At 41.3% G+C, this 230,686-nt stretch carries 212 protein-coding genes, 1 tRNA gene and 2 pseudogenes (2 of these 215 only partly in view); 92 read left to right on the forward strand and 123 right to left on the reverse strand.

Annotated features, from left to right (window positions below; genetic code table 11):
* Positions 1-1,218, forward strand: partial view of an alpha-ketoacid dehydrogenase subunit alpha/beta gene (locus ACYVJ6_RS00255; RefSeq protein WP_460692039.1) — the 3' portion only. Its footprint begins 750 nt before the window's first position; 1,218 of the gene's 1,968 nt are visible here — the last part of the coding sequence; its start codon lies off the left edge, out of view; the stop codon is at positions 1,216-1,218.
* 132 nt (positions 1,219-1,350) lie between these two features.
* On the opposite strand, the gene ACYVJ6_RS00260 is transcribed toward ACYVJ6_RS00255, so the two are convergent.
* The 3 genes from ACYVJ6_RS00260 to ACYVJ6_RS00270 all read right to left on the reverse strand — a co-directional run bounded on the left by ACYVJ6_RS00260 (position 1,351) and on the right by ACYVJ6_RS00270 (position 4,492).
* Positions 1,351-1,962: a SprT-like domain-containing protein gene (locus ACYVJ6_RS00260; RefSeq protein ID WP_460692040.1), complete on the reverse strand. Its 612-nt coding sequence runs from the start codon at positions 1,960-1,962 to the stop codon at positions 1,351-1,353.
* Positions 1,963-2,149: 187 nt separating this feature from the next.
* The gene (gene feoB / locus ACYVJ6_RS00265) at positions 2,150-4,264 is read right to left on the reverse strand and encodes a ferrous iron transport protein B (protein ID WP_460692041.1); all 2,115 of its coding nucleotides are present in this window, start codon (positions 4,262-4,264) and stop codon (positions 2,150-2,152) included.
* Positions 4,265-4,276: 12 nt separating this feature from the next.
* Positions 4,277-4,492 (reverse strand): FeoA family protein, encoded by a 216-nt coding sequence (locus ACYVJ6_RS00270; protein ID WP_460692042.1) that lies wholly within the window; start codon positions 4,490-4,492, stop codon positions 4,277-4,279.
* A gap of 295 nt (positions 4,493-4,787) precedes the next feature.
* Between ACYVJ6_RS00270 and ACYVJ6_RS00275 the strand changes: the two genes are divergently transcribed.
* The gene (locus ACYVJ6_RS00275; protein WP_460692043.1) at positions 4,788-5,237 is read left to right on the forward strand and encodes a 3-oxoacyl-ACP synthase; all 450 of its coding nucleotides are present in this window, start codon (positions 4,788-4,790) and stop codon (positions 5,235-5,237) included.
* Between the two features lie 86 nt (positions 5,238-5,323).
* Here ACYVJ6_RS00275 and ACYVJ6_RS00280 read toward each other — a convergent pair whose 3' ends face one another.
* Complete coding sequence (locus ACYVJ6_RS00280; protein WP_460692044.1) at positions 5,324-6,337, reverse strand: dipeptide epimerase; 1,014 nt, start codon at positions 6,335-6,337, stop codon at positions 5,324-5,326.
* Positions 6,338-6,507: 170 nt separating this feature from the next.
* Between ACYVJ6_RS00280 and ACYVJ6_RS00285 the strand changes: the two genes are divergently transcribed.
* Positions 6,508-7,497 (forward strand): hypothetical protein, encoded by a 990-nt coding sequence (locus ACYVJ6_RS00285; RefSeq protein WP_460692045.1) that lies wholly within the window; start codon positions 6,508-6,510, stop codon positions 7,495-7,497.
* On the opposite strand, the gene ACYVJ6_RS00290 is transcribed toward ACYVJ6_RS00285, so the two are convergent.
* Both ACYVJ6_RS00290 and ACYVJ6_RS00295 read right to left on the reverse strand, forming a co-directional pair.
* Entirely contained in the window at positions 7,478-8,098 is a 621-nt protein-coding gene (locus tag ACYVJ6_RS00290) for a rhomboid family intramembrane serine protease (RefSeq protein WP_460692046.1), read from the reverse strand. The two genes, ACYVJ6_RS00285 and ACYVJ6_RS00290, sit on opposite strands and share 20 nt — an antisense overlap.
* A gap of 4 nt (positions 8,099-8,102) precedes the next feature.
* Entirely contained in the window at positions 8,103-8,456 is a 354-nt protein-coding gene (locus tag ACYVJ6_RS00295) for an MmcQ/YjbR family DNA-binding protein (protein ID WP_460692047.1), read from the reverse strand.
* A gap of 65 nt (positions 8,457-8,521) precedes the next feature.
* Here ACYVJ6_RS00295 and pepT point away from each other — a divergent pair, with 65 nt between their 5' ends.
* Entirely contained in the window at positions 8,522-9,772 is a 1,251-nt protein-coding gene (pepT, locus tag ACYVJ6_RS00300) for a peptidase T (protein ID WP_460692048.1), read from the forward strand.
* A gap of 156 nt (positions 9,773-9,928) precedes the next feature.
* On the opposite strand, the gene ACYVJ6_RS00305 is transcribed toward pepT, so the two are convergent.
* The gene (locus tag ACYVJ6_RS00305; protein WP_460692049.1) at positions 9,929-11,146 is read right to left on the reverse strand and encodes a peroxiredoxin family protein; all 1,218 of its coding nucleotides are present in this window, start codon (positions 11,144-11,146) and stop codon (positions 9,929-9,931) included.
* A 531-nt stretch (positions 11,147-11,677) separates the two neighbouring features.
* Between ACYVJ6_RS00305 and ACYVJ6_RS00310 the strand changes: the two genes are divergently transcribed.
* On the forward strand, positions 11,678-11,920 hold the full coding sequence (locus ACYVJ6_RS00310) for a helix-turn-helix domain-containing protein (protein ID WP_460692050.1): 243 nt from the start codon (positions 11,678-11,680) through the stop codon (positions 11,918-11,920).
* 2 nt (positions 11,921-11,922) lie between these two features.
* Here the strand turns inward: ACYVJ6_RS00310 and ACYVJ6_RS00315 are convergent, their stop codons facing one another.
* Entirely contained in the window at positions 11,923-12,738 is an 816-nt protein-coding gene (locus tag ACYVJ6_RS00315; RefSeq protein ID WP_460692051.1) for an N-acetylmuramoyl-L-alanine amidase family protein, read from the reverse strand.
* Between ACYVJ6_RS00315 and ACYVJ6_RS00320 the strand changes: the two genes are divergently transcribed.
* Genes ACYVJ6_RS00320 through ACYVJ6_RS00335 form a run of 4 tightly spaced genes read left to right on the forward strand, consistent with a single transcriptional unit; the run spans position 12,737 to position 15,780 of the window.
* Positions 12,737-12,994, forward strand: a complete 258-nt coding sequence (locus ACYVJ6_RS00320; protein ID WP_460692052.1) for a hypothetical protein — start codon at positions 12,737-12,739, stop codon at positions 12,992-12,994. The two genes, ACYVJ6_RS00315 and ACYVJ6_RS00320, sit on opposite strands and share 2 nt — an antisense overlap.
* A gap of 17 nt (positions 12,995-13,011) precedes the next feature.
* Complete coding sequence (locus ACYVJ6_RS00325; protein ID WP_460692053.1) at positions 13,012-13,464, forward strand: very short patch repair endonuclease; 453 nt, start codon at positions 13,012-13,014, stop codon at positions 13,462-13,464.
* Entirely contained in the window at positions 13,415-14,686 is a 1,272-nt protein-coding gene (locus ACYVJ6_RS00330; protein ID WP_460692054.1) for a DNA cytosine methyltransferase, read from the forward strand. Before ACYVJ6_RS00325 ends, ACYVJ6_RS00330 begins: the two co-directional genes overlap by 50 nt.
* A gap of 2 nt (positions 14,687-14,688) precedes the next feature.
* Positions 14,689-15,780 carry an HpaII family restriction endonuclease gene (locus ACYVJ6_RS00335; protein ID WP_460692055.1) on the forward strand — a complete coding sequence of 364 codons (1,092 nt, stop codon included), beginning with the start codon at positions 14,689-14,691 and terminating at the stop codon, positions 15,778-15,780.
* Positions 15,781-15,795: 15 nt separating this feature from the next.
* Here the strand turns inward: ACYVJ6_RS00335 and ACYVJ6_RS00340 are convergent, their stop codons facing one another.
* The 9 genes from ACYVJ6_RS00340 to ACYVJ6_RS00380 all read right to left on the reverse strand — a co-directional run bounded on the left by ACYVJ6_RS00340 (position 15,796) and on the right by ACYVJ6_RS00380 (position 23,240).
* Positions 15,796-16,032, reverse strand: a complete 237-nt coding sequence (locus ACYVJ6_RS00340) for a helix-turn-helix domain-containing protein (protein ID WP_460692056.1) — start codon at positions 16,030-16,032, stop codon at positions 15,796-15,798.
* A 379-nt stretch (positions 16,033-16,411) separates the two neighbouring features.
* On the reverse strand, positions 16,412-16,615 hold the full coding sequence (locus ACYVJ6_RS00345; RefSeq protein ID WP_460692057.1) for a hypothetical protein: 204 nt from the start codon (positions 16,613-16,615) through the stop codon (positions 16,412-16,414).
* On the reverse strand, positions 16,612-16,911 hold the full coding sequence (locus ACYVJ6_RS00350) for a hypothetical protein (protein ID WP_460692058.1): 300 nt from the start codon (positions 16,909-16,911) through the stop codon (positions 16,612-16,614). The genes ACYVJ6_RS00345 and ACYVJ6_RS00350 overlap by 4 nt, the downstream gene beginning before the upstream one ends.
* Before the next feature lie 70 nt (positions 16,912-16,981).
* Entirely contained in the window at positions 16,982-17,416 is a 435-nt protein-coding gene (locus ACYVJ6_RS00355; RefSeq protein ID WP_460692059.1) for an Hsp20/alpha crystallin family protein, read from the reverse strand.
* Positions 17,417-18,370: 954 nt separating this feature from the next.
* Positions 18,371-19,393, reverse strand: coding sequence for an asparaginase (locus ACYVJ6_RS00360; RefSeq protein ID WP_460692060.1), 1,023 nt, complete (start codon positions 19,391-19,393; stop codon positions 18,371-18,373).
* 44 nt (positions 19,394-19,437) lie between these two features.
* A complete protein-coding gene (locus tag ACYVJ6_RS00365) occupies positions 19,438-20,205 on the reverse strand; it encodes a TatD family hydrolase (protein ID WP_460692061.1) in 768 nt (255 codons plus the stop codon).
* 45 nt (positions 20,206-20,250) lie between these two features.
* Complete coding sequence (locus ACYVJ6_RS00370; protein ID WP_460692062.1) at positions 20,251-21,249, reverse strand: FKBP-type peptidyl-prolyl cis-trans isomerase; 999 nt, start codon at positions 21,247-21,249, stop codon at positions 20,251-20,253.
* Positions 21,250-21,300: 51 nt separating this feature from the next.
* A complete protein-coding gene (locus tag ACYVJ6_RS00375; RefSeq protein ID WP_460692063.1) occupies positions 21,301-22,227 on the reverse strand; it encodes an FKBP-type peptidyl-prolyl cis-trans isomerase in 927 nt (308 codons plus the stop codon).
* Between the two features lie 2 nt (positions 22,228-22,229).
* Positions 22,230-23,240, reverse strand: a complete 1,011-nt coding sequence (locus tag ACYVJ6_RS00380) for a DHH family phosphoesterase (RefSeq protein ID WP_460692064.1) — start codon at positions 23,238-23,240, stop codon at positions 22,230-22,232.
* Positions 23,241-23,357: 117 nt separating this feature from the next.
* Between ACYVJ6_RS00380 and ACYVJ6_RS00385 the strand changes: the two genes are divergently transcribed.
* On the forward strand, positions 23,358-23,777 hold the full coding sequence (locus tag ACYVJ6_RS00385; protein ID WP_460692065.1) for a nucleoside-diphosphate kinase: 420 nt from the start codon (positions 23,358-23,360) through the stop codon (positions 23,775-23,777).
* A 68-nt stretch (positions 23,778-23,845) separates the two neighbouring features.
* Here the strand turns inward: ACYVJ6_RS00385 and ACYVJ6_RS00390 are convergent, their stop codons facing one another.
* Both ACYVJ6_RS00390 and recF read right to left on the reverse strand, forming a co-directional pair.
* The gene (locus tag ACYVJ6_RS00390) at positions 23,846-24,136 is read right to left on the reverse strand and encodes a DciA family protein (RefSeq protein ID WP_460692066.1); all 291 of its coding nucleotides are present in this window, start codon (positions 24,134-24,136) and stop codon (positions 23,846-23,848) included.
* Positions 24,129-25,229, reverse strand: coding sequence for a DNA replication/repair protein RecF (recF, locus tag ACYVJ6_RS00395; RefSeq protein ID WP_460692067.1), 1,101 nt, complete (start codon positions 25,227-25,229; stop codon positions 24,129-24,131). The genes ACYVJ6_RS00390 and recF overlap by 8 nt, the downstream gene beginning before the upstream one ends.
* Positions 25,230-25,374: 145 nt before the next feature.
* On the opposite strand from recF, the gene ACYVJ6_RS00400 reads away from it, so the two are divergent.
* From ACYVJ6_RS00400 to ytxJ, 3 genes are all read left to right on the forward strand, one after another.
* On the forward strand, positions 25,375-26,052 hold the full coding sequence (locus ACYVJ6_RS00400; protein WP_460692068.1) for a tetratricopeptide repeat protein: 678 nt from the start codon (positions 25,375-25,377) through the stop codon (positions 26,050-26,052).
* Between the two features lie 80 nt (positions 26,053-26,132).
* Positions 26,133-26,630 (forward strand): 6,7-dimethyl-8-ribityllumazine synthase, encoded by a 498-nt coding sequence (gene ribH, locus ACYVJ6_RS00405; RefSeq protein ID WP_460692069.1) that lies wholly within the window; start codon positions 26,133-26,135, stop codon positions 26,628-26,630.
* A 210-nt stretch (positions 26,631-26,840) separates the two neighbouring features.
* Positions 26,841-27,170, forward strand: a complete 330-nt coding sequence (gene ytxJ / locus ACYVJ6_RS00410; RefSeq protein ID WP_460692070.1) for a bacillithiol system redox-active protein YtxJ — start codon at positions 26,841-26,843, stop codon at positions 27,168-27,170.
* A 73-nt stretch (positions 27,171-27,243) separates the two neighbouring features.
* Here the strand turns inward: ytxJ and ACYVJ6_RS00415 are convergent, their stop codons facing one another.
* Positions 27,244-27,645 carry an OsmC family protein gene (locus tag ACYVJ6_RS00415; RefSeq protein ID WP_460692071.1) on the reverse strand — a complete coding sequence of 134 codons (402 nt, stop codon included), beginning with the start codon at positions 27,643-27,645 and terminating at the stop codon, positions 27,244-27,246.
* A 128-nt stretch (positions 27,646-27,773) separates the two neighbouring features.
* Here ACYVJ6_RS00415 and lipA point away from each other — a divergent pair, with 128 nt between their 5' ends.
* From lipA to ACYVJ6_RS00430, 3 genes are read left to right on the forward strand one after another with little or no spacing between them, the layout of a single operon-like run.
* Positions 27,774-28,652, forward strand: coding sequence for a lipoyl synthase (gene lipA, locus ACYVJ6_RS00420; RefSeq protein ID WP_460692072.1), 879 nt, complete (start codon positions 27,774-27,776; stop codon positions 28,650-28,652).
* Positions 28,653-28,663: 11 nt separating this feature from the next.
* Positions 28,664-29,212: an RNA polymerase sigma factor gene (locus tag ACYVJ6_RS00425; RefSeq protein ID WP_460692073.1), complete on the forward strand. Its 549-nt coding sequence runs from the start codon at positions 28,664-28,666 to the stop codon at positions 29,210-29,212.
* Between the two features lie 11 nt (positions 29,213-29,223).
* Positions 29,224-30,042, forward strand: coding sequence for an anti-sigma factor (locus ACYVJ6_RS00430; protein ID WP_460692074.1), 819 nt, complete (start codon positions 29,224-29,226; stop codon positions 30,040-30,042).
* Between the two features lie 150 nt (positions 30,043-30,192).
* Here ACYVJ6_RS00430 and ACYVJ6_RS00435 read toward each other — a convergent pair whose 3' ends face one another.
* Complete coding sequence (locus ACYVJ6_RS00435) at positions 30,193-31,698, reverse strand: NAD(P)H-hydrate dehydratase (protein ID WP_460692075.1); 1,506 nt, start codon at positions 31,696-31,698, stop codon at positions 30,193-30,195.
* A gap of 69 nt (positions 31,699-31,767) precedes the next feature.
* On the opposite strand from ACYVJ6_RS00435, the gene ACYVJ6_RS00440 reads away from it, so the two are divergent.
* The 4 genes from ACYVJ6_RS00440 to infB all read left to right on the forward strand — a co-directional run bounded on the left by ACYVJ6_RS00440 (position 31,768) and on the right by infB (position 37,011).
* Positions 31,768-32,190, forward strand: a complete 423-nt coding sequence (locus tag ACYVJ6_RS00440) for a hypothetical protein (protein WP_460692076.1) — start codon at positions 31,768-31,770, stop codon at positions 32,188-32,190.
* Between the two features lie 111 nt (positions 32,191-32,301).
* Positions 32,302-32,772, forward strand: coding sequence for a ribosome assembly cofactor RimP (gene rimP / locus ACYVJ6_RS00445; protein WP_460692077.1), 471 nt, complete (start codon positions 32,302-32,304; stop codon positions 32,770-32,772).
* Positions 32,773-32,776: 4 nt separating this feature from the next.
* Entirely contained in the window at positions 32,777-34,012 is a 1,236-nt protein-coding gene (gene nusA, locus ACYVJ6_RS00450; RefSeq protein ID WP_460692078.1) for a transcription termination factor NusA, read from the forward strand.
* Positions 34,013-34,074: 62 nt separating this feature from the next.
* Positions 34,075-37,011, forward strand: a complete 2,937-nt coding sequence (gene infB, locus ACYVJ6_RS00455; protein WP_460692079.1) for a translation initiation factor IF-2 — start codon at positions 34,075-34,077, stop codon at positions 37,009-37,011.
* Between the two features lie 133 nt (positions 37,012-37,144).
* Here the strand turns inward: infB and pgl are convergent, their stop codons facing one another.
* From pgl to ACYVJ6_RS00495, 8 genes are all read right to left on the reverse strand, one after another.
* The gene (gene pgl, locus ACYVJ6_RS00460) at positions 37,145-37,873 is read right to left on the reverse strand and encodes a 6-phosphogluconolactonase (RefSeq protein ID WP_460692080.1); all 729 of its coding nucleotides are present in this window, start codon (positions 37,871-37,873) and stop codon (positions 37,145-37,147) included.
* A gap of 4 nt (positions 37,874-37,877) precedes the next feature.
* Positions 37,878-39,401, reverse strand: a complete 1,524-nt coding sequence (zwf, locus tag ACYVJ6_RS00465; protein WP_460692081.1) for a glucose-6-phosphate dehydrogenase — start codon at positions 39,399-39,401, stop codon at positions 37,878-37,880.
* Positions 39,402-39,422: 21 nt separating this feature from the next.
* Complete coding sequence (gndA, locus tag ACYVJ6_RS00470) at positions 39,423-40,844, reverse strand: NADP-dependent phosphogluconate dehydrogenase (protein ID WP_460692082.1); 1,422 nt, start codon at positions 40,842-40,844, stop codon at positions 39,423-39,425.
* Between the two features lies 1 nt (position 40,845).
* Complete coding sequence (locus ACYVJ6_RS00475; protein WP_460692083.1) at positions 40,846-41,472, reverse strand: HAD family hydrolase; 627 nt, start codon at positions 41,470-41,472, stop codon at positions 40,846-40,848.
* Between the two features lie 7 nt (positions 41,473-41,479).
* Positions 41,480-42,568: a transaldolase gene (gene tal / locus ACYVJ6_RS00480; protein WP_460692084.1), complete on the reverse strand. Its 1,089-nt coding sequence runs from the start codon at positions 42,566-42,568 to the stop codon at positions 41,480-41,482.
* A gap of 138 nt (positions 42,569-42,706) precedes the next feature.
* Positions 42,707-43,405, reverse strand: a complete 699-nt coding sequence (rpiA, locus tag ACYVJ6_RS00485; RefSeq protein ID WP_460692085.1) for a ribose 5-phosphate isomerase A — start codon at positions 43,403-43,405, stop codon at positions 42,707-42,709.
* Positions 43,406-43,484: 79 nt separating this feature from the next.
* Positions 43,485-45,488: a transketolase gene (gene tkt, locus ACYVJ6_RS00490; protein WP_460692086.1), complete on the reverse strand. Its 2,004-nt coding sequence runs from the start codon at positions 45,486-45,488 to the stop codon at positions 43,485-43,487.
* Between the two features lie 9 nt (positions 45,489-45,497).
* Positions 45,498-46,271, reverse strand: a complete 774-nt coding sequence (locus ACYVJ6_RS00495) for an ROK family protein (RefSeq protein ID WP_460692087.1) — start codon at positions 46,269-46,271, stop codon at positions 45,498-45,500.
* A gap of 487 nt (positions 46,272-46,758) precedes the next feature.
* On the opposite strand from ACYVJ6_RS00495, the gene ACYVJ6_RS00500 reads away from it, so the two are divergent.
* The 9 genes from ACYVJ6_RS00500 to ACYVJ6_RS00540 all read left to right on the forward strand — a co-directional run bounded on the left by ACYVJ6_RS00500 (position 46,759) and on the right by ACYVJ6_RS00540 (position 61,035).
* On the forward strand, positions 46,759-47,598 hold the full coding sequence (locus tag ACYVJ6_RS00500) for a fumarylacetoacetate hydrolase family protein (protein WP_460692088.1): 840 nt from the start codon (positions 46,759-46,761) through the stop codon (positions 47,596-47,598).
* A complete protein-coding gene (locus tag ACYVJ6_RS00505; protein ID WP_460692089.1) occupies positions 47,595-49,175 on the forward strand; it encodes an aldehyde dehydrogenase (NADP(+)) in 1,581 nt (526 codons plus the stop codon). The genes ACYVJ6_RS00500 and ACYVJ6_RS00505 overlap by 4 nt, the downstream gene beginning before the upstream one ends.
* A 67-nt stretch (positions 49,176-49,242) precedes the next feature.
* Complete coding sequence (locus ACYVJ6_RS00510) at positions 49,243-50,958, forward strand: IlvD/Edd family dehydratase (protein ID WP_460692090.1); 1,716 nt, start codon at positions 49,243-49,245, stop codon at positions 50,956-50,958.
* Between the two features lie 111 nt (positions 50,959-51,069).
* On the forward strand, positions 51,070-52,383 hold the full coding sequence (locus ACYVJ6_RS00515) for a gluconate:H+ symporter (protein ID WP_460692091.1): 1,314 nt from the start codon (positions 51,070-51,072) through the stop codon (positions 52,381-52,383).
* A gap of 172 nt (positions 52,384-52,555) precedes the next feature.
* Positions 52,556-53,191 carry an RNA polymerase sigma factor gene (locus tag ACYVJ6_RS00520; RefSeq protein ID WP_460692092.1) on the forward strand — a complete coding sequence of 212 codons (636 nt, stop codon included), beginning with the start codon at positions 52,556-52,558 and terminating at the stop codon, positions 53,189-53,191.
* 130 nt (positions 53,192-53,321) lie between these two features.
* Positions 53,322-54,434, forward strand: a complete 1,113-nt coding sequence (locus ACYVJ6_RS00525) for a FecR family protein (RefSeq protein WP_460692093.1) — start codon at positions 53,322-53,324, stop codon at positions 54,432-54,434.
* A 195-nt stretch (positions 54,435-54,629) separates the two neighbouring features.
* A complete protein-coding gene (locus ACYVJ6_RS00530; RefSeq protein ID WP_460692094.1) occupies positions 54,630-58,151 on the forward strand; it encodes a SusC/RagA family TonB-linked outer membrane protein in 3,522 nt (1,173 codons plus the stop codon).
* A gap of 11 nt (positions 58,152-58,162) precedes the next feature.
* Positions 58,163-59,794, forward strand: a complete 1,632-nt coding sequence (locus tag ACYVJ6_RS00535) for a SusD/RagB family nutrient-binding outer membrane lipoprotein (RefSeq protein WP_460692095.1) — start codon at positions 58,163-58,165, stop codon at positions 59,792-59,794.
* A 209-nt stretch (positions 59,795-60,003) separates the two neighbouring features.
* Positions 60,004-61,035 (forward strand): LacI family DNA-binding transcriptional regulator, encoded by a 1,032-nt coding sequence (locus ACYVJ6_RS00540; RefSeq protein ID WP_460692096.1) that lies wholly within the window; start codon positions 60,004-60,006, stop codon positions 61,033-61,035.
* Between the two features lie 68 nt (positions 61,036-61,103).
* Here ACYVJ6_RS00540 and ACYVJ6_RS00545 read toward each other — a convergent pair whose 3' ends face one another.
* Genes ACYVJ6_RS00545 through ACYVJ6_RS00555 form a run of 3 tightly spaced genes read right to left on the reverse strand, consistent with a single transcriptional unit; the run spans position 61,104 to position 65,086 of the window.
* The gene (locus tag ACYVJ6_RS00545) at positions 61,104-63,320 is read right to left on the reverse strand and encodes an outer membrane protein assembly factor BamB family protein (protein WP_460692097.1); all 2,217 of its coding nucleotides are present in this window, start codon (positions 63,318-63,320) and stop codon (positions 61,104-61,106) included.
* 29 nt (positions 63,321-63,349) lie between these two features.
* Positions 63,350-63,781: a nuclear transport factor 2 family protein gene (locus ACYVJ6_RS00550; RefSeq protein WP_460692098.1), complete on the reverse strand. Its 432-nt coding sequence runs from the start codon at positions 63,779-63,781 to the stop codon at positions 63,350-63,352.
* Positions 63,782-63,817: 36 nt separating this feature from the next.
* Positions 63,818-65,086, reverse strand: coding sequence for a mandelate racemase/muconate lactonizing enzyme family protein (locus ACYVJ6_RS00555; RefSeq protein WP_460692099.1), 1,269 nt, complete (start codon positions 65,084-65,086; stop codon positions 63,818-63,820).
* 419 nt (positions 65,087-65,505) lie between these two features.
* Between ACYVJ6_RS00555 and ACYVJ6_RS00560 the strand changes: the two genes are divergently transcribed.
* From ACYVJ6_RS00560 to ACYVJ6_RS00580, 5 genes are all read left to right on the forward strand, one after another.
* Positions 65,506-66,315, forward strand: a complete 810-nt coding sequence (locus ACYVJ6_RS00560) for a hypothetical protein (protein WP_460692100.1) — start codon at positions 65,506-65,508, stop codon at positions 66,313-66,315.
* Between the two features lie 61 nt (positions 66,316-66,376).
* Entirely contained in the window at positions 66,377-68,683 is a 2,307-nt protein-coding gene (locus ACYVJ6_RS00565) for an Rv1355c family protein (RefSeq protein WP_460692101.1), read from the forward strand.
* A 41-nt stretch (positions 68,684-68,724) separates the two neighbouring features.
* Positions 68,725-70,884, forward strand: coding sequence for a sensor histidine kinase (locus ACYVJ6_RS00570; RefSeq protein WP_460692102.1), 2,160 nt, complete (start codon positions 68,725-68,727; stop codon positions 70,882-70,884).
* A gap of 104 nt (positions 70,885-70,988) precedes the next feature.
* Entirely contained in the window at positions 70,989-72,074 is a 1,086-nt protein-coding gene (locus ACYVJ6_RS00575) for a hybrid sensor histidine kinase/response regulator (RefSeq protein WP_460692103.1), read from the forward strand.
* A gap of 7 nt (positions 72,075-72,081) precedes the next feature.
* Complete coding sequence (locus ACYVJ6_RS00580) at positions 72,082-72,483, forward strand: response regulator (protein ID WP_460692104.1); 402 nt, start codon at positions 72,082-72,084, stop codon at positions 72,481-72,483.
* 1 nt (position 72,484) lies between these two features.
* Here the strand turns inward: ACYVJ6_RS00580 and ACYVJ6_RS00585 are convergent, their stop codons facing one another.
* On the reverse strand, positions 72,485-72,949 hold the full coding sequence (locus ACYVJ6_RS00585) for a response regulator (protein ID WP_460692105.1): 465 nt from the start codon (positions 72,947-72,949) through the stop codon (positions 72,485-72,487).
* A gap of 201 nt (positions 72,950-73,150) precedes the next feature.
* Between ACYVJ6_RS00585 and mnmL the strand changes: the two genes are divergently transcribed.
* Entirely contained in the window at positions 73,151-74,110 is a 960-nt protein-coding gene (gene mnmL, locus ACYVJ6_RS00590; RefSeq protein ID WP_460692106.1) for a tRNA modification radical SAM protein MnmL/YtqA, read from the forward strand.
* Here mnmL and ACYVJ6_RS00595 read toward each other — a convergent pair.
* From ACYVJ6_RS00595 to ACYVJ6_RS00620, 6 genes are all read right to left on the reverse strand, one after another.
* On the reverse strand, positions 74,095-74,571 hold the full coding sequence (locus tag ACYVJ6_RS00595) for an SRPBCC family protein (protein ID WP_460692107.1): 477 nt from the start codon (positions 74,569-74,571) through the stop codon (positions 74,095-74,097). The genes mnmL and ACYVJ6_RS00595 overlap by 16 nt on opposite strands.
* 64 nt (positions 74,572-74,635) lie before the next feature.
* Positions 74,636-75,109 (reverse strand): ribonuclease H-like YkuK family protein, encoded by a 474-nt coding sequence (locus ACYVJ6_RS00600; RefSeq protein ID WP_460692108.1) that lies wholly within the window; start codon positions 75,107-75,109, stop codon positions 74,636-74,638.
* A 198-nt stretch (positions 75,110-75,307) separates the two neighbouring features.
* The gene (locus ACYVJ6_RS00605) at positions 75,308-75,808 is read right to left on the reverse strand and encodes a shikimate kinase (RefSeq protein WP_460692109.1); all 501 of its coding nucleotides are present in this window, start codon (positions 75,806-75,808) and stop codon (positions 75,308-75,310) included.
* Positions 75,809-75,814: 6 nt separating this feature from the next.
* Positions 75,815-76,873, reverse strand: a complete 1,059-nt coding sequence (locus ACYVJ6_RS00610) for an ABC transporter permease (protein WP_460692110.1) — start codon at positions 76,871-76,873, stop codon at positions 75,815-75,817.
* Between the two features lies 1 nt (position 76,874).
* Positions 76,875-78,023, reverse strand: coding sequence for a BT_3928 family protein (locus tag ACYVJ6_RS00615; RefSeq protein ID WP_460692111.1), 1,149 nt, complete (start codon positions 78,021-78,023; stop codon positions 76,875-76,877).
* The gene (locus ACYVJ6_RS00620; protein ID WP_460693288.1) at positions 78,020-78,502 is read right to left on the reverse strand and encodes a DUF1599 domain-containing protein; all 483 of its coding nucleotides are present in this window, start codon (positions 78,500-78,502) and stop codon (positions 78,020-78,022) included. The genes ACYVJ6_RS00615 and ACYVJ6_RS00620 overlap by 4 nt, the downstream gene beginning before the upstream one ends.
* Before the next feature lie 119 nt (positions 78,503-78,621).
* Between ACYVJ6_RS00620 and folP the strand changes: the two genes are divergently transcribed.
* The gene (gene folP / locus ACYVJ6_RS00625; protein WP_460692112.1) at positions 78,622-79,476 is read left to right on the forward strand and encodes a dihydropteroate synthase; all 855 of its coding nucleotides are present in this window, start codon (positions 78,622-78,624) and stop codon (positions 79,474-79,476) included.
* Between the two features lie 89 nt (positions 79,477-79,565).
* Positions 79,566-80,225 (forward strand): hypothetical protein, encoded by a 660-nt coding sequence (locus ACYVJ6_RS00630; RefSeq protein ID WP_460692113.1) that lies wholly within the window; start codon positions 79,566-79,568, stop codon positions 80,223-80,225.
* Position 80,226: 1 nt separating this feature from the next.
* On the opposite strand, the gene ACYVJ6_RS00635 is transcribed toward ACYVJ6_RS00630, so the two are convergent.
* The 4 genes from ACYVJ6_RS00635 to recJ all read right to left on the reverse strand — a co-directional run bounded on the left by ACYVJ6_RS00635 (position 80,227) and on the right by recJ (position 84,728).
* Positions 80,227-80,619 carry a hypothetical protein gene (locus ACYVJ6_RS00635; protein ID WP_460692114.1) on the reverse strand — a complete coding sequence of 131 codons (393 nt, stop codon included), beginning with the start codon at positions 80,617-80,619 and terminating at the stop codon, positions 80,227-80,229.
* A 64-nt stretch (positions 80,620-80,683) separates the two neighbouring features.
* Positions 80,684-82,204 (reverse strand): GH3 auxin-responsive promoter family protein, encoded by a 1,521-nt coding sequence (locus ACYVJ6_RS00640; RefSeq protein ID WP_460692115.1) that lies wholly within the window; start codon positions 82,202-82,204, stop codon positions 80,684-80,686.
* Positions 82,205-82,215: 11 nt separating this feature from the next.
* Positions 82,216-82,956, reverse strand: a complete 741-nt coding sequence (gene lptB / locus ACYVJ6_RS00645) for an LPS export ABC transporter ATP-binding protein (protein WP_460692116.1) — start codon at positions 82,954-82,956, stop codon at positions 82,216-82,218.
* Between the two features lie 62 nt (positions 82,957-83,018).
* Positions 83,019-84,728, reverse strand: a complete 1,710-nt coding sequence (gene recJ, locus ACYVJ6_RS00650) for a single-stranded-DNA-specific exonuclease RecJ (protein ID WP_460692117.1) — start codon at positions 84,726-84,728, stop codon at positions 83,019-83,021.
* A gap of 82 nt (positions 84,729-84,810) precedes the next feature.
* Between recJ and ACYVJ6_RS00655 the strand changes: the two genes are divergently transcribed.
* Positions 84,811-85,581 carry an MBL fold metallo-hydrolase gene (locus tag ACYVJ6_RS00655; protein WP_460692118.1) on the forward strand — a complete coding sequence of 257 codons (771 nt, stop codon included), beginning with the start codon at positions 84,811-84,813 and terminating at the stop codon, positions 85,579-85,581.
* Here ACYVJ6_RS00655 and ACYVJ6_RS00660 read toward each other — a convergent pair.
* Together ACYVJ6_RS00660 and ACYVJ6_RS00665 are read right to left on the reverse strand one after the other, a co-directional pair.
* Positions 85,578-86,000: a response regulator gene (locus tag ACYVJ6_RS00660; protein WP_460692119.1), complete on the reverse strand. Its 423-nt coding sequence runs from the start codon at positions 85,998-86,000 to the stop codon at positions 85,578-85,580. The genes ACYVJ6_RS00655 and ACYVJ6_RS00660 overlap by 4 nt on opposite strands.
* Positions 86,001-86,174: 174 nt before the next feature.
* Entirely contained in the window at positions 86,175-86,894 is a 720-nt protein-coding gene (locus ACYVJ6_RS00665) for a pyridoxine 5'-phosphate synthase (RefSeq protein WP_460692120.1), read from the reverse strand.
* An 80-nt stretch (positions 86,895-86,974) separates the two neighbouring features.
* Between ACYVJ6_RS00665 and ACYVJ6_RS00670 the strand changes: the two genes are divergently transcribed.
* Entirely contained in the window at positions 86,975-87,706 is a 732-nt protein-coding gene (locus tag ACYVJ6_RS00670) for an SIMPL domain-containing protein (protein ID WP_460692121.1), read from the forward strand.
* Between the two features lie 63 nt (positions 87,707-87,769).
* Here ACYVJ6_RS00670 and ahcY read toward each other — a convergent pair whose 3' ends face one another.
* From ahcY to ACYVJ6_RS00685, 3 genes are all read right to left on the reverse strand, one after another.
* Positions 87,770-89,089, reverse strand: a complete 1,320-nt coding sequence (gene ahcY, locus ACYVJ6_RS00675) for an adenosylhomocysteinase (RefSeq protein WP_460692122.1) — start codon at positions 89,087-89,089, stop codon at positions 87,770-87,772.
* A gap of 82 nt (positions 89,090-89,171) precedes the next feature.
* Positions 89,172-89,537: a bactofilin family protein gene (locus ACYVJ6_RS00680; RefSeq protein WP_460692123.1), complete on the reverse strand. Its 366-nt coding sequence runs from the start codon at positions 89,535-89,537 to the stop codon at positions 89,172-89,174.
* A gap of 12 nt (positions 89,538-89,549) precedes the next feature.
* The gene (locus ACYVJ6_RS00685) at positions 89,550-90,416 is read right to left on the reverse strand and encodes a M23 family metallopeptidase (RefSeq protein ID WP_460692124.1); all 867 of its coding nucleotides are present in this window, start codon (positions 90,414-90,416) and stop codon (positions 89,550-89,552) included.
* A gap of 190 nt (positions 90,417-90,606) precedes the next feature.
* Between ACYVJ6_RS00685 and ACYVJ6_RS00690 the strand changes: the two genes are divergently transcribed.
* Positions 90,607-91,017, forward strand: coding sequence for a BrxA/BrxB family bacilliredoxin (locus tag ACYVJ6_RS00690; RefSeq protein ID WP_460692125.1), 411 nt, complete (start codon positions 90,607-90,609; stop codon positions 91,015-91,017).
* 67 nt (positions 91,018-91,084) lie between these two features.
* On the opposite strand, the gene ACYVJ6_RS00695 is transcribed toward ACYVJ6_RS00690, so the two are convergent.
* Positions 91,085-92,464, reverse strand: coding sequence for a 3-keto-disaccharide hydrolase (locus ACYVJ6_RS00695; RefSeq protein WP_460692126.1), 1,380 nt, complete (start codon positions 92,462-92,464; stop codon positions 91,085-91,087).
* Between the two features lie 156 nt (positions 92,465-92,620).
* Here ACYVJ6_RS00695 and ACYVJ6_RS00700 point away from each other — a divergent pair, with 156 nt between their 5' ends.
* The 3 genes from ACYVJ6_RS00700 to ACYVJ6_RS00710 all read left to right on the forward strand — a co-directional run bounded on the left by ACYVJ6_RS00700 (position 92,621) and on the right by ACYVJ6_RS00710 (position 95,857).
* Positions 92,621-95,101, forward strand: coding sequence for a M1 family aminopeptidase (locus ACYVJ6_RS00700; protein ID WP_460692127.1), 2,481 nt, complete (start codon positions 92,621-92,623; stop codon positions 95,099-95,101).
* Positions 95,102-95,163: 62 nt separating this feature from the next.
* Positions 95,164-95,523 carry a hypothetical protein gene (locus tag ACYVJ6_RS00705; RefSeq protein ID WP_460692128.1) on the forward strand — a complete coding sequence of 120 codons (360 nt, stop codon included), beginning with the start codon at positions 95,164-95,166 and terminating at the stop codon, positions 95,521-95,523.
* Positions 95,524-95,605: 82 nt separating this feature from the next.
* Positions 95,606-95,857 (forward strand): hypothetical protein, encoded by a 252-nt coding sequence (locus ACYVJ6_RS00710; protein ID WP_460692129.1) that lies wholly within the window; start codon positions 95,606-95,608, stop codon positions 95,855-95,857.
* Between the two features lie 5 nt (positions 95,858-95,862).
* Here the strand turns inward: ACYVJ6_RS00710 and cdaA are convergent, their stop codons facing one another.
* Entirely contained in the window at positions 95,863-96,654 is a 792-nt protein-coding gene (gene cdaA / locus ACYVJ6_RS00715) for a diadenylate cyclase CdaA (RefSeq protein ID WP_460692130.1), read from the reverse strand.
* Between the two features lie 85 nt (positions 96,655-96,739).
* Entirely contained in the window at positions 96,740-98,422 is a 1,683-nt protein-coding gene (gene ettA / locus ACYVJ6_RS00720) for an energy-dependent translational throttle protein EttA (RefSeq protein WP_460692131.1), read from the reverse strand.
* Between the two features lie 369 nt (positions 98,423-98,791).
* Between ettA and ACYVJ6_RS00725 the strand changes: the two genes are divergently transcribed.
* Entirely contained in the window at positions 98,792-99,400 is a 609-nt protein-coding gene (locus ACYVJ6_RS00725; RefSeq protein WP_460692132.1) for a dihydrofolate reductase family protein, read from the forward strand.
* 50 nt (positions 99,401-99,450) lie between these two features.
* Here ACYVJ6_RS00725 and ACYVJ6_RS00730 read toward each other — a convergent pair whose 3' ends face one another.
* Positions 99,451-99,879 (reverse strand): SRPBCC family protein, encoded by a 429-nt coding sequence (locus ACYVJ6_RS00730; protein ID WP_460692133.1) that lies wholly within the window; start codon positions 99,877-99,879, stop codon positions 99,451-99,453.
* Between the two features lie 2 nt (positions 99,880-99,881).
* A complete protein-coding gene (locus tag ACYVJ6_RS00735; protein WP_460692134.1) occupies positions 99,882-100,196 on the reverse strand; it encodes an ArsR/SmtB family transcription factor in 315 nt (104 codons plus the stop codon).
* A 491-nt stretch (positions 100,197-100,687) separates the two neighbouring features.
* Between ACYVJ6_RS00735 and arr the strand changes: the two are divergent.
* Positions 100,688-101,065: pseudogene (gene arr, locus ACYVJ6_RS00740) on the forward strand (NAD(+)--rifampin ADP-ribosyltransferase); the annotation flags it as partial.
* 449 nt (positions 101,066-101,514) lie between these two features.
* Here the strand turns inward: arr and ACYVJ6_RS00745 are convergent.
* Complete coding sequence (locus tag ACYVJ6_RS00745) at positions 101,515-101,994, reverse strand: hypothetical protein (RefSeq protein ID WP_460692135.1); 480 nt, start codon at positions 101,992-101,994, stop codon at positions 101,515-101,517.
* Positions 101,995-102,335: 341 nt separating this feature from the next.
* Here ACYVJ6_RS00745 and ACYVJ6_RS00750 point away from each other — a divergent pair, with 341 nt between their 5' ends.
* From ACYVJ6_RS00750 to ACYVJ6_RS00760, 3 genes are all read left to right on the forward strand, one after another.
* Positions 102,336-104,738 carry a hypothetical protein gene (locus ACYVJ6_RS00750; protein WP_460692136.1) on the forward strand — a complete coding sequence of 801 codons (2,403 nt, stop codon included), beginning with the start codon at positions 102,336-102,338 and terminating at the stop codon, positions 104,736-104,738.
* A gap of 347 nt (positions 104,739-105,085) precedes the next feature.
* Complete coding sequence (locus tag ACYVJ6_RS00755) at positions 105,086-107,641, forward strand: ATP-dependent Clp protease ATP-binding subunit (protein ID WP_460692137.1); 2,556 nt, start codon at positions 105,086-105,088, stop codon at positions 107,639-107,641.
* Positions 107,642-107,738: 97 nt separating this feature from the next.
* The gene (locus ACYVJ6_RS00760) at positions 107,739-108,137 is read left to right on the forward strand and encodes a hypothetical protein (protein ID WP_460692138.1); all 399 of its coding nucleotides are present in this window, start codon (positions 107,739-107,741) and stop codon (positions 108,135-108,137) included.
* Positions 108,138-108,203: 66 nt separating this feature from the next.
* On the opposite strand, the gene ACYVJ6_RS00765 is transcribed toward ACYVJ6_RS00760, so the two are convergent.
* Together ACYVJ6_RS00765 and ACYVJ6_RS00770 are read right to left on the reverse strand one after the other, a co-directional pair.
* Positions 108,204-109,262, reverse strand: a complete 1,059-nt coding sequence (locus tag ACYVJ6_RS00765; protein WP_460692139.1) for a TerC/Alx family metal homeostasis membrane protein — start codon at positions 109,260-109,262, stop codon at positions 108,204-108,206.
* A 1-nt stretch (position 109,263) separates the two neighbouring features.
* Positions 109,264-110,235: a polyprenyl synthetase family protein gene (locus ACYVJ6_RS00770; RefSeq protein ID WP_460692140.1), complete on the reverse strand. Its 972-nt coding sequence runs from the start codon at positions 110,233-110,235 to the stop codon at positions 109,264-109,266.
* A 416-nt stretch (positions 110,236-110,651) separates the two neighbouring features.
* Here ACYVJ6_RS00770 and ACYVJ6_RS00775 point away from each other — a divergent pair, with 416 nt between their 5' ends.
* The 5 genes from ACYVJ6_RS00775 (at position 110,652) to ACYVJ6_RS00795 (ending at position 114,167) form a co-directional block, all read left to right on the forward strand.
* Entirely contained in the window at positions 110,652-110,894 is a 243-nt protein-coding gene (locus ACYVJ6_RS00775; protein WP_460692141.1) for a GIY-YIG nuclease family protein, read from the forward strand.
* A gap of 4 nt (positions 110,895-110,898) precedes the next feature.
* Positions 110,899-110,989: transfer RNA gene (locus ACYVJ6_RS00780), tRNA-Ser, on the forward strand.
* A gap of 335 nt (positions 110,990-111,324) precedes the next feature.
* Entirely contained in the window at positions 111,325-112,053 is a 729-nt protein-coding gene (locus ACYVJ6_RS00785) for a glycosyltransferase family 2 protein (protein ID WP_460692142.1), read from the forward strand.
* Entirely contained in the window at positions 112,019-113,329 is a 1,311-nt protein-coding gene (locus ACYVJ6_RS00790; protein WP_460692143.1) for a hypothetical protein, read from the forward strand. The genes ACYVJ6_RS00785 and ACYVJ6_RS00790 overlap by 35 nt, the downstream gene beginning before the upstream one ends.
* Before the next feature lies 1 nt (position 113,330).
* Positions 113,331-114,167, forward strand: a complete 837-nt coding sequence (locus ACYVJ6_RS00795) for a glycosyltransferase family 2 protein (RefSeq protein ID WP_460692144.1) — start codon at positions 113,331-113,333, stop codon at positions 114,165-114,167.
* On the opposite strand, the gene ACYVJ6_RS00800 is transcribed toward ACYVJ6_RS00795, so the two are convergent.
* On the reverse strand, positions 114,164-114,595 hold the full coding sequence (locus tag ACYVJ6_RS00800) for a VOC family protein (RefSeq protein WP_460692145.1): 432 nt from the start codon (positions 114,593-114,595) through the stop codon (positions 114,164-114,166). The two genes, ACYVJ6_RS00795 and ACYVJ6_RS00800, sit on opposite strands and share 4 nt — an antisense overlap.
* 30 nt (positions 114,596-114,625) lie before the next feature.
* Positions 114,626-115,066, reverse strand: a complete 441-nt coding sequence (locus tag ACYVJ6_RS00805) for an SRPBCC domain-containing protein (protein ID WP_460692146.1) — start codon at positions 115,064-115,066, stop codon at positions 114,626-114,628.
* Positions 115,067-115,265: 199 nt separating this feature from the next.
* On the opposite strand from ACYVJ6_RS00805, the gene ACYVJ6_RS00810 reads away from it, so the two are divergent.
* Positions 115,266-116,231, forward strand: coding sequence for a YncE family protein (locus ACYVJ6_RS00810; RefSeq protein WP_460692147.1), 966 nt, complete (start codon positions 115,266-115,268; stop codon positions 116,229-116,231).
* A gap of 93 nt (positions 116,232-116,324) precedes the next feature.
* Here ACYVJ6_RS00810 and ACYVJ6_RS00815 read toward each other — a convergent pair whose 3' ends face one another.
* A complete protein-coding gene (locus tag ACYVJ6_RS00815; protein WP_460692148.1) occupies positions 116,325-117,578 on the reverse strand; it encodes a sensor histidine kinase in 1,254 nt (417 codons plus the stop codon).
* Entirely contained in the window at positions 117,575-118,252 is a 678-nt protein-coding gene (locus tag ACYVJ6_RS00820) for a response regulator transcription factor (protein ID WP_460692149.1), read from the reverse strand. Before ACYVJ6_RS00820 ends, ACYVJ6_RS00815 begins: the two co-directional genes overlap by 4 nt.
* Positions 118,253-118,375: 123 nt before the next feature.
* Between ACYVJ6_RS00820 and ACYVJ6_RS00825 the strand changes: the two genes are divergently transcribed.
* Complete coding sequence (locus tag ACYVJ6_RS00825; RefSeq protein ID WP_460692150.1) at positions 118,376-118,990, forward strand: phosphatase PAP2 family protein; 615 nt, start codon at positions 118,376-118,378, stop codon at positions 118,988-118,990.
* On the opposite strand, the gene ACYVJ6_RS00830 is transcribed toward ACYVJ6_RS00825, so the two are convergent.
* Positions 118,987-119,748 (reverse strand): hypothetical protein, encoded by a 762-nt coding sequence (locus ACYVJ6_RS00830; RefSeq protein WP_460692151.1) that lies wholly within the window; start codon positions 119,746-119,748, stop codon positions 118,987-118,989. The genes ACYVJ6_RS00825 and ACYVJ6_RS00830 overlap by 4 nt on opposite strands.
* Before the next feature lie 188 nt (positions 119,749-119,936).
* Positions 119,937-122,402 carry a glycoside hydrolase family 95 protein gene (locus ACYVJ6_RS00835; RefSeq protein ID WP_460692152.1) on the reverse strand — a complete coding sequence of 822 codons (2,466 nt, stop codon included), beginning with the start codon at positions 122,400-122,402 and terminating at the stop codon, positions 119,937-119,939.
* A 244-nt stretch (positions 122,403-122,646) separates the two neighbouring features.
* Between ACYVJ6_RS00835 and ACYVJ6_RS00840 the strand changes: the two genes are divergently transcribed.
* On the forward strand, positions 122,647-123,690 hold the full coding sequence (locus ACYVJ6_RS00840) for a metallophosphoesterase (protein ID WP_460692153.1): 1,044 nt from the start codon (positions 122,647-122,649) through the stop codon (positions 123,688-123,690).
* 89 nt (positions 123,691-123,779) lie between these two features.
* Here the strand turns inward: ACYVJ6_RS00840 and ACYVJ6_RS00845 are convergent, their stop codons facing one another.
* On the reverse strand, positions 123,780-125,228 hold the full coding sequence (locus ACYVJ6_RS00845) for a family 43 glycosylhydrolase (protein ID WP_460692154.1): 1,449 nt from the start codon (positions 125,226-125,228) through the stop codon (positions 123,780-123,782).
* Between the two features lie 37 nt (positions 125,229-125,265).
* Positions 125,266-126,063 (reverse strand): hypothetical protein, encoded by a 798-nt coding sequence (locus tag ACYVJ6_RS00850; RefSeq protein WP_460692155.1) that lies wholly within the window; start codon positions 126,061-126,063, stop codon positions 125,266-125,268.
* 167 nt (positions 126,064-126,230) lie between these two features.
* Here ACYVJ6_RS00850 and ACYVJ6_RS00855 point away from each other — a divergent pair, with 167 nt between their 5' ends.
* Positions 126,231-128,108 (forward strand): acyltransferase family protein, encoded by a 1,878-nt coding sequence (locus ACYVJ6_RS00855; RefSeq protein WP_460692156.1) that lies wholly within the window; start codon positions 126,231-126,233, stop codon positions 128,106-128,108.
* A gap of 12 nt (positions 128,109-128,120) precedes the next feature.
* Here the strand turns inward: ACYVJ6_RS00855 and ACYVJ6_RS00860 are convergent, their stop codons facing one another.
* The 5 genes from ACYVJ6_RS00860 to ACYVJ6_RS00880 all read right to left on the reverse strand — a co-directional run bounded on the left by ACYVJ6_RS00860 (position 128,121) and on the right by ACYVJ6_RS00880 (position 136,854).
* Positions 128,121-129,011, reverse strand: coding sequence for a mechanosensitive ion channel family protein (locus tag ACYVJ6_RS00860; protein WP_460692157.1), 891 nt, complete (start codon positions 129,009-129,011; stop codon positions 128,121-128,123).
* Positions 129,012-129,022: 11 nt separating this feature from the next.
* Positions 129,023-130,768: an APC family permease gene (locus ACYVJ6_RS00865; RefSeq protein ID WP_460692158.1), complete on the reverse strand. Its 1,746-nt coding sequence runs from the start codon at positions 130,766-130,768 to the stop codon at positions 129,023-129,025.
* A 237-nt stretch (positions 130,769-131,005) separates the two neighbouring features.
* Entirely contained in the window at positions 131,006-132,445 is a 1,440-nt protein-coding gene (locus ACYVJ6_RS00870) for a family 43 glycosylhydrolase (RefSeq protein ID WP_460692159.1), read from the reverse strand.
* Positions 132,446-132,502: 57 nt separating this feature from the next.
* Positions 132,503-133,330 (reverse strand): hypothetical protein, encoded by an 828-nt coding sequence (locus ACYVJ6_RS00875; RefSeq protein WP_460692160.1) that lies wholly within the window; start codon positions 133,328-133,330, stop codon positions 132,503-132,505.
* Positions 133,331-133,659: 329 nt separating this feature from the next.
* Positions 133,660-136,854 (reverse strand): arabinofuranosidase catalytic domain-containing protein, encoded by a 3,195-nt coding sequence (locus tag ACYVJ6_RS00880; RefSeq protein ID WP_460692161.1) that lies wholly within the window; start codon positions 136,852-136,854, stop codon positions 133,660-133,662.
* Between the two features lie 231 nt (positions 136,855-137,085).
* Between ACYVJ6_RS00880 and ACYVJ6_RS00885 the strand changes: the two genes are divergently transcribed.
* From ACYVJ6_RS00885 to ACYVJ6_RS00905, 5 genes are all read left to right on the forward strand, one after another.
* On the forward strand, positions 137,086-137,664 hold the full coding sequence (locus tag ACYVJ6_RS00885; protein ID WP_460692162.1) for a LemA family protein: 579 nt from the start codon (positions 137,086-137,088) through the stop codon (positions 137,662-137,664).
* Between the two features lie 87 nt (positions 137,665-137,751).
* Positions 137,752-138,186 (forward strand): TPM domain-containing protein, encoded by a 435-nt coding sequence (locus tag ACYVJ6_RS00890; protein WP_460692163.1) that lies wholly within the window; start codon positions 137,752-137,754, stop codon positions 138,184-138,186.
* An 11-nt stretch (positions 138,187-138,197) separates the two neighbouring features.
* The gene (locus ACYVJ6_RS00895) at positions 138,198-138,989 is read left to right on the forward strand and encodes a TPM domain-containing protein (RefSeq protein ID WP_460692164.1); all 792 of its coding nucleotides are present in this window, start codon (positions 138,198-138,200) and stop codon (positions 138,987-138,989) included.
* Positions 138,990-139,012: 23 nt separating this feature from the next.
* Complete coding sequence (locus ACYVJ6_RS00900) at positions 139,013-139,417, forward strand: hypothetical protein (protein WP_460692165.1); 405 nt, start codon at positions 139,013-139,015, stop codon at positions 139,415-139,417.
* A complete protein-coding gene (locus ACYVJ6_RS00905; RefSeq protein ID WP_460692166.1) occupies positions 139,414-139,968 on the forward strand; it encodes an NUDIX hydrolase in 555 nt (184 codons plus the stop codon). Before ACYVJ6_RS00900 ends, ACYVJ6_RS00905 begins: the two co-directional genes overlap by 4 nt.
* Before the next feature lie 2 nt (positions 139,969-139,970).
* Here the strand turns inward: ACYVJ6_RS00905 and ACYVJ6_RS00910 are convergent, their stop codons facing one another.
* Positions 139,971-141,077 carry a glycoside hydrolase family 43 protein gene (locus ACYVJ6_RS00910; protein WP_460692167.1) on the reverse strand — a complete coding sequence of 369 codons (1,107 nt, stop codon included), beginning with the start codon at positions 141,075-141,077 and terminating at the stop codon, positions 139,971-139,973.
* A 79-nt stretch (positions 141,078-141,156) separates the two neighbouring features.
* Positions 141,157-141,786: a DNA-3-methyladenine glycosylase family protein gene (locus tag ACYVJ6_RS00915; protein WP_460692168.1), complete on the reverse strand. Its 630-nt coding sequence runs from the start codon at positions 141,784-141,786 to the stop codon at positions 141,157-141,159.
* A 66-nt stretch (positions 141,787-141,852) separates the two neighbouring features.
* On the opposite strand from ACYVJ6_RS00915, the gene ACYVJ6_RS00920 reads away from it, so the two are divergent.
* The 4 genes from ACYVJ6_RS00920 to ACYVJ6_RS00935 all read left to right on the forward strand — a co-directional run bounded on the left by ACYVJ6_RS00920 (position 141,853) and on the right by ACYVJ6_RS00935 (position 146,014).
* Positions 141,853-143,133 (forward strand): replication-associated recombination protein A, encoded by a 1,281-nt coding sequence (locus tag ACYVJ6_RS00920; RefSeq protein WP_460692169.1) that lies wholly within the window; start codon positions 141,853-141,855, stop codon positions 143,131-143,133.
* A 35-nt stretch (positions 143,134-143,168) separates the two neighbouring features.
* Positions 143,169-144,641: a DUF5687 family protein gene (locus ACYVJ6_RS00925; protein ID WP_460692170.1), complete on the forward strand. Its 1,473-nt coding sequence runs from the start codon at positions 143,169-143,171 to the stop codon at positions 144,639-144,641.
* 1 nt (position 144,642) lies between these two features.
* Positions 144,643-145,383, forward strand: coding sequence for an ABC transporter ATP-binding protein (locus ACYVJ6_RS00930; RefSeq protein WP_460692171.1), 741 nt, complete (start codon positions 144,643-144,645; stop codon positions 145,381-145,383).
* A 136-nt stretch (positions 145,384-145,519) separates the two neighbouring features.
* The gene (locus ACYVJ6_RS00935; RefSeq protein ID WP_460692172.1) at positions 145,520-146,014 is read left to right on the forward strand and encodes a GNAT family N-acetyltransferase; all 495 of its coding nucleotides are present in this window, start codon (positions 145,520-145,522) and stop codon (positions 146,012-146,014) included.
* 14 nt (positions 146,015-146,028) lie between these two features.
* Here ACYVJ6_RS00935 and ACYVJ6_RS00940 read toward each other — a convergent pair whose 3' ends face one another.
* From ACYVJ6_RS00940 to ACYVJ6_RS00970, 7 genes are all read right to left on the reverse strand, one after another.
* Entirely contained in the window at positions 146,029-146,982 is a 954-nt protein-coding gene (locus tag ACYVJ6_RS00940) for a M20/M25/M40 family metallo-hydrolase (protein ID WP_460692173.1), read from the reverse strand.
* A 20-nt stretch (positions 146,983-147,002) separates the two neighbouring features.
* Positions 147,003-147,782 carry a TerC family protein gene (locus tag ACYVJ6_RS00945; RefSeq protein ID WP_460692174.1) on the reverse strand — a complete coding sequence of 260 codons (780 nt, stop codon included), beginning with the start codon at positions 147,780-147,782 and terminating at the stop codon, positions 147,003-147,005.
* Positions 147,783-147,980: 198 nt separating this feature from the next.
* A complete protein-coding gene (locus ACYVJ6_RS00950) occupies positions 147,981-148,724 on the reverse strand; it encodes a DUF3823 domain-containing protein (RefSeq protein WP_460692175.1) in 744 nt (247 codons plus the stop codon).
* Positions 148,725-148,745: 21 nt separating this feature from the next.
* Positions 148,746-150,689 (reverse strand): RagB/SusD family nutrient uptake outer membrane protein, encoded by a 1,944-nt coding sequence (locus ACYVJ6_RS00955; protein ID WP_460692176.1) that lies wholly within the window; start codon positions 150,687-150,689, stop codon positions 148,746-148,748.
* A gap of 11 nt (positions 150,690-150,700) precedes the next feature.
* The gene (locus ACYVJ6_RS00960; protein ID WP_460692177.1) at positions 150,701-154,171 is read right to left on the reverse strand and encodes a SusC/RagA family TonB-linked outer membrane protein; all 3,471 of its coding nucleotides are present in this window, start codon (positions 154,169-154,171) and stop codon (positions 150,701-150,703) included.
* Between the two features lie 119 nt (positions 154,172-154,290).
* Entirely contained in the window at positions 154,291-155,403 is a 1,113-nt protein-coding gene (locus ACYVJ6_RS00965) for a FecR family protein (protein ID WP_460692178.1), read from the reverse strand.
* 60 nt (positions 155,404-155,463) lie between these two features.
* Positions 155,464-156,111, reverse strand: a complete 648-nt coding sequence (locus tag ACYVJ6_RS00970) for an RNA polymerase sigma-70 factor (protein WP_460692179.1) — start codon at positions 156,109-156,111, stop codon at positions 155,464-155,466.
* Positions 156,112-156,469: 358 nt separating this feature from the next.
* On the opposite strand from ACYVJ6_RS00970, the gene ACYVJ6_RS00975 reads away from it, so the two are divergent.
* Positions 156,470-156,838 (forward strand): hypothetical protein, encoded by a 369-nt coding sequence (locus ACYVJ6_RS00975; protein ID WP_460692180.1) that lies wholly within the window; start codon positions 156,470-156,472, stop codon positions 156,836-156,838.
* Positions 156,839-156,984: 146 nt separating this feature from the next.
* Here the strand turns inward: ACYVJ6_RS00975 and ACYVJ6_RS00980 are convergent, their stop codons facing one another.
* Positions 156,985-158,172: a hypothetical protein gene (locus ACYVJ6_RS00980; RefSeq protein WP_460692181.1), complete on the reverse strand. Its 1,188-nt coding sequence runs from the start codon at positions 158,170-158,172 to the stop codon at positions 156,985-156,987.
* Between the two features lie 134 nt (positions 158,173-158,306).
* On the opposite strand from ACYVJ6_RS00980, the gene ACYVJ6_RS00985 reads away from it, so the two are divergent.
* From ACYVJ6_RS00985 to ACYVJ6_RS01015, 7 genes are all read left to right on the forward strand, one after another.
* Positions 158,307-158,912 carry an AAA family ATPase gene (locus ACYVJ6_RS00985; protein ID WP_460692182.1) on the forward strand — a complete coding sequence of 202 codons (606 nt, stop codon included), beginning with the start codon at positions 158,307-158,309 and terminating at the stop codon, positions 158,910-158,912.
* A gap of 66 nt (positions 158,913-158,978) precedes the next feature.
* Positions 158,979-159,251: a hypothetical protein gene (locus tag ACYVJ6_RS00990; protein WP_460692183.1), complete on the forward strand. Its 273-nt coding sequence runs from the start codon at positions 158,979-158,981 to the stop codon at positions 159,249-159,251.
* Positions 159,252-159,434: 183 nt separating this feature from the next.
* A complete protein-coding gene (locus ACYVJ6_RS00995; RefSeq protein WP_166584602.1) occupies positions 159,435-159,845 on the forward strand; it encodes a plasmid mobilization protein in 411 nt (136 codons plus the stop codon).
* Positions 159,812-161,047, forward strand: coding sequence for a relaxase/mobilization nuclease domain-containing protein (locus ACYVJ6_RS01000; RefSeq protein WP_460692184.1), 1,236 nt, complete (start codon positions 159,812-159,814; stop codon positions 161,045-161,047). The genes ACYVJ6_RS00995 and ACYVJ6_RS01000 overlap by 34 nt, the downstream gene beginning before the upstream one ends.
* A gap of 10 nt (positions 161,048-161,057) precedes the next feature.
* Positions 161,058-163,001, forward strand: coding sequence for a conjugal transfer protein MobC (gene mobC, locus ACYVJ6_RS01005; protein WP_460692185.1), 1,944 nt, complete (start codon positions 161,058-161,060; stop codon positions 162,999-163,001).
* A 332-nt stretch (positions 163,002-163,333) separates the two neighbouring features.
* Entirely contained in the window at positions 163,334-163,807 is a 474-nt protein-coding gene (locus ACYVJ6_RS01010; protein WP_460692186.1) for a MauE/DoxX family redox-associated membrane protein, read from the forward strand.
* A complete protein-coding gene (locus ACYVJ6_RS01015) occupies positions 163,804-164,163 on the forward strand; it encodes a hypothetical protein (protein WP_460692187.1) in 360 nt (119 codons plus the stop codon). Before ACYVJ6_RS01010 ends, ACYVJ6_RS01015 begins: the two co-directional genes overlap by 4 nt.
* 59 nt (positions 164,164-164,222) lie before the next feature.
* Here ACYVJ6_RS01015 and ACYVJ6_RS01020 read toward each other — a convergent pair whose 3' ends face one another.
* From ACYVJ6_RS01020 to ACYVJ6_RS01040, 5 genes are all read right to left on the reverse strand, one after another.
* Positions 164,223-165,746 (reverse strand): TlpA family protein disulfide reductase, encoded by a 1,524-nt coding sequence (locus ACYVJ6_RS01020; protein ID WP_460692188.1) that lies wholly within the window; start codon positions 165,744-165,746, stop codon positions 164,223-164,225.
* 39 nt (positions 165,747-165,785) lie between these two features.
* Positions 165,786-167,180 carry a RagB/SusD family nutrient uptake outer membrane protein gene (locus tag ACYVJ6_RS01025; protein WP_460692189.1) on the reverse strand — a complete coding sequence of 465 codons (1,395 nt, stop codon included), beginning with the start codon at positions 167,178-167,180 and terminating at the stop codon, positions 165,786-165,788.
* Between the two features lie 44 nt (positions 167,181-167,224).
* The gene (locus ACYVJ6_RS01030) at positions 167,225-170,761 is read right to left on the reverse strand and encodes a SusC/RagA family TonB-linked outer membrane protein (RefSeq protein ID WP_460692190.1); all 3,537 of its coding nucleotides are present in this window, start codon (positions 170,759-170,761) and stop codon (positions 167,225-167,227) included.
* A 148-nt stretch (positions 170,762-170,909) separates the two neighbouring features.
* A complete protein-coding gene (locus ACYVJ6_RS01035; RefSeq protein WP_460692191.1) occupies positions 170,910-172,025 on the reverse strand; it encodes a FecR family protein in 1,116 nt (371 codons plus the stop codon).
* Between the two features lie 90 nt (positions 172,026-172,115).
* On the reverse strand, positions 172,116-172,685 hold the full coding sequence (locus ACYVJ6_RS01040) for an RNA polymerase sigma-70 factor (protein ID WP_460692192.1): 570 nt from the start codon (positions 172,683-172,685) through the stop codon (positions 172,116-172,118).
* A 336-nt stretch (positions 172,686-173,021) separates the two neighbouring features.
* Between ACYVJ6_RS01040 and ACYVJ6_RS01045 the strand changes: the two genes are divergently transcribed.
* Both ACYVJ6_RS01045 and ACYVJ6_RS01050 read left to right on the forward strand, forming a co-directional pair.
* A complete protein-coding gene (locus tag ACYVJ6_RS01045) occupies positions 173,022-173,273 on the forward strand; it encodes a helix-turn-helix domain-containing protein (RefSeq protein WP_460692193.1) in 252 nt (83 codons plus the stop codon).
* Between the two features lie 158 nt (positions 173,274-173,431).
* On the forward strand, positions 173,432-173,650 hold the full coding sequence (locus ACYVJ6_RS01050) for a helix-turn-helix domain-containing protein (RefSeq protein ID WP_460692194.1): 219 nt from the start codon (positions 173,432-173,434) through the stop codon (positions 173,648-173,650).
* A 256-nt stretch (positions 173,651-173,906) separates the two neighbouring features.
* Here the strand turns inward: ACYVJ6_RS01050 and ACYVJ6_RS01055 are convergent, their stop codons facing one another.
* Positions 173,907-175,505: a hypothetical protein gene (locus tag ACYVJ6_RS01055; RefSeq protein ID WP_460692195.1), complete on the reverse strand. Its 1,599-nt coding sequence runs from the start codon at positions 175,503-175,505 to the stop codon at positions 173,907-173,909.
* A gap of 98 nt (positions 175,506-175,603) precedes the next feature.
* Between ACYVJ6_RS01055 and ACYVJ6_RS01060 the strand changes: the two genes are divergently transcribed.
* Positions 175,604-176,659 carry a hypothetical protein gene (locus ACYVJ6_RS01060; RefSeq protein WP_460692196.1) on the forward strand — a complete coding sequence of 352 codons (1,056 nt, stop codon included), beginning with the start codon at positions 175,604-175,606 and terminating at the stop codon, positions 176,657-176,659.
* Between the two features lie 6 nt (positions 176,660-176,665).
* Here the strand turns inward: ACYVJ6_RS01060 and ACYVJ6_RS01065 are convergent, their stop codons facing one another.
* Together ACYVJ6_RS01065 and ACYVJ6_RS01070 are read right to left on the reverse strand one after the other, a co-directional pair.
* Entirely contained in the window at positions 176,666-177,469 is an 804-nt protein-coding gene (locus ACYVJ6_RS01065) for an SOS response-associated peptidase (protein ID WP_460692197.1), read from the reverse strand.
* A gap of 1 nt (position 177,470) precedes the next feature.
* Complete coding sequence (locus ACYVJ6_RS01070) at positions 177,471-177,959, reverse strand: hypothetical protein (protein WP_166584121.1); 489 nt, start codon at positions 177,957-177,959, stop codon at positions 177,471-177,473.
* A 146-nt stretch (positions 177,960-178,105) separates the two neighbouring features.
* Between ACYVJ6_RS01070 and dinB the strand changes: the two genes are divergently transcribed.
* Genes dinB through ACYVJ6_RS01105 form a run of 7 tightly spaced genes read left to right on the forward strand, consistent with a single transcriptional unit; the run spans position 178,106 to position 185,680 of the window.
* The gene (dinB, locus tag ACYVJ6_RS01075; RefSeq protein ID WP_460692198.1) at positions 178,106-179,263 is read left to right on the forward strand and encodes a DNA polymerase IV; all 1,158 of its coding nucleotides are present in this window, start codon (positions 178,106-178,108) and stop codon (positions 179,261-179,263) included.
* Positions 179,264-179,273: 10 nt separating this feature from the next.
* Positions 179,274-182,222: a DNA polymerase III subunit alpha gene (gene dnaE, locus ACYVJ6_RS01080; RefSeq protein WP_460692199.1), complete on the forward strand. Its 2,949-nt coding sequence runs from the start codon at positions 179,274-179,276 to the stop codon at positions 182,220-182,222.
* Between the two features lie 31 nt (positions 182,223-182,253).
* The gene (locus ACYVJ6_RS01085) at positions 182,254-182,487 is read left to right on the forward strand and encodes a hypothetical protein (protein WP_460692200.1); all 234 of its coding nucleotides are present in this window, start codon (positions 182,254-182,256) and stop codon (positions 182,485-182,487) included.
* Between the two features lie 18 nt (positions 182,488-182,505).
* Positions 182,506-183,018: a hypothetical protein gene (locus ACYVJ6_RS01090; protein ID WP_460692201.1), complete on the forward strand. Its 513-nt coding sequence runs from the start codon at positions 182,506-182,508 to the stop codon at positions 183,016-183,018.
* A gap of 51 nt (positions 183,019-183,069) precedes the next feature.
* Positions 183,070-183,510, forward strand: a complete 441-nt coding sequence (locus ACYVJ6_RS01095) for a hypothetical protein (RefSeq protein WP_460692202.1) — start codon at positions 183,070-183,072, stop codon at positions 183,508-183,510.
* Positions 183,511-183,514: 4 nt separating this feature from the next.
* Positions 183,515-184,381 (forward strand): AbaSI family restriction endonuclease, encoded by an 867-nt coding sequence (locus tag ACYVJ6_RS01100; protein ID WP_460692203.1) that lies wholly within the window; start codon positions 183,515-183,517, stop codon positions 184,379-184,381.
* An 18-nt stretch (positions 184,382-184,399) separates the two neighbouring features.
* Entirely contained in the window at positions 184,400-185,680 is a 1,281-nt protein-coding gene (locus ACYVJ6_RS01105) for a DUF6602 domain-containing protein (protein WP_460692204.1), read from the forward strand.
* Here the strand turns inward: ACYVJ6_RS01105 and ACYVJ6_RS01110 are convergent, their stop codons facing one another.
* Positions 185,681-186,532: a hypothetical protein gene (locus ACYVJ6_RS01110; RefSeq protein ID WP_460692205.1), complete on the reverse strand. Its 852-nt coding sequence runs from the start codon at positions 186,530-186,532 to the stop codon at positions 185,681-185,683.
* 76 nt (positions 186,533-186,608) lie between these two features.
* Here ACYVJ6_RS01110 and ACYVJ6_RS01115 point away from each other — a divergent pair, with 76 nt between their 5' ends.
* The gene (locus ACYVJ6_RS01115) at positions 186,609-188,351 is read left to right on the forward strand and encodes a hypothetical protein (RefSeq protein WP_460692206.1); all 1,743 of its coding nucleotides are present in this window, start codon (positions 186,609-186,611) and stop codon (positions 188,349-188,351) included.
* 256 nt (positions 188,352-188,607) lie between these two features.
* On the opposite strand, the gene ACYVJ6_RS01120 is transcribed toward ACYVJ6_RS01115, so the two are convergent.
* The 17 genes from ACYVJ6_RS01120 to ACYVJ6_RS01200 all read right to left on the reverse strand — a co-directional run bounded on the left by ACYVJ6_RS01120 (position 188,608) and on the right by ACYVJ6_RS01200 (position 202,759).
* Positions 188,608-189,765 (reverse strand): hypothetical protein, encoded by a 1,158-nt coding sequence (locus ACYVJ6_RS01120; RefSeq protein WP_460692207.1) that lies wholly within the window; start codon positions 189,763-189,765, stop codon positions 188,608-188,610.
* Positions 189,766-189,789: 24 nt separating this feature from the next.
* The gene (locus ACYVJ6_RS01125; protein WP_460692208.1) at positions 189,790-190,818 is read right to left on the reverse strand and encodes a hypothetical protein; all 1,029 of its coding nucleotides are present in this window, start codon (positions 190,816-190,818) and stop codon (positions 189,790-189,792) included.
* Between the two features lie 4 nt (positions 190,819-190,822).
* Positions 190,823-191,926, reverse strand: a complete 1,104-nt coding sequence (locus ACYVJ6_RS01130; protein WP_460692209.1) for a conjugative transposon protein TraM — start codon at positions 191,924-191,926, stop codon at positions 190,823-190,825.
* Between the two features lie 5 nt (positions 191,927-191,931).
* On the reverse strand, positions 191,932-192,219 hold the full coding sequence (locus ACYVJ6_RS01135) for a hypothetical protein (protein ID WP_460692210.1): 288 nt from the start codon (positions 192,217-192,219) through the stop codon (positions 191,932-191,934).
* 52 nt (positions 192,220-192,271) lie between these two features.
* Positions 192,272-192,892, reverse strand: a complete 621-nt coding sequence (gene traK, locus ACYVJ6_RS01140; protein WP_460692211.1) for a conjugative transposon protein TraK — start codon at positions 192,890-192,892, stop codon at positions 192,272-192,274.
* A 23-nt stretch (positions 192,893-192,915) separates the two neighbouring features.
* Positions 192,916-194,103 (reverse strand): conjugative transposon protein TraJ, encoded by a 1,188-nt coding sequence (traJ, locus tag ACYVJ6_RS01145; RefSeq protein WP_460692212.1) that lies wholly within the window; start codon positions 194,101-194,103, stop codon positions 192,916-192,918.
* A 10-nt stretch (positions 194,104-194,113) separates the two neighbouring features.
* Positions 194,114-194,755, reverse strand: coding sequence for a TerB family tellurite resistance protein (locus tag ACYVJ6_RS01150; RefSeq protein ID WP_166584104.1), 642 nt, complete (start codon positions 194,753-194,755; stop codon positions 194,114-194,116).
* A gap of 12 nt (positions 194,756-194,767) precedes the next feature.
* Positions 194,768-195,430 (reverse strand): hypothetical protein, encoded by a 663-nt coding sequence (locus ACYVJ6_RS01155; protein ID WP_460692213.1) that lies wholly within the window; start codon positions 195,428-195,430, stop codon positions 194,768-194,770.
* Entirely contained in the window at positions 195,417-196,100 is a 684-nt protein-coding gene (locus tag ACYVJ6_RS01160) for a conjugal transfer protein TraI (protein WP_460692214.1), read from the reverse strand. The genes ACYVJ6_RS01155 and ACYVJ6_RS01160 overlap by 14 nt, the downstream gene beginning before the upstream one ends.
* Before the next feature lie 38 nt (positions 196,101-196,138).
* Positions 196,139-196,516, reverse strand: coding sequence for a hypothetical protein (locus tag ACYVJ6_RS01165; RefSeq protein ID WP_166584101.1), 378 nt, complete (start codon positions 196,514-196,516; stop codon positions 196,139-196,141).
* Positions 196,517-196,539: 23 nt separating this feature from the next.
* On the reverse strand, positions 196,540-198,981 hold the full coding sequence (locus tag ACYVJ6_RS01170) for a TraG family conjugative transposon ATPase (protein WP_460692215.1): 2,442 nt from the start codon (positions 198,979-198,981) through the stop codon (positions 196,540-196,542).
* A gap of 2 nt (positions 198,982-198,983) precedes the next feature.
* Positions 198,984-199,298, reverse strand: a complete 315-nt coding sequence (locus ACYVJ6_RS01175; protein ID WP_166584099.1) for a DUF4133 domain-containing protein — start codon at positions 199,296-199,298, stop codon at positions 198,984-198,986.
* Positions 199,299-199,335: 37 nt separating this feature from the next.
* Positions 199,336-199,680, reverse strand: coding sequence for a DUF4134 domain-containing protein (locus ACYVJ6_RS01180; protein WP_166584098.1), 345 nt, complete (start codon positions 199,678-199,680; stop codon positions 199,336-199,338).
* Complete coding sequence (locus ACYVJ6_RS01185) at positions 199,677-200,255, reverse strand: hypothetical protein (protein ID WP_166584097.1); 579 nt, start codon at positions 200,253-200,255, stop codon at positions 199,677-199,679. The genes ACYVJ6_RS01180 and ACYVJ6_RS01185 overlap by 4 nt, the downstream gene beginning before the upstream one ends.
* Positions 200,256-200,408: 153 nt before the next feature.
* Complete coding sequence (locus ACYVJ6_RS01190) at positions 200,409-201,242, reverse strand: RteC domain-containing protein (protein WP_166584096.1); 834 nt, start codon at positions 201,240-201,242, stop codon at positions 200,409-200,411.
* A 95-nt stretch (positions 201,243-201,337) separates the two neighbouring features.
* Complete coding sequence (locus ACYVJ6_RS01195; protein WP_460692216.1) at positions 201,338-202,483, reverse strand: hypothetical protein; 1,146 nt, start codon at positions 202,481-202,483, stop codon at positions 201,338-201,340.
* 93 nt (positions 202,484-202,576) lie between these two features.
* Positions 202,577-202,759 carry a hypothetical protein gene (locus ACYVJ6_RS01200; protein WP_460692217.1) on the reverse strand — a complete coding sequence of 61 codons (183 nt, stop codon included), beginning with the start codon at positions 202,757-202,759 and terminating at the stop codon, positions 202,577-202,579.
* Between the two features lie 110 nt (positions 202,760-202,869).
* Between ACYVJ6_RS01200 and ACYVJ6_RS01205 the strand changes: the two genes are divergently transcribed.
* Positions 202,870-203,928, forward strand: a complete 1,059-nt coding sequence (locus ACYVJ6_RS01205; RefSeq protein ID WP_460692218.1) for a sensor histidine kinase — start codon at positions 202,870-202,872, stop codon at positions 203,926-203,928.
* Entirely contained in the window at positions 203,925-204,653 is a 729-nt protein-coding gene (locus ACYVJ6_RS01210; protein WP_166584092.1) for a LytR/AlgR family response regulator transcription factor, read from the forward strand. Before ACYVJ6_RS01205 ends, ACYVJ6_RS01210 begins: the two co-directional genes overlap by 4 nt.
* A 2-nt stretch (positions 204,654-204,655) precedes the next feature.
* Here the strand turns inward: ACYVJ6_RS01210 and ACYVJ6_RS01215 are convergent, their stop codons facing one another.
* From ACYVJ6_RS01215 to ACYVJ6_RS01295, 17 genes and pseudogenes are all read right to left on the reverse strand, one after another.
* Positions 204,656-207,667 (reverse strand): lantibiotic dehydratase, encoded by a 3,012-nt coding sequence (locus tag ACYVJ6_RS01215; RefSeq protein ID WP_460692219.1) that lies wholly within the window; start codon positions 207,665-207,667, stop codon positions 204,656-204,658.
* Between the two features lie 18 nt (positions 207,668-207,685).
* Positions 207,686-208,276, reverse strand: a complete 591-nt coding sequence (locus ACYVJ6_RS01220) for a D-sedoheptulose 7-phosphate isomerase (protein WP_166584090.1) — start codon at positions 208,274-208,276, stop codon at positions 207,686-207,688.
* 60 nt (positions 208,277-208,336) lie between these two features.
* Positions 208,337-208,924, reverse strand: a complete 588-nt coding sequence (locus ACYVJ6_RS01225; protein ID WP_166584089.1) for a hypothetical protein — start codon at positions 208,922-208,924, stop codon at positions 208,337-208,339.
* A gap of 3 nt (positions 208,925-208,927) precedes the next feature.
* Positions 208,928-209,521 (reverse strand): HD domain-containing protein, encoded by a 594-nt coding sequence (locus ACYVJ6_RS01230; RefSeq protein ID WP_460692220.1) that lies wholly within the window; start codon positions 209,519-209,521, stop codon positions 208,928-208,930.
* Between the two features lie 11 nt (positions 209,522-209,532).
* Positions 209,533-210,864 (reverse strand): RIP metalloprotease RseP, encoded by a 1,332-nt coding sequence (rseP, locus tag ACYVJ6_RS01235; RefSeq protein WP_460692221.1) that lies wholly within the window; start codon positions 210,862-210,864, stop codon positions 209,533-209,535.
* Positions 210,865-210,866: 2 nt separating this feature from the next.
* Positions 210,867-211,340 (reverse strand): MgtC/SapB family protein, encoded by a 474-nt coding sequence (locus ACYVJ6_RS01240; protein ID WP_166584086.1) that lies wholly within the window; start codon positions 211,338-211,340, stop codon positions 210,867-210,869.
* Positions 211,341-211,353: 13 nt separating this feature from the next.
* Positions 211,354-211,956, reverse strand: coding sequence for a hypothetical protein (locus ACYVJ6_RS01245; RefSeq protein ID WP_166584085.1), 603 nt, complete (start codon positions 211,954-211,956; stop codon positions 211,354-211,356).
* Position 211,957: 1 nt separating this feature from the next.
* Positions 211,958-212,101, reverse strand: coding sequence for a hypothetical protein (locus ACYVJ6_RS01250; protein WP_460692222.1), 144 nt, complete (start codon positions 212,099-212,101; stop codon positions 211,958-211,960).
* Between the two features lie 41 nt (positions 212,102-212,142).
* A complete protein-coding gene (locus tag ACYVJ6_RS01255) occupies positions 212,143-212,799 on the reverse strand; it encodes a DUF1345 domain-containing protein (protein WP_460692223.1) in 657 nt (218 codons plus the stop codon).
* Positions 212,800-212,839: 40 nt separating this feature from the next.
* Entirely contained in the window at positions 212,840-213,565 is a 726-nt protein-coding gene (locus tag ACYVJ6_RS01260) for a ZIP family metal transporter (RefSeq protein WP_460692224.1), read from the reverse strand.
* Positions 213,562-214,224: a hypothetical protein gene (locus tag ACYVJ6_RS01265; protein WP_460692225.1), complete on the reverse strand. Its 663-nt coding sequence runs from the start codon at positions 214,222-214,224 to the stop codon at positions 213,562-213,564. The genes ACYVJ6_RS01260 and ACYVJ6_RS01265 overlap by 4 nt, the downstream gene beginning before the upstream one ends.
* 1 nt (position 214,225) lies before the next feature.
* A pseudogene (locus tag ACYVJ6_RS01270) lies at positions 214,226-215,540 on the reverse strand (Nramp family divalent metal transporter).
* Complete coding sequence (locus ACYVJ6_RS01275; RefSeq protein ID WP_460692226.1) at positions 215,533-217,683, reverse strand: heavy metal translocating P-type ATPase; 2,151 nt, start codon at positions 217,681-217,683, stop codon at positions 215,533-215,535. Before ACYVJ6_RS01275 ends, ACYVJ6_RS01270 begins: the two are co-directional and overlap by 8 nt.
* Before the next feature lie 42 nt (positions 217,684-217,725).
* Positions 217,726-218,964, reverse strand: a complete 1,239-nt coding sequence (locus ACYVJ6_RS01280; RefSeq protein WP_460692227.1) for an efflux RND transporter periplasmic adaptor subunit — start codon at positions 218,962-218,964, stop codon at positions 217,726-217,728.
* A gap of 8 nt (positions 218,965-218,972) precedes the next feature.
* Positions 218,973-223,343, reverse strand: coding sequence for a CusA/CzcA family heavy metal efflux RND transporter (locus ACYVJ6_RS01285; RefSeq protein WP_460692228.1), 4,371 nt, complete (start codon positions 223,341-223,343; stop codon positions 218,973-218,975).
* A gap of 6 nt (positions 223,344-223,349) precedes the next feature.
* Entirely contained in the window at positions 223,350-223,535 is a 186-nt protein-coding gene (locus ACYVJ6_RS01290) for a hypothetical protein (protein ID WP_166584077.1), read from the reverse strand.
* 65 nt (positions 223,536-223,600) lie between these two features.
* Positions 223,601-223,960: a DUF6660 family protein gene (locus ACYVJ6_RS01295; RefSeq protein ID WP_460693289.1), complete on the reverse strand. Its 360-nt coding sequence runs from the start codon at positions 223,958-223,960 to the stop codon at positions 223,601-223,603.
* Between the two features lie 74 nt (positions 223,961-224,034).
* Here ACYVJ6_RS01295 and ACYVJ6_RS01300 point away from each other — a divergent pair, with 74 nt between their 5' ends.
* Positions 224,035-224,253 carry a hypothetical protein gene (locus tag ACYVJ6_RS01300; RefSeq protein ID WP_166584076.1) on the forward strand — a complete coding sequence of 73 codons (219 nt, stop codon included), beginning with the start codon at positions 224,035-224,037 and terminating at the stop codon, positions 224,251-224,253.
* A gap of 28 nt (positions 224,254-224,281) precedes the next feature.
* Here ACYVJ6_RS01300 and ACYVJ6_RS01305 read toward each other — a convergent pair whose 3' ends face one another.
* Positions 224,282-226,483 carry a helix-turn-helix domain-containing protein gene (locus ACYVJ6_RS01305; RefSeq protein ID WP_460692229.1) on the reverse strand — a complete coding sequence of 734 codons (2,202 nt, stop codon included), beginning with the start codon at positions 226,481-226,483 and terminating at the stop codon, positions 224,282-224,284.
* A 156-nt stretch (positions 226,484-226,639) separates the two neighbouring features.
* Between ACYVJ6_RS01305 and ACYVJ6_RS01310 the strand changes: the two genes are divergently transcribed.
* The 4 genes from ACYVJ6_RS01310 to ACYVJ6_RS01325 form a co-directional block, all read left to right on the forward strand.
* Entirely contained in the window at positions 226,640-227,212 is a 573-nt protein-coding gene (locus ACYVJ6_RS01310) for an RNA polymerase sigma factor (RefSeq protein WP_460692230.1), read from the forward strand.
* A 4-nt stretch (positions 227,213-227,216) separates the two neighbouring features.
* Positions 227,217-227,810 (forward strand): hypothetical protein, encoded by a 594-nt coding sequence (locus ACYVJ6_RS01315; RefSeq protein WP_166584073.1) that lies wholly within the window; start codon positions 227,217-227,219, stop codon positions 227,808-227,810.
* Between the two features lie 102 nt (positions 227,811-227,912).
* Positions 227,913-228,809 carry a hypothetical protein gene (locus ACYVJ6_RS01320; RefSeq protein ID WP_460692231.1) on the forward strand — a complete coding sequence of 299 codons (897 nt, stop codon included), beginning with the start codon at positions 227,913-227,915 and terminating at the stop codon, positions 228,807-228,809.
* Positions 228,763-230,686 carry the 5' portion of an argonaute/piwi family protein gene (locus tag ACYVJ6_RS01325; protein WP_460692232.1) on the forward strand. The gene runs 464 nt beyond the window's last position, so only the first 1,924 of its 2,388 coding nucleotides appear in the window; it begins with the start codon at positions 228,763-228,765; its stop codon lies off the right edge, out of view. Before ACYVJ6_RS01320 ends, ACYVJ6_RS01325 begins: the two co-directional genes overlap by 47 nt.

Raw genomic sequence — 230,686 nt, forward strand, 5'->3', positions numbered from 1 at the left:
ACAGAAACCATTACCCAGGAAATACTTGACCATTGGCAGGCTAAGGACCCGGTAAAAAATTACGAAAAATATTTATTCCCCGAAGTATTGAGCCTGGAGTGGCTATCCTATTTAAAAAGTGAATTTAATGCACAGGTAGATACCGAAGTGGGGAGAGTGTTAAATGAACCTGCAATACAATCAGACCCGGAAACTGAGTTGAAAGATGTTTACCGCCAACACGCCTTGCCAACTAACCTGCCCTCTAAAAATCCATTAGTGGTTAAACGATATGGTGATGCTATAACCGATGCGTTAAATCTAAGTATGGCCAAACATAACCACCTGGTAGTATTAGGGCAGGATATTGCAGGTATAAAGGGCGGGAAAATTATTGATAGCATATTAGAAAGACACGGGAAAAACCGCGTTAAAATTAAACCCGATTGCGACCCCGGCATATTAGGGACAGCTATGGGATTGGCTTTAAATGGTTATAAAGCTGTGGTTGAGATGCCAACTGCCGATTGCATGAGCAGTGGTTTTAACCATGTGGTGCATAACCTGGCAAAAACACATTACCGCTGGGGACAAAATATAGATGTGGTGGTGCGTATGCCGGTTGGATCGGGTATGGGTGCAGGTCCGTTTCACTCGCAAACTAACGAAGCCTGGTTTACTAAAACGGCGGGATTAAAAGTGGTTTATCCGGCCTTCCCGGTTGATGCCAAGGGATTGTTGATGGCCGCTATTGACGACCCTAACCCGGTGATGTTTTTTGAACATAAATACTTGTATGAAAATTTAACCGGACAGTTGCCGGAAGGCGAGAACTATATAGAGATAGGCAAAGCACGTATAGTTAAAAAAGGCGATTGGGCCACCATCATTACTTATGGCATGGGTGTGCATTGGGCCTTGGAGTATCTGGCCAATCATCCCGACTATTCCGTCGAGATCATCGACCTGCGCAGCCTGCAACCCTGGGATAAGGAAACCGTGGAACAAAGCATTAAAAAAACCAGTCGCGTATTGATATTGCACGAAGATACCCTTACCACCGGTTTTGGTGCCGAAATAGCCGCGCACATCACCCAGCACTGGTTTACGCTGTTGGATGCCCCGGTAATGCGCTGTGCCAGCCTGGATACGCCTGTGCCGGCTACCAAAGGGTTAGAAGAACAGTATATGGCAAAGGCAAGGTTGGATAAGGCGATGGATGAGTTGTTGACGTTTTAATAAGCCTACCCACCCTGTCATTTCGAGCATAGCGAGAAATCTATACACGTGCAATATGAACGGGTGTATAGATTTTTTCGCTACGCTCAAGAGATAGTTCTCCTCGTTCCTCGTTCGAAATGACAATCTCTTTTAATTATCCACCAACTCCACCTCCGCCACCGGGCTAAACAAATAAACCCGTTTGGTTGCTATCTCAATACATTTATAACGCTTACGCAGTTTTTCTTCCTTACGAAAAACGCGGCCATCCTTTAATTTGAATACGGCTTTCATCGGCAGTTTTTCTACCGTATGAATATCCTCTTTTGGCGCGTCATATTTACGTAGCGAACGATACAGAGTTAGATCAGAGCAACTGGAGGCGGCCGGGTTGTTTAAATAGCTTACTATAGCATGTTTCACATCCGCAGGGAAAATATCCTTCTCAAAAAAAGGCTGCATCATTTTTTTAAAATTGTTTTTCCACTCGGTGCCGTGTGGTTTGGCTTTTTGTTTATGCTCGTTCCAGGTATGCAGGTGGGCAAACTCATGTACGGTAGTTACCAAAAAAGCGTAGGGGTTCAAATCATAATTGACAGATATACGGTGCCCCTTGCCCGAGTGCGGGGGGCGGTAATCGCCAAACTTGCTGCCTCGGTTGCGCGATATCTTAAACTCGCAATTAAAGTAGTCTATCCAGCGGCCAATTAAGGGTGCCGCGTCAGGCGGAAGATACTTTTCTAATACTTTTACTTTGTCCAATGTTACCTCTGTTTCAAAGATACTTTATTAGGCAGAAAGGCGAAAGCAGAAAGGTAAAAGGTTTGTAATATAATTGAAGTAGGCTGGGGCTGTGCGATTCCTTCCTTGGGGAAGGAGGAGGAAGGGGTTAAATAGCCTGACAAAACCCCTCCCTGCACCCTCCCGGTGGGAGGGAATCGCACAGTCCTTACTTCAGTAACTGATAGGTTATAAAACTTGCTACATAGGCCAATACCGCCATGTAAGTGAATTGTATGGCCGGCCAGCGCCAATCCTTGGTTTCGCGGTAAACTACGGCTACGGTGCTGGCGCATTGCATGGCAAAGGCATAAAACATCATTAAGGAGAATGCGGTTGCTAATGTAAATACAGGTTCGCCGGTTTGGCTGTTTTTAGCATCGTGCATTTTTTGCTGAACTGAACGCATTTCGTCCGCATCGCTATTGGCGCTGTAAATGGTAGCCATGGTGCCTACAAAAACTTCGCGGGCAGCAAATGAGGTAATCAAAGCTATACCTATCTTCCAATCAAACCCCAGCGGACGAATAGCAGGCTCAATTACATGACCCAAAACCCCGGCGTAAGAGTTTTCCAGTTTCTCGGATGATATGGCCAGGTCCACTTCATCGGGTGTTAATGTTTTGGTGTATTGTGGTTGCTGGTACTTCTGTTCTATCCTCTCAAAACGGTCTCCGGGGCCATAAGAAGCCATTACCCATAGTATAATGGACACGGCGATGATTACCTTGCCCGCCTCTAAAACAAACGTTTTTGCGCGCTCGTACATAGAATAGATCACGTTGTTCCATCGCGGCATACGGTAAACGGGTAGTTCCATTATAAAATAACCACGTTCGCGGCTTTTTAATATCAGCTTAAATACAAACGCCACAACAATGGCCGATACTAAACTGAATATATACATGGCCGTTAAAGCCAGTCCCTGCCAGTTAAATATCCACCATACATTTTCGTTAGGTACAACTAAGGCAATTAATAAGGTATAAACCGGTAAACGTGCCGAGCAGGTTACCAATGGCGTAACCATGATAGTGATCATGCGGTCCTTCCAGCTCTCGATAGTACGGGTACTCATGATAGATGGTACCGCACAGGCAAAGCCACCAATTAAGGGCACTACCGATTTTCCGTTGAGGCCTACCTTGCGCATCAGTTTATCCATCATAAAAGTAACACGCGCCATATAGCCGGTATCTTCCAGTATGGATATAAAGGCAAACAGGATAGCTATTTGTGGGATAAATACCATCACACCGCTCAACCCGGCTACTACGCCATCAACCAATAAACTGGTAAGCGGTCCGGCAGGCAATGCGCTATTTAATGCCCCCTGCACCCATACAAACAGGTCCTCTATCAGTTCCATTGGGTAGGCCGACCATGCGAAGATGGATTGGAACATAAACAATAGTATGCCAAAGAAAATAACGAACCCAAATACCTTATGGGTAAGTATTTTGTCTATTTTATTACTGTGCGTTTCATCCTCGGCTGTAGCAGGTACCTTAACCGTATCGTATAGCAGATCATTTATAAAACTATAGCGGGCAATAGTTTCTGCACCCTGTGCCTTTTGCGAATGGAAATCATGTTCTTTCTCCAGTTCTTCAATACGGTTAGATTGCTCCGGAGTAAGAAATTTTAAATGTTCATGCTGGTGTGCCAGTTGCAGGGCAAAGTAGGGGTTATCAATTTGCAGTTCTTTACTGATGTCGGCTATCAATTGCGGTGCAATGGCTTCTACATCAATACTTGCATCCTGGAAGGCAACTTTATTGGCATAGGCTATAAACAGCTTTAATGAATCTATACCTTCACCCTTACGTGCCGAGATGGGTACAACCGGTACACTCAGCCTTTTGGCAAACAGGTCAATATCTATGTCAATACCGGCCTTGTTGGCCAGGTCTATCATATTTAAAGCGATGATGACCGGTATTTTCAGGTCGGCAACCTGGGTATATAATAGTAGGTTTCTTTTGAGGTTTGATGCATCAAGAATAACAACTACCAGGTCAGGCTTAGATGGATTTGACTCATCAGCCAAAACAGAAAACACGATAGATTCATCCTGGCTTTTGGGATAAAGGCTGTATGTGCCCGGAAGATCTATGATTTCGGCGCTGCGGCCATCAGGTAACTGGCAGTAGCCAATTTTTTTATCAACGGTAACACCCGGAAAATTTCCGATTTTTTGATTTAACCCGGTGAGTACATTAAAAAGAGTTGATTTACCGGTATTGGGGTTTCCTACAAGTGCAACTCGTATATCTGCTTTCAATTAATTAAAAAACTATTGCAATATAATGGTTGAAGCTTCCTGTTTGCGCAGGCTAAGCTGGTAGCCCGAAACCTTAATAGCAATCGGATCGCCCATGGGTGCAATGTGGTCAACTCTGATCTCTTCGCCGGGCAAACAACCCATTTCCATCAATTTAACAGACATTTCAAGGTCAGTAAACTCTTTTACGATCCCTTTTTCTCCTACTCCTAATTGTGATAGCTTCATACCTGTATTTAACTCTTCAAAGATAAACCTTATTTATATTAAATCCAAATAAGATAAAAAATGAAAATTAAGTATGATTTATAGCAGAAAATCCTCAAGTTTGTTGTGTCATTACATTATCATTATTTCCAAAAATGTGATAATGGAGCAACTCAAGACTACAAAATAACGTTAGTTATGATGTAGGCGAAAGCTTGCAATTGTGATAAGGTTTAGGTTGAAAGCCCCCAGCAGCGAGTGCAAGGGGGCTTTCTTATTTTATACCCACCCGATAATTCTATATTTGATAGATAAAATGAGTGTAAAAGAAGAGCTATATAAACAATGTTTGGCCTACGTACAAAGCCGTATGGATGCCGCGCAACAGGGCATTGATGAGGCACAACAGGCATCAAAAGACGATACCAAAAGCAGCGCGGGGGACAAATACGAGACCGGCCGCGCCATGATGCAGCAGGAAACCGACCGTAATATGGCTCAATTGAACGAGGCTAATAAATTAAAAGTGGCGCTAAACGCTATCAATCCGACTGCTGTACACACTACCATAGATACAGGCAGCGTAGTAAAAACCAATAGCGGTAAATTTTATTTGGCCATAAGTGCGGGTACGCTTACTGTTAATAACGAAAGTTATTTTGCCATATCTCCGGCATCACCAATCGGGATCAAATTAAAAGGATTGAAAATTGGTGATAAATTTGAGTTGAATGGGAAGGGGTATGTGATAGAGGGGGTCGAATAATATGAGCGCTGTCATGGTGAGCCCGTCGAACCATAAGGGGCAAAGGCCCTCACGCGCACCCTTCGATAAACTCAGGGTGACATCCGTTACTTTTGTCGTATCCCCAACCCCACATCCTCACCTAACACATACTTTCCATCCACAAACTCAGGTGTTTGGTAAGGGTTATTAGTAGTTAAAAACGGGCCATCAATGTCTGCCCAATCGCATTGCGGAGCAAGGGCTGCAGCGGCCAGCGTGGCGCAACTGGTTTCGCTCATGCAGCCTATTAATATTTTCAGGTCAAGTTCGCGGGCTTTGGCTATCATTTGCTGTGCCTCATACATGCCAGCCGATTTCATCAATTTAATATTAATACCATGATAAACACCTTCGGCTTTGGCTACATCCGGCAAACGCTGTACAGCTTCATCACCAATTAACGGGATAGGGCTGCTTTCTGTCAGCCAGGCATTACCTTCAATATCGATCTTATTCATAGGCTGCTCAATAAGTCGCACCCCCTGGCTATGCAGCCAGTAGATCAGGTCGAGGGTTTTTTCTTTATCCGTCCAACCCTGGTTGGCATCTACATACAGGGGTTTATCCGTCATTTGGCGGATGGTTTGTATCAGTTCCCTATCATTATCCCTGCCTAATTTTACCTTGATCACTTTAAAATTCTCCGCCTCTTTAACTTTTTGGCGGATAACTTCCGGCTCATCAATACCTATAGTAAAACTGGTCACCGGCATCAGCGCGGGGTTGCTGCCTAAGATTTGCCAGCAGGGTTTTTGTTTGATTTTCCCGTCCAGATCATGAAGAGCGATATCAATAGCGGCTTTAATCGCAGGATTGCCCGGTGCCACACTATCCAGGTAATTAATTATCGCCGCAAAATCAAAAGGATATGTAAACTGTTTTACATCTACCTGATGTAAAAAGTTGGCAGCACTATCATGACTCTCGCCCATATACGGTACCATTGATGCTTCGCCATGCCCCATATAGCCCTCGTATTCAATTTGTATCAACATTAGCGGCGTTGAGGTGCGCGAAAATTTAGCTATCGTAAAAGGATGCTTTAGGGTCAATTCATAGGGGAGATAGGTGAGGCGCATAGTAGAGCTAATATATCTATTTTAAAGTAACTAAATCACTTGTCATCTCGAACGTAGTGAGAGATCCATACATCGATAAGATTTGCATGTGTATGGATTTCTCCTCGTACCTCGTTCGAAATGACAGTTGGGTTAAAATACATCCCCCGCACTTTATTATCTTTGCCCCCATGCCGGCACAAATATATGCTCCGTTCGAGGTATCTAACTTTAGTAATAAAACCTGCTTTTTAACCGGGCAGCCATTAAACAGCGAGGAAGAAAAAATACAGGTTTTTCCGCAATGGTTAATGAGCCGTTATGGGTTGGAAGATAAAGCTTTTAAGCTGTTAGACGAAAGCATGGCCACCTACAAGGACCTGAAATTACCCTGCTCGGCACATATCAATGAGCAATATTTAGAGCCGTTAGAGAACGAGATAGCAGCTGCTTTTGAAATAGGTTACGACGCGGTTAAAAACCTGGACGATACCAAATTATTTCAATGGGCGGGTAAGTTATTGTACGGCATTATTTTTAACGAGATACAATCGGGCATCAGGCAGCAATATGCCAAGGGCGAGGAGTTTAATATTTCGCAATCCATCATCCATAAATTTACCCACCTGCATTTAATGCTGCAAACGCTGAATTTGCCTATTGAGTTGGATGGTTTTAAACCATTCAGCCTGTTTTTATTTAAGGTGGATAATAATGAACAGGAATTTGGCTACCGCGACGAGATCAATACGCTAACATTTGCTTTACGTATAAGGGATTTTGGTTTGGTTATTTGCCTGCAGGATAATGGCGCCAACAAACTTTACCACAAAGAGACGCTGGATAAAATACAGGATGAGGTTTTGCACCCTATACAGTTTGAAGAGTTTAGCGGGCGGGTATTTTATTCGGCCTACCTGTTTAACCGCTTGCCCGAGTATAATGTAATGCCGGTAGGTGAAGAGATCTATATTGAAGCGATGCCCTTGCGTGGCATGAGCACCAAACCTTTATTTGACGACTGGGTTAACAAAGTTTACGGACAAGTACTGGAAACCTTTTGGAAAAACTGGGGCTTTGTATTACTGGAGATCATTAAAGACCCCGAGCAGCCCATGAGCTTTTTATTTGATGAAGACGAAAAATTTGTTAACGCCGATACTATCGAATTGCCCCGATAACCTGGTCGAAAAAGTAAGGCACTACGCCCGGAAAAAGTATAATGGTAATACCCAAGCCGCTTAATGCGCCAAATAAGTGGGCATCATGGTTTATCGCATCCTGCGAATGTTTGGAAGCATAGGTACAATAAACCAGGTATAGCACACCAAATATTACAACATTTATGGGAATAGGGATGGGTATGATATATAAACTACTTGTTGGCGAAAACAGGATAAAGCTAAAAAGTACCGCGCTTATTGCCCCCGATGCGCCCAGGCTATGGTACCAAAAATCATTTTTATGTTTTACTATAGATGGTATATCACTTAATATCAAACTTAAAATGTATAACACCGCGAATTGCCAATGCCCTATCAACCCCTCTAATCTAAAGGCAAAGCTATAAAAGGTAATCATGTTAAATGCCAGGTGCATCCAGTCCTTGTGTATCAACCCGCTGGTTATTACAGTATATAAATATTTGCCTTTAGATACACTGTAGGGGTGCAGCATTAATTTACCATATAGCGTTTCGTTACTGAATGCCATGATGGTGGTAATTAGCGTTAAAACAAAAATTACTGATGCTACTGGGGCTAAGGTTAGGTATTCTTCCATTAAGTTATTGGGTATCTATCTCTGCCTGCACTTTTTTTGGCAGGCTTTTAAAAACTAAGTTGTACGAGTGGTCTATCATTTCGCAAAGCTGCTTGCGTGTTAATGAGCCATTCATGTAAACGGTGTTCCACATTTTTTTATTCATGTGGTAGCCGGGTATCACTTCCGTATATCGCTCGCGCAGTTCAACGGCCAGTTCCGGGTCGCACTTTACATTAAAGTTGTTGCCGGCTTCTAACCCGGTTAATAAGAAGAGCTTACCACCAACTTTAAACACTAAAGTATCCTCGCCAAAAGGAAACCCTTCTGTTGCTCCCGGCTTTAGCAGGCAATAATCGCGCAACTCTTCTACGTTCAAATTGTTATGAAAATGATAAAGTGTCTGAAAATTTAAGTAATTATGATGTTGCAAATATAAGGCTTATGAATTTTACATCGCCCCTCAATTTTACAGTTAAAGAACGTTTTTTGCGTTATGTTGGTATAGATACCCAGTCGGACCCTAATTCTGACACCTATCCGTCAACAGAAAAACAAAAAAATTTGGGCCGTTTATTGGTTGCCGAATTACAGCAAATAGGCATAACCGATGCGCATTTGGACGAGTATGGCTATGTGTATGCTACGGTGCCGGCTAATACAGATAAAGATGTGCCTGTAATTTGCTTTTGCTCGCACATGGATACCTCGCCCGATTGCAGTGGCGAAGGTGTAAAACCTATTGTGCATACAAATTATAAAGGCGAGGATTTGGTACTGCCGGATGATCCATCGCAAATATTAAAAATGAGTGAGCATGCCGACCTGAAAAATCAGATAGGCAACGATATCATTACCGCCAGCGGAACGACGCTGCTGGGGGCAGATAACAAAGCCGGCCTGGCTGAAATTATGGATGCCTGCTACCAGTTGATGAACCATCCCGAGATTCAACACGGCGACATCCGGATATTGTTTACGCCTGATGAAGAGATAGGAAGAGGAGTTGACAAAGTGGACATCAAAAAATTGGGGGCCTACGCAGGCTATACCATGGATGGCGAAAGCGCGGGTAATATGGAGAACGAAACTTTCTCGGCAGATGGTGCCAAACTCATCATTAACGGCGTGAGTACCCACCCTGGTTTTGCCAAAGGCAAGATGGAAAGCGCCATAAAAATTGCGGGGGCTATTGTTGCTAAACTACCGTTAGAGCTTTCGCCCGAAGGCACAGACAATATGCAGGGCTTTGTTCACCCGGTTGACATTAGCGGACATGTGGAAACCGCCACTATTGATTTTATCATCCGCGATTTTGACGAAGCCAAATTAGCCGACCATGCCAACGAGATCCGAAAAATAGCCGATGAAGTATTAAAGGATTACCCTTCATCAAGCTATGAACTGAAGGTAAAACCCCAATACCGCAATATGAAGCAAGTGCTGGACGAGCACCCACAGATTGTGGAATACGGTATGGAAGCCATCAAACGTGCCGGCCTGGAAGCCAAGCTATGCAGCATTCGCGGCGGTACAGATGGCTCGCGCTTATCCTTTATGGGATTACCCTGTCCCAATATATTTGCCGGCGAACATGCGTTTCATGGCAAGCAGGAATGGGTATCGGTGCAGGATATGCAAAAAGCGGTTGAGACCATTTTGCATTTATGTATGATTTGGGAGGAACGTTCTTAATTTCGGATTTCGAATGTTCGATTTCGGATTTATTTATTAGTCGATTATAAAAAACATTTGACCCGTAGTGTCTACCTTTTTGTAGAAATTGTATTTAGTTACATTTTGCCCCGTAGGGGTTACCCAAATTAACGAAGATGGCCCCAAGGTCATGTTTTATTTCTCTGCCAGTAAATGATCCGTTAAGGTTTCAAACTCCTCAATAAACTCAATATAGTGTTTGCCGGTACCCGGTCCGCTAAAGCCGGTGTGTATTTTACGTACATCGCCTTTTTTATCAATAATGATAGTAGTTGGGAAACCTATGATATCCTTTAGCATAGGCAGGCTTTTTTCAGGGTCGCCGCTGGATGGGGTGTAGCCGGTAATTAACAGCGGGTACGGTATATTAAACCGGCTTTTTAATTGCAGCAATGATTTTTTTGATTTAGCAAAATCCGTGGTCCGCTCATAAGCCAGGCCCACAACTTCCACACCTTTGGAATGATACTTTTTATAGTAGTTGATCATATACGCAGTCTCATCCATACAGTTAGGGCACCACGAGCCCAGTATCTGCACAATAACCACCTTGTTTTTAAACCGGCTATCGGATAGCGAAACGAGTTTGCCATTTATATCCTTAAATGAGAAAGCAATTTTTTTATACCCCGGCTTTAATGCCGTTAGCGAATAAGCGTCAGGTAGTTTGGCATTGGCATCGCGCGTGGCAGTCCAGTTGGTTTCGCTGGTGAGGCCTGCGTATAGTTTGCCGTTGGTAATTTTGTTATCCGATATGTTGGCGGTAAACAAATAATTATGGTTACCATCAAAGGCAGATAAATATAACTTATCGCCGTTTACCACGCCCTCCAAATAGCGGTAATCGCCTGTGGTGGTTAAAAAAGTTCCGGTAAGATTAACGCCGGTTTGCTTAAACTCGCCCACGGTAACCTCTTTTTTGCCCTCCTTATTTACAAACGTAGCCGACCATCTGCCCGAAATATCAGCCGTTGGCTTAGCCACCTTTTTAAAAAACCGCCAGGGATAGTTGGGGATTGCCGAAAAATTCATCGCCACATCATGATCGCCTAAATGCCTTATCCATTTGCCCTGTAAATTACCGCCGGTTTGCTTCACCCTGAACTCCGAATCAAACGGCAGCTGTATAAAAACCGAATCATTTTTATAATTAACCCCATCCACCTTTAAGCGTTCGGCGCCATTAATAATAGTTAGTTGTGTTTTGCCGGCTACGTTTTTCACCGCGAAATTGAATGGAATCTCCTTCCCCGCCCCGGTTTTTAAAACCCCGCGCCAGGTACCGGTAGAAAGGTTTTGGGTAAAGCCGGTAACAGACAAAAGTAATAGGAAGATCAGTAGCTTAATTTTCATAACAGAGAGCATTTACTCAAATATAAAGCCTGGGTGGATTTTTATTGTCATTACAGTAGCACAATTACTCACCCCGACATCGTTTCACTCGTCGACCCTCTCTTCGCCTTTGGCGTAAAGAGGGTTGTTGCATTAATTAAACCCTCTTTACCGCTTGCGGAAGAGAGGGTGGTCCAGCGAAGCGTAGACCGGGTGAGTTGACAGAGGGAGTCAAAATTGCCCACACAAAAAAAGAGAGCTCTTTTGAAGCTCTCTTTCCCCTAATTAATTTAAACTATTGATTAAACCCAAAACAAAGAACGTTAATACCTCAGCTTGGGTGCCTGAGAATTCAAATTAAATACTCGCTTTTTTTACTGTTTTATTTTTCATGGTTATTGCAGGATCGAGTAGTGTATAACAAATGTAGAGCCATATTGTATTTAATACAATGACTTATTCGTCAGTTTTTTGAAATATTTTTATACCTTTATTTAATGGAACATTCCTCTAAGTTGTACGTTTTTTGTATAAAAATTACCCTTTTTAACTATGTTACTTACTGATTTTGAGTATCTTGACAAATCTGACATCGCTTTTAAAAAGAAAGTGGCCCTGCAAATTAAGCGCCTGCGCAGGCAAAATGGCATAACCCAGGAAAAATTTTACAGCGATACCAATATTAACATTGCCAGGCTCGAATCCGGTAAAATAGACATACGTATAGACACCCTGCGCAAAGTATGCTACTACTTTGATGTATCCTTATCCGGATTTTTTAGGGGGATATTTTAAAATTAATACCCCAAAGTTTTAAGGTAGGCTTTAACCGCGCGTAAAATGCTTTGCACCACTTCATTTTGTCCGCTGGCCGAGTTAAGATACTCCTCCTCCTCGGGGTTGTTTATAAAACCTACCTCAACCAGTACACTGGGCATACCGCTGTTGGCCAGTACATGCAGGCTTTGCTCCTTTACCCCTTTACTTTTGCGGCCATCGGTCTCTGTAAACTCCTTATTTACCAAGCCGCCAAACAGGATGCTTTGCTTGCGGTATTTTTGCAGGTAAAGTTTATTGATCATAGCAACGGCAGGATCGTTTCCCTCCAGTTTTTTGTAAACAGATTTATCCGTCTCGTATTTGATAGACTCATTCTCGCGGATGGCGGCCAGTTGCTCGCCGGCGCGGCTAAATTTGTATACCAAAATCTCTACCCCGTTTTGCTTGTTTACACGTGCGGCCGTACCCTCGGGCGAGGAATTTAAATGGATAGATATAAACAAATTACCCTTGGCGCTATTGGCAATATCTGCCCGGCGGTGCAGCTCAATAAAGGTATCATCATTGCGGGTCATTACGGTTTTAACATCCGGCAACTCGTCGTTAATAGCTTTTTTTAGTTTTTTGGCCAGCACCAGCGCCACATCCTTCTCGCGGCTTACCCTGCCCCGCGCACCCGGATCTTTACCGCCATGCCCGGCATCAATAACTATGGTTTTTAATTTAAAGGTTGATTGTTTGCCCGTATCCTGCGCGATAGCATTAAAACTTAAAAAAGCCGGCAGTAGTAGGGTAACAGCAAAAAGAAGTAAACGTCCGGGGATTGTATTCATGTATGCACTTAATAAGTATTGGGTGTTTAACTCAAAAAACAGCCAATGGTTTATTTGTGGCAAAAGTAGTAAGTTTTATGGGGATAAGGGAAAGTATTTGAAAAGCAGGGTTCTGCGCGTTTGGGTTTCGGTAGCCCCGCTATGCGCTTATACGCCTGCAGGCATTACGCGCGAGGGCGGGTATACGCTGCTATCGGGTTTAGGGGGTGAGGGGCTAAACTTAGTTTTGTTTTTTGTGTTTGATTATAGACATTAGATTAACACAATTTTGTTTTGGATAGATTAACAAAAGACCAAAGACGGAAAAACATGCAAGCGGTTAAAGCCAGTGGTTCAAAAATAGAAACTGCTTTAGCAAAAATGTTGCATTCAAGAGGGTTGCGCTATAGGAAGAATGACAAAACAGTCTTTGGCAAGCCCGATTTAACATTTAAAAAGTGGAAGATCGCTGTATTTGTCGACAGTGAATTTTGGCATGGGAAAAATTGGGATGAGCGAAAAAATGACCACAAATCAAATCAAGAATTTTGGCACAAAAAGATTGAAAGGAATATAGAACGTGATAAAGAAGTAAATAAAGTTCTGGCTGAAAAAGGGTGGATAACTTTAAGGTTTTGGGGGAGTGACATTAAAAAGGATTTATTAAATTGCACCATACAAGTTGAGACTGCAATCAATGAAGCAAAAAATGGATTTGAAGGAAAAAATATCAATCGAGGATATTAATGGCAATAAATATAAGATAAGAATAATAGATCCGGATGATAATAAAGAAGCTGTATTAACACATTATTTGCATAATAGCAAAAATGGAGTATCCAAGTTTTATAAAAAGGAAGCAGTAAAGTTTGCCCAAGAAATTTTACAAAGTAAATATCCTGAAGAGAATATTACAAGCTTGTTAGCCGAGGAGGCTTTACAATATGGCGCCTTTGATACTTTTCAGGTGCCTTTTCCTCCGCTCGAAAACCCTAAGTTTAAATTCATCGACTTATTTGCAGGTATCGGCGGTTTTAGACTTGCCATGCAAAATCTTGGAGGTAAATGCGTTTTTACAAGCGAATGGGATAAGGAAGCGAAACGTACATACAGGGCAAATTTTGGGGAAAAGCCGTTCGGTGATATAACAAAGGAATCTACAAAGAAATATATTCCTGACTTTGATATATTGTGTGCGGGTTTTCCATGTCAGGCATTTTCTATTGCGGGAAAAAGAGGGGGATTTGAAGATACGCGCGGTACGTTGTTTTTTGATGTTGCAGAAATTATTAGACGAAAGCAACCCAAAGCCATTTTTTTAGAAAATGTTAAAGGCTTACGTAATCATAATGGTGGCAAAACACTCGCCACTATTTTAAATGTTTTAAGAAGCGATTTAGGATATTTTGTACCTGAACCGCAAATTATTAATGCGAAAGATTTTGGTGTGCCTCAAAATAGAGAAAGAATTTTTATAGCAGGCTTTAGAGGTGACTTAGGTATAAACAACTTTGATTATCCTAAGCCATTAGGACAGAAGAAAAAGCTTGAAGATATAAAAGAAAAAGGACCAGTTTCCGCTAAGTATTATCTATCGACACAATATTTAAAAACACTTAAGGAACACAAAGCAAGACACGCAACTAAAGGTAACGGTTTTGGGTATGAAATCATAAGTGATGATGGTATAGCGAATGCTATTGTTGTAGGAGGAATGGGTAGAGAGAGAAATTTAGTATATGATCACAGTATCGAGGATTTTACTCCGGTAACCAAAATTAAAGGGGAGGTAAATCGTGAAGGCGTAAGAAAGATGACGCCCAGGGAATGGGCTCGATTGCAAGGGTTCCCAGATAATTATCTAATACCAGTTGCGGACGCATCTGCATACAAACAGTTTGGTAATTCAGTAGCTGTGCCCGCAATTCAAGCGATGGCAAAAAATATTATAGCAAATTTACAACTTTAAAAATGGCTTTATCAGGCAATAGAGGCGAGTGGAGTGAAATATACATTTTATTGAAGCTTATCGCTGATAAAGAGGTATTCTTAGGAGATAAAGATTTAAATAAACTGTCAAACGCTTCTTACACAATTATTTCCATTATTCGAGAGGGAAATAATGATGAAACACTATATACATTAGATACGACCGTAACAGTAGAAAATAAAGGACAGGTTATTGGCCAATTTAGCCTATCAGATTTTAAAAGTTGGTCGCAAAAATTATTAATAGAATTATTGAAGCACAAAAAAGGCAAATTTACATACCAACCTATAAATGATTTTCTAAAAGATTTAAATTGTAAAAATTTAAAAGCAAATTCAAAGAAAAAGCAGGATATAATTCTAAATATTTATGATGATCGGACTCATTTAACCCCGTCTTTAGGTTTTAGCATAAAATCTCAATTAGGAAGTCCATCAACATTGGTTAATGCTAGTACTCATACTAACTTCACATATGAAATAACTGGTCATGTTTTCAATAGTTTAGAACTTGCTCACATAAATAGTATTTCACGCTATGAGGACAAATTAAATTACATACAAAAAGCTGGTGGTAATTTAATATTCAATAAAGTCGATAGTCCTATCTTTTTAAATAATTTAATTATGGTGGATAGTTATTTTCCAGCGATTGCTGCTGAAATAACTTTGTCTCATTACAAGGGTATAGCAAGAAAATTAAGTGTTATTGCAACACAATTACATAGTAGTAATCCACTAAACTATGATACATCTATGGGTCATGAGTTTTACCACAATAAGATCAAAAGATTTCTTTCTGACTATGCGTTAGGGATGGTTGCATCAAAGTTATGGAATGGATTGCATCAAGCCAATGGGGGGTACTTAATAGTAAAGAAAAATGGAGATGTCATTTGTTACCATTTTTATTACAAAAACTTATTTGAAGAATATTTATTAAATAATACTAAAACAGACACTCCAGATTTAAAGAGAATTACAGATTCTAATAAAATAACTGCTGGAATAATTTATGTAGATAATGGCCGACAATTTATAAAGCTTAATTTACAAATTAGATTCTTGGTTTAATATAGAACCTAAAGGCTAGTGTTTACTTTTAAAATCAAACAACTCTTTTATATCCACCTCCAATGCTTCTGCAAGGCGGAGCAGGGTAACTACGGTGGCGCTTCCTTCGCCGCGCTCAATACGGCCCAGTTGCCGGTACTCCATTTCGGCTTTATAGGCCAGCTGCTCCATACTCAATCCTTTTTCTTTGCGGATATGGCGCAGGTGCTTTCCTAAAGCTTTAGTAAACAGGTCGTAGTTTGGTTTATTCACACTACGAAACTGGCAGATAACTGCTATATAAAATAGGTGAAATATGACCTATTTTTGTATCTTGCATAAATAATCAGGTATAATTCATTATGGCTGCTACTTATCCGGGGTTTGAATATAATGCCAATGAGCTTTGCAAATTCTTGGCATCATCAGATTTGTTTACCATTCTGCTAAAGAACGGAGAAATTATACATTATACACCATTGGATAAAAATGCCTTTATTAAATGGTTGCAAGAGAACAAAGTAACAAATATTGGAATAGCAAGTCTGCGTTAGGGATAGTAGCGGATACCGGCCCGGCGCCTAACGCCTCGCGCCGTATGAGCGGATAGCCCGGCTCCCGATAGCTATCGGGAGAAACGCCCAAAAGATTATTACCATTGCCCGGCCCAGTCGTCGTCGCTGTTTTTGGTGAAAAACAGGGTGGCAAACCAAAGCAGGGTGCCGGTGGCCAATAACTTTTGATGGCTTTGTGGTATTACGGGTTGGTGCCCGGTAAGGTATTGCACCACATCCCAAACCAGCAGGCAAAACAGTACGGTTAACAGTAATGTTTTGGTAAGTTCCAGCTTGTTCATGGGTCCATGTCCTCCAAATTTTTCAGTTTAAAAATTTCGCGGGCAATTAGTTTGATATTATGGGCCAGTTCGTCCAACGTGCAGCCTATGGTTTTAATTTTTTGCGGCAACTCATCAACGGTTTCCATCATGTCTATATGCAGCAGGGTATGCGGGGTAATCTCGCGGCTGCCTTGTAACTGGTTAAACACGTCGTCGGCAAACTGGCGGTCGTCGCCCAAATAGTATTGCCCGTAAGTGATAAACCCGGTTGGGGTTTTAAGGCTCAGCAAAATAGCATAACGGCTCTGTTTCATAACACATCAATAATTAAAAAAAGAGCCCCTGTTAGCAAGGGCTCCATTTAATTTAACTGTTGTAAGTTGGTTATTTGATCTCAATTTGCCTGCGCACAGTTTTGGCTTCCTCGCGTTTGGCAATGTCAATTTTTAAAATACCATCGGTATAGGTAGCGTTGATGTTGCTGTCGTCGGCACTATCAGGCAGGGTAAACGAGCGCACAAACGATTGATAGCTATACTCGCGCTTACTGTAATTTTTTTGGTTGTCCTGGTGGTCGGCAGTAGTTTCAACCGATATGGTTAATACGTTGCGCTCCAGGTTAAGTTTAAAATCTTCCTTCTTTAAGCCTGGCGCGGCCAGCTCCACATGGTAATTGTTTTCAGTCTCGCTGATGTTTACCGCCGGAACGCGGGTAATCATGCGGTCGTTAAAAAAGGTATCGTTAAAAATGGAATCGAAAACGTCATTAAAGCCTGGCATTAATGCGTTGTTGGGTTGATTAAATTTAACCAATGTCATGGCCTTTTCTCCTTTAAAAAAGTTTTAAAAAATAAATGAACAATTAATCAATTAAATTGGCGGGACTATCGCGTCCCGGTATTTAACCATGTACAAGCTATGTGCCAAACCGCTAACAGGTATTTTATAGCTGAAAATATTGAAATTTTGACATTTTTAGAGTGAAAAAATTGCAGTTTAGGAGTGACAAGGATGCAGATAAGATGTACTCTAAGATACACATCGTCCCGCTCATGGCCGCGGGAGGGCCTAGTCCTTTTGTCTTGACACAAAAGGACCAAAAAGTCAAGTCAGCAGAGAGGCTTCTTTGCCGCACCGGCCTCTTGCGCTGCAAATCAGGTAAAACCTGGGGCCGCAAAAATTGCCCCAAGGCGCACATAGCCACGCTTCTGCAAATGTTGTATGCCCCTGCAGCCGCACCGCCCACCACCGTTTTACCTGATTTCGCCCGAAGCTTTTCTGCTGACGGGTGTTTACTACGATTAATAAGCACGTAATCATTAACACCGCCGAGCGTAGAAGCGGGCAAAGGCCTGCCGGAAAACGCGGGCCAGGGTGTTTTGCCTCGAGCGGAGAAGGATTTTTCCGGCTTGATCTTTTGGTTACTTTTGGATCAAGCCAAAAGTAACAGCCTTTCCCGCGGCGAATGAGCGGGGCGGATGCTTTACTCTTGGACTACCTATTTCAGGAGATTATTGATTTACCGGGTAACGCCCAAAACTTTAATATTTCAAAGAACTCCTTCGAAGTAATCATCCCGATAGCTATCGGGAGGGGCTTTAAAAAATTAAATATGCTGACAGTGGTTTGTCATTGCAAGGGAGGGCTCGTGCAAAGGTGGTAAAAATCATGGTTTACATTTTTTGAGGTGTAAATTTTATAACTATTTGAATATCAATAAAATAATTAAAAAAATTTCCAAAATGTGTTAAGTTGTGTAAACCATGTTTTAGGTTAATACACCGTTATTTCGCCACGCAGGTCGGTTTCTAACAGGCGCTTAATTTCTTTAGGGTCGTCCAACTGGCCAAGCAGGTGCATCATTTTGGTAACGGCGCTCTCGTAGGTCATATCGTACCCGTTGGCTACGCCAATATCTTTAAGCTGCTTGCTGGTTTCATAGCGGCCAAGCTCAACCGTACCTACCTTACACTGCGAGATATCCAGTATAACCTTGCCGCTTTTAATGGCAGCATCCAACAGGTCAATAAACCATTGGTCGGTAGTGGTATTGCCGGCGCCAAAGGTCTCCATTACAATGCCGCGCACCGGGCTGTTTAATATGGCTTCAACCACCTTAGGGCTTATGCCGGGGTATAGTTTAAGCACGGCTACATCGCTCACCAGGTTTTTGTTTACCACCAGTTTATCATCGGGCTTGGGTACGCGTATATCGTTCACGCTAAACCTTAAATGCACACCCGACTCGGCCAAAATTGGGTAATTAGGCGAGCGGAAAGCTTCGAACTTTGACGAGTTATATTTAAACGAGCGGTTGGCTCTGAATAGCTTATAATCAAAATAAATACATACTTCGGGCACGCGGGCCAGATCGCCTTTTTTGGCATTGGCAATTTCAATAGCCGTCATCAGGTTTTCCTTGGCATCCGTCCTGATAGCGCTTATAGGCAACTGCGACCCGGTGAAGATAATGGGCTTGGCCAAATTCTTCAACATAAAGCTCAATGCCGAAGCGGTAAATGCCATCGTATCTGATCCGTGCAGAATTACAAAACCATCCACCGAATCGTAATTTTTTTCAATCAACTCGGCCAGCTGGCTCCATATAGCCGGGTTCATGTTTGATGAGTCGATAATTTCATCAAACGAGTGTACCTTAATTTTGCAGTTTAGTTTCTCTAACTCGGGCACATTATCCATGATCTGCTCAAAGTTGATAGGTTTGAGCACCTTGGTAACCGGATCTGTCATCATACCTATGGTACCCCCGGTATAGATGATAAGTATTTGACTCATAAGGTCGGGCTTATAAAAGTAATAGCTTTAACAAATAATGTTCATTACACACCAAATATTCTTTTGGAATTTGCCGTAGTGATATCAGCCACCGTTTCAATACCGGTTTGATAAACATCGGCTACCTTTTGGGCAACATAAATCAAATATGAACTTTCATTAGGTTTACCCCTGTGCGGAACGGGTGTAAGATACGGAGAATCTGTTTCTAAAACGATATGGCTTAAATCAATTTGCGGTAAAATTTTATCCAGTCCGGCGTTTTTATAAGTTACTACACCGCCTATCCCCAAATAAAAACCCAGGCTGATAACTTTTTGAGCCTGCTCTAAATTCCCCGTAAAGCAATGGAATATGCCGCGCAGATCATCGCCCTGTTCTTGCTCCAGTACTTCAAAAACCTCGTCAAACGCATCACGGCAATGGATAACAATGGGCAGCTGCAAACTTTTGGCCCAGGCAATTTGCTGTTTAAAAGCGGCTATTTGCTGCGGCAGGGTGGTTTTGTCCCAATACAGGTCGATGCCAATCTCGCCAATGGCGTATATTTTATGGTTTTGGTGCGATGCTTTGATGGTGGCTAATACCTGCTCCCAATCATCCTTTACCGAGCAGGGGTGAAGCCCCAGCATAGGGAAGCAGTTATTAGGATAAGCATTTACCAGATCATACACCTGCGCTACTGATTCCACATCCACATTGGGCAAAAACAACCGGTTGATTTGGTTATCCAAACAGCGCTGCATCAGTTCGGCCCGTTTTTGCGGGTCGGTTTCATAATACAGGTGGGTATGGGTATCGGTTAACAGCATGTTGCAAAAGTAAAAAAGCCTTCCGGGTTACAGAAGGCTTTTTGTTTAGCTTTTTTTCTTTGGTGCGACGGTCGTTTTTTTAATCGTTGTCGACTTAGTAGTTGTAGTTTTCTTAGCCGTTGTGGTTGATTTTTTAACCGGGGCTTTAGCTACAGGCTTTTTAGCCGGTATAACTTTCATCAACTGCACATCAAATATCAAAGTGCTGAATGGCTTAATGTCTTCGCTCATGCCACGTTCGCCATAGGCCAATTTTGATGGGATAACAAAGGTTGCTTTTGCGCCTTCGCCCAGTAATAATAAACCTTCGTCCCAACCTGGTATAACCATGCCCTGGCCTACTCTGAAAGCAATAGGCTCATAGGTGCGGCCGGGTTGCACCAATCCGCCGGCTTTGGCATCTGCTTCAATGCTGGAGTCAAATACTTTGCCTTCAATTGTTCGGCCGGTATAGTTTACCTGTACGCTATCGCCGGCAACTGGCTTGCGCTTTATTGATGGCGCTGTAATTTTATATTTTAAGCCCGATGCGGTTGTGGTTAAAGCCAAACCTTTATCAGCAATATATTTGTCCATGTCGGCAGTTTCTTTTGCTGCCAGGCCATCCATCATGGCTTGTCTTTCGGCAATAGCTTCATCTAATGACTGTACTTTTTCAATTTTAAGTATGCACGATATAAAGCTGCCTTTAGGTAAAAACGGGGGCCTTTGTGCCTCATTGTTTTTAAATATCGAGTCGGTACTTACCTTAACCAACGCGCTGTCTTTTTCGGCCAACAAAGGGAATACATCCATCAGGTCACCCTCTTGTTGTACCCTAACCTGTACCGGGTTGCCCGATGTATAACTGCTATAAAGGATAGAATCCTTCGGGGTTTTTTGAATTACATGAAAGGTGATGATATCATCCAATTTTATTTTCCTGCCGTTGTTGGTAGTTAATATTTGTAATTGTGCACCGGAGGTAGTAACCTGATTAGGTGTCTGAGCGTTTACATTAATTGCTAACGCGATGGTTGCCAGAAATAAGATATATCTTTTCATAATTAAAAAGCCTTCCTGCTTTAACAGGAAGGCTATATGTTTTAATGATTTTTATTTTGCCGGAGTTGGAGGTACACCTTTAATAATATCAACTATCTCTACATCAAAAGTAAGCGGAGTAAATGGTGCTACCGGTCCATTACCTTGTTCGCCATAAGCTAAGCTTGATGGTATTACAAAACTTGCTTTTGCACCTTTATTTAATAATTGCATACCTTCATCCCAACCCTGTATTACAGCACGTTGTCCAATTACAAAGTGTATAGGCTGGTAAGGGGCGTCCGGGTTAACCATTTTAGCTTTTTCAGCTTCGGCTTTAATGTTGGTATCAAATATTTTTCCGTTAAAAAATCTGCCTACGTAACGCACAACTGCCGTGTCATTAACAGCAATGTTAGGACCAGAGCCCGGTTTGGTAATAACATAACGCAAGCCCGATGCGGTTTTATTAAAGTTTAATTTGGTACCGGCAATATAGTTTTCAATTTTTTTAGCTTCGCCCGTTTTTAAAGTCTCCTTTTGAGCATTAATATAGCTGGTAACATTATCCTGAAATATCTGGTCGGTGAGGTTGCCTTTCGGTATTACTTTCTCTACTTTAATATCATAAATAAGATATTTGCCTTTAAAATTTGGAGGTTTTGGTCCACCTTTAAATAGTGAATCGGCCGAAACTTTTACAGTAGCGCTATCGCCTTCGCTTAATAAAGCAATACCCGAAAAAACATCACCTTTAGTTTGTGGTGCCTGCAACAATAAAAATTGAGGATTACCTGTTTCATAAGTGCTAAACAGCACCGAGTCACCATCGTTTTTTGCTACAACATTCAGGCTTAAAAAATCACCTACTTGCGCTACAGGGGTACTTTTGTCGGTATGGATATTATATAATAAGCCACCTTCGCCTTTTTTAAATCCGCCATTACAACTTGCTAACGCCGTGGCTGCAAGTGCTAAAAACATTAAGTTTTTTTTCATTTTTATTGTTTTAATAGTTTTTTATACTCTGGTAAAATTAATTTAAATTGGTTAATAACTTCTTCAAGGCTGTCATTTGATTGCCCTCCTGCGGCATTCCGGTGTCCACCGCCGTTAAAATACTTTTTACAGATTTCGTTAGCCGGAAACTCACCTTTTGAACGTAAAGATAGTTTTACTTTATCATCCCGCTCAACAATAAAAGCAGCTAAGCGTACGCTGGCAATAGCCAATGCATAGTTAACAATACCTTCGGTGTCGCCGGTATTAACGTCGTATTTTTCAATATCTTGTTTGCTTACGGCAATTATAGCTGTATTATATTCAGGAAGCACCTCTAAACAATTGGTCAGGCAATGGCCCAAAAAGCGCAGGCGATTTTCGTTAGCGCTGTTATATACCAACTCATGAATGCGCCAGTTTACCGCGCCTGCATCAATCAAATCAGCTACCACACGATGTACCGCTGACGTGGTATTTGGCAGCCTGAACGAAGCAGAGTCGGTCATGATGCCTGTATATAAACAGGTAGCCACATCGGCATTGATTAATTCTTTATGGTTGAGTTGATTGGCAATAAAATCATATACCAACTGAGCTGTGGCACAAGCTTTAATGTCCCAATGACGGTAATCATCAAAATCTTCTGGCTCCAGGTGGTGGTCTATCATTACCTTTAGGGCTTTGCTGGCCCTAACCAATTCGCCCATTTCATTAATGCGGCTCAGGTTATTAAAGTCTAAACAAAATATAAGCGCCGCGTTAGCAATTAACTCTGCCGATTGCTGCGTGTTTTCAGTGTATATAATAACTTCTTCATTGCCCGGCATCCAGGTTAAAAAATCCGGATAATCTGTTGGGGCAATAACTTTGGCATGGTGGCCAAGCTGAATTAAGCAATTATATAAACCTAAAGATGAGCCCATAGCATCACCATCAGGTTTATGATGGGTAGTAATTACTATTTGCTGTGGAGTAGCTAAAAGGTCAATAAGAGAGACTAAGTCTAACATTCAAATTTTAAAAGAGTTGCAAAGCTAAAATAAATTAATATAAACCAATTACTATAATAAAAAAAGGTTTCAGCGTTCGGGCTTAAAAAGCTATTTTTGCGCAATTGAACAATATACATGGAAAATAATAAAACATTTACAATGATCAAGCCCGATGCTGTTGCCAATGGCCACATCGGTGCTATTTTAGATAAGATTACCAAAAGCGGTTTTAAAATAGTTGCTTTAAAATACACTGCATTAAGCACAGAAAAAGCCGGCGAATTTTACAGCGTACATAAAGAGCGCCCTTTTTACAATGCCTTGGTTGAGTTTATGTCGTCGGGCCCTATTGTTGCGGCTATTTTAGAGAAAGACAACGCTATTGAAGATTACCGTAAATTAATTGGTGCTACCGATCCGTCAAAAGCCGAGCCGGGTACTATACGTAACTTGTTTGCTAAATCAATTGATGCAAATGCAGTGCATGGTTCTGATTCTGATGAAAATGCTGCTATTGAAGGTAATTTCTTTTTCTCTGCCTTCGAGAGGTTTTAAGCGTATTAATATATAAGAGAAAGGTTCAAGCCCGATAAGGGTTTGGGCCTTTTTTGTTTTATCAGGGGTTATAAGAAAATAATCTCCTCTATCAATATCCCCTTAGCCTCTTCATTTATCTTTTCAATGATCTGCGCACGCATCATCATCAGCTCATTTTTTATTACGGATGATTCTATACGCAGAAAGAGTTTTTTGTCGTGGATGAAAAGCTCCTTGGTGCGGTTGGCTACGGCTTTACCAACAAACCGCGACCAGTTTGCTATGATGCCGGTTTCATCAAACTTGCGCTTGATCTTATAAACCTGCATCATTTGCTCAATAGCTTCTTTTAACGATTTATCGTTGGCCTTACGCATTTATCTCGCCCTCCTTCACCGTAAATAGTTTAACGGGTACATTAATATCTTTAAATATATTCTCCACTCTTGAAGTGCTGGTATCGGTAATAAAAACCTGCCCGAAGTTGTTGTTGGATACCATTTGCATCAGCTTGGTTACCCGCAGGTCATCCAGTTTGTCAAAAATATCATCCAACAATAACAAAGGTTTAAAACCTTTTTTTTGGGTAAGAAAGCTGTATTGTGCTAATTTTAATGCTATCAGGAAAGATTTTTGCTGCCCCTGCGAGCCAAATTTTTTCATGGGCATACCGTGTATAGAAAATTGCAGGTCATCGCGGTGAATGCCGGATGTGGTTCTTTCCAGTGCGCGGTCCTTCTCTATATTTTTCTTTAGCAGGTCAGCCAGGTCGTTTTGCAATAGTTGCGATTCGTACGTTAATGAAACCAACTCCGCATCGCCGCTTATAAATTGATAATGCTGATTAAATATGGCGGTAAATTCCTCCATAAATGTCTTGCGTTTATCAAAAATACGGGTACCTGAAGCTACCAATTGTTCGTCCATCACTTCTAATAGCCCCGGGTCATACCGCCCGGTGCCGGCAATTGTTTTCAATAAAGCATTACGGTTGATCAATACTTTATTATAAGCTATCAACTCATCCAGGTATTTGTTATCTGTTTGTGATATTACATTATCAATAAACTTGCGGCGTTCCTCGCTGCCTTCAATAATAATGCTGATATCATACGGCGATATCATTACCAGCGGCAACAAACCAATATGATCTGCCAGGCGCTGATAATCTTTTTTATTGCGCTTAAACTGCTTTTTTTGATTGCGTTTAACTGAGCAGGCAATAGCTTCCTGCTTCTCGTCGCGGTTAAATGAGCCGGTAATTATAAAAAAATCAGCCCCTTGTTTTATCTGCTGGCTATCAATAGGGTTAAAATAACTTTTACATAATGACAGGTAGTGTATAGCATCGAGCAAGTTGGTTTTGCCTGCACCATTATTGCCCATAAAGGCATTTACACCCGGGCTAAAGCTTAATTCGGCCTGGGCATAATTTTTAAAATTGATAACTGATAGTTGTTGCAGATACATATACGCGTGCTTCAAATTTAGCACTTTACAACGGGGCTTTTTACTATCGGGGTTATTAAAATTAACCTAATTAGTATTAAAATAAAAAGGTATTGCTAAAACTTTTTAAATAATGTAGTTTTGCAAACTTTAATTTACAATAGAAATGTCAAAAAACCAAGCGACTGCCAGCGCCACAACTAATAATTCCGAATTTGGACAAACCGGAAGATTTGTGCGCGATAATCAAAAAAGCTTAACATTTATAGCTGCGGCTATTGTGGCTATGATCGTTATATATATAGCCTATCAAAAATTATATCTGGCACCACGCGAAGCTGATGCAATAAATCAAATGTATGTTGCGCAAGACTTTTGGGCCAAAAAAGAGTGGGACAAAGCCATTAAAGGTGACGCCGGATACCCGGGATTTGAAAAAATTGTAAGCGATTATAGTAATACCAAAGCGGCTAACCTGGCTTACTATTACTTAGGTATTGCTTATTTAAATAAAGGCGAATTCCGCAAGGCTATTGATAATTTGACCACTTACCGGGGCGATGATACCATGATAGCTGCCCAGGCTTTAGGTAGTACAGGCGACGCGTATGTGGAGTTAAAGGATTACGATAAAGCAGAAACCTACTATAACAAAGCGATAGATAAAGCAAAAAATAAGTTTTTATCGCCTATGTATTTAAAAAAATTAGGATTGGTTTATGAAGCTACTAACGATAATAAATCGGCAAGTGAGACTTATAAAACCATTAAAACTGATTATCCGGAAAGCACCGAAGCGCAAAGCATAGAGGCTTATATTGCCCGTGCGGAAGCAAAACTTTAGTTATTAGTGGATTGGTTAATTAGTGATTAGTATGTCGCTGATTAACTAATCTCCAATCTCTAATCTCTAATCACTAAACCATGGCTTCTCATTTAAAAAATCTATCTGATTTTACCGGTACTGCAGCTATACCCTCTGCGGCAACGTATAAGTTTGGCATTTTGGTTTCAGAGTGGAACACCGAAATAACCAACGCTTTATACCAGGGTGCTTATCAAACCTTGATCGAGCATGGTGCTTTAGCTGATAATATTTATAGCCATACAGTTCCCGGTAGTTTTGAATTAACCGCCGGGGCGGATATTTTGCTAAAAAGCCGCGATGTTGATGCGGTAATATGCCTGGGCTGTGTGATACAAGGCGAAACCAAACACTTTGATTTTATTTGTAACGCGGTGGCCAATGGCTTAAGTAATGTTGCTATTAAATATTCAAAACCTGTTATTTTTGGTGTATTAACTACTGATAATCAACAACAAGCTATTGACCGCTCTGGTGGTAAGCATGGCAATAAAGGCGATGAAGCTGCTGTAACTGCTATAAAAATGATTAGTTTAGCTAACAATTTAATTGTATAATTCGTATAATTACAATATGAGAAAATTGATCTACATAGCCCTGATAGCTGCACTTGCAATAGGCACCCTTGCATCTTGCTCAAATAAACTTTGCCCGGCATACGGTTCGTACCCTCGCGGGGGCCGTTAACAGTTTAAATGTCATTTTTGTATTTTGCTTCAAACTTACCCGGCTTTGAGTTGTAATTTTGCAGGAGCATTTATAATTATATGAATTGGACACAACTGCAATCAACCGATCAGCTTAACGAAATAAAAAATTTACCGGGCTACAGCATCATATTTAAACACAGCACCCGCTGTTCCATCAGCATGATGGCAAAAAGAAGGTTTGAGCTGGATTGGGACGATCTCCCTGAAAATATACCCCTTTATTTTCTCGATCTAATTCAATACCGCGAAATATCAAACCAAATAGCGCAGCTATTTCATGTATATCACGAGTCGCCGCAATTGCTTTTAATTAAAGATGGCGAGTGCATATTGGACCAATCGCACGGCGGAATATCGGTTGATGAGGCGTTATCAGTGATCAGTTAATCGGTGATTAGAGATTAGTTTTTTTACTATTGATAGGACTAATCACTAATTAACCAATCACTAATCTCTAAACTTACCACCCAAAATTTATGGTCTGCTTCAAATCAGGATGTATGCTTACTGCTACCGGGCAGCCATGTGCAGCACTTTCTAATATTTTCTTTTCCTTATCGGTATAGCTTTTCGGGAATTTTAGGTTCACAATTACCTCGGCAACGCGGCGCGGATTAGCAGCCATCACCTTGGTTACTTCGGCTTCAGTATTATCCATTTGGATGCCATGAACATCGGCAGCTATAGCCATGGTGGTTAATATGCAGCTTGCTAATGATTCGGCTAACAAATCGGTTGGAGAAAATGCCTCACCCTTACCTTTGTTATCAGTAGGTGCATCCGTAATAATTTTTGTGCCCGATTGTAAGTGGATAGCTTCGGTGCGTAAACCGCCTAAGTATTTTGCTTGTATAGTAGCCATTTATTATTTCAGATTGATGAACAAATTTAATCTTAATTTATATCCCAAAACAAGCCCTGCATCAATTAACTGTAATATTTACGTTCCCCCTTTAGGGGGTTAGGGGGTTTTTGCATACTTTTGTTTTTATGATTGATTTGCCGGTAGTTCCTGTTAACCAACCACAACGCAAGCCCGACTGGCTGCGGGTAAAGTTACCCGTAGGTAAGGAATACGCGCATGTGCGTAGTTTGGTTGATACCCATAAACTGCATACCATTTGCGAAAGCGGTAATTGCCCTAATATGGGCGAGTGCTGGGGTGCAGGTACGGCAACGTTCATGATACTGGGTAACATCTGTACCCGGTCATGCTCATTTTGCGCGGTAGCCACCGGCAGGCCTTTGGCGGTTGATATGGACGAGCCTAACCGTGTAGCCAACTCGGTAAAATTAATGCAGGTAAAACACTGTGTAATTACTTCGGTAGATAGGGATGATATAAAAGATGGCGGTTCAATAATCTGGGCCGAAACGATAAACGCTATCCGTCGCGAAAGTCCGGAAACTACTTTAGAAACTTTATTGCCCGATTTTAGGGGCATTTGGGAAAACCTGGAACGTGTATTAGAAACCCGCCCCGAAGTAGTGTCACATAATTTAGAGACCGTAAGGCGACTAACCAAAGAGGTACGCATACAGGCTAAGTATGACCGTAGTTTGGAGGCTTTAAGCATCATATCAAAAGCGGGTTTACGTACCAAATCGGGCATTATGTTGGGTTTGGGCGAAACAGAGGTGGATGTTTTAGAGGCGATGGATGACCTGTTGCAAGCCGGCGTTCAAATACTTACCTTAGGCCAGTATTTGCAGCCAACCCGTAATCATCACCCGGTAATTGACTGGATACACCCTGATCAATTTAATTTTTACAAACAAATTGGCCTTGATAAAGGTTTTAGGTACGTTGAAAGCGGGCCACTAGTGCGCTCGTCCTACCATGCCGAGAAACATTTATTTGAAATTTAAGCCTAAACTCATTGAGTAGAAAAAAACTATCCCTTTCAGAAGAAGATCTTGTACTGGCTTTAAGTAACCAGGAAAAGATTGCTATTGAAGCGTTATACGATATGTATTCGGCTTCATTATTTGGGGTAATTTCAAGAATTGTAATTGATACGCCAACCGCTGAGGATGTTTTGCAAGAAACTTTCGTAAAAATTTGGAATTCTTTTTCAAGCTATAGTGCAGAAAAAGGGCGTTTATTTACCTGGATGGTTAATATTGCCCGCAACCTGGCAATTGATAAGATCAGATCTAAAGATTTTAAAAATCAGGCCAAAAACCATGAGCTTGAAAATAACGTAACTTTCATTGACGAACAAAGAAACACAGTTTACAAACCTGAGTTAATGGGCATAAAGGACCTAGTGTCGACATTGAAGCCCGAACAAAAGTCAATTCTTGACCTGGTTTATTTTAAAGGCTATACCCATGTGGAGGCCGCTGAAGAATTAGGGATACCGCTTGGTACCATAAAAACCCGTTTAAGGATGGCGATAATTGAACTTAGGAAAAACTTTAATTGAAAAGGTAATAAGTGGAAAACGTACAGGCATATATAGAATCGGGCATATTGGAGCTTTATGTTTTGGGGAATGTAACCCCCGAAGAAAAGCTGCAAGTGGAGGAGATGATGGCAGCGCACCAACAAGTGAGGGCCGAAGTGGATGAGATTGAGCGTGCCCTGGAAGTATACGCAGGTAAAAATGCAGTTGAACCGGCAGCAGATAAACGCACACACATTTTAAACAGCCTGGTTACTAACCTGGCTGATGATAATAACTTTTCATCTTCTAAAGAAAAGGAAGACGCTCCTATTATAACATTGCCCCGCGCCAATAATTTTTACAAATATGCTTTTGCAGCGTCAGTTATTTTATTGTTGGGTGTATCTATTACTTTATATAATGTATACAACAAGCTGGAGCAATCAAATGATCAATTGTTGGCTTTATCCCAACAGAACCAGCAATTTGCAAAAACGGTAACTTTAAAAGAACAGCAAATAAGTGTTTTCAGAGACCCAACCTTTAAATTGCTTCGTTTAAAAGGAACAGAAAAAACTCCCGATGCCGGGTTAACCATTGCCTGGAACCCTAAGAGTAAAAAGGTAATGATTGACATGGTAGATATGAAACTGCCTTCTACCGATGAAGCTCATCAATACCAGTTGTGGGCCATAGTAGATGGTAAACCGGTTGATTTAGGCGTGTTTAATAAGCCTGTTATAGATACTGCCGATATGGTAGAAATGAAGTCGGTAGCTTTGGCACAAGCATTTGCGGTAACGCGCGAGCCTAAGGGCGGCAGCATCAATCCTACCATGGATGAAATGGTGGTTATCAAGATGTTATAATACCGCTTGATAAACTATTTTTTTATTTTTTGTAACACTTTGTAAAAAGCATACGTCTTATAGATAACCTTACTTCAAGTATTTGTTCTTTATAAGATCAGTTAATAGTAATATTAGAAAAAACGGATGTGTTACTTGCATCCGTTTTTTTTATGCCATTAATTTGGCCATAGATACGGGTAAATGTTCGGCCAGCTGGCCCGGTAGTACTACGTTTAATTTGTTGGGTAACGCCAATTCATCCCCTGCTTTGCCATGAATGTAAGCGCCAATAATGCACGCCTCCTGAGGTGCATATTTTTGAGCAAGTAATGAAGTTATGATGCCCGTAAGTACATCGCCCATGCCACCAATAGCCATAGCCGGGTTACTGGTTGAGTTAAAATAAATTTTCCCCTCTGGTGTGGCGGTTATAGTATAGTCGTTTTTTAGCAGGATGTAGATGTTATACTCCTGTGCTTTTTGGGTAGCGGTTTGTATACGCTGCCACCAGCTGGTATGCTCACCAAATAAGCGGTCAAACTCTTTCATGTGCGGGGTTAAAATGCTTCCGGCGGGTAGTTTTTTTAATAGCGATTGGTTTTCGGATAATAAGTTAATTGCATCCGCATCAACAACTATAGGTTTGTTATAATTAGTTAAAGTGCTTTTTAGCAGGTGTAATGCCTCTTCGTCTTTTCCTAACCCGGGGCCTATGCCAATGGCGCTATATTGGTCCCATTTGACTTCCGGCTGCTCATTGCCTTTTCGTAAAATGGCCATCAATTCGGGCATGTAGGTATTTAAAGCCGTGAGCCCGCTTTTAGGAATACAGGCTGTGGTTAAGCCAGACCCCGCATAAGCACAGGCGGAAGAGGCAAGCAATGCTGCCCCCATAGTTTCGTTCTGCCCTGCTATGAGTAAAGCATGGCCATATGTGCCTTTATTGCTAAACCGGCGACGAGACTTTAATAGTTGCCTGATGTCACTTTCCTCAACCAACTGGTAAGGTGAATTTAGCGATTGTATAAAGGCTTCATCTAAACCAATATTCACCGCTTCCCAACATTTAATTATCGCGGCAGACTCGGGCAATAAAAAATTGATCTTGGGTTGCTGAAAGGTAATCACCAGGTTTGCCTTTATAGCAGTCGCCTCTGTATCGATTTCACCTTCGGTAAAAAAACCGGTGGGGACATCAACGGCAATAACCGTTTTTTTCAAGCTGTTTATATATTCAACCAGTTTTTTATAATTTCCGGCAAGTGGTTTATTTAAGCCACTGCCAAGCAGTGCATCTATAATAATATCGCTGTTTTCGGCTGGCAGGTCTTCTTCGGGCTTTAGTGTGGTAGTGGGTATGCCTGTATTGCCCAGCCATCTTAAATTACCGGTAAAATCTGCAGAGGTTTTATCAGTATACCTGGCAATTTTTACGTTGATGTTTTTGTATTGATGGTTTTTTAAAAGCCGCGCAATAGCTAAGCCATCGCCACCATTATTACCTGTGCCGCAATAAACACTAATGCTTTGGTTTTTATCAGGGTAGCAATTAACAAACCAGCTTACAAATGCTTTTGAAGCACGTTCCATCAAATCAATTGATGATACCCGCTGATTGGCTATGGTATAAGCATCAGCTTCGCGTATTTGTTGGGCGGTGAGTAGTGGCAGCATATTTTATAAATTTACGGTTTATGCTTTTTGTTTTGAAGGTATCATTATATAATTATTAATATTACCATTATGAAAAAAGGATTACTGCTATTATTGATGATGATAGGTTTTGGCTGCACCTCCAAGACCAATAAATCTACGCTTTATGTCAGCCCGGATAGCAGTAGGCAAAGCTTAAAAATTGCCGGACTAAATAATGCTATTGTGCAGGATATTAACCGCGATACCACCACCAATAAATGGCAGCAATTGATCCCCGTTTACCGTATGCCCGCGGATACCGACATGAAAGATTTTCAACCCATACAACCGGGTAAATATTTGGTTAAGGATAGCTTGATATTTTTTACACCTGATACTCCTTTTGTTCTGCAGCAATCCTATTTTGTACGTTATTATCATTATGATGAAGACCACAGTATATGGAGTTTTATAAAAGGCGAACGCCGTGCCGGAAAAATCAACTACACCGATTTGGTTTTTAAGCCATAGCACTTGAAAAATCAATATTTTTGCTTATATTTGCATTCAATAATACAGAGGGGGCCGTTTGCCCCCTCTTTTTATTTATCAATTAATCCCAAAGAGTTAGGGGAAACTGATATGAATATTGAAAAGAAGGTAACGCAATTAGCTGAAGAGAAGATAGCCGAACTGGCCCGGCCCGACCTGTTTTTGGTTGACGTAAAAATGCACGGCAACGGAAAACTGATGATCCTGGTAGATGGCGACAATGGCGTGGGCATTGCCGATTGTGCAGCGATAAGCCGCTATGTAGGTTTTAAGCTGGAGGAGGAAAATGTGATAGAAACCGCTTATAATTTAGAGGTTTCATCGCCGGGGGTTGATTTCCCACTTTCATCGCAAAGGCAATACAATAAAAACATTGGCCGCGAGTTAGCTATAAAAATGGCAGATGGTGCCAAGCGGGAAGGGAAATTAACCGCGGTTAACGAAGCTGCCATCACTATTGAAGAAAAAATTAAACAAAAAGGGAAAAAGGCTGAAGTTATTGAAAGCGTTATCCCTATTGAGCAAATAACAGAAACAAAGGTTTTAATATCATTTAAGTAGAAAAATGAGCAATATTAATTTAATCGACTCTTTCCAGGAGTTTAAGGACTTTAAAAACATTGATCGTCCAACGATGATGAGTGTGCTGGAAGATGTGTTTAGGAGTATGATCCGCAAAAAATTCGGCACTGACGAAAATTGTGACGTGATTGTTAACACAGATAATGGTGACTTAGAAATTTGGCGTACCCGTAAGGTGATGGAAGACGGTTTTAGCGAGGATGACGACTTAGAAATTGAGTTGGCCGAGGCTAAAACTTTAGATCCTGACTTGGAAGTGGGTGACGAGTATATTGAGCAGATCACTTTAGAGGATTTTGGCCGTCGTGCTATTTTAGCTGCCCGCCAAACGCTGGTATCTAAAATTTTAGAACTGGAGAAAGACGAGATATTTAAAAAATATAAAGACCGCGTAGGTGAGATTGTTACCGGTGAGGTTTACCAGGTTTGGAAAAAAGAAACATTGGTATTGGATGATGAAGGTAACGAATTGTTATTGCCAAAAACCGAACAAATACCTGCCGACTACTTTAAAAAAGGCGACAGCGTAAAAGCTATTGTTCATAAAGTGGATATGCTGAACAGCAATCCTAAGATCATTATATCGCGTACCGCACCTGAGTTTTTACAGCGTTTGTTTGAACTGGAAGTGCCTGAGATATTTGACGGGTTGATCACTATCAAGAAAATTGTACGCGAACCGGGCGAAAGAGCTAAGGTAGCTGTAGAATCATATGATGACCGTATTGATCCGGTTGGTGCCTGTGTAGGTATGAAGGGATCACGTATACACGGAATTGTACGCGAGTTGAAAAACGAAAATATTGATGTTATAAACTATACTAACAATATTCAGTTATATATACAACGTGCCTTATCGCCCGCCAAGATCACCTCTATTAAATTAGATGATGAGAAAAAAACTGCGGCGGTATATTTAAAACCCGACCAGGTATCATTAGCTATAGGCCGCGGTGGTCATAATATTAAACTGGCCGGTAAATTAACAGGTTATGAAATTGATGTTTACCGCGAAGCGGATGAGCATGACGAGGATGTGGATATTGAAGAGTTTTCAGATGAGATTGAAAGCTGGATAATTGATGAATTTAAACGCATTGGTTTAGATACAGCAAAATCAGTATTGGCATTAACCGTAGGCGAACTGGTTAAACGTACCGATCTGGAAGAAGAAACAATTAAAGAGGTTTTAGCTATCCTACAAGCCGAGTTTGAATAAATAACTATAACCAAAAATTAAAATCGTATTTTTGCAATAAACAAGCGGAGAAAAATTATTAAATGTCAGAAGACAAATCCATAAAATTATTTAAGGCAGCAAAAGAGCTGAATATCGGTACAGGTACTATCGTTGACTTTTTAGCATCAAAGGGTTTCAAAATTGAAAAACAACCTAATGCTAAAATTGAGGGCGAAATGTATAATGTGCTGTTGAAAGAGTTTGCTGTTGATAAAAGTATTAAGGAAGAAGCCAAGCAGATCAGTATAGGAAAGATCAGAAAAGAAGAGCAGGACCAGCTTCCGGAAAAACCGGTTGATGCACGCCGCTCAAGAGATTTTGAGAACGAGGAGATACTGATAAAAAATGCAGGACAATTTACTACACCACCCGTTGAAAAACCAAAACCCCAGCCTGAAACGCGTGAAGAACGTAATGAGGCATTACCGGGTGTAAAAGTAGTTGGCAAAATTGACCTGGATGCTAAAAAAGCAACTCCACCGCCTGTTGAAAAGAAAGTAGAAAAAGTAGCAGAACCCGTTAAGGAAGCGATTGCCCCAAAACCGGAACCTGTAATAGAACAGCCGAAACAACCGGAACCGGTTGCCGAGGTTAAAGCGGAGCCTAAACAAGAGGTAGCACCTGAAGCCCCAAAAGCTGATGCACCTGTTGTTGCAACTCCTCCTGTTGCACCTACTGTAACAAAAGATGCAAGCGAAGAAAATCAACCCGGCAAAGTTATACGCGCCAAGGCCGAAAGGTTAAGCGGCCCTAATGTTATTGGAAGAATAGAGTTGCCGGCTGATGCACCTAAGCGCAACCCGATAGCTTCATCATCCAATACCAATGCCGATCATAAGCGTAAAAGGAAGCGTAAGGAAGGTGGAGGCCATCCTAATCAGCATGGAGCTCCTGGCCAGCCGCAAGGTGGTGCAGGTCAGCCGCCGCAAGGCAATGTAAGTGCTAACCGTCCTGATTTCAGAAACCGTGCTAATAATGGCATAACTCCTCCGGGTGGTAATCGTCCGGATTTCAGAGGCAACCGCAATACCGGTGGTAATACAGGGGGCCCTAAAGAAGAGCCTTCAGAAAAAGATATACAAGATCAAATTAAGGCAACATTAGCCAGGTTAAGCGGTGCCGGTAAATCCGGTAAGTTTGCTCAGCGTGCTAAGTTCCGTCGTCAAAAACGTGATGATGTTGCTTCCAGTGCCGAAGAGTTGGCAATGGAGCAGGAATTAATGTCGAAAGTAATTAAAGTAACAGAGTTTGTTACTGCTAATGAACTGGCATTGATGATGGATGTATCTGTAACACAGATCATATCTACCTGTATGAGCCTTGGCTTGTTCGTATCCATCAACCAAAGGCTGGATGCAGAAACTTTAAGCATTGTTGCCGAAGAGTTTGGTTTCGAGGTTGAGTTTGTTAAACCACAGGATGAAGAGGCTAACTTAGATCAGCCCGATGATCCGGCTGATTTGGTTCCCCGTGCGCCGATTGTAACTATTATGGGTCACGTGGATCATGGTAAAACATCGTTACTTGACTTTATACGCAACACCAACGTAATAGGTGGAGAAGCGGGTGGTATAACCCAGCACATTGGTGCTTATGAGGTAACACTACCTGATAATAAAGGAAAAATAACATTCCTGGATACTCCGGGTCACGAGGCGTTTACCGCTATGCGTGCAAGGGGTGCACAGGTTACAGATATTGTAATTATTGTAATAGCAGCAGACGATAGCGTGATGCCGCAAACCCGCGAGGCCATAAACCACGCGCAGGCTGCAGGTGCACCTATTATATTTGCTTTCAACAAAATTGATAAGCCGGGTGCAAATGCTGATAAAGTGCGCGAGCAATTATCAACCATGAACATACTGGTAGAAGAATGGGGCGGTAAATACCAAACCCAGGAAATATCTGCCAAATCGGGCTTAAATATTGATCTGCTATTAGAGAAAATATTATTAGAAGCCGAGTTATTAGAACTTAAGGCCAACCCTAATAAACGTGCAGTGGGTACGGTGATAGAATCCATGCTGGATAAGGGACGTGGTATTGTTACTACTGTTCTTGTACAATCGGGCCAGCTAAAAGTGGGTGATCCTATACTTGCTGGTTGTTATAGCGGACGTGTAAAAGCGTTAACTAACGAGCGTGGACAAAGGGTTAATAGTGCGGGCCCTTCAACACCGGTACAAGTATTGGGTATGCAGGGCGCGCCTACAGCAGGTGATAAGTTTAATGCGTTAGAAAGCGAAGTTGAGGCACGTGATATTGCCAACAAACGTTTGCAATTACAACGCGAGCAAGGCTTACGTACGCAAAAACATATTACACTTGATGAGATTGGCCGCCGTTTGGCAGTTGGTAACTTTAAGGAATTGAATATTATTGTTAAGGGTGATGTGGATGGTTCTATTGAGGCACTATCTGATTCATTATTAAAACTATCTACAGAGCAGATACAGGTTAATATCATATCAAAAGCGGTTGGACAAATATCAGAATCTGATGTATTGTTAGCTTCTGCTTCTGACGCGATAATCATAGGTTTCCAGGTACGTCCGTCACAAAGCGCACGTAAACTGGCCGAAGCCGAACAAATTGATATTCGTTTATATTCTATTATTTACGATGCCATAAACGAGATAAAAGCGGCGATGGAAGGCATGTTGGCACCAACCTTTGAAGAGAAAATTGTGGCTAACGTAGAGATACGCGAAACCTTCAAGATCAGCAAAGTAGGTACTATTGCAGGTTGTATGGTACTGGATGGTAAAATTAACCGGAACAGTAAAATACGTGTCGTCCGTGAGGGTGTGGTAATTTACACCGGTGAACTGGCTTCATTAAAGCGTTTTAAAGACGATGTAAAAGAAGTTGGAACAAACTATGAGTGTGGTTTAAACATACTTAACTTTAACAACATTGAAGTAGGCGACATTGTAGAAGCCTACGAAAACGTAGAAGTTAAACGTAAATTGTAATTAAAATACTTACATAAGCAAAAGGTCCTGATTAATATCAGGACCTTTTTATTTTATAGTGACCGTTCCTAAATATAGTTAGGCTATTCTTGTCATCGAATTATCTGACCTTTACAGCAATGACGCTCATTTTTTATCTCTCTTCCAAATCAGCGGCAGCAGATTTATCTAAAAACCATTGCACTTCGCCGGTTATAGAATCTATCAACTGCGCAGGGTAGTTATCTATATCTTCTTCATCTTCCATGATATGGCGTACGGCTTCTGCTTTGCTTTCGCCATATACTAAAAATGCGATGTGACGGGCCTCGTTAATTAAAGGCGCGTTCATGGTGATACGGTAAACCTGTTTATCCTGTAAATAATTAGCTTTTACCGATGGGGTAGTATCGTGCAAAACAGGTGTATGCGGAAATAACGAAGCCGTATGTGCATCATCGCCCAAGCCTAACAGCACCAAATCAAAAGCCAATTCATCATCATCAAAAAACTGCTCAATTTCTTCCCAATATTTTTGAGCGGCCTCTTCCGGGCTTAATGTGGTATCAACCGGGAATATGTTTAGGCGATCAATTTCCAACGTGTCGAAAATAGATTTTTGCGCCATCAGGTAATTACTTTCCGGGTCGGTATGTGGTACATAGCGCTCATCGCCAAAAAAGAAATATACCTTTTCCCAATTAACCTGGTCCTTAAAAGCAGGCGATGCCAATAAAGCATATAATTTTTTAGGAGAACTGCCGCCGGATAGGGATACTGTAAATTTACCGCGAGCTGTAATAGCCTCGTTGGCCACTTCAACAAAATAAGCGGCTAAAGCGGTAAGGACTTCATCAGCGGTAGAGAATATATTTAATCGCATTGTATTATTTCTTTCTTTCCTTGTTATTTACCGGCAGGGTAAACCAATGATAGCCATCTCGGGCAATTAATGCCTCGGCAATTTCAGGGCCCCATGAATCTGCTGAATAATTAGGGAAATTCAGGCTCTTTTTAGCCTCCCAGGTGCTTAATATCGGCATGATCAGATCCCACGCCTCTTCTACCTGGTCGCCGCGCATAAACAGTGTTTGGTCGCCCATCATGGTATCTAATAACAAGGTTTCGTAAGCTTCAGGGGCTTCACTGGTATAGGTTCCTTGATAATCAAACACCATGTCCACCGTATTTAAAATCATATCAATACCGGGGCGTTTAGCCTGCACCTGCAAACGAATGCTCATTTCGGGCTGTATGCTAATGATCAGCCTGTTTTGCTGCCAGCTTTCGGTAGCTTCTTTAGGGAACACTAAGTGTGGCACATCTCTGAATTGAATGCTGATAGTGGATGCCGATTGGTGCATACGCTTGCCGGTACGTACATAAAAAGGTACGCCGTGCCAGCGCCAGTTATCCACAAAGAATTTTATAGCGGCAAAGGTTTCGGTGTTCGAATCAGGGTCGACATTGCTTTCCTGGCGATAGCCCGGTACTTCCTGTCCCTCGATCCATCCTGAGCCGTATTGGCCGCGAACAGCAGATGTACGTACATCATCAGGGGAGAATTTGCGCATAGCTTTTAACACATCTACTTTACGGTCGCGCACCTCGTCGGCATTAAAGCTTATAGGGGTTTCCATAGCTACAAAGCAAAGTAACTGTAACAGGTGATTCTGTATCATATCGCGCAACGCGCCCGACCCTTCGTAATAAGGGCCGCGGTCCTGTACACCTAATTGCTCGGTAACAGATATTTGTACGTGCTCAATATAGTTACGGTTCCATATGGGCTCTAAAATAGAGTTGGCAAAACGGAACGCCATTATATTTTGAACGGTCTCTTTACCTAAATAATGATCAATACGATATATCTGTTTTTCATCAAAAATACCGGCTAATAGTTTATTCAGTTCTTTGGCTGTTTCCAGGTCATGGCCAAAAGGTTTTTCAATCACTATCCTGGCTTTGTCCGGATCTTCGGCCAATTTTGCTTTTGAAATATTAGAAGCTATTATAGGGAAAAACTCAGGTGCAACTGCTAAATAGTATATAACGTTGGCTTTTGCCTTCCACTCTGTGTTATGTGCATCTATGCGTTTGCCAAACTCTTTATAGGTTTCCGCATCTTTAGCGTCTGATACCTGGTAAAATATATTTTTAGAGAAATCATCCCACTTTGCTTTAGTGGTTTTGCCGCTGCGCGAAAACTGGTTGATATCATTCAATAAGTTTGTTCTGAACTGTTCATCTGTCAATTTGGTACGCCCGGTACCGATGATGGAAAACTGTTTAGGCATCCATCCATCCAAATATAAATTATAAAGCGCGGGGGCCAGTTTGCGGGCATTCAAGTCGCCGGTACCGCCAAATATGATAAATATAGTAGGGTCTGAAGTTATTTTTGAGGGCATGATATTGTTGGTTTCTGTTTGTTAATTTTTAGGCACCCACTGGGTATGGAAGGTTCCTTCTTTCCCAATTAATTCGTAAGTATGCGCGCCAAAATAATCGCGTTGTGCTTGTATTAAGTTTGATGGCATCCTGCCACTGCGGAAAGTATCAAAATAACTTAATGCCGATGCATAGCAAGGGGCGGCTATACCGGCGGCGGTAATAGCAGATACTACGGTACGTGCACCGCCAATAGCGCCTTTAACCTCGTTAGCCACACCTTTATCTAATAAAAGATGCTCTAATTCAGCATTGGCGCTAAATGCCTCATAAATATTTTGCAGGAATAGTGAACGGATGATACAACCGCCTCGCCATATTTTGGCAATATCTGCCAAATTCAGGCCATAGTTAAACTCGGCAGATGCGCGGGTTAACATGTGGATACCCTGTGCATAGCTAATGATCATATTGAAGTAGAATGCTTCTTCTAATGATTTTATAAATGCTGCTTTATCCACATTCAGTTGCGCTTCAACGCCACCGTAAATGCCTTCCGCTTTTACACGTAAGTCTTTATATTTTGAAAGATCGCGCATGGATACGGATGAATCTACCGTAGGGATAGGGGCCTGCAGGTCCATAGCTACTTGTGATGTCCATTTACCGGTGCCTTTAGCGCGAGCCTCATCTTTAATGTCATCCAATAATAAATGATCGGCACCCGGCGCTTTGTATTGAAATATGTCGCGGGTAACTTCCATAAGGAAGGATTTTAAACGGCCGTCGTTCCACTCAGTAAATATCTTACCTATGGCATCGTTATCTAAACCCAAACCTTTTTTAAGTATCTCGTAAGTTTCGGCAATTAACTGCATTATAGCGTACTCAATACCATTGTGTACCATTTTTACAAAATTGCCGGCAGATCCGGTACCGCAATAGGTAACACATGGTTCGCCATCAACTTTGGCAGCTATGGCTTCAAAAATTGGCTTTACTACGTTGTAAGCTTCTTTATCGCCACCAGGCATCATGCTTGGGCCGCGGCGTGCACCTTCTTCGCCACCTGATACACCCATCCCAAAGAAGTGTATGCCTTTACTATTCAGGTAGTCAAAACGGCGATTGGTGTCGGTATAATAGGTGTTACCACCGTCAATGATCAAATCGCCCTTATCAATTAAGGGCAACAATTCTTCAATAACATCATCAACAATTTTACCGGCAGGTACCAACATCATAATGGCACGCGGAGTATTCAGGCTGGCTACAAATTCTTTTATATCACTAAAGCCCTTTAGATTTCCGTTGGCGCTTTCCTGCTCCAATGCCTGGCCCTTGCTGGCGTCTTTATCAAATCCGGCTCCTTTTACACCATGGTCGCCCATGTTTAGCAAAAGGCTGCGGCCCATAACACCCAGGCCTATCATGCCAAAATCGTATTTTGTTGGTGTGCTCATATTATTTGTTGTGATTTTCTTCTTTTAGTTTTTCCAAAATGGCTTTGGTTGATGCCAGGTCGGTATGTTGGAATGCCTTTATACCCAGTTTTTGGGCAGCATTTACCAACATTATCCGGTCATCAAAATAAACACATTGATGGGGGGTTACCTGTGCAATGCCCATAGCCAATTTAAATATGCCCGGATCGGGCTTGCGCATTTTTACTTCGCATGATGATACAAAGGCATCAAAAAACTCATGCAGTTTAAATTTTTTAACGCGGTAGTCGTTTAATTCCTTACCCTCGTTATTGATGGATATGATACGGAACCCGCAATCTTTTTTCCATTTTTTTAACCAGGTCAAAGTCTCGGGCAATTCAACCGAACGCGAATACATGAATTGTTTAAAATCCTCGCGAGTAAAATCGCGAGGATGGTTAAATATTACCGTATCTAAGTACTCGTCTAAAGTAATGGCACCTATTTCATACACATTAAATATAAAATTGTGTAAGGTTTCCACTTCTTCATAATCCAGCCCGAATTTTTCTGTTGCCAGCTTACGCGAAGCATACCCCCACCCATTGCTTAGCACAACGCCGCCTATATCAAAAAAAAGTATTTTAATATCGTCGGTTCTCATTTGCAGCTTATTTTACTTTAGCGGCCTGATCTTCGATAGACTTCAATAATTTCTCAAATGGCTTATTAAATTTATCAATACCCTCATCCTCTAAAGTTTGAGTGATCTCATCCATATTTATGCCGGCTGCTTTTACTTTAGCTAAAATTTCGGTAGCCTGGTCTAAGCCTTGCTCCAAAGTATTAGCTGCTATACCATGGTCGCGGAAAGCTTCGATAGTTTCTAAAGGAACGGTATCAACAGTATCCGGGCCAATTAATGCCTCAACATATTTGGTGTCTTTAAACGCAGGGTTTTTGCTGCTGGTACTTGCCCATAACAAACGTTGTGGTTGCGCGCCTTTGGCGGCTAATTTTTCCCAACGAGGTCCGCTAAATACTTCTTTATAAATTTCGTAAGCTTTTTTAGCTGACGCGATAGCAACCTCGCCTTTTAGTTCGCCTAAACCTTTTTCATCTAATAAAGGGTCAACAATAACATCAATACGGCTTAAAAAGAAGCTGGCTACTGATGATATATGGCCAATTTCGTGGCCTGCTGCTAAATGATCTTCTAAACCTGCAATGTATGCCTCGGCTACCGCACGGTAACGGTCTAAGCCGAACAATAACGTAACGTTTATATTGATACCATGAGCAATTGACTGGCGGATAGCAGATAAACCCGGTTGTGTACCAGGAATTTTGATCATCACGTTTTTACGGTCAACTTGTTTCCATAATTTTTTTGCCTGCTCAAAAGTACCTTCAGTATCTAATGCTAAAAACGGAGAAACTTCTAAACTTACATATCCGTCCATTTTATCTTCTGCATGCAGATCTTTAAAAAGATCAGCCGCTGCCTGGATATCTTTCATAGCTAAACCAAAAAATACTTCTTCGGTAGATTTACTGCCATCGCTTAAAGTGCGGATATCAGCATCATAATCAGAGCTGCTGGTAATAGCTTTTTCAAAAATTGCAGGGTTTGAAGTTACACCTCTTACACCGTCGACATCAATTAAGCTTTTTAATTTACCATTGTTCAAAATGGCACGATCAATAAAATCCAACCATATGCTTTGGCCGAAGCTGTGTATTTGTTTTACGTTGTTCATTGTATTGCGATTGTTTTTTTAACTATTTAATTTCTTATTTATTTGCGACAATAAGTGTACCACCTATGGTCATATTACTTTACTTTTTGGCGTTCCAAACTGTTCCAACTGTTCCGTTTACAAAAAATGGAACACTTATCAGGCCACCAGCACCTCTACATTATAGCCAATGAAGAGGCCGCTTTCAATAACGCCGGTAATGGCCTTTATCTTTTGCTCCGTATCGTAGTTGATCTCATCAAAACGCGCATCTAAAACTAAGTTACCATTTTCGGTAATTACCGGGCCATCCTTACCTTTTGCAGGGCGTATAATTAAGCTATTTGCTCCCAGTGATTTTAGCTGTTCTTCCACATGCAATAACGCATCAGGAAAAACTTCTATCGGTACCGGAAAATTAGTGCCTAACTTTTTGACCAGTTTGCTTTCGTCAACAATAATATAATTAACCAGGCTGCAGCTCATTAAAAGCTTTTCTTTAAACATAGCGCCGCCGCGGCCTTTTATTAAACCATTATTGGGGTCCACCTCATCCGCACCATCAAAATACCAATCGGGACGGGACTCTGTCAGATTGGTTAACGGCACACCCAATTTACTGCAAAACATACCAATTTCAATTGAAGTTGGTATGGCCTTAATGTTAAGCTTCTCCGCTTTTATTTTTTCGGCAATGGCCATCAACGCCATAAATGATGTTGACCCCGACCCTACACCTATCACATCACCATCTTTTACCTTTTCAGCAATTTGTTCGGCTACTTTTTGTTTAGCTTCCTTATTGCTGATGGTATCGCCCCATTGCAGGTTTTTGATCAGATCGCTTTGCCACATCATAGTGATTAGTTGTTTAGTGATTGGAGATTAGTTAAAATTGGAGAATAGCAACTAATCACTATTCTCCAATCTCTAATCACTATAAAAGTGCTTTCGCTTTTTTAACTACGTTATCAACCGTAAAGCCGAAGTATTTGTACAATTCTTCTGCCGGGGCCGATTCACCAAAGGTTTCCATAGCTAATATATCACCTTCATCGGTTACATATTTATGCCAGCCCAGTGGCGAAGCCATTTCAACAGCTAAGCGTTTTTTAACGGCTTTAGGGAATACAGATTCTTTGTAAGCCGCGCTTTGTTTTTCAAATAACTCCCATGACGGCATACTTACCACACGGGTTGAAACACCATCAGCTTCCAGTTTCGCTTGTGCTTCTAAAATTAAGGCAACTTCCGATCCGGTAGCCATTAATATTACCTTTGGTGTTTTTGAAGCTTCTGATAATACATAGGCACCTTTTTCCAGATTTTCTGCTTTTGCATATTTATCCTGATCAAGAATAGGTAAGCCCTGGCGGGTAAATACCAATACAGTAGGGCCATCCTTTTTCTCGATAGCTACGCGCCATGCATGGGCAGTTTCGTTAGCATCTGCAGGGCGAATTACGGTAATGTTTGGTATAGAGCGTAATGATATTAATTGCTCAATAGGCTGGTGGGTTGTACCATCCTCGCCCAAACCAATACTATCATGGGTATAAACAAATATTGGCGCAATTTTCATAATAGCCGCCAAACGGATTGGCGGGCGCATATATTCTGAGAACATCAGGAAGGTAGCACCAAAAGGAATAATACCTTTAGTTAATGCCATGCCATTTAATGCCGAACCCATAGCATGCTCGCGGATGCCAAAGTGGAAATTGCGGCCAGTACGGTCTTCAGATGTAAATGAAGTTGATTCTTTAAGTGTAGTTTCGGTAGATGGCGCTAAATCGGCCGCGCCACCAATTAAGTGTGGTAAACTGCCTGCAATAGCATTTAATACTTTACCTGATGCCTGGCGGGTTGCCATTTTAGGGTCAGAGCCTTTAAATGTGGGTAGTTTATCTGCCCAGTTTTTTGGTAATTTACCTGCAAAGGCTTCTTCGTACTCAGCTGCTAATTCAGGGAATTTAGCTTTATATTCTTTAAACAGGTCGTTCCATTTTTTCTCGGTCTCTATACCGCGTGAACCCACTTTTTTATAATATTCAGCAACCTCGGTTGGAATATTAAATGATTTTTCAGGGTCGAAACCAAAAAACTCTTTTACCAATTTAATTTCGTCAGCACCTAGTGGTGATCCGTGTGAACCTGCGGTACCTGATTTATTAGGGCTACCGTAAGCAATTAATGAACGCACACGAATTAATGACGGTTTTTGTGTTTCGGCCTTAGCATTAGTAATAGCTAATTGTAAAGCGTGTGTATCATTGGCATCATTAACAAACTGTACATGCCACCCGTACGATCTGAAACGGGCATCAACATCTTCGTTAAAAGCGATGTCTGTGCTTCCTTCAATGGAGATTTTGTTATCATCATATAAGTAAATGATGTTACCTAACTCCAGGTGGCCTGCTAATGAAGCAGCCTCAGAAGTTACACCTTCCATCATATCACCATCGCTACAGATAGCGTAAACATGATAATCAAAAAGGTTAAAACCCGGTTTGTTATAACGGGCAGCTAAGTGTTTCTGGCCAATGGCAAAACCTACACCGTTTGCAAAACCTTGTCCAAGCGGGCCGGTAGTAACGTCAACACCAGGTGCCAAACCGTACTCCGGGTGACCGGCAGTTTTGCTGTGTAATTGACGGAAATTTTTAATATCATCTAATGAAAGGTCATAACCTAAAAGATGTAAAAAGCTGTATTGTAGTATACAGGCGTGTCCGGCAGATAAGATAAATCTATCGCGGTTGGCCCAATCAGGGTTTTTAGGGTTAAAATTTATAAATTCTTTCCAAAGTACGTGACCTACTGGTGCTAATGCCATAGCTGTACCCGGGTGACCCGAATTAGCTTTTTGTACAGCGTCTGCAGATAAAATGCGTACCGTATCAATGCTTAACTCTTCGATGCTTTTTGTAGTTGCCATTTTATTGAATTATAATAGTTTTTGGTGATTACTTTTTTTAGCCGCCGGTAAAACTACAGGCTGTTGTTCTTTATCAGTTACCCATAACCTTGCACCGCCTTTTATGCCGTCCTGGTTGGTAATGATCTTTATGTTTTTATCCAGTTTGAAATTTATTTTGCGCGAATTGCCGCCTCCTATATATAAGGTATCGTAATTGAATACTGTTTTTAAAACTTTAATAATATGCTGTAAGCGTTTGTTCCATTTTTTATCACCCAGCTTGTCTAAAGCTTTGTCGCCAATATATTCGTCATATGTAGCGCTTTTTGTTAAGGGATGGTGGGCCATTTCTAAATGCGGTAATAAATTGCCGTCCAGTAATAGCGCCGAACCAAAACCTGTACCTAAAGTAAGGACCATTTCCAACCCTTTGCCGCTTACCACCCCCAGTCCTTGCATATCTGCATCATTAACTACTTTGGCGGGTTTACCTAATACTTCACTTAATTTTTTACTCAGGTCAAAATTAGCCCAGTGTTTAGTAGTTAAATTGGGCGCGGTTTTAACTACGCCATTTTTAACATATCCCGGAAAACCAACCGATATATGATCAAATTGAGGGAAGCCCTTAACCAATGTTTGTATAGCAGCAATTATGTTATCAGGTGTTGCCGGCGATGGGGTGTCAACCTTTTTATAATCCATTAGCAGTTCGCCTTTGCTATTTAAAATAGTTGCTTTTACATGCGAGCCGCCTATATCAATAGAAAGAATATGTAATGACGTGGTGGCTTTTTTCATGGTTTTTGTTACAAAGTGCAAGTTATGCTGTTTTTTTGTTTTCTGCAATCGATTTCCTATAAGTTTCTCTTATTTTAACAATGGGCCTTTAGTTTAATAATTTGCTGTGATAAAGTAGTTTTTAAATAAATTATCAAGATAGTTTTGGCATCAGGTGGAACAAATGTAACCTATATTTTAAAAATAAATAACAATATTGTGTTATTTATACACTAACCTTGGCAATAAAATTAATTAAATAGCTTAAAATCAATTAAATGTAATTTATTTTAAACCTAAATAAATAATCATATTTGTGAAATTTTTTTAACGATTATGCCTTTAAATGTTAGTTTAATATGATTTATGTCAGTTTAATTAACATTTAGCCGCAATTAAACGTTTTTAAACTCAACTGTGGTTTGTGTAACACACAATTAACAAATTAATTGCACTACTTATAGGCAATAACCAGTATATTGGCGCCAAATTTACGCCTAATAAAAAAATGAAAATTTATAACACTAAAAAGGGCATCGTAATTGATGACAACGGACAGCTATTCCTTTCAAAGCAAACTGATTGGGATGCTTTTGTGAACAGGCAAGGGCTTTATGCTGCTATTAGCCAGGAGATAAAAACTTTACAAGCTGATGCTGGTTTAGCAAGTGCTATCAGTAACGAATTGCTTAAACCTATTGCTAACCAGGAGGTGTGGGCATCGGGTGTAACTTATTTCCGTAGCCGCTCTGCGCGTATCGAAGAATCAAAAGATGCCGGAGGCGGTACTTTTTATGATAGGGTTTATAATGCTGAGCGTCCGGAGTTGTTTTTTAAAGCACCGGCTTACCGTACTGTAGGATCAGGCGCTGATGTACGTATCCGTAAAGATTCAAAATGGAATGTGCCAGAGCCCGAATTGACTTTATTTGTTTGTTCTGCAGGAACTATTGAAGGTTATACTTGTGGTAATGATATGTCATCACGTGATATTGAAGGCGAGAATCCTTTATATCTGCCGCAGGCAAAATCATATAACGGCGCTTGTGCTATTGGTCCATGTTTGTTCGTAAGCGAGTCGCCAATAAAAGCCGATTCAAAAATTGGTATCGAGATAGTAAGAAATGGCTCGGCTGTTTTTGCTGAAGAGATATCTATCGACCAAATGAAAAGAAAACATACAGAATTAGTGGGCTATTTAACAATGGAACTTGATTTTGAACACGGTGCATATTTAATGACAGGTACAGGAATTATTCCTGCTGATGAATTCACCCTAGCGATTGGTGATGTAGTTAAAATAACAATTGAAGGCATAGGTACACTTGAAAATACAGTAACGTCATGATAGAAGGAAAACAAATTATAGGATTCGAGGAGTCTGGAGAAGGTACAGATAAGGTAAAATCAATTAACCCGGCTACCGGCGAAACATTAGGTTTATTTAATAAAGCCACCACCGCCGAAGTAGATAGAGCAGTTGCTAAAGCAGCGGCAGCATTCCAGGTTTATCGTAAAAAATCAGGTAAAGAAAAAGCAGCGTTTTTAGAAGCAGCAGCTGACGAGATAGTTGCCTTAGGCGAAGAGTTGGTTAACATCTGCTGCGCAGAATCAGGCTTGCCGCAAGGCCGTATACAAGGCGAAGTTGGCCGTACAGCCGGTCAGTTACGCTTATTTGCCTCTTTACTAAAAGATGGTTCGTGGGTTGATGCACGTATTGATACTGCTATTCCAGATCGTACTCCGTTACCTAAACCTGATATCCGTTATATGCAAATGGGCTTAGGCCCGGTAGCTGTGTTTGGTGCAAGTAACTTCCCGTTGGCATTTTCTGCAGCAGGTGGCGATACCGCTTCTGCATTAGCAGCAGGTTGCCCGGTAATTGTAAAAGCACACTCGGCACATCCGGCTACAAGTAACTTAGTGGGCAAAGCCGTAATAAAAGCGGCAAAAGCAACAGGTATGCCTGATGGTGTCTACTCTGTAGTATATGGCGATGGTTCAACCGTAGGTACGCAATTAGTTAAACACCCCGAAATTAAAGCAGTAGGTTTTACAGGCTCATACACCGGTGGTAAAGCATTATTTGATGCAGCAGCAGCACGTCCTCAACCAATCCCGGTTTATGCCGAAATGGGAAGCACCAACCCGGTTTTTATTTTGCCTGAAACTGCAAAAAACCAGGCTGAAGCTTTTGCTAAAGGATTTTCAGGATCAGTTACTTTAGGTGTTGGACAGTTTTGTACCAACCCGGGTATGCTTATTTATGAAAGCGGCGAAGATGGTAAACAATTGACCAGCAAATTGGAAGAGCATTTTGCGCAAACTAATGGCGGTGTAATGTTGGCCAGCAACATTTATAAATCATACAATGATGGTGTTGCCAAGCATTTAGCTACCAGTGGTGTTGAAACTTTGGCTAAAGGCGCACAGTCTGACGCTTTAAATACAGCATCACCTATATTATTTAAAACCAACAGCCAGGTTTTGGGCGAACATCCAGATCTGTCTGAAGAAATATTTGGCCCAACAAGTTTAGTGGTTGAAGCACAATCAAAAGAAGATATCTTAAACATAGCACGTAACCTAACCGGCCACTTAACAGCTACCGTTCACGGTACTGAAAAGGACTTAACAGATTACAAAGACCTGTTAGATATTTTAGAGCAAAAAGTAGGACGCGTTATTATTAACGGTTTCCCTACAGGTGTTGAGGTTTGTAGCTCAATGGTACACGGTGGTCCGTTCCCGTCAACTTCTGATGTGCGCAGCACTTCGGTTGGTACAGCGGCAATATTCAGGTTTACACGCCCTATTTCATACCAGGGTATGCCGCAATCACTTTTACCTGATGAGTTAAAAAACTCTAACCCATTAGGCATTTGGAGATTGGTAAACAACAATTTAACAAAAGATACAATATAATACCGGGGGATGGAGGATGTTAAATTCTCCATCCCTTTTTTAATGATCATTAGAATAAAAAAATAAAATGGGAAAGTTTCGCAGTGCCGATTGGTTCGGTACAAAGGATAAAATGGGTTTCCTTTACCGCAGTTGGATGAAAAATCAGGGTATGCCTGAGGATATGTTTGATGGGCGCCCGGTAATAGGTATATGTAACACCTACTCTGAACTTACTCCTTGTAACGCCCACTTGCGCGATATTGCAGAGAGCGTACGCCGTGGTGTGTTAGAGGCTGGTGGCTTCCCGGTTGAGTTCCCGATCATGTCGTTAGGCGAAACTTTACTAAAGCCTACCGCCATGCTTTTTCGCAACCTGGCGAGCATGGATGCTGAAGAATCTATACGTGGTAATCCTATTGACGGCGTTGTGTTGTTAACCGGTTGCGATAAAACTACTCCATCAACCTTAATGGGTGCGGCCAGTGTTGATTTACCTACACTTGTTGTACAGGGCGGCCCAATGCTTAACGGCAAGTTTAAGGGCGAGGATATTGGCTCAGGCACTGCCTTATGGAAATTTAACGATAAGTTGAAAACCGGCGAAATGACCTATGACGAGTTTGCCGAGGCAGAAAGCTGCCAGTCGCGCAGCCCGGGTCATTGTATGACGATGGGTACAGCATCAACCATGGCAGTTATGGTTGAATCCTTAGGTATGTCATTAAGTGGCATGGCTGCTATCCCGGCTGTTGATGCTCGTAAGAAAAGAATAGCGCAGCTATCTGGTCGCCGTATTGTAGAGATGGTTAAAGAAGATCTTCGCATATCTAAAATATTAACCCGTGAGGCATTTGAAAATGCTATTAAGATAAATGCAGCTGTTGGTGGTTCAACCAACTTTGTTATCCACTTAACCGCAATTGCCGGTCGTATAGGTATTGATCTTAATATTGATGATTTTGATAACCTGGGCTCAAAAATGCCATTGTTGTTAAACCTGATGCCATCGGGTAAATTTTTGATGGAAGATTTTTACTATGCCGGTGGTTTACCAGCTATCATTAAGCAAATACAATCAGAGTTGCATATGGATGTGATAACCGTTACAGGTAAATCGCACGCCGAGAACATTGCCAACAGCGGCACTATATACAACAGCGATGTTATTTACACCTATGATGCACCATTGATACCTGAAGCCGGTACAACGGTACTTAAAGGTAATCTTGCGCTTAACGGTTGTGTTATAAAACCATCTGCCGCTACGCCTGCGCTTATGCAGCACACCGGTCGCGCTGTGGTGTTTGAAAATATTGAAGATTACCACGCGCGTGTTGATGATCCGGATTTGGATATTGACGAGACCTGCGTAATGGTACTTAAAACAGTTGGCCCTGTGGGTTACCCGGGTATGCCCGAAGTGGGTAATATGCCATTGCCTAAAAAGCTATTGGATAAAGGAGTTACCGATATGGTGCGGATATCAGACGGGCGTATGAGTGGAACTGCTTTCGGTACTGTTATTCTGCACGTATCACCGGAGTCGGCCATTGGCGGCAATTTAGGTTTGGTACAAAATGGCGATATGATAACACTGGATGTGCCTAAAAAGCTGATCCAACTAGAAGTATCAGACGAAGAACTGGAGGCCCGCCGCAAAGTATGGCAGGCACCACCTGCAATGGCCGAGCGTGGTTACGTTAAAATGTATATTGACACGGTACAACAGGCAGATAAAGGTGCCGATTTGGGCTTCCTTGTAGGTGGTTCAGGCTCAAAGGTGACAAGAGATTCGCACTAAAATAAACAATTTCAGGCTGTTAAAGGATGGGCTTTTAATGGCATTAATAAGCGGAGAGGGCAATAAAATATTCTCTCCGTTTTTTCATATTTATTAAACCAATTATAAATTATGTTAGTGTTTATTCTAATACTTTGTATAGGTACACTCATAGTGTTGACTACCTGGGCAAAAATGAACGTTTTCCTCACGTTCATCATCGTATCTGTTATGGCTGCATTGCTGTTGGGTATGCCGCTTGAGCAGGTGCCTAAAACAATTAACAAAGGCATAGGCGATATGCTCGGCTCGTTGGTGGTGGTTATAGTACTTGGCGGTATGCTGGGTAAACTGGTAGGCGCAAGCGGAGCCGCACAACGTATTGCCACCTCCATGCGTAAAGCTTTCGGCGAAAAGTATATCACCTGGGCCATGAGTTTAACCGGCCTTATAGTAGGTATCCCTTTGTATTATAATGTAGGCTTCTTTTTGTTAATACCTATCATATTTTCAGTAGCTGCGCGATATAAATTACCATTGGTTTATATAGGTCTTCCAATGCTTACTGCCTTGTCTGTTATGCATGGTTTTTTACCGCCGCACCCTTCGCCTATGGCATTAACGGTACAGTTTCAGGCCAATATTGCTCAGGTTTTTATGTATGGTTTTATTATAGCCATACCGGCCATAATTATTGCAGGCCCGCTTTTTGCCAAAACAATACGTGGCATTAAGTCAAACTCAACAATGACGTTGGTTACCGACGACATTCCCGATGAAAATTTACCGGGTCTTGCTAACAGTATTTTATCATCCTTATTGCCTGTTTTATTGATAGGTTTAGGTACGCTTGTGGCCAATTTTTCCGGCAATAATCCGCAGGTGCAAAATATCGCGAATTTTCTTGCAGATCCTGGTATAGCAATGGTGGGCACCATTTTGATAGCCACTTATACATTAGGTATTTCTACCGGACGTTCTTTAAAAGAGGTGATGGATGTTTACGCCGATGCAATAAAAGAGATAGCTCTTATATTGCTTATTATAGGTAGCGCGGGAATATTGAAACAGGTGTTTATGGATACCGGGGTAAGCGAGCAGATATCGGCAGGGTTACAGCAATTGAATATGCCTCCTTTGGTTTTAGGATGGGTGATAGCCGCCATACTAAGATTGTGCCTCGGATCTGCAACAGTGGCAGGCCTTGCAGCGGCGGGTATTGTTTTCCCGCTGATGCAAACCACACACGCCGATCCGAACCTGATGGTGCTAGCTGTTGGTGCCGGTAGTTTGTTCTGCTCTCATGTTAACGATACATCATTTTGGGTGTTTAAAGAATACTTTGGTTTGGATATGAAACAGACCTTTATGTCATGGTCATTAATGGAAACTATGGTTTCTGTAATAGGGCTTATAGGAGTATTATGTATTAACATGGCATTGTAATATCTGATATTAATTATACAATTGCATAAATTAAAAAGAAATATGCTTTAATTTGTACAGTTGTAAATAAGTGTTCATATATTTATATAACCAACTAAACCGATTATATTTCCAGTGCTAACTATATAATCAATATAGTTTTTGTAAAAAATTGCGCCATAATTAAATCAGTATGGAGAAATTAATTATTGCTACCGAGAGTGAACTGAGTGCTAACACTGCAGAAAAAGAGGATTTAGGTTCTTTTGCTGCGGATGCTATGCTTAGTGACGAATCTTTGTGGCTTAATTTCAGGGAGGGCGATCATAAAGCTTATACACTATTGTTACGCAAACATGCCAATGTTTTATTTAGTTACGGATGTAAGTTTTCAAAGGATGAAGACTTTGTGAAGGATTGTATACAAGACGTTTTTTTTGAATTATGGAACAGGCGTGAAAAAATAAGCCAGGCTGCGAATGTAAAGGCATATTTATTTAAATCTTTGCGTTTAAGAATATTTCGTGAGCAGTCTAAATGGAATAATTCTTCCTCATTTGAAGATAGTTTTTTATTTGAAGACGATTTTAATATCGAATCGCACCTGATACAGGAACAAACTTCTAAAGAGATCAGACAAAAACTGCAAACAATTTTAACTGGCCTCACTCAACGGCAAAAAGAAATATTATATCTCCACTTTTTTGAGGACATGGACCATGACGGCATAGGCCGTACGATGGGTCTTAATCGTCAATCTGTGTACAATCTGCTTTATCGTTCAATAACAACTCTTCGTAAAAAGGCAGAATTTATAAATTTTTTTTAATATTCATTGCGCTGACTATCAGTGATTTATATTAAATGTTTATTTTTTCCCAATAAACTTTCTGTTTAGTTGAGTAGATTTTTATGGTTTCTGCATATTATATGTAACAAAACCGATATAAACGATCTTCATGGGTAATTACAGCACCTATAAAGTAGAGGATTTTCTTTTAGATGAATCCTTTATTAATTGGGTATTAAACAATTCTGAAAAGGACGCTATCTTTTGGGAGGCATGGGTAGCTGCGCACCCCGCAAGCGCTCCAACAGTTAAGCTTGCCCAAAAAACTCTTATTGCATTATATCTAAAACCTGTTCGTACACTTTCTGATAGCGAAATTGACAGCATGGTAGGCAATTTGGAGCAGAGGGTTCAAATTAATAATTCAAGATCAAAATGGTTTGATAGCGTTACTTTTAACCAGTTTTTATCTTATCCTATTGCCGCCGTGTTAATAATGGGGTTTTTGATGATGCCTTACTTATATGATAAGTTAAGCAATTCGGGGCAAAGTAACGAACAAGCAGTAGTCTACTCAATAAAAAATACAATTAATCAAACCGGAGAAAGTGTGCTGGTTAAACTGGCCGATGGATCATCAGTGATATTAGCACCGGGCAGTAAACTAAGCTACCCTACATTTTTTAAAGGAAACACAAGGGCTGTTAGTTTAGAAGGTGAAGCTTTTTTTGAAGTTCATAAAGATGTAAAGCATCCGTTTTTTGTTACCAGTGGTAATTTACTTACCCGTGTTGTTGGTACAAGTTTTACCATAAAGGCCTATAATGGCACTAAGGAATATAGAGTAATTGTAAATACAGGTAAAGTTTTAGTTACTCAAAAAGCCAACCCTCAACAGGCTAACAATCCTACTAATGTTAAATCTATAGCGGTTATTCCTAATCAACAAATAGTGTATAATATCAGTCAAAAAAGCCTGGTTAAAGAAAACTTGGTAGAACCATTAATGCTTTCGGCCGATGTATCTAAAGATATTTTTACGTTTAATGATACTCCTCTTAATAAAGTTATATCTCGTATAGAGCAAGCATATAATGTTACTATAACATATAATGAGAAAGAAATAGGCGGCTGCCCCTTAACAGCATCCTTGGCTGATGAGCATTTGCTTGAAAAACTTGATTTAATAAGTAAGGCCCTGGATGTAAAATACTACATTAATGATGGACACATTATGCTGGCGGGTGCCGGATGTAACAAACAACTAACTAACAAAAATTAACCCTATTATGAATTAACCTTAATTGTAAAACATATATGAGATAAAAAGATACTTGAAAATCAAAAAAAAACCGACAGTGTTTCGGGACACTGCCGGCCATTAATTTCCCACATCTCTCTCAAGAAGAATGTTACAGATTAAATCTGTACCAGAGGGTTTTGTGTTAAACTTTAACCATTTAACATTAACAAAATTATGAAAAAAAAGTCATTAGCCTTAGTAATTATGCGTATTACTTTAGTTTATGCTGCGATAATTTTTTCTTTAGGTACTACACTTGCCAGCAACGTAGTTGCCCAGGTTAATCTAGATAAAGAAATTACTTTAAACGTAGCTAATAATGAGGTCAGCAAAGTTCTGGCCTCTATCACAAAACAATCAGGCGTAGAGTTTATCTATAGCTCAGTAATAATTGAGTCTAATAGAAAAATAAATGTAATAGCAAGAAATAAAACTATTGCAAATGTTCTCAACGAAATATTGCCGCAATTAAATTTATCTTATGAGGTTTCGGGCAATTCTATTATTATAACAAGGGCAAATAGTGCTGCTAAATCAGTTATAGCCCAAACCGTAACAGGTAAAGTTGTAGATGATAAAGGCGAAGCTTTGATAGGTGTAACCGTAACCGAAAAGGGTGTTACCGGTAACGCCACTGGTACAGATGTTAATGGTAATTACCGTATCACTGTTGCTAACGCAAACTCAACATTAGTATTTACTTATGTTGGTTTTGAGCCCGTTGAAGCCCTTGTAGGTACAAGAACAGTGATAAATGTTACCATGAATTCAGCAGATAACGTTTTAGGCGACGTAGTAGTTACCGCATTGGGTATCAAACGCGAGTCAAAAAAATTAGGTTACGCTGCAACAACTGCAAATGTTGACGAGCTTCAACAAAACCGTACAACTAACGTAATGGCTTCGTTAGAAGGTAAAGTAGCCGGTTTAAACATTTCTCCACCTTCTGCAGGTCCGGGTTCAAGTACCAGGATACGGTTGCGTGGCCAGGCTGCATTTTCAGGTCCCGGGGTTACCAACTCGCCGCTAATTGTTGTTAACGGTTTACCAATGGACCAAGGGGCTAGTGAAGTAACTCCACAAAATACTACTGATAGGGGTGATGCTTTACAACAAATTAACCAGGATGATATTGAGACCATGACTGTATTAAAGGGCTCTACCGCGGCAGCGTTATACGGATCAAGAGCAGCAAATGGTGCAATTTTGATAACTACAAAAAGTGGTGCTAAAAACACCAAATTTGGTGTAGAGTTTACTTCAAATTTTGGAGCTGACCAGGTATTAGATTATAACCATTATCAAATGATATATGGTGGCGGTGTTTGGGACCCTGTAACTAAAACAGGTAAAAAACCAACAACTGTAGGTGAGGCGCAACAGGCAGGTCAAAATAACTGGGGAGCTAAGTATGATAGTTCACCGGCAATGTTTTTTGATGGTATAACAAGGCCCTACGAACCTCATCCACATCGTATTACTGAGTATTATAGAACCGGAACTTCATTTACTAATACTATAGCACTTTCTGGCGGTAACGCAAGTACCAGTTTCAGGCTTTCTTTTTCTAATTCGGATGCTAATGGAATTTCTCCGGTTAACAATTATCACAAAAAAATATTCAATATCGGGTTAAACAGTAATATCACCGAAAAATTAAATGTAAGCTTTAACTTAAACTATGCAAACGAAGTAAATAATAATCCTCCGCAAGTAGGTTTTCAGGGCGCAGGTGCTCCTAACTTCCTTTATCGCATGTCACCCTATATTCCAATTGAGGTATTCAGGGATAGTGCGGTTGACCCAGTCACAGGCGGTGAACGTCAATCATCAGGCTTTCAAACTACCTTGTTAAACCCTTACTATACAAACCCGCGCCAATTTACAGTTAGAAATCAAGATCGTTTCCTATCTACCACTACAGCAAGGTACGATTTTACTAAATGGTTGTATTTACAAGGCCGTGTTGCTATGGATTACACAAACCAGCTTAATGAAGGTAATGTTCCGCACGGTGTAGGTTCATCAGGATCTTCTAGTCTTTTACAAAACGGTACAGGCCCGGCATATAACGGTAGTTACAATATTGGTATGTCAAAGCAACGTAATATGAACTATGACTTTTTGTTAGGTACAAATAATCAAAAATTTGGTGATTTTAGCGCCGAGTTAACATTAGGTGGTAATATACTTGATGAAAGAGGTAGTGGTATGAGAGCCAGCACTGCAAATGGTTTGGTTGTAAAAGATCTTTACGCAATTGAAAACGGCGTTCAAAAAAATATTAATTATGATTTTAACAGACGCCAGGTAAATTCTGTTTATGGTATTGCTGATTTTGGATATAAAAGCTTTTTATATTTAACTATCACGGACCGTGTAGACTATTTCTCTGTACTAACACCACCATCAAACATAGTAGCAGACCCTAAAAACTCATTTAATTATCCATCTGTAAGTGGTAGTTTTGTTTTCTCAGAGTTATTACCTAATGTTTCATGGTTAAATTACGGTAAAGTTAGAGCCAGTTTTGCTCAAACAGGTAGCGCAGTGGGTATAAATCCATTTGCTGGCCAACTTACTTATAACCTTGGTACTAATCCGTTTACTGCAAATGGAGTGAGTTATACTACTGGTAGTTTCAGTACAAACTTCCCTAATCCGTATTTATCATCTTTCGGTGTAACTGAAAAAGAGATCGGTATTGAGATCAGAACTTTAAATAGCCGTTTAAATTTCGATATTGCTGCATATGATAAACGTACCGACAGACAAATATTAACAGCACCGCTTTCAATCACTTCGGGTTTTGGAACAACAAATATTAATCTTGGTAAATTACAGAATAAAGGTTTGGAATTCTTAGTTGAAGGTACACCTATTAAAACCGCTAAATTTACCTGGAATTCATCATTTAACGCTGCATATAACGAAAGCAGGGTTTTGCAATTAGCAAACGGAGCAACCGACCAGTTAGTTAACGCGTTTAATCTAAATGGTAATGAGTTTTTGGGTAAATTAATATATAAAGTTGGCATGGCTATGAACCAATTGCAGTCACCAACTTACCTGCGTAATGCTAACGGCGATATAGTTGTTAATGCCGATGGTACCTTAAGAGCGTCTCCAGTTGAAAAAACTTTTGGCCAGGCTGATCCAAAATGGACAGGGGGTTGGAATAATACTTTCCGCTACAAAAAATTAGCCTTATTGGTACACATCGATTATAAATTTGGCGGCAAGTTATTCTCGTCAACCGCGCTTAACGGTGCAAGGCAAGGTTTAACCCAATTGTCATTGGTTGGCCGCGAAGGTGGTGTTAATTTCCCGGCCGTAGTTGAGGTAGCAGGTAGTCCAGGTACATATGTGCCAAATACTGCTTTTGTTAATCCGGCAACTTTCTATTCAGGTTACCGCAACACACAGATTGCTGATCCGTTTGTATATGCCAGCGACTTTATCAAACTAAGAAACATTACGTTAACATATGATTTTTCTGACATGGTAAAAAATGTTAAATATATAAAAGGACTAACCTTATCTGCATCATGTCGTAACGTTGCCATATTGCATAAAGCAATTCCGGATGTTGACCCTGAATCAATGGCTTCTACCGGTGATACCAGGTTAGGATATGAGCAAAGCGCTTTGCCAACAACCCGCACGTTCGGTCTTAATTTAAATGTTAAATTCTAAATTGAAGAATCATGAAAAAAATAAATAGCATCAAATTTTTATTTGCAATAGCGGCGGTTTTTGGCCTTGCGAGTTGTGATAAAGGTTTTGTAGAAAAAAATCAAAGTCCATATAACCAAACCAGTATTGATCCTGGTATATTGCTTAGCTCAGCACAACGCAATGTGAGCACCGGAAGCTATGAAGTTGAATCAACCATTGTACAGCAATTTGTTAACGTTATTGATCAGGGCGTTACTAATGCATTTCAATTTAATAGAATTGACGGGCTTGAAACTTACAATGTGATAAGATGGAACCAAATATATGGTAATACGCCAACTAATGGTACTGTAAGGCTTTTGGATCGTGCGCTTGACCTGGCTAAGGGGGATCCTGCAAAAGCTAATTTATTGCAAATGATAAGGATATTAAGAGCTATGAATTATATGATATTGGTAGATACCTATGGGGATGTACCTTATAGCGAAGCTAATAAAGCCTATACAGGTACTGCTGTTAGCATTACTACGCCTAAGTATGATAAAGGCGCAGATATATATACCGATTTATATAAAGAACTTAAAGAAGCAAGAGCGGCATTAAGTACAACCAATACTCCCGGTGTAAACACAGGGGCTGCTGTAAATACTGATATATTTTACGGAACCAGTGCTACGGCTACAAATGCAGCCGTACAGATACCTAAATGGCAAAGGTTTGCAGGTAGTTTAATGCTGCGTTTAGGAATGCGTTACTCTAAACTGGATGCTACCAAGGCTGCGGCTATTGTAACAGATGCTTTATCTGGTGCTGGTGTTATGCAATCAAATGCTGACAATGCATATATTCCATTTAATCCTACTGACAATAACCCATTAAACGCTGGTCCAAGGGGTACAAATCCATTCAACTATTATTTAGCTGAGCCGTTTGTTAACCAGTTAAAAGCTACAAATGACCCAAGAGGTAAATATGTAGCAGCTTATTACTCGGCTCCAAATGTAATAAGCGGAGTTCCGCAAGATACGGTATTGTCTCACCAATTTGGTTTCCCGGTAGGTTATAGTGATGCTACAGTAAAAACCAAAGCTGATTATAAAGGCCCTGCACAGGTAGGTAACGGTGTTAGGTACACCCAATTAAATTATTACAGTTTTGGTAGCAATACTGCACCAATATTTGTTTGTACTTATGCTCAAACCCAATTGTTATTAGCCGATGCTGCTGTGAGAGGTTATATACCAGGTGGAGTAGTACAAGCTACAACCTATTATAATAATGGTATAAGGGCTTCAATGGATGAGTACGTGCTTTATCCCAATACTACACCTATACCTGCACTTGACTACGATAGTTATAAAAATCAAGCTGCTGTATCTTTTGTTTTAACTCCCGCCACAGCCCTTCAAAAGATCAATACCCAATACTGGGTAGTATCATTAGGAAACCCGGGTGAGGCTTTTGCTAACTTTAGAAGAACAGGTTTCCCTGCTTTAACACCTAATCCTTTTGGTGGTACAACTTTGCCGGGTGGTGGTTTTGCACGTCGTGTGCCTTATCCAAACATTGAACGCTCAGTTAACGCTGCAAATTACAATGCAGCCGTAGCCGCGATGGGTGGTGATGATGTAACCCAACGCGTATTTTGGGATATCCCGTAATATATAATAGTAATTTAATATATTATTGAACAGGTAATGCAGCTTATTGGCTGCATTACCTGTTTTTATACGGATTATATACGTTAAAAACTGTTAAAAATCAATTTATCTGCAACCTTAAGTAGCTATTACCAAATAATATAATAAATTTACATATCCTAAACCAGGCTTTGTGAAGGCCTGATAATTATTCGTGTATTGATATAAATATGGACAAACCGGAGAAAGATATTACAATTTATGATATTGCAAAAAGACTAAACATTTCGGCGGCTACCGTAAGCAGGGGGTTAAAAGATCGTGCCGGCACCAATAAAGAAACAAAAAAGCGAATACTGGAGGCTGCAAATGAAATGGGTTATCAAACTAACTCATTTGCCAGTAATCTGCGGAATAAAAAAAGTAATATTATTGGGGTAATTGTACCTAAATTGAACAGTGTTTTCATGTCGCAGGTTATTGCCGGTATTGAGAAGGAACTTAGCGAAGCAAATTATACGCTTATTATAAGCCAGTCTTTAGAGGATACAAAGAAGGAGATTGCCGGTGCTGAAGCTATGTATAGTAACCGTATTGATGGTTTATTGGTTTCATTAGCTTGCGAAACAAAGGATATTGCACATCTGGAAAGTTTTATTAGGCGCGATACCCCAGTTATATTTTTTGACCGGATATCTGAAAATAAAAATTATCCGGGTATACATATTGATAATTTTAAGGCCGCGTATGAAGTTACTAATCACCTTATACAGCAGGGATGTAAAAGAATATTTCAATCAACCGGCAACCAATTGCAAAAAGTTTATGTTGACAGGTTTAACGGTTACAGGCAAGCATTGTTAGATAACGGCCTTGAATTTGACCCTAAAATGGTTATTGAAACAGGCTTAAGCCCCGAGGATGGTGTAGCCGTGGCCGAAGAAATATTAAAAATGAAACAAATGCCTGATGGCGTATTTGCAGCAAATGACCAATGTGCAATAGCTTGTATGCAGGTACTAAAAAGAAACGGTTTAAAAATTCCTGAAGATATTGCTTTTGCAGGATTTAATAATGACCCGTTAACTTGTATTATTGAACCCAATTTAACCACTATAAATTATAAGGGATATGAAATGGGGCAAATATCGGCAAAACTGCTTATAAAACGCTTACTATATAAGTATGATAAACTAGACTCAAACGATATATTGATGGATCATGAATTGATTATCAGAGAATCGTCTTTAAGAAAGAAATAACAATTATTATTTTAATAAAAAAAGGTGCTTCATTGAAGCACCTTTTTTATTTGGTATGTTTTACAGATCTATTTTTTAAGCCTGTAAGTTATTACAGAACCGTTAGGATGGGTTGCATCCGATCCAATAGTTATAGCAATATATTGGTTTCCATCAGCACCCATATACGTACTTGGTGTAGAATTTTGCGCACCAGGTAAGGTGGTTTCCCATAATATTTTACCTGTTTTTGCATCATAAGCTTTAAACGTACGGTCAACGTTGCCGCCGCCACCCCAAAATACTATATCGCCTGCAGTTGATATGGTGCCAGAGCTACCGATTACGCCGGTTGGAGGTCCGCCCGGTGTTTGTAAAGAAGGGTTATTGCCGGCGGTTACCCTAAATACATATTGGCCGGTGGCTAAATTAATAGCATTTAATGTACCATATGGCGGTTTTAAAAATGGTTTGCGATCCGGCTGCCTTAATTCCTGGTAAGCAACAACATTTCGATACCTTACTTTTTGAGCAGGTTGAGCAGGAGCATTACCTGATTGTGCAGTAATATAAGTTTTAGTGTCGTTTCCTAATACGTACGACAAAATTGCGGCCTCCTTACCGGCAATTGCTGCTGCAAAGCCCGGCATTTTGCCACCACCCGCTTTAATTTTGGCAATTATCTGCTCATCAGTCATCTTTTTTTGAATGTTTACCAATGATGGATAATTCTCGTCGCCGCCTTTATTAGCGCCATGGCAAGCAACACAGTTTTGGTTGTAAATGGTCCTTCCAATTTCAAAATCAGTTTGGTTGGTAATGGCCCTGTTTTCAATTTTTTGCATTCTGATGATTTCAGGCTTATCATCTGATTTAACGTAAAGAATATTAGTTCTTGGGTCAAATGAACCACCGCCCCAATCAGATCCACCGTTACTGCCCGGACTATGATAGGTGCCCTTAACAGATGGAGGAGTGTATATACCTTCGTAACGCAAATTTTTCCACATTTTAACAGCAGAATCATGAGAAGCTTGCGAGTAGTTGGCTATTTGATCTTCAGTGATTCCCTGTCGGGCAAAAGGTTTTGGTAAGGTAGGGATAGGTTGTGTTGGCCAAGCTTTTTCGCCCGGAATATCAGATCTTGGAACTTTTTTCTCAATAATAGGGAATAATGATTTACCAGTTACACGGTCAAGTACAAATACGAAACCACTTTTGGTAAGTTGTACAACCGCGTCTATCTTTTTACCATTTTTAGTAATAGTTACCAAATTTGGCGGCGATGGAAGATCCCAATCCCATAAGTCATGGTGTACGGTTTGGAAATGCCATTTACGTTTACCTGTTTTGGCATCTAAAGCTACTACGCTATTAGCAAAAAGGTTTGATCCCGGGCGATCAACTCCATAAAAATCATATGATATACCACCGGTAGCTATAAATACCATACCGCGTTTTGGGTCAACGCTTAAACCGGCCCAGTCATTAACACCGCCAAATTCTTTCCAGGCATCTTTAGGCCAGGTTTCATAACCATATTCACCAGGATGGGGGATAGTATGGAATATCCAGGCTAATTTTCCGGTAATTACGTTGTATGCCCTGATATGGCCAGGTGCAGCACCATAGTCTTCATCCACTTTTGAACCCATAATAATCAGGTCCTGATAAATAGCACCTGGAGATGACGAACTTACATTTGTGATAGTTTTATGATCAGCGCCAGGTATTAAATTTTCTCGCATATCAACCTTGCCGTCAACACCAAAAGTTTTTATTAATTCACCGGTTTTTGCATTAATAGCTATAAGGTTGGGTCCTACGCTAGTCATGATGCGCCTATCGTCTCCTTTTTCCCAGTAACTAACTCCCCTAAGAGATACTTGACCGGTAACACCGTTGGCAGATGGGTCAAATTCCCAAACTTGCTCGCCTGTTGTAGCGTTAATAGCATAAACCCTACGATTAAGAATATTGTACATTACCCCATTAATTACTATAGGGTTAGATTGGCTGCCACCACCAAAGCCACCTCTGCCACCTGCCGGGGGAGTAGTGCCTGGAGGTAGGGCGCCGGGGCCAAATTGCCAGGCTACCTCTAAGTTTTGCACATTAGTTTTGTTGATCTGTATCAACGGCGAAAAAGTGTTTGTTCCAGGGTTTCCTCTATATGAACCCCATGCACGTGGGTATTCAAATGCTTTATAAGCAGAATAAACTACTACCATACCTAGTAAAAAAATTACCGTGTAGGTTTTTTTCTGTTTTAGTTTTTTAATAATTGGGGTTAGTGAAAAATTCATTTTTGATTTATAATAATGATTAGTGTGTATTAAAGTTTAAAGCCTTGTTTGGCCAATAATTTCCATTTATTGTTTATCTTTTTCCAGATTAACATATTGCCTATTTTTAATTTGGTTGGAGTACCGTTGTTAACTAAATCTAAGTCTTGCGTATGTCTTGTTACTGCATTGTCGCCGGTAACTTGAATAGTTTGATTGGATATGTTAATAGCCAAATAGCGTACAGGCCCCTTAGCTACTGCTTCTAAAAAAGCTGCTTTGGTTTCAACGTTACCGCTTGAATGCCCATAGGATAATTCAGGCAATACCAAGTCATCTAACAATTTTATATCACGGTTTATTAAACCTTGATTGAGCTGATTACCTGCTTCAGCTACCGCTTTTTCATCGGCCGTTTGGGCTTTTGCTGTAATATTTAATATTACCAGTAAGCTAAATAAGTACAGTATTTTCTTTATCATATTGTTATAACAGTCGGCAAATATAAATATTGGGTTTTATTCCCACCATGTTTCGCCCGGCATCATGTATTTCTCTTTAATCAACTTCTCATTTAGCGTAATACCTAAACCAGGTTTGTCATTAAATTGAAGGTATCCGTCTTTTAACAGATCAACACCATAACCTAATACTTCAGGGTCGCCATTACAGCTTCTGCCGTCAGCATTAATTGGGTTATTCATAAATGCCTCGTGGCCTGCAAACTCACGTACGGTTGCTGCCCAATGTGCAGATGCCACTGTAGCAATAGGGCCCGCAACATTGTGTGTAGCCACCGGGATATAATATATTTCAGCCAGGTCAGCAATTTTTTTAGCTTCCAGCAATCCACCGGCCATTGATACATCAATTTCAATTTTATTAACTCCCTGGTTAACAATAAACGGCCTAAAATCTTCACGAGTATATAAATTCTCGCCTGTTAAAACCGGTACAGGCGATCTTTCTGTAAACTTTACCCATTGCTCATTATAAGCTATAGGCAGCGGATCTTCTAACCACCAGGGGCGGATAGGGGCCACTGCATGAGCTAAACGTAAAGCGCTATCAAAATCCAGCTCCCAATGGGTATGGACAGCTATGTCAAAATCATCGCCTACCGCATCACGCACATTTTGGAAGCCTTTTCCGTTTTTATCTATCTCTTTGTTGGACATCATCCGGTTATCTAAACGTTCCCATTGCTGGTCTCTTATAAAGTCAACCTTTGCCGCGGTAAATTTTTGCTGTTTCATTTTACCGGCAAATTCATCGCATGAGTCTTTACTTAAAAGATCGCGCGGCCTGCCTGTGCAATAAGCTCTAACTTGTTTACGATGTGCGCCACCACCTAATATTTTATATACAGGCTGATCATTTAATTTACCTATTAAATCCCATAATGCAATCTCGACGCCGGTGATAGAGTGTGTGGGTATACCATGATTGCCGCCATAATATGACGTACGCGTACTCATTTTAAAAACCAACCGCTCAAGATCATAAGGGTCCTGGCCTACTAAAATAGGTTTAAAAACACTTGTTACCATGTCCTTAGCACCAAGGCTGTTTTCGTCATGGTGGCATTCGCCTATACCAACTACACCGGCATCAGTCTCAATTTTAATGATCAAACTTGGCCTGAAACCAATTTTTACACGTACACACTTAATATTAGTTATTTTAACCTTCTTAATATTAGGTGCAGCCAGCAAATCAAAATACGACATACATGATGCTGCAGGAATAGCTATAGCCATATTCCTTAAAAAGTTACGTCTTTTCATAATGATAGGTTAGGGTTAATCATTAACATAGTATAATTGCGTTGCAATTTTTAAGCGTGTATTATAAAATTGATTATTGGCGGTTTAAAATTTATCTTTCTAAGGTATTATTTATTTGCATTATTACGTCATTTGTAATAGAAATTTTATTGACCGAATTTGCAATAGTGAAGTAAATTTTCAAAATACTACATATCCGCTACTTAACCAGTAAAAATTTATAAACTAATGTGTTATATTTAGGCTTGTTAACATAATCGATTTCCTTTTAAATTTAACTAATTGATTATTAGTGAATTGACTGGAAAGATGTTTTAAATTTCTTTTACTCATTGGGTATTATTGATTTAAAATGCAAATATTAGCAAAATGGCAGCCCACAATTATCATCATTATATGATCTGCATTAGAGTTTTTAAATGGAGGATAGTTTAAATAAAGATAAGCCCGAAGTTAGGCTTAGAGCCTTTAGAGCTATTGATGAGCCCGAAACCTGTCAGCTTTTTATTGAAGGCCATACCCATGTTTTAACTAGTATAGGGGTTACAAAAGTTACTTCCTCCAAAAATGAATGGACAAAAAACCCCGCAGCCTTTGTTATGATTGTAGAATCAATGGATGGTAAAAGGGTGTATGGTGGTGCCAGGGTACATGTTGCCGGAGGTTCTGAACCATTACCTATTGAGCAGGCTACAGGTGCAATGGATAAGGGTATATTTGAACTGGTATGGAAATTTGCCCAACATGGTACCGGCGAATTGTGTGGTTTATGGAATTCGCGCGAGATAGCAGGCTACGGTATTGGCTGTATATTTTTAATACGTACCGCAGTAGCTATTTCCTACCAAATTGGCATACAATCACTCTTTGCTTTATGTGCCCCCTATACCATTCCGCCGGGCGAGGCGGTGGGTATGGAGCTAGAATCAAGCATTGGTATTGATGGTACTTTTTATTACCCAAAACTTGATTTGGTTGCTACAACAATGGTTTTAAAGGATGTGCCTACCATGAGTAAAGCATATGAAGAGGATAAGGCCGCAATTATGAAAATTCGCGAAAACCTGAATATTACCCGTGTTGAGGTGCTTCGGAAAAAGGAAATAACTATACATTATGCCATTGAGATACCTAATTTAGATAAATGGGATTTGCAGGCCACCATACAACAAGCCAAAAAGACATTTTTGGATACTAAAATTGATGAGCGCGACCTAAATATACTTTAACTTTATCGTATAATTGCGTATAAAGAATTTTATACTATCACAATTTTTTACATCTACCGTAATGCTAAAAAATAGTTCACACTTATATAGCAGCCCTCAGGATAAACTTAGTTATGTCCCTACATTTTACAGGTTAAATACAGATACAAATAAGCAAACTTTTAATGCTTTTTTAGCCGAAGGGAAAGTAGCTGTAATTCATGATGAGATGAAGGGCCAGTTGCAGGAGCTTATAAAAAGTCAAAACCCGTCTATAAAAATAAAGGCCGATGACTATGAGGCCCGTATTGCTGCGCATTTAAACGGTGTGGATATAAATGAATATGGTGTTTGGGTTTATTACCCCTGGAGCCGTAACCTGGTGCATTTATTAGATGAGGATGAATTTGTTGAGGTGCGTACTAATCGTAACCAATATAAAATAACCCGTAAGGAGCAGGCCTTATTAAAACAAAAAAAAATTGGCATAGTGGGTTTGTCGGTAGGGCAATCAATTGCGTTAACCATTGCTATGGAACGCACCTGTGGCGAAATACGGTTGGCTGATTTTGACATTGCCGAATTAAGTAACCTAAACCGTTTACGCACAGGGCTGCATAATATGGGCATTAATAAAACCATTATTGCCGCTCGCGAGATATTGGAGATAGACCCGTATATCAAAATCAAACTGTTTCATGATGGTTTGAACCGCAATAATATGGACGAGTTTTTTACCGCAGATGGCAAGCTTGACCTGTTAATTGAGGTGTGCGATGGGTTGGATATTAAAATAGAGAGCCGCTACAAAGCACGCGAGTTGCAGATACCGGTAGTAATGGATACCAACGATAAAGGTATGCTTGATGTAGAACGTTTTGACCTGGAACCCAACCGCCCTGTTTTGCACGGATTAGCAGATGGCCTTGACCCTAACAATATTAAAAGCCTAACCAATGAAGAAAAAATACCATATATACTGAAAATGGTAGGTGCCGAAACTATCTCCACTCGGTTAAAGGCATCAATGATGGAGGTAGAACAATCTATTAATACCTGGCCGCAACTAGCTTCATCTGTAGTGCTGGGTGGCGCACTTACTACTGATGTTTGCCGTCGTATATTGCTGGATCAATATCATGAATCGGGAAGGTATTATGTTGACCTGGAAGATTTGGTAAAGGATAAACATAAGCCGGAAGCTGTCAAAACACAGTTATTAAAAAATCCTTATTCCCCTTTACAACAATCAGAAATTATCAGAATAATTAACCAATATCATAACAAGTTTAATAATAAGGTTACGCCAATAACCAATGAACAGTTAGATAAAATTATTGATGCTGTTTTGGCCGCTCCTTCTGCAGGTAATAACCAGCCATGGAAATGGGTGTATGCTAAAGGTTTGTTATTTTTATTTCATGATAAATATAAGTCATGGTCATGGGGTGATTATTATGAAATGGGTGCGCATCTTGGCTTAGGCGGCGCTTTAGAAAATCTACACTTGCAAGCGCAAGTATTAGGTTTGAAAGATAATGTACAGGTATTACCAATGCCTGATAATCGTGCATTAATTGCTGCTATACATTTTACAATTGCCGAGGATAGTAATGCTGAAAATGCTGTTTTAGCTAACTATATATTTACCCGGGCCACAAACAGAAAGCTGGGGCCACGGCAAAAAATAGATTCCAGTTTTTTTGAAGAATTCAAACAAACCATTAGTGAGTTTGGCCAGATAAAAGTTTATTATACTGATGATGATAATGATCTGGATGAACTGGGTGAAATTATAGCTGAATGTGATAAAGTGAGGTTGTTAAATGAATTGGGACACGAAGAATTTTATCACGAAATTAGATGGAACAAGGAGCAGGCCGAGCAAATGCGTGATGGGGTAGAAGTAGCAGCTGTTGATATCACCCAAAGTGATATTGCCGGATTAAATGTAGCTAAGGATTGGAAAGCAGTAGAGTTGCTGGCCAACTGGAAAAAGGGCGGAGCGTTTAAAAAAATGTCATTAAAATCAGTTAAATCCGCATCTGCTATAATTATATTTACTATTCCTGAGTTTACACACCCAATGTTAATTGAGGCAGGAAAAGCGGTTCAAAAAGCCTGGATATTTGCATGCAAGGAAAAAATATCAGTACATCCAATGTTGTCGCCCGCATTCTTTTTTAACAGGTTAAAACATGGTAAAGGTGCTGATATGTCGGTTGATGTTGTAAAAGATCTGGAAAATTTAAGAGAACGATTTTTAAAGATATTTCCTTTGGAAAATGAAAAAGAAGTGTTTGTAATGAAAGTTTCAATAGCAGATCCGATAGGCACAAAATCATTAAGAAAAAGCAAAGATGAACTGTTTATAAATATTGACGCTTAATACATACTAAAAAATAACCTAAACTGAAGCAAATCTTATTTATGAATAAAATTATACGCTTACTAATCATCGCTTTTTTATGTTGCGCGCAGCAATTTGCGCGTGCGCAGAAAGTGGTAAACTTTGATGGTTATTTCAAAGTAATAGGGGGCAGTTTGGAGATATTAACTGATACTAACTCTAATATACCTTTATCTGCAGCTATCGCATCAAAAAAATATGTTAAGACTAAAACAGATTTCCCCAACCTTTTAACCACCAACTATTCATATTGGATTAGGTTTAAACTGCAAAATAATTCAATCAATACAGCATTGGGTGTGCAAATAGCCCAGGCGATAATTGATTATGTTGATTTTTACCAGGTAACCGATGGTAAAGTAGTTCAATCAAATTCAAGCGGGCATCGCAGGCCATTTTATAACCGAATTGTAAATCATCAAAGTTTCATATATCCGGTTAATGTTGCCCCAAGACAATCAACATTAATATATCTGCATGTTAAAAGTGGTAAGCAATTAATATTGCCGATATACGCAGGCACATTTTCGCAGGTTTTTGAGCATGCTTTAAAAAAGGATATAACCTTTGGTATTTACATAGGCATTATATTGGTTATGGTATTATATAACCTGTTTGTGTATTACAGCGTACGCGACAGAAACTACTTGTACTATGTAGCATACCTGTCTGTTGTATTACTTGCCCAGTCATCAATTGAAGGGTATTTATTTAGATTTATAATACCAGAATACCCGGCCCTGGCCGATAATTTAATTTATATAACCACCGCGCTTATCGGTTTTGCGGCGATTGAGTTTTGTAAAAGCTTTTTGGATACAAAACACTATACGCCTATAATGCATAAAATTACCTATGTATTTTATATAGGTTACATTATCCAAATTGTATTTGCGCTTTGCGGAGAATACAACATCAGTTACACCATCATGGAACCAACAGCCATGTTTAGCGCGCTATTTGTGCTGGCTATGGCGATAGTTATCTTAAGAAAAGGATCGCGGTCTGCTAAGTTTTTCCTTATCGCATGGTCTTTCTTTATATTTTGTGTGGTTATATATGGTTTAAAGGACTTTAATGTACTGCCATATAATAGTCTAACAGATTCGGCGCTTTTAATTGGTTCGGCATTTGAGGCCGTAATGCTCTCATTTGCACTTGCTGACAGGATCAATGTATTTAAAGCCGAAAAAGAAAAATCGCAAGAAGAAACAGTTGCTGCTTTGCAAGAAAACGAGCGAATAATCCGTGAGCAAAACGTAGTATTGGAACAAAAAGTAGAAGAGCGCACATTAGAATTAAGCGAAACCAATCATGAGTTGAATACTACTCTTGAAGATCTGAAACAAACCCAAAGCCAGTTGGTAGAGTCAGAAAAAATGGCATCGTTGGGTCAGTTAACCGCGGGTATTGCGCATGAGATAAACAACCCAATAAACTTTGTTACCTCAAATGTTAACCCTTTAAAGCGCGATGTGGAAATGGTGCTTGACGCGCTTACCAAAATAGAGGAAATAAGCGTATCTGATATACCTGCGGCTGAAAAGCAAAAGCAAATACAGGATTATAAGGAAGAGTTGGATTTTGATTATTTAACGCTTGAAATTAAACACCTGATAAAAGGGATTAATGAGGGAGCCAACCGTACGGCCGAAATAGTTAAAGGATTAAAAATATTTTCGCGCCTGGATGAAGATGACCTGAAAAAGGCGGATATGAATGAAGGTTTGGAATCTACCATGATTATTGCTAATAACCTGCTTAATAATAAAATTCAGGTAACAACCGAGTATGACCCCGAATTGCCGCTTATTGAATGTTATGCCGGTAAATTAAACCAGGTTTTTTTAAACATTGTGTCAAATGCGGTATATGCCATACAGAAGCAATTTGGTGATAACCCGGGTGGAGAGCTATTAATAAAAACCCATCACGATGAAGATAATGTTTATGTGACAATTAAGGATAACGGGACAGGTATGGACGAGCAAACCCAGAAAAAAATATTTGAACCATTTTTTACTACTAAAGAGGTTGGCGAGGGTACAGGTTTGGGTATGTCAATAACATACAATACTATTAAAAAGCACGATGGTCAAATAATAGTTAATAGCAAGGTAGGTGAAGGAACGGAATTTATACTACAGTTACCAATTATTTTTAACTTAAAGGCAACATAAAACAACAATAGGTTGTATAAAGGATTTATACGATGTTTGTTATTGTATACAATACTTTATTTTTTATATGAAATTACCTTTTTTGATACCTTAAGCATATTGCAATGCAGGAAAAAATAAAAATATTATACATAGATGATGAGCCTGATAACCTGGTAGGTTTTAAAGCATCCTTAAGGCTGGATTATCATATTCTCACAGCAGTGAATGTACCTCAAGCGTTAAGCTGTCTGGAGAACCATCCTGATATCAGGATAATTTTTTGCGACCAACGCATGCCTGATAAAACCGGGGTAGAGTTTTTTGAGGAGATCAGGATAAGCTACCCATTGCCTGTACGTATTTTATTAACTGCTTATACTGATGTTGAATCAATAATTGATGCGATAAATAAAGGAAATATATTCAGGTATGTTAAAAAGCCCTGGGCAGAGGCAGACATCATTTCGGCTATTGATGAGGCTAATAAATTTTATAAGGCCAACTCCATGCTGGCAATTAAAAATGATGAGCTTGAAAAGGCTTATAATGAATTGAACAAGTTTGCATACAGTGTAAGCCATGATATAAGGGGTCCGTTATCGGGCATATTGGGAGCTATAAACGTAGCCCGCGAGATTGATGATATTGAGGAAATGAAAGAGATGCTTTTTTTGATGGAGAAATCATTAAAAAAGCTGGATACTTACATTTTAAGTATGCATGACTATTATAGCTTGCAGCGTGGGGAGTTAAAGGTTACTGAAATTGATTTTAAAAAGCTGATTGATGAGTTGAAGGATATTTATGTGGTGCTTTCTAAAACAAACGATGTTGAATTTAATATAGATATTAAGCAGGACGAGATATTTCGCAGCGATGTTATGCCTTTAAAATTAATATTTAATAATCTGCTGTCGAACGCGTTCAAATACCAGGATAAAACCCGCACTGATAAAAAAGTTGAGGTGATAATTGAGGTAGAAAAAACCATAGCAACCATATATATTAAAGATACAGGCATAGGCATTTTAGGAAGCCATATTGGCGAAATATTTAACTTGTTTTATAGGGCAAATTCGCAGGAGGTTGGCTCGGGTTTCGGATTGTATAATGTAAAAAGTGCTTTGTTAAAACTCAATGGTCAAATTGAGGTTAATTCAGTTATGCACCAGGGAACAACCTTTAAGGTAACAATTCCTTCTATCTGATAAAATAATGGAACTATCATTTATAGTTATTGATGACAGTGAATTAGATTGTTTTGTTGCTCGTAAAATTATTGAGCATACTGATAAAAGCTTACAGGTAAAGAGTTGTCTGAACGGACGCGACGTAATTGACCAGATACGTGCAGATTTTGATAACCGCGATATGCCATTAACCATAATTTTGCTTGATCTGCGAATGCCTATTATGAACGGCTTTCAGTTTGTTGATGAGTTTGAAAAATTTCCGTTAGATATTAAAAAGAAATATCAGATACATATTTTATCATCCAGCAAAAATGCAAACGATATCTACCGCATACTAAGCTATGATACGGTCATAAGCATGATAGAAAAGCCCTTTACCCGCGAAAAACTGCTGGCGCTTTTAATGAAAATTAAAGGTGAATAGGTTACGAAAGTAGTCTTTGACGAAGTAAAAACTCCAGCTGATCATTTGAGCCTGCCAGCTTTTCGTTCATGTCTTTCAACTCAATTTTTTCCAGGTACTTCTCGTACGCGCGGTTTATGGTTAAATCAAGTTCTTCCTCATTCCACGGTTTAGCCAGGTAATGAAAAATTTTGCCTTTATTAACCGCATCAACAACAGCGCCCATATCTGCATATCCTGTTAAAAGTATGCGCATCGGGTCGGTGTATTTTTCCAGTACTTTTTCTAAAAATTCAACGCCGGTCATTTCGGGCATGCGTTGGTCGGTAACTATAATATGAACCTTTTTGGTTTCTAATATCTTTAAAGCTTCGTCACCGCTGATTGCTGTTAATACATTATATTTTATGCGAAAAGTAGCCTTAAAGGAAAATAAGTTATTTTCCTCATCATCAACGTATAATACTGTTATCTTCTCTGCCGCCATGCTACTGTAATTTACAATACATTAATTGCATAAGTAAATATAATAAATTTAATTTACTAAATAAAAATGTGGTATTTAAGCATTTTTTTTAGTAATAGGTTTAAATAGGTGTTTTAACGCATATTGCGAAGTATTTGTTGGCTTTTTTTTGACATTAACACCACAAAATGTGCATAGCCAATAATTTGTATCTTTGCAGCAATGCAAATTACAGATACAGCGGTTAAAGAAGGGTTTAAGAATTATAATAATTACGGGGCATGGTTGCGCGAAAAGTACAATGGGCAACGTGTATTTAAAGTTATTATTGATGGAGGGTTTACCTGCCCTAACCGAGATGGTTCAAAAGGTTTTGGCGGATGCACTTACTGTAATGTAGATTCGTTTACACCGTCTGTATCCCGTAATAATCCATCCATACGTGAGCAGGTAATACAGGGAATGGAACGTGCCCGCAAAGGTAACCGTGCTGATAAATTTATTATTTACTTCCAGCCAAATACCAATACTTATGCCCCGGCACATTATTTAAAAATGATGTATGACGAGGCTTTAAGCTACGGTACTGAAGATATTGTGGGCCTATCAGTAGGCACCCGACCTGATTGTATTGATGCAGAAAAGGTGGCCCTTTTAGAGAGCTACACAGACAGGTTTGACGTGGACCTTGAAATGGGCATGGAATCTATTTATAACGATACCCTGGGCCAGATAAACCGTGGCTGTTCGCACGAGGAGTTGATATCTGCACTTGATCTGGTTAAAAATAGCAAGTTAGATGTGTGTGTACATACCATATTTGGTTTCCCATGGGAGACGCACGAAATGATGCTGCGCTATGCTGATGAAATTAACCGTTTCCCTCAAATTAAGTTTGTAAAGTTTCATCACCTGCATATTGTTGAAGGGTCAGTTATGGGTGTAAAATATAAACGCGAGCCGTTTAAAGTTTTTACGCTTGATGAGTACACTGATTTTTTATGCGAGTTTTTGCCACTGGTGCGGCCGGATATAGTGATACAACGCTTATTTGGCTTATCAGATAGGGAATTATTGATAGCCCCAAACTGGCTGCTCAAAAAATCAGAGATACAGTATTACATAGATAAGCGTATAGCCGATAGGGGCGTTGTACAAGGATCGGCCTATTTGTCTTTGTAAACGCCAAACAGGTCGTTAATAGCTTTTTCCCGATATGTAAATATTTTTTGCACCTCTTTTGCTACTAAAAGTTTGTTGGCCAATCGCCCGATTATCCCATATGGGACAGCATAGGTTAATTTATCCGTCATTTTAACACCACCTTTTATCTGCTCAAAATGATGCTCATGGTGCCATATAGCATACGGGCCAACACGTTGGTCGTCTACAAAATATTCCCGGTCCTTTACATGTGTTATTTCTGTCATCCAGTTCATTTTAATTCCTAACAAAGGCGAAACCTTATAGGTAATAACCATGCCCGGATATATTTTAGTATTGGCATCATAAGATGAAGTAACTTTAAACTTCATTTGAGGCGGTGTTATTTTAGCAAGATTAAGCGGAGAAGAAAAAAAATCCCAGGCCTCGGCAAGGGGAATAGGGAGCTTTTGCTCGAAATTTAGATGGTAAGTTTTCACTTAGTAATAATACACATAAGGCGGGATTGTTTTAAACAATCTTCACAGCGTGTTATTAATAAGGTTACTGCACTATCTTATTGGCACAATATGAACTGGCAAAAGCCTCCGGCTTAGCTTTAAAAACAAAGCCCATACTTAAAATATAACCCATTGCTTCATGCAAAGCCTGGTTTGATTTAAATTGGGGATTAGTATTAATGTCCGCGTGCACTTCCAGGTCAACATCATACAAATCCAGCAAATCGCAAAGCGTATAAGCGATCTCAATGGATTTTTGAACTTCGCTCAACATACGCTCTTTAATGCTCATTTTTTGCGATGTACGTTCCTGGTGAATGAACATAAAACCGCCACGCTGCTCGCGCAGAAAAACAATTACGGTTGCAAAATCAGTGATGTTTCCTTTTACTTGCGAGTCAGTGCCGATGCAAACTTTAAGCTTGTTGCCTAATAGGCTTTCGCGCTCAATAGCTTGCTCAACCTCTTCAATAATGGGCGATTGGATAACCTCGCCGCTAAATTTTCTCCATGTCATATAGCAGTTTTAAGTTAATCTTACACAAACCTTGAATGGGTTTACTAAAGATAAAGCATAACGCACCATATTAACATCAACTTAGTGTGATTTATTTGTTAACATTTGCCTTAATATCAACAGGTTGCGAGTTGTAGAATCAACTTGTCATTATCAAGCGAAGCAATCTCATCGCGATCATTTCTTAAATTGAGTATTTTAGTCCTTAAGCGCTTCCACCATTTTCTCAACCGATAGGTCAATGCCGCTAACACTATGAGTAGCCTGTAAATAATAACCTTCGCGCTCGGCCAGCTTCTCGGCAATAAAGGCTACCAATTCATCGCCTTTTTTGCCTTGCAGCACGGGGCGCACGGTTTTGGAATTTTCCAAACGCTCGGCCAGAGTTTTTGGGCTTAGTTTGATATATAAAGTTTTACCGTTGGCATTCATCCATTGCAGGTTGTCAAAAAAGCAAGGTAAGCCTCCACCGGTTGATACGATGGTATTTTCGGGATAGTCAGTTTCTTTTAATAATGATGATTCCAGTTGGCGGAAAGAATCTTCGCCATGGGCTGCAAAATATTCGGCAATGGTTGTGCCTACTTTATCCTGTAAAAGATGGTCAAGGTCAATAAATTCATACCCTAAATGTGCAGCCAGTTTGCGGCTCCATGTAGTTTTGCCGCAACCCATAAACCCTATCAAAAAAATCTTCATATCAAATCAGTTCAGTTTTACCCGTGGATCTGCCCAAACATAAACAACATCCGTTATAATATTGATCACCACAAAAATAAAAGCTATAAACAAAATAGAGCCCATTATTACCGGGAAGTCCGACATCTCCAACGCATTAACCGTAGCCTTACCCAAGCCATTATAGCCAAACACATACTCTACAAAAAATGATCCTGCCATTAGCGAAGCAAACCAATTGGCTACAGCAGTAATAACCGGGTTTAAGGCGTTTTTTAACGCGTGGCGATAGATGATAGCATTATGGCTTAATCCTTTGGCTTTGGCGGTGCGGATGTAGTCTTGGCCCAAAACATCCAGCATGGCATTGCGGGTAAGCTGTACAATAATTGCCAGCGGGCGTAGTCCTAACGTGATCATAGGCAGTATTAAATTTTTCCAGGTCATTACCTCGCCCTTAAAAGGGTCATAACTATACAAACTGCCCGACATGTTTAGCCCGGTAATATCGCTCCATAAAAAGCCAAAAAGCCAGGCAATAATTATCCCTGCAAAAAAAGATGGTGCCGATATCCCCAGGGTAGAAAAAGCTACTGCCAGTTTATCTATCCAGGTGTTTTGATTAACGGCGCTTACTACGCCTAAAAACACCCCAATAATAATGGCAAACAGCATGGCCGTTAAAGCCAATATCAGGGTATTGGGAACAACTTCCATCAACAAACCCATTACATCTTTACTGGTTTGGTAGGAGCGCCTTAGATAGGGCCATTTTAAAGCGATAACTTTTTGTGCTGATACCGGGAATAATTTTACGTACCCATACCGTTGCTGCTCGGTAACAGTATTTAAATGAATACCAATTGGCGACAGGTCATTCATATAATAGGCAAACTGTATGGGGATAGGTTTGTCCAGCCCAAACTCTACGCGTACCGCCTGTAATGATTGTACATCGGCACGTTGGCCCTGTGTCATGCGGGCAGGGTCAACTGGTAAAATATTGAACATGAAAAACACCACAACCACTACACCCAGCATAACTGCCAGGCCATAAAGTAATTTGCGGGTAAGGTATTTCAGCATATTATTTGGCCAGGTATTCTTTTACCAAAGTGTCATACTTGGGCATATTGTGGTAATGCCACTTATTAATAACTGTTCCGTTTTTAATAAGTAGCAGCCCCGGGTTTGCCCTTACCATGCTTTTTAACGGTACGCCATCTGCATAAAATATTTCGCTTATTAAACGATGGTCTTTAGCAAATGCCGCAGCATCAGCAGGCGAGTTTGAGGTTAAAAATATGGTACGCACATTATAATTCTGGATCAGGTTTGCTGCTAAGGCATTAATACGATTTATGGCCTGACTATTGGTTTCCTTTAAATTATATGCCACAATATATAACTGGTAATAAGGGCTTGATAAAAGTTCCTGCGTGTAGTTATTGCCTTGTGCGTCCTGTATGTTAAGGTCGGTAATTTTGGGCGTGAAACCTTTTTTGATCAGCTTACTTTCGGGGTTACCCACAATTTCCCAGTTATTATCTTTCCAGATTTCGGTTTTCAAATATTCCTTATCGGTCATGGTTTTGGTGGCCGATGTTTTTTTGTTTTGCAGGCTATAAGTCACCTCATATTCATCAGGTTTGGCACCGGGCGGGGTTTTCATTTCATCTAAAATATTATTACCTATTTTATAAGGCAGAAAGTCTATCACCGGTAAAAAATTGTAGGTGTATAGCCCAAAACCAAATGAAACTACTACTGACGCTTTTAAAAGCTGGTCGCCGGTTTTAGCATTAAACAATGGCTTGATAACGTTGCGATTAATAAACAGTATCACTATCAGCAATAGTAAAACCAGATCCTTACTAAAGGATTGCCATGGTGTTAATGGTATAGCATCGCCAAAGCATCCGCAGGTTTGCACTACTTTAAAATAGGCCGAGTAAAATGTCAGGAATGAAAAGAAGATAATTAACAGTAATAATCCCCAGGCTACCTGTTTGACGCGTACGCCTATTAATAAAGCAAAGCCTAAAATGATCTCCAATGCGCAAAGGATAATAGCTATCCACACGGCAAAACCATTTAAAAAAGTGATATGGAATACTTCAAAATATTCTTCCAGTTTATAGGAGAAGCCAAGCGGGTCATTGATTTTTATAAGGCCCGAGAATATAAATAGTAAACCTACCGCTATCCTGCAAAACCATATTAAGCCGTTCTTCATTTTACATCTAATTTAATTAGCGCAAATACCGCATAGTTTAACATGTCCTGGTAGTTGGCTTTTATGCCTTCGGATGCCAGGGTTTGGCCCTTGTTATCTTCAATTTGCTTTACTCTTAATATCTTCATCAATATCAGGTCAGTTAATGAGCTGATACGCATATCCCGCCATGCCTCGCCATAATCATGATTTTTGGCAAACATCAGGTCCTTGGTTTCAGTAACATAATCATCAAACATTTTACTTACCGCTTCGGGTTGCAACTCCACGGGGGTATCGGGCCCGCAATCCAGTTGCATCATAGCTATAACGCAATAGTTTACAATGCCAATATATTCGCCGGTGATATCCTCACCCACTTTTGATACCTTTTTTTCTTCAAGTGTACGGATGCGCTGCGCTTTAATAAAAAGTTGGTCGGTTATTGATTCGGGTCGTAAAATGCGCCATGCTGTACCATAATCATAGGTCTTTTTCATGAAAAGGCCCTTACAAACATTAATTACCGCTTCGTATTCTGCTGATGTATTGTTCAATTTATTATTGTTGAATTGTGAGATTGTAATAGGCTAAGCCGTAACTTAGCGCTATATAAACAATGGCTAAATATACAGTTTTTAATAAAAAGGTAACGCTGAACGTGGCTGGCAAATTGCTCGATCTATCCACACCAAAAGTGATGGGGGTGATCAATCTTACACCCGACTCTTTTTATGACGGAAGCCGTAAACCTTCGGTTGATGACGCGGTACAACAAGCGGGTAAAATGCTGGCAGAAGGCGCTGCGTTTTTGGATCTTGGCGCATATTCGTCCCGTCCCGGAGCTGATGATATATCTGTACAGGAAGAAACCGACAGATTATTGCCCGTTGTGGAAGCTATTGTTGCCAAATACCCGGACGCAATTTTATCCATTGATACTTTTCGTTCATCGGTTGCCGAAGTTGCCATTAAAGCAGGGGCACACATTATTAATGATATATCCGGCGGGCAATTGGATGCGGCTATGTTTGCCACGGTTGCCCGTTTGCAAGTGCCTTATATATTAATGCACATGAAAGGCAATCCTAAAAACATGCAACAGCTGGCTGATTATGAAGATGTGTTTGGTGAGGTATACGATTATTTTGTTTCGCGATACTACCAGTTAAAGCAATTGGGCGCAAAGGATGTTATTATCGACCCTGGTTTTGGTTTTGCCAAAAAGCCCGAACATGGCTACACGTTAATGAGCCGTTTGCACGAGTTTGAACCATTAGGTTTACCCATACTTGTTGGAGTATCCCGCAAAAAAATGATACAAGGTTTATTAGGCGTTACTGCTATTGGGGCCTTAAACGGAACAACCGCATTAAATACTATAGCCTTAACCAAAGGGGTTAATATATTACGGGTACATGATGTTAAAGAGGCGGTAGAAGCGGTAAAAATTTGGAAAGCCGTAAATAGTTAATTCCTCTATTAAACCTTTAATTATTATTACACTCCTAAAAATGTAGCGGCTTTAATAGGCTTGTTGCACTTGTCACAAATCTGTTTTTTATGCTTAAACGCGGTTTATTAGTTTTTTCATTTATCAGCATAGCATTATCAAGCCGGGCACAAAGCTTACCTGTTATAAACTTATTAGTTTCTAATTATAAGGCATCTATCCGCACCCTGGACCTTCCGCTTAAAAATGCCGATGTTTCTATCAATTTAAAAGGCAGACTTTTTATAAACGACGATTGGTCATATATCACCTATTATACCAAATTTGACGGTGAGGCAAAACAAGGGAAGATAAAAACCATTAATGATGTTGTGGTAAATTATTACGATAAATTTGATGGATTTGATAATATTGGGAAAGTGAAATCTGTAGGTAATATTACCATAACTTATTATGATAGGTTTGATAATAAGATACAGTTTGGCAAAGTCAAATCCATTGGTGGCACTACCATTACTTACAACGACCAGTTTGACGGGTTTGATAATACTGGCCAGATCAAATCTGTGGGTCAAATCAATATAACTTATTATGATAGGTTTAGCGGCGAATTAAATGGTAAATTAAAATCAGTAGGTGATATTAAACTAACCTATTATGATAGGTTTAGCAGCGCAGAGGAAATAGGAAAAATAAAAGAGATAACGGGCAAGGCGCCTAATGTGCACATTTATAGGATAGCATCAAACGCTTTATTTGATGAAGATTAATTTAGTTCCGCCTTTCATAAAGCGTTATCACCCCATCTGGAAAGGTATTGCCTATAGTTAGTTGGTTGCCGTCAATAAAAATAAAATCAGCATGGGTATTTTGGTCAAAATATAGGGCATCATAGGTATTGTTTGCCCAGTTAACGCCGTTTTTTACAATTTTAAAAGTGCCCTTGCTTATAAACTGGAATTTAGAGTATCGTTGATAAGTGCTATCTAAATTTAGTACCAGCAGATTGCCCTCCCCGGTAGGAAACGTGGTAGTAGCACCCGTAATAGTGCCTGATTGCTGTAGCATTTCCCAGGTGCCAACATAGCCTTTGGGTTGTACGCCATTTTTTTTGCAGCCAATAATAGTTAGCGATAGTAAGAAAATAAATAAAATGTTTTTCATTGCTTTTATGGTAATACGTAATGGCAAGTAATAGTGCTACAAGTGTCAGGGGCAATTTGTTTATTTAACTTACCAACTCCATCATCTTCAAAATGCTATCTACATATTCACGATTATTGGCCAGGCGCGGTACTTTATGCTGGCCACCTAATTTACCTTTATTCTTCATCCAGTTAAAAAAAGTGCCTTTTGGGGCTACTTGTATTTGCGGGCGGCGTAACGCCATATCTTTAAAGCGCTTGGCGTCATAATCAGAATTTACGCGTCGCAGCGTTTCATCCAATAAATCCACAAAGCGGTCAAACTCGGCGGGTTTCTTTTCAAATTCAATGATCCATTCGTGCGCACCGCATTCCTTATCGTTAAAATAAATAGGTGCTGCAGTGTAATCGCGAATAACGGCTCCGGTTTGCTGGCAAGCTTCATCTAACGCGCGCTCGGCATTATCAATAATCAATTCCTCGCCAAAGGCATTAATAAAGTGTTTTGTTCGGCCGGTTATTTGTATGCGATAGGGTGCCAATGAAGTAAACCTGATGGTATCGCCAATTAAATAGCGCCATAACCCGGCATTGGTACTTATAATTAGCGCATAATTTTTATCCAGTTCCACTTCATCTAAGTTAAGCGTAGGCGGGTTTTCTTCATGCAAATGTTCAAAGGGCAAAAATTCGTAATAAACGCCATAATCAAGCATCAATAACATATCTCCGGGTTCTTCCAGGTCCTGTATCCCAAAGAAGCCTTCGGATGCATTATAAGTTTCCAGATAGTACATCTTATCGCACGGGATCAATTTTTTAAACTGCTCGCGATAAGGGGTAAAGTTTACTGCGCCATGAAAATACAACTCTAAATTTGGCCATACCTCCAATAAGTTATTCTTCCCGGTTATTTCCAGTATACGTTTAAATAATAATAAGTTCCAGGTAGGTACCCCGCTTAGGCTGGTTACATTAACATCTTTAGTAATGTTAGCCATCTTTTCTATCTTTTCTTCGAAATTTTCAAGCAAGGCTATGTCTAAATGAGGTGTGCGGTGCAACTCGGCCCATAAGGGAAGGTTTTTCATCAACACGGCAGAAAGATCACCAAAAGAAGTATCAGGACTTAGCTGGCTTATTTGATGACTGCCGCCCAGCGTTAATATTTTACCATTAAACATGCCCGAATCAGGGCGGTTATTAAAATAAATGGTCAACAGATCTTTGCCGCCTTTAAAATGGCATTCTTCTAACGATTCCTCGCTAACGGGGATAAACTTACTGCGGTCATTTGTTGTGCCCGATGATTTGGCAAACCACCTGATCTCTGATGGCCAAAGCACATTCTGTTCGCCCTTGAGCATACGCTCAATGTATGGCCTTAGCGTATCATAAGTTTGCAGCGGTACGCGCTCTTTAAATTGTTGCGGGGTACTGATGCTTTTATAATCATACTTCCGCCCCCATTCGGTATCCTCGGCAGATGATATTAATTGCTCAAACCACTCTCGTTGTACCTCGTCCGGGTATTTCATAAAAAGCTCTATCTGGTGGATACGCTTTTTCATGAACCAGGTAAAAACAGAGTTAAATATTGTCATGTATTTACAGGTTATTGAGCAAATGTTTTTCTTTTCAGCACAAAGTTGGCACCTAAGTATACTTTACGCACCATCTCGTTCTCTGCCAATACCTCGGGTACGCCCGATTCTAATATTTTACCTTCAAAAAGCAGGTAAGCACGATCGGTAATTGATAGCGTTTCCTGCACATTATGGTCTGTTATTAATATGCCTATGTTGCGGTGTCGCAATTTGGCCACCATTGCCTGTATCTCTTCAACCGCTATGGGGTCAACCCCGGCAAATGGCTCATCCAATAAAATAAAATTAGGCTCAGCAGCCAGGGCACGGGCAATTTCGGTACGCCTGCGCTCACCACCTGATAACAGGTCGCCACGGTTGCGGCGTACTTTATGCAGGCTAAATTCATCAATTAATGATTCCAGTTTTTCTTCCTGTTGTACTTTGGTCATTTTTCCCATTTCCAACACCGCCTTAATATTATCTTCAACGGATAGTTTACGGAATACTGATGCCTCCTGCGCCAAATACCCTATACCTTTTTGCGCACGGCGGTACATTGGGTCGCTGGTTATATCTTCATCGTCTAAATAAATGGTGCCTTCGTTGGGTTTTATCAGGCCAACTATCATATAAAACGAAGTTGTTTTGCCGGCACCATTTGGCCCCAATAAACCCACAATTTCGCCTTGCGATACATTAAATGACACATCACTTACAACCGCACGCTGCTTATATTTTTTTACTAAATGCTCTGCTCTTAAAATCATATGATCAATTGTCAATGGTGAGTTGTGAGTTAAATAATCGGTATAAATTTACTGACTATTAACTACTCACCACTCCCCATTCGTATTCCTTTTATATTTAATTGGATAGATCTTCTCTCTTTCCAGATATTTTCTTCAATAGTATAACAAATATCAAAAGGTACGTCTTTTTTTATTTTATCAAGATACTCGCCATGGTTAAAGGCAATGCATTCAAAGGCTGATGAGCCCGGCTGCATTACCGCCATTTTAAGGTGTTTATTTCCAGCCAATCCTGCATTACCACTAACATACACATTTTTAGTGATGAAAACAGGCAGCATATTTTCCGGTCCAAATGGTGCAAACTGATTTAATATCCTGAAAAATTTTGGTTCTATCTGGCTTAATGTTATCTCGGCATCAATAGCTATTTGTTGTACCAGTTGCTCATCGGTAATGGTAGCACTAACCACCTCTTCAAACTTATCAATAAAAGCCGGTACATTCTCGGGGTGCATAGTTAAGCCCGCCGCGTACTTATGCCCTCCAAATTGTATCAGCAGGTCGCTGCACCCGCATAGGGCTTCGTAAAGGTCATATCCTAAAACCGAGCGCGCGCTGCCTGCTACATGCCCATTTGATTTTGTTAGCACAATGGTTGGGCGGTAATATTTCTCCGTCAATCGCGAAGCTACAATGCCAATAACCCCTTTATGCCAGCTCTCATTATATACCACGGTTGATTTGCGGCCAATTAAGATATCGTCGCTATCAATCATGCTCAGGGCCTCATCGGTTATCTGTAGGTCGTGCCCTTTGCGTTCGGTGTTTTTAATGTTGATGAGTTCGCCTTTTTCGTTGGCGGCCTCTTCGGTGCAGGCAATTAATAGTTCAACCGCGTGTTTAGCATCATCAATACGTCCGGCGGCATTAATACGTGGCCCCAATAAAAATACAATATCTGATATGGTGAAATTTCCGGTGCGCCCTGCAACCTCCATTAGTTTTTTTATGCCGATGCAAGGATCAGTATTTATTTTTTGTAGCCCATAGTAAGCCAGTATGCGGTTCTCGCCGGTAATGGGTACAATATCGCAGGCAATGCTTACCGCTGCCAGATCAAAGTAAATGCTAACTTCTTCAAACGGAATATCATTTTTTTCGGCAAAAGCCTGTGCCAGTTTAAAGCCAATGCCGCATCCGGATAGTTCTTTATAAGGATATTCGCAATCGGCTCGTTTAGGATCAAGCACAGCTACAGCTGCGGGTAGTTCATCGCCCGGGGTATGGTGATCGCAAATAATAAAATCAATATTTTTGGTATTGGCATAGTCAATTTTATCAACCGATTTGATGCCGCAATCCAAAGCTATAATTAAGTTAAAGCCATGCTTGGCCGCATAGTCAATTCCCCGGGTTGATATTCCGTAGCCTTCAGTGTATCTATCGGGTATATAATATTCAATATTGGCATGATGATTTTTAAAAAAACTGTAAACTAAAGCTACCGCGGTGGTACCGTCTACGTCATAATCGCCATATATCAAAACCCGTTCATCATTTTCTATAGCTTTTTCAATACGTAAGATGGCTTTTTCCATATCAGCCATTAAAAATGGATCATGCAGGTGTCTATGGTCGGGACGGAAGAAATACCGCGCCTCTTCATAGGTGGTAATGCCCCTGTGAACTAATAAGCTGCTTAAAACGGTATCAATATTAAGGGCATCGGCTAGGTTATTTACTGTAGTATCATCAGCCGTTTCTCGTATCGACCACCGTTTATTCATATCTTTAGCGCTTAAAACAGTAAATATACTTATTGGGTTATTATAACAGGTAATTAACTCGTAAAATACAAATTAATTATAAATGGAAATTTTCGCTTTAGGTGAAGGCTCGTACTCGGTAGATAGTTCAAAAAAATTCATCCCGTTTGATCCGCAAACAGATAATGCTAAAGACAGGCCGGGTTCGTTATTTATTCATGTAAATCCATTTTTAGTTAAAACCAATACCGACCTGATTTTATTTGATACCGGGCTTGGCTATAAAGATACCCGCGACGAATTATTACTACATCAGCATATACGCAATGCCGGGTTTGAGCCGGAAGATGTTACTTTGGTTTTAATGTCGCATCTGCATTATGATCACTCTGCGGGGTTGGTGGTAGAACGCAACGGAAAGTTGCAGCCCAGCTTTCCAAATGCTACGCATGTGGTTCAGCGCCAGGAATGGGAATTTGCTTTAACAGGCAAATCATCATCATACCATGTAGAGATATTTGAAGCGTTAAAAACTTTAAAAAGTTTGGTTTTAGTTGACGGATCGGGCGAGTTTAAACCGGGGATTAAGTACGAGCTTTCAGGCGGACATTGCCCGTTTCACCAGGTTTTTTGGCTGGAAGATGTTGGTGACAGATGTTTTTTTGGCGGGGATGAACTGCCCGAACCGGAACAGCTGATACGTAAATTTATAGCCAAATATGATTATGACGGACGCAAAGCAATGCAGTTAAGGGAAGAATATGGTAAAATAGCGGCTAATGAAAATTGGACCTGTTTGTTTTATCATGCTAAAACCACCGCTGTAGGTAAGGTGGCTTATAATGACGGAAGCTTTAGCGTTTCGCAGGCTTAAAGCGTAGCACCACCACCTTCCAGCATCTCGCGTATTTTTTCGACACTTAGTGGTTTTGAGATAAAGTTTTTTACTAGTGGGTATGAACGTGCTTTGCTTATATCATTACTAAATACAGATGACGAGATAATATAAATTTTGCTTTTGCCGGTAGCGTCAATATTTAAGCGTTTGTATTCATCCAAAAACTCCCATCCGTTCATAATAGGCATATTAATATCCAGCAAAATAAAATCAGGCAATCTGTCCGGATCGGTTTTTTGTAGCTGGCTTAACTCATCAATAGCAATTTTACCATTAAGACAAGCAGATATCTCGGCATTAGCTAATGCTTTTTTAATTAACTTGATGGAAATAAAGTTGTTTATTTCATCATCATCAACTAATAAAATGTGTACAGGGCGTGTTTCAGTAGTCATACTTTGCTTTATACGCAAATTAAAGTAAAAAAGTTATTCCTATTAGTTGTATTAATAAAATACATTAATGCTCTAAAGTAATAAGTTTTTATTACAACTCATAATAACAATGCGTAACAATTATAAAAATCGCAATTTTTATTCAACTAAGATTATAATAGTTGAATAAATGCTTTAAACTGCCAACTGTCTCAAATATAGTTGTACGGTATTTTCTAATCCATAGTACAAAGCATCACTTATTAAAGCGTGCCCTATACTTACTTCCTGCAAACCGGGTATGTTTTCGGCAAAATATTTAAGGTTATGCAAATCAAGGTCATGGCCCGCATTTATACCTAAGCCCAGGCTTTGTGCAACTTCGGCAGCTTTAATATAAGGTGCTATAGCTAATTCTTTATTTTGATGATATCGATGCGCATATGCTTCGGTATAAAGTTCGATACGATCAGTGCCGGTTGTAGCAGCAGCTTCTACCATTGTAGGGTCGGGGTCAACAAATATAGATACGCGTATCCCCGCCTCTTTAAACACGGCAATCATATCCTTTAAATAAGCCTGATTAGCAATAGTATCCCAGCCGTGGTTGGAGGTGATTTGCCCTAATACATCTGGTACCAAAGTTACCTGTGCGGGTTTGTTAGCCAGTACCAGGTCAATAAACTTTTGTTCCTGGCAATTACCTTCAATATTAAACTCGGTAGTTATTACTTTTTTTAAGTCGAAGACATCCTGATAACGGATATGCCTCTCATCCGGCCTTGGGTGCACGGTTATCCCCTCGGCACCAAAACGCTCGCAATCTAAAGCAACTTGTACCAAATTGGGGTTATTACCCCCGCGCGAGTTACGCAGTGTAGCTATTTTATTGATGTTGACGGACAGACGGGCCATAAAATGTATTTAAAGGCAAATATCATTATTACTTTAAACATTTGAGCGAATTGTATGTCATAAAGTAAAACATACTTTATATGAGACCATATATTACAGCAGCCATTATTGGTATTACCGCCATTATATCCTTCGCCATCATTGGCAACGCTTACAGATCGCGTGCCAACAATATGGAAACAATTGTAGTTACCGGTTTGGCCGAAAAGGATTTCAGCAGTAATTTAATTGTATGGCGGGGCACCTACTCGCAAAAATCAATGGACCTGAAAACCGCTTACGCTTTATTAAAGGCTGATGAAAGAACTATACGTGCTTATTTAAATAAAAAGGGTATTAATGATTCGGCAATAACTTTTTCATCAGTAAATATTAATAAAGATTTTGCTATGAGCTTTGACGAAAACGGACGCAACACCGGGCAACATTTTACAGGGTACAATTTGATGCAAACCGTGAAAATTGAATCATCAGATGTAGACAAGGTGGATAAAATATCGCGCGAAGCAACGGAGTTGATAGAGAAAGGTATTGAGTTTAATTCGTCTTCGCCATTATTTTATAATACCAAATTAACCGAAGTTAAAATGGAGCTATTGGGCAAAGCCAGTGCTGATGCCAGGGCCCGTGCAGAAGCTATTGCTAAAAATGCAGGCAGCTCTTTAGGCAGCCTTAAAAAAGCTACTATGGGCATTTTTCAAATAACTGGTAAAAACACCAATGAAGATTATAGCTATGGCGGGGCATTTAATACCTCAAACCGCGAAAAAACAGGCTCCATAACTATTAGGATGGAGTTTCATGTGGATTAAGCAATAAAAAAGGGCCTGATCTGATGATCAAGCCCTTTTAGCTTTATGCTTTAACCTTTCGGCTTAGTAACGGTAGTATTCCGGTTTAAACGGACCTTCAACAGTTACGCCAATGTATTCAGCCTGGTCCTGGTCAAGTACTTCCAGTTCAACACCAATTTTTTCTAAGTGTAAACGGGCAACTTTTTCGTCCAGGTGTTTAGGTAATGTATAAACTTTGTTTTCGTATTTATCGCTGTTTGCCCAAAGCTCTAACTGTGCTAAAGTTTGGTTGGTGAACGAGTTACTCATTACAAAACTTGGGTGGCCAGTAGCACAACCTAAGTTTACCAAACGGCCTTCGGCTAAAACAATAACATCTTTACCGTTAATGGTATATTTATCTACCTGAGGCTTAATTTCAATTTTGGTATTACCATAAGCGCCATTTAACCACGCCATGTCAATCTCGTTATCAAAGTGGCCAATGTTACAAACAATAGCTTTATCTTTCAATGCACGGAAATGCTCTTCGCGTACAATGTTTTTGTTACCGGTAGCGGTTACTACAATATCAGCCTCGGCAATTGCGGTGCTTAATTTTTTAACTTCAAAACCTTCCATTGCAGCTTGTAAAGCACAAATAGGGTCAATTTCAGTTACAATTACACGTACACCTGCGTTACGTAATGAATCTGCAGATCCTTTACCCACATCACCATAACCGCAAACAACACCAACTTTACCGGCCATCATCACATCAGTAGCACGACGGATAGCGTCAACTAATGATTCACGGCAACCGTATTTGTTGTCAAATTTTGATTTGGTAACCGAGTCATTGATATTGATAGCAGGAATTGGCAAAGTGCCATTTTTCATGCGCTCATATAAACGGTGTACACCGGTAGTAGTTTCTTCTGATAAACCTTTTATGCCGGCAACCAATTCAGGGTAGCGGTCAAAAACCATATTGGTTAAATCGCCACCATCATCCAATATCATGTTTAATGGTTTGCGGTCTTCGCCAAAAAATAAGGTTTGCTCAATACACCAGTCAAAATCAGGTTCGCTCAAACCTTTCCAGGCGTAAACAGATACACCTGCAGCGGCAACAGCAGCAGCAGCATGATCCTGGGTTGAAAATATATTACATGATGACCAGGTAACTTCGGCACCTAACTCAACTAATGTTTCAATTAAAACAGCGGTTTGGATAGTCATGTGCAGACAGCCTGCAATACGTGCGCCTTTTAACGCTTTTGATGGCCCGTACTCTTTACGAAGCGCCATTAAGCCCGGCATTTCCGCTTCGGCTAATTCAATTTCTTTACGGCCCCACTCGGCCAATGAAATATCTTTTACTTTGTACTTGGTGTAAGCAGTTTCTACTGATGACGACATATTATTTTTTTTGATTTAGCTACAAAAATAGTACAAAATAATATGAATATAAAATTTATACTACAACCAAAGATGGTATTAACTATTTATTATCCTGATACATGGATAGCGTGCCATTATATATAGCACCGGTTTCAACCAGCAGGGCGCCGGTTTTAATTTCACCGTTAATTTTACCGGTGCTTTTAATCTCCAGCGATTCAACAGTAATGTTGCCATCAATTACGCCGTATACAACCATATCTTTAGTAGTAACATTGCCTTTGATGATTCCTGTTTCGCCTAATATTAAGCCTTCAATAATATTTACATTGCCTGTAATCTGGCCGTCTAAACGGACAACCGCGGGTGCTTTCAAGTCGCCATCTATAACAGCCCCTTCAGCAATAAATGTTGATATGGCCTGCAGATCTAATGCAACTTTGTCTTTTTTTGAAAAAACACCCATAGGTAGTATCTGCTAATTGTTCAAGGTTAAAAACTTAACCGGGTTTACCGGCTTGCCGTTTTTGCGCACTTCGTAATGTAAATGGTTGCCCGTTGATCGGCCTGTTGAGCCAACTGAGCCAATATTGTCGCCAACGGATACTTTTTGCCCTACTTTTACTTTGATTTTTGATAAATGCCCGTAAAGAGTTTCAAAATCATTGCTATGTTTTATACGCACACAATTACCATATCCGCCAGACCATCCTGCAAAAACAACTTTGCCATTGGCGGTAGATTTAACCGCATCACCACGTTGGCCTTTAAAATCAATACCCGGATGAAACTCGGCATGTGCTGAAGAGAACGGATCACTCCGGTATCCAAAAAATGAAGTTAAGGATGTGGTGCGGGGATATCCCATTGGGGTAAACGCTACGGTATTTACTAAATGGGTTAAATACTCATCATAAGCCATATAAACTTCTTTGTCGGTAAGTTTAGCGTCTTCAGCGTCGTTACCACCCCCTACTGATTTGGTAGCAAAACCTTTTAAACCTCTTTTTTTAAGATAATCGTTTATTTTTTTCAGCTTAGCTTCAATGGCTTGTATATAAGTTTGGGCAGAAGGTTTACCTTTTTCATCTAAAATAGCAGGAGGGATTTGGCCTTTTAGCTTAACAATTTGAGCTACAAGCAATTGTTTCTCAATATCTTTTTGTTGATTCTTATATTGTAAAAAGGCTATAAAACCAGCTAAAGACAAAATAACCAACACTATGCTTAACATATAATGCTTCAAGTTGGTGATATGTCTGGTTTTAATTTGTAATGTTTTTACAGCTTGCTTGTTCTTACTTAAAATAACAACTGTACTAACATCTTTAACTTTTGACCTCATAAACTATGATTCGGGTTTGCAATTTATAAACTACGATCCATAAAACGGCATTAAATTGAAAAAATTTTAGCTAAAGTAAAACAATGGTATTAATAAATTGTATCGTCAGCAAAATGTTATTATTCTGATTTTAAGTGGATACCTCTAATTGATTTGCTATTTTTGTGAAAGATTTAAGTAAATAAAAAATATGTACCCAGAATATTTAGTTGCCCCAATGCGGGAAGATTTGACCAAGGTTGGTTTTACAGAATTAAAAGACGCCGATGCCGTAAAAAACGCAATCGAAAGCGAAGGAACTGTATTTGTAATGGTAAATTCAGTTTGCGGTTGTGCGGCAGCTAACGCTCGCCCTGCGGCAAAAATGGCTGCTCAAAGTGCAAAACATCCTGATAAACTGGTTACCGTTTTTGCTGGTATGGAAAAAGACGCGGTTGATACAGCACGTAACTATATGTTGCCTTACCCTCCGTCGTCACCATCAATGGCTTTATTTAAAGATGGTAAATTAGTACATATTATTGAGCGCCACCAAATTGAGGGCCGCCCGGCACAAATGATTGCCGATAACCTGATAGGTGCGTTTGAGCAGTATTGCTAGTTAGCATATAGTTAATGGATCATAGTTCATAGCAAGTAAATATCTGCCATGAACTATGATCCATAACCTATTCCAATCTCTTCAATTTTATATTGCGAAAGTTAACCCTGCAGCCATGATCCTGCAAAAGAATATAACCTTCTTTTGCTTCACCAAAGTTGGCATCGTTTTTAAATTTACTTAGGGCTACAGCCTCTTTGTATTCTTTTCCACCACGATTATACTCCAGTACCTTTACACCATTTAAGTAATGTTCTACATGGTTGTTTGGATATACCACTATACGCGCGGTGTTCCATTCGCCAATTTTTTTGGTAAAACGTGCTTGTTTTGTAGCAGGTATCAAATCATATAATGAACCCAATTTGCGGTTACCTTCTCTGCCCGCCCTGGCATCGGGGTGTTTATCATCGTCCAGCACCTGGTACTCCAACCCCAACGGTGACCCGGTTGTTCCTTGTGATAGGGTTGTAAAATATTTTACTCCGCTGTTTGCCACCTCGGTCATTTTAAATTCAAACGAAAGATCCATCGGACCATATTTTTCTTCGGTAATAATATCACCACCAACCTGGCTTGATTTATCAGGTGCACCCTGTATAGTTAGGTATCCGTTATCAGTATCCCACCCTTTCGTCGGGAAGTCCATATTGCGCACACTTCTCCAGCCTTTATTGGTTTTGCCGTCAAACAATAACTTCCATCCATCTTTTTGCTCATAAGCGCTAAGTGTATTGGGTTGTAAGTTAGTTACGTAAATGTTTTTGGCGAATGCCTGTGGGATAAGACCGGTAGTTTTAATTTGTATGTTTTTATAGTATACTTTTTCGCCTGCATCTTCTGGCTTATTAACAGAGTGTACCTGTAAGGCAATAAAGCCGGTACGGTCCAATGTATCTACAACATAAGCCGTGGCTACGCCGTTAACCCAGGTTTTTACCTCATTGCCAATACATTCCATTTTAATATGGTTGTATTGGCCAACTTTAAAGGCATCTTTTGCTTCGGCATGCAGATCTAAAGGATATAGCCATTCCCGGCGGCCCTCATCATATATTCCACCGCTCCATTTACGGTCAGATGGGTCAATTTCAAATTGCTTGCCATATACTTTACCTTTGCCGCCGTTACCTGCCGGATCGTAATGGCTATGTATTTGCACTCCGGCGTTATTGCCTATATCATCAATTTTTACATCCAGTTCTAATACATAATCGCCATATTCCTTTTCGGTCGCCAAAAAAGTATTGCCCGATCCGGCTACTGTAGTGCCTATAATAGCACCGTCCTGTACTTTATAATCGGCGGTGCCAGCCAAACGTTTCCAGCCCTTAAGGGTTTTGCCGTCAAATAAACTGGTGTAACCACTTTTATTTTGTGCCAATGATTGGGTAAACAGCGCGGTGCTTAAAACTAAAGCAACGCCCAATGTAATTTTAATATGCATAAGAGGTGAATTGGTTAAGGTAAATATACTATGGTAAATTAATTAGCGCAATCGATTTCAATAAAATTATGGTGTTTGTGTAACGCTTAGGCTGTTTTAGTGTCTTTTGTTAAGAATAAAACGCTTATTTTCGTTGATAACTGATCTTATATTAAAATGAAGAAACACTATGCTGCCGGCTTACTAACCGGTTTTATTATCACTATTGGCTTTGTTGCACCTGCTAATGCCCAGCAAACCGCAACTGACCCATCCAAAAATTACCGTGAAACACCCGCCAGGATAAATGACCTGGTACATACCAAACTGGATGTGAGGTTTGATTATGCCAAACAATACCTGTACGGTAAGGAATGGGTTACTATTAAACCGCATTTTTATCCTACTGACAGTCTTCGGTTGGATGCTAAAGGGATGGATATTAAAAATATATCTATTGTAAAAGCAGGTAAAAATGTACCCCTTAAATATACTTATGATAGTTTAACCTTAGCTATTCAATTGGATAAAACCTATCGTAACAACGAAAGCTACATTATATATATTGATTACACAGCCAAGCCAAACCAGTTAAAGGTTAAAGGCAGCGCGGCTATTAATGATGCTAAAGGGTTATATTTTATTAATCCACTGGGAGCCGAAAAAGATAAACCAACCCAAATATGGACTCAAGGCGAGACCGAAAGCTCGTCAGCATGGTTCCCTACCATTGATAAAACGGCACAAAAAACCACGCAGGAGATCAGCATGACCGTGCCTGCCAAGTATGTTACCCTATCAAACGGAAGGTTAGCGCAGCAGAAAGCGAATGCTGACGGTACCCGTACAGATACCTGGAAAATGGAGTTGCCACACTCGCCCTATTTATTTATGATGGCCGTTGGCGATTTTAAAATTTATAAAGATAAATGGCGCGATAAAGAAGTAAACTATTACCTGGAGCCAAAATATGCGCCATATGCTAAAGAGATATTCGGGCAAACACCTGAGCAGATAGAGTTTTACTCGAAAATTTTAGGAGTTGATTACCCGTGGAACAAATATGCGCAGATTGTAGTGCGCGATTATGTGAGCGGAGCAATGGAAAATACTACCGCTACTTTACATGGTGAATATGTACAGCTAACCCGCCGCGAGTTACTGGATGCCTATTATGATAGTGGACGTAGTACTATAGCACATGAGTTATTTCACCAATGGTTTGGCGATTATGTTACTGCCGAAAGCTGGAGTAATTTAACGGTTAACGAATCATTTGCTGATTTTAGCGAAATGCTTTGGGCCGAGCATAAATACGGGCAGGATGAAGCTGATGCGCATAACTATACCGCCATGTTAAGCTATTTGCGCGATCCTGAAAACAAGACCAAAGACCTTGTGCGTTTTTATTATGATGATAAGGAAGATATGTTTGATGTAGTTACTTACCAAAAAGGGGGTAACATTTTAAATATGCTGCGTAATTATTTAGGTAAGGATGCCTTTTATAAGGGATTAAACATCTACCTAAAAACTAATGCGTTTAAAGCAGGTGAGGCGCAGCAACTACGTTTAGCCCTTGAAGAAGCCAGCGGACGCGATTTGAACTGGTTTTTTAATCAATGGTATTATGGAGCAGGGCACCCTGAACTAAAAATTGGTTACAAATGGGATGATGCCACCAAAACCCAAACCGTTTACTTGCAACAAACCCAGGCCGGGCAAAAATTTATTTTGCCTATGGCGATAGACATTTATGCCGGTGGAAAAAAAGAACGCCATATGGTTTGGATGCGTAATGCAACAGATACTTTAACTTTTAAAGTAGGCACCAAACCCGACCTGGTAAATGTGGATGGCGATAAGGTATTATTAGCCGAAAAAGCGGAAAGCAAAAAATTGGCCGAGTATGTTTTTCAATACTTTAACGCGCCATTATACATGGACCGTTTTGAAGCCATTGACGCCGCCCTTGCCGTGCAAAATGATAAAAAAGCACAGCGTGTATTGGTAGCCGCTTTAAAAGATAAATATTACGGACTGCGTATTAAAGCTATAAAGGGATTGGATATGAAGAATGATGATGTGCGTAACGCGACGCAATCCATACTGGCATCATTAGCACAAACAGATGATAATAATTTGGTGCGTGCAGCCGCTTTAACTGTATTAGCTAATTTAAAAGTACCCGGCAATATGACCTTGTTTAAGCAAGCATTAGCCAGTGAGTCGTACGCTATACAAGGCGCGGCTTTAAACGGTATAGCAATACTTGACCAGGTGCAAGGATTTTCCCTGGCCAAAACATACGAAAAAGATAATCGTGGGGCATTAACAACAGCCCTAATAGGTATATATGCAGCTAACGGCAGTGCCGAGCAATGGCCATTTGTATATAATGAGTTTGATAAAGCCACTATAAACGGCAAGGTAACCATGGTACGCCAGTTTGCAACCATGATAGCGCATGTAAATAACTCGGCTTATGCACAGCAAGGTATCGCGCAAATAAAGGATATGGGCATGAAATATAAAAGTATTGCCAAACCATTGTCTGACCTGTTACAAAGTTTAAAACAACCTTTAACGCAACAAAATGACCAGGCATCAATCCAAGCTATTGATAAAGCGGTAAGTGATATTGCAGCAAATAAATAACATTATTTAACAATTACTTATAAAAGTTTTTGGTAATTTAGATTTACCAATTATACAGTATCATGAAAAAGCTATTATTTTTATTTATGCTGATGGGTGTTGCATCCTTGGTAAGGGCACAGGCCAAATTTGAGCTAAAGCCTTTTAATAAGCTGCCTGAAAGTTTTTATAAAAAATACAACTTTACCTTGCCGGACAGTTTAACACGTTTGATGCCTCAAACACCTAGTAAGGTTAACCCGCAAATGATTGATAGCACTAAGCCCAACCTAAACAGGCAATATGCATATAACCCAATGCCGGTAGTAAGGATGGAAGGCCGATCAAACATGCCTATTGTTAAAATGCAGGGAAATTCAAAAATGCCGGTTATTAACCCGGATGCCGGGGTGGCCCGAATTATAACCAGGCAATTACCATAAGCATATTTTAAAAAAACATTAAAGGCTGCCTAAACAGGCAGCCTTTTTGCTGTATTAGGTTTGGATAAATCGAAATACATCTATGAAAAAGATATTGTTCATCATTGTACTGGCAGCTATTGCAGCAAAGGTACACGCGCAAACTACGCAGCAAGCTAAACCAAATACTCCTGCAAAAGTAGATACAAGCAAACAAGACCGTATGCCGGTTATAAAGCCAAATACCAACTCGACTATGCCGGTAATGAAACCGCAAAATAATTCGCCCATGCCGATAGTAAAACCTGGTAATGATACCGTAATGACTAAAAGGAAGATAGTGCCGAAAAGGTAAAGATTCTAAAAATCCTTATTCAACATCTTTTCCAATTCCGCAAAGCTCACGTTCATTTTTACACGGCCCTGTTTGGCGTAGGATATTTCGCCGGTTTCTTCTGATATGATGATAGCTGTAGCTTCGTTAGCTTCGGTTACGCCAATACCTGCACGGTGGCGCAAACCAAATTGTGCGGGCAGGTCGTCCTTATCCGTAAGGGGTAAAATACAACTGGCAGATTTAATTTTGTTTTCGGCAATGATCACCGCGCCATCATGCAGCGGGCTTGTTTTTTGGAATATACTTTCCAGCAAGCGTTTGGATATTTTGGCATCCACTACCTCGCAGCTGTTTTGGTAAAACTGCTCATCATAATATTTAGCGAATACGATCAATGCCCCGGTGCGGGTTTGTTTTAATATTTTGCAGGCGTCAATAATGGGTTTTATGCGCAGGTAGTTATCTTTCTCCACCTCGGCTTTGCCAAAGAAATAGCGCCACCATGCTTTGTTGCGTTGCAGGGAAGCATTTTTGCCTACCAGTAATAAAAACCGCCTTATTTCCTGCTGAAAAATTACAATAACCAATATTATACCCACATTGGTAAAATAGCTCAATATGGTGCTCAGCAGCTTCATGTGCAGGGCATTCACCGCGAAATCAATGGCATACAAAATAGCAATACCAATAACAATATTAGCCGCGATGGTACCCCGCACCAGGCTATATACCTGGTAGATCAGCAGCGCTACCAGTACTATATCCAGCACATCAAAAAAGGTAAATCTCAATAAGCTAAAATCAATTCCCTGCATGGTATGCAAGATAATGGTTTTAGTTTTAAAACGCTACAACAGCAACAAAAAAGGCTAACCGTTTGGGTTAGCCAGATGTAATTTTTTAATCGGTCAGTTTTTTATACTTTATCCTTTTAGGTCCAATATCCCCTAAACGTTTTTTGCGGTTCTCTTCGTAATCAGAGTAGTTGCCCTCAAAGAAGTAAACCTGCGAGTTGCCCTCAAATGCCAGAATGTGCGTACATATCCTATCCAAAAACCATCGGTCGTGACTGATGATCACCGCGCAGCCGCCAAAGTTTTCTAAGGCTTCCTCTAACGCACGTAAAGTATTTACGTCAATATCATTGGTAGGCTCATCCAGCAGTAGTACGTTGCTGCCTTTTTTTAGGGTGATAGATAAGTGCACACGGTTACGCTCGCCACCTGATAGTATGCCTACTTTCTTTTGTTGATCGGCACCGTTAAAGTTAAAGCGCGATACATAGGCACGTGAATTTAACGGACGGTTACCTACCATAATGGTTTCTAAGCCCCCGGTAACGTTTTCCCAAACAGATTTGTTGGGGTCAAGGTCATCATGCATTTGGTCAACATAACCTAAAGCAACAGTTTCACCTACGCGGAAGGTACCTGCATCTGGCTGGTCCTGCCCGGTAATTAAACGGAACAGGGTAGTTTTACCCGCGCCGTTTGGACCTATGATACCTACAATACCCGCAGGCGGCAGGCTGAAGCTCAGGTTGTCAAATAATAATTTATCGCCATAGCTTTTGCTTACGCCGTTGGCCTCAATTACCACGTTACCTAAGCGTGGTCCCGGCGGAATAAACAGCTCCAGTTTTTCTTCGCGTTCCTTAGTTTCTTCGGAAGCCAGTTTTTCATAATTGCCTAAACGTGCTTTTGATTTGGCATGACGGCCCTTTGGCCCCATGCGTACCCACTCCAGCTCGCGCTCCAAGGTTTTTTGGCGCTTGCTTTCGGTTTTATCTTCTTGTGCTAAACGCTTGGCTTTTTGATCCAACCATGACGAGTAATTACCTTTCCAGGGAATACCTTCACCTCGGTCTAATTCCAGTATCCATCCCGCCACATTGTCAAGGAAGTACCTGTCGTGGGTTACCGCTATTACGGTGCCTTTATATTGTTTTAGGTGCTGCTCCAGCCAGTCGATTGACTCGGCATCCAGGTGGTTGGTAGGCTCATCTAATAGTAGAACATCAGGCTCCTGCAATAGCAAACGGCATAAGGCCACACGGCGGCGCTCACCTCCTGACAGTACCGAAATCTTGGTATCAGGCTCGGGGCAGCGCAGGGCATCCATGGCGCGCTCCAGTTTGGTATCCAGTTCCCAGGCACCTACCGCATCAATTTGGTCCTGCAGTTCGCCCTGGCGGTTCATCAGCTTATCCATCTTGTCCGGATCGCCGTAGTATTCTTCCAGGCCAAATTTCTCGTTGATCTCCTCGTACTCCTTCAGCAGGGCAGTAGTAGCGGCAACGCCTTCTTCAACCACTTCGCGTACAGTTTTGTTGGGGTCAAGCTCGGGCTCCTGGCTTAGGTAACCTACGGTATAACCCGGCGAAAATACCACCTCGCCAATATTGGTTTTATCTATCCCGGCAATGATCTTTAACAGGGATGATTTACCCGAACCGTTCAACCCTATAACGCCAATTTTGGCACCATAAAAAAACGACAGGTATATATTTTTTAATACTGTTTTTTGCGGCGGGTAAACCTTACTTACCCCGGCCATTGAAAATATGATCTTCTCGTCAGACATTGTAATGAGTGATTATGTAGATGAAGGGCAAATATGAGCAATAGTAAAGCTAACTGCAAGCAAAACATCAAACCTTTGCTATTGTAAAAATCATGGTTTACACAACTTAACACATTTCGGAAATTTTTTTAATTATTTCATTGATAATCAAGTATTTATAAAATTAATAGCTCAAAATGTGTAAACCATGATTTTTATGCTGTTAATAAGGTAGTCAAAGTGTTATTTACCACTTGGTGTAATAGGGGTTTAAGCTGCTACACTGTCGTAATAAGCCCGCTTTTTGCCGTATATGGCCCTTACGTTGGTTTTGTTTATTGCCGAGATTTGTATCATACAAAACCTAAAAATTATAAGGAGAACATTATTATGAGAAAGATCATTGTTTTATCATTTATTACATTGGATGGCGTGATGCAGGCACCGGGCGGGAAAGAGGAAGATACTTCAAACGGCTTTAAATATGGCGGCTGGACATCACCCTTGGGCGACGAAATTGCCGGGCAGGTTATGCAAAAGGAAATGACCCCTGCCGATTTGTTATTGGGCCGTAAAACGTTTGAGATATTTGCAGGTTACTGGCCGTACCATGCCGACCAATGGCCGGGCGTTAATGAAGTTACCAAATACTTTATCTCTAACACCGTAAAACCCACCGATGCTTTGGCTACCGGCTGGCAAAATGTAAAACTGTTAACCAATGTTGACGATATTAAAGCGCTTAAAAACACCGATGGTCCCGACCTTAAAATATGGGGCAGTAGCGAGTTGGTTAAGCTGTTGTTGAAACACGACCTGGTTGACGAATTTTGGCTGAATGTTTACCCTATAATATTGGGCAAAGGTAAAAGACTGTTTGGCGATGATGCTATACCTAAAACATTTACGTTGGTAGAAAGCACAACCACATCTACCGGGGTTATCATGACCAATTATAAAAAAGCCGGCGAGGTAAAAACAGCCGAAGTAGAAGGATAGATTGCTCTCCCTCCGCAATATGGCTGCGGAGGGGGCAAACCTGGTTTAAATTACTTTTCTACAAAGTCTTTCAGGCTGATGCCTAAAATGTGGTTCCAGCCCTGGCTGAAGCTTGAAATATCAAAATCAGGGTTGTTTTTAGGGAAGCTGTCTAAACCGGTATGGGTAATGCGTACCAGGGTTTGGTCGCCATCAGGAAAAAGTTCAAAACTTACTTCTGATGATCCTTCCAAATTTTCATACGCCCAGGTATAGCTTAACTTACGTTCGGGTTCAACAGCGGTAATGCGGCAGTTGTGTTTATATTTTTCGCCTTTGCTGCCCTGGCCGTAAAAGCTAAATTCAAAACCAACTTTGGCTTCAAAGCTATCCAGCTTAAAGTACCATTGCTGCATTTGGTCGTTATTGGTTAAGGCTTCCCATACGCGCCATGCCGGCGCATTTAATTTCTTTTCTACAATTAATGGTGATGTTGCCATAGTTATAAAGGTTTTGTTTGATTTAAAAAATTGTCCAGGTCATCCAGTTTGGCCGTCCAAAAGGCGCGGTACTGGTTGGTCCAGTCGGCTACCCGTTGCAGTTCTTTCAAATTGGCGCGGCAATAGCGTTCGCGGCCCTGTTGCGCGATGGTGATCAAACCGCATTGGGTTAAAATTTTAATATGTTTTGATACCGCCGGGCGGCTGATATTAAAATTATCGGCAATGGTGTTCAGGTTTAATTGTTTTTGCGCCAGTAAGCCTATGATCTCGCGTCGGGTTGGGTCGGCAATAGCCTGGAAAACATCTCGTCTCATATATTAGTAACCGTTTGGTTACGCAAATATATAAATGAAACCGTTTGGTTACACAAATTTTTTTATAATAATAGGTTACCAAAAAACGTATTGGGTATTAATAACTCACCAGCATAACCTCAAAAATGGAATTTAACCCACATAACCCCATTATAAAGCTTTGTATGCAGGGCATGGCAGCAGAAGAAAACGGAAACCCCAATGAAGCCGGTAAAATATTTATGCAGGCCCATAACGAAGCCACTAATGATTTTGAAAAATATCTGTCGGCCTATTACCTGGCCCGTAACCAAACTGTTGCGGCTGATAAACTCAAATGGTTTATAACCTGTTTGCAGTTTGCCTTGAAGGTAGATAGCGATTCGGTTACCAGTGCGCTACCGTCTTTGTATGCCCATATTGCCAAATGCTATGATGAACTAAACGATGCGGATAATGCTTTAAAATACGATGAACTTGCCAAAGCGCATCAATATAAGTTAACAGATAAAGGTCCGTTTTACCACGGCACCAGGGCCGACCTGCAGGTGGGGGACCTGTTAACACCGGGCGGTATCTCTAACTACAAAGAGGAATTGGTAATGAACCATATTTATTTTACCGCGCTTACCAACGGTGCCGGGTTGGCCGCGGCATTGGCTAAGGGCGACGGCAAAGAGCGGGTTTACATTATTGAACCTACCGGCAGCTTTGAAAACGACCCTAATGTTACCGACAAAAAATTCCCCGGCAACCCATCGCGATCCTATCGCAGCACATCGCCATTAAAAATTGTTGGCGAAATAACCGATTGGGTGAAAATAAGCCCCGAGGAATTACAAAAATGGCGGGAGAGATTAGCGGTTAATAAAGGGGAGATCATTAATTAGTATAACAACCATGCGTCATTGCGAGGAACGAAGCAATCTCTGCACTTGCAAATCAAAACCGAGATGTTTAGTCCAAGATTAAAACATCCGCCCGCTTCCCAACGATAGTCGGGACCGCGGGAAGGCCTGTTACTTTTGGCTTGATCCAAAAGTAACCAAAAAATCAAGTCAGCAGAGAGGCTTCTTTGCCGCACGAGGCTTTTGCGCTGCAAATCAGGCAAAACCTGGGGCCGCAAAAATTGCCCCAAGGCGCGCAGCCAGCCCTTCTGCAAATGTTGTATGCCCCTGCAGCCGCCCCGCCCCGCACCGTTTTCCCTGATTTCGCCCGAAGCTTTTCTGCTGACGGGTGATAAGCGATTTGTGCGTTGTCATGGTAAACCCGTCGAACCATAGCGGGAAGGGTTTTTGTTCCTTCAGGGTCTCTCGCAGAGGACCCTGCAGTGACGAAACTATTTTATTGTTCGGATAGTTGATATCAACAACAACAAAACATTGGGCAGTGCCTGTTTAAAATAACGGGTTTCGCTGGCTTTATAAATTTCAACACCAAAATAGTGCGCTGCAGACAACCGTATATTGGCAGTATCGGCCAGCAATTTGCCATCTAATACATAAAGTATGGGTTTGCCCTTATCAGTTGCCGATACATATTTATTCGTAATTTCTCCCAAAGATAATAGCGTGGCTTTCTTCAACTCAGGTACTATGGTGCGGTCTTTTAAGGTGATATATACTGCGCCATCAGGATATTTTTCGCTTCTGTTTATTTTTAGATCCTGAATATTCCCGGAAGTACCTAACAGGTTCATCATGTTAGCAGGAACTATAACAGAATCTGCCAGGGTGACAATATTGGGCTGCAAAACTCTTTGCCCATTACTATTCATGTAGGCCAATACAAAAAAGCAGGCTATTATAATTCTTCTCATTAAATAAAGATAGAAATTATTTTCTACCTCCTCTCCGTAGGACTCCTACGGGGAGTGGTAAAACAGGCGCACTGCCAAACCCCTGTCACCATACTTACTTGTACAAACCCCGATTCCCGATAGCGATCGGGATGATGTATTCGCAGCACGTTAGGCAATGGGTGCGATGTTGTTCTTTGAAATTTTGATTGTAACTTATACCATAAGCGGGAATGCTTGCGATAGCAGAAGAACACTTAGGATTTAAGCTGCGGAAGAGGCTCTGTTAAAATGCTTTATATTAAATTTTTGTTGTTTTATCAGATGCATTTATTACTTTTAGTTAACCTTATCCCGCTGTCATGAATAAATATATCAAAATTATGGGCTATAGATTAATTTTTATAGCTGCTTTTCTCCCCTTTATAAACTATAAAGCAAAAGCCCAAAATGCCTTTTCAGACGCTATAACCTTGTACAATTGGAAACATTCCAAGATAAATGACAGCTTGACCCTAAAAAAAGTTGAAATAATTTTAGGCAAAATTAATCTGTCGCAACAGGGCGAAACAAGCCCTGTCTTAGTAAAAATAAAAGATGATTTTGTGACTAGGTCATTCGACGCGCAAATGAAATCAGGTAATGACCTATACAAAAAAATTATACAAAGTATAAAGGAACTAAACTCTTCAAATCCTATATCGAAAGATCCAATAGTAAGTAACATCCGACGGGGGAATGATATCCTTGAAAATCTAAACAATAATAACGCAACGCTTGTTGCTTCTATTTCATTTTTAAATAATTATATATACGACCCAAAGAACAAACTCAGCGCCGAGATATACAAAGCAGCTAGCGATAGCTGTACGATTTTGGCGTCGGATACTTGCTTGAAAAATTCCCTTAAAAATATATTGAGAAGAGAAATCTCAAAATACTCAAACATGCTAGACGAAAACAAGAGCCAAATAGCCACTATTCAATCATTTTTAAGTAGTAACGTGAAATCTTTAAGAGACAATTCCGAAATATTAACCCAATTAAAAATTGTAGGATTTGAAGAACGATTGGCAAATGTAGTTAGGCTAAATAAGCCTGAATCATTAGTGCTTAATAATATAATCAAAGACGAACAACAGCAGAGTGCTATGTCAAAAAATGCGACAGGGATGGCGAGTTACAGTATTCCTTCTGAAGCGGAAATGATAGACCTTGTTGCAGTTTATTTAGCTAAACGAGTTAAGCAAGAAGCTCTTATATATTTTGTCGAAAAATGGAGGGATACAATTCTGAAGTCAGAACTGAAAAATATTTTTCCTGAATCTACACATAAATTCCAAAACTGGCAGCCATATACTGTCCCAAATTTTGACAATTCTTGGAAATACGCGTTTTCTAAGGACTTATTGGGCTTGCCAAAGCATGGTTTAGATTATCTTGATAATCACTTAGACATCGTTAATAATGACTCCAAAATATATTTGAAATATCTGCGAGATGCTTTAACAATATCAGAAAAAGTCACACAGCATTACAATTATATGGAGATAGTAGAATCTCTCGCGAATAATGAAAAAAAACTTGCGGAACTGAAGTCAAGCGGACTACAAACCTTTTTAAGATTGGCATACATAATCAATGAAGAGCTTTATCAAACAAATAGTGGTGAAAATTTTTGGATCACTTCGAATGAATTTTTTACAGTCATGCAAAATAATGATGAGCTGGCCAGAATTTTTATTAGCATAATAGCAAAAAAGTACCCAGATATAAATAATTATTTAACTGTGAATGTAAATAATTTATCTGCAAATGAGATAGGAGAAATCAGTAATTGGTTTGGCAATGTTTTAATGACTCTTAATCATTTTCAAGATAGTCAAAGGAATAAGGTTGGTGAAAAGGGCTTTGCACTTAATAGCTATTGGTCAAATTTATCACAAGTCATTAATGTTTTTCTGGAGAAAGAATCAGTCATAAAGGAATCTGCAAATTATAAAAAGGGGCTGGAAAAAGTAAATGAGCTTTTTGAAGTTTACGCGCTGATTCAAAATAAGAATTATCCCGCCGCTACAAATAAAGGCTTGAATATATTTCGAGGCTATGTTAAAGAAGACCAAGATAACGTGTTCGGGCCTGCTTTAGAAATTACATCATTTGCCTCCGACATACTTCAAGCGCAAAACGAAGAGCAACTTGCTAATGTAATTGAATCGCATGCCTTGCCCCCCGCGTCATATAGGCTAAAGCAAAATTTTTCAAGTATAATTACTGTAGGAGCATATTTCGGCCCCTATGGAGGCGTCGAATTTATTAAAGATGAAAAGAGATCGGGGATTTTGGGGTTTACGGCACCAATCAGTTTAGATTATAGTTGGAGTAATAAGCCCAAGATCGGAGGAAAGCATAAAAAAGCATATACGACATTAAGTTTGATAGTTTTTGATCTTGGCTCAGTGGTTTCATACCGACTAACCAATGAGGGCGCCGGTTTGCCTAGTAAAGCGCGATGGTCTCAATTATTCTCACCAGGGCTTAACATAAGGTTTGGACTTGGGGATGCTCCGCTTACTTTCAGTATTGGTGGACAACTGAGTCCTCAGTTACGAGACTTTAATAACGAAAGCAATAAAGATGCATTTCGGCTATCGGCAGGCTTAATGGTTGACATGCCTCTTATTTTGTTAAGAAAAGGAAGATTGCATAAATCGTCCCTTAATAGCGCGTATGACCCTTCGGCGAAAATACCCAAAACCAACTAATCACTAACCTCCAATCACTAAACCCTGCCCTTCTGTCACAAATCTGCCGTTATTGCGTAAATGCCCCATTATGGGGAAATAGCGTTATTGTTACTTAAACTTTTTGCGGTTTAAGCCATCCAATAGTTGATAATCAACGTATAACTATAAAGAAGCATCAACAAAGCATAATTTTTTACACAAAAGTTGTATTAAGTTGAACTTTCTGATAGATTGCGATATCATATTAATGTCTGTTTTTGGGCGTTAATAATTATTGGCAATAATATTGTTGATAAGTTAGAAAACAATGCGTCTTTTAAAGTACAATTTTTAATAAATTAGAGACGTTTAATCGAGGATTATATATGGAAGCTAAATTTTCGCCACGAGTTAAAGATGTAATACAATATAGCCGCGAAGAGGCTTTGCGCCTTGGGCATGATTATATAGGTACCGAGCACCTGTTGCTTGGGCTTATACGTGATGGCGATGGCGTAGCTATTAAACTGTTAAAAGAGCTGGCAGTTGATACCGCTAAATTACGCAGGGCAGTTGAAGATGCCGTTAAAGGAACTATAGGAACAAATGTACATATAGGCAGCATACCCTTAACTAAACAAGCCGAAAAGGTATTAAAGATAACATACCTTGAAGCTAAGATTTTTAAAAGTGATGTAATTGGTACCGAGCATTTGCTGCTGTCGATTTTACGTGACGAGGATAACATTGCATCGCAAATATTGATGCAGTTTAATGTTAACTACGAGATTTTTAAAGGCGAGGTAGAATCGCATAAAAATAATATTACCGACGAGATGCCGGGTTCGTCAACCGGTGGTGAGGATGATTTTAAGGATGATGAAGCTTTTAGCCAGCCTAAAAAAGTATCAGATATTAAATCAAAAACCCCGGTACTGGATAATTTTGGCCGCGATTTAACCCGCGCCGCCGAGGATGGTAAGCTTGACCCTATTGTGGGGCGCGAGAAAGAAATTGAGCGTGTATCGCAGATACTATCACGTCGTAAAAAGAACAACCCGATATTGATAGGCGAGCCGGGCGTAGGTAAAAGTGCCATTGCCGAAGGCTTGGCCCTGCGTATAGTACAACGTAAAGTAAGCCGTGTATTGTTTAACAAACGTGTGGTTACGTTAGACCTGGCCAGCTTAGTGGCAGGTACCAAATACCGTGGCCAGTTTGAGGAACGTATGAAAGCGGTAATGAACGAGCTGGAAAAATCGCCTGATGTGATCTTGTTTATTGACGAGATACATACCATTGTGGGTGCGGGCGGTGCTTCGGGATCATTAGATGCCTCAAACATGTTTAAACCGGCTTTGGCCAGGGGTGAGATACAATGCATTGGCGCGACAACTTTAGATGAGTACCGTCAGTATATTGAAAAAGATGGTGCTTTGGACCGTCGTTTCCAGAAAGTAATGGTTGAGCCTGCTACGGTTAGCGAAACCATTGAGATACTGAACCGCATTAAAGAAAAATACGAAGAGCACCACGGTGTAACTTATACCGACGAGGCTATTGAGGCCTGCGTTAACTTAACAACCCGCTATATAACCGACAGGTTTTTACCTGACAAGGCTATTGACGCGCTTGACGAGTCGGGCTCGCGTGTGCATTTGACCAATATCCATGTTCCGCAGGAGATTTTGGATATTGAGCAAAAGATAGAGCAGATAAAAGTTGAGAAAAACAAAGTAGTACGCAGCCAGAAATACGAGGAAGCGGCTAAATTGCGCGATACCGAAAAGAACTTGCTGGAAGAATTAGATAAAGCTAAAACCGTTTGGGAAGCCGAAACTAAATCAAAACGTTATACCGTAACCGAAGATAATGTTGCCGAGGTAGTATCTATGATGACCGGTATACCGGTACAAAAGGTTGGCCAGGCCGACAGCCAGAAACTACTGGCCATGGGCGAAACTATTGCCAGCAAGATCATAGGCCAGGATGACGCCATTAAGAAACTAACCCGTGCCATACAACGCACCCGTGCAGGTTTAAAGGACCCTAAAAAACCAATTGGTTCGTTTATATTCCTTGGCCCGACAGGTGTGGGTAAAACCGAGTTGGCTAAAGAGCTTGCCCGTTTTATGTTTGATACCGAAGACGCGCTGATACAAATTGATATGAGCGAGTATATGGAGAAATTCGCGGTATCACGTTTAGTGGGTGCGCCTCCGGGATATGTGGGTTATGAAGAAGGCGGACAACTTACCGAGAAAGTACGCCGTAAACCATATGCTGTTGTATTGTTAGATGAGATTGAAAAAGCTCACCCTGATGTATTCAATATTTTATTACAAGTGTTGGATGAAGGGCAGCTAACTGATTCGTTGGGCCGCAAGGTTGATTTCAGGAACGCTATCATCATCATGACATCAAACATTGGTGCGCGCCAGTTAAAAGATTTTGGACAAGGGGTAGGTTTCACCACCAACGCCAAAGCAACACAGGCTGACGCACATTCAAGAGGTGTGATTGAGAACGCTTTAAAACGTGCTTTCGCGCCTGAGTTTTTGAACCGTATTGATGATGTGATCGTGTTTAATTCGTTAAGCAAAGAGGATATCTTCAAAATTATTGATATCGAACTGGGCTTCCTATTTGGCAGGGTACAAGGTTTAGGCTTTAAAATTGAGCTGACCGAAGGCGCCAAAGAGTTTATTGCCGAGAAAGGTTACGATTCGCAGTTTGGTGCACGTCCGTTAAAACGCGCTATCCAGAAATACCTGGAGGACCCCATTGCCGAAGAAATACTTAAAGGCGAACTGACCGAAGGCGATACTATGGTGGTTGACTTTGACAAGGACCTGGGCGAGATCAAGATCATTGATAAAAAGGCTACTGCCAAAGCGGATAAACCCGATAAAAAGAAACCCAAAGAGGAAGAATCTAAATAATTAATATAAGCCCCCGAGCAATCGGGGGCATTTTTTTTGAAAAAAATTAAACCTTTTTAGCGGATATCGTCTTATATAATAATTAACACGTATCCTCATGAAAAAAATATTATCATTCCTATTCGTTGCGGTGATAGCTATAGGCTTATCATCATGCAAAAAAACTTACATTACGCCAAATCCCAATCGAACCATAATTTATGATGTACCGGTGAGCAGCTGGGTACTAAGTAATGACGGCAGATCATATTACTCGATTTTAGATGACATACCTGAAATTGACAATTATTTTAATGAAAATGGCGGCGTATTAGTTTACTTTAATTTTAACCAGGGCGTTTATGAGCAGATTCCTTACACCTATAATGGCGTAGCTTACAGCTATACCCATGAGACGGGAAATATAGTGTTATATGCGCAAACAGCTGACGGTGGTACACCCATTAAGCCTGATGCACTGAAGGTTAAAATATTGCTGATAAGTTCTGATCAATAACGTAACAGAAGTAAAAAAGATCAAAAACGCCCCGAATTTTCGGGGCCTTTTTAATTAATATCATTTTTATTTCCTGGCGTGCGTAACTTTCTTTTTAGGGAAGATGAGGGAAGCTACCACACTTATTACCAAAATGCTTAATATGATGATAAGCGAGTTTAACGTAGTTAATCCAATTTTTTCTACCCAATTGGCTAACAGCATTTTTAAGCCGATAAAAGCTAACAGAGCTGCCAGTCCTACTTTTAGGTAATGGAATTTCTCAATAATATTTACCAGTAAAAAAAACATGGAGCGTAGGCCCATAATGGCAAATATGTTAGAGAAGAATACGATATAGGGATCTTTAGTGATTGAGAATATAGCCGGTATTGAATCTACGGCGAATACAAGGTCGGTAAACTCAATAATTAACAGCACCAGGAACAATGGTGTTATATATTTTTTTCCGTTGAGTTTAATGAAAAATTTACTGCCTTCAAATTTTGGATGTACCGAAAAGTATTTGGACGCCAGTTTTACTACCTTATGGTTTTCGGGATCGATCTCTTCTTCCTGGTTGCGGTTGATAAACATACTTACACCGGTATACACCAGGAAAGCCCCGAACAGGTACAATATCCAATGGAACTGGTTGATCAATGCCGCGCCAACAAAAATGAACAGGAAACGCATTACAACAGCGCCTATTATGCCCCAAAGCAATACTTTATGATAATACCTCGGTTGTACGCCAAATGCCCCGAATATAAGTACCATCACAAATATATTATCGACAGATAAGGCATACTCAACAATATAGCCGGTAATAAACTCCAGCCCCAGGTTTTTACGGTATACTTCTAAACTTGCGGCGAGGTTGTTGGGATTTATAGCTAATTTATGCAGGTGTTTTTGATTTACTTCCTGCAGGCGGGCATAGCTATCTACCTGGTGCAGTAAATGGCCGTAATGCAGTATCAGCCAATAAAAACCCAATGCAAAGCTTATCCAAATACCGCTCATAACAGCGGCTTGTTTAAGGCTTACCGGTTTGTCGGCTTTGCCAAACAGACCCAAATCAGCAGCCATCATTAAAAAGATAAAAACTACAAAGCCACCTATAAAAAGTATCTCGTTTGACATGTTATTTTTTACGTTCGGTGGTAAACTGTACCAGTTGCTCCAGCCCTGTGCGTGCATCGCCGGCGGGGAAGGTATTTAAAATAGTAAAGGCTTCTTCGCGGTATTTTTTCATTTGGGTTTCGGCATAAGCTAAACCACCTGCCTGTTTTACAAAATCAATAATAGCGGCAATTTTTTGCGGCTCGTCGTTATGATTTTTAACCAGGTTGATCATTTTCTTTTTAGTTGCGGTATCGGTATTATTCAGCGCGTAAATCAAGGGTAGGGTCACTTTCTTTTCTTTAATGTCGATACCTACCGGCTTACCAACATCATCTGTGCCAAAATCAAACATATCATCTTTGATCTGGAAGGCTATGCCTATCTTTTCTCCAAACAACCGCATCCGCTCAATTGTTTCATCATCAGCCCCGGCAGATGCCGCCCCGCAGGCACAACATGACGCAATTAACGAAGCCGTTTTTTGGCGGATAACCTCGTAATAAACATCCTCACTGACGTCCATACGGCGCACTTTTTCTATTTGCAGCAGTTCGCCCTCGCTCATTTGCTTTACCGCTTCTGATACGATCTGGAGTAGTTTAAAGTCTTTATTTTCAATAGACAGCAATAAGCCCTTTGATAGCAGGTAATCGCCCACCAAAACGGCTATCTTGTTTTTCCATAAAGCGTTTATTGAGAAGAAGCCACGGCGCTGGTAAGAGTTATCTACCACATCATCATGTACCAGGGTAGCGGTGTGTAAAAGTTCAACCAAAGCGGCACCCCGGTGCGTAGCCTCATTAATGCCGCCGCAAATACTGGCCGAAAAAAATACAAACATGGGCCTTATTTGCTTGCCTTTGCGCTTTACAATGTAATGGGTAATACGGTCAAGCAGCGGGACATTGCTTTGCATGGAAGTTTTAAAGCGTTCCTCAAAAACATCAATATCTGCGGCTATGGGTTTTTTAATTTCGTCGATGCTCAGCATTAACTAAACAGGGTGCTTTAAATGGTAAAATAATGCCTGCCGGCATTTGAAGCAAACATAGCTAAAATAATTTCCAAAATAATTTTACAGGCATTAAACCTTATACATTTTTTTCACTCTTATAAATACAATAGCACGATAGAGCAACGCTTGGTTGTGATAAAGTGACCATATATAGTTTTTGGTTATGTTAATGATTTGCTAAAACGGGATCTGTACTCACAGGTTCCGTTTTTTATTGGGTAATTATTTTACCTTTGCAATCCAAATTTATTACAGGAGAGGTGTCTGTCCGTAGGACTCCTTCGGAGAGTGGTCGAAAGAGCACGCCTGGTCCATAGGACTCCTTCGGAGAAAGTGTGTATACGCCCCCAGAGGGGTCCTATGGACAAAAGTGTATCGATGGTTCGAATAGTATGTATTATAGCTATATATTAAAGAGTCTTAAAGATGGTCGTTACTATTATGGTAGTACGGAAGACATTGATAAAAGATTGCGTAAGCATAATAGCGGACAAGTGCGCTCAACCAAAGGCCGGGTGCCTTTTATTATACATTTTAAAGAAGAGCACTTAAATCGTAGCTTGGCTTTTAAAAGAGAAATGTTTTATAAGTCTATTGATGGATATAATTATTTAAAAGAGAATAATATAATATAGATACGGAGAGGTGTCTGAGTGGTCGAAAGAGCACGCCTGGAAAGTGTGTATACGCCAAAAGTGTATCGAGGGTTCGAATCCCTCCCTCTCCGCCAAGCCAAATGCTGCCCGATAGGGCGGCATTTTTTATTTCGCAGCGTGCGGAACTTGTTGCAGCAAGCGGAGAAATAAAAAATGCAGAAAGCGTAGCGACAGCATTTGATTTGAAGCCTCCCTCTTTGGGATCAATGAAATTAATCCCCCCCTCTCCACAACATAAAGCAATGGTACTTTAGACTATTGCATTTTTTGAATCCTTTCTGTAACACTTCCTGTCAGACCTACTAATCCCATAGCTTCTGTTGCAATCATATTGAATATCAAAGTTTTGCATGCTAAAATAAATCAACTATAGCCGTACCAATAAGAGTTTAATTTTTATATTTATATTATGACGGTATCAGTGATAATCACAAGCTATAATTACGGGCACTTTCTAAGTGAGGCAATTGAAAGTGTACTTGGTCAAAGTTTTGATAGAAATGATGTCGAAATTATAGTTATTAATGACGGATCAACCGATAATACTGATAATGTAGTTAGAAAATACAATATTAAATTAATCAGTCAACCGAATATGGGCTTGCCGACAGCAAGAAATAATGGCATTAATATTAGCACAGGAAAATTTATCTTACCTTTAGATGCCGACGATAAATTGGCTCCTTCTTTTTTGGAAAAAACAGTTCCTGTTATTCAGAATAGTCCAGATATAGGAGTTGTTTACACCCACCGTAGTCATTTTGGATTAAAGAATACAATAAAACTTGCCAAAACCTTCGATATAGAAGAACTAAGAAAAAAAAACCAATTGAATTACTGCTCCCTTTTTAGGAAAAGTGCTTGGATTGAAGTTAACGGGTATAATACAAACATGGTTTGGGGTTGTGAGGATTGGGACTTTTGGTTAAAGGTAGCCCAAACACACTGGAGATTTGAATTAGTAGACGAAGTACTGTTTTATTATAGAAAACATACTAATAGTCTAATTGATATAGCCGCGAAAAACTTTGATATTGTGTTAAATCAAATATATAATAATCATCCTAGATTATATTCTAATAACATCCCTGTTGAACATAAAAATGGAATATCCTATTTTAAATCACAAGAAGATTAAGGTGTTCATTGGCTCAGTTTTCTACGAAGAAAGGAAGGAGTGGACACTGCGGAAAAAAATTGCCGATTTATTGAAGGAAAACGATTTCAACACTTGGTTGTGGGAAGAGAATGGAGTTCAGGAATATGAAAAAAGCAAACGTAATTGGAAACTAATAGTATCTGAAGCAATTAGTTCATGTGATGTAGTAGTAACATTTTATAAGAATTCAGCGGGTGATGAAAGTAGACTTTTTGAAATACCATTTTTCCCGACTGACTATGAAATTGCCCTCTCAATAAAACATGGTGTCCCATTATGCCTTTATATTATCAATGGTAAAGCTGTTTCTGATGCGTTAAAAGGTGTATTAGCATTATTTGGCAATCAGAATATTATTAACAGCAAACCGTCGTTTTGTCATAGTGAGGAGGCATTTGTCAAGCAACTTCTATTTGATTTAAAAGCTTTATGCTCTAAAAGGACTTTATACAGCAATATTTTAGTACAAGAATATTCAGACTTTCGTGTTTTACATGATTTGGAATCATACATAGAAATCATTTCTGCATTAAGACATTCCGGCGAATATCAGTTGGGATATGAATTAATACGTCAGAATACAGATTTCTTGAAATTTATACCCCGTACGGCAGAGGAAAAGATATTAAAAGCTAGGGGGCTTGCTCTTTGGGCGAATATTTATGCTAACCGGGCATTATACCAAAGGGCAATAAATTGTTTGACGCAAAGTATACGATTGTCATTAGAAACTTCGGACTATTTAAGCACATTTCGGTATGTACAGGATCTTTCAGGGATTTGTAATATGGCGGGAATGCCACGTGCTGTCCATCTAAATAATTATGGTTGTAATTCAACAAAAGTTTATAAAGAGTTAAAGGCTGACTATATTGATTCTAAAGCAAGTATTTTTAGGCGAATGGGGGAATTTGAATATGCATTTAATCTATTGCAAAGAGATTCTGATTGGGAGAAATCACCTTATTCTGCGGCAAAGTATACTTTCCTAAAAGGAGTTTCAGGTAATAAATGTTATTTAAATCAAAGTCGAGATACGATGGAAAAACATATTTTGCCATGGGCCAAGGATAAAAATAAATCTGTAGCGTATGTGCTTCGCGAGGCAGCAATGTTGGCAATTGAGGACTCTGATATGCAATCAGCACTCAGATTTTTAAACGAGGCATCTGATATTAGTGAAAGTTTAGGATCTACCCACACTTTAATTATGATTAATAAAATTAGAAACCTATATCCTAAGATAAATCTATGAAATGAATCATTTCAAAATATTAATAATTGTTCCAGCATTTAATGTATCAGAGAAGCTTGAAACCGTATTACATGATCTTTTGGTATATCAAAAAGATACTATCATTATTGATGATGGGAGCACCGATGAAACTTTAGAAATAATTAAAAAGAATAGATTTCAGTTTATAGCACATCAGCACAATATCGGTATGGGGGGCGCAATAAAAACTGGAATTAAATATGGAATTGAAAAGGGATATTCACATGCTATTTCGCTTGACGCTGATGGTCAACATTGCCCATTATATATCGAAGTATTTAAGCAAAAGTTAACCATTTGCGATTTCGTTATTGGTTGTAGATTTCACCTGGATTCTGTAAATGAAATACCATCCGCTAAGCTTTCCTCAAATTTCATGGGAGCAGCTATCACTCATGAGTTGTTCGAATCTGTAATAAAAGATATAAGTTGTGGTTACAGAGGCTTTAAGCTATCTCAAGCAAATTTACAAATTGCAGGCAATGGTTTTAACTTTGTTTTTCAACAACTTTTTCAGGTATTGAATTCACAAACAAAGTTTATGACGGTGAATATGCCTGCGGTTTATCCACTGGATGAATTGATGTCCACAAGGGTAGAGGAAATTCTTTGTTTTTTTGAAGCAATATATCCATATGTTTATGGAAAAAAATTAGAAGAGAAAATAACTAGTCTCGTCGACTCTATAGCTGCTAAACGGGATTTTCATTTTAAAATTGATATTTGGACTTTTTACGGATTTTACTTAGAATACAATAATTCCTATATAATTCAAACAGAGATAAAAAAAGCGAAAGATTTTTTTGTTCATACTTAACTATAATTTGGATCAAACTCCACAATCCATTCAATGCCGTATTTATCTCTGAACATGCCGGCATAAGTGCCCCAGGGACTGTCGTCAATGGGTCCTTCTACTTCTCCGCCTGCCGATAGGCCGTTAAATATTTTGTCGGCTTCCTCGCGGCTTTCGGCAGCTACTGTTATTTTAGATCGATTTTCTCTTTCGTTTACCCGGCCCATAAATTCAGGCACATCATTGCCAATTAATACATTGTGCTTTCCAATAGGCAAAACTATGGTCATTATTTTATTGGCCTCGCTTTCCGGCACCTGGAAATCATCGCTTGCCAGGTCTTTAAAACGAACGATCTTGGTAAACTCTCCGCCAAAAACTGATCGGTAAAAATTGAATGCTTCCTCGGCATTGCCATTGAAGTTGATCCAGGGGTTAATTGCTCTCATAACTATATTTTAAAATTTCTGTTAATACTATTACTCTTCGCAAATTTGTTTTAGGCGGGCCAGGGCCTTGGGCCAATCGTTATTGAACATATCTTCCCATTCATCGTATATTTTCATATCAATGGTCAAATCTGTTTTGCCACTGTTTTCGGCAAAACTATATTGTTCTAAACTGTTTATCCACTTTTGGGCCCACTCACTTTCTGTATCTTCTACACCACCCGGCTGTAGCAGGGCAATATGTGTTAGTAATATTTTTTTATACGGATCAAAGGTGGTTACCGTGGCCAAGGTGCCGCTGCCGTCCGCGCCTCCAAAGCGTATATTTTCGCCTTGTTTCCATTCGCCTTTATAATCGCTACCCGGCCAAGCGGCATTGGTCCAATCTTTATAGGTTTCATGCCCTATCATGGTATCCCATACCTTTTGCGGACTTGCCGATATGTTGATGTTGTATGCTAAGTTTTTCATATCCTAAAGATAGTTACCAGGCTTAAATTAAGCAGGTATCATTTACGACATATAAAGGGGTTAATTGCGACAAACTATGACGCAATTGAGCAACCTGTTTTAGTCCCTTTTGCAAAGTTGAATTAAAAGATTTCACCGTCTGTTCGATCATCCAACTTTCCTACAGATTGTTTAGCTAAATAGCTTTAAAAAATCAACCATGATATTTTTAAAGCCCCTAAGCACAATAGCGCTATTAGCCATTGCTTTAACCTCTCAGGCTCAAACTAAAACAGGGTTACACATCATAAAAAAACTCCCGATGGGTGGATCAGGTGGATGGGATTATCTTACGGTTGACGGACCAGGAAACAGAATCTATGTGTCTCATAACAGCCGGGTGCATGTTTTAACTATTACCGGTGATTCTGTAGGAACAATATCTAATACTACAGGAGTACATGGTATAGCATTAGCCAAGCCGTTTGGCAAAGGCTATACCAGTAACGGTAGGAGTAACAATAGTACCGTATTTGACCTGAAAACGAATAAGGTCATTACAACTATCCAAACGGGTGCAAATCCTGACGCTATTTTTTACGACGAGTTTTCGAAAAAGGTGTATGCCTTTAACGGAAATAGCAAGGATGCAACTGTAATTGACCCAGCGACTGATAAGGTTGTAGCCACAATACCACTTGGCGGCAAACCGGAAACCGGCGTATCGGATGGCAAGGGCAATATATTTGTAAACTCCGAAACCACTAACGAAGTAATTGTAATTAACGCAAACACATACCAGGTGATCCATCGTTATAAAATTGAACTGGGTGACGAACCAACAGGGCTTGCGATTGATTTGGCCACCAATCGTTTATTTATAGGTTGTGGCGGAAGTAAAACGTTGGTAGTTATGGATGCCGCAAATGGTAAAAATCTGGCTAAATTCCCTATTGAGGATTGCGATGGTGTGGCATTTGACCCTGCATCCAAACAAGCTTTTGTTTCTAACAGAACTGGAACAATGTCGGTAATTAAAGAACTATCAGCGGATAAATTTGAATTTGTAGAAAATGTGACTACTGAAGCAGGTGCAAGAACAATAGCGATTGACCCCGCCACACATTTATTATACCTACCCACTGCTACGGCTAACGCCTTTCATGTAATAGTAGTTGGAAAATAGCCCTTCCCCTAATTAATAAGCATAATTGAAGCCGCCCAATAGAATTTTGGGCGGTTTTTTTATCAAATTGAAAATATAACACAGGATAACTAACTAGTGAAGGCGAACCGTAAAAATATGCCTGCCACCATTAAAGGTATAAGTAAGCATATATCCTGAGCTTTCACATATTTCGCGCGAGAGTGTAAGTCCTAAACCTGTACCGTCAGAGTCGGCCGACTTATAAAAACGTTGAAATATTAATTCAGGCTCCAGAGCATTGGGTTGCCCGGTGTTACTTAGAGTAAATGCCTGGTCATTTAAGGTGATCTCAATCTCCCCCGCCGGGATATTATGGCGGATAGCATTGCCCAGCAAATTGTTTAATAATATATCTAACAATTCTTTATTCATCATTATGCTTACATCCTGTAGCCTGGTGGTTAATTGCAGGTTTTTGGCCGCCAGTAATTCTTGAAAATAATTTTCCAGGTCAATTGTCTTTTGCTTTAGATCAAGTTGTTCCTTTTTATGGATCAAGCCATTTTCAATTTTTGATATGAGGAGCATTGACCTGTTCAATTTTCTCATTTTTGAAACCATGGCGTAAACTTCACCAATTAATGTTCCCTGCCTGTCTGTTAATCCGCCGCTTTGTACCAGTGTGTCGAGTTTTGAGTTTATAACTGCTAATGGGGTCATTAATTCGTGTGATGCGTTGTCAACAAAATTCTTTAATTCCCGGTAATCGTTATTAACACGTAATGACATGGCAGTAACCTCCTGGTTCATATCATTAAATTCATCTATTGCGGTATCTAATACGGTAATGGTATTATTATCAGTTAAATTAAATAGTTTGATTTGCCGAAGCATTTGGTAAAAAGGTTTCCACAAACTACCAATAACTAATCTGTTGATAATAAACAAAATCAGTATAAGTATGAAAATAATACCTAAAGTTATAAAAAATATTACCCTGATAAGTCCTTCTGTTTCTACTTTTGATTGTATAATACTAACACGGTAGATTTTTCCTTTAACCTGCAAAGATGTGATCAATTCTCTCCCTGATACCCGGTTTTTACGTTCACTATCCCAATATTGGATATTAGTAAATCGTCTTCTTACAGCATTATTTCCGGTCAAATCAAAACGTACCTTCAGATATTCTGATTCAAATATTTGTGGTAAAGCATTATTTAATTTAACATGGTCAAATATTTCGTTTTCTTCAGATGCCAGGTCTTCATCTATCTCCTTAGTTAAAATTAGGCTAATAGTAAAATAGTAAATAAAACCGGTAATAATAATAACTAATACGGTTGTTATTAAACTAATACGGTTGTATTTATCCAGCAGCTTCATTGATCTGTAAATTTATAGCCCATGCCATAGGCAGATTGGATATAGTCCCTGCTTCCGGCATCCACCAGTTTTTTACGAACATTTTTAATGTGAGAATAAATGAAATCAAAATTATCTGACATATCTATCTCATCACCCCAAAGATGTTCGGCTAAAGCATTCTTAGTGACCACCTTCCCTTTGTTTGCTATAAGATAAAGTAACAAAGCATATTCTCTTTTTGTAAATTTAATAGCCTGTTGATGTACGATGACTGATTTAGCAAGCAAATTCATCTGTATTTCGTTAAAATCAACTAAGTGGTTCCCGTCAAAAGATTTTCTGCGAATAATCGCCATTACACGCGCGCGTAACTCTGATAAATGAAATGGTTTGGTAAGGTAATCATCCGCCCCGAGGTCAAGGCCGCGAAGGCGGTCGTCAAGCGAATCTTTAGCAGAAACTATTAAAACCCCATCAGGAAAGCGATTTTGTTTGAGGGTTTGCAAAATATCTAAACCACTGCCATATGGTAGTGTGATATCCAATATAATGCAATCATATCGGTAGACATTTATTTTTTGCAGTGCAATTGTATAATCATTTGCTGTTTCGCAAATGTTACCTGCATCGGTAAAATAATCCTTGACACTTTCTCTTAATCCGGGCTCATCTTCTATAACAAGTAATTTCACTTTCTTTATTTTGACAATTGATCGGTATAAGGCCTATTATTAATAACAGTGTTTAAAGTTAACTTTAAATCTATTGACATATCCTAAGTTTCTACAGAATACATTTCTTTATTGCATGTCAATATGATAAAGAGATTATTTATTTGCCTAATACTATTAACAGGTATTTATAAAGTTAGCGCCCAGAGTTTAGATATAAGGCTGCTTCAACAAATTAACGGTCCTATTTCACCAGCTGATCAAACTTGGCGGAATATTACAAATAGCGCCTATATAGTTGATACATCAATACCTGTAGGAATGCTGATAACCGGTTTGGCCACACATAATGACCAGCTTACTGAAAATGCTTTAAAAACCGGGAGCGCGATATTATTAACCGCAGGTTTTAATGCGACTATCAAAAGCCTTACAAATCGCCAGAGGCCATATTTGGCATATCCTGATCTTATTACAGGTAAAGCCAATTTAAGTGATAATTCCTTTCCATCGGGGCATACCTCAATGGCTTTTGCAACAGCTACTTCTTTAAGTTTATCTTTCCCAAAATGGTATGTGATCATACCCTCGTATACTTATGCAGCCGCTATCGGCTATTCACGAATGTACTTAGGTGTACACTATCCAACGGATGTACTTGCCGGTGCTTTACTAGGTACGGGTACAGCTTTCTTAACCTGGAAGCTGCAAAAAATTTTATTTAAGAAAAATAAAAAAGTGTTTGTTGCCCCTAATTAAAACCGTCGGCCTAAAATCAATTTTACAATAGCTTTATCGGTACTACTTGTAAAGCCATAACCTATACCGGAATTAAATTCCCAAGCCGGTCCAAAGTTAATATCGGTTGCGGCAAATAATTGATGCTCCTGCTGCTGAAAGGAATCATAGTGAAAAAATGGTCCGGTACTACCATAGTACTCCAACCCTATCGCTACCATATTACTAACGTTATAACTCCCTTTTACATTGGGCGAAAATATAAAGCCCCGGTTTTCATCAGGGCCGGAAAAACTCTTTTCGATAGTTGGGTTTACGGCAACATAGAATTTATTCCAGGTTTTATCTACTATAGGCCTTATTTCTACCGAAGCTGTATTAGCGTCGAAGGCGCTTTTTTGAAAACCAAATTCAGTTGATATACTAACTCCAATAGGCCAGTTCCAGCTGGCTGGCGCCGCAACCCGGGGCCTAATGTGCGAACCAACGTATGCTGTACGCCCGTCGTTGCCTATGGAGTTGAAAATATAAAAGCCTGTTTCAAACCAATTTGTCCAGCCATGGGTTATTTCAATAGTTTCATGTATAGCGTGGTTGGTAGGTAACTCTGGCCCTGAACTGGTGGTACTGCCACTAATAGTGTAATTACTATGTAGTTCAAACATAGTAAGTCCCTTTTTCATGGTGGGAGAGGCGTATACCTGTATTTCGTAATTACTTTGGGCAAATAAACTGAACGTAAAAAGTGACAGGATAGATAAAAACGATATTTTTTTCATTCAAATAAATTGAGAGGATAAAATTTTCATGTTAAGTTGTAAACCAACTTTGTATAAATTCTGGAGATAACGATATCGTTACAATTCAGAAAATTCCACTACCCGCCAATTTTCATAATACATAATAATTGCAACAAAAAAAGCCCGCAGATCAATGATCGCGGGCTTTTTTTGTTTGGTAAAAGCGGTTATTGCGCCACAAATGTATAAGTTTTACCTGCTGTTGTTGGCAGATCATAAAGTATGGTTTCCTGTATATTTACTGGAGCGATAGGTGCTTTTTCTGATATGATCGGTGCAGGCGTTTCCTGCACATAGTAAAATGCGTTAGGGTTTTTGCCTGTTGCTTTTTTCAAAGCTGTTCCGGCAGTTACCTTGATGGCGTTAGGCACCCTTAATCTCAAATTACCACCTAAGGTAGATTTGATAACCGCTTTTACCAATTTTGAATTTTTCCACTCCATGCTCACAATTTCAAAACCGCCTATGGCGCGCAATCCGGTAATAGTTCCGTTTTGCCAAACATCCGGTAACGCGGGTATTAAATGCACAGCACCATCTGCACTTTGCATTAGCATTTCGGTAATGCCCGAGGTGCAGCCAAAGTTGCCATCAATTTGAAATGGCGGGTGGGCATCAAACAAATTGTTATAGGTACCACCGCTTCCACGGCCGCCCGAGCCTACCGGTGTAAGCTGATTTTGAATTAGTTTATAAGCATGGTTACCATCCAGCATCCTTGCCCACCAGTTAACTTTCCAGCCCATGCTCCAACCGGTAGATACGTCACCACGTTCTGCCAGCGTAGTTTTAGCAGCACTGTATAATTGCGGTGTGCGGTATGGCGATATCTGGTTTGACGGGAATAAACCATATAAGTGAGAAATATGGCGGTGATTATCTTTTGGATCATCCACATCATCCAGCCACTCCTGCAACTGGCCATACTGACCAATATGCATAGGTGCCAGGCGGCTTCTTATTTGCTTTAGGGTATCCACAAAGGCAGCATCTTTTTTAAGTACCTGTGCCGCTTGTATGGTAGAGGTCAATAATTCAAAAACTATTTGATTGGTCATGGTAACACCTGCATCCACTGCCGAGTTTTGGTGTGCTTTTGCAGGGTTTTCCGGCGATTCATCAGGAGCAACAACCAGCCAATGATATTTGGGATGTTCTACTAAATAATCTACATAAAACAATGACGCGCCTTTCATTACCGGGTAAATAGAAGCAAGAAACGTTTTATCACCACTGTATAGATAATGCTGCCAAAGGTGCTGGCTGGTCCAGCCGCCGGTTCCGTTCCATAAACCATAGGTTGCACCGTCAATAGCGCCTGTAGCGCGCCATATATCGGTATTATGATGCGCCACCCAACCACGGGCGCCATACATATCTTTTGCGGTTTGTTGCCCTGCTACAGACATGTCTTTAACCATTTGTATAAATGGTTCATGCATTTCGGCCAGGTTGGTTTTTTCGGCAGGCCAATAGTTCATTTCGGCATTAATATTAACCGTGTATTTGCTATCCCATGATGGGTTGATCTTGTCGTTCCATATACCTTGCAGGTTGGCTGCTTGTCCACCCGGCTGAGAAGAAGAAATTAACAAATATCGGCCAAACTGGTAATAAAGTGCTACAAACGATGGGTCATTGTCTGTAGTGAAGTTTTTTAACCTTTCATCTGTTGGCAGGTTGGCTGTCGTATTATTAACGCCCAGGTTTAATTTTACCCGGTTAAAATACTTTTGATAAGCGGCTACATGAGCCGGTAACATAGTAGCAAATGATTTTGGAAAAGCTTTGTTCAAATAGTCCATAGCCCTTTTATTTTCATCACCGCTTATGTCGTGGTAATTATTAAAGTTGGTGGCGATAGAAATATAGATGGTTACAGCATTTGCATTTTTAATGGTCAATGAAGTATCATTCGCAGTAAAAATACCGCCCTCGGGCTTCATACGCACAATGCCTTTATATTTCACCATACCTTTAACTGTTTCATGATCAGAAGTAACACCGAAAATGGTTAACTCTTTAGCTGCAGTTGTTTTAATGGTTGCTCTTTTTTGTGGCGTAGTAAACGAAGCGTTAAAAGAAATTTTGCCCGGCTTGCTGGCCGTTAAACGCATAACCACAACGCGGTCCGGAAACGATGCAATGGCCTCGCGGGTATAGGTTACATCATCAACGGTATAAGTTGTTTTTGTTATGGCTTTTTCAATATCCAGTTCCCTTGAATAATTGGTGTAATTATCATGACCATCAAAAGCCAGTTGCAGGCTTCCCACCGGTTCAAATTTTTGGCCATGAGATAGTTTAGTAATGATGGCTTTGCCGGCAGTTCTCTCGGCATCTTTTTGTTTGCCGGCAAATATCAATTGGCGTATTTTGGCTAACGAATCTATTGCCATTGGGTTATCATTACGGTTAGGGCTGCCGCTCCAAACCGTATGCTCATTAAGCTGGATAGTTTCTTTAGGCACATTTCCGTAGATCATGGCACCCAGTCTGCCATTTCCAATGGGCAAAGCGTTTTCCCATGTTCTGCCCGAAGGGGTTTTATACCAAAGTTTCATGCCCGGCTTTGTTTGCGCAAAGCTGGTTGTAACTGCAAATAATAGATAGACGAATACGAGTTTTTTCATTTCGTTATAGGTTTATTGGTTGGTATCAGGCATTGGTTAAATGCTGAATATGGTTTATACTTAAATCTTGTGTGCCAAATTACTTATTTTTTCTGCCATTTTTATTATGGAAACTTAACATATAAGTATGGATTATTATCATTGGGGCCTAAGCGCAAAATCGTGTGGAACAGTTAACAATAATCTCTATCTTAGATATTAATCGACAGAATGCTATGTTATATAAGTTTATCAATTATATGCCATGAAATATAGTAACCGCCTATTATTATCTGCTGTATTGTTTACCGGCTCAATGGCAGTAAGCATAAATGCCGGCGCTGCCCCATTACCATATAAACCTATGGTTTTTGTTGACACAGTAAATGCTGTGGTAAAGCAGGGCGATTTTTCAATTGCTGTTTTGCCTGACACGCAATTTTATGTGGCACAGGCTCAGTTGGGGGGTACTTTTGATATGTTTAAGGCACAGATAGAGTGGATCAGAAAAAACCAGGTTAAAGAGAATATAGCTTATGTGGCCCATATGGGCGATATTACCGAACATGGCGACAACCCGGTAACCGAAGCCTCCGAATGGTATATGGCCAAAACGGCACTTTATGGGTTGGAGTTTCCCGTTAGCATTCCATACGGACTGACAATTGGCAACCACGATCAGTTTCCTGAGCAATATCCAATAAAGGGGACTACCAAGGGATATAACAAATATTTTGGAGTTAAACATTTTGAAGGAAGGCCTTATTACGGCGGACATTATGGCGATAATAACGACAGCCACTTTGATAAATTTACAGCCGGAGGAGTAGATTTTATAGTACTATTTTTGGAGTTTGATTCGCATAACGAAGATCAAACAAATTTGTATGCCTGGGCAAACAAGGTGCTAAAGGAAAATGCATCCCGCAAGGCAATTGTTGTAAGCCATTCCATCCTCAACACCAATCCTGTTAAGGGCAGCAATACGCCGCAGGCACCTTTTAATACACAAGGTAAAGCTATTTATGAAAGCCTTAAAGACAACCCCAATTTGTTTATGATGTTATGCGGGCATGTTGGCAATAACGGAGAGGGTTATCGTACTGATGTGTTTAATGGCAATACCGTGAAAACATTTTTAAATGATTACCAGGGCAGGCCAAACGGGGGTAATGGCTTAATGCGTCTTTACAAATTCTCTGTAAAAAACAATCAGATCAGCGTACGTACCTTTTCTCCGTATGCTAAGGTTAATGAAACAGATGCCGATAGCCAGTTCACCGTTCCATTATTTGAGTCGATAAAATAATTCTAAGTGCTACAATGCTAGTCGATTTTACAAAACAAAAGCCGGTAAATCAAATGATCTACCGGCTTTTTTTAGCTTACCAATATTGTTTACTGCAACTTAAAATTCCATTTAGAATTGTCGCTATCCATATTAAATTTAGCCAGTGTAGGCGTACTGTCTCCAGACGATACCAGCGCTAATTTCTCCTTTGAGTTGGGTACAACCTTAGGCATTATGCGGAAGGTGCCATCGGTTAACTGGTCAATTCGCCATAGTTGTTCAGGTGCTCCGGTAAATTGCGGCACTGTTGTAACTTCGGCATCTGCTGTTGCTGTTAATGCCCTTTCTGTTCCGGCTATTACAATTTTATAATACGGGCCGCCTAAATATCCGCTTGAGTCCGGCGCTGGTGTAACGCTCCATCGTTGATGCGGGCGCGATATATATTCATTTAATCTTGGAGCAATGTCGCCGGTAGGCCATCCTTTAATGGCATCGGCTAATTGCATTAACGGCGCAGGTTTAATAGGGGCATTGCCGCCGCCGCCACCAAAGCCGCCACCGGCACCTGGCATAGATACCCAGTCAACTGCTAATTCTAATCCAAAACCTCTTCTTTCTGATTGAATGGCATAAGTTCCGGGTTTGATGACCTCACCCATTATTGGCCAGCCATTTTTCCAAACTATTGGCCTTACTCCTAATGTGCTACGGCCACCCATGTCCATATCAGCTTCCCAGTGGAACGACATTTTATCAACGCCTTTGTCCATACCCATTATACGCCCAAAATGGCCCGGGCCTATTAAGTTGCCGTCGCTTGTAGCTACTGCTCTGCCGCCACCTTCTAACATACTTCTGCCTACATTATCCATATATGGTCCGGTTATGGTTTTTGAACGGCCAACTACAATGTTGTAGGTTGAATTTGGTCCCGCGCAGCATGTAGCATGCGTGCCCAAAAGGTAATACCAGCCTTCGTGATACATCATGGCAGACGCCTCGCAGGTAATGGCCACATTAACCGGTTTATTACCCACCACGCGTTTGCCTGTTTTAGGGTCAAGCTCAACCAAACGGATAAAGCCATAATAGGTGCCATAAGTCAACCACAGTTTCCCGGTAGTAGGGTCAAGCATCAGGCTGGGGTCAATAGCGTCGTTATCCTCATAGCCATCTGATGTAGCTACTATAACCGGTTCGGTATATTTAAAATCAGGTGATTTTGGATCAAGGGTTTTGTTCCACATGCTGTAAATAATTCCTTTGTAATCCCTGCCGCCACCGGTGGCTCCGTATACTACCAAAAACCGGTCGCCAATTTTCATGGCATCAGGGGCTGCACCACCACCGGGACGCACAGCGCCACTGGTCCATTTCCAGCCATCATCAGACATTATACCACCGCCACCTGTGCCAAATGAATAATATTTTCCGTTGTCTTCAACAACGGTTGATGGATCATGAATAAATGGCCGCCCAATTTGTGCTATTAAGGTTTGTGTTATCGATGCTACTAAAAAAGCAGTCAGACCGATCAATTTCTTTATTTTCATATAGATCTGTTCAGATATATTTAAGTCGATTAATACATTATTCGTAACTGAGGGTATAGTTTTTTACCGGTGCACCATTTTCATCTAAAAACCTTGCGCAAAAGTTACTCATGCCCTGTCCGTTTAAAACTGCCGCACGAACGATGTTCTTGCCTTTTTTTAGCGTTAAACGGTGTGATGTAGCCAAATCAGCTATTACATCCTTATCGCCCGGAATTACTAAAACTTCCTTGCCGTTTACCCAAAAAACACCCGCGGAATTTACTCCGGCAGCTAATCGTACGTTTTTGATGTCTTCGGTACAATTGACTACGGTAACTAACCAAAACAGCACACCGTTTCGCGTGGTGTTGGTGGCGTAGCTAAAATGTCTTAAATTAAAGTTGAATGTTTTGCTGTCTAAAGCGTGCCACTTTAGTTCCTGCGTGCCAATTTTTACTGTCGATCCATTTTTAGGAATGGCATTATAATCTGTCGAAAAATTATCAGCGGCAAGTTGGGCCTTCAAATAGCTTGCAGTCATTGTAGTATTGCTGCGGTTATTTTTAACAGGTTCCAATATCAGCCAGCGCTGAATAAAACCTTTGGCATCAGGCGCTTTTTTAACAGCGGTTGCTGGCGTAAAGCTTTTGGTTAAGGTATGTGTAGTATCCCCCGCCAGTGGTATTGGAGGCAACCCTGGCCCACGTCCACCACCCGGTCCTCCTGCACGAGGAGGGCCTCCTGCGCCCGGAGCCCCACCCGGACCCTGCCCGAAAGCATTAATGGCACCTAATTGTAATCCTAATAAAACTACAAAAGCCATAATTGGCAATAAGTATTTGTTTCTGTTCATAAAAGGTTGGTTTGTAATGGTTATTGGTTGAGATACAGTTTACTATGTTGTAAATCTATAAAAACTAAGTTAAAAAGAAAGAGCTAATTAGTTAAAATCTATACCTTCGGGATTAATGAGTAATAGGTTAAAGGCAGCCAGCCTAAAACCTTATCTGAGCAAAATTTATGAGCCAAACTGCCCATCTAAAATTCAGGTATGATATAAATGCGTTAAGAGCAGTGGCTGTTATCGGGGTGCTGTTTTTTCATTATAAAGTCTCTTTTTTCGATGGCGGCTTTGCAGGTGTTGATGTTTTCTTTGTTATATCGGGGTACTTGATGAGTAAAATAATTATTAACGGCATTAACCGCAATAATTTTACCTTATTAGAATTTTACGGGCGAAGGCTTAAAAGAATTGTTCCGGCCCTGATAGTTTTGATCCTGGCGTTAACACTTGTTGGCTTTTTTATTTATTTCCCGGTTAATTATCAGCTTAATGAGCAAAATGCCGCCGCAAGCATTTTGTTTATTTCAAACTTTGTATACTGGCAAAGCGCCGGTTATTTTGCAGAAGCATCTGATACCAACATATTACTGCACACCTGGTCCTTATCTGTCGAGTGGCAGTTTTACCTCGTCTATCCTGTAATTTTACTGTTCGCCGGTAAATCCCTTAAAAGTAAGGCCCAATACATTTATGCTTTTATTGTAGTTATAGTATTAAGCTGTACGGCAGCAATATATTATACTACTATTGATAAAGATGGGTCGTTTTTTCTACTCCATAGCCGTGCCTGGGAAATGATGATTGGCGGCCTGGCTTTTTTGGGCGAGGATTTGGTAAAAGGCATCAATGTAACTATACGCAGGCTGACGGCAGTTACAGGTTATATAGTGATATTCGCATCTTTTTATTTCCTAAACAGCAACATGGCCTGGCCCGGCTTGCACACCATTATTCCGGTATTGGCAGCATTTATAATCATTGCCGCAAATTGTAATGAGTTTAAGATGTTAAAGTTTGGCATTGTGCAGGGTATAGGTAAAATGTCCTATTCGCTTTATTTATGGCATTGGCCGGTTTATGTAATTGCACAGTATCTTGGTTTTTCGTTAAATAATACCGTCGTTATTACATTAACAACAATAGCTATCGTGTTAGGCTATTTATCTTATAGATATGTTGAGTCAATAAATTTTACCAGTAACAAGCCTATACTTGCCGGTGCGCTTGGCTTGGCAATAACTACCGGTTTTTTAGCTTATTTTGATATTAATAAAATGGCATTTAAGCATGATGCCGTTATGGTGTCGGGATACACAAAAAGGCATCCAGAAGGCACTAAACTAAGCACAAACGGATGTTTTTTAACCACACGTAATAAAGCGCTAAGCGAGTATAATGAAGAAGGCTGCCTTAGTATAAAGCCTGATGGTAAGAATTTTATATTGATAGGTGATAGTCATTCAGCAGATATATCAGAGCCATTTAGGAGGTATTTTAAGGATAAAAATGTGAATATAATGGTAGCCACTGCCAGCGGATGCTACCCATTTGTTAATGAAAAAGGTGGTAGCAAAGTTTGTTTAGCATTGGTTGACCACGTTTTAAAAAAGTTTATAGTACAAAACGCAGGCCGAATTGACGGGGTGATTATCAGCGCTAACTGGGTTAAAACAAAGCCTTCCAATAGAGAGAAATTGGAAAAAGATCTGCGGGCTACTATTGATTACCTGGAAGAAAATAAGTTAAAGGTTATTGTTATTGGTCAAAGCGAAGCTTACACCATAACTTACCCTGCATTAAAAGCTAAAGAAATACAATTTAACACCAGGCTTACCAACCGCTATTTGCGTGGACAATGCTATGTGGTAAATAATTTTTTGAAAGATAAGTTTAAACCTTATTATATTGATATCATCAACAAAAACTCGTTTCCTGCACTTGGGCCCGACTACGCCCCTTATATCTTTGATAAGGACCATTTTACCCCTTACGGCGGTGAATTGGCGATCAACAAAATATTAGCTGATTCACTTGGTAAGTCATTTTTTAATTGAGGCATTACAACGTTAAAGTTGAGTAGCGTTTTTAGTATCCATTAACGAAACACCGCCCTTAATGCCAAAGTCAAGCGTCCTGATGGGGAACGGTATTGTTATGTCATTTTCGTCATAAGCTTTTTTGATACGCATGATGGCCTGGCTCTGTACTTCTAAAAAATTAATTTGTTCGGTTGTGCAAACCCATAACCTGATAACATAATTAATAGAACTGTCGCCAAAGGCGGTATAAAACATAGTGATCTCATCATCGTCAGATAAGCCCTCAATATTTTTTACAGCTTCAAGTGTTACCTCTTTTACCTTTTCCAAGTCATCACCATATGATATCCCAACGGTAAGGTCCATGCGTCTCTTACCTAATAGGGAGTAATTTTCAATAGGATTTTGAAAAACATCTCTGTTTGGAATAATCACCATTTGGCCCTGGTAGGTGCGTATAACGGTATCGCGTAAATTTATCTCCTCTACCTTGCCCATATAGTCTTTTATTTTTACGATATCGCCTACAGCTAAAGGGCTTCGCACCGACAAAAAAATACCCGACATGAAATTAGCGGCAATATCCTGGAAGGCAAATGCCAATGCTAATCCTAATATACCCGCGCCGGCTAAAATTGAGGTAACGGCTTTATCTAACTGCAGTACACTTAAAGCGATAAAAATAACTATGCCAAGTAAGAATATATATACCAACGATCCGAAAAGGTTGTCAAGTGTTTTATTAGCAACAAAACGCCTGAACAATCGCTTTAAAACATTACTTATTGATTTGGCTGCGTAGAAACCAAGCACCAGAATTAATGCAGCCAATGCAATATTAGGCAACATTTTAATGAGGTCCTTTACCCAAACAGTAAGTTTATCAACTATTAAATCATAAGCGTTATTAATATCCATAATGTTTTAAATTACATGATCAGGCGTACACCGCCAAGTTCTGAAACATGATAGGGGAACTTATTGCTGGGTGCCCCGATGAACATAAAGTTTTTGGGGATACCCCACTCAAGAGAAAGTTTTTCTACAATTTCAGGGCCGAAACGCCCCTCAATTTCGACAAAGTCAATATCAATATCGGGATATGCCCTGTCCAGCACTTCGATGTCTTTTTTTAAATTTTCATTATTGCTGTCTTCATTAGCAATATGCACAATTTTTAATTTTTTAGTAGCCTCGTTATCCTCTACGTAAATCATCACCCGGTTAAGGATAGCTACATTATCGCCCCGCGTAAAAAAAACAAGCTCCTGCGAGTATAAGTTTACCAATGCCCGGCGCAGTTTTATTTTACTAAAAATAAACGGTTTAAGGGGCTCTTTTAAATAGGTGATGGTATAGATCAACCACCTTAATACGCGCGACCTGTTTAGCATAATGATGATGAATAACATGGCGGGTATTAGGTATTTGATGAAAACATAAAACGCTTGTACGTTCAGTTTCATATTACCTAAAAAAGCAGCAACAACAAATAAAACGGCTGCAATAACTGATAGCACGGGCGCATATTCCGTTCGCGGAAGTTTATCTCTTTTAATTTTAAGCAACAGGTTCCCAAAACCAAATAAGGCCATTACTGTTAAAAAGGAAAAAGTGTAAACGCCTGCCAGGTTGGCCAGGTTACCTTTGGTAACTAATAGTATGGAAACGCAGAGTATGAAAAAACCGATCACAATACGGTAATTTACTCCACGGCGGTTTTTGGCCAGGAAAAAGTTTGGTAGTATACGGTCAAGTGTAATTCGCTCGGCAAGGCCGGTAACCCCTACATATGACGTTAATACCGCGCCGCTTAGTACCAATACCGCATCTACGGAAATAATATAACTTAACCAACTGCCGCCGGCGGTTTGGCCCATAAATGATAATAAAGACTCCTGGTGGTTATCAATAGTTGCCATGGGAATAATGCTCAATGCAAGCAAGGCAATAACAGGATTGAAAAAACTCACTACGCGCCACATATTGCGTAAGGTTTTAGGAAAAACCCCCAGCTTTTGCTCTTCGACGAAGTTTGCCGAACTTTCAAAACCCGAGATACCCAGCATGGCTGCCGAAAAACCCAGAAACAGGGCCATGATTATTCCGCCTGAACTTATCGGCATATGCCAGTTGGCTTGAAAAACAGCGAACCCATTATTGAATAAAAACCAGCAGCAGGTAAGCACCAGTAAGCTTAATGAAGCCAGGTGTGTTATAAATATAATCACTGCCACAATAGCCGACTCGCCAATGCCAATGATTGCTAACATCATAAAAATAGCAAGTATAATAATGGTGGCAGGTATAAGCGGTAAACTATGTACGATATCGTGAAAATAAAACATGGCTTCGTAAGCAGATATAACAGCAGTAGCCATATAGGATAATATAGTAAGGCAGGCCGCAAAAGATGCCGTGCGTTTGGAAGCGGTATTTAGGAGTACATTATAGGCACCACCGTTTAAAGGCAATGCGCCCACCACTTCACCATATATTTTGCGAAAAAGAAATAATACAAATGCAACTATCAATAGCGATATCCATGCATACTGGCCCGCATAAGCGATAGTAAGGGCCGATACGTACAGGCATGATGAACTGATATCGTTACCACAAATTGATGTTGCCTGTAATTCGCTGAGTTTATGGGTTGCAACGTGCAGTTTTTTCATGAACAGTTATATAGATGATTAGATTAGCGTAGTTTATAATTGCTAAAACTGGTATTCTTTTAATAACATTGGTTTTACCTAATGGTTTTTTTATTAGATGTGCATATACAAAGTATGCTATTGGCTCAACTTTTTTTAATGAAGGAGAGACCGCGGGGAATAATTACCAACTTTACGTTAAAATAAAAAGCCGGCAGGTCATTTGATCTGCCGGCTTTTTATTTAATTAGCAATGAGCTACTGTGCTACAAAATTCCATTTAGAATTATCGCTCTCCAAAACAAACTTACCTAATGCCGGGGTGCTATCTCCCGCCGATATTAATGCCAGTTTCTCTTTCGAGTTCGGAATTACTTTTGGCATTATGCGATAGGTACCATCTGTTAGTTGATCAATTTTCCATAATTGTTCTGGCGCGCCTGTAAATGCCGGAACCGTTTTTACACTCAGTTCTGCAGTTGCTGTCAATGCCCGCTCTGTGCCATCTATGGTTATTTTATAATAAGGAGCACCAAAATACCCGCTTGAATCAGGTGCAGGTGTAACTGTCCATTTTTGGTGTGGGCGTGCAATATAATCGCCTATTCTTGTTGGTATGTCGCCTGTTGGCCAGTTTTTTATTACATCACCCACTTGCTGAGTTGGAACCGGTTTTACAGGTCCTGCGGCACCACGGCCACCGCCAAAACCACCGCCGCCGCCTTGTGCATTGGTAGGGTCAACTGCCAGCTCCAGGCCAAATCCTCTTCTTTCTGATTGGATCTCATAAGTACCTGTTTTAACGTTTTCGCCTAAAATCGGCCAGCCGTCTTTCCAAATCACCGGAAGGATGCCCAAAACACTGGCTCCGCCCTGATCAAGATCGGCCTCCCAATGGATAGACGCTTTTTCAACTCCGGGTTCAACAATAACTCGCCCGATATGGCCAGGGCCTATCAAACGTCCGCGGGTGGTAACCACCATCTTGCCGCCGCCTTCCAGCATGCTTCTGCCAACATTATCTACAAAAGGGCCGGTAACACTTTTTGAACGGCCAACAACTACGTTATAGGTTGAGTTAGCGCCTGCACAGCAAGTGCCGTGTGTACCCAGCAGGTAGTACCAGCCGTCATGATACATCATGTATGAGGCTTCACATACACTGGCAACATTAACAGGCTTATTGCCCGCTACACGTTTGCCTGTTTTAGGGTCAAGCTCCACTAAACGAATGTAACCGAAATAAGTACCGTAGGTTAACCACAATTTACCGGTAGTTGGATCAAGCATTAAACCGGGATCAATGGCATCGTTCTCTTCGTAGCCATCAGATGTAGCTACTACAACCGGTTCGGTATATTTAAAATCAGGCGATTTTGGATCCATGGTTTTGTTCCACATGGTGTAAATAGCACCTTTGTGATTACCGCCGCCACCTGTTGCCCCATAGGCTATAAGGAAACGGTCGCCAATTTTAAGGGCATCGGGGGCTGCACCACCACCAGGTCTTACTGCACCACCGGCCCACTTCCAGCCGTCTTCTGACATGATGCCGCCGCCTCCTGTACCGTAAGTATAATATTTCCCATTATCTTCAACAATTGTTGCCGGGTCATGGATATTGGGTCTGCCTATTTGTGCTGTTAATGTTTGGGTTATCGATGCTACTAAAAATGCAGTCAGACCGATTAATTTCATTTTTTTCATTATAAATCTATTTCAGATTGATTAATACGTAAATGGACTAACAATTTTTTATTGGATACTGGTAGTAAAGTTTTTTACCGGCTGGCCTTTTTCATCCATAAAACGAGCAACGAAATTACACATGCCTTGCCCGTTTATAATCGCTGCACGCAGTACATTTCTGCCTTTGTTAAGCGTAACCAGCGGAGAGGCAATATTATCCACAATAATATCTTTGTCGCCCGGAGCTGTAAGTATCTCTTTGCCATTCAACCAAAATGCGCCACCCGAATTTACGCCGGCAGCTAATCGTACATTTTTGATCTCTTGCGGGCAATCAATTACTGTTACTAACCAAAATAACACACCCGACCGCGTAGTGTTTGTGGCGTAACTAAAATGGTATAAATTAAAGTTAAAAGACTTGCTATCTAACCCGCGCCATTTCAGCTCCTGGTCGCCAATCTTTTCGGTTTGACCAACTTTAGGAACAACGTTATAATCTTGTGAAAAATTTTGATTGGCAAATGCGGTTTTAAGGTAACTTTCGGTAATTGCACTATTGCTACGAAGATTATTCTTAACGGGTTCAAGTACCAGCCAACGCTGAATGAATCCCCTGGCATCAGGTGCCTTTTTAACGTTGGTAGCTGTTATAAAATGCTTAGTCAGGGTATGCGTAGTGTCCTCTGCTAAAGGGATAGGGGGTAAATTTGATCCACGTCCACCGCCAAAGCCACCTGCACCAGGCCCACCGGGACCTGCACCGGCAGGACGATTTGCACCACCCGGGCCACCAGCGCCTGGGCCTTGGGCAAAGCCGTTAATGCTACTTAGTTGTAGTCCTAATAAAACTACAAATGCCATAACTGGCAATAAGTATTTTTTTTTGTTCATAAAATTTTGTTTGTAATTAATAATTGATTTTTTGTTTACAGCTAAAGTAAGGGGTATAGTCGGTTAAATTTAATCGTTAACAACATTGATACATTAGTATTTGAGTACCAATATAGTAACTAAATAAAGCAATAAATATGTGCTTTTAAAGAAGTAATAATAATATGCCAGCGTTTAAGCCAGATTAGATATTATAGGAATAAATCCTTTCATTTTTTTCCTCAAACAATGCTGTAATCTTGTTTTATAGGCAGAAATATGGTGATAAATTTCTCAAAAAAAGCCGGACACTGAAAAGTATCCGGCTGAATATTTATACTAAGGTATTTCTACTTGCCGGCGTATTGATTAGCTGCACCCGGTGTAGGAGCACCACTTAATATCTGGGTGCCGGCGTTATGGTACTTAGTTAAAGGCGACGTAAAGGTAATACCACTACCCGATACCTGGGCTCCGGCAGTATGCGTATTTTTAAGCGGTGCCAATAAGGTGATAGAATCACTGGCGCCACCTGGTTGTGCCGGAGCACCCGGGCGGCGGCGAACCGCGATAGCTGTATTTACTACAACCGTTTCTTTGGTTGCCCCATCACCAATAGTAATGGTTTGGCCCGGCATAAAACCTGTCGCACTTGTAACAGATAGTGTAGTTGCGCCCGGCTCGGTAGCTGTAATTAAAGCCGTTCCGCCGGTAGTACCTACGGTTGCAATGGTAGCGGTTTCGCTTTCAGTGCCCGAACCAATAATTACTTTTTGTCCGGCGGCAAAACCTGTTACACTATTAATTTTAACATTGTTGGTTTCTGTTAATGCCGCAGTAGTTAGGGAAATTGATTTTTGTACCTGGAAATCACTGCAATTGCTGTCGTTATCACTTCCATCAGGGAAGCGGCCCACGCTGAGATTAGATTGATCATTGGCGTTAGCCACAGGAACTTGTCTTGCTGCCGACCATGGCAATGCTACAATACAACCGCCTTGTACCTGCTCGCCCTCTAAAGTGGCAATTTCAGGACTGGTGATGTAACCATTAGCACTTGAATTACCTTGTTGCGAGCCATACACCAGCCCATCAACCAAAACTTTACCACTGGCATCCATCAAAGCAAGTGAACCTGAAACTGACGAAAGCGGTACGCCAAACCATTGGTTAGGTTTTTGAGTACCCTGGTATCCTATGGTTGTGGCCTGGTTATTGGCCACATAAGCACCCGCTTTATGAGCCTTAGCCAATTTGGTTTGTAGTGTTATGCCTGTTCCCAATGCCTGCACAGCATCGGCACTTTTATGAATGTATTTTGTTGCAGGCGTAAAGCTGATTCCTGTTCCATTGCCATAAACATCAACATCATTCATGTGATCCATTTTAAGCGGAGCGGTTAACTCTACTTCGCCCGGTTCGCCTCTGCCACGGAAACCCCCGGCTGGTGCAGCAGATGCCTTAAGAATATTTTTTACAGTAACAGTTTCTATACGTGCGCCAGTGTTAATAGTTAGCTTATCGCCAACGGTCATATTCGAGTTATCTAAAACTTTAATAGATTTATCGCCCGCTTTGGCCTCTGCTGCTAAGTTGGTTTGCGTAGCTGCTTTACCTACCGAAGTAACAGTGGCTACTTCGTAGCTATTGCCAAAGTCAATACCTATTTTTTGGCCAACAGTAAATCCGGCTGCACTGGTAACCGGGATATTTGTTGAACCTACAGGAATGCTCAATTTTGCCGATGTTGACACCGGGATAAATAACGTGGTCATTGGTGTAGCGGCAGTACCTACATTAGCAATGGTACGCATTTCGCCATCAATATTTAATTGTTGGCCCGCTGCAAAATTGGTAGCATTTTCTACATATATGGTATTATCACCAATAGCGGCAGGTGCAACTAAACCTGTGCTACCCATGCCCAATAAATAAAAGCCTTTGCCGGCAATTTTTGTACCTGCCGGGATGGTAGCTAATTTAACCGAGTTCCATCCGCCCGGAGTGCTTACAATACTCCAGTTTGAAATATCAACCGGGGTTGACGAAGCATTGTACAATTCAATAAATTGATTGGTTAAACTGCTGCCGGTACGGAAGCGTACCTCGTTAATTTTAACAGGCGACGCGTTCCTGATACGCTGTTTTATATTTTCTACCTGGGTTGTTTTAGTATTAAAGTTGGTCCATTTAACATTGCCGGTTAAAACGCCTGCGTCAGTTATTGCCGGAGAAGTAACTTTAAAAGTAGCGCTAACAGTAGCACCCGGAGCTATTGGGCCTTCTACCAATTTTGAAGTGCTTGAAGTGCCTTTGACTACTGCTGTCCATCCCTGGCGCGGAGCAATGCTCAGGTTAATATTAGTCACAGGGGCATCGGTTGTATTGGTAAATGAAACAGTAACTTCTTGTGAAGTTTTTGGAGCAAACGTAGTTAAGCGCGATAAGCTTACACGTTGTACATCATATTTAGCAGCCACAATGTTAGCTTGAACGGCATCAGTTGTAGCCATAGTTGGATATCCGGTAGTCATTACACCTTCGTAAAAGGTACCTGCTGATCCGGCACCATTATCGCCACCATTACCTAAAAGGATACCTCCTTTTTTATTCATCGGGAAGTATGATTTGCTGTTTGGAGTGCCCGGGCGAACGCCGTCGTAAAAAGTAGTTAATTTACCTTCCTGCGCGTTACCGCCGCGAAGGTCCCATTTGTTGCCGCCACCACCATCAACAAAGGCCGATACAAATTGCCATGAATCTATTGAAGGAACGTCATTCTTTTTAGCATTGTAGCCGGAGAACAAACCTGCTTCCATATCTGACATTATCCAGGGGCCTGTGCCATTGCCACTGCCCCACGCGGTTGATGTTCCATAATAGGTTGTTTCCATTGTACCGGTACCCACCGCACGGCTATTGGTTGATGAGTTACCATAGTCAAAGCAGCAACCGCTATCAAAGTGTTTACCGTTTACTACGTAGTAGATGCCTTCAGGTTCATCGTTTATGGCCAAATCTCTGGCGTTGTTGTTACGTAAACCCATACCCGGCATAATGTAAACGCCGTAGGCTTTATGCCCGCTTATAGTTACCGGCGCCATATCGGCAATAGGTAAATAATCGTATTCGCCTTTTGCTGATCCTTTAAAAGTTCCCGGAGGCGCCTGGGTAAGGTGGTTGCCTTTGCCAGACTGGTCATATACCTTAGATATCCAGCATAAGCCATCGCCACAAAAAGCATCCTGTGCTGCCGCGTTGGCATAACCGCCGGCATCATTATTGGTGGACTGTACTACACCAATATCTAAAGTTTTACCGTCGGCGTGGCGCGTAACCTGGTAAAGCGGGCCGTTATAAGCAGCGTACAATGCACGGGTAGTGCTATGGGCCGCCACACATGGTGTGCCGCCTGCGGCATAAATATCACATGATCCTTTTGGCCGCGGCTGAACTGCGGCTTTCTTTTCTCCGCCTGACATGGCCATTAAAATAATAGCAACAGGAAATGCAAATGCAAATACCGGGTAGTTTTTCTTTTTCATAATCGTTAATGAGATATTAAGTACTCACGATCTCAACAGGTCGATGTTGTAGGTTTATAATCAAATGTAATATTAACACTTATAATTTTAATTTTTAAAACGTAATTAAACAATTACATCCCGCTAAACATCATTACATTTACATAACAAACGACAATATGGCATAACAAACCCCGTTTGTAACAACGGTATGCCTTTTGTACTCTAATTGAAAATTAAAAACACACAACAATGAAAAGAATATTCGCAGCAATACTGGTTATTATGGCTACTATGTCGTTAAGCTCATGCAGCTATAACAGCATGGTTAAAATGGACGAGAACGTGAAAGCTAAATGGGGTGGTGTGCAAACGCAATATCAACGTCGTACAGACCTTATACCTAACCTGGTAGCAACCGTTAAAGGTGCCGCCAATTTTGAGAAAAGCACTTTGACTGATGTTATTGAGGCGCGTGCCAAAGCAACATCGGTACAGGTTGACCCTACTAAATTAACGCCAGAATCTATACAACAGTTCCAGGCTGCACAGGGCCAACTAAGCCAGGCTTTGGGCCGTTTAATGGTTGTTACCGAAAATTATCCCGAATTAAAATCAAACCAAAATTTTTTAGGTTTACAGGAACAGATTGAAGGTACCGAGAACCGCATAACCGTAGCGCGTAAAGACTTTAATGATGCCGTGCAAGAGTACAATAGCAAAATACGCAGCTTCCCGGCTAACCTTACTGCAAAAATGTTTGGCTTCGCCGAAAAAGGATACTTCCAGGCTGAAGCCGGTGCTGATAAATCGCCGAAAGTAGAATTTTAATTAAAGTTTAGAGATTGAAGATTAAAGGTTGGTTATTAGCCAATTCTAACTAATCTTCAATCTTTAATCTCCAATCTTTACAACCATATGCCATTATTTAACGACGAGGAGCAGCAGCGTATACGCGAAGCGGTAGAGCGTGCCGAGAAAAATACATCAGGCGAGATACGGGTTTGTGTTGAAAAAACCTGCAGCGAAGATGTGCTTGACCGCGCCGCCAAGTATTTTACCAGGCTGGATATGCATAAAACCAAGCTGCGTAACGGCGTATTGATATACCTGGCAACAGAGGACCATAAATTTGCCATAATAGGCGACGGCGGCATAAATAAAGTTGTTCCTGATAATTTTTGGGATAACGCCAAACTGCAAATGCTGGAGCAATTTAAGCAGGGCGATTTGGTTGGAGGTATTACCACCGGGGTAACCATGGCTGGCGAGCAATTAAAAAAATACTTTCCTTATGATTTGGATGACATAAACGAACTTCCGGACGATGTATCATTTATGGATGGTAATTAAAATAGAAAGCCATGTTTAAAAAATATATTTTACTGTTTAGTTTCTTGTTGGTTACAATTCTTGCTTTTGCGCAGGAATTCCCCGAGAAATCAAACACCCTGGTTACCGACTATACCAATACCTTAACGCCCGAGGAAAAGCAACGCCTGGAGGATAAGCTGGTAGCGTTTGATGATAGTACCTCAACCCAGATAGCGGTGGTTATTATCAAATCTGTCGGTGAGTATGATATAAACGAATATGGTACCGAGTTGGGCCGCAGGTGGGGAATTGGCCAGGAAGGTAAGAACAACGGAATATTATTGTTAGTAGCTTTAAACGACAGAAAGCTTACTATACAAACCGGCTACGGTGTAGAAGGCGCGTTGCCTGACGTTGTTGCTTACCAGATACGTGAAAATGATATTAACCCGCGTTTTAGGGCAGGTAATTATTACGGCGGCTTAGATGCAGGTACTGACCAGATCATTAAATACGTAAAGGGTGAATATACAGCACCCAAAAAAGCAAAAAGCAAGCGCGGGGGCGATGGCGGCCCTGCCGGTTTTATCATTATTATTGTTGTCATAATTCTCCTTATTATATTCCGCAAAGGCGGCGGCGGTGGTGGCCAGGTTATCGGCAGACGTGGCAGTACAAGCCCGTTTTGGTGGCTGTTAGCAGGGTCAATGCTAAACAGCGGTAACCGTGGTGGCAGCGGCTGGGGCGGTGGTTCCGGTGGATTTGGCGGCGGCGGTGGTGGCGGCTTCGGTGGATTTGGCGGTGGCAGTTTTGGCGGCGGCGGATCAGGCGGCAGTTGGTAGCGTAGAACTTTATAATTCTGATTATGCATACACGCGATATAGTGATGGATGATATCCGCAAAACGGCGCTCATCATAGAAAAAATATTTGGAGTAAAGGGCGGAGGTATGGTAAACGAGTTTAAGCAGGAGTTTGACAAGACTTTGCAAAACGAATACGCTACCGAACTGGCACAACTACTTGCCTTAAACCAGGAAGACTTTGAAGCGATCATTCAATCTGACAAATACAGCGCTGAAAAATTAGTTACCCTAAGCCAGATGCTGTATGTATTGGCCGAACCCTTTGAACAGAATGAGGAAACGCAACAATTACTAAAAAAAGTAATGGCTATACTTGATGTTCTGGAAGAAAAATACCACATTCAATCATTTGATAATATTACCCGCCGAAATGCGATATATAAGTATTTCGACATCAAACTATGAACGATAACCTTACCTGGAAAACCCTTTCATCAACCTATATACATAAAGGCCCATGGGCCACTTTACGTGTCGATAAATGCGAAATGCCCAACGGTACCTTAGTGGATGAATATTACGTTTTAGAATATCCTGATTGGGCAAATGCCGTAGCGGTTACCGAAGATAATAAGATCATATTGGTGCGCCAGTACCGCCAGGCTGCGGGTGTGGTTGCGTTGGAAATTCCGGGTGGGGTAATTGAAAAAGATGAACTGCCCGAAGTAGGTATGCGCCGCGAGTTATTGGAAGAAACAGGCTATGAGTTTGAAAAGATCGAACTCATATCTACCATATACCCTAACCCTGCAACATCCAATAACCGTACATTTTGCTACCTGGCAACGGGTGGTAAAAAAGTGGCTGAACAAAGTTTAGATGATCACGAGGAAATTATTATTGAAGAATACTCCATCCCCGAAATAAAACAGTTATTGGCCGAAAACAAAATAACCCAGGCATTACACTGCACCGGGTTATTTTATGGGTTAATGAAGTTGGGCGAGCTGAAATAAACTTACTTAATATCTACCTTCCAGGTCTCGGCCAAAGTTTTTAATTCTTGTTTGGTTAAATAAGTAATAGCACCATGTTTAGGGCCGGTAAAGTTGGTGGTTTTCATTACCCCCTCGTTAAAATGGCCCAGGTCCTTAAAGTTTACAAAATCGGTAGTTTCGCTAAAACCCATATTGTTTGGGCGCGCGCCATATACATCATACATTAAAACATAGGTATCCGTACCAATGCGCTTAAATACGTTTGGCGCTTCTGTAGATACCTTTTCAGGGTCAATGCGTTTTTCTCTTACACCACTGTAACCACTGGCAATTTTGTCTGATTGCGAGTGCCAAACTTTAGCATCGCCTACATAAAACATATGGTAGGTGTCGCCCACTTTGGTAATATCGGCATCAATGCCGCCAATATCAGTAACGCGTTGCGGAACATTTTCCAGTTTGGTAAAATCATCATTAGCATAAGCCGCGTAAATACCCGCGTTTTTGTTATTGTAACGGATGGTAAAGTACACCATCATTTTTTTCTTGATAGGGTCGTAAATAGTTTCGGGTGCCCATGAGCAATCAATATCGCCCAGTTCAGGGAAAGCCAAATCAGTTCTAAAGTCCGAATGCGTCCAATGTACCAAATCGTATGATTTCATCAACACCAGGGCACGGTTATTTCCCCAGCCATATTTTTCCTGCGGGCGTTCCCATTCGGTATCTCTAAAGCCGGCACGTTTGCCAGATATATGCAGATCGGTCATGGCTAAATAAAACGCGCCATCCGGCCCGCGGGTAATATGCGGATCGCGCACACCTTTTTGTTGGGCCAGTTCTGATCCTATAAACAAGGGTTGTCCGCCATTAACATCGGTAAACGTATAACCATCTTTACTGATGGCAAAGTAAGCCGAATGAGTTTGGTCCTTAAAATAGACAAATAGGTAACCGCCCAGGTCCTTTTCGTTAAACTTGGTTTTAGGCTTATCCAGTTTACTAACTATGGAAATGCTGTTTGTAGGTTTTGCAGCAGGTGCAGCCGGGGCTTGTTGAGCAAAGCTATTGTTAACAGTAAATAGGCAGGTGCCCAACAGTAAAGATTTTATAAATGTATTTTTCATTGTATATAATTGATATCGATTGCAATTTAATTACTTAACATTATAACAAGCACTATTATTTTATTGGTTAATAGCATTGTTACTGTTTTTTTGGTGCCGATAGATAAAAATGCCATAACAACATCGTAGCTACGGTACGATAGGGTTGCCATTTTTTGGCAATAGCCATTACCTCTTCTTTGGTAATGGGGGCGGGTAAACCCTTTATTCGTTTGAGCGCATTTACCGCGGCCAGGTCGCCGACGGGGAAAATATCTGCGCGTTGCAAAACAAACATCAGGTACACATCAATGGTCCAGTGGCCAATGCCTTTTAGGGTGATGAGTTGCGCGCGGATATCGTCATCAGACAGATGTTCCAATTCAGCTAGATTAATTTGCCCGCTTACTAAGGCCTCGGCTAAATATTTTATATACCCTGTTTTTTGGCGACTGCAATAGCAAGCCCTAAATTCCTCATCCGTTAGTAACAAAACACGGGCAGGTGTTAACTCCTGCACCTTTTCTTTTAATTTATTTAATGCTGATAAGGCCGATGCCAGCGAAACCTGCTGCTCTAAAATAATATGCACCACCGTTTCAAAATTGTTGGGGCGGCTCCATAACGGTGGATAGCCGTGGGCTTTGATGATGGTTGCCAAATCAGCATCAGTTGTTGCTAATTCATCGCAGATGGAATGGTAGTTGGATTGGGTAAACTTATGCAGCATTGGTTTGTTATTTAAAAATACTAAATTTCTTAGGATTTAGCGTTTTCTTTTCTGAATTTTACGGATATGAATAACCTGCCGCCATTAGCCGAGCGCATGCGCCCCAAAAACCTGGATGATTATGTGGGCCAGAAACACCTGGTTGGCCCGGGTGCGGTTTTACGTAAGGCAATTGAGAGCGGCGCGCTGCCATCCATGCTGTTTTGGGGGCCGCCGGGGGTAGGTAAAACTACGCTGGCTTATATTATATCCCAAACGCTGGACAGGCCATTCTTTTCCCTAAGTGCCATTAACTCGGGCGTAAAAGATGTGCGCGAGGTTATTGAAACCGCATCGCGCTTAAAAGATGAGGGGGATAATCTGCCGGTATTGTTTATTGATGAGATACACCGCTTCTCCAAATCGCAACAAGATTCCTTATTGGGCGCGGTTGAGCGGGGCATAGTTACATTAATTGGTGCCACTACCGAAAATCCATCTTTTGAAGTAATATCGGCGTTGCTATCGCGCTGCCATGTATATATTTTGCAGCCGTTGGCAGAGGATGACCTGGTGAGTTTGCTGAATAAATCCATGAAGGAGGATGTTGTCCTCAGCAAAAAGAAGATCACCATAAAAGAACACGAAGCATTGCTGCGCCTATCAGGCGGCGATGCACGTAAACTGTTAAATATTTTTGAGTTACTGGTAAACGCTTTCGAGGGTAAAACCATTACGCTTACCAATGATATTGTGCTGGAGCATGTGCAACAAAACATGGCGCTGTATGATAAGGCCGGCGAACAGCATTATGATATTATTTCGGCATTCATCAAATCCATGCGGGGCAGCGACCCGAATGGGGCAGTCTATTGGCTGGCGCGTATGCTGGTTGGTGGCGAGGACCCGCTGTTTATTGCCCGCCGTATGTTGATATTAGCTTCCGAGGATATTGGCAATGCTAACCCTAATGCATTGCTGTTAGCTCAGGGCTGCTTTGAGGCGGTAAATAAAATCGGCATGCCCGAGTCGCAATTGATTCTATCGCAAACGGCTATTTATTTGGCTACATCGGCTAAAAGTAATTCGGCTACTACGGCTATTGGCGCGGCCATGGCTCTGGTTAAACAAACCGGCGACTTGCCTGTGCCTTTGCATCTGCGCAATGCCCCAACCAAGTTGATGAAGAACATTGGCTACGGTAAAGATTATAAATACGCCCACAGCTTTGAAGGTAATTTTGTTAACCTCGACTTTTTGCCTGATGCTATAAAAGGCACCAAATTATATGAGCCCGGTAACAACCCGCGCGAGCATGAGTCAAAAGAAAAGTTAAAAAAACTTTGGGGCAACCGTTATAAATATTAGTATCTTGATACTAATATACCATATCACTAAAAAAAATGACAACCACTTTCATCAGGCATGAGCTTAAAGCTTTTTGGCGCGCAACCAATACCGGTAAAAGTATCGCGGTAAACATCATACTGGGCATATTTATCCTGTACTTCCTGGCATGTGCCTTCGCTATAGGGTTTTTTATGGATGTGTTTTTAGAAAAAGCATACCGTAATGAAAATACCACAGTTGCTTTTTGCGGTGTAATACTGATATACTACATGGCAGAACTATTATTGCGCATGCAATTGCAGGAACTGCCCACCCTGCGTGTGCAGCCTTATTTGCAGTTACCTATCAAACGTAATACACTGGTAAAATACCTGTCCCTTACGGCTATGGTATCGGCTTTTAATTTATGGCCTTTTATATTGTTCATTCCATTTATAGTAAAAATAATAGTAGCTAATGCGGGCTGGCTGGTAGGGGTGGCATTTATAGTTTCGCTATTAGGCATCAGCACCTTTAACAATTACCTGGCTTTATATATTAAGCGAAGGGCCGCTTTAAATGGGTGGGTATTTTTAGTGGCAACCACTGCGTTGATCTTGTTAGGCATGGGCGATTTTAAATGGCACCTGTATTCTATCCGCGATATTTCTTATACGTTTTTCGGCAATGTAATACTACAACCGGTTTGGGCATTATTGCCTGTATTGCTAGGCGTGGTCATGTATGGGGTAAACTTTTACTACCTCAAACAAAACCTCTACCTGGAAGAACTGGTAAAACATAAAACACTGCGCAAAAGTACTACCGAATTCCCGCTGTTAAACCGTTTTGGTCTGATCGGTGATCTGGTGGCCAATGAGCTTAAACTCATCATTCGTAATAAGCGCCCGCGCTCGGCACTCATCATGTCGGTAGTATTTATATTTTATGGGTTGATTTTTTACACTAACAAAAACATGGCCGAACCAATGAAAATATTTGCCGCCATGTTTATGACAGGTGTTTTTATTATCAACTATGGCCAGTTTATGTACGGCTGGCAGGCTACGCATTTTGACGGGCTAATGGTAAGTAGGGTAAAATTTGAAGATTTTATAAAAGCTAAATACTTACTATTTACAGGGGTATCAACCATTGTTTTTGTATTGACCATACCCTATGTATATTTTGGCTGGCGCATATTGCTCATACAGTTTTGCCTGTACTTATGGAATATTGGGGTTAACGCCACCCTGGTGTTGTTTTTTGCAAACCGCAACAAAAAACGGATAGACCTATCAAAAGGCGCTGCATTTAATTGGGAAGGAGTAGGGGCAACGCAGTTGTTGATGTCATTCCCGTTGATGTTGGCACCCTATATATTTTACCTGCCGTTAAAACTGCTGGGTTATCCCAATTTAGCAGTTGGTATTTTGGCGGTAATAGGGTTGGTTTTTGTGTTGATGCGTACCTACTGGATAAAAGTATTAACCGTTGATTTTAATAATAGGAAATTTAAAATAACCGAAGGCTTTAGAAAGAAATAAGATGATAACTATAAAAGATCTAAAAAAGGTTTACAATAATGTGGTAGTAGTAAACGTGCCCGAACTAAATATTAACAAAGGCGAAAGTGTTGGCCTGGTAGGTAATAACGGCGCTGGTAAAACCACGCTGTTTAGGATGATGCTTGATCTGATACGCCCCGAAACAGGCGAGGTAACCTCCAACGGTGAAGTAGTAGCCGGGGGCGAGGAGTGGAAAAGTTATACCGCGTCTTATTTAGACGAAGGCTTTTTAATAGATTATCTTACGCCCGAAGAATACCTGTATTTTATTGGCGGCCTGTACCAACAAAGCCGCGCGCAGGTAGATGAGTTTTTAGCAGGATTAAGCGATTTTTTTAATGGCGAGATCATAAAAAAAGGCAAATACATCCGCGATCTTTCTAAAGGTAACCAAACCAAAGTAGGCGTAGCTTCATGCTTGTTGCAAAAGCCCCAATTACTGATGCTGGATGAGCCTTTTGCCAATATTGACCCTACTACCCAGTTTAGGTTAAAAAATATGCTTAAAGAGGCTAATAAGAACGGCGTAACCACGTTGGTATCCAGCCATGACCTTAACCACATTACTGATGTATGCGACCGTATACTATTAATGGAAAAAGGAAAGATCATTAAAGATATAGCTACAGGTTCATCAACTTTAAATGAATTGGAGGAGTATTTTGCTATTGAGCACACTACGATACCGAGTTTGCCTGTTGATAAGGAGGAAAATCATTAACCCCTAAAAACCGCTTGTCATTTCGACGAGGTACGAGGAGAAATCTATACACCCGTTCATATAGCATATGTATAGATTTTTTCGCTACGCTCAAGATATAGTTCTCACTACGTTCGAAATGACAGTTTAAATTTATATGTTCCAAATTAAACAAGCCACCACTACCGATGTGCCAACTATAAGGCAATTAGCCCAGCCTATATGGTGGCATACCTATACCCAGTTATTGGATGAGGATCACGTAGCCTATATGTTTAAGGAACGTTATTCCATTGAGGAGCTTACCACCCAAATACAGGACGGCAGTCAAACCTATTTATTACTGCTGGATGATGATGAACCTGTAGCCTTTACCTCATATGGTCCGCGCGAGGAAAACCCGGAAGTTTATAAATTACACAAACTATACTGTCTGCCACAAACCCAGGGTAAAGGTTGCGGCAAAGCCTTATTAAATGCGGTTTTTGAGCAAGTGACTGCTTTGGGTATTAAAATTTTAGAGCTTAACGTACACCGCCAAAACAAAGCCCGTAATTTTTATGAAAAAATGGGCTTCACTATTGCTTACAAAGAAGATATCCCCATTGGCCCTTATTGGATGAATGATTATGTGATGCGTAAGCAGCTTTAATATATTTAACTATCTTACATTTCTTTAGCAACCCTCGTCGGTGTGGCCTCACCAGCCACTATGCTGCGCGAACTTAGCGCGATAGCTTTTATAGTGGATGTGATGTTATTCATGTCTAACGTGCTTACTTCATCGGTTACCTGATGGTAAAATTTATCAGTGTCTATCTGAACTGTTGATATGGTGTGGGCAGGTACGCCCAACCTGGCTAAAGTTGCGTTGTCACTGCGGTAAAATAATCTTTGCTCCGGATAAGGGTCAGGATAGAATTTAAACTTTGTACCTGTTAAGCTTTTTTGTAAAAGTTCACCAAAGTCTGATCTTTCAAACCCGGTAATAAATGCTGAGTTGGCGCCAAATTTTGCTTGTTTGCCAATCATCTCAATATTAAACATAGCCACTACTTTATCAGGGTTAAGCTGTTTGGAGAAAAACTGTGCGCCAAAACCACCTATTTCTTCGGCAGTAAAAGCCACAAAAATTAAGGTGCGCTCATTGTTATTGATCTTTTTAAAATAATTAGCCAGCGCAATCACCGCTGTCGTGCCCGAAGCATCATCATCGGCTCCGTTATAAATGCTATCGCCTTCTATGTACTTACGTATCCCTAAATGATCATAATGCGCCGAAAATACAACATACTCATCAGGTTTAGATTTGCCCGGGATAACTCCTGCCACATTAAACAAAGGTTGTTTGGGTGGTGCCGACCTAACCTCAGTCACTTGCTGTCTAAAATCCGTATTACCTGGCAAAGGGGCTAAGCCTATTTTTTGAAATTCGCCTTCAATAAACTGGGCTGCTTTTTCAATACCGGGCGTAAAAGTCGCACGGCCCTGCATATCATCCGCAGCCAGGGTGTTGATAATACGTTCCACCTCATCCTGCTTGATCAGTTTATCTACATCCTGTCCAAAACTATAAAGTGTCGCCGCTATAAATACAAGCGCTGTGATATATTTTTTCATCTTTTAAGTGTTAATGGATATTATTTGGGGCCATTATTCCTAAGCTTAAGAGCATGTTTTTTACCGCTTTTCATTTTCAGGTTAAGCATTTCTACCAATACCGAGAAAGCCATGGCGAAATAAATATATCCTTTAGGTATGTGTTGATCCAAACCCTCCGCTAATAATGATACACCTATCAGCAATAAAAACGATAGGGCCAGCATTTTTACAGTAGGATGGTTGTTTACAAAATTGCTGATAGTTGATGCAGAAACCATCATGATACCTACTGCTATAACAACCGCTGCTACCATGATCTCGATATGATCGGCCATACCAACGGCTGTGATTACCGAGTCTAATGAAAACACAATATCCAAAATCAATATCTGTATAATTATGCCTGCGAAGGATTGTACCTTACCTTTAACACTGGCGTCATCGTCATCGCCTTCCAGTTTATTATGTATCTCGTGGGTGCTTTTATAGATCAGAAACAATCCGCCAATCAACAATATCAGGTCACGGCCCGAAATAGCCATCTTCTCCAGCCATTCTGCATTAGTAATACCCATCCAATCGCCAAAATTAAATAGCGTAGCAGTTAACTGCATTACCCAACTTAACGATAACAGCAATAATACACGGGTAATCATAGCCAGCCCAAGCCCAACGGTACGGGCTTTTTTCTGTTTATGGGCTGGCAGCTTGCCCGCTAAAATGGAAATAAAAACGATATTATCGATGCCCAGTACAATCTCTAAAACGGTTAAAGTTAAAAGAGATATCCAGGCTTCGGGGCTGTTTAAAAATTCCATATGATATGTTTGTTTAGTCTACTCAACAAGATATTACCTTGTTAGTTTTATCAGATGAGTGATAGCGCTAATTTACAGGATTTAGTTAAACCAAAATCTATAAAACAAAAAATCTCTGTAAGCCTAAGCCTACAGAGATTAAATTAATGATAAAGGTATATGGTTATTTTAGGAGTACTAATTTTTTGGTACAACGCATCAATACAGCATCACTGGTTTTTGGTATAAAGCATTAGTAGAGATCGAGTTTCTGATCGCTAAATTAGCATATACATGTCCTGTGCGGCCTTCCATAGCTGCCTTCTCCGTAGCAGTCAGGGTATTTAGGTCAACTTGTACTGAGCAGTTACCACCAATATTTATAACATTTACACCACTTGTAGTAGTAAATAGTTTTTCAAGCCCTTTAGATGTTTCATCCACAATGTTGGTTGGACCAAACATTAAAGCGACATTAACAAGATTAACCGATACAGTACTGGGTGCTGTTTTTTCAAGCTTAAATGTAGCTTTAAATATTCCACCAACATACGACGATTGGTAATTACTAACCCAAAAATAAGGTGTAACATTAAAGTTTACATCTTTAGCTTCGCCCTTTAGCGTAAGATTTATGGGGGCGGGTTGTACAAATGGGCCTTTATTTTGCGTGGCATTTACTGTGTAATCACCGTCATAGGTTAACATGCTATAAGTACCATCGGCTTGGGCATACATGGTAAAAACGCCAACAGTATAATTTCCCGAGGGTCCCCCCGTTTGCTGTAATTGCACGGCACCATTATTTGAGCCTAATAACCCTACCGGCTGGCCATTGTAAAGGAAAGCTCCTGATATTCTCGATTTCGGGTATTCCCCATTGTCTTTTTTGCAAGATCCAACAAGAAAACTTGTTAAGCCAAGCATCATTATTAGGAACGCTATTTTATTATTCTTTTTCATAATATAAAAAATTTTATACGATCAATTTTGATATGGGTTTAATGTCCAATTCGGGTTATTGGTTCGCCATGACGCGTCTATTGTACCGATATAGTCAGTTATCGCGAAATAAAACGGCTGGGTTGGACGTTTGTATGTGTTTACACGATCAAACACCCATTTGCCATTATTAATATCGCCGGGGATAGACACCTTGTAGGGATATAATGATTGAGGCTGAGCGTTCGAACTGTTGTCCCATACGGTATGTGCTAATCTCCATCTCTTTAAATCCCAAAAGCGGTGATCCTCAAATGCAAATTCAACGCGGTACTCATTTACGATATTTGCAAATGTTAAAGTACTAAGCGCTTGTATTTTACCACGTTGCGTTCTTATCGTGTTGATCAGGCTTAGTGCATCGGACCCTGTATTAAGTCCATTAGTTTCAAAAGCAGCTTCTGCAGCTATTAAATAAGCTTCAGCTATACGAAAACGAGGCTGCCACATCTCGCTATAGCGTGGCTGTAAGCCTGCACCAGCGCTTTCGTCCACAAATTTACGCGGTAGAAATCCTGTTTTATTTAGATTGCTGGCGCTGCTACTGATCGGTCCATTTAAAGAGGTAATTAATCCGTTTGCATTGGTTGCTCCCGGAGTATTTGAAGAAAGAAGCGTATATGCTGATCCGGTTTTAACAACCTGGCCTGCCTGCAATGGTACAGGGGTGCCGCGATACAAAGCGTTAGGCCAAATTACGGTTCCCCATAAGCGTGCATCTTTTGCTTTAAACGGTGCTTCTACATCGTCATAAAAAACATAATTGCTACCAACTTTAGTTGGAATAGGAGCGTTTGGATTTGTTCCGGTCCTGTTCTCAAAAGCTTCAACAAGGTTTAATAACACCCCTAACCTGTTACCGGTTTGTTGGTCCCTGTGGCTATAAGGCATCGTATTGGTAGTAAATTGTGTAACTACATCAGGAGCTTTTCTATCCAATGCCCATATTACTTCGGTATTACCGGTTTTTACGCTGGTCGCGTTGTAAAAAGCAAGTTCAGGGTTTGCTGCATTTACCTGCAATACATACGGAGATGCAATTGCCGGACCAGACGAATTTGCCGGCTTACCATTAATTACCTCTTTTGCGGCAGCATAGGCTATCTCATAATAACCGGCAGCTTTACTGGCAGGTATGCCTACTTCTCCAAGTGGTGTTGTATAAGTTGGTGTAATTAGGTTATTATACTTTGCTAATGAAGCCGCGGTTATGGCAGCACGCGCTTTAAGCATTAAAGCTGCCCATCTATTGGCAATACCTGCGTTGGTTGTGGCGTTATTACCAAAACTAGCACCGCCAGCTGCGGTTGCACTTGCAAACTTTGCAATTGCAAGATCGCATTGCGCAATTACATAATCATAACACTCAGCTTCGGTATTGCGTGGTAATCGGTTCGGGGTCAGGTCCTGTCCCGCCTCGTAGGAATATATCTCGTCCCCTATAATGGTCAAACCGCCTACTGTCTTGGTTTGCCAAAACCAAAGCCAAGCACGTAAAAACAAACACTGTGCTTCAAAATTATAGCGTTCTTGTGCTGTAAGTGCTTTAATTGCTTCCGGCGAGCGTATGCCTGCTAAAAACTGGTTCATCCTACGTAATAAAGCGTAATCCGACGTTTTGTTTTTGTCACGGCTAAAACTGATAGTACCACCGGTAGAAGCCCCACCATCCATGGCAAGCGCCTCATCGTTAACGTTATCGTATTGGGTACCAATATCTGTACTAACGTTGTTTATACCATTATGCTGCCCAAAGTTTGTCTGGTTGTAAAATTGTTGTAACGTTGATATTACCAGGGCTCTATCTGTATAGATGATTTCTGCCGATAATAAACTATTTGGGATTGCTGTAAGGTCCTTTTTGCACCCCATAAACAAGGAGTTTACTACAAAGAGTGCAAAAAGACAATATAATTTGTTTCTCATCTTGTTGATTTTTAAAATTTAACTTGAAGGCCCGCTGTTAATATCCTCGGGTTAGGATATGCAGTACCGCCTGACGTTGTAGTTTCAGGATCGATACCTCCTTTTACATTTGAAATTGATGTTAAGTTTTGTCCCGATACATATACCCTGAAGTTAGAGATACCTACCGATTTCATTACCGTATACGGTATAGTATATCCTATTTCAAGGTTACGTAGTTTAGCATAAGTTACGTTGGTATCCCAGGCGGTACTTGCTTGAGTTGCGTTTGTTTCCGTATTTCCTTGTATAAGCAGCGGGAACTTACCAATATTAAAACCACTGTTTTTGTCAAAAATGTCTTTATACCAGGTAGAATTATCAGCCAGGTATTGCGATGTATTTAGGTTATTACCCCAGGTACGCATATAGCCCGACTGCTCATAGGTAAACAAACTACCGCCTGCAAAATCGGCCCGTATGTCAAATCCTTTATAACTACCGCCAATGTTAAAGCCAAAGCTTAATTGTGGGTTACCGGCATTTACCCTGTAGGTAACAATGGTCTGATCATTGCCATTAATAACCCCATCACCATTAATATCCTTGTATATATAATCGCCCGGGCGGAGGTTTTTATTACCGGCACCATCCTGGTCTATAGGATAATTAGCGATCTGCTCCCAGCTTTGAAACTGACCTATACTTGTATAATGATTTGTTCCGCCTTGCCAGCGGCCTGTTACGTTATTAGGATTACGGAATTTGTCCCATTCGCTGCTGAACCGTGGGTTGTAACGGAATCCAGTGATCAATCTTGATATGGCAAAGTTACCGCCAACAAAGTAGTTTACCTCGCCTATTTTGTCTCTCCAGTTAATTGAACCGTCTATACCACGGTTAACATCCGAGTTTAAGTTCTCATTACCAATGGTAATACCCATTAGGTTAGGTACCAGTACGTTTCTTGATGCTAACAGGCCCGTACGGGTACGCTGAAACACATCAACAGTACCACTCAATCTATTATTTAATAAGGTAACATCAATACCCATATTTAATGATTGAGCACGGCCCCAGGTTTGATAAGATGCAGGAAGACCCCTTGCCTGTGTGGTAACCACTATAGCACCATCATATACGCCGTTACCCTGGCTATAATTATAACCTGATGCATAGGCAGCGTTAGCTGCTCCTAATTCATCACCTAATATACCATATGATGCCCTGATCTTTAACTCATTGATCTTGCCTAAGATCGAGCTTTTTTTCCACCAATCTTCCTGCGATATACGATAACCTACTGATGCCGCAGGGAAGAATCCCCACCTTCTTTCAGGTGTATAATTAGGTGTACCATCGTAACGGCCTGAAAGTTCAACGATATATTTTCCATCATAGTCATAATTAAATCTTCCTAAATAGCCCTGCCTGGTCACCTTAATGCTTATCTCATCTGTAAATGTATTTACAGTAGCTGCATTTGGTATATAGCCTATTCCGTTAGCTGCAGGTTGACCCTGCGCATCTATACTTGGATTAAAAAATGTAGTGCTCTCTACACCGACATTAGCTTGGAAATTATGCTTACCAAGAGACTTTTTGTACTCTAACTGGAAGTTAGTTGATGTATTTTGAGTGCTTTGAACAATTTCACGCACAATACGCGATTGGCTTACAGGTTGAACTATATTGTAACTATCGTTTGCCGCATCATAAGTGTAAAAAGTAGGTGATTTGCGTTGACGGTGGTCTGTAGAGTTTACGTACGAGTAGCCAACTTTTGCACGCGCCTTTAAGCCAGGTAGTAAAGATAACTCAACATCAGCATTTGTCTGAAAAGAATTTCTGGTAGTATTTTCCGAGCCCATAACCCCATAATTTACCAGGCTATAGCTACGTTGCTGATCAATAGGTGATGATTGTGCGGGGTACAAAGGGTTATCATTAGCATACGGCCTAAACGTTGGCAAGTTACTGAATGCGGCATCAACCAAATAGTCATAATCATCAGACATTGAAGGTGCACTATTAGTATTATCTCTTCTTCCGTTTATGGATATACCTACTTTAAGGCGCTTACTAAGAGTAGCATTAACATTAATCTGGCCGTTGTTACGGCTAAATCCACTGCCAAAGTTACGGAACATTGAATGCTGCGCAAGGGCACCACCACTTACATAATAGTCCATGTTTTCAGATCCACCGCTGATGCTAACGTTATTATAATTTTGACCTGCGGGGATATATATATATTTATACCAATCAAAGCCTTCATGCTGCTTATCGGTTGGATTCATATACTTTTCATACTCAGCCCTTGATATAGTTCTGTTAGCATCGGCAACATTTCTATAAGTTTCCGATTGTACTATACCTTTTATATAGGTTTTAATATCGGCAGGCTTATTAAACGTTTTAACTTCTTGAGAGCCATAATAGCCATTATAGCTAATTGTAGGCTTTTGACCCCGTTTACCTTTTTTGGTGGTTATAACTATTACACCATTAACTGCCAAAAGGCCGTAAATAGCGGCCGAGGCATCTTTCAAGATAGATATAGATTCTATATCATTAAAATCAAGGTTGTTGAAAGCAGAGTTGGTGTTACTTGGCGGATCCTGGCGAACTACACCATCAATAACTAATAATGCCTGGCCAAAGTTACGTATCTGAAGATCTGGCGAAAAACCCGGCCTGCCGGTATTTTGCCTAAAGGTCAAACCCGCTACCCGGCCTACCAATGCTCCTGAAGAGGACACGGCACGTGAGTGAGCCAATTCTTCTGCACTGACGGTTGCTATTGATCCGGAAACTGTTGCTCTTTTAGTAGTTAAACCAAAACCGGTAACAACAACTTCATCTAAGTCGGTTGTTACTTTTGATAGTTTAATATCAAGTACTGTTTTACCTTCTACAGGCACTTCCAATTCTGTATAGCCTACATAGTTTACTACTAAAATTGAATTGTTATTAGGTACCTCTATTGAAAACTTACCGCCAACGTCAACAGTGGTTGCAATAGCGGTGCCTTTTACTCTAATAGTAGCACCAATTAGAGTTTCGCCGGTAGAAATGTCTGTAACTATACCTGTTACTTTAACAGCGGCTTGCTGCTCTGCAAGGTACTCGGCCATTTTATCTGGCGTTGAAATAGCTAACAGGTTGTTGCCCTGATCTTTATATATTAAGTTTAAGTCACCTAATATTTTGTCTAACACATCTGTAACATTCTCATTATTAACTATAATTGATACCTTTTCCGTTGGCATTTTTCTTTCGCTATATGCAAAACGGTAACTGCTTTTACGCTCGATGGTTTTAAGTACCTGCTTTAGATCAGCGTCCTTGAAATTAAGTGATATTTTAGTTTGTGAATAAACATCTGCAAAAGCACATATGTTAAAAATCAGTAAAAAAAACAGGGTCAGTTTCATAATTAACAGACGCTTAAAAAGGTAATATTTATCTGATACACTATATAAGTGCATGAATTTTTTCATAACTTTAAAGTTTAAGGTGAATAACATCAGGTAGCCGTGCCAACAACACCTGCTGTTACATTAATATGGTCATCTTATTTGAGCGGGATTTAACCAATAGGTTGTCCCGTTTTTTTATGTCATTCTTTTATCATAGGCGTTTTGTTTGAAATGTAAAAAACTGAACCTTTCTGTTTGAAATCAAAATCCTCTGTAAACTGCAAAGTTTTAAATGCTTCTGCAGGGGTCTCCGTTTCAAATGGTGCTGTAAACCTTAGCTTTTTTAACTCTTCGTGCCGAAAAACGATCTGTATTCCATACCAGCGTTCCATGTCGGCCGCAATAGTTTCGAAATCTTCGTTATTAAACACCAATTTGTTTTTTAGCCATAAGGTTTCTATAGCTGCACTGTCAATACGGGGATTGTAGGTTAAATTGGTAACAGAATATTGGGGCCCTTTAATGGTAGGGGTCAAGATCTGTTTGTCGGTTGGTATATTGATTTGTTGTTGTGCTGGTAAAATGTTTTGAACAATTAATTTTTCGCGTGGCTTAAGTACGATACGATCTGATAGGCGGTCATTAAGGGTTACCTCTATTGAGCCATGAATAAGTGAGGTTTCGCTACGCGATTCGTTATCATACGATTTAATGTTAAAAGCGGTGCCAAGCACGCGCACATTCATTTTGTTGGTATGAATAATAAATGGATGTTCTCGGTCTTTATGTACTTCAAAAAAAGCTTCGCCATTTAAATAGACTTCTCTGGTTTTACCCCTAAAGGAAAGCGGATATTTGAATGAAGTGCCCGAGTTAAGCGTAACAATTGTGCCATCTGATAAAACTAATCGTTCTTTTACCTTAGGTGCTGTGGTTTTATTTTGCCAGTTTGATGCAAGCGAAGCTTCTTTACCTGGACCGGCATATAAGTACCATAAATATAATGTTGTACCTAAAACCATAATCGCAGCCAAATACTTTAATATCGGCCATAATCTTATAGGCTCTTTGTCTTTGCGTTGCATATCAGGCGACTGTTCGGCAATTCCAATTTTGTCCATCACTTTTTTAAAATTCGCCGAACTTGCTTTATATGTGGTTTTGTTGCTGCTCCAATATTCTTTTATAGTTATGCTTTGCTGCTTATAAATAGGATTTTGCTTTAATAATAAGTCAAGCTCCTGCTTTTCAGCCGAAGTTAATCCTTCTGTTAGTTCTTTTGTAAGCAACTCAACAAAGCGCTGTTGTGCCATATATTAAAAAATATGAATACTGTAGGTTTATAGCAAGGACAATAAAAAAAGAATAATTGCCTACAGCAATAGAAAAGATTTTGCAAAAAAAGTAAGCAGTATCAAAATATTCAATATAGCCTCATTATTAACGACTGAGCGCGAAGGGAAACCTGAATAGCCTGATAAAGCAACGCTAAGCTTTTGCATTGCCCGGGCCAATTGGGTTTGCACGGTACGTGGTGATATATTTAATATCTCTGCCACTTCCTTATATTTCAAGCCGTCTTCTTTTATCAGCCTAAAAATGATGCGGCATTGCTGAGGGAGAGCTTCAATAGATTTGTCAAGATAAAAATGCAATTCTTTTTTTTCAAGTTGCATGTGTGGATTGGCGGTATCAACAAAATTTACTTCGTTTGAATCTTCAACAGGTACAACACGGATGGAGGAATATTTTTTAAGGTAGTTTAGCGATTGGTTTTTTACAGCCACAAAAAAGTAAGTATCAGGACGTTGTATATGTTGCATGTTGCTGCGGTTCATCCAGCTTTTTACAAATACATCGGTTACTATCTCTTCGGCCTCCTCTTTCTGATGAATATACATCATACTAAACTTTACAAGCGCGTCAAATAATAAGTAATAAAACGACTCGAAAGCTTTAACGTCATCGTCAAAACAAATTCGATGCCAAAGCGGCAAAATATCATGCTTTTTATGATCCAAGATTTTGATGTCGGAGCGTTCCCGGTTTTTGCTAATTGGTGTTTAGGATAAAGTAAATATATACGTCAGTGCCGATACTTTTTTATCAAAATCTGACTGTATTTTAACATTTAATTATCGGGGGTATATTATATGGCTTAATCATCCGGCTGTGTATAGTACGCGTCAATGACATAAAGCAAAAAAGCCTCACATTACTGTGAAGCTTTTTGCGGAATGGACGGGACCGTGACCATTTCGATAATGCGTTATATTACAAGCATTTATAAACTTGAAAACATATTAGTCACCGTGAAGGTCACGAGTTAACTTTGAGGTGTTTTGAGTTGATTTAAAGAACTTTTGTTAAATCAAATATATGAATTTGACCCGAACTTCCGGTCATAAAATTTACCTTTATTTTATGATTTATAACCTGTATAAAAAAGCAACTGGCGATGACGCTAAGCAAATACTTGCAGTCATTGGCCATCATGATACAAATGTAATCGATGCCTTTGAGGTATATCGTATTTCGAATGGTGAAACTATTCGGGTAGAAATTTTTAAAGACAAGGATATTAAGGTCTATGGGGCAGGAAGACCACTTTGGTCAGAAATCACGTGGGTTCCAAACGAGAAATGGGAAGTTATAGAAACCACACTTAATCTCGCTGATATTGCTTCTGCCATTAAAGCTAACCCGTCCCCCGAATCTGTAACAGACTTGATGTCATTTTTCGGGTAATCGAGGTACAATAAAACCTGTAATAACATAAGTACATAATTATGTAATTACAGGCTTCCATATATTTGTATTTACATAATTGTAGATTTTAAAGTTGGTAAGTTCGGTTATCACAACTATCATTCTTTGAATAATCGGGAACGACGTTAGTTAGGAAATTCGGAGTCTTTTTGTTCAATTCGCTGTTCATTTTTGAACCATCCGAATTTCTCGATCAGATTGTTCAGCCTCTCAATGGCTTGCGGAGCCACCGGCCCATTCAGTTTTTTAAATAGACCGAATTTGTATTGTCTCAACTTATCCGTCACCGCAATAACAACAACTTCCTTTTCTCCGTATTTATAGGAATAAATCTCTGCCGCAAGTTTCACTATTTCATCAATTTCTTTTTCTACAATATCGGGACTATAATAAATCACCAGATGGCCAATCTCATCGTGAACATGATATCTCCGCACAAAAATTCCCCCTGAAGTGAATTGATATTTTTCTAAAAGAGAAAAGATGTTATTAGCCAATTGCCGTCGTTCGAAACGGGTTGTATTCATCAGCACCCTGGCCAAACTCTCGCCGTCTTTTAACTTAAGCACTTCTTTTGCAACCATTTGGTCAATGAAATAGCTTGAACCATCCTTCGTCTTTTTATACTTGTAAGCATCGCTTGATATGTATCTCCCCCATGCTCCTTTACATGTGAATATTTTCGCCCCGTCTGTCTCTTTAACGTTTTCTGGAAACTCTCGGGCATTCGTAACAAACAACGCCAGTAAGTCTTTTTCCCGACATGCATCGTTTAAGGTAAAACCTGATGCCAATAACTTCTCCCTTTTAATTAGATAATCGGTTAAATCATTAACAGTATCTAATTCCTCAATGATTGCCTCAAAGGTCTCTTTGTCCAAAATATTGATGAATCCTTTTCCTTCAACATGATCGGACAGATTGTACTGTTCAAATTGCTCACCGACATTAATAGTAATTCTGAAAATGTTCTCGTACAGTAACGGGTCAAATTTTTCTATTTCTCTGTCTGGGTGTTTAATAAAAACATCTTTTACGTTTTTGAAAAGCTTTCTGTAAGCTCCATTTAATTGGTTGGTCGATTTTTCGATGACCTTTTTTTTATACCTGTCATAGTCTCCATCGTAGTGGTGATTTTTAACTGAAATAATGATCGCTGTATTTCTGAAAAGTATCAGAAGGTCACATATCTCTTTTTTGTCCCCTTTTTCATCTTCCGGATTTGGATAGCACCAATACTTAAGATAAGTATCATATGCAAGCCTCATTACATAAGCTTCACCTTTGTCCCCTTTCTCGTTTTGTGTTTCCATTGATGTAATAATTTGTTATCCGAGTCGGATAAACTCGGATAATTAAAGGTAGTCATAATCTCACTTTTGCTATGTATTTCTACAATTACAGAATTGAAGACTTATGTATTTACAAACTTTTAGAATTATGTAATATGGCAAAGATCATCACCATCGCGCATCAAAAAGGAGGCGTGGGAAAAAGCACAATTGCATTGAACCTGGCTCTTTGTTTCCAGGATCAATTAAGGGTAGCATTAGTAGATTCGGATTTACAGGGAAGCCTATATCATGCCAGGGAAGATTTTCCGGACCTTACCATCTTAACAGCAGAAAAAGTTAGTGATATTAAGGAAATGGATTACGACCTGATCATCATCGATACTCCGCCGTATCTATCTAACCGGCTAACTGATTTTTTCTTGTTATCGGATTTTGTATTGGTGCCGACTAAGGCAGGCTTTTTTGATGTTATGGCTATAAGATCAACTTTAGCCTTAATTCGGTTTGCGCAAGCTAAAAAGCCCACTTTAAAAGCAGGCATTGCGCTCAACATGATTAAGCATCGTTCCGGAGTTACAAAGGATGTTTCCGAGCTTTTACAGAATATGGGAACACCGTTGTTAAAAACGATGGTTCATGATCGCGTAAGTATAACCCGTAGTGCCATTACTGCTGGGGTACTTTCAGGAACCGATCAAAAAGCAAAGGAGGAGTTTACTTCGCTTGCGGAGGAGGTGGTAGAATACATAAGCGCATAAATGAGGATTTACAGCTTTATGTAAATACATAATTATAGTATTACATAATTCAAAAGATCAGGTGCAATGGAAGATTATAAGAAGAAATTAGGAGGGCTTGCGGATAAGCTAAAAAAAGACCCTCCTAAAACACCCATTCAGGAGGTACATCCGGTAAAGAGTGTCGAAGAGGCTAAAGAGACAGAAGCCCAGCTTAATGTTTGGATACCTAAAAGTCTTCTTAAGAAGATGAAAGGTTATGGCCTTGATCATGATCTTTCTTTAAAGGAAATTAACATTCTGGCCTTGCAATCATTCCTCGAACATAATGTAAAAACATCAGTTGAACACAATGCTTAATCGACTATTCCTGGTAATTGATTTCACAAGTTCCTTATGACTCGGTGAGGATTTAAACTGCTGTCTTTTTGCAGTTAGCAAGATGTACGTTTGTACCACAAACGAATCTTGCCCTTCCTCCAAAGTCGTCTGGGAAATTGTTATCAAACACTCCAAAGTCGGTTTGATACGATTACTATAATCATGGCAGCGACAGAAGAAAACAGGTCCAAATGGATCAAGATCAGGTTAAAACCAACGGAGCAGGAACTACTGGATAAGCGATACAAAAAAACCACTTTCCACTGCCTTAGTGAATATGCCCGGACGCTTTTATTAGGCAAGCCGGTGACTATTCTTACTCGTGACAAATCCATGGACGAAGTTCTTGAAGAATTAATGCTTTTGCGCAGGGAACTTAATGCGGTTGGGAACAACCTTAACCAGGCTGTAAAAAATATTAATAGTGCTCACGGAAATCCCGACGATCGACTTTGGGAAGTTTTGTTGCAAGTAATTAATGCGAACATTAATCCAAAGATAAATGAGATCAAAGAAAGGATAGCTAATTACTCCCAGATATGGTCGCAAAAATTGAAAGCGGAAAAAGCCTGATTGGCGCATTGAACTACAATGAACGAAAGGTCAAAAAGGGTAAAGCCAAATTGATCATGGCTCAATTATATCCTAAAGAACCGGGCCGTCTTTCTTTTGATGAAAAGCTTTTCCGGTTAACTGATTTGGCTTCGAGGAACACCAGGACGAAAACTAATACGGTTCATCTATCACTGAACTTTGATCTTACGGAAAACCTGCCAATCGATAAACTCTGCCAGATAGCGGATGGCTATATGACTAAAATAGGTTTTGGCGATCAACCATTTTTGGTGTACCAGCATTTCGATGCAGGCCACAATCACGTTCATATATTAACGACGAATATTGAGGCCGATGGTTCCAGAATAAGCCTTCACAATATTGGTAAATTAAAATCGGAACCCGCAAGAAAAGCCATCGAATCGGAGTTTGATTTGGTAAGGGCTGAGCAGCAAATAACTACATCAAAAGCGCAACAACAGATTAAACCATTGGTCTATGGCGCAACTGACACAAAAAGAGCTATTAGTAATATTGTACACTACGTCACACAAAACTACAAATTCACCAGCTTGCCGGAATTCAACGCCGTGTTATCACAATATAACGTGATCTCAGACCGGGGGCCAAAGGAAACAGTAATGTTTGAACATGGAGGCTTGAGATATTGGGCGCTGGATGGCCAGGGAAATAAAACAGGTGTACCACAAAAAGCCTCCTCTCTTTATAAAAAACCTACCCTTAAATTATTAGAGGAACGGTTTAAGCTTAACGCCTATTTACGGAAGCCGTCGAAAGTCTCTATTATTAAGATTTTGGATGGCGCAATATCAAAAGTCAGGTCTCATCAAGAGTTAAAATCCGAATTACAAAATCACGGGATAGACTTATTGATCCGTCAAAATGCAGACGGCAGGGTATATGGACTAACCTTTATCGACGATAAGAACAGGGTAGTTTTTAACGGGAGTAATTTGGGCAAAATGTATAGCGCAGCTGCAATTGAAAGCCGATACGGGCATCAAATACAATCACCAAATGTTGCCGCTGATAAATCGCCCAAAGAATATCTGCCCATGTCAGAGGGCCTAAAATCAACGGAAACCGTAGGGTCAAATTTGGATATTATTGGCGGTCTTTTAGATTCCACCGAACAAGCCACTAATCAATCTTTGTTTGATCGGCAAAAGAAGAAAAAACGAAGAAAATTAAAAATATAAACCAACTATTATGCAAACGGGAGAAAACGAACAAGCGCTAAGAAAGATTACCGACTTTACCAGGTTTTTGGCCATATTAATATTGCTGCTTCATTTTTATTTCAGTTGCTATGCAGCATTTCGTGAATTGCATTTAACGCATAGGGTGACGGATCACATTTTGATCAATATATACAAGCTTTCAATTTTTAGAACTGTTTGGATTGCAAAAACTGCCGCATTAGTTTTCCTGATCGTTTCACTAATGGGTACAAAAGGTAGGAAGGATGAAAATATCAAGTGGGGCCAAAATATAATCGGGGCTATAACCGGAATGGTCATCTATTTTTTAACGGGCCTGCTATTTAATTTTCATTTGGCGTTATTAACTCTCGCCGGCCTATATATTGCCTTAACATCATTTGGCTTTTTGTTATTTCTTTCTGGTGTAAGTAAGTTGTTCCGGGTTATTAAAATTAAACTGGCCACTGACATCTTCAATTCCGAAAATGAAACATTCCCACAGGAAGAGCGAAAATTGGAAAACGAATATTCCATTAATCTGCCTGCTAAATACAACTACAAGGGAAAGATCCGGAATAGTTGGATAAATGTTATCAACCCTTTTCGCGGCTCACTCGTTCTTGGTACTCCAGGTGCTGGTAAATCCTACTTCGTCATAAGGCATATCATCACGCAGCATATTAAAAAGGGGTTTAGCATGTTGATTTATGATTTTAAGTTTGACGACCTTTCTGTAATCGCCTATAACGCGCTATTAAAGTATGCGGGAAGTTATAAGAAGAAACCAAGCATTTGGTTTATTGATTTTGACAATATCAAACATCGGTGCAACCCGCTTGACCCTGACCGCATGGAAGATATAACCGATGCCATGGAATCCTCTCGCACTTTCATGTTGGGACTTAATCGCGAGTGGATCAAAAAACAGGGCGATTTCTTTGTTGAGTCCCCGATCAATTTTGTAACAGCCTTATTCTGGTTCCTTAAGAAATATGAGAACGGCAAATATTGCACTTTACCTCATGCCATCGAACTTGCCCAGGTGGACTACGAAAATCTTTTTGCGCTATTGCAAAAAGAGCCAGAAATAGAGGTGTTGATCAATCCCTTCATTTCGGCCTGGAGAAACGAAGCCTATGACCAATTGGAAGGACAGATCGCCAGTGCAAAGATCAGTATGGCACGATTGGTTTCTCCGGCATTGTATTACGTGCTTTCGGGTAATGATTTTTCACTTGATCTGAATAACCCAGAAGAGCCTAAGATCATTTGCCTGGGGAATAATCCGTTAAAACAACAAGTTTATGGCGCTGTGCTTAGCCTATACATTTCACGGGCTATTAAGCTGGTGAATCAAAAAAACAAGTTGAAAAGCAACCTGATATTTGATGAGTTTCCCACTATTTATTTTAATAACATTGATAGCCTGATCGCAACTGCACGAAGTAATAAGGTGGCGACCACATTAGCCGTGCAGGACTATAGTCAACTAAAAAAAGATTATGGGCGGGAGCAGGCTGAAGTGATCATGAATATTGTAGGTAATATTATTTCAGGACAGGTTACTGGAGATACAGCTAAACAGTTAAGCGAGCGTTTTGGGAAGATCATGCAAGAACGACAAAGTGTTTCTATCAATAGCCAGGATACTTCCATAAGTAAATCTACTCAACTGGATTTTGCGATACCTGCATCAAAAATATCCACGTTATCATCTGGTGAGTTTGTTGGCTTAGTGGCAGATAATCCGGATGAAAAAATTGACTTAAAAGTGTTTCACAATGCTATTATTAATGATCATGACGCTTTAAAGGCTGAAGCCGATAATTATCAGCCAACTCCTTCCATTAGAAAGGTGGATAACGATATGCTTACTGCAAACTATTTTTCAATTAAAGCAGATATTGAAAGTATTATTCGAAAAGAAATTCCTACCGCAGCTGAATCATGATACAACCTGGGGTGGTAAAGGGTTGTAGCATGTCATTGAAAAAAAAGATCGCAGGTAATGGCATAACTTAATATTTTACTTCAACTCATTCCGTTACCGGTACACAATTGCGCAATTCTGCAGTTAAAAAGCACAACCTATTAATACCTGTTTAGCCACTTCTTTTCCTTGTTCCTTTGAATTGTAAATCAATTATTAACCCCTTACCATCCCCTGGGTAATACAAAAAGAAAGGAACATTTGTGACACAGAAAAAGGCAAAAAGATTTAGCGGGTCAAGCACCTGCCGGTAATGGACTTTACCAGTTATATAACAGCAAAGCCAATAGATCATGAGTTTAATTACCTTAACCACAACCGCACGCCTAACTCCAAATAAAAAGGAATTGATCATTTCAATTATTAAATATCTATGCCTTTTCCTTTTTGTTTATACCGCTTATGCCAAATTAGCTGATCATGACCGATTTTATAAAGGTTTGACAAGGGTTCATTTGGTTAGTGCTTATGCGATGGCGATATCTTACGTCGTGCCGGGAATTGAGATACTGATCTCTACTTTATTAATCATTCCCAATACTGTGAAGATAGGTTTGGTTTCTTTTGTGGTGACGATGACAGCGTTCACGGTCTACATTATCAGTGCGATGATCTGGGAGCCAAAACTTCCTTGTCATTGTGGCGGCGCAATCGAAAAATTGAGCTGGATGCAGCATATATGGTTCAATCTTGCATTTATAATATTGGCCATTATTGCGCTTTGGCTTTTAAACTATAATAAATTATTAAAAAAAATAGAATCATGAAAAATTTCAAAAAAATCGCTTTTGGCCTGATGGTAGGTGCATTAGCAATTGGCTTCAGTGCATTTACCACTGCTAATAACAGTTCCGTTAAATATAATAAAGATGCTAACGGTAAAATCGTTAGCGTTTCGGCGTCGTATTATAACATTAGCGGTGATCCAACCAGCACTGACCCCGATAACTTTATTTTTAGGGATGGCACAACTGCAGCAGGTTGCAGTTCCGTTACCGGTAAAGAATGTAAGGCAACATGGACAACTTCCAACACGCCTCATAACAATCAATCTCCGACTGACGCGGGATCACCATCACTCTCATCAAGAGGGCTTGTTAATCAACAATACAATGGTCAATAAATAAAAAGCGCACGACAAAAATAATTGTCGTGCGCATATTAAAATAAATACAGTTACAATTAGTCTGTTAGAGCTTGATTTATTTCCATAATCAATTTTTCTCTTCCCAAATTAGTTATCGGTAGTGATGGCGTAGAAGTGAATATCCTGCCTTTTTTGTCGATTAGCATTAAACATGGATAGCTTTCTTGTGGTACGTATTTTTTTATAAACGAATTGTTATGTCCTGTGCCACTCGTAAACAAATAGTTCGTATGATCAGATATAAAGTAGGAAGCGGATTTTTCTTTTTGCTTTTTATCAATGCTTTTTAGCCAAAGTGATTTGTCCTTATCGCTTGAAATGCTTAGAAATGCAACATCTTTTAACTTTTCAAACTTTTTTTCGACCTGTCTTAATCCATTAGCCACATCTAAACAAGGACCGCAACCTGAAAACCATAGATCTATTACGATAACTTTTCCTCGAAAATTTGATAGCCGTACTATTTGACCCTTGGTATTCTGAAAATCAAAATCGTTGACAGGCTGCCCACTTGAAAAGGTTTCTTTTAGATCATTCACCATTTTGATAAAGTTCGGTGATTCCATCACTGAAAGCGCGTGTGAAATATAACTTTCATCTAAATGATTAAATGAAGAAATCGAAATGAGCCAATAAGTTAGTAACTTATCTCTTAACAATCCTGTATAATTTGAATTAATTGCATCGAAATAATTTTCATTGATGAAGGGGTCAACATGGTTTATTATCCGTTGGTACTTAACCGCTGTCCTGATTTTATAGTATAAATATAATATGTATTCAGGTGTGAGTGCCGATCTATCTGATTGGTCTACATAAGGAGGTCGTTTATCAAGTTCGATTAAAAGGTCTTGAATATCTTTTTTAAGAGGCTCGCCAGAAACAAAAAATGGTCCAGCAAAACTAATTCTTCTGTATAAAAATGTTCTATTTTTACCGATTATATCTGCCCTTATAATTCCATATGCCATGGGAGACATATCTGTTTTATATGGATACAAGACCTTAAGCTGAGCATCTAACAATGAATCTTTTTGAGCGAGCCACTTTTTGGTATTTATGTTAAAATAATTGTGGGCACTGCTCATTAACTGTTTATCACCCGGATCTACCTCGGAAATTTGTAATTGTGCCTCGAAAAGTTTTGTACCTCGTCCAGAATATAATTGCCTGTCGCCATCAAATTTTATATTAACACTATCACCGGGCTCTATTAGATAATTTCTTACATCTCCAGCGCTAACTAAATTTCCAGAATTTGATCGTTTATTAGATTTAAATAAAGTAAAGTGAAAAGGAGAGTTCTCTGTTCGTATCTTAAATTTAAATACACCTTTTTGATCAGGCTTTTCAGTCAGAATTTTAGAAACATTATTTTCAGAGGGCCCGTTGTAAATTGTAAATGGTCCATTCAACCATAGTACTACAGAATCTGTATTATTACTTTTTTCAATTTGTCCCGTTATGTAAGTAATAACTTCACTTTTATTTTGAGCCAACATTTTATTGCCTGAACATACGATCAAAATAAGAATTGAAAGTTTATATAATTTTTTCATGTATTGAACTTTAAGTGTTTTAATATTAATAGTATACCACTATCTGGGGTTTTGTTGGAAGGCTGCTCTTTCAATTTCAATCGGATCAATTGGTAGAACATATCTTGGAGAGTTAGGAGCCAGCGTATAGGTTAAGTTATTGATGGTCCGGGTTAATGTGACTTGAAAGCGTGGATCTCTATTGAGCCTGCGAAGGTCTGACCACCGAATATTCCGGTAACACAGCTCCTTTCTCCTTTCATTCAAAATCAATGCAAGGGCAACATCAGCATTTGCTGCTGTCAGCCCATTAAAGGTTCCACTTTTATATCTGTTCTTTAGCAGGTAATTTAAATCGTTAAGAGCTGCTGTAGTTTGGCCGGCTCTTGCATTGCACTCTGAACGAATTAAATACATTTCATCTGTGGCAATTCCTCCGAACGGTTGAAATGCGCTCCCTATATAACTTGTCTTATTTGTAATTATGCCTGCTTGACTTTTAAAGAAAATTTTTTGACGCAAATCATTGCTATCGTATAATTGATAAAGCCCAGGATCAACAATTAAATTCGGCGGATTAAAAGATAGGTAGCCTGCCAATTGTGTATGAAAAACCACCTCTATGTTAAAATAAGATAAAGGGAATGGCGAGGTTGTCGAAACCTTGTTATAGTCCAACAAATTACTGTTTATTTGCAAGCATGAGTCTGCATATAAAAAAGCTTTGGGGTAATTTTCCTGGGTCAGATAAACCCTTGCTAACAAGCCAAACGCAGCCGCTTTTGTTGGCCTTGTTGGATAAGTTGTAGTGGCTGGTAACAGATGACTGGCTTGTAAAAGATCATTAATTATTTGATCATAGGTTTGTTGAACGGTAGAGCGTTGTACATTAAGATTTACATTCGATGACAATCGTAAGGGCAAACCCAAATCAGTTCCAGAAGTAGAAGGCGAATAGGCTTTACAATACTGCTGAGATAAACTGAAATAGTCGTTACAGCGGAAAAACAAGGCTGATCCTTTAACATTATTGTAGGCAGATTGTGAGGATTGATCCGCTTTGATCGTCGCGAGGCCATCCAAAACGACGTTTGTATTTAGAACCCGTCCATAAGCTGAAACCCAGTCACCAGAAGCATGGCCGGCATAGAAATTTTCAGTCGGTCCCCATAAATAGGCGCTTTGTTCAGTGCCGATACCGAGAGAATTAAAGGTAGCATCCGTTATATAGTAATCGCCATCACCTACCATACTTAGACTTGGGACATCGATGTTCATGGGGTTAGTTGCGCCTTTGGTGTTATCTAAGATTGCCTGGAAATCCGCAATTTTTGAAGGCACAACAAGTGCTTTATCTGGCTTCGCGTTTAACCAGTCTTTTTTGCATGCCGAAAGCAACGAGATGCTGCAAATCACCATCACCATTACAATTATTTGAGTTATTTTATTTTTCATTTGTACTATTCAATTTAAATCGTCAATCATTTTTAAGCCATTCACTAAAAATTACCCTTTAGGCCGATGGATATAGATCGTGGTATTGGCATCGTGGTGTTGTCAGTAGATGGCACAGCATCAGGGTCAAGACCTCTATTGTTCTTTCGCCAAATAATGCCAACATTATTCGCGTAAATAGATAATTGCAGTGAAGCAAAGGGAAGGCTATGAAAGGCTGATTTGGTAAAATCGTAACTAAGCGTGATATCTTGAAGACGGATGTGGTCACCGCTTTCTACATTAACTTCCGAGTATTTATAGAATTGATCCCGGGAAGAGGAAAATGGATAAATTAACGACGGCACATTTGTTCTTTTTTCATCGCCGGGAACCTGCCATCGGTCATTGAATTGATTGTTAACCCGTAAGTACGCACCTGAGGTGATTATCGTTGAATAATTCAACGCAGGTGCCATAAAATAGTAGCCAAGTTTATAGTTGACCTGAAAGGTTAATTTAAAATTTCTGAAACTGAAACTATTATTTAATCCGCCAAAATAAGTAGGACGTGCTGGGCCCTCATAAATAAGATCTTCTACCGGAGTATTAATCGTAATTGCTGAATAATCCTGACTTGCAGAGCCTTTTATAGACCCTATTGGGTTGCCTGTGGCCGGATCTAAACCACCCCATTTATAGGCATAAACACCAAATACCGGCCTGTTAATGTTTGGAGCGCCCGTACCAGCGCCGGCTAACTGATAACTGTAAGGTTTAACATCATATGATGTTACTTTATCTGTAGCATGACTTAATAGGAATGTGGTGTTCCATTTTAGTCTCCCTTTGATGTTTTGGGTGGTAATGGAAAGATCGTATCCACTTCCTTTCATGTTTGAGAAATTGCCCTCCAGTTGTGTAATACCAGAATTTTCCGGGAAGTTTTTAAAGCCTAATAAATCACTTTCCCTTTTAAAATAATATTCAAGGCTACCTGTTATAACACCGTTTTTTGTTCCGAAATCTAATCCGATATTCGCAATTCCAGTTTTTTCCCAACGTAAATCAGGATTACCAATATTTGAGATCAGCGCATAATTGTAATTGGTGTATGTTGCATTGCTGTAATATTGAAATGTTGTAATACCGGTTATGGATTGAATGAGATTTCCGTTGTAGCCATAACTTGTTCTTAAAGCTAAAGAGGGTAGCCAATCTAATTTATAAAATGCCTCTCTGGAAATGTCCCATTTAAAACCAGCAGACCATAATGGCAGGTTTTTTTTATTGGTTGAAACGCCGAAATAGTTGGTTCCATCAATACGCGCACTACCTGATATCGTGTAACGGTCTTTATAGTTGTAAGCGATATTTGCAAAGGATGAACGAACCCTGATGGTTGTTGATTGGACACCTAACCCACTATTTATGCTTTGGCTGCCAGATGGATAAGTATTAAATGAGTCTATTGCATCGATATTTGAAAAAGTGGCAAGATCGTCATTGTAGCCATAGAGAATTGATTGGTTGCTTTGACCTGTTGTTTGGGAAAGTTCATAGCCAAGTATTGCTACCAAATCGTTGTCCGACCAGTGATTATTATAATTGAATTGGCCGCGTACGTTATTTGATGTAGTATTACCTCTGGAAAGATTTAAAATTCCTCCTAAAGGCACGTTATATCCGGTCACTACCCCATTATTGACAATTGAGAAAGTATTTATATAATCCCTTGTCGCATAAGTGTCTTGACTTTGATAGATTCGATTATCGCTTAGGGTGTTTTCATATTGATATTTGACCTCTGCACTTAACCCTGGAATTAAATTATATTTTAGTCCAGCAGTTATTCTGGTATCCGATATGTTTGTTGTGTTATCCGTTGCGCCTAATTCCTTAAGTGGGTAATATGACCAATCTAAAAATCCGGATGGTATTGCATTTTGGATAAATGATTGGTTGTAGTTGTAGGGAATTGGCAAAGAATTTCCGTTGTTATCGGCAATTTGGGAATAAGGGAAAACACGTCTTGCTGTTTGAGTGAGAGTGTTATCAAATTGATTGTTGGTTCTTATGTAATTAATTCCAGCATTCACTTCTAATTTTGAAGTGACATGAAAAGTATTCTGACTATTTAGAGTAAATCGTTGATTACTATTGTCTTTTACACTGGATAAATCATGATCATATCCCGAAGAGAAATAGTAATTAGCCTTATTAGATCCACCGGAAAGATTTATGGCATATTGCTGATTAGTAGCTTTCTGATAGAAGTATTTATTTAATTGATCTTTAACATTTATATTTCGTAGGACGTTTAATTGGGCATTAAGATCGTTGGCAGACAGCGTACCTGCCCGATTTGCCGCTAACAGGCTTACTACAGGAGATATAACCGGATAGCTTGAGGTATTTGTAAGACTTGCATCGTAAAAGCCTTTGCTGAAGAGAAATTGTTCAAGGCTTATGTAACTTGAAGCGTCTAATTGATTCGGATTATAATTTAAATCCGGTTTATTAAATACAGTAAGGTTTGCATTAAACTCTATTTTTAAAGCCTGATTGTTTTTTCCTTTGCGAGTTGTGATCACAATTACACCATTTCCCGCTCTTACTCCCCAAATACTCGCAGCAGCAGCGTCCTTTAAAACACTTATACTTTCAACATCATTGGGATTTATATTATTGATATCGCCACTATACGGGAAATTATCAACGACCACTAAAGGCTGATCATTCGCAAAAATTGTACTGCGGCCTCTTATGTTAATATCAAGTTTACCGCTCTGGGTAGTAAGGGTATTCGCATTAAACACCAAACCACTGGTAATGCCATTTAATTTAGATATAACATCAGGTGCTACTCGATTTTCATATTCATTTTTCAATGGCTGTGCGAAAGAACCGGTTATCCTTTCTTTGGGTATTGTTTGATAGCCTGTTGATACAACACTAACTTCATTTAAGGTCGAGGTTCCTGTTTTTAATACAATTGTTAAATAATCTTGCTTATCATTCAACTGAAAATTATAGGGGAGAAAGCCAATAAAGGATATTGAGATTTCATCGCCCGGTCTACCTTCAATTTCAAATTCTCCACTATTTGAAGTAATTGTGCTAAAATTTCTGGAAATATTAGTTATGGTTGCACCAGGTAAAGGATTTCCTATTGTATCAATTATTTTTCCTTTAAGTACCGTATTAGTTTTTTGATCTTTTCGCGGAGAGGTCTGTAGGCTTTCTTTTTTTGTAACAACTATGATCTTATCACGTATTTCATACTGTAGCGGTTGTGTCTTAAAAATAGTTTCCAAAACAGCACTTATCAATTGATCCTTAACGCTAATTGTAACAGGTTGGGATGTATGCAGTACGGCATCTGAAGCTAAGAACTCAAATCCTGTTTGCTTTCCAATGTCTTGAAACACCTTTTTTAGGGGAACATTTATTTCTTTTAGCGTTATTGATTGCGACTGTGCAGATAGGGAGAATGAAAAGAGAATTAATATGATTAACGCGCTCAAACTTACGAGTCGGCGCACAGATAATTTGACGCGCAGGGGAATACGCGTCTTACTTTTTGAGTAAAACTTATACATTTGTAATACATGGGTTTAACCGGCTGCATTCATTTTCCAGATGCGGGCAGCCGTGTGGGTTAATAGTTTAAAATTATTGATCGCCTATATAAGTCAGGGGTACCGGCAGTAACCGGCACCCTGGCTTTAATTAACTATTACTGATCATTTATTTCATTACCGAGACCCTCCTTCCCTCCAACCTGAAATGGACAGTTTTTGTAGCCTCAAGTGCTTTGATCACTTGGCTGATATTTTTATTACGAGAGACTCTGCCATAAATACCTTCAGTGCTAACAGTATCGGAGTAGCGGACGTCAACATCGTACCAACGGGAAAGCTTACGCATCACACTGTTGATCGGCTCATCATCGAACTGAAAGTAACCTTCTTTCCAAGCAACTGCTTCATCGGTATCAACGGTTTTAATGTTTATACCCGCAGCTGATGCAAGGGACTGTTGACCGGGAAATAATATATGGGTATTCTTTTTTCCCAATTGGCTGACTTTGACGCTACCTTCAAGAAGAGTAGTTACAATGTTTGGCTCGTCCTCATAACTATTAATATTAAAGTGTGTTCCCAATACTTCCACCCTTTGCTGACCGGAGATTACAATAAAAGGATGTGCTTTGTCTTTGGCAACCTCGAAATATGCCTCGCCGGTTAGCGTAACGATCCTGTTTTCTGAATTGGCGAAGGAGGTCGGAAAGGTGATCGAGGAGGCTGCATTCAGCCAGACTTGTGAACCATCGCCTAACCGAACCTCCCATTGACCGCCTTTCGGGGTTGATACTGTATTTTGTGAATGATCTTTTCCTGAAGTATTAGGGAATCTAAAGGAGATCCGTCCCGAGCCATTTTTGGTGACCTGAATACCAGCTTGTTTTAGTAGCAAGCCGTTATGGGCATCCGTAAGATTGATTTGTTTTCCGGAAGCCAGTGTCAGGGTTGCTTTGTTTGAGCCCGGTGGCAGGTCATGAGCGATTTGGACTGGCTTGGCAGGCTGTCGGCTAACGACGTAAAGTAGCGTTACCGAAATGAGGATCCCTATGATCACCGCGGCGGCAGCCATCCTTGCACCGATCTTAAAAAATTCGCCTTGATTACCTGGCAGCCGGCGGAATAGTTCATTCTTTGCCGCTTCGATATGATGCGATGAGAGACCAGGTTTCACCGACTCGTTATGCTGGAGGTACCAGGCTTCAAGCACAGCCCGTTCATTTTCCGTAGCGGTACCATCATTATATTTGGTAAATAATGTTTTTAATTCCTCTTTATCCATGGCGGCTTAACCCTTTAAAACACTTCGTAGGGTGGCATAAGGAAATCGGAAGAAAAAAAGTAATATTTTTAAATATTGTTACCGCCGAGGTTAAAACAACATAAAAAACAGTAACCCCATTTTGGTGCGAAGAATACGCAGGGCGTTGTTAACTTGTTTGGAGACATTATTCTCAGATGTTTCGAGGCGTTCTGCGATTTCCTTGTAGGATAAATCTTCTTTTCGATTCATTTCGAAAATGACGCGCATTTTCGAAGGTAATTGCCTAATCTGCTGATCGATATAGGCTTGCAATTGTACTTCGCGAATATGATGATCAGTAGAGATTACCGGCTTAGCTTCCAGGAATGCTTGTAAACTCGCTAAATGATCTTGTTTCACTTTTTGATGTGCGTGAAGGTCAAATATTTTGTTTCGGACCGCGCCAATAAAGTAAGCTGGAAGGTTATTAATTTGAAAGTCTAATTCTCGCTTCGACCATAATGAAGTAAAAATATCCTGTACAACGTCTTTAGCTAAGTCTTCATCATCAATTTTTTTGTAGGCATGAATGTACAGGAGTCGAAAATAGCGATGATAAATTTCATTAAAGGCGGCATGGTCTGAGGCTTTGAGCAGCTTCAGTAATTCATCGTCCGAAAGGTTTTTATGACCAGCCATCTGCCAACATTTATTATAATGCGAGCCTCGGCTTCGGGAGAGAGCTAATATGGCCGAAGCCGCCCTGTCATATACCCTGGCTCTGGTAAGCCGCCTCTTTCGAGGTGATCATATGACATAAGCGAGCTCCGGCCCTATTGATATAGGGGACGGAACTACACTTACCGTCGCGATCAAATTTACCAGATTCGGGTGCGAGGCTCTTAGCAGTCCTAAAACGTTCTTTTTAAGACTGCAAAAATAATGTAATTATCGTTCTACAATTATACTAAGTTAATTATTTATGACACACATGCATGTCATAATGTGCAATTATTTTGTATTCTTTTATTGCTGATGTCTTTAGAACTTAAAATATCAGCAATTGAACAGCACGTAATTAAATACGTGACGGATTTGCGTAATGAAAAAAATCTTACTCAGGATGATATTGCTACCATTATTGGTGTAAGCCGCTCTTTTATTAATAACATTGAGAGCAATAAAAGCAGAGCAAAATACAATCTCACACATATAGATAAACTCGCTGATCATTTCGGGCTTTCGCCAAAAGACTTTCTGCCGGCAGTAGCTAACAAACATTTATGATTTTACCGAATAACGACTTCTAAACCGTCCTCAATCATGCAATAGTATAGAATTTCTAAACAATTGTATTCAAACTCTATCCAAATTTAAAATTATTATTTACAAAATCTAAACACCCGTACATTAATTCTAAATAACTGTAAAGAAAAATAGAATTAATGACAGAATTAGGCTTGTACTTAACCAAAAAGTCTGTTAACAAAGCGGAAATTGCCAGACGGACTGGGATAAGTAAAGCTCGTTTAACACAGTTAACGAATAATACTTCCACGAAATTAACAGCAGAAGAACTTTGGAAAATCGCTCTGGCGATTGACATTCCGCCAAGCAGCTTACTGACTGAAGTTTGCGGTCACATAGTATTACCGCAGAACTGATTGTTTAAGAGGATAAGGGTGATGATTAAGCAGAGCCCCCCATAACATACCTCGGAGAATCGATAAGATATCGTTATAACTTATGCATATAATCGATCAACTTACTTAAAGCTTTCAGTAGTGTGGTTAGCTGTACAATTGTTTTTAAAATAGCGGGGAATATCCGGCGATTGAACTTTTTCATACTTTGTGTTAATTAATAACACAAAAGTTCAATATGCAACGACGCGTAACTGGTTATAACTGGTTACGATTTTTAATCGAACCCAGCATTTCTCTTGAATTCGGCCATATCTGTTTTAGCGCGCGATAATGCATCCGGGAAATCCTGTAAAAGGACTATTACCTGCTCGAAATTTTTCAGCTTATTATAGTTAATTGTATCAGTAAGTTCAGCACCTACCAATTTATTCCGCGTGCTATACCGTGAGAAAAAGTTATATATTTTCCCACCAGTATTATGGCCATAGGCTTTGCCAATTTCGTCTGCGTTGGTTCTGGTAACAATGACCTCGCGCTTATATAAATACAACAATGCAATCACAATTTGGGAAGGGCGCTTGGGCTTTCCTTGTTTCCTGGTTGGAGGCAGCACCGGAATTTTGCCGCCGTTTTGCTTCAGCCATTCCACAAAATGATCAGCAAGATTTAATAGCTGATAATGATCCGCAGCTCTTTCATGACTTTGATGCAAGTCTTGATGAAACGCCTTCATTTGTGCCACATGCTCATATACATCATTGAGAAAATAGCTGTATCCCCCACTTTCCGGGTCATGCCCAGCGCTGATTCTTTTTAATATCTGTGGGAAATCAGCTTCGGTTGCACGCCTGGTTTGCGCGATGCTGATCTCACTTACCCTTACAACTTTCTCAGGTTTGTCAGTATCTTTATCATTGATGTCATACCAGAAACGCCCTTTGTGTCGGGGTGCAGGCACCCTGAAAAAATCTGACAGACGGCTACGCTTGAAAAGCTTTTCAAATAGCTCACGGCTGATCAGCGAACTATCATTGAATTGGCCTAAATCGAGGGACGGCAGTCCGTTCGCTTTTGGCACAAAAGATTCACGCATCTTGTTTTCCAGCCATCTTTTATAATGGAAATATTTTCCATAAACCTGTGAGACCGTGCTACCCATTGCCATATTAGCAAAGTGAGTATCGTAATAACCCATGGTGATCCGCAGATATTCATGTTTCCAATCGCTATCCTCGCATTTAAAGGCAGATTCCATTTGATCGTGGTCAATAGATGCAATAAATTTATCAAGCTGGGAGATCTCGCTGAAAAACACTTCAGCAGTCGGCTCGGCATGCAAGCGCTCAAACTCTGAAATATAATGTTCCGCCATTTGTTGGGCCATCAGAAATTTCAGCCGCTGAAATGCTTCCTTTGGGCTTTTGGGTTCAGGGATATACGTGTAAGGCGTGCCCACGGGCACATCCATGCGCCGCGCTGTTTCTTCATCAGCTACCGCTGCCACCCTAACGGTTCCTTCATAAATTACAGAATTACGCTCGTGTAGATTCAGCCAATGGTCGATATATTGATTTACTTCAATAATGCGTAGCTGACCATTTTTCAAAAGCTGCCTGTAAGCCGTAGCAAAGCCTGTAACAAATGCAAATTTGGAATATTTGCAGCTTTCATACTGGTGCCTTAATACGGGCGACAAATAATAGGCGCTAACATTGATCTGATGCGCCTCGAACACATCTACAAGTAACTCATATAACTTTATAAAAAGATCTGTATTGGTTGGTGTAGGAGCGGCTTTAGGCAAGACGATCTGATATTCGCTGGTCGCAACCGAGTCTTCATAACGGTAATCATATAATATTTTTTCTTCCAAAATTATAACCTCCAACTAATGGGCTTTAGGTATCAGTATCGCTAAGTAATATGATTACAAAATACGTTAATTTTATATCATAATAATCCTATAATACCGTGGCTGCTACAACGCTTTTCGATGATTTTAAACGGGCCGACACCAACCGAGACAATTTTCAGGTTCAGCATTATGCTTTCCTGAATACATCTGCTGTACCCGAAGCCGAAAACGGCAGACAAAAAATTCTTTCCTGGGCGGAAGGTTTTACGCTAAATGCGGAATTCCTGAGACGGTTCCGGTCAAAAATCAATAAACAACACAGCGCTGCCTTATTGGAGTTGTTTATATTTAATTATTTCAAAAGCCACAAATTCCCAATTAGAAATATCGATCGTGCTCAAGCGCCAACACCTGATTTCAAAATCGAAGGCAAACAACAATCGATATATATAGAATGCACCCGCTCCAGCAATTCAGGTACTACTGATAGTATTGATACACTACAATTTGTAATATTAGATTCCTTTAAAAATATTGATAAGCAACAGCACTTCATCAACATATCCTGGCTGGTTTGTTCTGACAAAACCCCTTCCCTCAAAAAAATCCGTCATTTCATACGTGAGTTTATAAAAGACAAACAAAGGCAATCTGTATTGATAATAGATGATGCGGGATGGAAAATTCAGATTAGCCTTTTACCCGCATCGCCAGAGGTTAAACGGGGTATTGGTTTTATGCAGCATCCCGCACAAGTTGTAACGCCGCACCTGAATGTATTAACCGCATTAAATGACAAGCGTCCCGCAAGATATAAGCTGGATCAGCCTTATATTATCGCATTGCTTAGTGAAGATATGTACCTTGATGATTTGGATATGGATTTAGCGCTATTTGATGGTGCGCCTTTTCAGGATAAATTACCAATAAAGCGCGGCCGCGGAATGGCGTTTTTCGTTGGAAAGCAGCAACTCATCAACACTTCGGTTTCGGGCGTGCTTTTGATACAACAGCTTTCACCATATAGCAACGCACTTCCCAAAATGATGTTGTACCATCACCCGAACGCGAAATATCCGCTTGATCCTTCAATGTTTAGCATGCCTCAAAAATACTATATAAAGCTTGATGATCACTCTTTTAAAATTGTTGAAATTAATAAAATTGACTAAGCTCTATCAAAAAAGGCTTGTTTGTTCTTCTGGCGGCTGTTCCTGTCCATATATCGGCAATTTTTTGCCCCAATCGTAGTAGGCGTTCGGCACAATACCTTCCGGCTTTGGTTTACGGCTGCGAATGGAATAAACCGGATGATGCGCTATAGCGTCAGATGGAATTTCGAAATGAAAAAACTCCTCCATATCATCATCGCCAAGGTCATCCAATACCCACGCCTGTTCCATTTCCGGGGTAAGAAACAATGGCATCCGGTGCTTATTATCGCCGGAATTGTGTATCCATCTCATTTTTTCATTCGCGCCCCGCGTGATCATGGTGAAGGTGGCGATATTGTACAGATCGCCGGTATATTGATCTACCTCCTGACTGACCTGGTATAGGGCGGGTACGTAAAATTGTTTGCGGCCTTCCAGGCTGATATGATAGGGGATTTTATTTCTGAAGCCCGCCACTTCGCGGTGCTCGTAAATACCCGTCGTCGGGATCAAACAGCGATTCTGCCTTATGCGGTACCAATACGATTTTTTGTCGCCGACAATTCTTTCCGAGCGTGCATTAACCATATTGGAACGCTGCGACTGGCGTTCGCGAGGATCATCGATCCACGTGTTGATCACCCCCCAGCCCATATTCGCCAGGGCCAGCGCTTTCCGGTTAACCACGATGGGGTAGGTCGGCAATATCTCGCAGGTCACATGAACCATGTCCGTTGGATAGTGCGCGGGATTGGGGGCCAACTGAATCCCTTTGAAATCCTGAGTTACGATCTGTATTTCTGAATGGAAACTGATATCCCTGCACATACTATTTGATCATATCGTAAAATAATGCGGTATGGCTATTTTCACCCGATGTGATCTCAGCTTTCAACCGGCCGTACTCTGCAAATATACGTACATCATAATGATCTTCTTTTTTCATCCTGATATAGTGAATATAAGCAGAAACGTTCTTCACAAAGGCCTTCTGCAACCTTTTCTCATGCTTCGCATCTATCGTGCCATTGTAGAAGACCGTCAGGCCCGATTCATTTTTCAAAAGCTTGCTGATCGCCTGATACTGGTTCAGATCCAGCAGGTCTTGCAATTTACCTTCGTTAGGTCGCAATTGCTGTTCATGAAAGCGCGCTTCCGGTTCATTAGCATAGGCTGACAAAAGAAAGGTCTTTTGGGGAGGCTGACCAGGCCATTGAAACCGCTGGATCACCACATAGCGCTTGCCTGTACCCAGTAATTTTTTCAGGGTATCGTCCTTGATGCGCAGGAAAGGATTATAAAACAAGCTATCAGCCATTTAGCCCAGTCTTAAAAAATATTTTCAAATATAAACAAAATGCTAATATTTTTAGTATTAGTTTTGTTGTCCGCTTTCCGAACAAAAGAAAGCAAATTTTAATATGGTTGAACTTTAAACATTTTATATCGAATCAAAGCATACATATGAGCACCGACCGCCAGATCATCCACATGGACCAGGATGCGTTTTTCGTATCCGTAGAGGTCCGGAAAAATCCACAGTTAGTAGGTAAACCGGTCATTATCGGTAGCCTTTCCGACCGTGGAGTGGTAGCGTCGTGCAGTTATGAAGCAAGAAAGTTCGGTATCCATTCTGCCATGCCCGCCCGTATGGCGCGTATGCTCTGCCCGCATGGGATCTGGATCAGGGGCAACATGGATGAATATTCCAAAGCATCGCATGAGATCACCGAAATTTTAAAAGACAACGTGCCGCTTATTGAAAAAGCGAGTATTGATGAGCATTACATCGATATGACCGGTATGGATCGTCATTTCGGTACATTGAAATATGCGAAAGAGTTACGGGCCAAAGTCATGAAAGAAACGGCATTGCCCATTTCTTTCGGCCTGTCTGTAAATAAGACGGTTTCCAAAATGGCGACCAATGAATGCAAGCCTAACGGCGAATTGAATATAGAAAAAGCTGTGGTTCAGCCGTTTTTGAATCCTTTATCTATCCGCAAAATTCCCGGATTAGGTGAAAAAACATTCATTAAGCTGAGTGATATGGGTATCAAACGCATCTATGAACTTTCACAGGTGCACCCGGAATACATGAATAGTATCCTGGGTAAAAATGGGATCTGGCTATTACAGAAAGCAAAAGGTATCGACGAATCGCCCATCATTCCCTATCAGGAACAAAAGTCTATTGGTACGCAGAGCACTTTCAAAAATGACAGCATAGACCTCACGGCGATCAATGACCTCTTAGTTTCTATGGTCATGGAACTGGCTTTTGAACTGCGCCAAAAGAAAAAGCAAACCGCCTGCGTAACGGTGACGGTGCGATATTCTACACGTGAGGATGTCACCAAACAAGCGACCATACCTTACACGGCATTGGATGGACCGCTTATCAAAAAGACAAAAGAATTATTTAAAGCCGCCTATCAAAAAAGGTTGCTGATCCGCCTCGTCGGTGTCCGTTTGTCTAATCTGGTCAATGGCTTTGAGCAGATCGATCTGTATACCGCTTCAGAAGAGCAATACAGTCTTTGCCAGGCGATGGATAAGATCCGGCGGCGATTCGGCCCAGACTCCATCAAACTTGCATCCGGCATCAATCTTAATCTTTAAAATTTCTCTCATGTACATTAACGTGCACTCGCAATACAGCCTACGCTACGGCACCATGTCGATCCCGGCATTGGTCGAGGAAGCGGTGGGTTACGGTGTTACGCAAATGGTACTGACGGATATCAACAACTCTACGGGGATCATGGAGTTTATGCGGGAATGCGAGGCCAAACAGGTCAAGCCGATCGCCGGACTGGAATTCAGAAGGGATAAACAGTTACTATACTTCGGCATCGCGCAGAACAAGGAGGGTATGAAGGAACTGAATGATTTCTTATCGGAACATAATTTGCAAAAGAAGCCCTTGCCGGATGAGGCACCGCCTTTTAAAAACGCATTTATCGTTTACCCTTTCCCCAATGAAAAAACTTTATCAGATAACGAATACCTCGGCATTCGCTATGACCAGCTGAACAGCTTGTTTAATGTTGACCTGTCAACCTTTAAGTCGAAGTTACTGGCCCTTCAGCCAGTTGTTGTGGCTGACAAGATCGAGTACCGCCTGCACGAATATCTAAGGGGGATAGATTTGAATGTTGTATTAACCGAAGTCACTGCATCTGACAAATGCCGTCCCAGTGATATGTTCCTGCCGCCAGGTCAGCTGGAAGCGAAATTTTCCCGCTACGCCTTCATCTTGGATAATACGCGGAATCTGATGAACCGCTGCGTGATGGATTATCCTAAAGGCCGAGTAAACCTTAACCGCCGTACTTTTACCGGCAACAAAAAGAATGACCGGGAGCTGCTGGAAAAACTGGCCCTCAGCGGCATGGAATATCGCTACGGCAAGTCAAATAAAGAGGCGCAGAAAAGGATAAGGCACGAATTAAAGGTTATATACGAACTGGACTTTTGCGCCTATTTCCTGATCACCTGGGATATTATCCGTTATTCCAATTCACAAGGGTACTACCATGTTGGCAGGGGCTCAGGTGCCAACAGCATCGTGGCCTACTGCCTGAAGATCACAGATGTAGACCCTATAGAGCTGAATTTATATTTTGAACGGTTCCTCAACGCGCAGCGCACATCGCCGCCGGATTTTGATATTGATTATTCCTGGGATGAACGTGAAGATGTGCAGGATTATATTTTTAAACGTTATGGCAGTCAGCATACCGCGCTTTTAGGCACCATGTCAACTTTTAAAGACCGTAGCATTATCCGTGAGATCGGCAAAGTAATGGGTTTGCCGAAAGCGGAGATCGACGGGTTTACCGATCAGACCCGCGCAGCAATTAACCAAAATAACGATACATTTCGCAAAATCGTCGCGATCCACGAACGCATGGCCAATATGCCCAACCAGCGTTCAATCCATGCCGGTGGTGTCTTAATTACCGAGGAGCCGATCACGTATTATACGGCACTCGACCTGCCGCCAAAAGGTATGGCTACCGTGCAATGGGATATGTACGAAGCTGAAAATATCGGTTTTGATAAATATGACATCCTTAGCCAGCGGGGGATCGGTCATATAAAAGTAGCGGTGCAATTAATAGAAGAAAATCAGCAACGCAAGATCGATATTCACCAGGTTAAAACGTTTATGAAAGACCCGGCGATAAACGCCAATCTGAGGGTCGGAAATACCAAAGGCTGTTTTTATATCGAATCTCCCGCTATGATACAGCTAAACCGCAAACTCGGCTGCGATAGTTACCTTGTGCTGGTTGCTGCCAGTTCTATAATTCGTCCGGGCGTTGCCAGTTCCGGTATGATGGGCGAATACATCAAACGGCACCATAACCCTAAAGACGTAAAGTACCTACATCCCGTCATGAAAGAGCAGTTGGAGGAAACTTATGGCGTGATGGTTTACCAGGAAGATGTGATCAAGATCTGCATTCACTTTGCGGGTATGGATGGCACTGATGCCGACATTCTGCGTCGGGGCATGAGTGGCAAATGGCGTTCGGAACAGGAAATGAACCGGATCAAGCAAAGTTTTTTCACTGGCTCCAAAAGACTGGAAAGGCCGGACGATATCGCTGCCGAAGTTTGGCGTCAGGTCAGTTCTTTTGCCGGGTATAGTTTTTCCAAAGCACATTCGGCCAGCTTTGCAGTAGAAAGCTATCAAAGCCTGTACTTAAAAACTTATTTCCCACGGGAATTTATGGTCGCTGTATTAAATAACTATGGCGGCTTCTATCAGGGTAATCGGCTCGTTTATGTTCAGGAACTACAAAGTGCCGGCGGTATCGTACACTTACCCTGCGTCAATAACAGCGACAGAGCTGTAAATATCAGCGGAGTTGAAGTTTACTTAGGCTTCATTGGCATTCATGGTTTAAACGGCGTGTATATTGAACTGATCCCCGAAGAACGCAAAACGAACGGGCCTTACCAAAACCTGGAAGATTTCATCAAAAGGACAGCTATCGGTTTAGAGCAGGTCATCATTCTCATTCGTGTCGGCGCCTTGCGCTTTACCGGCAAAAGCAAAAAAGAATTATTGTGGGCTGTTCACTTATTAATGGGTGCAAAAGCTAAACCTAACAATGATGCAGAATTGTTCCAGCTGGAAACAAAAAATTATTCCTTACCCGTCCTGGTCAATACCAGACTGGAAAATGCTTACCATGAACTGGAGTTGCTTGGTTTTCCGCTAAGCATGACCATGTTTGAATTACTGCAAACTGACTATCGGGGTGAAATAGGCGCGAATGATCTCATTAATCATATTGGACAAGTTGTAAGAATGGTCGGCCTTTACGTTTGCGAGAAAACAGTGCACACCAAAAACAGCCAACGAATGTGGTTCGGTAACTTTCTTGACGTTGAAGGCAACGCTTTTGATACTGTACATTTTCCTAATAACACACCCATGTATCCCTTCCGGGGAGCGGGCTGTTACCTCATATTGGGTAAGGTCGTGGCAGAATTTGGCTTTGCCAGCCTGGAGGTTTTGAAATTTGCTAAACTTCCCATTTTACCTAACCCGGTAATTTCCTGATATACTGATGAGCTCATTAAATTTTTAACATATGGATAGGATAAACATTCAGTGCCTGATTGACGGCCAGCCAACCGAACTTCAATTGGATAAAAAAGCGATGCCGGGCGAGACAGGGCCATGTTTTATGATCACGGCGGGCGGTTGCTTCAAAGGATATATCGCCCAAGAAAAAAGTGGCGATTATCAGCCCTTAGGCGCACTGTATTACACCACCATGGACCTGCAGGTGATCGGCGAAAAACTCCGGGCGCACGTTAAATAATATTTCGTAGTTTGGACTATGCAATATGAAATCGGTAAAACGTATGAGGTGACCTGTGCCGAACTAAGGTGGAAGGGTGACGGCTTACTGTTTTATATACCGGTGTTTGACCATTTGCATGCCGATCCTCAATTTGGTTTCCCACATGAACACTATCACATTGATGGCCGCTTCGAGATTCACCCCAGAATGCGACATTGGTTCAAGGTAAGTGACGGCCATACGTTAACGGTAATTGTTACCCATAACAACGGCAGTTACAACTTCCTTAAACTTGTAAAACGCCGGTTGCTTTTAGAACGCCAAAATACGGGCTTATTGTTTTCAACCGAACCTCCGGAAGCCGGCTCGGAGAACCTGATAAATTACCATGCCTGGTATCAGTCTTTCGTCGGGCGCTCGTGCAAAGGCAAACGTTGCCCGCATTTTGGTACCGAAATGCTGGAGAGAAATGGAAGATTAGTTTGCCCGATGCATCATTTGACAGCCGACGCTGTAAAGCAGGTGATCATTCCCGAAGGAGAGCGGTAAACTTTAGTCAGAATTATTTATGATATTTGCTCATAGCTAACAGATGATACTATGAGTTTCCTGTCTTTCATCATGCGCGCTTTTAAGCTGAAACCATCATGGAATGGAAGCCCTGAAATGTTTCTGGCTTTGGTGCTGGATATGCAGCACCGGAATAACCCCGTATACTCACTTAGCGAAGTTCTGCAATGGGGTGAGGTGATGCAAAAGGTCATTAATGTAAAACTCGCTCCATTTAAAAACTTTCCCGACCTGTTACAAAACGGCACTCCGGACTATACGCTTGTTAAAAAGATGGGCAACAAGCTGGACGAGCTAAACCATCGCCAAGAATTGAAAAAAGCGATTTACGGCGAGCATACGGACCTGGGCGACGATGATATCATGACAAGTAGTGCGGAAGGTGCGGTGTTCGCCAGAAAGATGGTAAAAGACCTTTCTAAATATGTCGATTTTCCTGAAAATGAACGCCGAAAATTAGACGATCTTTAACTCAATGGATCGAAAGTTAGAATATATAAGCAGGCTTTTTAAAAAAATGAGTGCCAAGGGATTGGAAACTTACGTAATCAGCCGCATTTGGCATCTGCTCAATAACGAAGATATCAAGATCGTGCCGCAACAATATGTAAAGCATAGCAGCGGCCAATATTCACTAACCGATCTGTATTTCCCGCAATTTAATATTCATGTAGAGGTTAACGAGCCGGGGCATTATCACAACGAAGATAAAATTTGGAGCGACGCGATCCGCGAGCAGAATATCATCGCCTCATCAGGACACCAGGTGATGACGGTAGATTGTACAAAGGATATAACCGAAATTCACCGTCAGATCGACAACGTTATCGAGGCAGTAAATACAGCTGCTTTGCAGCAGGTCGAGCACCAAACATTTAAACCATGGCGACCCGAGTTTGAATATAAAGCAGCGTTTTATCAACGTCACGAAAGTTTAAATGCGTCGGACGATGTGGCGTTGGAAACCATTGAGCAGATTTGCGAACTTTTTAAGGTAAGAGTGCCCAAAATGGGTTTTTTAAGAAAAGGGGCCGCGCCATATCCAGCAATGGACAATACGATCATTTGGTGGCCTACAATGGGAAATAAAAACTGGCTCAATCGGATTAGTACTGATGGAAATACCATCACCGAAAAGGCCAATAATGAAAAAATCCCGGGCACACATGCAAACGGTGTTTTAACTCATCCCCATCGCCGGATAACTTTTTTTAAGGATCAGGATATTTTAGGATACACCTATTATCGTTTCAAAGGAATCTTTGAATTGGATCTGACGAACTCGAATCCTAATGACGGCTTGTTCTGGTCCAAAATAAGTGATAGCGTGCCGTTAACTTAACGAGACGCAAGACTATATTTGGAAAAATTTATCTCTATGACCATCAGTAGCACCAGCCAACTTATCAGAGAAATACTGGATCATGAACTTCAATCTTACAAGGACTTCGGATTTGATATCACCCACAGGCCGGATATTGGTGATCAATATGAAAATGCGCTGGTTAAAGGTCTTAAGGGTGCATTTCCATCGGATATAGATTTGCGTATCGTATCAGGCAATATTTACAATTCCGTTAAAAAGGAATCAGGTAAATACCGGACTTCCGGGCAAATTGATTGTATGTTGGTGTATGGTGAAGGACATTACATTCCCGGAACAAACAATAAGTATGCCTATCCAGTTGATCAGGTGCTGGCAATTATAGAAGTCAAAAAAAACTTTTATACCGCCGAACTGACCGACTCTTATGACCATCTCAAAGGAATCAGGGAAATATATAATGACCTGACGGGTTTAGATGCACCTGACTGGCAACATTTTAGGCGAATGTTCGCCCAACTGACAGGAAAAGCACTTCAAAATTATGAGGATCACGAAAACTTATCACTTCAGAATGAGGCGATATTTCATGGTTGGCTAACTCAATACAACAGCCCTTTAAGGATTGTTTTCGGCTATGAAGGATTCAAAAATGAGGCATCATTCCGGGAAAAATTCTACAACTTCCTATCTACCAAAACCCTACAGCAGGGTTATGGCCCGTACAGCATTCCCGATCTAATGGTCTGTGGGGAATCATGTATAGTTAAACTCAATGGAGAGCCATATCCATCCTTCTTTAAAAACGGTAAATTGGAATTCCTCGCTACGAATACAGGCCACACTATAGCTATTCTTTGTGAACTTTTGCTATCGAGGATCTCCCGTATTACTCCGATCGATTTTTCGGAAGACAAAGACGCTGAACCTTTGAACTATTTTATGAGTATGCAGTACGTAAGTCAGGGTGCTCTCAACGGATGGGCTTATGAAATGCATGAATTAGACGAAAGCGCTCTGAATCAGCAGAATGAGTTACAGCCGTGGCAGCCACTGGAAGTTTCAGAACAGCTTTTTAAGTGTTTTAAGGTTCTGCTGACCAATAATATCCCTATAAGTTTTTTTGAAAATAAGGAGGCTTTGCTGCAGGAACTCCTCGCTACACATTTTACAGCCGTGCTTGGCACGGAGTTAACGCTAACAACAAGAGAATTAAGGGTCGCCGAATACGCAGGAGGGCGTCGCTTTGTAGGTGAAAATGGAGATGGCTACTTTGATCTTTGGGAAGTTGCTTTTATACAGACCCCTGAGAGCTAATTAACTTTTGCTCACGGGTTCGCCGGCATAAATAACTGTATCCAGATATAAAGAAGTTCCGCGATTAAAATTATCAGCGAAATACATGATGCCGTCCACTCCATCGGGAAGTGAAACTTGCAGCCCTTTAAAAGTTGAAAAATTATCCATTAATGGTAGTACGGACCTGGCATAAACGTCATCACAAAAAGAGTAATTAACGGCCAGTAAGGTTTTACCGGACAAACCTGAAAATCCATTATTTCCAAATTTCCCTTTCAGCTTCTCAGTTACCTTGTAAGTAAAGTGATGATCTTGTCCATGCCCGTCAAAAAACTCGGTGAGTTCAGAACTATAATTAGGCATGTAAACGTCAAAGTTCAAGGTATTGCCGTTGCTGTCTGTCGCTGAAACATCAACATCATTCTTATTTACTTTGCCGTGTTGAAGAAATTTTTTTTCGAACTGAATTGTATAACCTTTTTCCGCCAGGTAGGCTGCTAAACTAAGCTCGGTCATACAGGAAAGAAAGCTAACTCCATCCAAATCCTTGATCTTCCCCATAAAGGAAGGATCTCGGACAAGGAAAGGAAAACAGCCAAGCCATTTGTTTAGCTTTTCAAAAAGCCCTACGCCATGCTGCATAAAATCATTCGTACTTACATCGTTGGAGTAAATCATAACGGCAGCGATCAGCATGTTTAATTTTCGTTCCGGCGTATCCCAGTATGCCTGAAATCCTCCGGCTGTTGAGACAATGGCTTTCCATCTCGGCCAATCCTTCTTTTTCATCATAGCAGCAATGTTCGGGTAGCGGCCAATAATTTTCTGTATTTTGTCAATTAAGTCTGTATCATCAGTAAAAAGGCTCATGTCGGAAGTTAGTAATTTAAATGATGTGAGTATTCTTAAACAATAATAACAGATGTAACGCAGAGTAACATTAAAAATGAAAAGAGCATTTCAACGGGATCAAATAGGTAATATGATTTTACCTCAGACTGAAATTGACTGGGATTCACCTGAGTTTAAGTTTTGGGAGCATTGCTATGTTTTTCAATATTTTGATTGTGAAAAAGAGCGCTTTTTGCCATGTTTTGATATCATGCGATATGAGATGGATTCAGTTGAATCTGCACGGAAGCACCCAGACTTTATGGAGGTGAAGCTGCACCATTTCCCCTTAGAAATGATCTATCGGGACGAAATGATCAGGCATCGTAATTTTGAAAAAGCGGCTCTCAACACCTTTTTTGCGGGGACTTTTGAACCACGGCATCCATCCATTTCCACAACCATCGATACCCGTTATTTCCGGCTATTGATGAGACGTTCTCATTATGAACAAATAATGAACTTCATCAATGAAGCCAAATTGCTGCCCTTTCGGGATCTGTTTTTAGAGGTTATATCAAATGGTCAGGAACTATTTCTCGAATATGTTTTTTACGCCAATGAAAAGTCCTTAAAGAAAAATATTAACGTTATCAAGCGTAATATTAATGACTTAACAGCGATTTTTTCATTAAGCACTCGGGAGGATAATGAAGCTTTGAGTAATCATGATTTAAAACTTCCTGCTCATATCCAATTCGCCTACCATCATAAACAATTCAAAATCTCCGATCGGTTTCTTATGGGAGATATAATCCGCTCTTACAAAGATAAACTCAATAATTCTGAGGTGAAAAACTGGCGATTTATGCTTGAGCGTTTTCAAGGCATTTATAATGACGATGTTCAGGAATTAAAATTTAGAGAGCGGTATGCGGGTGCGGTGCTTGAAATGTTTAAATATTTACAGAAAGTCCCTAAAACCGGAAAGGTGTCCAATGAAAACCTGCGTTTCATTGACAAATTCCTCTCATTTTCAGGCTTCGCCGCCGGTGGAATGGATGAACAGGTTGATGTGCGTATTAAACATCTCCGTAATTGGTTGAAAAGAAACCAATTCAGTCCTCGGGAAAAAAACCCTTCACTCACCATTGACCGGAGCATTTTAGAGAAGTACTTCGATAAGGATTTTTTGAATTTGCCCATGGAGGAAAATATAGACGAAGAATCAGGCGGTATAGCCGGTTTTATAATGATCAGGTTTGGCCTGGAGAAAAGAAAATTTGAATTGGTCTATATTGTAAAATGTCTCTCACAGGTTATCTGGTTGGTCATGGATCAGGTATCAAGAGGTTTGCTTAACCGGTCTGAGATATCAGCAAAATTTGAAGATTATAAATTCCTTATTGAGCGGATCAGTTCGGGCGAAGGGATCAGTGAGGTCACAGTTTCAATTGCGGATAAGCAGATTTCACTGAACGATACACTTCCCTTAAAAATTGTTACAGATGCGTTAAAATACTATCACGATCATTTTAAAGAGGAAGTTGAAAACGACCTTGTAAAATCGCACGTTGTTAAAGAAATAAATAATGGACAAGTTAGCTATAACCCCAATCAAAAATCTGAGTTTCAAAATCCACGTGATCAGTTTGTAGTAGGTTTCGTAGGTCAGATGTATCAATTTCTATTAGGCGAATTTCCTCCTGACGAACACGAATTTTCTCCGAAAGTCCGCTACTATTACATCATCGCGCAACTACTGATAAAGACCCATTATTTCCGAAGCAAGGGCAAAAACGAAGATATTGCTGCGGACCAGGTTGCGAAATGGCATCAACTGTATTTAAGTCGCTGAGTATCAATTGGAACACCAGGTGATATAATTTGGCTTGTACTGTTCCAACATTAGCGCCCAGGCTTTGGGACATTTGTACATAATATTTATATTATGAAGGCAAAAATCTCAAAGCAATACAAGCAAGTTCAGGTAGAATGGCCTAAGGTTTTATCTATCGTTTATCTTATTATTAAAATCATTGGTTCGGTGATCCATTTTCTGGGAATTTAGATTACAGCAAAAAAGGAAGGCAATGATGCTGCCTTCCTTTTTCTTAAACGGTCATTTTCCGCTTACGCGACTGCTGCTTTTTTTCAGGCAGGCCCTCCTTCTGCTGCCGGGTCTGTTTTTGTGTAGCACTGTTCTTTTGCGATGGCTGTAGTAATTCTTCGCGTTTGATGCGCTTCATTTTGTCATCGTACAGGTCAATGGTTTTAAATTGCGGGCTGGCGGAAACAAAATATTTGGTATCCTCCTTTCCGTTAGTAACCGTGATCTGCTGGGCATTCCCTTTGCGGATGGATTTTAACAAGCTTTCCTTGCTTTCGGCATTGTCCATTTCTTTAATGCCTTTCCCGGTCAAAACCTGCTCCAGGTCGAAGCCGTAATTTTCATTAAACCTCTTGATCTCCTTACTGCCGTTTTGAGTTAGATTTTCCGGGTCGAGCTGTAACCAGGCATGGTACTTTTCACCCTCTTTATTGAACAACTGTTTATGTACGGCACGGCCTTCCATCAGGTTGAATGCCTCTTTGGCGGTAATGCCGTTTCCTTTATTGATATAAAAGGTTTGGTTAACTTCCTTGTCTTTCCCCTTGTGCAGCGCCGCGTCATACTTGTTGAAGAAATACATGCCTTCGTTTTCACCGGCTTTAAAATACAATTGATAGTCTACCGGCTTCTGGTTGAATTCGTGTTTAGCATTCAGTACGAACTCGGGGGTTCCCTTACTGATCTGTTGCTCCAGCTCTTTGTTTACCTTATCGCCGAAGCCAAGGTTCAGCAGGCTTTTTTTCAGAAATTCTAAATTTTGTGTGTTCATAACATTTGATTTTAATTCATGGATATATTGTTCTGTTTCGGGTTTGCTTAGAGGCATAAAGGGGTCATGGCCGTTTCGTACCGATAGGCTAAGCGTCAAAAGTTCCAGTGCCATTGGCGCTGGGACATCCGGCCGGAGATATTGCATCACCTGGTTATTCTGTTTTCCGGGAATGTTCAACGAAGCATCGATGCAATAGAGTTGGTAACCATGTGCCTTATCCCATTGATACGACAAGGTGAACTCGGCTCCATCCTGTTTGGAATAGATATCATGGAGTTGTTTATCGCTGTAAACCATTCCGCGCAATTCATCCAGGTTTGCCGGGTCGTTGTAGCCAAGTTCCTGTAATTGCGTCTTCAGTTCATAAAAATTGACCGCCTTTTCCATAGTCTGATTTATTGCAATGATTAGTTAATGGACCTTATGCCCGTTCTTTTGGCTCTGCCGTGTAGGTTTCATCACCACGGAGGGTTTCCGGTTTTTTTCCTGTTGCTGCGCTTTTTGGCTGAGCTGTTCCGCACTGACCGGCTTCATTTTGGCATCGAAGATTTTGAGGCTGCCATTCGCAGGATCGGCCTGCACGAAAATGTTCTGGAACTGTCCGTTCTGCTTCCAGTGTGTCGGCACACATTGGCCGTTTTCCAGATATTGGGTCAGTTCCTCCTTATTGCGGGTGATGTTCGGCAGGGCTGCCAATGTCGTAGCGATATCAAAACCATGGTCCGGCGAATAATGCTGAACGCCCTGATTGCCTAACTCCACCCAGCGTGTATTTTCATGGCCGGTAGCGTCCGTGTAATGCTGTTTCAGCGCGCGCCCTTCCAGCAAACTGAGCACCTGATCCGCTTTAAGGCCCGGCCAGTCCGGTAATTCAAAGGAATGATAACGTTCCGCTTTACCATTTTCCACCAAAGTGCCCTCCAATTTTCCCAATTGAAAATTGCCGTAAACATCCTTGTCGAAATGCAGGTCGAGATTTAGCCGCTTGTCCGCCGTTAACTGGCAATCCAGCGGTAAGCATACCTGCCGGTGATCCGGGTCTAAATGCTGCTCCAGCTTTCCGGCAACTGAACTCAGCCCACGTTCACGCAATTGTTGTTTTAGCGTTTCCATGTTGGCCGCGCGCTGCCGGCCCTGCTGTTCCAGGTAAGCTGGTCCGTCGAAAATGCGATCTTTTAACCGGAGCAGGATGCGCTGCAAGAAATTTGGATAAAGCTGCTTTTCCAGCCTGTTCAACTGGTTCTCCAACAGCCTGAGAAAAGGCTTTTCATCCGGCCTTGCCGTATGGCGCAGGCGATGCCCGGCCTGTCGCAGGTGTTCCAGTTGCAGGGCCAGCATAGCCCGCTCATCGGTCGTTCCCGATTTCAGCAACGGCTGCAACTCATTTTTTTCATCCTCCCAGCCTTTAAAGGCAAGGAGCACTCTGTTCACTGGTTTCATACGCTTAAAATTTATTGACCTTTAAAAGCACGGGGTATTCATCTTTTAGCTTGACTTTGATCTTACGAACTTTCTTACTGAAAAGGCCTTTAGCGGCGTTGATCCCACCGGCGGCCGCTTGCGCTCCCAGGCTGGCATCCATACTCATGATCTGCATGCTTTGTACTGCATTATCAGCTCCCGTTCCGGCAGCGCCGCCAAGATCAGCTTCCGGTGCCGGAATGCCCGGCATGCCGTCCAGTGCAAAAACCGTCAGGTTGACCGGGATGATCTTTTTATCCAGCCGGATATTTTCTATGGTTAGCAACAGGCGTTGATTGGTCACCTGGCAGGCCCCGTAGATCAGCTGGCCTTTAGGCAGCCTCTCCCCGCGCAGGCGGATGGAATCTGTGAGCTTCAGCCGTACTGTGCCGCCGTTCAATACTTTTTGACGCCCGTCGATCATGGCGGGTATCGCTTTAAATGCGCTGTCCCTTTCTTTTTTTACAGCAGGCTTGCTGACAGAGCCTGGATTTTGTATCGCTTGGATTTTTGTCAGCATAGCGTTCAACTGTTCCATTTCAGGGTCTTTCGCTGACGATGAGTTCATGGCTTTCATCATCCGGTTGAGTTTTTTGACCGAACGGCTATCATCTGCATTTTCATAGGGCGTAGCAGGCTGGCTGATCTGGCGGTTGATGGCGGCCAGCTTCGCGCTGATGCGGTCCGACTGGATATCTGCTGTACTGCGCTTCAGATCAGGGCCGGCCGGGTTGTCCTTACTGACCGCGGCACTGTCCACGCTGGCAGGATCAAAACCCATCTGCTGCATAAACTCGCTGCCTGCGCCTTCACTCTTTTTTACGCTGTCTTTGGCTGCACTTTGGTAGATATCCATCTTATTGCTGGCTTCGCGGGTTTTGAATTGTGCGGACGGCAGGGCCATATTGATGCCTTTTTGCTGGCTCACTTGGTTATTGTCCGGTTTACCGCTGCCGCCACCGAGTGCCCAAAAGGCCATGGTCATAAACGGCAGGATCAGTAGAGGTATCACCAGGTAGAATTTTCTCCTTTTCCTGAACTCAGGATTCAGCGGTGTCTGGCCGCTGGTTTCATTGATAGTTTCCATAGTATTTATTTTTGATGATTTAATGAATCTGTTTTCTGTCTATCCTGAGGCTTGGGCGGACCGGCGGAGCTTTGCCCGATATGGGTAGGTAATGCCGGATCATGTATACGCGGTAAAGTGGTGCTGCGGCTGGTAAGTATAACACTGCAAACCAGTGCGAACAAGGCCAAACCGCAGCAAAGCCAGAACCACCGGAGCTGTGTGTTTTTGGATTGACGGTTAACGCTTTCATTTAGCCGCGCTGAAGTACGGCGCTGCCACTTCAGGATACTGCCCGCGATCACACCGGCCATACGGTCGGTCGCCTCATTGTTTTTGCTTGTTTTTCGTTTCAGGAACCACATATCACTTATTGATTATCGTTGTATCCCGGTTGGCCAGTACTTCCCAATGCTGGATCAGAAAGCCATGCGGGTTATTATCGGATTGTTCTGCCAGGTCCCTGATCTCGCCTTGCGTAACCAGCTTACGGTAAACCGTTCCGCTGGAACGAACCAGTTTTTCCGTCGCATAACAGGTAAAATTATACGGCCATTGATTGCCGTTGAGCCGGGTGCTGTCCACGTGGATCTCCTGTGAGATATTGGCTGAGATCAGGTTATTGTAGTAGCCTGCCTCCCTGAGATTATCGTATTCCCTTTTGGCAGATTCATCGGCCAGGTACAAAGCTTTGTTCACATTGGCCTGGATCGCTTTGTCATCCGGGCTGAGATCAAAGAAGTACTCATGAAAGGTGCGGATATGGTCCCGCAGCTCGACCGGTAAATTGGACTTCCTGTCGGAAGCCGAAGCTTCCAGCAGTTTGCCATTGTAAAGGATGTGAACGCGGTTTTGCGCTGCATTGACGACTTGCGTGGTCTTGTAGATACAAAAGCCCATTGTTAGCACATTGCCGATGATCAGGAACAGGCTGAATTGCCTGATATGCTTAAAGGCGGTTTCGATATTTTTTAAATGACTAAACATAACTTTCGATTTTAGGGTGATTATTAAGAAGATAGTTTTTGTGTCTGGTACTGGTCCTTATTTCCGGCAGTGCCGTTGTAGCCGGACATGAAATCCCTGGGCGCATTGATCAGGTTAGCGCCGCCCTGCTCCGCGCGGCCGCCGATCATCCCGCCCGTTTGCACAGCCGTGTTGCTGGTACTGACCACCATGGTATTCACCTTTTGCAGCAGACCGTGCCCGCCACCTGCATTCACGATATAATTGGCGACGCTTGGCACTGTGAAATAACCGATAATGCCAATCAGCAGAAAGATGAGGTAAGCAGTGTCGGTTGCGCTGAAGAAGGTATCTCCGGAATTTTGGACCTGACCGATATCGATCTGCAGCATGTTCTCCTGCACCTTTCCAATGATCGCCCCGAAAATATTAGCCACCGGTAGCCATAGAAAGACGTTAATGTATTTGGCCAGCCAGGAGGTCAACACATGCTGGAAACCGTCAAATACGGATATGCCGAGCACCAGCGGCCCGAGAATGGCCAGTACGATCAGGTAAAAGGTCCGGATGGTGTTGATACATAACGCGGCCGCTTCATAACAGACTTGTAAGATCTCGGACATCCATTCCTTGACGGTGTTCCGGAAATTGTAGGAAGCCTTGGCCATAGCAAACTTCATATCATTGCCAATACTCGCCAGCATACCTTCACCGTCCCCCGTCTGGTCATCGGGATGCGTGTATTTGTACCATTTTTCTCGGTCGCCATCCCCGTCAGCGCCATGGTACATTTGCCAGGCATCTGTTTTTTCTACAGCGGCTTCCTTCGCTTGCAGCAGCCGGGAGATCGCCGCGTCGGAGTTCTGTACCATGCTGCCGGTAGCACTGACCGTGGGCTGCATAATGCCGTTGATGAGCCCGATCACAGCGGGGAAGAGGATAATCGCCAGCCCTATGCCGAATGGTCGCATCAGCGGATAAAAATCCAGTGGCTCCGCATTGGCGATCTGCCGGTAGACCCTTGCCGCGATATACCACAGCGCGCCAAATCCGGCAATGCCTTGGCCTACACCTACCAGGTTACTGCACATACCCAGCATATCATTATAAACACCATCGAGTACGCTTTGCAGCCCGTGAATGTCATTAGCCAGCCCCTCAGCATGGGAAATTAAGGGCAAAAAGGTTCCAGTTACCGCCATCAGGGCGGTTGTCATCAATAATTTTTTCATGATTTTTGCTTTATTGGATTCCGTAAAGTCGGTTGAGCGTCCGGGTATCTCCGCTCTCTTTGGATCGTTGCAGGGAGATGGCCATGCCCTGGTTATTGAAGCTTCGGAGGAACTGGAGCCGGTCTGAACTTCCCGTGTAAATGCGGTCTATAGCCCTGATGCGGTCGGCATCCGACATGCGCAGCTTACCGGCCATCAGGATATCGGCCAACTCACCGGCATCGTTTAGCGTTTGGCTGACCAGCCGGGCGTAAACGTCGCTGATATAACTCAGTTCACCGACCGAAAAGCTACCGCTTTGCCTAAACAGGGCCTGTTTGCGTTTATATTCACTGACCAGGCTGGCTTGCAGCGAAAGGATGTCCGCGATGCGTGCATAGTTTTTGACCGATGGGCTAACGGCTAATAAGCCGTTCAAATAGGTTTCATGCAGGCTAAAGTTGCCTTTGGCTAAGGAGGATATACTGCCATAACCCTGCTGGTAGATCTGGTACCCGGTTTTCATATCCGACAGGATACTTTTCATTTGGGTCAGTTTCTCAATATTCAGCAATAATTGCTGCATTTCCTGCACCTGGGCAAAGCATCGTCCCGGTTCGATCATTCCGACCATGAGAGTGATTCCCCCTAATATCCAAACTTTGACTTTCATGACGTTTCCTTTCTATTTTATCCCATAGGTTTTACCCAGGAATTGATTGTCTGTTTGTTGTTGTAACCGCTGGGCGGCATAACTTTTGGCTTGAGCGCTGAACCCGCCCGCGAACCGGTAGTTCGACTGCATTTCGGAATGCAGCCGCTGGATCAGCTTCAGCCGGTCGGCATCGCTCATTTCCATTTTTCCATCACTCACCACATTCTGCAACGTATTGATGAGCTGTTCGCAGTCAGTCAGTAGCGTTCGCCGTACACTGCCCAAATATTGTATCTCTCCGCTGTTCAACCCGTTGATCCGGCTCCAGTTGTTAGAAATTTTGATTATGTCGGCCTGCCATTGGATGATCTCCTTAACATCGCTGTTGTTGGCTACTACCGGGTTCACTCTTTTCAGTTCCGTGTAATAGCTGCCGTGCAGCCCGTTCTCCGCTAATAAGGAACCGGAAATGGTACCCAAACCGCCTTTAGCGATAGCATAGCCTTTCCTTAGGTAGCCGGAGTATACCTGCAAGGCTTCGATTTGCTGCAGCAGGTACTTCTTTTGCGTGCTTTTTTGCTTAAACCATTCCGCAAAGGTCTGACCCTTTATCTGCGCAGTTGTCAGCAAGCACCCTGTCAGGATAATGACCCTGATCCATACCCTGTACACTATGTTATTATTGCAGGCCATAAAGTTGCTTCGTTGTTTTAACATCACCCGAAGCCTTACTACGCTGGAGGCTTAGCATTTGGTTTTCAGCATTAAAGCGGGTCAGGTCGCTATAGTTCTCATCCAGCCGGTCCGCTGCCTTGTTGATCAGTTCCAGCCTTTGCTCATCACTCATTTGGGTTTTTCCACTGCTCACCACGTTCATCACGTCATCCAGGTTCCTTTCACTTGCCGACAGGATACCGGTATAAACGGAGGTCATCTGCTGTAGCTCGGCCGTGCTGAAATGCGTATCCTGCCTAAAAAGGTTCCAGGCCTGATAATATTTATTTACCAGCGCTACCTGCCTTGCGGCAACATCCTTGATCCGCTGATAATAAGCAATGGTGGCTTTAATCTTCCAAAGTTCGTCATAATAGGTACCGAACAGTTGTTTCTGATCTTCCGTCCAGCCGGAAATCTCAGAGAGTCGAAGTTTGGATAACTCGTTCTCGATCGCTTTCTGTGCATTTTGTAACCAGATCGTTTGGTTCTGCATCCGCTGTACCTTCAGGTCGATGGCTTTGATAACTTTAGTGACCGTTAGTTTGATCACCTCTCCGATCACGAATTGCGCTTTGGCCGGTTCCGGCCTGCTGACCGCGAGCATGAACAACATCAGTACAACACTTATTTTCAAATACGCTTTCATTTTTTCCCTCCTTTCAATTTGCAGATGTGATTGCTATATTATTTGATCATGCGGTAAACGGTACTGCCGAGCACCAATTCCTGCCTATCCGGTTTAAGAAATAATTTACGGCCCAGTTCCGCCTCCGATAATACTTGGTTCTCCTTAGTATAAACTGCTGTCCAGCGTTGTTGCTTGAATTCTCTCGGCATTACTTTGCCATCCCTTATCTTATTGAAACCGCTGTGCCTTTCAACCGTATAGGTATGGCCCGCCAGGTTATAGGCCGTGATCACGAGCGTGTCGTTGGTACGCGAGTACTCGTTCTCGAACTGCGTTACATAGACACCGGCGATGGCTTTATCTTCCACCCGGTTGCATGCCGCCATGCTCAAAAGCAGGCTGGTCATCATCATAATAGACAGGATAGTTTTCATATGTTTCGATTTTATGGTTTGCCTTATTTACGTTCCGCGACCAGGGCCTCAATGCCCTTTTCCATACTGCCATGTTTGGCAGCGTACTCCTGGACTTTGACCCGCTCCCTTCCCTCTGTGGTATAAGCAAAATATTCTTCCGGGGCCAATTCATTTTTATAGACCTTCATTACCTGCCCGCCGAGGTCGATGTAGATCTCCCGGTTATCCTTATTCACCGACAGGACCTGGGTCTTACCTTTATCGGACATGCCCAGCGTATCCTGCAGCTTATCGAATTTGTTCATGAACTTCCGCATATCCATCAAAATCTTGATATCGGCGTTATTAATGATCGCATCCTTGATAATGGGGGAACTGATGAGATCATCCAGTTCCTGGGTAACGACATTCGGCACGCCGTTGAATTTCCGCATGGTCTTAAAAGCATACTGGATAAATCCGGCCATGCCTGAATTGGCGATAGCCTTCCAGGCCTCATCTATCGTCAGCACTTTGCGCACCCCCTGAAGCTTGCGCATTTTAGAAAGGAACATTTCCATAATGATCAGGGTTACTACCGGGAAAAGGATCGGATGGTCTTTGATCGAATCCAGTTCAATGACGACAAAACGCTGATCGAGAAGGTTCAGGTTGCCGGTCGCATTCAGCAGGTAATCGAACTCGCCCCCCTTGTAATATGGGCGAAGCACATAGAGGAAGTTATCGATATCAAAATCTTTATCTTTTACTTTCTGCTTTTTGAGCAACTCCACATAATGCTGTTCCAGGTATTCGAAAAATGAATTAAAGCAGGCAAATTCAGCCGCATTTTGACCAATATGGTCATAATAACCCTGGAGCGCGTTCGATAGCGCCACATACTCACTGCGGATAAAACTTTCATCTTCCTGTTTCCATAGCGTCACCAGCAATGCTTTCAGGCTCTCCTTTTTCTCGGTATCCAGTAGCTGTCCGGGAGGCAGGAAAAAAGGATTAAAACGGATCGGGTTGTGTTCCTCGTAAGTAAAATAGTAACCGCCGACCAGTTCACATAAACCTTTATAACTACCGCCGATATCGACAGTGACACAATGTGCACCCTGATCGTACAAAGTGCGCAAAATATGGTTGACGGTCATACTTTTACCACCACCGGACGTGCCGCAGACCAGCATACCCATATTGGAAGTGATCCCGGTATTTCGTGGTGCATCGAACAGGTCGACGAAAACAGGCCTGCCTGTCAGCCGGTCACAAAAACGAATGCCTGAGGCTGGCTGATCGCTGCGGTAATTCGTCTCCAGGTTCAGAAAACAGGTGCTTTGTTCAAGGAAGGTATCAAACGTGTCATTCTCCGGAAAATCAGCGGCATTGCCGGGAATACCGGCCCACCATACCTGCGCGGCAGCGTCAGACTCCAGTTTAACGGAAGCTCCGATCTGAGCCATTGCTGAGCCGACCTGATTTTTGATCTCCTGCAATTGATCGCGGTTCTCGGTCCAGGCCAGCACATTAAAATGCGCTTTGACCGGGAGGCGTTGCTGGCCGATAGCTTCATTAAGAAAGTCATTGGTTGCGTCGCGGCTGATCGCATTCTCCCGACTATAAGCGGAAAGTGATTGTAAACGCAGCTTTTTGGCTTCCAACTGCTTCAATACCTTCCCCGTATCACCAATGAAAATATATTGGTTGTATATGTGATCGCAGGGCAGCAGCAGGTTAAGCTGTGCGGCAAAACCTATCGGAAACTTGGTTTTATCGGTACTGTATTTATCATAGGTCAACCTGCTGCCGCAAACGCCCGGTAGATCCTCACAGTCTCCCAGTGTGAAAAGCTGGGCGTGCTGATCTCCGATCTGCAAACGGTCTTTTAAATGGATATCTTTCAGCAGGGGCTGACTGTCTTTGTCCGAAAGAAAGCAATACTGTTCCAGCAGGCCCGGACGGTTAGCCGTTCCGCAAAGTTCCTGATCTTTCAACCGCTGCATCGTCACTAACCCACTGTCACACAGGATGCGCTCGAACTGGCCTGCTTTTTCCAAAAACTCGGTCAGCATCCTTCCATCAGTTGTTTGCCTTGGACTAACGCTTTTACGCATGATTCCTGAAAAACCGCTGGTTGCCTGTTTGCGGTCAGCGGCTTTTTTGGTTAGCATCAGGTAACAGGTATGCTTCAAAAAAGGACGGCCTTTAAAATGCCGGTCAGCAGCCCTGGTAAGAAAGTTCTCCGGCAGTCCTTCCGCACCATTGTAAGCAGAACGCATAAAAATATCCTGCTTATGTAAAACGCTGTGTCTCGGCAGTACCTTGATCGCTCTGACCCAGGATTGATGATAGTTTTCATAATCTTCTTCCGAAAGTGTGAAGAGCTCCGGTAATTGTAAACTGTACGCGATGGTCAGGTCCCCATAAACGGAAACCATGCAATCATGTTCGACCTTATAGATCGGAAAGATTTGTTCTGCTTTAGTGTAGGCGGCCATGATCAATAGGTTCTTCGGGTGAATAATTTGCGTGAATTAAATTTCAGATACCCGGGCAGGAATCGCCTGGCACCGCGTTTCATCAGTCCGTATTGGCCATACTTATGGCTGAACCGGTAAACCTGGGTAAACAATAAGGTACCCGCACCGGCAATGACCAGCATACATATATAGACCGGCACACCGGTAATATACAGTATGGCGAAAAGGACGAGCAAGCCTACCAGGCCTGCGCCGAGGTAACCAATATATTGAGCCTTCAAACCTTTAAATTCGATGGCTTTATTGATGCCTTTATTTATTTGATAGATCGCCATGATTACAATTTCCTTCCTTTTAATTTTGATCACTTGATTAAACCCCGAAAAATGATTTAAGCACCGTAGCCACCACCACCAAAAAGATACAGCTACCGAACCAACTGGAAGCAACCTTGCCGGTGTCATGCTCACCATCGTTCCATTTCTTATAAACTTTGATCGCTCCGACCAGCCCGACGATGGCACCGATGGCATACATTAGGTTCGTTCCGGTGTCGAAATAGCTTTTTACCTGTGAGGTCGCCTGGTTAATACCGGCATTCCCATCCTGGGCCATGGCGGATGTCAATCCTGCTACTAACAGGAAAGAGATCCCGCTCCAAACCTTAAAGGCGAATTGTACCACGCCTGTAAGATGTTTTGATCTGTTCGTTTTCATGCGCTTTGTAATTTTGTTTCGTTCAACCAATAGTTTTGTAATTCGCTGTTCGTTAGGGTAAAGGGAAAGAGGTCGGCACCTTCTGCCAGCAGGTAGGCGTTGATCTGGTCTACATAACCGGTACCCGCCAGGTCGGAATATTTTTGTACGATCAGCCGGAAAAGCATCTCGAAATTTTCCTTGCTTTCATTGGATTCGTTGATGACCCTGATCAGGGTCTTCGTTTCTGATACCATTTCTGAAAATTCACCGAGCAGGTGCACCTCGCCAAGGTTCGGCCGGATCGGCTGTACAAGTGCGGCAACCGGCCTTTCCTCATCAGGCGAAGCAAAAACGAGCTCCTCCTGATCTACGATATCCATCCCATCGGTTCGCGTTCCGCCAACGATATCAGCAGTGGGAATAATAAAGTCACCTTGGACGGATGACAGGGCAACTGCCGGCTTTCCCGATATGCGGCGCAAAAGATTACCCAATTCAAAACGATAATAGGTCAAACCTATAACGGCATAATAAATTCCTGCGATCACCAGTACTCCGGCTCCGTAAGCTGACCATGTTAAATGCTGTAACATAACCTTAAGTTTAATCGGCAGCCCCATTGCTGCCGATGATGGATCAAAGTTCCTCAAATACCGCCTCCCGGGCATCCGAGTTCATCCGACTCGGATAGTGTTAATCTGCCTGTATCATAAAAAAAGCGGCCTTTTGAGCCGCTTTACGACCGTTTATTTAAGTCGTTTCTGAACGCGAAGGAGGAAAGCCTCTTTCATTTCATCGATATAGGTCGTCGGGCTGGGTCTGCTGCTCAACCAGTCAAAGGTGTCATAGAAGTTACCCAGCGATACATTAAATACTTTTTCTATAAATTTCACGATGCTTTTCAAGTTCTTTTTGCCGAAGGCCTCCGTGGCGTGCCAGCAATAGATGAGTTCGATCAGTCCGCATTTGGTTTGCTGCCAGTCAAAATCCCTTAACTCCATATCCGTAACCATAACAGTATCCTTCTGGTGTAACCGCTGCACAGCAGATTGCAGGTGTTCCTGTAGCATTTCACTGGCCAGTACCTGCGCCAACTTGTGGTCATGGGTGGTACTAAAGGCAGGATCGAAGTCGATTACGCATTGATCCGGATCGAGGTAGACATCATAGTTTCCTCGTACAAAGTAATAATCATCCAAATAGGTCGCCTGAGTCCGGACGTACTGATAGAAAGATAAGTTACATTCAAAAAAATGGTGCAGAACCTTTGCTTCATTCTTCAGGTAATCGGAAATCGCACTGCAATCACCAATCGGACGCCGGATCTCAAGGTTAAGTAATGATTGGTAATAGATGAGCTGGGATTTGAACTTAGGTTTGATATGCTTGAAGAATTGAATTTCTTCAGCGGGTGTACCCGGATCATTAACCTTGCAAAAGTCTTTTAATTTTTTCAGGTATTTAACACAAGCATGAATGCTTTTTTCATACCGCTTGATCAACTGATCTTCTTCAAGCGTTAGGGCATTTAAATCCCTGTTCAGATCAGCATATAAACGGTCGCTAAATTTAGTTAACATAGTTTATCGCTTTAAGTAAATCGCACCGCCACCCGTTCTCCATAACAAGTGTCTCAAACAGTGCAGGCAGGTATCACTATCCCATAGGCGTTGATTTATGTTTTGGGAAAATAGGTTTTATCGATCATAATGATCATTCGTTGCAGGAAATCCCTGACCATGGCAGCGGTAGCCTGGTCCGCACTATAAAATGCTCGGCTAAAGCTTTTAACAGAAACATGGGGTTGTTTTTTGGTCTCAAAATGATCCGTAAAGAATCGCATGATATTAGAGATGTTCGATATTTGAAAGCACCCTTCCAGATAACAAAGCCTAACAAAGAGTGCGAGTTGCGGCACGGAAAGGATCAAAGGCAACCGGGGCACCACAACTTCCTGTTTTATCTTGCGGGTCGCTGATTGCGGGCCTGTCGCGATATGATCGGACAGCCAATCGCGTAATAGCATATCTAATGGCTTGCGGCCGGCCGAAATACCCAGGACCTGTGAAATTGGTTCTATGATCAATCTTTTTGACTCCACGTGTGTTCCGCCGTTTTGTACAGTCAAATGGGTCTGGCGGTACCAGGACTCAAAATAGGTGCTGTTAAAATTCTGCTGATACAGTAAAGCCGTAAAACGTCTCGTATCCGTATTCCCTTCTTCCAGTTTCAACTGAATAAGCCGGAGCAGTTGATCAACATAGATCGCTTGCTCGTAACTGATGGTTTGGACACGTAATTGATCCAAACTATCTTCCATGCTCCTGAAAAACACATTGACCAACGATGGCTCGATGGGTTGCCGCTCCAATAATGGTGCAAGCGTTTCAATTTTAGACCGGAATTGATTACTGGTGAGATCGCTTTCATATTGGGTGATCCCATGAATAAGATCAAAATAGGCATAAAATTGCCGGGCGATAAATTCGAGCAATTGCTGCAAGGCGCTTAAGGTCTTAATCAGCAATTCGCTTTTCCCGGGGATCAATGGCACCTCGACCTTGCGAACGTGTTGAAATACGATATCTGATAAAGTGATCAATCCGGCCTGGTGGAACTGTACGTAACGCCTGATAACATGGTCTTTGGCGGAGCCGAACACCTCGCTTATCATTCTTTGTTTTAGTTCTGTGCAGGACGAGACCAACCGCTCATATAGCGCTGCCTGAACAACTGCATTGCCGGGCTCGCTTATTATTTCTTTTGTGTTAACAATAATCCCGACACAATCCTCCACATTTGATAATTCTGACTTAAGCAAAACACTGAAATATTTGTCTCCAATTAATATAAGCTACATAACCGAGGGTTTAGGATATTTAGTTGACGGGAAAAAATTAAATAATATTTAACTTTATATTAACATTTTCCCCGCGTGCCCCGTATTAACTGTTGTGATGATGATGGTGACCGTTGCCGTGGTTGGATCTGTTTCAGTGGGCTTGGTAGTTTCGCTGTAAGCTTTTGTATTTCCCCTGTTAAAGTCGCAAACAGTTTCTAAACTTTTGTGCAACCTTTTTGATTTAATGTTTTTCATATTGGTAATTTTTATATCAAAACTACCGTGATGAAAATCGAACCTAAACTTTATTACACAGAGAGGCAATTGTGATATGCAGAAAGGCAAATGCCCGCAGAGACGTTATAATGAATATATCAAAGGTTATTTTGTTCAGACACCTACTGGTTTGGGCTTTGTTCATTCTTTATGAACTTGCCTTAATCAATATTACCGTTGGTCTACTCGCCTCACCACTTCAATATGTTATTTATTATGCGCTGAATATATTCCTATTCTATGGAAACGCCCACATCATTTTAGACTTTGCATTTTTTAGAACCTCGCGACCCTATTTGATCTCCATTGCATTGATCATCCTCGAATTATTGTTCTTCTTATGGATGAAACTTCATATTGATGTCTGGCTAACCGGCGGCGGCCCGGTCCGGTATGCCTTAGATACAATGCATGAAAAGATTTATCTCACCAATATATTCCGGGAAATATTTTTTATAGGGTTCAGTATCGCTTATTGGTCGATGCTATATATGGTAAAGTTTAAGGAACGGAACCACTTCATGGAAAAGGAAAGTCTTAGACAAATTACCCGTTCACTGGAGCTGGAGAACAAATTTATCACCGCCGAAAATGCCTTTTTGCAAAATCAGATCAGTCCTCATTTACTTTTTAATACGCTGAACTTCATTTTTAATGCGGTCCATAAACTTTCAGACAGGGCAGGCAAGGGAGTCATGCTCCTTTCCGAATTGATGCGCTACTCTTTATTAAGCAGTCAGGATAACCGGATGGTTCCATTATTAGCGGAAATTGGACAGATCGATAAACTGATTGAACTAAGTGCGTTACGGTTTCAAGGTGAAATATATCTTAAGTTCACTAAAAAGGGAAAGCTTAAAGAAGTGATGATCCCCCCGCTAATCCTTCTTACCCTGGTAGAGAATATGCTTAAACATGGGGATCTTGGCGATAGGAGTAATTCAGGTAAGATCGACCTGGAGGTCAATCAAAACGGCCTGCATTTTACTACACAAAATCTGAAAAGAAAAAGCACGCCCTATCCCAGCAGCGGCGTAGGTTTAAAAAATATTAAAAAACGTTTAGCCAACTTATTTCCTGAAAGGCACCAGCTTGCCGTCACAGAAAATGACAGTATATTTAAGATAACCTTAACCCTGAACCTATGAATTTTACCTGCTACGTGATCGACGATGAACCGGATGCTATTGCGCTTCTAAAAGAATATATTGAGTTAACGCCCGACCTGACGCTGATAGGTCAGGCGCAAAATCCACTGGAGGCACTACCATTTCTTACCGGTGAAAACGCACCTGATATCACTTTTGTTGATGTTGATATGCGACAATTATCCGGCCTGGAACTGGCAGGAATGGTCAACCTGTATACAACGGTGGTTTTTACAACCGCGTTTCCAGAATATGCACTCCAGGCCTTTGACCGGGAAGCTTTCGATTTTTTGTTAAAGCCGATCAATTATGAGCGCTTTGCTAAATGCATTCAAAAAGCCAGAAGAAAAATTATCAGGCCGGCAAAAATTGCCGCAGCGCCAATGGATGATTTTTTCACGATCAAAAGTGAGGTTAAGGGCAGGCTGGTCAAAATCAGATTTGACGAAGTGATCTACATGGAAGGCTCAGCAAATTATATCCATATATATACAAATGATGGAAAGCACACCACTTACCTGACTATTAAAGAAATTGAACGGCATTTGCCGAAAACCATATTTGCCCGCATTCACCGATCATTCATTGTCAACATAAATTTTGTTAAGGTGATTGAAAGGGCGCAAGTCCGTTTACATAACGGCGAAAGTCTAATGATGGGTGACCAATATAAACAGGCATTTTTAGAACGTATGGATGAAAGGCTGATCAAAACCAACCGGTAGGCTTAGATACCCTTTTTTTGCCTGGCAATTCTGGAACGCATCCATTTAGATAACAAAAAATAAATGACCATTTCCTGTTCCCGCTGCTGGTCGGCAAACATCCTATTCAGGTGCACATGTATAAGACTAAGCAGGTAGTCTCTTTTTGACGCATTATTATCAAGCTTTTTATTAATTTCTATCGCTTTAAGCCGCATTTTTTTCAGCCAATGCTGAAGCTGTTTTTCCGGAAAGGGTTCCAGCGCATGCAGAAAAACATCGAGTTCCTGGCTGTGAACACGGTATTTATGGTCAAGTTCGACTTTGATGTTCTTTCCTTCAAACTCTGTAAAATAGTTTTCAAATGCGTTTTGCCAAAACTCCAGTTGTTGCTCTGCAGCAGAATAAAAGCCTTCGGTGATCACTTTAACAGTAAATGCAGCAGCCTGAAAGGACGGAATACGATTGCCGGACTTTATGGCTTTTAAAAAATGCACTACAAATTCACTGCTATACCAAAAAAATTCCTCGGTTTCTTCGATGCCGGCTGCCTGGTATCTTTCCAGTTCCCTGCTGTACACATCTAATTGATATTCCCTGATCAGATGCTGGTGCACATTATCTTCCAACACTAACCGTAAAGCCGCTAATACAGCATCGATATCTAAGGGATCGAACTTAAAACGTAAACGAATATGCGGCGCGTGATCTTCATAACGGATAAAAAACCAGCGGCTGATTCTGCCATGGATGAACTTTTTATTGATCACCTTTTGCAATTGAAGCAGTAATCGGTTCACGGCTAAGCGCGGAATATACAGTTTCAGATAAAGCCATTCAGTACCCGGGATAAATTTCCGTTGCTGATGGTGTTCTGTAGCTACAAAATGCGGTGCCGGCAAATGAAGGGGTTCATCGGGTATCATAACAGCATTAAACTGAACATGATATTGGTTGCCCGATTCTGAACCGATTACTGCTTCTTTTGATTTTTGCGGGAGGTATTCACGAATGACCATTTGTCTATGAGTACGTATTGTCTCACGGAATAGGCGTAAATCTTCCTCCTTAAGCTGATCAAAAACCAGTTGTTGGTCTCCCTCGGAAACTATGAATTTCTTCGGTAACCGATGCCTTTCAGCTAATTTCATGAAAGCCTCGGTTCCTCCGTTTTCGTTTTGAAGTTGCATTAATTCATCAGGGCTGATGATCCAGGTAGCCAAACTGAGTATTACGCCCTGATACATTACCCGGGGATAATAACTGAAACCCGGAAAATAATGGCTGAGATCAAAAGACAATTGCGTCCGCCCGTATTGATAAGAAAGATCAGCAAGGAAGCGAAACAGAGGAAGCTGGTCAATACTATGGTTATAAGCGCTGGTTAACCTCGGAATAACGTACTTTTGATGTTTTTTCGACCAAATCAGCGCCACGCTCCCGGCCAGTTCTACGTAAAGGTCATCAAGTGCTATGGTTTCCGTTCCAGGAATACTGGCTGCCAGTACAGGCAGCTGGTAGGTCCATAACTGCTCACGGCGATTTATATTATCTATATGGGTGTCTGCCAAATGCAGGATCTCGGCAAAGATCAGGTCGGGGTTTAAACTTTCAATTTGCGCGGCAATATCTTTACCGACCCTTGAAATCGAAGGATCAGCCAGTGTAAACCGACCAATTAGTGCAAGCGGGTTACACCCTCCGGCACTTTCAATAAATACCCCATCCTCACTTATATTAAAAAGTACCGAAGAACCAAGGTTGGTAACTGAGGGCTGAGATCCCGGCAGTCTATTTAATTCCTTTTCCTCCAGGAATATTACGGTATCGTTCCGGCTCTCCATTTTAATCCAGGAGGCCATCAGAAATCGGTGGGCTTCGGTCCAGAATACTGTTGACAGTCTTCCGCCCCTTGGACGGATATTAACGGTTTCTAATAATGGATTCGGTGATTCAAGCGGTTCTGCCTGGTAGCCGATACCCAATTCAGGATCAAGCGCCAGTAATAAAGGGATACGTTCACCTTCAAAGTGCTTTCGAAATTTTCCTTTAAATTCCTTTAATGCCGGTAACTGGTCTTCCGGGCATAATTTGTCCAACGCAGATAAACCCTGTTTCAAATCTGCCTGGTAACTGATATCGACTGAATTGACCGTTGTTTTGCGAACCAATATTGTATTAAGCAGGCTTTTTTCTTCAGCAGGTTCAGCGATGAGCGTTCGCAACCGGCTGTCGAGAATTTGAAGGGATGGCGCTAATAACAAGCCTTGCTTTTTTAATTCATATGCAGGGCCTAAATTTAATATCGCCGTATTAATGGTTAGCGATTTGTGATCCAAAAGATCTTCAACATGGCCAGTGATCGTCGCACGCTGCTTTGGAAGCAAGATTTGTGCATCCTTCAAAAATTCGAAGTATTCAACCCCCTCTTCCTGCGTACATCGCGCATCCCTGCAGATCCGCGCAATGATTAAATTCCTGCTTTGTCCGTTTTTGCAATACTTTAACAGCGCATTTAAAATTACAGCATATAAAGAAGACTGTAATTGATAGCTTCTTTTATGATTATTGCCCGACTCTTCCCTGATAAAGCGAAAATGTTTCTTTACTCGATACAAAGTCGGATTAGGTTCATAGCTAATATTTGGATTTTCAGCTGCTCGTTGCCGGAATAAAAATTGTAAGACCAATTCCGCAGGTTGAATAAATGATTGCATTTCATCAGCATTTTCTCTTAAATGAATATGTCCGCCACTTTCCCACACGCCAACATTGACCGATGCAAAATATCCGAAAGGCGTTGAACGAAAACATGCGCGGTTCAGGTACCGCGTAGCGCTTTTAATTTCCCTGCCGTTCATTTTTGAGATGTCAAAGCCGGCATTTAACAGTCGCGCATAGAATTGGGGACTGGCCAGAAAAAGGGCCGCCTGAAATAAGGGATCAAGCAGCGTTTCGGATAGTGGCTGCCTGTAACGGTTTACCGGAAAGATGGGTATGCGCTGTAGAATATATTTTGAAAAATGATAACTCATCAGAGGCCGAAATGAATTTTAGGGTTTATCTGCCGGTGCGAACATTCTGTCTGTTGCGCTGCATAATAAATGTCCCACCAGGATATGCATTTCCTGTACACGCGCTGTAACCTTGCTATTAACATTTAAGGTAACGTCGCAAATAACCGATACCATACCACCGTCCGCCCCGGATAGCCCAATCAGACGGCAACCCCTGTTTTTAGCTTCGAATAATCCGGCAACCACATTTTCACTATTCCCGCTTGTGGATATACCGATCACCAGATCACCTTCCTGGGCCAATGCTTCCACTTGTCGTGCAAAAACGGCGGCAAATCCATAGTCATTTCCTATCGCCGTAAGCGCAGAAGTATCCGTTGTCAGCGCAATAGCGGGCAAGCCGCGCCGCTCCCTCACATAACGGCCTGTAAATTCTGCTGCAATGTGCTGGGCATCACTTGCGCTGCCACCATTTCCAAACAGCAGTAGTTTTTTACCATTATTGATCGTGTCAATGATCATAGCAGCAGCCTGTTCTATTTTATCTAAAAAAACTGTTTCGGTTAGTGTTTGCGTTGCTTCCAGATGCTCCCGGATTTCGGCGGTCATATACTCGTGATTCTTCATTTTGTATTTTGGTTTTTATCAGACCGCCGTCCGGCAAACCGGAATTTTTCTGGATCTGTATTAGTTAGTTTTCTGATATTGCTTTAATCGACTGATAATATTTTGCTGTACTACCAAACGTTGCAGGATACTTTTTCGGAGTTCAGCAGTGAGCCGCTCTTGTAAAAGACCTACTGATATCTGGTCGAGATTTTCAAAGACCTGAATCATTACCCATGCATAGCGCTGATCCTGTTCAAGGCCTAAAGGTGGTTGAATGCGGAAAAAATTGGTCAGTGCTGCCTTTACTGTTATACCCAAATTATCAGGTATATCAAGATTGGCTAAAGCTGGCTTATCCTTATACAGATCGGCCTGAAGCTTTTTTAGCAATTGCTGCATCGTCACCATAAATCCTGAGTTTGCCATATCCCTTTGACGGAATACCTCTTGTGTTGTTATTTGACGTGCTTTAGCATATAAGACATCCGAAATATTGAAATACGATTCACCTGACTCTTTTCGGGGTGTATTTTTTAACAGGGAATCAGCAGTATTTTGAAGGGCTTCAAGATAACTTATCACTTGCACTTGCTTGTCTGCTATTTGAGCAAAGCCAACGCTTGTGTAAAAAAAGAATACCAATAAGATCAGGCGCATCTGTTTCATATCTTATTCGTTAAGCAATAGTCTTAAATAATTAATATTTAAAATTTTTTGTGGTTCCCAAAATGACCTGGCTGGGGTGGTGAAGTAACGATGGCTGGTCAAAAATTCAAGATTCTGGCGATGCCAATCCTTTTCGCTAAAGTCCCTCTTCAAATGAACTGCCCACTCCTGACGTAAACTGGCCGACTTCAATTCGTAATCAGGTAATGAAAGGTGACGCATATCTGCATCGCACATCACACTCTGCATGGCCGAGGTAGGATGTTGGGGCATTTTGGTAGCCCTGATGCATTCATTAACGGAATGAATAAAATTGTCCTTTACGCCTTTTTCTCTTAAAAAATCACCGGCCAAAGTCATACTGATCGCCTCATGGCCATCATAGCTGTAACAATAACCACTATCATGGAACCAGGCCGATGCCTGTAAAATATGGCGTTCCCATTCGTTAAACAGCATCTGGCCGGATAACTCGGCTACAGCTGCCACCATTTGGCGGGTGTGGTTGATATTGTGGTAGAACATGCCCGACGGTAACTGGTGTAATAATAGACCGGTCACATGGCTCTCTATCTGTTTGATCAATTCTGTTAGCATTGTTAATCAGGTTAGGTTATTGAACGAATATCATTGAAAAGAATATAAGCCGAAAGCAGAATAACAAACAACAGGCCTGACAGGTAAAACCCTGCCCAAAAGTTTCGGCTGGCTTTTTTTCCGGTTAATGCTTCCCAAAATATGACCGCCATAACTCCACCATCAAGGGGAGCCAGAGGAAGGAGGTTGATCAGGCCAAGTCCTGTCGATAATAAGGCGACCAAGCTCCAAAATCGTTTTCCATCGAAATGGCTGCTGAAAAGGCCGGCGATCCTTATAGGTCCAAGTAACCCATCCTTCACTTTAACTTCCCCTTTAACTATCTGGCTTAATCCTTTGGTGTTTTCACTGATGGTGTTCCAAACTTTGGACGAACCTGCAGTCAGGGATTGGCTGATATTAATACTTTCCGGTTTATAGGATGGCAGCTTGCTATCAAGACTAAAGCCAATATGACCATCCTTGTCACGATGGGCCAGCATGGTATTGGTTTTTCCATCATGAATGACCGTCAGATATAATTGCCGTTGCTTATTCTCCTTCAGACGGATGATAAAATCATTATAGGTTCGCACGGAATCACCATTCAATGCAATGATATGCGCATTTTTAAATGCAGTATTCTTCCGTAGATCGAGATTGGTATATACGGAATCGATTTTAAACCCTGCTTTAATGGAGAAGAACTGGGTTAAGCCTTTATCAGCTACCAGCTGCATGATCTTTGGGGAAACCGCTACATGCAAGTGCACCCGTTCGTTGCCATGTTTCCGAACAATGGAAAGTACCGTATTGCCATGCATTAAATGAGTACTAAGCAATTCGTCTTCATAAAGCAATGAATCGGCATTGATCGCGGTTACCTGATCTCCCGGCTGAAGGCCTGCTTGAATTCCGAGTTCCCCGGGAAGGATCGTAAAACTGCTGCCAAGACCTGTGATCTGATTTCGCCCGTAATACAAGAAAAGGCTGCAATAAATGACTAAGGCAAGCAAAAGATTCATCAAAATTCCGGCTGACATAACTATCATGCGCTGCCAAACCGGTTTTGAATAATAGCGTTGGGTCGTAGGGACGTTAACATCTTCATCCGGCTCATTCTCATCATCGGCGATAGTACCTATCATCCGTATATACCCGCCAATGGGTAACCAGCCAATTCCAAATTCGGTGCCTTTGTAATGAAAGCGAAACAGGCGCCAGCCGAAGGTGTCAAAAAACAAATAGAATTTTTTCACTTTTATGCCAATGGCTCTTGCAGCCAGGAAATGTCCCAATTCATGAACGGTCACCATTAACGAAATGCCCAGCATGAACTGGACGATCATGATTACTATTTCCATGGTTATTCCTCGTCGTTTTTTTCAGTTCCGTGTTTAGCGTGCATCTTTTTCTTCCAGTTAGTATACCAGCTTTGATGATGAAGCGCAAGTAATGCGTATAGTGCCCCTGTTGCTACAAAAGCGATGATCAGCATATTCATGCCTACTGCCACACCTATTCCGGCAGTGCACCAAATAGTAGCGGCTGTGGTTAACCCGTTTGAGCTATTGGTCACGTCATTTTTATAAATGATCCCCGCACCTAAAAACCCAATACCCACCAAAATATTTGCTATTATCCTGGATGCGGCAGCCAAATCACCCAAATGTTCACCAATCGCCGTGAATAATGTGGCACCCAGGCAAACCGCGGCGTAAGTCCGGATGCCGGCACTCCTGCCATGTTTTTCCCTGTCGAGGCCAACAACCCCACCAAGGAAAACGGCCAGTAATAATTTCAGGACGATTGTCCATTCGCTTTCAGTGTTTATTCCCATTTTAACTTTATAATTAGGTACTGGTCACCGTGATTACTGATGCCAGGCTTTGAACTGATTTTATTAAAATTGTATCATAGTAACCGGATGATTTGCTGCAGGAAATATGTATAAAAAGTTCATTTCCAAGTAAAAGCTCAGGTAGGTAAGGGGCTCTTTTTGCATTTAAAAATGACCGGATATCTTCCGTTGTTCCGGGTTTTAAAGCGAATATGCTAACGTGCGATGATTTGTCCCCAAAGGTATCTTCCGGAAAACTTCGCAAGGTCAACAGGTCCCTTAAAGGGAAGTAAGCGCTTTGCTCTTTAACCGAATTGCCGTTAGTCAACTTGTGCGAAAGACTAAACCCCAGGTCAGCACCCAGACCCTGAAAATCGTCTGCGATCACATTATAATGCCAATCCGTTGATTGAACTCCCGTAAGCACTTCCTTTAAGTAGGGCGAATACCGGGTCAGCACAAAACAGGACTTTCCCTCGGTCAGGCGGCTTGCTAAAAGCAGGTAATGATGAAAACTAATATGCGCGTTTTCGCCTTCCCGGCTTTCATCAGGCTGTTTTACAAATAGGTATTTGTTCAAGCCCTCCTCTGTAGATGCTTTAAATTCAATCTTCATATTACCCTTCCATTTCTAAAAACCATTCCTGCGCGCGTTTGATCGCCTCCGAAACAATATTCAATTCAGAGACAACTCTTTCATCTCTCAATTGGTTAGCGATCTCAATCGCCTTTTCCCTGACATGCGGTTCCAGGTCGTTCATTTCATAAGGGTAGTCTGCGTTCGTCCATTTCATAAGTTGATCTATTTTTGCATTAAGCCGGCAACGACATTAATGCTGAGTGCTACAATAATGGTATTAAACCCAAAGGAGAGCAGGCCATGCATAAGCGCCAGCCGTCTGATCCTTTTTGAGGTGATCTGCACATCGGAGACCTGGAAGGTCATACCGATCACAAAAGAAAAATAACAGAAGTCCAGATAATCGGGCTTATCCTCCTCCGGAAACTGCAACCCGCCGGGCTTAGGATTTTTTCCGTCGGCATCCTTATCGATATCGCAGTAAAAAAAATGCGCATACCTGAAGGTGAAGATGGTATGCACCAGCACCCAGGAGCTTACTACTGAAGCCAGTGACAATAATATTTGCCCGGTCATTTGCTCTTTATCCCCCGCAGCAGTGCTTTTCAGCAGGATCAGGATCGCAAAAAGGCTTGCCAGCGAGGCCAGTAACGCAAAACCAAAAACAAGTGTCCGGCTCGAATCCTGGTCATGTGCCTCACGGCTGATCTCTGCCGGGTGTATATTGAAAATGGTCAGGCCTGATAGCGTTAGTGACGTAGCGGCATAAGCCAGCCAGGTGATCATAAAATGAATAGGGCCGGAAAAACGGCCGATCAGCAGCATAAATAATATGGCGGCCACTACCAGCGACACATATAGTTTGTGATGGGCATCCATCAGATAAATATTGAATTTATTTTTTTTCGCCATGATGTTGTTATATGACCATGCCCAGGATCATGAAAATTAAAAACCCGCCAAAGAATGCTCCGGTAAATATGGGAGAATCCCGTTCCTCATGCGCCTCTACCAGCAGTTCTTCTGTTACCAGGAATAAAAGAGCCGCTGAACCGAAGGAAAGGATCAGTTCCAGGACCTTGTCTCCTGCTGCATGTAATAATAATAAGCCGATCAGCGCACCGATGATGAACAGCACGCTTAAAACAAGCAGGATAATGGTGACCGTTTTCCTGGATAGGGCTGAACCCAGCAGGGTCGTTACGGTAGCCATTCCCAAGGAAAAACATTCCAGCGCTAATGCTAATGCCAGTAGAACACCCTCTTTGGCACCGGCCGCGAAACCTATTCCCAACAGGATACCATCCAGCAGCAGATCAACTCCGATAGCGGTCAAGATACCCCACGGTAAGCCTTTAGCTTCTGAAGTTGCACTTTCTTTAACCGCTAATTTTTCCGTATAATGTTTGATCAGCAGCATGGCTGTAATGCCAGAGGTAAAGCCTATGATAATAGATTTGGCATCATGAATTTTGATCATGTCCGGTAATAGCTCAACGGCCACTACAGAGAAAACCACCCCCGCCGCAAAGTGAAGCACGAAGCTTTTCAGGGCTGAACCGGGCGGACGGTATAAGGCAATGAGCCCGCCGGAACAAAGCAGCAATACCGGAATGACGGAAAACAATATTTCTTTGGAAGTCATGATGCTATAAATTTGTTGATCGTTAATTCGTCGCTAAGCCTTTTAAACCAGGATTTGCAGAGCAATGCAGTCGCTACGCCGGCTACCATGCCCAGCAATAAAGTGACAGGCAGGTCGCCCCCGAGGTAGATCAGATTATAGATGATCACCAGGCTAAAAAGCAGCAACGCCGCTTTAATAACGGTAAACCTTCTGTCTAAAAACAGGGAAATGAAAATTGCTGCGCCAAAGGAAAGCGTCGCATTTATGCAGATCAGCGAACGGTCCATTGCCAGGCCACTGTAGTTATAGTGAAAGTTTGTACTACTTTCGGGTAAAAATCGTGAGCCCATTAAATTTAACAGCCAGGTGCAAAAACCGGCTATCAACAGATAGGCTGTGAAAAACAGGAAGGTTCTTAAGAATTTCACCCGGTCGAAACCAGCTAACAATAAGATCAGGCAACAATAGAACGGTATCCAGAAATAAAAACTGCCGATATGCGGAGATAGCGTATCCATTAAGGAAAACCGGGCATTATTGATAGCCGATCCTATATGTTGGTTAAACGCCGTTAACTGCGAGGTCACCGCCGTATTCGCCAGACAGGTAAAAGTGACCAGGCCTAAAAAAACCAGGCCAACTAATATAACGGGGAATTCCAGATTGATCGCTTTCATGTTATTTCCAGAATTGCAGGTAGATCAAAAATCCGGCACCTATGGTCATGACCAGCAGGCATAGTCCGCCCAGCGTATTCGACAGCCATTTATTCGTGTAATCACCCATAATGTCTTTGTTGTTGGCAATATGCAATACGATGGCAATGATGACCGGACAGGTGACTCCGTAAAGTATGGCGGTGTATAAAAGCGCATCGACCGGGTTGATCCCAAAATAATTAATGCTCAATCCCAGTAAAACGGAAACGATCAGGATCGCATAAAAGGCTTTTGCTTGTTTGAACTTCTTATCCAGACTGCCTTTCAGGCCAAATGTTTCTGTTACGATATAGGATAAGGAACCGCTCAATACGGGAATAGCCAGAAAACCCGTTCCAATGATGCCAACCGCGAACAGCAGGTAGGAGAGTTTGCCGGCCACCGGTTCGAGGGCTTTGGCCGCCTGTTCCACTAGCTATGTTTCTGACACCGTGACTATAAAGTGCCGTACCGGTAGCCAGGATCGTGAAAAACATGATCAGGTTAGACAGGAACATGCCGAGATTCACATCGATGCTCATCTTTTGGATCAGCATGGTCAGCAGGCGTTTTTCCCTTTTCTCCCCGTTATCCGGAAAATCATCGCTTAAGGTAAGTAATCGCTTATTGATCATGACTTGCCTTTTAACTGCTTTCACATCCTCGGCTTCCATGGCCGTTTGCCAGAAAAAAAGATAGGGAGAGATGGTGGTACCCAGGATAGCGACCAATACGCCAATGAAATCTTTATCCCATTTGATGGTAGGCACTACGGTCTGTTTTAACACCTCACCCCAGTCGGGTTTGGTAAAGAATGGTACCGCTATATAAAGCAGCAGCGTCAGGCACAGGTATTTTAATACCGCGGCTAACTTTTGATAAGGAAGGTAGACGATAAAGAACAGTAGCAGCCCTGTAAAAAGTATGCTAAAGTAAATTGGCGGCACGGAAGGCACCAACAAGTTCGCGACAGCACCCATAGCGGCAATATCCGCCCCGATGTTCAAAATAATGGCAGGTACGCTGAATATTAGCATCAGGTAAAGCACCGGTTTGCCGTAATGCTGCTTCAGGGTGGTGGTCAGCCCGGCCGAAGTGATGAGACCGATCCGTGCGCACATTTCCTGGATAGCCGCCATAAGCGGAAAAGTGACCAGCACTGTCCAGAGTGTTGCCATGCCATATTTGGCACCCGCCTGAGAATAGGTGGCAATGCCTGACGGATCATCGTCACTTGCTCCTGTTACGATCCCGGGGCCTAAGGCACCAAAGAACTTTTTTACCTTTTTAAGCATCCTTTCGTTTTTTAGTCTTAGCTACATTTTTATGAGCGCTATCATAAGCCAGCAGGCGCAAAGCGTTAAACACTACCAACAGGGTAGAACCTTCATGCGCGATCACCGCCGGGCCGATCGAGGCTATACCTAATACGGTCAGCGGGATTAAAACCGCAACCATACCCAGGCTGATCCAAAGATTTTGTTTGATGATCCCTTTGGCCTTACGGCTCAATCCGATTGCAAACGGCAGGCTTTCCAGCTTGTCCCCCATCAGGGCTATATCCGCCGTTTCCAGTGCCACATCCGAACCGGCTGCGCCCATGGCGATACCGACGGTACTTTTAGCCATAGCCGGCGCGTCATTCACCCCGTCGCCGATCATGGCCACCATTTTTTCTGACTTGTCCAGCTTTTGAACAGCCTTCACTTTATCTTCCGGCATCAGGTCGCCCCAGGCTTCGGTAATGCCGATCTGTTTGGCGACCGCGTCTGCCACCTGCTGGTTATCGCCGGTCAGCATAACCATTTTCTTAATGCCCAGGCTGCTCAGTTCCGAAAGCACATGTTTGGCTTCCTTGCGCGGTACATCCATTAAGGACAGCAAGCCGATAAAATCCTTGTCCCGTTTGACCAGCATGGTCGTATGGCCTTCCTTTTCAAGATCTTCCACCTGTTTTAAAAGTCCATCAGGTATATTTTTTTCGAACAGGGCTTTGTTGCCGATGAGCACTTTTTTACCGCCAACTTCGGCCTGAACACCTCGCCCGGTAATACCTTTTACATTATGCGCTTCCGGTATATGCGCTTTTTTTAACTTTTCCATGGCACCCAAAACGATGGCTTCGGCCAGCGGATGGTCGCTTAGCTTTTCGACCGCTACGGCCAGCGTCAGCAATTCTTCTTCCGTGATCTTATCGAAAGGCAGCGCGTTGGTCAACTGCGGTTTCCCTTCCGTTAAAGTACCGGTCTTGTCGAAAGCTATGGCATTCAGGGAACCAAGGTCCTCCAGAGGCCTGCCGCCTTTGATCAGTACACCACCACGGGCGGCGCGTGCAACCCCGGCGAGTACCGCACTTGGCGTTGATATGGCAAGTGCACAAGGACTGGCCGCAACCAGTACCGACATTGCGCGGTAAAAGCTCTTGGCAAAAGGCTCATCGATCACCAGATAGGCAAAGCACAAGGCTACTACCAGGATCAGTACCGCCGGTACAAAGAATTTCTCAAACTTATCGGTAAACAGTTGGGTCGGTGACTTTTGCTTTTCCGCCTCGTTCACCATTTTAACTAAACGGCTGATGGTAGAATCTTTGGCCTCTTTGATCACCTTGACCTCTAAAGCGGAAGCGCCGTTGATCGTACCCGCGAATACACGGTATTGTGGCTTGATACTGGCTTCATTACTGAAATCCTTACTGGCATCAGGTACCGGCGATTTGTCAACCGGCACACTTTCCCCGGTAATGGGGGCCTGGTTCACGCTTCCTTCGCCCTTGACCACGACGCCGTCAGCAGGTATTTTGCTGTTCGGTTTAATGATAATAATATCGCCTAATACCAATTCCTCAATACGAACTTCTTCCTGTTTGCCGTCTCTCGAAACGAGCGCGGTCGGCGGAGCAAGACTGGTCAGCGCCGCGATAGATTTGCGTGCTTTGCCCATCGCGTAATGCTCCAGGGAATGTCCGAGGCTGAACAGGAACAGCAATAATGCCCCTTCCACCCAGGCACCAAGTATCCCTGCACCGATGGCCGCGACAAGCATTAAAAAGTCGATTTCAAAACCGCCTTTAAGAATAGTTTCCACTGCTTCCTTGGCGGTAAAAAATCCGCCAAAGAAATAAGCGGTCAGATATAAGGCTAAGCTTACCCAGCTTGGCAGGCCACTGATAAAAGACAATCCCCAGCCAGCGCCAAGCGCAACGCCGCAGATAATGGCGAAGATCATCTCCGTGTTTTTCCCGAAGATCCCGCCATGCTCGTGGTCGTGACCTTCTTCTTCCTCGTGGTCATGGTCATCGCCTTTGTGTTCATGCCCGGTTTTTGATTCGTCTTTTTCTTCAGGCTCGCCCTTTTTTTTGCTGTCAGCAGCAGGGCCTGCTTTTTTCTTAACCGGTTGTTCCTTTACGGCCGGCGTTGCATTAACTTTCTTTTTCATAGTTTTTGGTATTAAGTATTTAAACAGGCCCATCATGGCGTTTTATTCTTCTTCTTCGCTATTCTTCATTTTGGATAGCAGGTCATAAGCTCCCTTCAGCACGATGCGGCCTTTCAGCTCCAGGTCCTGCGGTAATTGCACTTCTGTAAATCCACCATCAGAAATTCCGGTCGTCACTTCCACCATTTCAAAGTGAAAAGATTCCCCGGCGGCTTCCTTTACACTTTCGGGTTCATCCTTTTCATGCTGGTGACCATTGATCTTTTTTACAGGGGAATGCGCGAAGACATATTTCTTGCCCTGATAATCGACTATGGCCGTTTCCGGCAAGGCGGTTACCTGGCTGCTTCCGGTTTCGATAAAAGCTTTTAGGTAAGTTCCCGGAATGAATTTGATGCTGCCCTTGGCGATGGCGTGTACCGTAACCGTTTTGTCAGTATTGATCTCGCGGCCAACTAACTGGACGATAGCCACCCTGTCGGTCGAATCATTGGAAAGATTGAAGCGTACCCGTTGGCCTGGCTTAACTTTCTCCGCATCCTTTTCAAAAACGTTCAGCTCTACGTGCAGGTTGGAACTGTTCACGATCTCGAACATCACATCATTAGGGTTAATGAATTTGCCGGTATTGACATTCACCTTAGTCACATAACCGCTGATCGGCGCATAGATATTAATGGAACTGCGGATGTTTCCGGCGGTCAGGCTCTCCGGGCTGATATTGATCAAACGCAGGCGTTGCTTTAAAGCATTTTCCCGTGCCAGCATGGTCTGGTACTGGGCTTTGGCTTGCTGTAATACCTTCTGCGAGTTGACATTTTGCTTAGCTAATTCCTGCTGTCTTTTATATTCTGAATCACTAAGCTCCAGTTGGCTTTTGCTTTCCAGATAATCCTGTTGCAGCTGTACGTAGTCCTGGTTTTGCAATACGGCGATCACTTCACCTTTGTTCACGCTGCTGCCTTGTAATAAGGGTGTGGATTTAATGATCCCGCCCATTTGCGTAGTTACGCTAACCAGGTTCTGCGGCGGTACATCAATAAAGCCATTTACTTTTAAAAGCCCGGCGAGGCCTTTCAATTCTGTAGAGCCCATAGATATACCGATGGCCCGATACTGGGCGGCGGTAACTTCCACCGTGTTCTTATCTTCTTTGTGTGCGGTATCCGGTTTAGCCTTTGTCTCTGTATCTTCGGCCGGCTTGCTGCCGCAAGAACTGATCATAAATGGCAGGGCTAAAATGATAGCCAGTCTTCCTATGTTTTTAATGTTAATTTTCATGTCTTTGATTATAAACCGATAAGGTATTGTAGCGTGTAAACGGATTGATTGTACTGGTTAATAGCTTGCAGGTAATTGAACCTGATCTCAGAATAAGTCCGCAGCGCCTGAGCGAATTCGATATAACCGATATCACCACTCTGGAAAGCGATCTGGCCTTGTTTCAGGATCAGATTGGTGTTAGGCAGGGCGCTTTTCTCGTAATATTCGATGCTTCGTGCATTCTTGATCACATCCTGATAAGCCTGCTGATACTGGCTTTGCAGATTGGTTTGGAAAAGGCTGTATTGTAATTCACTAACCTGCTTGTCGATCTTTGCCGCTTTTATCCGCGCCGCGTAGGGTTTAAAAAACAGTGGCACTGAAATGCCGGCCTGTACCCCCTGGAAACGGTTGGAACCGGAAAAGTTGCGGTCCTGCCCGTTAATATTTTGGACGCCAATGATGGACTGGTTAAAATAACCGACCGTAAAGTCCGGACCTGATCGGGACTTTTCCAGGTTGATGTTCTTATCGGCAATGACTATCTGTTGCTTTTGATAAGCCAATAAGGGGTTTTTAACAATGCTGCTGTCGGCATACGGAATGGCTTCGGTCGTTTTAACGAATTGGCCGGGCGTAACGATAATACTATCCCGGGTATTCAGCAAGCGCCTCAGTTCCGACCTGGCCGCTACGATATCAGACTGATTTTTCATCATCTGATTTTTAACCTCGTTGTATTGCGTTTCAGCGGTCGTTTTTTCCAGCAGGTTCGTTTCACCGGTTTTATAGCGTAGCGCGGCCGCTTTTAGAAAAGCACTGTAGATCGAATCCTGGCTGAAATACAATTTCTGAAGGGCGACATAATAGGCCAGCTGTGTATAAGATTGCCTCACCTCGTAAGTCAGCTGGTTCTTGGTTACATTCAGGCCGATTTCCGCCGCCCCGATCCTGGCATTGTAAACGTCGCGCTGATTTTTGTATAGACCGGGAAAAGGGATGTTTTGCTGGATACTGATATTGTTATCCCTTTTTACACTGTTGATCTGTCCGTACTGGATATTGAAGTCGGTTTTACCCAATTCCGTGGCGCTGCCCTTGAGCGCCTGCTGCTGGGTGATCTGTAAGCGGGATGACTGCACATTTTGATTATTGGTAACGGCAGTAGAAATGGCTTGCTGAATATTCAGCGGCTGAGCGGGAACTGTCTGCGCTTTGGCCGGCAAGTTAAATAAAACAAATAAAGCAATAACAGCAGCCGGAATGGCTTTGACCTTTTTGTCACGCCATTTTTCGAAATAGGTATATAACACGGGTAAAACGATTAATGTTAAGATGGTAGAAGTGATAAGTCCGCCGATCACAACGGTTGCCAGCGGTTTTTGAACCTCGGCACCTGCAGCGGTCGAAATGGCCATTGGCAGGAAACCAAGTGAAGCCACTGTGGCGGTCATTAATACTGGCCGCAGACGCACTTCAGTACCTTCCAAAACGATAGCTTTCAGGTCTTTTTTACCCGACTTTTTCAAGCGGTTAAATTCAGTGATCAGCACAATGCCATTAAGTACCGCGACACCGAACAAGGCAATAAAGCCAACGCCGGCAGAAATACTGAAAGGCATGCCCCTCAGCAATAATGCGAATACGCCACCGATAGCAGCCATTGGAATGGCGGAGAAGATCAGCAAAGACTGGTTGAACGACCCGAAAGAGAAATACAACAACAAAATGATCAGCAATAATGCAACGGGTACTGCTACTGAAAGGCGCTTGGTCGCTTCTTTCAAATTCTCAAACTGCCCGCCATAGCTTACGTAATATCCCGGCGGGAATTTAATTTGCTCATTCAGTTTTTGCTGGATCTCGGTCACGACGCTTTGGATATCACGGCCACGAACGTTCAAGCCGACTATGATGCGCCTTTTGGTATCTTCCCGTTGTATCTGGTTTGGGCCTATCTCGAAGGAAACGTCAGCCAGTTGTTCCAGGGGAACCTGGTTGCCGTTCGGCGCGGTCACATAAAGGTTTTTTACATCATTAATGCCCTGCCTGTTGGCCAGTGATAGTCGGACCACCATATCATAACGACGCTCGCCCTCATAAACCAAACCTGCCGACTGCCCGGCGAAAGCGGTATTGAGCGCCTGGTTAACCGTTCCGACACTTAAGCCGTATTGCGCGATCTTATCCCGGTTGATCTTGACCACGATCTGCGGTAAGCCGGTGGCCTGCTCTAAATAAATATCTTTAGCACCTTTTACCGAACCAACGATCTTGCCGATCTGTTTAGACAGATCCGTCAATGCATCGAGATCATCGCCAAATATTTTGATACCGATATCCTGACGTACGCCGGAGATCAGCTCATTCGACCTCAACTGTATGGGCTGAGAAAAGCCAAAAGAAACACCGGGAACTTCTTCCAGCGCTTTGGCCATGAGGTTAGCCAGTTCTTCCCGGCTTTGCGTGGTTTTCCACTCCTTTTTATTCTTTAGTATTACCGTAAGGTCACAAGCGTCCATCGGCATCGGGTCAGTTGGGATTTCCGCTGCACCGATCTTTCCGATCACCTCCTTCACTTCGGGAAACCTTTTAACCAGTATTTGTGATGCCTGGTTGACCTTATCTATTGTTTGGGAAAGGGAGCTTCCGGTCAGCAAGCGGGTTTCCACAGCAAAGTCACCTTCTTCAAGCGTTGGGATAAACTCGCCGCCCATGCGGGTAAAAATGATAATGCTGACAACCAGCAAAGCCACCGCGCTGCCCACAACGATCAGGCGTCTATTTAGCGCGCCTTTGATCATAGGGAGATAACGGCGATGGATAGCATCCATCATCCGGTCGGAAAAATTTTTCTTATGGTTCTGATTTTTACTGAGGAACAAAGAAGATACCATCGGTACATAGGTCAAGGACAATAAGAATGCTCCCAAGATCGCAAAGGAAACGGTCTGCGCCATAGGGCCAAACATTTTGCCTTCAATCCCTACCAGCGCCAAAATCGGTAAATAAACGATCAGGATAATGATCTGGCCGAAAGCTGCAGCGCTCATCATCCTGCCGGCAGATTGTTCTACCTGCTCATCCATTTCCTTTTGGGTAAATGCCCTGCCGGGGTTATTGACCGCCAATAGGTGCATGGTCGCCTCGACGATAATGACCGCGCCATCGACAATGAGGCCGAAATCTATCGCGCCCAGGCTCATCAGGTTCCCTGAAACGCCGAATACGTTCATGAGACAAATTGCGAAAAGCATCGCCAACGGAATAACCGAAGCAACCACCAGGCCTGCTCGCAGATTACCCAGGAATATAACGAGTACGAAGATCACGATGAGCGCCCCTTCGATCAGGTTTTTGGCCACCGTGCCTATCGCGCGGTCAACTAATGCGCTGCGGTCAAGGAACGGCTCGACCGTCACGCCTTCAGGCAGCGTTTTATTAATGCGTTCGATCTTTTCTTTGACCTGTTTAACTACGTTGTTAGCGTTCGCTCCTTTAAGCATCATCACGATGCCGCCGACCGCTTCGCCTTCGCTGTTAACAGTTGACCTAGTAAGCGCGCCGTAACGGATGGAATTGCTAATGCCGACCGTCGCAATATCGCGGACCAGTACCGGCAATCCGTTCGTGTTATTTTTAACAACGATCTTGTTGATGTCGTCAATATTTCCCACAAATCCCTCGCTGCGAATAAAGTATGCGTTAGGTTTTTTATCAATATATGCGCCACCGGTGTTTTGGTTATTCTGCTCCAGCGCATTAAATACCTCGCTGATGCTCAGATTAAGGCTGCGCAGCTTGTCGGGGTCCAGTGCGATCTCGTATTGTTTCAGCAAACCGCCAAAACTATTTACCTCGGCTATACCGGGCGTGCCTAACAACTGGCGGCGAACGATCCAATCCTGTATGCTGCGCAGCTCGCGCGCGTCATATTTCTTTTCAAATCCCTCCTTCGCATGGATGACGTACTGGTAGATCTCGCCGAGCCCGGTGGAGATTGGTGAAATTTCAGGATTACCTAATCCGGCCGGTATATTGTTTTTTGCTTCAGACAGCTTTTCGTTAACCTGCTGCCTGGCCCAGTAGATATCCACGTCATCGTGGAAGACAATGGTCACCACTGAAAGTCCGAAGCGGGAAAGTGAACGAACCTGCTCGATGCGGGGAATGGTCGCCATTGTTTGCTCAACCGGGTAAGAGATCAGCCGTTCCACTTCCTGGGTAGCAAGTGAAGGACTTAAAGTGATCACCTGTACCTGGTTATTCGTGATATCCGGAACGGCGTCTATAGGTAGCTGCTTGAGGGAATAGATCCCCCAGCCGATCAGTGCGAGCGTAAACAGCCCGATGACCAGCTTATTGTTGATGGAAAAATTGATGATCTTATTTAACATGTGAATTTAGTGCTTGGTTACCACGTGGTAATACTTCATAGCCATACCGATCATTGCCAATATCAGGGCGGTCACGACGATGATCATACCGATGATACGGGTAATGCGCATCCATGCAGGTTTAGGTTTAACCTTACGGTTATAGTAAACAACACGATGCTTGTTCGGGAGGGCTCTTTTTTTTCGAGCCATACCTGATGAAATAAAAATTAATTAAAATGCTTTAACATGCTGAAAAGCATGCTTACGAAAGGGTATTAAGCAATTAATTTCGGCGGTTGCCAGATAACTAAATTCCTGTTCTTGATTTTGGAAGTTTGTAATTCCGGGTAGGAATTGTCCACTTCTAATGGTATTGAAAATAATAGGGGTCTGATCGCGGTAAGCGAGGGAGTGTTGCAACAAGAGCAATGGCAAAATGGGGAGCAGGCGTCCTGTACAGGATTTGATCCATGGTGTGCCGCTTCTACAGCATATTTGGTATACGACTTAGCCACGGCATTACTGTCCTTGCAGGGCATCAGGCCCAGCGAAAGAACGATTATACACATGATTAAACTAAACAACCTCATCGCGTCAAAACTACGTAACAATTTTAAGAATTGCAACATTCCCATTTGAGCAATTTTCGCGCCAATTAATTGAATCACAGTAAATAGCTATTATCTTTAAATAGACGTATCTTAGAACTATGGATGAACTCAAGGTTTACCTGGCGATATGCCTTTTTGCGCTATTGGTCAGTGGTGCAATTCGGATCATCTATAAATTATGCGGTAAAGGTGATTTGTCGCATGAAAAAGAACATGACCTGGGCAACTACATTAAAATTTCCATCCTGATCATATTGGGCTTAGTCATGTTATATTTATCCTATTCAGGCTGGACAGCCGATGGTTTAAATGGTTAAATAGGTTATCGTATATTGTCAGACAGGACTAAGAATTGCGTATTACATGATTTATGGCAGCTCGCAATTCAAAAAAGCTATAGGCATTTCCAACTGTGACCCTCAATTCGTTGATATCAACATTGCCATTTGCAATCAGCGGCAGGAGAAAAGATATTTTTTCTTCGGGTAATACTTCCTGCAATTTTATCGCTCCGGCTTTGATCAATTCGGTAATGTGGCTTTCGATCACGTGTATGGCTAATTGCCGCTTGGCTGCTATTTCCGGTATCGTCAACTGGTTCCGAAAGTACTCCAGCGATTTTAACTGAGTCGCTTGTTTGGAATTTAGCTTATGCTTAACTGGAGCTTTGATTGCTTGCGGCGGACCGGGCGCTGGTCTTTTAGCGTTTTCATAGTTCAACAAAAGATTTTCAACGTCAATTCCGTTCAATAGTCCTTTGGCAAGTTCTTCCGCTGCGGATAAATCTACTTTTTTACGATAAATCAGATCGTCCATTTTAGTCAATGATTGAAGAAACTCTTTTTGATCTTTATCCGACGCGGCACTTGAAAGAACTGCACTTACCAGTGGGCTTAATTTGTTGTCAAGCACCCCGGTAAAATAATCGCGTGCCGCTTTAACTCGCTGAAATAAAAATGAATAGTCAACTATTGCAACAGCGGTCAGGTCGCTAAGTTGGCGTATAAGCTTTAAAGAAATTTCCTGTTGTTGTGCAACTAGCTGATCAATTTCTTCCGTTTTTACCAGTTTTTCAAATTTATTAGCAATGCGCCAGCTATCGACTTGCCGAATAATGAGTCGAATGTGATCGCTAATAAAATTCCAGTTAAAACAATTCATCAACAGTTCAAAAATATAACGGCTGGTCTCTTGCTGAAGTAACGATTCTGGAAAGGAGCTCTTTTCGCATTCCTTGATATAATTGACGACCGTTTCGTTTTGCTTTAGAATATCCTTTGATAAAGGAGAAGCTAAATATAATCCTTCAAAATTTGTCAGCCGGCTCAGTGCAACATAGACCTGTCCTTCTGAAAATGAATCTGCAGCATCGATAACTGCCTGGTCAAAAGATAAGCCCTGGCTTTTATGAATGGTTACCGCCCAGGCCAGGCGTATTGGGAATTGTTTTAATTCACCGACCATGGTGGTCGTCGCCTTTTCATTTTCAAAACCATAAGCGATGTTCTTCCAGGTTTCTTTCTGGATCATTACCGGCTCAATGCTATCGGAGAAAATTAAAGAAATTCCCTCTTCAGAGATCTTGTGAACCTGACCTATCTTGCCGTTATAATATCGTTTCTTTTCGCTCGGGTCATTTTTGGTTACCATGACCTGTGCGCCGGGCTTTATATGCAGAACCGCCTCTCCCGGAAAGTTTTTATGGTCAAACTTACCGGTCACCTGCGCCGGAAAGCTATAGGCCTCTCCCCCCAATTCCAACAGCTTCCGGGCGTTGATTTCGTCAACCTTGCTGATGTGTGATGTCAGTGTTATGAATTGCTTTTTTGAATTTTCGGAAGAAAGGAAAATTTTCCTGTTTAGCTCATCGAGATCCTTTTGTTCAATTTCATTGTGCCTTATTTTATTGAGCAGTTCGATAAAATGCAGGTCGCTTTGCCTGTATACTTTATGCAGTTCTATATAGACCACATCGGACTGCCTTACCGCATTTGAATCGAAGAAATAAGGGGACGGATAAAAGGCCGAAAATGCAGCCTCCTCTTTACTGCCCAATACCGGGGAAAGTTGAAACAGGTCACCAATGAACAATACCTGTAAGCCTCCGAAGGGAGTTGTTAGCTCACTTCGTAATTGTCTTAACAAAAGATCGATCATATCAAGTAGGTCTGCCCGCAACATCGACACTTCATCAATGACCAGCAACTCGAGATTTTTCAGTAACTCCAATTTTGCGGTTGAGTACGATGCACCTTTCAAAACATGCTGCTGGGTAATGATATTCACCAGCGGCTGTTTAGTCGCTGACTCTGGCAGGAAAAGGGCGTTTGGAAGGTTAAAAAGAGAATGTAAGGTAACGCCACCTGCATTCAGCGCAGCAATACCTGTCGGTGCCGCGATAACGAAACTTTTTTGGGTGCTTGTTTTTAATTGTCGTAAAAAGGTAGTCTTGCCGGTTCCTGCTTTCCCCGTCAAAAAAATATTCCGGTTCGTCTGGTTTATATATTTTTCTACGAGCTTTAATTCTTTATTTTCGGTTTCCTCCATAACAGTTCTAAATATAAGGCTTATTCTTATCTACATTCCAAACGGCCGACAATCTGATTAACTAAGCGAAGATCGTATCTTTATTTTATCAGTTACACGTTCGGTAACCTGATTGCATATATATAAGTAAGAGCTATGATAGATTACAAAGACATAATGCAGCTGATCATTAATCAAGACCCCAAAGGCCTTGAAGAATTGTATGACACCTACGGTAAAAAGTTTTATACCTATTGTGCTCGCAACTGGCATTTATCAGAAGATGATTCCTGGGAGGTTATCTACAAAACGCTGGAAACATTGATCCTCAAGCTGTCTCATTATGAGTTTGAATCAAAACAGCATTTTGATAACTTTCTGTACAAAGTGCTGACTAATTTTTTGCGGCAATACTTTAGGAAGAACCGCAGTCAAAGCGAGCATGAAATAGAGTATGTCGATCTGACCAACAGTGAAGAAAACACCAAGGAGATCATTCAACATATTAATCAGGTTTCTTTCGCGGACTATTACCGGTCCGAATATATCGACAGCCCGGAATTGCTCCACTTAAATGAAGCATTGGACCAGCTGGATCCGGTAGATAAGGATATTTTGCTTTTACGGGCCCAAAATTACACTTATGAAGAAATATCAGATTTCCTCGGAATTGAAAACAAACAGTTAAAAGTGACCCATCACCGGGCTAAGAAAAAATTGATCGATAAACTAATTGCAAAACAACTATAAAGCCATGAACAACCGCATTGATATTACGGATGAAGCCTTACGGATATATTATCTGGAAAGCGCAAAAGAGGCTAGTGATCCTATTGCTGAACGGGAAATCAGCCATATCCTTTTACTACAACCTAGTGAAACGCTTAGCCTTGACCATGAAAAAAGTCTTATGGAGAGATTACGCGGTGTGTTGGTCAACATGTCTTTAGGGCAATTGATACAGGACAAAATGCAACAGGCTGCGATATCGGAAGAATCACTCGCGGAAACCTCGAATTTGCCGGTGGACATGGTAAAAGAAATTACAGAAGATAAAATTTATGCAAATAATATTCCGGTCGTGATACTGAAGGACCTATTGAAAGTGCTAAAAATCTCCTTTGAGAAGGCTGAACGTGCGATTCATAAAACCTATGATATCCTGCAACAGCAGAATTTAGAAAAAAGCAACTTTTCTGCGTTCAATCCTTCGTTTCGCAAGAGCGTTTATATTTCAAAGGATATGATTTCTGATATTGCCCCTAAAACGGATGGCAAAGAATTATTTGAAAATAAACTTGCCATGGAAAAATATCTTAACCGCCTACGTCAACTTTTAAGTGAGTAAGAAATGAGTGTGAAATGGGCTTATACCACTGTAAATACCTGGAGGGAATGTAACCGGAAATATTACTTCGCTTCCATTTTAGCTAATCATAACCGAAAACATTTGATCAGACGAAAGGCTTATGAACTTGGCACTATGCAGAACCTGACGATGTGGAAAGGCAGCGTGGTCGATAAGTTTTTAGAATTGATCATTATACCAAAGATAGCGGAAAAGCAGGAGCTCAATTTTCAAAACCTGTCAGAACAAGCGGTCGAATTTGCACAAAAGCAATTCCGCTTTTCTGAGAATAAACTTTATCAGAACCCTGAAATAAAAAAGGGTAATATGGAAAGTGAATATTGTATCCTTGACATTCATGAGACCGGCCAGCCATTCACCGAGCAGGAGGTTGCAGAATGTTATGATGATATCCGAAAAGCGGTCATAAATATTCCGGAGATCATCTTGATGGACGGGCGCTATCTGATCGATATTTTAAAAGAGGCCAACTGGATCAAACCGAATGTAGAAGACAGGTTGGTCTATGTTGGCAATGCCATCGTTAAACCACAAATGGATTTATTGGCTTCCTATGACTGGAAGCCAATGATCATCGACTGGAAATTGTCTGATAGCATGGTTTCGGACTACGCGAGACAGTTACAGATCAGTGGTTTAACGATCTATAAAAAACGACTTGATACGCCAGGTAAACCCGCATATTTATTTGAAGACATTAAACTCTTTGAAGTCAACCTTTTAAAGGGGTCGTCGAAACAACATGATTTTACCGAAGAGATATACAATACGATCATAGATTATATTACACTCACGAGCAGAGACATCGCGCTGATGACCGGTGACGATATCGAATTAGAGGATTTTGAACTGACAAATAACCAGGTTTCCTGCAAGAACTGCAATTTCAGATTGTTGTGCGGGTATTTAATTAAAAATAATAATACATACGATGAAGGATCATATCTTAAATCTGTACCGAGTAGACAACTTGTCTGATCTGGACTTTTCTTACAAATTAATAGAGTTTGACCTGTCATTTATTGCAGGAAAAGACGAATTGGTTAATAAGCAATTACAAAAGATAGCCGAAGAGGTATCTTCTGTAACCAAAGGACCTACGGCTATATTGAAAAGGAATCAAAAGTTTTTTGTCGCAGTCCCCGCTGATAAGCAAATGGAAGACCGGAATGTAGATGGCGTTCCTTTTAGTATTCCAATAAAATTGCTTCCAGAAATTTATCAGATCGACTCCACAAATATTCAGGGTCATCAGCTGGACGTTGTTTATAAATTTCTTGATTATGAGATCAGGCGGCAGCTAGGGCAGCATCGTGATCTTTGGAAATTAAATACCCATCAGTTTTTTTTAAAGGAACCTATTAAAGGTATTCAGGGAGCTATAAATGTTTTTGAGGGCTTCACTTATAAATTAGCACGATTGGCTGACGGGCACTTTTATGTGGCTTTGGACCTTTCTACTAAATACATTGACAAGCATTGTCTTTCGCATTATATCAATGAGGGGAACGTAAGGACTTTTGAAAATAATTACAAAGGTAAGCGATTCTTATATCTGAACGGCGACAATTGGTATACGATCGAACTGCTTGGCTTTGGCAAAACCATTAAAGAACAGGATTTTATACGCGATGGGTCAACTTTCAACGTATTAAATTATATCACCGAGAAAATAGAAAATAGCAGAGCCGACTTAAAAAGGTATGTGAAACCTGATGATCTTTCGATGTCATATACCTATCCAGGAAGAACAATGGACCCTCACAGTGGAGCAACATCACTGGCAAGGATGCTTTACAGCACCAAAGATGAAAGAGTTAAGTCTTTGCATTATTTATCGATCAAAGACCCTTCGAGAAGATTCGAGGCGATTAACAATTACATCAGCTCTTATTTCAAAAATTTAAAGTTCAATTCCGGAAAATTAGTGATCAGCAATGAACCACTGGTTGAGAAGATCAAAAACTTTTGGATACCTGAATTATTATTTCATAATAATCAAAGGTTGAAGATCACCGGGTTCAATTCTGGTATGCGGGATTTTGCTTATCAAAGGAAGCAACTGATCAAAAACAACGGAGTTATCAACCGTACATCTTTTGACGCCCAGTACCTTTTGGTCCCGGATGAAAAATATATTGATATCAATTTGGTCGAAGCTTTTAAAAATAACGCAGAGTTTTTAATCAAAAAACTAGCTCCCGCATTTGATAAATTTACGATAATCCGATACCCGGTTAAAAGTTGCACTTCTGCAACGGTTCAGATTCAGGAAATAGAGAAAGCGCTCCAGCGTCATCAGGCAACTCAAGGTTTCGCACTGGTCATATTACCGGACATGGATGCTTTTTCCCAATCGTTTTTAAAGACGTTTCATGAACTGCTGAAAAGTAAATTCTATCCCAATTTAAAGGTACAATGTGCTTCTGCCCATAATATCAGTTCTTTTTTTAAACCATTCTCCTCCTCGGGTAAAAACAGTTTGGTAGAGTATAGAGTGGTGGAAGCGCTGAAAGGGCGTTTCAGTTCTTATTTATTTTATCTGGTCCTGGAACACCTGATCGTAAACAGAAAGTGGCCTTATGCGCTTGCAAAAAACTTATTTTACGATATCTACATCGGTATAGATGTACATGACCGTCATGCAGGTTTTACATTTTTCTTTAAAAATGGGGAGCAAATCATCTTTCATCCTGAAGAAGTTCCACAGAAGACCAATTCTCAGCGTGTGGAAAAAGTACGTGCGAAAACCCTGAATAAGGTGATTTATGAAAAGCTAAAATTATACATCCCGCTTTTCGCACCCAACCCCAATGGAATTGTTATCATACGCGATGGTAGAAGTTTCGGCGTAG

It is taken from the genome of Mucilaginibacter puniceus (genome assembly GCF_054783175.1).

Bases quoted from the DNA above. Each gene is read 5' to 3' on its own strand.
- ACYVJ6_RS00270 (WP_460692042.1), bottom strand. From the start codon at position 4,492: ATGAAGCTATCACAATTAGGAGTAGGAGAAAAAGGGATCGTAAAAGAG.
- ACYVJ6_RS00275 (WP_460692043.1), top strand. From the start codon at position 4,788: ATGAGTGTAAAAGAAGAGCTATATAAACAATGTTTGGCCTACGTACAA.
- ACYVJ6_RS00280 (WP_460692044.1), bottom strand. From the start codon at position 6,337: ATGCGCCTCACCTATCTCCCCTATGAATTGACCCTAAAGCATCCTTTT.
- ACYVJ6_RS00285 (WP_460692045.1), top strand. From the start codon at position 6,508: ATGCCGGCACAAATATATGCTCCGTTCGAGGTATCTAACTTTAGTAAT.
- ACYVJ6_RS00290 (WP_460692046.1), bottom strand. From the start codon at position 8,098: ATGGAAGAATACCTAACCTTAGCCCCAGTAGCATCAGTAATTTTTGTT.
- pepT (WP_460692048.1), top strand. From the start codon at position 8,522: ATGAATTTTACATCGCCCCTCAATTTTACAGTTAAAGAACGTTTTTTG.
- ACYVJ6_RS00305 (WP_460692049.1), bottom strand. From the start codon at position 11,146: ATGAAAATTAAGCTACTGATCTTCCTATTACTTTTGTCTGTTACCGGC.
- ACYVJ6_RS00310 (WP_460692050.1), top strand. From the start codon at position 11,678: ATGTTACTTACTGATTTTGAGTATCTTGACAAATCTGACATCGCTTTT.
- ACYVJ6_RS00320 (WP_460692052.1), top strand. From the start codon at position 12,737: ATGTATGCACTTAATAAGTATTGGGTGTTTAACTCAAAAAACAGCCAA.
- ACYVJ6_RS00315 (WP_460692051.1), bottom strand. From the start codon at position 12,738: ATGAATACAATCCCCGGACGTTTACTTCTTTTTGCTGTTACCCTACTA.
- ACYVJ6_RS00330 (WP_460692054.1), top strand. From the start codon at position 13,415: ATGAAGCAAAAAATGGATTTGAAGGAAAAAATATCAATCGAGGATATT.
- ACYVJ6_RS00335 (WP_460692055.1), top strand. From the start codon at position 14,689: ATGGCTTTATCAGGCAATAGAGGCGAGTGGAGTGAAATATACATTTTA.
- ACYVJ6_RS00345 (WP_460692057.1), bottom strand. From the start codon at position 16,615: ATGAACAAGCTGGAACTTACCAAAACATTACTGTTAACCGTACTGTTT.
- ACYVJ6_RS00350 (WP_460692058.1), bottom strand. From the start codon at position 16,911: ATGAAACAGAGCCGTTATGCTATTTTGCTGAGCCTTAAAACCCCAACC.
- ACYVJ6_RS00355 (WP_460692059.1), bottom strand. From the start codon at position 17,416: ATGACATTGGTTAAATTTAATCAACCCAACAACGCATTAATGCCAGGC.
- ACYVJ6_RS00360 (WP_460692060.1), bottom strand. From the start codon at position 19,393: ATGAGTCAAATACTTATCATCTATACCGGGGGTACCATAGGTATGATG.
- ACYVJ6_RS00365 (WP_460692061.1), bottom strand. From the start codon at position 20,205: ATGCTGTTAACCGATACCCATACCCACCTGTATTATGAAACCGACCCG.
- ACYVJ6_RS00370 (WP_460692062.1), bottom strand. From the start codon at position 21,249: ATGAAAAGATATATCTTATTTCTGGCAACCATCGCGTTAGCAATTAAT.
- ACYVJ6_RS00375 (WP_460692063.1), bottom strand. From the start codon at position 22,227: ATGAAAAAAAACTTAATGTTTTTAGCACTTGCAGCCACGGCGTTAGCA.
- ACYVJ6_RS00380 (WP_460692064.1), bottom strand. From the start codon at position 23,240: ATGTTAGACTTAGTCTCTCTTATTGACCTTTTAGCTACTCCACAGCAA.
- ACYVJ6_RS00385 (WP_460692065.1), top strand. From the start codon at position 23,358: ATGGAAAATAATAAAACATTTACAATGATCAAGCCCGATGCTGTTGCC.
- ACYVJ6_RS00390 (WP_460692066.1), bottom strand. From the start codon at position 24,136: ATGCGTAAGGCCAACGATAAATCGTTAAAAGAAGCTATTGAGCAAATG.
- recF (WP_460692067.1), bottom strand. From the start codon at position 25,229: ATGTATCTGCAACAACTATCAGTTATCAATTTTAAAAATTATGCCCAG.
- ACYVJ6_RS00400 (WP_460692068.1), top strand. From the start codon at position 25,375: ATGTCAAAAAACCAAGCGACTGCCAGCGCCACAACTAATAATTCCGAA.
- ribH (WP_460692069.1), top strand. From the start codon at position 26,133: ATGGCTTCTCATTTAAAAAATCTATCTGATTTTACCGGTACTGCAGCT.
- ytxJ (WP_460692070.1), top strand. From the start codon at position 26,841: ATGAATTGGACACAACTGCAATCAACCGATCAGCTTAACGAAATAAAA.
- ACYVJ6_RS00415 (WP_460692071.1), bottom strand. From the start codon at position 27,645: ATGGCTACTATACAAGCAAAATACTTAGGCGGTTTACGCACCGAAGCT.
- lipA (WP_460692072.1), top strand. From the start codon at position 27,774: ATGATTGATTTGCCGGTAGTTCCTGTTAACCAACCACAACGCAAGCCC.
- ACYVJ6_RS00435 (WP_460692075.1), bottom strand. From the start codon at position 31,698: ATGCTGCCACTACTCACCGCCCAACAAATACGCGAAGCTGATGCTTAT.
- ACYVJ6_RS00440 (WP_460692076.1), top strand. From the start codon at position 31,768: ATGAAAAAAGGATTACTGCTATTATTGATGATGATAGGTTTTGGCTGC.
- rimP (WP_460692077.1), top strand. From the start codon at position 32,302: ATGAATATTGAAAAGAAGGTAACGCAATTAGCTGAAGAGAAGATAGCC.
- nusA (WP_460692078.1), top strand. From the start codon at position 32,777: ATGAGCAATATTAATTTAATCGACTCTTTCCAGGAGTTTAAGGACTTT.
- infB (WP_460692079.1), top strand. From the start codon at position 34,075: ATGTCAGAAGACAAATCCATAAAATTATTTAAGGCAGCAAAAGAGCTG.
- pgl (WP_460692080.1), bottom strand. From the start codon at position 37,873: ATGCGATTAAATATATTCTCTACCGCTGATGAAGTCCTTACCGCTTTA.
- zwf (WP_460692081.1), bottom strand. From the start codon at position 39,401: ATGCCCTCAAAAATAACTTCAGACCCTACTATATTTATCATATTTGGC.
- gndA (WP_460692082.1), bottom strand. From the start codon at position 40,844: ATGAGCACACCAACAAAATACGATTTTGGCATGATAGGCCTGGGTGTT.
- ACYVJ6_RS00475 (WP_460692083.1), bottom strand. From the start codon at position 41,472: ATGAGAACCGACGATATTAAAATACTTTTTTTTGATATAGGCGGCGTT.
- tal (WP_460692084.1), bottom strand. From the start codon at position 42,568: ATGAACAACGTAAAACAAATACACAGCTTCGGCCAAAGCATATGGTTG.
- rpiA (WP_460692085.1), bottom strand. From the start codon at position 43,405: ATGATGTGGCAAAGCGATCTGATCAAAAACCTGCAATGGGGCGATACC.
- tkt (WP_460692086.1), bottom strand. From the start codon at position 45,488: ATGGCAACTACAAAAAGCATCGAAGAGTTAAGCATTGATACGGTACGC.
- ACYVJ6_RS00495 (WP_460692087.1), bottom strand. From the start codon at position 46,271: ATGAAAAAAGCCACCACGTCATTACATATTCTTTCTATTGATATAGGC.
- ACYVJ6_RS00500 (WP_460692088.1), top strand. From the start codon at position 46,759: ATGAAAATTTATAACACTAAAAAGGGCATCGTAATTGATGACAACGGA.
- ACYVJ6_RS00505 (WP_460692089.1), top strand. From the start codon at position 47,595: ATGATAGAAGGAAAACAAATTATAGGATTCGAGGAGTCTGGAGAAGGT.
- ACYVJ6_RS00510 (WP_460692090.1), top strand. From the start codon at position 49,243: ATGGGAAAGTTTCGCAGTGCCGATTGGTTCGGTACAAAGGATAAAATG.
- ACYVJ6_RS00515 (WP_460692091.1), top strand. From the start codon at position 51,070: ATGTTAGTGTTTATTCTAATACTTTGTATAGGTACACTCATAGTGTTG.
- ACYVJ6_RS00520 (WP_460692092.1), top strand. From the start codon at position 52,556: ATGGAGAAATTAATTATTGCTACCGAGAGTGAACTGAGTGCTAACACT.
- ACYVJ6_RS00525 (WP_460692093.1), top strand. From the start codon at position 53,322: ATGGGTAATTACAGCACCTATAAAGTAGAGGATTTTCTTTTAGATGAA.
- ACYVJ6_RS00530 (WP_460692094.1), top strand. From the start codon at position 54,630: ATGAAAAAAAAGTCATTAGCCTTAGTAATTATGCGTATTACTTTAGTT.
- ACYVJ6_RS00535 (WP_460692095.1), top strand. From the start codon at position 58,163: ATGAAAAAAATAAATAGCATCAAATTTTTATTTGCAATAGCGGCGGTT.
- ACYVJ6_RS00540 (WP_460692096.1), top strand. From the start codon at position 60,004: ATGGACAAACCGGAGAAAGATATTACAATTTATGATATTGCAAAAAGA.
- ACYVJ6_RS00545 (WP_460692097.1), bottom strand. From the start codon at position 63,320: ATGAATTTTTCACTAACCCCAATTATTAAAAAACTAAAACAGAAAAAA.
- ACYVJ6_RS00550 (WP_460692098.1), bottom strand. From the start codon at position 63,781: ATGATAAAGAAAATACTGTACTTATTTAGCTTACTGGTAATATTAAAT.
- ACYVJ6_RS00555 (WP_460692099.1), bottom strand. From the start codon at position 65,086: ATGAAAAGACGTAACTTTTTAAGGAATATGGCTATAGCTATTCCTGCA.
- ACYVJ6_RS00560 (WP_460692100.1), top strand. From the start codon at position 65,506: ATGGAGGATAGTTTAAATAAAGATAAGCCCGAAGTTAGGCTTAGAGCC.
- ACYVJ6_RS00565 (WP_460692101.1), top strand. From the start codon at position 66,377: ATGCTAAAAAATAGTTCACACTTATATAGCAGCCCTCAGGATAAACTT.
- ACYVJ6_RS00570 (WP_460692102.1), top strand. From the start codon at position 68,725: ATGAATAAAATTATACGCTTACTAATCATCGCTTTTTTATGTTGCGCG.
- ACYVJ6_RS00575 (WP_460692103.1), top strand. From the start codon at position 70,989: ATGCAGGAAAAAATAAAAATATTATACATAGATGATGAGCCTGATAAC.
- ACYVJ6_RS00580 (WP_460692104.1), top strand. From the start codon at position 72,082: ATGGAACTATCATTTATAGTTATTGATGACAGTGAATTAGATTGTTTT.
- ACYVJ6_RS00585 (WP_460692105.1), bottom strand. From the start codon at position 72,949: ATGGCGGCAGAGAAGATAACAGTATTATACGTTGATGATGAGGAAAAT.
- mnmL (WP_460692106.1), top strand. From the start codon at position 73,151: ATGCAAATTACAGATACAGCGGTTAAAGAAGGGTTTAAGAATTATAAT.
- ACYVJ6_RS00600 (WP_460692108.1), bottom strand. From the start codon at position 75,109: ATGACATGGAGAAAATTTAGCGGCGAGGTTATCCAATCGCCCATTATT.
- ACYVJ6_RS00605 (WP_460692109.1), bottom strand. From the start codon at position 75,808: ATGAAGATTTTTTTGATAGGGTTTATGGGTTGCGGCAAAACTACATGG.
- ACYVJ6_RS00610 (WP_460692110.1), bottom strand. From the start codon at position 76,873: ATGCTGAAATACCTTACCCGCAAATTACTTTATGGCCTGGCAGTTATG.
- ACYVJ6_RS00615 (WP_460692111.1), bottom strand. From the start codon at position 78,023: ATGAAGAACGGCTTAATATGGTTTTGCAGGATAGCGGTAGGTTTACTA.
- ACYVJ6_RS00620 (WP_460693288.1), bottom strand. From the start codon at position 78,502: ATGAAAAAGACCTATGATTATGGTACAGCATGGCGCATTTTACGACCC.
- folP (WP_460692112.1), top strand. From the start codon at position 78,622: ATGGCTAAATATACAGTTTTTAATAAAAAGGTAACGCTGAACGTGGCT.
- ACYVJ6_RS00630 (WP_460692113.1), top strand. From the start codon at position 79,566: ATGCTTAAACGCGGTTTATTAGTTTTTTCATTTATCAGCATAGCATTA.
- ACYVJ6_RS00635 (WP_460692114.1), bottom strand. From the start codon at position 80,619: ATGAAAAACATTTTATTTATTTTCTTACTATCGCTAACTATTATTGGC.
- ACYVJ6_RS00640 (WP_460692115.1), bottom strand. From the start codon at position 82,204: ATGACAATATTTAACTCTGTTTTTACCTGGTTCATGAAAAAGCGTATC.
- lptB (WP_460692116.1), bottom strand. From the start codon at position 82,956: ATGATTTTAAGAGCAGAGCATTTAGTAAAAAAATATAAGCAGCGTGCG.
- recJ (WP_460692117.1), bottom strand. From the start codon at position 84,728: ATGAATAAACGGTGGTCGATACGAGAAACGGCTGATGATACTACAGTA.
- ACYVJ6_RS00655 (WP_460692118.1), top strand. From the start codon at position 84,811: ATGGAAATTTTCGCTTTAGGTGAAGGCTCGTACTCGGTAGATAGTTCA.
- ACYVJ6_RS00660 (WP_460692119.1), bottom strand. From the start codon at position 86,000: ATGACTACTGAAACACGCCCTGTACACATTTTATTAGTTGATGATGAT.
- ACYVJ6_RS00665 (WP_460692120.1), bottom strand. From the start codon at position 86,894: ATGGCCCGTCTGTCCGTCAACATCAATAAAATAGCTACACTGCGTAAC.
- ACYVJ6_RS00670 (WP_460692121.1), top strand. From the start codon at position 86,975: ATGAGACCATATATTACAGCAGCCATTATTGGTATTACCGCCATTATA.
- ahcY (WP_460692122.1), bottom strand. From the start codon at position 89,089: ATGTCGTCATCAGTAGAAACTGCTTACACCAAGTACAAAGTAAAAGAT.
- ACYVJ6_RS00680 (WP_460692123.1), bottom strand. From the start codon at position 89,537: ATGGGTGTTTTTTCAAAAAAAGACAAAGTTGCATTAGATCTGCAGGCC.
- ACYVJ6_RS00685 (WP_460692124.1), bottom strand. From the start codon at position 90,416: ATGAGGTCAAAAGTTAAAGATGTTAGTACAGTTGTTATTTTAAGTAAG.
- ACYVJ6_RS00690 (WP_460692125.1), top strand. From the start codon at position 90,607: ATGTACCCAGAATATTTAGTTGCCCCAATGCGGGAAGATTTGACCAAG.
- ACYVJ6_RS00695 (WP_460692126.1), bottom strand. From the start codon at position 92,464: ATGCATATTAAAATTACATTGGGCGTTGCTTTAGTTTTAAGCACCGCG.
- ACYVJ6_RS00700 (WP_460692127.1), top strand. From the start codon at position 92,621: ATGAAGAAACACTATGCTGCCGGCTTACTAACCGGTTTTATTATCACT.
- ACYVJ6_RS00705 (WP_460692128.1), top strand. From the start codon at position 95,164: ATGAAAAAGCTATTATTTTTATTTATGCTGATGGGTGTTGCATCCTTG.
- ACYVJ6_RS00710 (WP_460692129.1), top strand. From the start codon at position 95,606: ATGAAAAAGATATTGTTCATCATTGTACTGGCAGCTATTGCAGCAAAG.
- cdaA (WP_460692130.1), bottom strand. From the start codon at position 96,654: ATGCAGGGAATTGATTTTAGCTTATTGAGATTTACCTTTTTTGATGTG.
- ettA (WP_460692131.1), bottom strand. From the start codon at position 98,422: ATGTCTGACGAGAAGATCATATTTTCAATGGCCGGGGTAAGTAAGGTT.
- ACYVJ6_RS00725 (WP_460692132.1), top strand. From the start codon at position 98,792: ATGAGAAAGATCATTGTTTTATCATTTATTACATTGGATGGCGTGATG.
- ACYVJ6_RS00730 (WP_460692133.1), bottom strand. From the start codon at position 99,879: ATGGCAACATCACCATTAATTGTAGAAAAGAAATTAAATGCGCCGGCA.
- ACYVJ6_RS00735 (WP_460692134.1), bottom strand. From the start codon at position 100,196: ATGAGACGAGATGTTTTCCAGGCTATTGCCGACCCAACCCGACGCGAG.
- ACYVJ6_RS00745 (WP_460692135.1), bottom strand. From the start codon at position 101,994: ATGAGAAGAATTATAATAGCCTGCTTTTTTGTATTGGCCTACATGAAT.
- ACYVJ6_RS00750 (WP_460692136.1), top strand. From the start codon at position 102,336: ATGAATAAATATATCAAAATTATGGGCTATAGATTAATTTTTATAGCT.
- ACYVJ6_RS00755 (WP_460692137.1), top strand. From the start codon at position 105,086: ATGGAAGCTAAATTTTCGCCACGAGTTAAAGATGTAATACAATATAGC.
- ACYVJ6_RS00760 (WP_460692138.1), top strand. From the start codon at position 107,739: ATGAAAAAAATATTATCATTCCTATTCGTTGCGGTGATAGCTATAGGC.
- ACYVJ6_RS00765 (WP_460692139.1), bottom strand. From the start codon at position 109,262: ATGTCAAACGAGATACTTTTTATAGGTGGCTTTGTAGTTTTTATCTTT.
- ACYVJ6_RS00770 (WP_460692140.1), bottom strand. From the start codon at position 110,235: ATGCTGAGCATCGACGAAATTAAAAAACCCATAGCCGCAGATATTGAT.
- ACYVJ6_RS00775 (WP_460692141.1), top strand. From the start codon at position 110,652: ATGTATTATAGCTATATATTAAAGAGTCTTAAAGATGGTCGTTACTAT.
- ACYVJ6_RS00785 (WP_460692142.1), top strand. From the start codon at position 111,325: ATGACGGTATCAGTGATAATCACAAGCTATAATTACGGGCACTTTCTA.
- ACYVJ6_RS00790 (WP_460692143.1), top strand. From the start codon at position 112,019: ATGGAATATCCTATTTTAAATCACAAGAAGATTAAGGTGTTCATTGGC.
- ACYVJ6_RS00795 (WP_460692144.1), top strand. From the start codon at position 113,331: ATGAATCATTTCAAAATATTAATAATTGTTCCAGCATTTAATGTATCA.
- ACYVJ6_RS00800 (WP_460692145.1), bottom strand. From the start codon at position 114,595: ATGAGAGCAATTAACCCCTGGATCAACTTCAATGGCAATGCCGAGGAA.
- ACYVJ6_RS00805 (WP_460692146.1), bottom strand. From the start codon at position 115,066: ATGAAAAACTTAGCATACAACATCAACATATCGGCAAGTCCGCAAAAG.
- ACYVJ6_RS00810 (WP_460692147.1), top strand. From the start codon at position 115,266: ATGATATTTTTAAAGCCCCTAAGCACAATAGCGCTATTAGCCATTGCT.
- ACYVJ6_RS00815 (WP_460692148.1), bottom strand. From the start codon at position 117,578: ATGAAGCTGCTGGATAAATACAACCGTATTAGTTTAATAACAACCGTA.
- ACYVJ6_RS00825 (WP_460692150.1), top strand. From the start codon at position 118,376: ATGATAAAGAGATTATTTATTTGCCTAATACTATTAACAGGTATTTAT.
- ACYVJ6_RS00830 (WP_460692151.1), bottom strand. From the start codon at position 119,748: ATGAAAAAAATATCGTTTTTATCTATCCTGTCACTTTTTACGTTCAGT.
- ACYVJ6_RS00835 (WP_460692152.1), bottom strand. From the start codon at position 122,402: ATGAAAAAACTCGTATTCGTCTATCTATTATTTGCAGTTACAACCAGC.
- ACYVJ6_RS00840 (WP_460692153.1), top strand. From the start codon at position 122,647: ATGAAATATAGTAACCGCCTATTATTATCTGCTGTATTGTTTACCGGC.
- ACYVJ6_RS00845 (WP_460692154.1), bottom strand. From the start codon at position 125,228: ATGAAAATAAAGAAATTGATCGGTCTGACTGCTTTTTTAGTAGCATCG.
- ACYVJ6_RS00850 (WP_460692155.1), bottom strand. From the start codon at position 126,063: ATGAACAGAAACAAATACTTATTGCCAATTATGGCTTTTGTAGTTTTA.
- ACYVJ6_RS00855 (WP_460692156.1), top strand. From the start codon at position 126,231: ATGAGCCAAACTGCCCATCTAAAATTCAGGTATGATATAAATGCGTTA.
- ACYVJ6_RS00860 (WP_460692157.1), bottom strand. From the start codon at position 129,011: ATGGATATTAATAACGCTTATGATTTAATAGTTGATAAACTTACTGTT.
- ACYVJ6_RS00865 (WP_460692158.1), bottom strand. From the start codon at position 130,768: ATGAAAAAACTGCACGTTGCAACCCATAAACTCAGCGAATTACAGGCA.
- ACYVJ6_RS00870 (WP_460692159.1), bottom strand. From the start codon at position 132,445: ATGAAATTAATCGGTCTGACTGCATTTTTAGTAGCATCGATAACCCAA.
- ACYVJ6_RS00875 (WP_460692160.1), bottom strand. From the start codon at position 133,330: ATGAACAAAAAAAAATACTTATTGCCAGTTATGGCATTTGTAGTTTTA.
- ACYVJ6_RS00880 (WP_460692161.1), bottom strand. From the start codon at position 136,854: ATGAAAAAGAAAAACTACCCGGTATTTGCATTTGCATTTCCTGTTGCT.
- ACYVJ6_RS00885 (WP_460692162.1), top strand. From the start codon at position 137,086: ATGAAAAGAATATTCGCAGCAATACTGGTTATTATGGCTACTATGTCG.
- ACYVJ6_RS00890 (WP_460692163.1), top strand. From the start codon at position 137,752: ATGCCATTATTTAACGACGAGGAGCAGCAGCGTATACGCGAAGCGGTA.
- ACYVJ6_RS00895 (WP_460692164.1), top strand. From the start codon at position 138,198: ATGTTTAAAAAATATATTTTACTGTTTAGTTTCTTGTTGGTTACAATT.
- ACYVJ6_RS00900 (WP_460692165.1), top strand. From the start codon at position 139,013: ATGCATACACGCGATATAGTGATGGATGATATCCGCAAAACGGCGCTC.
- ACYVJ6_RS00905 (WP_460692166.1), top strand. From the start codon at position 139,414: ATGAACGATAACCTTACCTGGAAAACCCTTTCATCAACCTATATACAT.
- ACYVJ6_RS00910 (WP_460692167.1), bottom strand. From the start codon at position 141,077: ATGAAAAATACATTTATAAAATCTTTACTGTTGGGCACCTGCCTATTT.
- ACYVJ6_RS00915 (WP_460692168.1), bottom strand. From the start codon at position 141,786: ATGCTGCATAAGTTTACCCAATCCAACTACCATTCCATCTGCGATGAA.
- ACYVJ6_RS00920 (WP_460692169.1), top strand. From the start codon at position 141,853: ATGAATAACCTGCCGCCATTAGCCGAGCGCATGCGCCCCAAAAACCTG.
- ACYVJ6_RS00925 (WP_460692170.1), top strand. From the start codon at position 143,169: ATGACAACCACTTTCATCAGGCATGAGCTTAAAGCTTTTTGGCGCGCA.
- ACYVJ6_RS00930 (WP_460692171.1), top strand. From the start codon at position 144,643: ATGATAACTATAAAAGATCTAAAAAAGGTTTACAATAATGTGGTAGTA.
- ACYVJ6_RS00935 (WP_460692172.1), top strand. From the start codon at position 145,520: ATGTTCCAAATTAAACAAGCCACCACTACCGATGTGCCAACTATAAGG.
- ACYVJ6_RS00940 (WP_460692173.1), bottom strand. From the start codon at position 146,982: ATGAAAAAATATATCACAGCGCTTGTATTTATAGCGGCGACACTTTAT.
- ACYVJ6_RS00945 (WP_460692174.1), bottom strand. From the start codon at position 147,782: ATGGAATTTTTAAACAGCCCCGAAGCCTGGATATCTCTTTTAACTTTA.
- ACYVJ6_RS00950 (WP_460692175.1), bottom strand. From the start codon at position 148,724: ATGAAAAAGAATAATAAAATAGCGTTCCTAATAATGATGCTTGGCTTA.
- ACYVJ6_RS00955 (WP_460692176.1), bottom strand. From the start codon at position 150,689: ATGAGAAACAAATTATATTGTCTTTTTGCACTCTTTGTAGTAAACTCC.
- ACYVJ6_RS00960 (WP_460692177.1), bottom strand. From the start codon at position 154,171: ATGAAAAAATTCATGCACTTATATAGTGTATCAGATAAATATTACCTT.
- ACYVJ6_RS00965 (WP_460692178.1), bottom strand. From the start codon at position 155,403: ATGGCACAACAGCGCTTTGTTGAGTTGCTTACAAAAGAACTAACAGAA.
- ACYVJ6_RS00975 (WP_460692180.1), top strand. From the start codon at position 156,470: ATGAATTTGACCCGAACTTCCGGTCATAAAATTTACCTTTATTTTATG.
- ACYVJ6_RS00980 (WP_460692181.1), bottom strand. From the start codon at position 158,172: ATGGAAACACAAAACGAGAAAGGGGACAAAGGTGAAGCTTATGTAATG.
- ACYVJ6_RS00985 (WP_460692182.1), top strand. From the start codon at position 158,307: ATGGCAAAGATCATCACCATCGCGCATCAAAAAGGAGGCGTGGGAAAA.
- ACYVJ6_RS00990 (WP_460692183.1), top strand. From the start codon at position 158,979: ATGGAAGATTATAAGAAGAAATTAGGAGGGCTTGCGGATAAGCTAAAA.
- ACYVJ6_RS00995 (WP_166584602.1), top strand. From the start codon at position 159,435: ATGGCAGCGACAGAAGAAAACAGGTCCAAATGGATCAAGATCAGGTTA.
- ACYVJ6_RS01000 (WP_460692184.1), top strand. From the start codon at position 159,812: ATGGTCGCAAAAATTGAAAGCGGAAAAAGCCTGATTGGCGCATTGAAC.
- mobC (WP_460692185.1), top strand. From the start codon at position 161,058: ATGCAAACGGGAGAAAACGAACAAGCGCTAAGAAAGATTACCGACTTT.
- ACYVJ6_RS01010 (WP_460692186.1), top strand. From the start codon at position 163,334: ATGAGTTTAATTACCTTAACCACAACCGCACGCCTAACTCCAAATAAA.
- ACYVJ6_RS01015 (WP_460692187.1), top strand. From the start codon at position 163,804: ATGAAAAATTTCAAAAAAATCGCTTTTGGCCTGATGGTAGGTGCATTA.
- ACYVJ6_RS01020 (WP_460692188.1), bottom strand. From the start codon at position 165,746: ATGAAAAAATTATATAAACTTTCAATTCTTATTTTGATCGTATGTTCA.
- ACYVJ6_RS01025 (WP_460692189.1), bottom strand. From the start codon at position 167,180: ATGAAAAATAAAATAACTCAAATAATTGTAATGGTGATGGTGATTTGC.
- ACYVJ6_RS01030 (WP_460692190.1), bottom strand. From the start codon at position 170,761: ATGTATAAGTTTTACTCAAAAAGTAAGACGCGTATTCCCCTGCGCGTC.
- ACYVJ6_RS01035 (WP_460692191.1), bottom strand. From the start codon at position 172,025: ATGGATAAAGAGGAATTAAAAACATTATTTACCAAATATAATGATGGT.
- ACYVJ6_RS01040 (WP_460692192.1), bottom strand. From the start codon at position 172,685: ATGGCTGGTCATAAAAACCTTTCGGACGATGAATTACTGAAGCTGCTC.
- ACYVJ6_RS01045 (WP_460692193.1), top strand. From the start codon at position 173,022: ATGTCTTTAGAACTTAAAATATCAGCAATTGAACAGCACGTAATTAAA.
- ACYVJ6_RS01050 (WP_460692194.1), top strand. From the start codon at position 173,432: ATGACAGAATTAGGCTTGTACTTAACCAAAAAGTCTGTTAACAAAGCG.
- ACYVJ6_RS01065 (WP_460692197.1), bottom strand. From the start codon at position 177,469: ATGTGCAGGGATATCAGTTTCCATTCAGAAATACAGATCGTAACTCAG.
- ACYVJ6_RS01070 (WP_166584121.1), bottom strand. From the start codon at position 177,959: ATGGCTGATAGCTTGTTTTATAATCCTTTCCTGCGCATCAAGGACGAT.
- dinB (WP_460692198.1), top strand. From the start codon at position 178,106: ATGAGCACCGACCGCCAGATCATCCACATGGACCAGGATGCGTTTTTC.
- dnaE (WP_460692199.1), top strand. From the start codon at position 179,274: ATGTACATTAACGTGCACTCGCAATACAGCCTACGCTACGGCACCATG.
- ACYVJ6_RS01085 (WP_460692200.1), top strand. From the start codon at position 182,254: ATGGATAGGATAAACATTCAGTGCCTGATTGACGGCCAGCCAACCGAA.
- ACYVJ6_RS01090 (WP_460692201.1), top strand. From the start codon at position 182,506: ATGCAATATGAAATCGGTAAAACGTATGAGGTGACCTGTGCCGAACTA.
- ACYVJ6_RS01095 (WP_460692202.1), top strand. From the start codon at position 183,070: ATGAGTTTCCTGTCTTTCATCATGCGCGCTTTTAAGCTGAAACCATCA.
- ACYVJ6_RS01100 (WP_460692203.1), top strand. From the start codon at position 183,515: ATGGATCGAAAGTTAGAATATATAAGCAGGCTTTTTAAAAAAATGAGT.
- ACYVJ6_RS01110 (WP_460692205.1), bottom strand. From the start codon at position 186,532: ATGAGCCTTTTTACTGATGATACAGACTTAATTGACAAAATACAGAAA.
- ACYVJ6_RS01115 (WP_460692206.1), top strand. From the start codon at position 186,609: ATGAAAAGAGCATTTCAACGGGATCAAATAGGTAATATGATTTTACCT.
- ACYVJ6_RS01120 (WP_460692207.1), bottom strand. From the start codon at position 189,765: ATGGAAAAGGCGGTCAATTTTTATGAACTGAAGACGCAATTACAGGAA.
- ACYVJ6_RS01125 (WP_460692208.1), bottom strand. From the start codon at position 190,818: ATGAAACCAGTGAACAGAGTGCTCCTTGCCTTTAAAGGCTGGGAGGAT.
- ACYVJ6_RS01130 (WP_460692209.1), bottom strand. From the start codon at position 191,926: ATGGAAACTATCAATGAAACCAGCGGCCAGACACCGCTGAATCCTGAG.
- ACYVJ6_RS01135 (WP_460692210.1), bottom strand. From the start codon at position 192,219: ATGGCCGGTGTGATCGCGGGCAGTATCCTGAAGTGGCAGCGCCGTACT.
- traK (WP_460692211.1), bottom strand. From the start codon at position 192,892: ATGTTTAGTCATTTAAAAAATATCGAAACCGCCTTTAAGCATATCAGG.
- traJ (WP_460692212.1), bottom strand. From the start codon at position 194,103: ATGAAAAAATTATTGATGACAACCGCCCTGATGGCGGTAACTGGAACC.
- ACYVJ6_RS01150 (WP_166584104.1), bottom strand. From the start codon at position 194,755: ATGAAAGTCAAAGTTTGGATATTAGGGGGAATCACTCTCATGGTCGGA.
- ACYVJ6_RS01155 (WP_460692213.1), bottom strand. From the start codon at position 195,430: ATGGCCTGCAATAATAACATAGTGTACAGGGTATGGATCAGGGTCATT.
- ACYVJ6_RS01160 (WP_460692214.1), bottom strand. From the start codon at position 196,100: ATGAAAGCGTATTTGAAAATAAGTGTTGTACTGATGTTGTTCATGCTC.
- ACYVJ6_RS01165 (WP_166584101.1), bottom strand. From the start codon at position 196,516: ATGAAAACTATCCTGTCTATTATGATGATGACCAGCCTGCTTTTGAGC.
- ACYVJ6_RS01170 (WP_460692215.1), bottom strand. From the start codon at position 198,981: ATGGCCGCCTACACTAAAGCAGAACAAATCTTTCCGATCTATAAGGTC.
- ACYVJ6_RS01175 (WP_166584099.1), bottom strand. From the start codon at position 199,298: ATGGCGATCTATCAAATAAATAAAGGCATCAATAAAGCCATCGAATTT.
- ACYVJ6_RS01180 (WP_166584098.1), bottom strand. From the start codon at position 199,680: ATGAAAACGAACAGATCAAAACATCTTACAGGCGTGGTACAATTCGCC.
- ACYVJ6_RS01185 (WP_166584097.1), bottom strand. From the start codon at position 200,255: ATGTTACAGCATTTAACATGGTCAGCTTACGGAGCCGGAGTACTGGTG.
- ACYVJ6_RS01190 (WP_166584096.1), bottom strand. From the start codon at position 201,242: ATGTTAACTAAATTTAGCGACCGTTTATATGCTGATCTGAACAGGGAT.
- ACYVJ6_RS01200 (WP_460692217.1), bottom strand. From the start codon at position 202,759: ATGAAAAACATTAAATCAAAAAGGTTGCACAAAAGTTTAGAAACTGTT.
- ACYVJ6_RS01205 (WP_460692218.1), top strand. From the start codon at position 202,870: ATGAATATATCAAAGGTTATTTTGTTCAGACACCTACTGGTTTGGGCT.
- ACYVJ6_RS01210 (WP_166584092.1), top strand. From the start codon at position 203,925: ATGAATTTTACCTGCTACGTGATCGACGATGAACCGGATGCTATTGCG.
- ACYVJ6_RS01215 (WP_460692219.1), bottom strand. From the start codon at position 207,667: ATGAGTTATCATTTTTCAAAATATATTCTACAGCGCATACCCATCTTT.
- ACYVJ6_RS01220 (WP_166584090.1), bottom strand. From the start codon at position 208,276: ATGAAGAATCACGAGTATATGACCGCCGAAATCCGGGAGCATCTGGAA.
- ACYVJ6_RS01225 (WP_166584089.1), bottom strand. From the start codon at position 208,924: ATGAAACAGATGCGCCTGATCTTATTGGTATTCTTTTTTTACACAAGC.
- ACYVJ6_RS01230 (WP_460692220.1), bottom strand. From the start codon at position 209,521: ATGCTAACAGAATTGATCAAACAGATAGAGAGCCATGTGACCGGTCTA.
- rseP (WP_460692221.1), bottom strand. From the start codon at position 210,864: ATGGAAATAGTAATCATGATCGTCCAGTTCATGCTGGGCATTTCGTTA.
- ACYVJ6_RS01240 (WP_166584086.1), bottom strand. From the start codon at position 211,340: ATGGGAATAAACACTGAAAGCGAATGGACAATCGTCCTGAAATTATTA.
- ACYVJ6_RS01245 (WP_166584085.1), bottom strand. From the start codon at position 211,956: ATGAAGATTGAATTTAAAGCATCTACAGAGGAGGGCTTGAACAAATAC.
- ACYVJ6_RS01250 (WP_460692222.1), bottom strand. From the start codon at position 212,101: ATGAACGACCTGGAACCGCATGTCAGGGAAAAGGCGATTGAGATCGCT.
- ACYVJ6_RS01255 (WP_460692223.1), bottom strand. From the start codon at position 212,799: ATGGATGCCCATCACAAACTATATGTGTCGCTGGTAGTGGCCGCCATA.
- ACYVJ6_RS01260 (WP_460692224.1), bottom strand. From the start codon at position 213,565: ATGACTTCCAAAGAAATATTGTTTTCCGTCATTCCGGTATTGCTGCTT.
- ACYVJ6_RS01265 (WP_460692225.1), bottom strand. From the start codon at position 214,224: ATGAAAGCGATCAATCTGGAATTCCCCGTTATATTAGTTGGCCTGGTT.
- ACYVJ6_RS01275 (WP_460692226.1), bottom strand. From the start codon at position 217,683: ATGAAAAAGAAAGTTAATGCAACGCCGGCCGTAAAGGAACAACCGGTT.
- ACYVJ6_RS01280 (WP_460692227.1), bottom strand. From the start codon at position 218,964: ATGAAAATTAACATTAAAAACATAGGAAGACTGGCTATCATTTTAGCC.
- ACYVJ6_RS01285 (WP_460692228.1), bottom strand. From the start codon at position 223,343: ATGTTAAATAAGATCATCAATTTTTCCATCAACAATAAGCTGGTCATC.
- ACYVJ6_RS01290 (WP_166584077.1), bottom strand. From the start codon at position 223,535: ATGGCTCGAAAAAAAAGAGCCCTCCCGAACAAGCATCGTGTTGTTTAC.
- ACYVJ6_RS01295 (WP_460693289.1), bottom strand. From the start codon at position 223,960: ATGGGAATGTTGCAATTCTTAAAATTGTTACGTAGTTTTGACGCGATG.
- ACYVJ6_RS01300 (WP_166584076.1), top strand. From the start codon at position 224,035: ATGGATGAACTCAAGGTTTACCTGGCGATATGCCTTTTTGCGCTATTG.
- ACYVJ6_RS01305 (WP_460692229.1), bottom strand. From the start codon at position 226,483: ATGGAGGAAACCGAAAATAAAGAATTAAAGCTCGTAGAAAAATATATA.
- ACYVJ6_RS01310 (WP_460692230.1), top strand. From the start codon at position 226,640: ATGCAGCTGATCATTAATCAAGACCCCAAAGGCCTTGAAGAATTGTAT.
- ACYVJ6_RS01315 (WP_166584073.1), top strand. From the start codon at position 227,217: ATGAACAACCGCATTGATATTACGGATGAAGCCTTACGGATATATTAT.